Source organism: Micromonospora aurantiaca ATCC 27029, from assembly GCF_000145235.1.
Taxonomy (GTDB): Bacteria; Actinomycetota; Actinomycetes; order Mycobacteriales; family Micromonosporaceae; genus Micromonospora; species Micromonospora aurantiaca.
Map to the genome: position 1 here is coordinate 3295248 of NC_014391.1, position 226381 is coordinate 3521628.

Annotated in this window: 218 protein-coding genes and 4 pseudogenes (2 of these 222 only partly in view); 113 read left to right on the plus strand and 109 right to left on the minus strand. The window is 73.1% G+C overall.

Going from position 1 to position 226381, the window contains the following annotated elements:
• From MICAU_RS14385 to MICAU_RS14400, 4 genes are all read left to right on the plus strand, one after another.
• Positions 1-349, plus strand: partial view of a TraR/DksA family transcriptional regulator gene (locus MICAU_RS14385; RefSeq protein WP_013286049.1) — the 3' portion only. It extends 50 nt beyond the left edge of the window; the window shows 349 of its 399 coding nt (coding positions 51-399); its start codon lies beyond the left edge, outside the window; it ends in the stop codon at positions 347-349.
• A gap of 48 nt (positions 350-397) precedes the next feature.
• Complete coding sequence (locus MICAU_RS14390; protein WP_013286050.1) at positions 398-1267, plus strand: DUF72 domain-containing protein; 870 nt, start codon at positions 398-400, stop codon at positions 1265-1267.
• 95 nt (positions 1268-1362) lie between these two features.
• Complete coding sequence (locus tag MICAU_RS14395; protein WP_013286051.1) at positions 1363-1545, plus strand: hypothetical protein; 183 nt, start codon at positions 1363-1365, stop codon at positions 1543-1545.
• Between the two features lie 5 nt (positions 1546-1550).
• A complete protein-coding gene (locus MICAU_RS14400; protein ID WP_013286052.1) occupies positions 1551-1979 on the plus strand; it encodes a DUF2267 domain-containing protein in 429 nt (142 codons plus the stop codon).
• Here MICAU_RS14400 and MICAU_RS33145 read toward each other — a convergent pair.
• Positions 1964-2128 (minus strand): hypothetical protein, encoded by a 165-nt coding sequence (locus MICAU_RS33145; protein WP_013286053.1) that lies wholly within the window; start codon positions 2126-2128, stop codon positions 1964-1966. The two genes, MICAU_RS14400 and MICAU_RS33145, sit on opposite strands and share 16 nt — an antisense overlap.
• A 90-nt stretch (positions 2129-2218) precedes the next feature.
• Entirely contained in the window at positions 2219-2962 is a 744-nt protein-coding gene (locus tag MICAU_RS14405) for a PIG-L deacetylase family protein (RefSeq protein WP_013286054.1), read from the minus strand.
• A 185-nt stretch (positions 2963-3147) separates the two neighbouring features.
• On the opposite strand from MICAU_RS14405, the gene MICAU_RS14410 reads away from it, so the two are divergent.
• Entirely contained in the window at positions 3148-3450 is a 303-nt protein-coding gene (locus tag MICAU_RS14410; protein ID WP_013286055.1) for a hypothetical protein, read from the plus strand.
• A gap of 3 nt (positions 3451-3453) precedes the next feature.
• Positions 3454-4731, plus strand: a complete 1278-nt coding sequence (locus MICAU_RS14415) for a cupin domain-containing protein (protein WP_013286056.1) — start codon at positions 3454-3456, stop codon at positions 4729-4731.
• 70 nt (positions 4732-4801) lie between these two features.
• Here the strand turns inward: MICAU_RS14415 and MICAU_RS14420 are convergent, their stop codons facing one another.
• The 5 genes from MICAU_RS14420 to MICAU_RS14440 form a co-directional block, all read right to left on the minus strand.
• Entirely contained in the window at positions 4802-5473 is a 672-nt protein-coding gene (locus tag MICAU_RS14420; protein WP_013286057.1) for a hypothetical protein, read from the minus strand.
• The gene (locus MICAU_RS14425) at positions 5470-8142 is read right to left on the minus strand and encodes an FtsK/SpoIIIE domain-containing protein (RefSeq protein WP_013286058.1); all 2673 of its coding nucleotides are present in this window, start codon (positions 8140-8142) and stop codon (positions 5470-5472) included. Before MICAU_RS14425 ends, MICAU_RS14420 begins: the two co-directional genes overlap by 4 nt.
• A complete protein-coding gene (locus MICAU_RS14430; RefSeq protein WP_013286059.1) occupies positions 8135-9013 on the minus strand; it encodes a hypothetical protein in 879 nt (292 codons plus the stop codon). Before MICAU_RS14430 ends, MICAU_RS14425 begins: the two co-directional genes overlap by 8 nt.
• A gap of 8 nt (positions 9014-9021) precedes the next feature.
• Positions 9022-9282, minus strand: a complete 261-nt coding sequence (locus MICAU_RS14435) for a hypothetical protein (RefSeq protein WP_013286060.1) — start codon at positions 9280-9282, stop codon at positions 9022-9024.
• Positions 9283-9458: 176 nt separating this feature from the next.
• Positions 9459-9836, minus strand: a complete 378-nt coding sequence (locus MICAU_RS14440) for a hypothetical protein (RefSeq protein WP_013286061.1) — start codon at positions 9834-9836, stop codon at positions 9459-9461.
• A 112-nt stretch (positions 9837-9948) separates the two neighbouring features.
• Here MICAU_RS14440 and MICAU_RS14445 point away from each other — a divergent pair, with 112 nt between their 5' ends.
• The 3 genes from MICAU_RS14445 (at position 9949) to MICAU_RS14450 (ending at position 13081) form a co-directional block, all read left to right on the plus strand.
• Positions 9949-12498, plus strand: a complete 2550-nt coding sequence (locus MICAU_RS14445; RefSeq protein WP_013286062.1) for an ATP-dependent Clp protease ATP-binding subunit — start codon at positions 9949-9951, stop codon at positions 12496-12498.
• 62 nt (positions 12499-12560) lie between these two features.
• Positions 12561-12731 carry a hypothetical protein gene (locus MICAU_RS32715; protein ID WP_013286063.1) on the plus strand — a complete coding sequence of 57 codons (171 nt, stop codon included), beginning with the start codon at positions 12561-12563 and terminating at the stop codon, positions 12729-12731.
• Complete coding sequence (locus tag MICAU_RS14450) at positions 12731-13081, plus strand: DUF3140 domain-containing protein (protein WP_013286064.1); 351 nt, start codon at positions 12731-12733, stop codon at positions 13079-13081. Before MICAU_RS32715 ends, MICAU_RS14450 begins: the two co-directional genes overlap by 1 nt.
• A gap of 47 nt (positions 13082-13128) precedes the next feature.
• Here the strand turns inward: MICAU_RS14450 and MICAU_RS14455 are convergent, their stop codons facing one another.
• The 3 genes from MICAU_RS14455 to MICAU_RS14465 are packed head-to-tail and all read right to left on the minus strand — an operon-like array spanning position 13129 to position 15037.
• Positions 13129-13365: a hypothetical protein gene (locus tag MICAU_RS14455; protein ID WP_013286065.1), complete on the minus strand. Its 237-nt coding sequence runs from the start codon at positions 13363-13365 to the stop codon at positions 13129-13131.
• 20 nt (positions 13366-13385) lie between these two features.
• Positions 13386-14372: a LysR family transcriptional regulator gene (locus MICAU_RS14460; RefSeq protein WP_013286066.1), complete on the minus strand. Its 987-nt coding sequence runs from the start codon at positions 14370-14372 to the stop codon at positions 13386-13388.
• Between the two features lie 47 nt (positions 14373-14419).
• The gene (locus tag MICAU_RS14465; RefSeq protein WP_013286067.1) at positions 14420-15037 is read right to left on the minus strand and encodes a hemerythrin domain-containing protein; all 618 of its coding nucleotides are present in this window, start codon (positions 15035-15037) and stop codon (positions 14420-14422) included.
• Between the two features lie 127 nt (positions 15038-15164).
• Here MICAU_RS14465 and MICAU_RS14470 point away from each other — a divergent pair, with 127 nt between their 5' ends.
• Together MICAU_RS14470 and MICAU_RS14475 are read left to right on the plus strand one after the other, a co-directional pair.
• On the plus strand, positions 15165-16493 hold the full coding sequence (locus MICAU_RS14470; RefSeq protein ID WP_013286068.1) for a M20/M25/M40 family metallo-hydrolase: 1329 nt from the start codon (positions 15165-15167) through the stop codon (positions 16491-16493).
• A 61-nt stretch (positions 16494-16554) separates the two neighbouring features.
• Complete coding sequence (locus tag MICAU_RS14475) at positions 16555-17208, plus strand: hypothetical protein (protein WP_013286069.1); 654 nt, start codon at positions 16555-16557, stop codon at positions 17206-17208.
• A 57-nt stretch (positions 17209-17265) separates the two neighbouring features.
• On the opposite strand, the gene MICAU_RS14480 is transcribed toward MICAU_RS14475, so the two are convergent.
• Both MICAU_RS14480 and MICAU_RS14485 read right to left on the minus strand, forming a co-directional pair.
• Complete coding sequence (locus MICAU_RS14480) at positions 17266-17457, minus strand: DUF5703 family protein (protein ID WP_030274256.1); 192 nt, start codon at positions 17455-17457, stop codon at positions 17266-17268.
• Between the two features lie 70 nt (positions 17458-17527).
• Positions 17528-18496: an aldo/keto reductase gene (locus tag MICAU_RS14485; protein ID WP_013286071.1), complete on the minus strand. Its 969-nt coding sequence runs from the start codon at positions 18494-18496 to the stop codon at positions 17528-17530.
• A gap of 164 nt (positions 18497-18660) precedes the next feature.
• Between MICAU_RS14485 and MICAU_RS14490 the strand changes: the two genes are divergently transcribed.
• The gene (locus MICAU_RS14490) at positions 18661-19713 is read left to right on the plus strand and encodes an LLM class F420-dependent oxidoreductase (protein WP_013286072.1); all 1053 of its coding nucleotides are present in this window, start codon (positions 18661-18663) and stop codon (positions 19711-19713) included.
• Entirely contained in the window at positions 19710-20546 is an 837-nt protein-coding gene (locus MICAU_RS14495) for an undecaprenyl-diphosphate phosphatase (RefSeq protein ID WP_013286073.1), read from the plus strand. The genes MICAU_RS14490 and MICAU_RS14495 overlap by 4 nt, the downstream gene beginning before the upstream one ends.
• 77 nt (positions 20547-20623) lie before the next feature.
• On the opposite strand, the gene MICAU_RS14500 is transcribed toward MICAU_RS14495, so the two are convergent.
• On the minus strand, positions 20624-21211 hold the full coding sequence (locus MICAU_RS14500; protein ID WP_013286074.1) for a hypothetical protein: 588 nt from the start codon (positions 21209-21211) through the stop codon (positions 20624-20626).
• Between the two features lie 888 nt (positions 21212-22099).
• On the opposite strand from MICAU_RS14500, the gene MICAU_RS14505 reads away from it, so the two are divergent.
• From MICAU_RS14505 to mshC, 4 genes are all read left to right on the plus strand, one after another.
• On the plus strand, positions 22100-22813 hold the full coding sequence (locus MICAU_RS14505) for a histidine phosphatase family protein (RefSeq protein WP_041799019.1): 714 nt from the start codon (positions 22100-22102) through the stop codon (positions 22811-22813).
• 87 nt (positions 22814-22900) lie between these two features.
• Positions 22901-23482: a DUF3090 domain-containing protein gene (locus tag MICAU_RS14510; RefSeq protein WP_013286077.1), complete on the plus strand. Its 582-nt coding sequence runs from the start codon at positions 22901-22903 to the stop codon at positions 23480-23482.
• Entirely contained in the window at positions 23479-24297 is an 819-nt protein-coding gene (locus MICAU_RS14515; RefSeq protein ID WP_013286078.1) for an SCO1664 family protein, read from the plus strand. Before MICAU_RS14510 ends, MICAU_RS14515 begins: the two co-directional genes overlap by 4 nt.
• 67 nt (positions 24298-24364) lie before the next feature.
• Positions 24365-25603: a cysteine--1-D-myo-inosityl 2-amino-2-deoxy-alpha-D-glucopyranoside ligase gene (mshC, locus tag MICAU_RS14520; protein WP_013286079.1), complete on the plus strand. Its 1239-nt coding sequence runs from the start codon at positions 24365-24367 to the stop codon at positions 25601-25603.
• A 371-nt stretch (positions 25604-25974) separates the two neighbouring features.
• On the opposite strand, the gene MICAU_RS14525 is transcribed toward mshC, so the two are convergent.
• Both MICAU_RS14525 and MICAU_RS14530 read right to left on the minus strand, forming a co-directional pair.
• Positions 25975-26766, minus strand: coding sequence for a GntR family transcriptional regulator (locus tag MICAU_RS14525; protein WP_013286080.1), 792 nt, complete (start codon positions 26764-26766; stop codon positions 25975-25977).
• A 115-nt stretch (positions 26767-26881) separates the two neighbouring features.
• Complete coding sequence (locus MICAU_RS14530) at positions 26882-27751, minus strand: PAC2 family protein (protein WP_013286081.1); 870 nt, start codon at positions 27749-27751, stop codon at positions 26882-26884.
• 241 nt (positions 27752-27992) lie between these two features.
• On the opposite strand from MICAU_RS14530, the gene metH reads away from it, so the two are divergent.
• On the plus strand, positions 27993-31508 hold the full coding sequence (gene metH, locus MICAU_RS14535; RefSeq protein WP_013286082.1) for a methionine synthase: 3516 nt from the start codon (positions 27993-27995) through the stop codon (positions 31506-31508).
• Positions 31509-31808: 300 nt separating this feature from the next.
• On the opposite strand, the gene MICAU_RS14540 is transcribed toward metH, so the two are convergent.
• Complete coding sequence (locus MICAU_RS14540) at positions 31809-32210, minus strand: hypothetical protein (protein ID WP_013286084.1); 402 nt, start codon at positions 32208-32210, stop codon at positions 31809-31811.
• Between the two features lie 216 nt (positions 32211-32426).
• Here MICAU_RS14540 and MICAU_RS14545 point away from each other — a divergent pair, with 216 nt between their 5' ends.
• Positions 32427-32831: a hypothetical protein gene (locus MICAU_RS14545; protein WP_013286085.1), complete on the plus strand. Its 405-nt coding sequence runs from the start codon at positions 32427-32429 to the stop codon at positions 32829-32831.
• Between the two features lie 3 nt (positions 32832-32834).
• Here the strand turns inward: MICAU_RS14545 and MICAU_RS14550 are convergent, their stop codons facing one another.
• From MICAU_RS14550 to MICAU_RS14570, 5 genes are all read right to left on the minus strand, one after another.
• Positions 32835-33533, minus strand: coding sequence for a DUF6069 family protein (locus MICAU_RS14550; RefSeq protein WP_013286086.1), 699 nt, complete (start codon positions 33531-33533; stop codon positions 32835-32837).
• A complete protein-coding gene (locus MICAU_RS14555; RefSeq protein ID WP_013286087.1) occupies positions 33533-34531 on the minus strand; it encodes an RNA polymerase subunit sigma-70 in 999 nt (332 codons plus the stop codon). The genes MICAU_RS14550 and MICAU_RS14555 overlap by 1 nt, the downstream gene beginning before the upstream one ends.
• Before the next feature lie 72 nt (positions 34532-34603).
• The gene (locus MICAU_RS14560) at positions 34604-34939 is read right to left on the minus strand and encodes a YnfA family protein (protein WP_013286088.1); all 336 of its coding nucleotides are present in this window, start codon (positions 34937-34939) and stop codon (positions 34604-34606) included.
• A 3-nt stretch (positions 34940-34942) separates the two neighbouring features.
• The gene (locus MICAU_RS14565; RefSeq protein ID WP_013286089.1) at positions 34943-35365 is read right to left on the minus strand and encodes a MerR family transcriptional regulator; all 423 of its coding nucleotides are present in this window, start codon (positions 35363-35365) and stop codon (positions 34943-34945) included.
• On the minus strand, positions 35365-35694 hold the full coding sequence (locus MICAU_RS14570) for a hypothetical protein (RefSeq protein ID WP_013286090.1): 330 nt from the start codon (positions 35692-35694) through the stop codon (positions 35365-35367). The genes MICAU_RS14565 and MICAU_RS14570 overlap by 1 nt, the downstream gene beginning before the upstream one ends.
• An 87-nt stretch (positions 35695-35781) precedes the next feature.
• Here MICAU_RS14570 and MICAU_RS14575 point away from each other — a divergent pair, with 87 nt between their 5' ends.
• From MICAU_RS14575 to MICAU_RS14585, 3 genes and pseudogenes are all read left to right on the plus strand, one after another.
• Complete coding sequence (locus MICAU_RS14575) at positions 35782-36108, plus strand: ArsR/SmtB family transcription factor (protein ID WP_013286091.1); 327 nt, start codon at positions 35782-35784, stop codon at positions 36106-36108.
• Positions 36108-36783: pseudogene (locus MICAU_RS14580) on the plus strand (cation efflux transmembrane domain-containing protein). The gene MICAU_RS14575 and the pseudogene MICAU_RS14580 overlap by 1 nt, the downstream one beginning before the upstream one ends.
• Before the next feature lie 179 nt (positions 36784-36962).
• Positions 36963-37145, plus strand: coding sequence for a hypothetical protein (locus MICAU_RS14585; protein ID WP_013286093.1), 183 nt, complete (start codon positions 36963-36965; stop codon positions 37143-37145).
• A gap of 9 nt (positions 37146-37154) precedes the next feature.
• On the opposite strand, the gene MICAU_RS14590 is transcribed toward MICAU_RS14585, so the two are convergent.
• A complete protein-coding gene (locus MICAU_RS14590; protein ID WP_013286094.1) occupies positions 37155-37514 on the minus strand; it encodes a hypothetical protein in 360 nt (119 codons plus the stop codon).
• Between the two features lie 130 nt (positions 37515-37644).
• Between MICAU_RS14590 and MICAU_RS14595 the strand changes: the two genes are divergently transcribed.
• On the plus strand, positions 37645-38385 hold the full coding sequence (locus MICAU_RS14595) for a neutral zinc metallopeptidase (RefSeq protein ID WP_013286095.1): 741 nt from the start codon (positions 37645-37647) through the stop codon (positions 38383-38385).
• Between the two features lie 115 nt (positions 38386-38500).
• Entirely contained in the window at positions 38501-39139 is a 639-nt protein-coding gene (locus MICAU_RS14600) for an HAD family hydrolase (protein WP_013286096.1), read from the plus strand.
• Positions 39140-39191: 52 nt separating this feature from the next.
• Here the strand turns inward: MICAU_RS14600 and MICAU_RS14605 are convergent, their stop codons facing one another.
• The 5 genes and pseudogenes from MICAU_RS14605 to MICAU_RS14625 form a co-directional block, all read right to left on the minus strand.
• A complete protein-coding gene (locus MICAU_RS14605; protein WP_013286097.1) occupies positions 39192-41741 on the minus strand; it encodes an ABC transporter permease in 2550 nt (849 codons plus the stop codon).
• Positions 41741-42504: pseudogene (locus tag MICAU_RS14610) on the minus strand (ABC transporter ATP-binding protein). The gene MICAU_RS14605 and the pseudogene MICAU_RS14610 overlap by 1 nt, the downstream one beginning before the upstream one ends.
• Before the next feature lie 260 nt (positions 42505-42764).
• Positions 42765-43448, minus strand: coding sequence for a response regulator (locus MICAU_RS14615; RefSeq protein ID WP_013286098.1), 684 nt, complete (start codon positions 43446-43448; stop codon positions 42765-42767).
• A gap of 1110 nt (positions 43449-44558) precedes the next feature.
• Positions 44559-44769, minus strand: a pseudogene (locus MICAU_RS33755) (ADP-ribosylglycohydrolase family protein); the annotation flags it as partial.
• Between the two features lie 273 nt (positions 44770-45042).
• Complete coding sequence (locus MICAU_RS14625; protein ID WP_041799026.1) at positions 45043-45960, minus strand: RecB family exonuclease; 918 nt, start codon at positions 45958-45960, stop codon at positions 45043-45045.
• 214 nt (positions 45961-46174) lie between these two features.
• Between MICAU_RS14625 and MICAU_RS14630 the strand changes: the two genes are divergently transcribed.
• From MICAU_RS14630 to MICAU_RS14640, 3 genes are all read left to right on the plus strand, one after another.
• A complete protein-coding gene (locus tag MICAU_RS14630; protein WP_151014987.1) occupies positions 46175-47233 on the plus strand; it encodes a M50 family metallopeptidase in 1059 nt (352 codons plus the stop codon).
• Positions 47230-48174 (plus strand): tRNA (adenine-N1)-methyltransferase, encoded by a 945-nt coding sequence (locus MICAU_RS14635; protein ID WP_013286101.1) that lies wholly within the window; start codon positions 47230-47232, stop codon positions 48172-48174. The genes MICAU_RS14630 and MICAU_RS14635 overlap by 4 nt, the downstream gene beginning before the upstream one ends.
• Before the next feature lie 175 nt (positions 48175-48349).
• On the plus strand, positions 48350-48922 hold the full coding sequence (locus tag MICAU_RS14640) for a hypothetical protein (protein WP_013286102.1): 573 nt from the start codon (positions 48350-48352) through the stop codon (positions 48920-48922).
• Positions 48923-48981: 59 nt separating this feature from the next.
• Here MICAU_RS14640 and MICAU_RS14645 read toward each other — a convergent pair whose 3' ends face one another.
• Complete coding sequence (locus MICAU_RS14645; RefSeq protein ID WP_013286103.1) at positions 48982-49275, minus strand: ferredoxin; 294 nt, start codon at positions 49273-49275, stop codon at positions 48982-48984.
• A 177-nt stretch (positions 49276-49452) separates the two neighbouring features.
• On the opposite strand from MICAU_RS14645, the gene arc reads away from it, so the two are divergent.
• The 8 genes from arc (at position 49453) to MICAU_RS14685 (ending at position 56921) form a co-directional block, all read left to right on the plus strand.
• Positions 49453-51234: a proteasome ATPase gene (gene arc / locus MICAU_RS14650; protein ID WP_013286104.1), complete on the plus strand. Its 1782-nt coding sequence runs from the start codon at positions 49453-49455 to the stop codon at positions 51232-51234.
• Between the two features lie 167 nt (positions 51235-51401).
• Entirely contained in the window at positions 51402-52919 is a 1518-nt protein-coding gene (dop, locus tag MICAU_RS14655) for a depupylase/deamidase Dop (RefSeq protein WP_013286105.1), read from the plus strand.
• A 107-nt stretch (positions 52920-53026) separates the two neighbouring features.
• A complete protein-coding gene (locus MICAU_RS14660; RefSeq protein WP_013286106.1) occupies positions 53027-53233 on the plus strand; it encodes a ubiquitin-like protein Pup in 207 nt (68 codons plus the stop codon).
• Positions 53211-53492: an endonuclease domain-containing protein gene (locus tag MICAU_RS31980; protein WP_083791332.1), complete on the plus strand. Its 282-nt coding sequence runs from the start codon at positions 53211-53213 to the stop codon at positions 53490-53492. Before MICAU_RS14660 ends, MICAU_RS31980 begins: the two co-directional genes overlap by 23 nt.
• Complete coding sequence (prcB, locus tag MICAU_RS14670; protein WP_013476948.1) at positions 53411-54250, plus strand: proteasome subunit beta; 840 nt, start codon at positions 53411-53413, stop codon at positions 54248-54250. Before MICAU_RS31980 ends, prcB begins: the two co-directional genes overlap by 82 nt.
• A gap of 54 nt (positions 54251-54304) precedes the next feature.
• A complete protein-coding gene (gene prcA / locus MICAU_RS14675; protein WP_013286108.1) occupies positions 54305-55138 on the plus strand; it encodes a proteasome subunit alpha in 834 nt (277 codons plus the stop codon).
• A gap of 146 nt (positions 55139-55284) precedes the next feature.
• On the plus strand, positions 55285-56643 hold the full coding sequence (gene pafA, locus MICAU_RS14680; RefSeq protein WP_013286109.1) for a Pup--protein ligase: 1359 nt from the start codon (positions 55285-55287) through the stop codon (positions 56641-56643).
• Positions 56644-56702: 59 nt separating this feature from the next.
• Positions 56703-56921 carry a hypothetical protein gene (locus MICAU_RS14685; RefSeq protein ID WP_013286110.1) on the plus strand — a complete coding sequence of 73 codons (219 nt, stop codon included), beginning with the start codon at positions 56703-56705 and terminating at the stop codon, positions 56919-56921.
• A gap of 12 nt (positions 56922-56933) precedes the next feature.
• On the opposite strand, the gene MICAU_RS14690 is transcribed toward MICAU_RS14685, so the two are convergent.
• Positions 56934-57878 (minus strand): hypothetical protein, encoded by a 945-nt coding sequence (locus MICAU_RS14690; protein WP_013286111.1) that lies wholly within the window; start codon positions 57876-57878, stop codon positions 56934-56936.
• Between the two features lie 235 nt (positions 57879-58113).
• On the opposite strand from MICAU_RS14690, the gene MICAU_RS14695 reads away from it, so the two are divergent.
• Complete coding sequence (locus MICAU_RS14695; protein ID WP_013286112.1) at positions 58114-58662, plus strand: carboxymuconolactone decarboxylase family protein; 549 nt, start codon at positions 58114-58116, stop codon at positions 58660-58662.
• A 12-nt stretch (positions 58663-58674) separates the two neighbouring features.
• Here the strand turns inward: MICAU_RS14695 and MICAU_RS14700 are convergent, their stop codons facing one another.
• Together MICAU_RS14700 and MICAU_RS14705 are read right to left on the minus strand one after the other, a co-directional pair.
• The gene (locus tag MICAU_RS14700) at positions 58675-59760 is read right to left on the minus strand and encodes a DUF3866 family protein (protein ID WP_013286113.1); all 1086 of its coding nucleotides are present in this window, start codon (positions 59758-59760) and stop codon (positions 58675-58677) included.
• A 44-nt stretch (positions 59761-59804) separates the two neighbouring features.
• Entirely contained in the window at positions 59805-60797 is a 993-nt protein-coding gene (locus MICAU_RS14705; protein ID WP_013286114.1) for a cation diffusion facilitator family transporter, read from the minus strand.
• A 104-nt stretch (positions 60798-60901) separates the two neighbouring features.
• Between MICAU_RS14705 and MICAU_RS14710 the strand changes: the two genes are divergently transcribed.
• The 5 genes from MICAU_RS14710 to tatC all read left to right on the plus strand — a co-directional run bounded on the left by MICAU_RS14710 (position 60902) and on the right by tatC (position 64693).
• Positions 60902-61900 (plus strand): helix-turn-helix transcriptional regulator, encoded by a 999-nt coding sequence (locus tag MICAU_RS14710; RefSeq protein ID WP_013286115.1) that lies wholly within the window; start codon positions 60902-60904, stop codon positions 61898-61900.
• Entirely contained in the window at positions 61897-62904 is a 1008-nt protein-coding gene (locus MICAU_RS14715) for a helix-turn-helix transcriptional regulator (protein WP_013286116.1), read from the plus strand. Before MICAU_RS14710 ends, MICAU_RS14715 begins: the two co-directional genes overlap by 4 nt.
• A gap of 10 nt (positions 62905-62914) precedes the next feature.
• Entirely contained in the window at positions 62915-63163 is a 249-nt protein-coding gene (locus MICAU_RS14720; RefSeq protein ID WP_013286117.1) for a hypothetical protein, read from the plus strand.
• 216 nt (positions 63164-63379) lie between these two features.
• Positions 63380-63718 (plus strand): Sec-independent protein translocase subunit TatA, encoded by a 339-nt coding sequence (gene tatA / locus MICAU_RS14725; RefSeq protein ID WP_013286118.1) that lies wholly within the window; start codon positions 63380-63382, stop codon positions 63716-63718.
• A 21-nt stretch (positions 63719-63739) separates the two neighbouring features.
• Complete coding sequence (gene tatC, locus MICAU_RS14730) at positions 63740-64693, plus strand: twin-arginine translocase subunit TatC (RefSeq protein ID WP_013286119.1); 954 nt, start codon at positions 63740-63742, stop codon at positions 64691-64693.
• Positions 64694-64906: 213 nt separating this feature from the next.
• Here tatC and MICAU_RS14735 read toward each other — a convergent pair whose 3' ends face one another.
• Positions 64907-65851, minus strand: coding sequence for an ABC transporter substrate-binding protein (locus MICAU_RS14735; protein ID WP_013286120.1), 945 nt, complete (start codon positions 65849-65851; stop codon positions 64907-64909).
• A gap of 138 nt (positions 65852-65989) precedes the next feature.
• On the opposite strand from MICAU_RS14735, the gene MICAU_RS14740 reads away from it, so the two are divergent.
• The 3 genes from MICAU_RS14740 (at position 65990) to MICAU_RS14750 (ending at position 68492) form a co-directional block, all read left to right on the plus strand.
• Positions 65990-66688 (plus strand): hypothetical protein, encoded by a 699-nt coding sequence (locus MICAU_RS14740; RefSeq protein ID WP_013286121.1) that lies wholly within the window; start codon positions 65990-65992, stop codon positions 66686-66688.
• A gap of 119 nt (positions 66689-66807) precedes the next feature.
• Positions 66808-67458 (plus strand): fasciclin domain-containing protein, encoded by a 651-nt coding sequence (locus MICAU_RS14745; protein ID WP_240322358.1) that lies wholly within the window; start codon positions 66808-66810, stop codon positions 67456-67458.
• Positions 67459-67574: 116 nt separating this feature from the next.
• Complete coding sequence (locus MICAU_RS14750) at positions 67575-68492, plus strand: diacylglycerol kinase family protein (RefSeq protein ID WP_369751993.1); 918 nt, start codon at positions 67575-67577, stop codon at positions 68490-68492.
• On the opposite strand, the gene MICAU_RS14755 is transcribed toward MICAU_RS14750, so the two are convergent.
• Complete coding sequence (locus MICAU_RS14755; protein WP_013286124.1) at positions 68455-69417, minus strand: EamA family transporter; 963 nt, start codon at positions 69415-69417, stop codon at positions 68455-68457. The genes MICAU_RS14750 and MICAU_RS14755 overlap by 38 nt on opposite strands.
• Positions 69418-69474: 57 nt before the next feature.
• Positions 69475-70239, minus strand: a complete 765-nt coding sequence (locus MICAU_RS14760) for an HAD family hydrolase (protein WP_013286125.1) — start codon at positions 70237-70239, stop codon at positions 69475-69477.
• Positions 70240-70324: 85 nt separating this feature from the next.
• On the opposite strand from MICAU_RS14760, the gene MICAU_RS14765 reads away from it, so the two are divergent.
• Both MICAU_RS14765 and MICAU_RS14770 read left to right on the plus strand, forming a co-directional pair.
• On the plus strand, positions 70325-73105 hold the full coding sequence (locus MICAU_RS14765; protein WP_013286126.1) for a DEAD/DEAH box helicase: 2781 nt from the start codon (positions 70325-70327) through the stop codon (positions 73103-73105).
• A 165-nt stretch (positions 73106-73270) separates the two neighbouring features.
• Positions 73271-74158 carry an MHYT domain-containing protein gene (locus tag MICAU_RS14770; RefSeq protein ID WP_013286127.1) on the plus strand — a complete coding sequence of 296 codons (888 nt, stop codon included), beginning with the start codon at positions 73271-73273 and terminating at the stop codon, positions 74156-74158.
• An 8-nt stretch (positions 74159-74166) separates the two neighbouring features.
• Here the strand turns inward: MICAU_RS14770 and MICAU_RS14775 are convergent, their stop codons facing one another.
• The gene (locus tag MICAU_RS14775; RefSeq protein ID WP_013286128.1) at positions 74167-75090 is read right to left on the minus strand and encodes a 5'-3' exonuclease; all 924 of its coding nucleotides are present in this window, start codon (positions 75088-75090) and stop codon (positions 74167-74169) included.
• Positions 75091-75189: 99 nt separating this feature from the next.
• Between MICAU_RS14775 and MICAU_RS14780 the strand changes: the two genes are divergently transcribed.
• The 3 genes from MICAU_RS14780 (at position 75190) to MICAU_RS14790 (ending at position 78007) form a co-directional block, all read left to right on the plus strand.
• A complete protein-coding gene (locus tag MICAU_RS14780) occupies positions 75190-76275 on the plus strand; it encodes a DUF4037 domain-containing protein (RefSeq protein ID WP_013286129.1) in 1086 nt (361 codons plus the stop codon).
• Positions 76276-76403: 128 nt separating this feature from the next.
• Entirely contained in the window at positions 76404-77756 is a 1353-nt protein-coding gene (locus MICAU_RS14785) for an extracellular catalytic domain type 1 short-chain-length polyhydroxyalkanoate depolymerase (RefSeq protein WP_013286130.1), read from the plus strand.
• A 128-nt stretch (positions 77757-77884) separates the two neighbouring features.
• A complete protein-coding gene (locus MICAU_RS14790; protein ID WP_013286131.1) occupies positions 77885-78007 on the plus strand; it encodes a 50S ribosomal protein L36 in 123 nt (40 codons plus the stop codon).
• A 24-nt stretch (positions 78008-78031) separates the two neighbouring features.
• On the opposite strand, the gene MICAU_RS14795 is transcribed toward MICAU_RS14790, so the two are convergent.
• From MICAU_RS14795 to MICAU_RS14810, 4 genes are all read right to left on the minus strand, one after another.
• A complete protein-coding gene (locus MICAU_RS14795; protein WP_013286132.1) occupies positions 78032-78793 on the minus strand; it encodes a glycosyltransferase family 2 protein in 762 nt (253 codons plus the stop codon).
• 83 nt (positions 78794-78876) lie between these two features.
• Complete coding sequence (locus MICAU_RS14800) at positions 78877-79515, minus strand: YdcF family protein (protein WP_013286133.1); 639 nt, start codon at positions 79513-79515, stop codon at positions 78877-78879.
• A gap of 21 nt (positions 79516-79536) precedes the next feature.
• Positions 79537-79806, minus strand: a complete 270-nt coding sequence (locus MICAU_RS14805) for a DUF4873 domain-containing protein (protein ID WP_013286134.1) — start codon at positions 79804-79806, stop codon at positions 79537-79539.
• Positions 79803-80519 (minus strand): TetR family transcriptional regulator, encoded by a 717-nt coding sequence (locus tag MICAU_RS14810; protein WP_013286135.1) that lies wholly within the window; start codon positions 80517-80519, stop codon positions 79803-79805. Before MICAU_RS14810 ends, MICAU_RS14805 begins: the two co-directional genes overlap by 4 nt.
• A gap of 48 nt (positions 80520-80567) precedes the next feature.
• Between MICAU_RS14810 and MICAU_RS14815 the strand changes: the two genes are divergently transcribed.
• Entirely contained in the window at positions 80568-81458 is an 891-nt protein-coding gene (locus tag MICAU_RS14815; RefSeq protein WP_013286136.1) for an AurF N-oxygenase family protein, read from the plus strand.
• Between the two features lie 44 nt (positions 81459-81502).
• Here MICAU_RS14815 and MICAU_RS14820 read toward each other — a convergent pair whose 3' ends face one another.
• The 5 genes from MICAU_RS14820 to MICAU_RS14840 form a co-directional block, all read right to left on the minus strand.
• Positions 81503-82969 (minus strand): cellulase family glycosylhydrolase, encoded by a 1467-nt coding sequence (locus MICAU_RS14820; RefSeq protein ID WP_013286137.1) that lies wholly within the window; start codon positions 82967-82969, stop codon positions 81503-81505.
• A gap of 139 nt (positions 82970-83108) precedes the next feature.
• Positions 83109-83399 (minus strand): BON domain-containing protein, encoded by a 291-nt coding sequence (locus tag MICAU_RS14825; RefSeq protein ID WP_013286138.1) that lies wholly within the window; start codon positions 83397-83399, stop codon positions 83109-83111.
• Positions 83393-83959 (minus strand): STAS domain-containing protein, encoded by a 567-nt coding sequence (locus tag MICAU_RS14830; protein ID WP_013286139.1) that lies wholly within the window; start codon positions 83957-83959, stop codon positions 83393-83395. The genes MICAU_RS14825 and MICAU_RS14830 overlap by 7 nt, the downstream gene beginning before the upstream one ends.
• Positions 83956-84270, minus strand: a complete 315-nt coding sequence (locus tag MICAU_RS14835) for a GlsB/YeaQ/YmgE family stress response membrane protein (RefSeq protein WP_013286140.1) — start codon at positions 84268-84270, stop codon at positions 83956-83958. Before MICAU_RS14835 ends, MICAU_RS14830 begins: the two co-directional genes overlap by 4 nt.
• Positions 84271-84279: 9 nt before the next feature.
• Positions 84280-84645, minus strand: coding sequence for an STAS domain-containing protein (locus MICAU_RS14840; protein ID WP_013286141.1), 366 nt, complete (start codon positions 84643-84645; stop codon positions 84280-84282).
• Between the two features lie 149 nt (positions 84646-84794).
• Here MICAU_RS14840 and MICAU_RS14845 point away from each other — a divergent pair, with 149 nt between their 5' ends.
• From MICAU_RS14845 to MICAU_RS14860, 4 genes are all read left to right on the plus strand, one after another.
• Positions 84795-85469, plus strand: a complete 675-nt coding sequence (locus tag MICAU_RS14845) for a response regulator transcription factor (RefSeq protein ID WP_013286142.1) — start codon at positions 84795-84797, stop codon at positions 85467-85469.
• Positions 85466-86815, plus strand: a complete 1350-nt coding sequence (locus MICAU_RS14850; RefSeq protein ID WP_013286143.1) for a sensor histidine kinase — start codon at positions 85466-85468, stop codon at positions 86813-86815. Before MICAU_RS14845 ends, MICAU_RS14850 begins: the two co-directional genes overlap by 4 nt.
• A complete protein-coding gene (locus MICAU_RS14855) occupies positions 86812-87375 on the plus strand; it encodes a GerMN domain-containing protein (protein ID WP_013286144.1) in 564 nt (187 codons plus the stop codon). The genes MICAU_RS14850 and MICAU_RS14855 overlap by 4 nt, the downstream gene beginning before the upstream one ends.
• A gap of 141 nt (positions 87376-87516) precedes the next feature.
• Positions 87517-88326, plus strand: coding sequence for a SigB/SigF/SigG family RNA polymerase sigma factor (locus MICAU_RS14860; protein WP_013286145.1), 810 nt, complete (start codon positions 87517-87519; stop codon positions 88324-88326).
• 51 nt (positions 88327-88377) lie between these two features.
• Here the strand turns inward: MICAU_RS14860 and MICAU_RS14865 are convergent, their stop codons facing one another.
• On the minus strand, positions 88378-90378 hold the full coding sequence (locus tag MICAU_RS14865) for a glycosyl hydrolase family 28-related protein (protein ID WP_013286146.1): 2001 nt from the start codon (positions 90376-90378) through the stop codon (positions 88378-88380).
• A gap of 201 nt (positions 90379-90579) precedes the next feature.
• Between MICAU_RS14865 and MICAU_RS14870 the strand changes: the two genes are divergently transcribed.
• The 7 genes from MICAU_RS14870 to MICAU_RS14900 all read left to right on the plus strand — a co-directional run bounded on the left by MICAU_RS14870 (position 90580) and on the right by MICAU_RS14900 (position 104347).
• A complete protein-coding gene (locus tag MICAU_RS14870) occupies positions 90580-91581 on the plus strand; it encodes a LacI family DNA-binding transcriptional regulator (protein ID WP_013286147.1) in 1002 nt (333 codons plus the stop codon).
• Positions 91582-91940: 359 nt separating this feature from the next.
• The gene (locus MICAU_RS14875; RefSeq protein ID WP_013286148.1) at positions 91941-93317 is read left to right on the plus strand and encodes an ABC transporter substrate-binding protein; all 1377 of its coding nucleotides are present in this window, start codon (positions 91941-91943) and stop codon (positions 93315-93317) included.
• Between the two features lie 60 nt (positions 93318-93377).
• Positions 93378-94337, plus strand: coding sequence for a carbohydrate ABC transporter permease (locus MICAU_RS14880; protein WP_013286149.1), 960 nt, complete (start codon positions 93378-93380; stop codon positions 94335-94337).
• Between the two features lie 3 nt (positions 94338-94340).
• Complete coding sequence (locus tag MICAU_RS14885) at positions 94341-95228, plus strand: carbohydrate ABC transporter permease (RefSeq protein WP_013286150.1); 888 nt, start codon at positions 94341-94343, stop codon at positions 95226-95228.
• Between the two features lie 77 nt (positions 95229-95305).
• Positions 95306-96931, plus strand: coding sequence for a glycoside hydrolase family 13 protein (locus MICAU_RS14890; RefSeq protein WP_013286151.1), 1626 nt, complete (start codon positions 95306-95308; stop codon positions 96929-96931).
• A gap of 148 nt (positions 96932-97079) precedes the next feature.
• Entirely contained in the window at positions 97080-99962 is a 2883-nt protein-coding gene (locus MICAU_RS14895) for a discoidin domain-containing protein (protein WP_013286152.1), read from the plus strand.
• Positions 99963-100060: 98 nt separating this feature from the next.
• Complete coding sequence (locus MICAU_RS14900) at positions 100061-104347, plus strand: discoidin domain-containing protein (protein WP_013286153.1); 4287 nt, start codon at positions 100061-100063, stop codon at positions 104345-104347.
• A 171-nt stretch (positions 104348-104518) separates the two neighbouring features.
• Here the strand turns inward: MICAU_RS14900 and MICAU_RS14905 are convergent, their stop codons facing one another.
• Positions 104519-105910 (minus strand): aminotransferase-like domain-containing protein, encoded by a 1392-nt coding sequence (locus MICAU_RS14905; protein ID WP_013286154.1) that lies wholly within the window; start codon positions 105908-105910, stop codon positions 104519-104521.
• Positions 105911-105950: 40 nt separating this feature from the next.
• Here MICAU_RS14905 and MICAU_RS14910 point away from each other — a divergent pair, with 40 nt between their 5' ends.
• Positions 105951-106946, plus strand: a complete 996-nt coding sequence (locus tag MICAU_RS14910) for a DMT family transporter (protein ID WP_013286155.1) — start codon at positions 105951-105953, stop codon at positions 106944-106946.
• Here MICAU_RS14910 and MICAU_RS14915 read toward each other — a convergent pair.
• Positions 106884-108095 carry a DUF8814 domain-containing protein gene (locus MICAU_RS14915; protein WP_013286156.1) on the minus strand — a complete coding sequence of 404 codons (1212 nt, stop codon included), beginning with the start codon at positions 108093-108095 and terminating at the stop codon, positions 106884-106886. The genes MICAU_RS14910 and MICAU_RS14915 overlap by 63 nt on opposite strands.
• Before the next feature lie 333 nt (positions 108096-108428).
• Here MICAU_RS14915 and MICAU_RS14920 point away from each other — a divergent pair, with 333 nt between their 5' ends.
• Positions 108429-109994, plus strand: a complete 1566-nt coding sequence (locus MICAU_RS14920; protein WP_013286157.1) for a pectate lyase family protein — start codon at positions 108429-108431, stop codon at positions 109992-109994.
• Positions 109995-110053: 59 nt separating this feature from the next.
• Here MICAU_RS14920 and MICAU_RS14925 read toward each other — a convergent pair whose 3' ends face one another.
• The 5 genes from MICAU_RS14925 to MICAU_RS14945 form a co-directional block, all read right to left on the minus strand.
• Positions 110054-111778, minus strand: coding sequence for a cellulose binding domain-containing protein (locus MICAU_RS14925; RefSeq protein WP_013286158.1), 1725 nt, complete (start codon positions 111776-111778; stop codon positions 110054-110056).
• 28 nt (positions 111779-111806) lie between these two features.
• Positions 111807-113234 carry a non-reducing end alpha-L-arabinofuranosidase family hydrolase gene (locus MICAU_RS14930; RefSeq protein ID WP_013286159.1) on the minus strand — a complete coding sequence of 476 codons (1428 nt, stop codon included), beginning with the start codon at positions 113232-113234 and terminating at the stop codon, positions 111807-111809.
• Between the two features lie 289 nt (positions 113235-113523).
• On the minus strand, positions 113524-114588 hold the full coding sequence (locus MICAU_RS14935) for an SRPBCC domain-containing protein (RefSeq protein WP_013286160.1): 1065 nt from the start codon (positions 114586-114588) through the stop codon (positions 113524-113526).
• Positions 114589-114609: 21 nt separating this feature from the next.
• The gene (locus MICAU_RS14940; protein WP_013286161.1) at positions 114610-115941 is read right to left on the minus strand and encodes a low temperature requirement protein A; all 1332 of its coding nucleotides are present in this window, start codon (positions 115939-115941) and stop codon (positions 114610-114612) included.
• Between the two features lie 80 nt (positions 115942-116021).
• On the minus strand, positions 116022-116612 hold the full coding sequence (locus tag MICAU_RS14945; protein ID WP_013286162.1) for a TetR/AcrR family transcriptional regulator: 591 nt from the start codon (positions 116610-116612) through the stop codon (positions 116022-116024).
• A gap of 121 nt (positions 116613-116733) precedes the next feature.
• Between MICAU_RS14945 and MICAU_RS14950 the strand changes: the two genes are divergently transcribed.
• Both MICAU_RS14950 and MICAU_RS14955 read left to right on the plus strand, forming a co-directional pair.
• Complete coding sequence (locus tag MICAU_RS14950) at positions 116734-118374, plus strand: MDR family MFS transporter (protein ID WP_013286163.1); 1641 nt, start codon at positions 116734-116736, stop codon at positions 118372-118374.
• A 74-nt stretch (positions 118375-118448) separates the two neighbouring features.
• Positions 118449-119291 carry a phosphatase PAP2 family protein gene (locus tag MICAU_RS14955; RefSeq protein WP_013286164.1) on the plus strand — a complete coding sequence of 281 codons (843 nt, stop codon included), beginning with the start codon at positions 118449-118451 and terminating at the stop codon, positions 119289-119291.
• A gap of 7 nt (positions 119292-119298) precedes the next feature.
• On the opposite strand, the gene MICAU_RS14960 is transcribed toward MICAU_RS14955, so the two are convergent.
• Positions 119299-121356: a cellulose binding domain-containing protein gene (locus MICAU_RS14960; RefSeq protein ID WP_013286165.1), complete on the minus strand. Its 2058-nt coding sequence runs from the start codon at positions 121354-121356 to the stop codon at positions 119299-119301.
• Positions 121357-121597: 241 nt separating this feature from the next.
• Between MICAU_RS14960 and MICAU_RS14965 the strand changes: the two genes are divergently transcribed.
• The 5 genes from MICAU_RS14965 to MICAU_RS14985 all read left to right on the plus strand — a co-directional run bounded on the left by MICAU_RS14965 (position 121598) and on the right by MICAU_RS14985 (position 126340).
• Positions 121598-122347: a lytic polysaccharide monooxygenase gene (locus tag MICAU_RS14965; RefSeq protein WP_013286166.1), complete on the plus strand. Its 750-nt coding sequence runs from the start codon at positions 121598-121600 to the stop codon at positions 122345-122347.
• A complete protein-coding gene (locus MICAU_RS14970) occupies positions 122332-122964 on the plus strand; it encodes a DUF305 domain-containing protein (RefSeq protein WP_030272465.1) in 633 nt (210 codons plus the stop codon). The genes MICAU_RS14965 and MICAU_RS14970 overlap by 16 nt, the downstream gene beginning before the upstream one ends.
• Before the next feature lie 327 nt (positions 122965-123291).
• Entirely contained in the window at positions 123292-124881 is a 1590-nt protein-coding gene (locus MICAU_RS14975) for a DHA2 family efflux MFS transporter permease subunit (RefSeq protein WP_013286168.1), read from the plus strand.
• 128 nt (positions 124882-125009) lie between these two features.
• Positions 125010-125234 carry a hypothetical protein gene (locus MICAU_RS14980; protein WP_013286169.1) on the plus strand — a complete coding sequence of 75 codons (225 nt, stop codon included), beginning with the start codon at positions 125010-125012 and terminating at the stop codon, positions 125232-125234.
• A gap of 35 nt (positions 125235-125269) precedes the next feature.
• Positions 125270-126340 carry a PIN domain-containing protein gene (locus MICAU_RS14985; RefSeq protein ID WP_013286170.1) on the plus strand — a complete coding sequence of 357 codons (1071 nt, stop codon included), beginning with the start codon at positions 125270-125272 and terminating at the stop codon, positions 126338-126340.
• Between the two features lie 563 nt (positions 126341-126903).
• On the opposite strand, the gene MICAU_RS31525 is transcribed toward MICAU_RS14985, so the two are convergent.
• Positions 126904-128160: a hypothetical protein gene (locus tag MICAU_RS31525; protein ID WP_244879763.1), complete on the minus strand. Its 1257-nt coding sequence runs from the start codon at positions 128158-128160 to the stop codon at positions 126904-126906.
• A 90-nt stretch (positions 128161-128250) separates the two neighbouring features.
• Here MICAU_RS31525 and MICAU_RS14995 point away from each other — a divergent pair, with 90 nt between their 5' ends.
• Together MICAU_RS14995 and MICAU_RS15000 are read left to right on the plus strand one after the other, a co-directional pair.
• Entirely contained in the window at positions 128251-128724 is a 474-nt protein-coding gene (locus MICAU_RS14995) for a molybdenum cofactor biosysynthesis protein (RefSeq protein ID WP_013286172.1), read from the plus strand.
• Positions 128725-128872: 148 nt separating this feature from the next.
• Complete coding sequence (locus tag MICAU_RS15000) at positions 128873-129436, plus strand: sigma-70 family RNA polymerase sigma factor (RefSeq protein WP_013286173.1); 564 nt, start codon at positions 128873-128875, stop codon at positions 129434-129436.
• A gap of 125 nt (positions 129437-129561) precedes the next feature.
• Here the strand turns inward: MICAU_RS15000 and MICAU_RS15005 are convergent, their stop codons facing one another.
• Entirely contained in the window at positions 129562-130296 is a 735-nt protein-coding gene (locus MICAU_RS15005; RefSeq protein WP_013286174.1) for a zf-HC2 domain-containing protein, read from the minus strand.
• A gap of 137 nt (positions 130297-130433) precedes the next feature.
• Between MICAU_RS15005 and MICAU_RS15010 the strand changes: the two genes are divergently transcribed.
• Genes MICAU_RS15010 through MICAU_RS15020 form a run of 3 tightly spaced genes read left to right on the plus strand, consistent with a single transcriptional unit; the run spans position 130434 to position 133144 of the window.
• Positions 130434-131636 carry a D-arabinono-1,4-lactone oxidase gene (locus MICAU_RS15010; protein ID WP_013286175.1) on the plus strand — a complete coding sequence of 401 codons (1203 nt, stop codon included), beginning with the start codon at positions 130434-130436 and terminating at the stop codon, positions 131634-131636.
• Positions 131633-132010, plus strand: a complete 378-nt coding sequence (locus MICAU_RS15015; protein WP_013286176.1) for a sensory rhodopsin transducer — start codon at positions 131633-131635, stop codon at positions 132008-132010. Before MICAU_RS15010 ends, MICAU_RS15015 begins: the two co-directional genes overlap by 4 nt.
• Positions 132011-132064: 54 nt before the next feature.
• Positions 132065-133144: an FUSC family protein gene (locus MICAU_RS15020; protein WP_240322360.1), complete on the plus strand. Its 1080-nt coding sequence runs from the start codon at positions 132065-132067 to the stop codon at positions 133142-133144.
• 9 nt (positions 133145-133153) lie between these two features.
• Here the strand turns inward: MICAU_RS15020 and MICAU_RS32475 are convergent.
• A pseudogene (locus MICAU_RS32475) lies at positions 133154-133407 on the minus strand (AMP-binding enzyme); the annotation flags it as partial.
• Between the two features lie 52 nt (positions 133408-133459).
• Between MICAU_RS32475 and MICAU_RS15030 the strand changes: the two are divergent.
• Positions 133460-134587, plus strand: a complete 1128-nt coding sequence (locus MICAU_RS15030; RefSeq protein WP_013286178.1) for a CaiB/BaiF CoA transferase family protein — start codon at positions 133460-133462, stop codon at positions 134585-134587.
• Positions 134588-134602: 15 nt separating this feature from the next.
• Here MICAU_RS15030 and MICAU_RS15035 read toward each other — a convergent pair whose 3' ends face one another.
• Positions 134603-135019 (minus strand): ASCH domain-containing protein, encoded by a 417-nt coding sequence (locus tag MICAU_RS15035; protein ID WP_013286179.1) that lies wholly within the window; start codon positions 135017-135019, stop codon positions 134603-134605.
• A gap of 17 nt (positions 135020-135036) precedes the next feature.
• Positions 135037-136056 carry an aldo/keto reductase gene (locus tag MICAU_RS15040; RefSeq protein ID WP_013286180.1) on the minus strand — a complete coding sequence of 340 codons (1020 nt, stop codon included), beginning with the start codon at positions 136054-136056 and terminating at the stop codon, positions 135037-135039.
• Positions 136057-136205: 149 nt separating this feature from the next.
• Here MICAU_RS15040 and MICAU_RS15045 point away from each other — a divergent pair, with 149 nt between their 5' ends.
• Complete coding sequence (locus MICAU_RS15045; protein ID WP_013286181.1) at positions 136206-136781, plus strand: TetR/AcrR family transcriptional regulator; 576 nt, start codon at positions 136206-136208, stop codon at positions 136779-136781.
• Between the two features lie 8 nt (positions 136782-136789).
• On the opposite strand, the gene MICAU_RS15050 is transcribed toward MICAU_RS15045, so the two are convergent.
• Positions 136790-137668 carry an alpha/beta hydrolase family protein gene (locus MICAU_RS15050; RefSeq protein WP_013286182.1) on the minus strand — a complete coding sequence of 293 codons (879 nt, stop codon included), beginning with the start codon at positions 137666-137668 and terminating at the stop codon, positions 136790-136792.
• Between the two features lie 108 nt (positions 137669-137776).
• Here MICAU_RS15050 and MICAU_RS15055 point away from each other — a divergent pair, with 108 nt between their 5' ends.
• Positions 137777-138313 (plus strand): GNAT family N-acetyltransferase, encoded by a 537-nt coding sequence (locus MICAU_RS15055; protein WP_013286183.1) that lies wholly within the window; start codon positions 137777-137779, stop codon positions 138311-138313.
• Position 138314: 1 nt separating this feature from the next.
• Here the strand turns inward: MICAU_RS15055 and MICAU_RS15060 are convergent, their stop codons facing one another.
• Positions 138315-138725 (minus strand): MmcQ/YjbR family DNA-binding protein, encoded by a 411-nt coding sequence (locus MICAU_RS15060; protein WP_013286184.1) that lies wholly within the window; start codon positions 138723-138725, stop codon positions 138315-138317.
• 166 nt (positions 138726-138891) lie between these two features.
• On the opposite strand from MICAU_RS15060, the gene MICAU_RS15065 reads away from it, so the two are divergent.
• The 4 genes from MICAU_RS15065 to MICAU_RS15080 all read left to right on the plus strand — a co-directional run bounded on the left by MICAU_RS15065 (position 138892) and on the right by MICAU_RS15080 (position 142848).
• Positions 138892-140007: a WD40/YVTN/BNR-like repeat-containing protein gene (locus tag MICAU_RS15065; protein WP_013286185.1), complete on the plus strand. Its 1116-nt coding sequence runs from the start codon at positions 138892-138894 to the stop codon at positions 140005-140007.
• Positions 140004-140300: a MoaD/ThiS family protein gene (locus MICAU_RS15070; protein ID WP_013286186.1), complete on the plus strand. Its 297-nt coding sequence runs from the start codon at positions 140004-140006 to the stop codon at positions 140298-140300. Before MICAU_RS15065 ends, MICAU_RS15070 begins: the two co-directional genes overlap by 4 nt.
• Positions 140301-140402: 102 nt before the next feature.
• The gene (locus MICAU_RS15075; protein WP_013286187.1) at positions 140403-142316 is read left to right on the plus strand and encodes a beta-propeller domain-containing protein; all 1914 of its coding nucleotides are present in this window, start codon (positions 140403-140405) and stop codon (positions 142314-142316) included.
• Between the two features lie 106 nt (positions 142317-142422).
• Positions 142423-142848: a hypothetical protein gene (locus MICAU_RS15080; protein ID WP_013286188.1), complete on the plus strand. Its 426-nt coding sequence runs from the start codon at positions 142423-142425 to the stop codon at positions 142846-142848.
• Positions 142849-142893: 45 nt separating this feature from the next.
• On the opposite strand, the gene MICAU_RS15085 is transcribed toward MICAU_RS15080, so the two are convergent.
• From MICAU_RS15085 to MICAU_RS15125, 9 genes are all read right to left on the minus strand, one after another.
• Positions 142894-143508, minus strand: coding sequence for a hypothetical protein (locus MICAU_RS15085; RefSeq protein WP_013286189.1), 615 nt, complete (start codon positions 143506-143508; stop codon positions 142894-142896).
• A complete protein-coding gene (locus tag MICAU_RS15090; RefSeq protein ID WP_013286190.1) occupies positions 143505-144854 on the minus strand; it encodes a hypothetical protein in 1350 nt (449 codons plus the stop codon). Before MICAU_RS15090 ends, MICAU_RS15085 begins: the two co-directional genes overlap by 4 nt.
• Complete coding sequence (locus tag MICAU_RS15095; RefSeq protein WP_013286191.1) at positions 144854-145648, minus strand: ATP-binding cassette domain-containing protein; 795 nt, start codon at positions 145646-145648, stop codon at positions 144854-144856. The genes MICAU_RS15090 and MICAU_RS15095 overlap by 1 nt, the downstream gene beginning before the upstream one ends.
• Positions 145649-145723: 75 nt before the next feature.
• Positions 145724-146542, minus strand: a complete 819-nt coding sequence (locus MICAU_RS15100; protein WP_013286192.1) for a hypothetical protein — start codon at positions 146540-146542, stop codon at positions 145724-145726.
• Positions 146539-147123 (minus strand): RNA polymerase sigma factor, encoded by a 585-nt coding sequence (locus MICAU_RS15105; RefSeq protein ID WP_013286193.1) that lies wholly within the window; start codon positions 147121-147123, stop codon positions 146539-146541. The genes MICAU_RS15100 and MICAU_RS15105 overlap by 4 nt, the downstream gene beginning before the upstream one ends.
• 64 nt (positions 147124-147187) lie before the next feature.
• On the minus strand, positions 147188-148354 hold the full coding sequence (locus MICAU_RS15110) for an SGNH/GDSL hydrolase family protein (protein WP_013286194.1): 1167 nt from the start codon (positions 148352-148354) through the stop codon (positions 147188-147190).
• A gap of 74 nt (positions 148355-148428) precedes the next feature.
• Complete coding sequence (locus MICAU_RS15115; protein ID WP_013286195.1) at positions 148429-149268, minus strand: sugar phosphate isomerase/epimerase family protein; 840 nt, start codon at positions 149266-149268, stop codon at positions 148429-148431.
• Complete coding sequence (locus MICAU_RS15120) at positions 149265-150428, minus strand: dihydrodipicolinate synthase family protein (protein WP_013286196.1); 1164 nt, start codon at positions 150426-150428, stop codon at positions 149265-149267. Before MICAU_RS15120 ends, MICAU_RS15115 begins: the two co-directional genes overlap by 4 nt.
• The gene (locus tag MICAU_RS15125; RefSeq protein WP_013286197.1) at positions 150425-151576 is read right to left on the minus strand and encodes a Gfo/Idh/MocA family protein; all 1152 of its coding nucleotides are present in this window, start codon (positions 151574-151576) and stop codon (positions 150425-150427) included. The genes MICAU_RS15120 and MICAU_RS15125 overlap by 4 nt, the downstream gene beginning before the upstream one ends.
• A 102-nt stretch (positions 151577-151678) precedes the next feature.
• Here MICAU_RS15125 and MICAU_RS15130 point away from each other — a divergent pair, with 102 nt between their 5' ends.
• Positions 151679-152698 (plus strand): LacI family DNA-binding transcriptional regulator, encoded by a 1020-nt coding sequence (locus MICAU_RS15130; RefSeq protein WP_013286198.1) that lies wholly within the window; start codon positions 151679-151681, stop codon positions 152696-152698.
• Positions 152699-152737: 39 nt separating this feature from the next.
• Entirely contained in the window at positions 152738-153247 is a 510-nt protein-coding gene (locus tag MICAU_RS15135; RefSeq protein ID WP_013286199.1) for a pyridoxamine 5'-phosphate oxidase family protein, read from the plus strand.
• A 20-nt stretch (positions 153248-153267) separates the two neighbouring features.
• Here the strand turns inward: MICAU_RS15135 and MICAU_RS15140 are convergent, their stop codons facing one another.
• The gene (locus MICAU_RS15140; RefSeq protein ID WP_013286200.1) at positions 153268-153888 is read right to left on the minus strand and encodes a class I SAM-dependent methyltransferase; all 621 of its coding nucleotides are present in this window, start codon (positions 153886-153888) and stop codon (positions 153268-153270) included.
• A gap of 73 nt (positions 153889-153961) precedes the next feature.
• Positions 153962-154903, minus strand: a complete 942-nt coding sequence (locus MICAU_RS15145; protein ID WP_013286201.1) for a sugar phosphate isomerase/epimerase family protein — start codon at positions 154901-154903, stop codon at positions 153962-153964.
• A gap of 147 nt (positions 154904-155050) precedes the next feature.
• On the opposite strand from MICAU_RS15145, the gene MICAU_RS15150 reads away from it, so the two are divergent.
• On the plus strand, positions 155051-155464 hold the full coding sequence (locus MICAU_RS15150; RefSeq protein ID WP_013286202.1) for an NUDIX hydrolase: 414 nt from the start codon (positions 155051-155053) through the stop codon (positions 155462-155464).
• Here the strand turns inward: MICAU_RS15150 and MICAU_RS15155 are convergent.
• Positions 155461-156351, minus strand: coding sequence for an arginase family protein (locus MICAU_RS15155; protein WP_013286203.1), 891 nt, complete (start codon positions 156349-156351; stop codon positions 155461-155463). The two genes, MICAU_RS15150 and MICAU_RS15155, sit on opposite strands and share 4 nt — an antisense overlap.
• Before the next feature lie 37 nt (positions 156352-156388).
• Positions 156389-157120 carry a class I SAM-dependent methyltransferase gene (locus tag MICAU_RS15160; protein ID WP_013286204.1) on the minus strand — a complete coding sequence of 244 codons (732 nt, stop codon included), beginning with the start codon at positions 157118-157120 and terminating at the stop codon, positions 156389-156391.
• Positions 157121-157320: 200 nt separating this feature from the next.
• Here MICAU_RS15160 and MICAU_RS15165 point away from each other — a divergent pair, with 200 nt between their 5' ends.
• Positions 157321-157668 carry a hypothetical protein gene (locus tag MICAU_RS15165; RefSeq protein ID WP_157547412.1) on the plus strand — a complete coding sequence of 116 codons (348 nt, stop codon included), beginning with the start codon at positions 157321-157323 and terminating at the stop codon, positions 157666-157668.
• Between the two features lie 35 nt (positions 157669-157703).
• Here MICAU_RS15165 and MICAU_RS15170 read toward each other — a convergent pair whose 3' ends face one another.
• Together MICAU_RS15170 and MICAU_RS15175 are read right to left on the minus strand one after the other, a co-directional pair.
• Entirely contained in the window at positions 157704-159602 is a 1899-nt protein-coding gene (locus tag MICAU_RS15170) for a DUF2075 domain-containing protein (protein ID WP_013286206.1), read from the minus strand.
• Between the two features lie 128 nt (positions 159603-159730).
• Positions 159731-160066 carry a nucleotide pyrophosphohydrolase gene (locus MICAU_RS15175; protein WP_013286207.1) on the minus strand — a complete coding sequence of 112 codons (336 nt, stop codon included), beginning with the start codon at positions 160064-160066 and terminating at the stop codon, positions 159731-159733.
• A gap of 518 nt (positions 160067-160584) precedes the next feature.
• Here MICAU_RS15175 and MICAU_RS15180 point away from each other — a divergent pair.
• From MICAU_RS15180 to MICAU_RS15195, 4 genes are all read left to right on the plus strand, one after another.
• A complete protein-coding gene (locus tag MICAU_RS15180; RefSeq protein WP_013286208.1) occupies positions 160585-163122 on the plus strand; it encodes a GmrSD restriction endonuclease domain-containing protein in 2538 nt (845 codons plus the stop codon).
• 29 nt (positions 163123-163151) lie between these two features.
• Complete coding sequence (locus MICAU_RS15185; RefSeq protein ID WP_174361712.1) at positions 163152-163841, plus strand: DUF6308 family protein; 690 nt, start codon at positions 163152-163154, stop codon at positions 163839-163841.
• 1 nt (position 163842) lies between these two features.
• Complete coding sequence (locus MICAU_RS15190; RefSeq protein ID WP_013286210.1) at positions 163843-164109, plus strand: hypothetical protein; 267 nt, start codon at positions 163843-163845, stop codon at positions 164107-164109.
• Between the two features lie 638 nt (positions 164110-164747).
• Positions 164748-165107 carry a hypothetical protein gene (locus MICAU_RS15195; protein ID WP_167545741.1) on the plus strand — a complete coding sequence of 120 codons (360 nt, stop codon included), beginning with the start codon at positions 164748-164750 and terminating at the stop codon, positions 165105-165107.
• Between the two features lie 69 nt (positions 165108-165176).
• Here the strand turns inward: MICAU_RS15195 and MICAU_RS15200 are convergent, their stop codons facing one another.
• From MICAU_RS15200 to MICAU_RS15210, 3 genes are read right to left on the minus strand one after another with little or no spacing between them, the layout of a single operon-like run.
• On the minus strand, positions 165177-165836 hold the full coding sequence (locus MICAU_RS15200; RefSeq protein ID WP_013286212.1) for a response regulator: 660 nt from the start codon (positions 165834-165836) through the stop codon (positions 165177-165179).
• Complete coding sequence (locus MICAU_RS15205; RefSeq protein WP_013286213.1) at positions 165833-166987, minus strand: sensor histidine kinase; 1155 nt, start codon at positions 166985-166987, stop codon at positions 165833-165835. The genes MICAU_RS15200 and MICAU_RS15205 overlap by 4 nt, the downstream gene beginning before the upstream one ends.
• The gene (locus tag MICAU_RS15210) at positions 166987-167823 is read right to left on the minus strand and encodes a CPBP family intramembrane glutamic endopeptidase (RefSeq protein WP_013286214.1); all 837 of its coding nucleotides are present in this window, start codon (positions 167821-167823) and stop codon (positions 166987-166989) included. Before MICAU_RS15210 ends, MICAU_RS15205 begins: the two co-directional genes overlap by 1 nt.
• A 189-nt stretch (positions 167824-168012) precedes the next feature.
• On the opposite strand from MICAU_RS15210, the gene MICAU_RS15215 reads away from it, so the two are divergent.
• Positions 168013-168801, plus strand: a complete 789-nt coding sequence (locus tag MICAU_RS15215; protein WP_013286215.1) for a class I SAM-dependent methyltransferase — start codon at positions 168013-168015, stop codon at positions 168799-168801.
• A gap of 6 nt (positions 168802-168807) precedes the next feature.
• Here the strand turns inward: MICAU_RS15215 and MICAU_RS15220 are convergent, their stop codons facing one another.
• From MICAU_RS15220 to MICAU_RS15255, 8 genes are all read right to left on the minus strand, one after another.
• A complete protein-coding gene (locus MICAU_RS15220) occupies positions 168808-169038 on the minus strand; it encodes a hypothetical protein (RefSeq protein WP_013286216.1) in 231 nt (76 codons plus the stop codon).
• Between the two features lie 285 nt (positions 169039-169323).
• A complete protein-coding gene (locus MICAU_RS15225; RefSeq protein WP_013286217.1) occupies positions 169324-169644 on the minus strand; it encodes a hypothetical protein in 321 nt (106 codons plus the stop codon).
• Complete coding sequence (locus MICAU_RS15230) at positions 169644-170840, minus strand: WXG100-like domain-containing protein (protein WP_013286218.1); 1197 nt, start codon at positions 170838-170840, stop codon at positions 169644-169646. The genes MICAU_RS15225 and MICAU_RS15230 overlap by 1 nt, the downstream gene beginning before the upstream one ends.
• Positions 170837-171157 carry a type VII secretion target gene (locus MICAU_RS15235; RefSeq protein WP_013286219.1) on the minus strand — a complete coding sequence of 107 codons (321 nt, stop codon included), beginning with the start codon at positions 171155-171157 and terminating at the stop codon, positions 170837-170839. The genes MICAU_RS15230 and MICAU_RS15235 overlap by 4 nt, the downstream gene beginning before the upstream one ends.
• The gene (locus tag MICAU_RS15240; RefSeq protein WP_013286220.1) at positions 171144-171545 is read right to left on the minus strand and encodes a YbaB/EbfC family nucleoid-associated protein; all 402 of its coding nucleotides are present in this window, start codon (positions 171543-171545) and stop codon (positions 171144-171146) included. The genes MICAU_RS15235 and MICAU_RS15240 overlap by 14 nt, the downstream gene beginning before the upstream one ends.
• Before the next feature lie 69 nt (positions 171546-171614).
• Complete coding sequence (locus MICAU_RS15245) at positions 171615-172250, minus strand: hypothetical protein (RefSeq protein WP_244879764.1); 636 nt, start codon at positions 172248-172250, stop codon at positions 171615-171617.
• Positions 172251-172255: 5 nt separating this feature from the next.
• Positions 172256-173647: a pyridoxal phosphate-dependent decarboxylase family protein gene (locus MICAU_RS15250; RefSeq protein WP_013286222.1), complete on the minus strand. Its 1392-nt coding sequence runs from the start codon at positions 173645-173647 to the stop codon at positions 172256-172258.
• 39 nt (positions 173648-173686) lie between these two features.
• Positions 173687-175654, minus strand: coding sequence for an AfsR/SARP family transcriptional regulator (locus MICAU_RS15255; RefSeq protein ID WP_013286223.1), 1968 nt, complete (start codon positions 175652-175654; stop codon positions 173687-173689).
• A 98-nt stretch (positions 175655-175752) separates the two neighbouring features.
• Here MICAU_RS15255 and MICAU_RS15260 point away from each other — a divergent pair, with 98 nt between their 5' ends.
• Positions 175753-176631 (plus strand): alpha/beta fold hydrolase, encoded by an 879-nt coding sequence (locus MICAU_RS15260; RefSeq protein ID WP_013286224.1) that lies wholly within the window; start codon positions 175753-175755, stop codon positions 176629-176631.
• 50 nt (positions 176632-176681) lie between these two features.
• Here MICAU_RS15260 and MICAU_RS15265 read toward each other — a convergent pair whose 3' ends face one another.
• Both MICAU_RS15265 and MICAU_RS15270 read right to left on the minus strand, forming a co-directional pair.
• Positions 176682-177653: an ABC-2 membrane transporter-related protein gene (locus MICAU_RS15265; RefSeq protein ID WP_013286225.1), complete on the minus strand. Its 972-nt coding sequence runs from the start codon at positions 177651-177653 to the stop codon at positions 176682-176684.
• Positions 177650-178483, minus strand: coding sequence for an ABC transporter ATP-binding protein (locus MICAU_RS15270; protein WP_013286226.1), 834 nt, complete (start codon positions 178481-178483; stop codon positions 177650-177652). The genes MICAU_RS15265 and MICAU_RS15270 overlap by 4 nt, the downstream gene beginning before the upstream one ends.
• A 118-nt stretch (positions 178484-178601) precedes the next feature.
• On the opposite strand from MICAU_RS15270, the gene MICAU_RS15275 reads away from it, so the two are divergent.
• From MICAU_RS15275 to MICAU_RS15290, 4 genes are all read left to right on the plus strand, one after another.
• Positions 178602-179729, plus strand: a complete 1128-nt coding sequence (locus MICAU_RS15275; protein WP_013286227.1) for a sensor histidine kinase — start codon at positions 178602-178604, stop codon at positions 179727-179729.
• Complete coding sequence (locus MICAU_RS15280) at positions 179729-180376, plus strand: response regulator (RefSeq protein ID WP_013286228.1); 648 nt, start codon at positions 179729-179731, stop codon at positions 180374-180376. Before MICAU_RS15275 ends, MICAU_RS15280 begins: the two co-directional genes overlap by 1 nt.
• A 66-nt stretch (positions 180377-180442) precedes the next feature.
• Positions 180443-181411 (plus strand): daunorubicin resistance protein DrrA family ABC transporter ATP-binding protein, encoded by a 969-nt coding sequence (locus MICAU_RS15285; protein ID WP_013286229.1) that lies wholly within the window; start codon positions 180443-180445, stop codon positions 181409-181411.
• The gene (locus MICAU_RS15290; protein WP_013286230.1) at positions 181408-182217 is read left to right on the plus strand and encodes an ABC transporter permease; all 810 of its coding nucleotides are present in this window, start codon (positions 181408-181410) and stop codon (positions 182215-182217) included. Before MICAU_RS15285 ends, MICAU_RS15290 begins: the two co-directional genes overlap by 4 nt.
• A gap of 41 nt (positions 182218-182258) precedes the next feature.
• Here the strand turns inward: MICAU_RS15290 and helR are convergent, their stop codons facing one another.
• Complete coding sequence (gene helR, locus MICAU_RS15295) at positions 182259-184430, minus strand: RNA polymerase recycling motor ATPase HelR (protein ID WP_013286231.1); 2172 nt, start codon at positions 184428-184430, stop codon at positions 182259-182261.
• A 224-nt stretch (positions 184431-184654) separates the two neighbouring features.
• Here helR and MICAU_RS15300 point away from each other — a divergent pair, with 224 nt between their 5' ends.
• The 3 genes from MICAU_RS15300 to MICAU_RS15310 all read left to right on the plus strand — a co-directional run bounded on the left by MICAU_RS15300 (position 184655) and on the right by MICAU_RS15310 (position 186245).
• Positions 184655-185446, plus strand: coding sequence for a TetR/AcrR family transcriptional regulator (locus MICAU_RS15300; RefSeq protein WP_013286232.1), 792 nt, complete (start codon positions 184655-184657; stop codon positions 185444-185446).
• A gap of 68 nt (positions 185447-185514) precedes the next feature.
• Positions 185515-186048, plus strand: a complete 534-nt coding sequence (locus MICAU_RS15305) for a flavin reductase family protein (protein ID WP_013286233.1) — start codon at positions 185515-185517, stop codon at positions 186046-186048.
• A gap of 23 nt (positions 186049-186071) precedes the next feature.
• Positions 186072-186245, plus strand: a complete 174-nt coding sequence (locus MICAU_RS15310) for an NIPSNAP family protein (protein ID WP_218917884.1) — start codon at positions 186072-186074, stop codon at positions 186243-186245.
• 17 nt (positions 186246-186262) lie between these two features.
• Here MICAU_RS15310 and MICAU_RS15315 read toward each other — a convergent pair whose 3' ends face one another.
• Complete coding sequence (locus MICAU_RS15315; protein WP_013286234.1) at positions 186263-187267, minus strand: helix-turn-helix transcriptional regulator; 1005 nt, start codon at positions 187265-187267, stop codon at positions 186263-186265.
• Positions 187268-187352: 85 nt separating this feature from the next.
• Here MICAU_RS15315 and MICAU_RS15320 point away from each other — a divergent pair, with 85 nt between their 5' ends.
• Together MICAU_RS15320 and MICAU_RS15325 are read left to right on the plus strand one after the other, a co-directional pair.
• Entirely contained in the window at positions 187353-187931 is a 579-nt protein-coding gene (locus MICAU_RS15320) for a DinB family protein (RefSeq protein ID WP_013286235.1), read from the plus strand.
• 20 nt (positions 187932-187951) lie between these two features.
• Positions 187952-189043, plus strand: coding sequence for a winged helix DNA-binding domain-containing protein (locus MICAU_RS15325; protein ID WP_013286236.1), 1092 nt, complete (start codon positions 187952-187954; stop codon positions 189041-189043).
• A 36-nt stretch (positions 189044-189079) separates the two neighbouring features.
• Here the strand turns inward: MICAU_RS15325 and MICAU_RS15330 are convergent, their stop codons facing one another.
• Positions 189080-190288, minus strand: coding sequence for a MalY/PatB family protein (locus tag MICAU_RS15330; protein ID WP_041799255.1), 1209 nt, complete (start codon positions 190286-190288; stop codon positions 189080-189082).
• A gap of 34 nt (positions 190289-190322) precedes the next feature.
• Here MICAU_RS15330 and MICAU_RS15335 point away from each other — a divergent pair, with 34 nt between their 5' ends.
• On the plus strand, positions 190323-190892 hold the full coding sequence (locus MICAU_RS15335; protein ID WP_013286238.1) for a GNAT family N-acetyltransferase: 570 nt from the start codon (positions 190323-190325) through the stop codon (positions 190890-190892).
• 53 nt (positions 190893-190945) lie between these two features.
• Here the strand turns inward: MICAU_RS15335 and MICAU_RS15340 are convergent, their stop codons facing one another.
• Both MICAU_RS15340 and MICAU_RS15345 read right to left on the minus strand, forming a co-directional pair.
• Positions 190946-191767, minus strand: coding sequence for an MOSC domain-containing protein (locus MICAU_RS15340; protein ID WP_013286239.1), 822 nt, complete (start codon positions 191765-191767; stop codon positions 190946-190948).
• 11 nt (positions 191768-191778) lie between these two features.
• Positions 191779-193407, minus strand: a complete 1629-nt coding sequence (locus MICAU_RS15345; RefSeq protein WP_013286240.1) for an acyl-CoA dehydrogenase family protein — start codon at positions 193405-193407, stop codon at positions 191779-191781.
• Positions 193408-193585: 178 nt separating this feature from the next.
• Here MICAU_RS15345 and MICAU_RS15350 point away from each other — a divergent pair, with 178 nt between their 5' ends.
• From MICAU_RS15350 to MICAU_RS15380, 7 genes are read left to right on the plus strand one after another with little or no spacing between them, the layout of a single operon-like run.
• Positions 193586-195124, plus strand: a complete 1539-nt coding sequence (locus MICAU_RS15350; protein ID WP_013286241.1) for an ABC transporter substrate-binding protein — start codon at positions 193586-193588, stop codon at positions 195122-195124.
• Positions 195124-196068, plus strand: a complete 945-nt coding sequence (locus MICAU_RS15355) for an ABC transporter permease (protein WP_013286242.1) — start codon at positions 195124-195126, stop codon at positions 196066-196068. Before MICAU_RS15350 ends, MICAU_RS15355 begins: the two co-directional genes overlap by 1 nt.
• Positions 196065-196946: an ABC transporter permease gene (locus MICAU_RS15360; RefSeq protein WP_013286243.1), complete on the plus strand. Its 882-nt coding sequence runs from the start codon at positions 196065-196067 to the stop codon at positions 196944-196946. Before MICAU_RS15355 ends, MICAU_RS15360 begins: the two co-directional genes overlap by 4 nt.
• Before the next feature lie 41 nt (positions 196947-196987).
• Entirely contained in the window at positions 196988-197965 is a 978-nt protein-coding gene (locus tag MICAU_RS15365) for an ABC transporter ATP-binding protein (RefSeq protein WP_041784646.1), read from the plus strand.
• Complete coding sequence (locus MICAU_RS15370) at positions 197962-198996, plus strand: ABC transporter ATP-binding protein (protein ID WP_013286245.1); 1035 nt, start codon at positions 197962-197964, stop codon at positions 198994-198996. Before MICAU_RS15365 ends, MICAU_RS15370 begins: the two co-directional genes overlap by 4 nt.
• A 10-nt stretch (positions 198997-199006) precedes the next feature.
• The gene (locus MICAU_RS15375; RefSeq protein WP_013286246.1) at positions 199007-200794 is read left to right on the plus strand and encodes a gamma-glutamyltransferase family protein; all 1788 of its coding nucleotides are present in this window, start codon (positions 199007-199009) and stop codon (positions 200792-200794) included.
• Positions 200795-200842: 48 nt separating this feature from the next.
• Entirely contained in the window at positions 200843-201439 is a 597-nt protein-coding gene (locus tag MICAU_RS15380; protein WP_013286247.1) for a DUF6368 family protein, read from the plus strand.
• 46 nt (positions 201440-201485) lie between these two features.
• Here MICAU_RS15380 and sthA read toward each other — a convergent pair whose 3' ends face one another.
• A complete protein-coding gene (gene sthA, locus MICAU_RS15385; RefSeq protein ID WP_013286248.1) occupies positions 201486-202889 on the minus strand; it encodes a Si-specific NAD(P)(+) transhydrogenase in 1404 nt (467 codons plus the stop codon).
• Positions 202890-202971: 82 nt separating this feature from the next.
• On the opposite strand from sthA, the gene MICAU_RS15390 reads away from it, so the two are divergent.
• Positions 202972-204450, plus strand: coding sequence for a M1 family metallopeptidase (locus tag MICAU_RS15390; RefSeq protein ID WP_013286249.1), 1479 nt, complete (start codon positions 202972-202974; stop codon positions 204448-204450).
• A 45-nt stretch (positions 204451-204495) separates the two neighbouring features.
• Here the strand turns inward: MICAU_RS15390 and MICAU_RS15395 are convergent, their stop codons facing one another.
• A complete protein-coding gene (locus tag MICAU_RS15395; protein ID WP_013286250.1) occupies positions 204496-205875 on the minus strand; it encodes a carbohydrate-binding protein in 1380 nt (459 codons plus the stop codon).
• A gap of 141 nt (positions 205876-206016) precedes the next feature.
• Here MICAU_RS15395 and MICAU_RS15400 point away from each other — a divergent pair, with 141 nt between their 5' ends.
• Positions 206017-207261 carry an ROK family transcriptional regulator gene (locus tag MICAU_RS15400; RefSeq protein ID WP_013286251.1) on the plus strand — a complete coding sequence of 415 codons (1245 nt, stop codon included), beginning with the start codon at positions 206017-206019 and terminating at the stop codon, positions 207259-207261.
• A gap of 24 nt (positions 207262-207285) precedes the next feature.
• Here MICAU_RS15400 and MICAU_RS15405 read toward each other — a convergent pair whose 3' ends face one another.
• From MICAU_RS15405 to MICAU_RS15470, 14 genes are all read right to left on the minus strand, one after another.
• Entirely contained in the window at positions 207286-208698 is a 1413-nt protein-coding gene (locus MICAU_RS15405) for a GH1 family beta-glucosidase (RefSeq protein WP_013286252.1), read from the minus strand.
• A 36-nt stretch (positions 208699-208734) separates the two neighbouring features.
• Positions 208735-209742 (minus strand): ABC transporter ATP-binding protein, encoded by a 1008-nt coding sequence (locus tag MICAU_RS15410; protein ID WP_013286253.1) that lies wholly within the window; start codon positions 209740-209742, stop codon positions 208735-208737.
• Positions 209739-210821 (minus strand): ABC transporter permease, encoded by a 1083-nt coding sequence (locus MICAU_RS15415; protein ID WP_013286254.1) that lies wholly within the window; start codon positions 210819-210821, stop codon positions 209739-209741. Before MICAU_RS15415 ends, MICAU_RS15410 begins: the two co-directional genes overlap by 4 nt.
• Before the next feature lie 3 nt (positions 210822-210824).
• Positions 210825-211802 carry an ABC transporter permease gene (locus tag MICAU_RS15420; RefSeq protein WP_013286255.1) on the minus strand — a complete coding sequence of 326 codons (978 nt, stop codon included), beginning with the start codon at positions 211800-211802 and terminating at the stop codon, positions 210825-210827.
• Entirely contained in the window at positions 211799-212932 is a 1134-nt protein-coding gene (locus MICAU_RS15425; protein ID WP_013286256.1) for an ABC transporter ATP-binding protein, read from the minus strand. Before MICAU_RS15425 ends, MICAU_RS15420 begins: the two co-directional genes overlap by 4 nt.
• 89 nt (positions 212933-213021) lie before the next feature.
• Positions 213022-214698: an ABC transporter substrate-binding protein gene (locus tag MICAU_RS15430; protein ID WP_013286257.1), complete on the minus strand. Its 1677-nt coding sequence runs from the start codon at positions 214696-214698 to the stop codon at positions 213022-213024.
• 115 nt (positions 214699-214813) lie between these two features.
• Positions 214814-215872 carry a LacI family DNA-binding transcriptional regulator gene (locus tag MICAU_RS15435; protein WP_013286258.1) on the minus strand — a complete coding sequence of 353 codons (1059 nt, stop codon included), beginning with the start codon at positions 215870-215872 and terminating at the stop codon, positions 214814-214816.
• A gap of 228 nt (positions 215873-216100) precedes the next feature.
• Positions 216101-216823 (minus strand): FkbM family methyltransferase, encoded by a 723-nt coding sequence (locus tag MICAU_RS15440; RefSeq protein ID WP_049794880.1) that lies wholly within the window; start codon positions 216821-216823, stop codon positions 216101-216103.
• Positions 216824-217279: 456 nt separating this feature from the next.
• A complete protein-coding gene (locus tag MICAU_RS15445) occupies positions 217280-217660 on the minus strand; it encodes a YccF domain-containing protein (RefSeq protein WP_030272340.1) in 381 nt (126 codons plus the stop codon).
• 41 nt (positions 217661-217701) lie between these two features.
• A complete protein-coding gene (locus MICAU_RS15450; protein ID WP_013286261.1) occupies positions 217702-220512 on the minus strand; it encodes a DUF5682 family protein in 2811 nt (936 codons plus the stop codon).
• The gene (locus MICAU_RS15455) at positions 220509-221621 is read right to left on the minus strand and encodes an ATP-binding protein (RefSeq protein WP_013286262.1); all 1113 of its coding nucleotides are present in this window, start codon (positions 221619-221621) and stop codon (positions 220509-220511) included. Before MICAU_RS15455 ends, MICAU_RS15450 begins: the two co-directional genes overlap by 4 nt.
• Positions 221622-221635: 14 nt before the next feature.
• Positions 221636-222961, minus strand: coding sequence for a vWA domain-containing protein (locus MICAU_RS15460; RefSeq protein ID WP_013286263.1), 1326 nt, complete (start codon positions 222959-222961; stop codon positions 221636-221638).
• Positions 222958-224355: a hypothetical protein gene (locus MICAU_RS15465; protein ID WP_013286264.1), complete on the minus strand. Its 1398-nt coding sequence runs from the start codon at positions 224353-224355 to the stop codon at positions 222958-222960. Before MICAU_RS15465 ends, MICAU_RS15460 begins: the two co-directional genes overlap by 4 nt.
• Positions 224355-224825: a hypothetical protein gene (locus MICAU_RS15470; RefSeq protein WP_201766754.1), complete on the minus strand. Its 471-nt coding sequence runs from the start codon at positions 224823-224825 to the stop codon at positions 224355-224357. The genes MICAU_RS15465 and MICAU_RS15470 overlap by 1 nt, the downstream gene beginning before the upstream one ends.
• Before the next feature lie 267 nt (positions 224826-225092).
• Here MICAU_RS15470 and MICAU_RS15475 point away from each other — a divergent pair, with 267 nt between their 5' ends.
• Complete coding sequence (locus MICAU_RS15475) at positions 225093-226211, plus strand: FUSC family protein (RefSeq protein ID WP_236619295.1); 1119 nt, start codon at positions 225093-225095, stop codon at positions 226209-226211.
• A 9-nt stretch (positions 226212-226220) separates the two neighbouring features.
• Positions 226221-226381, plus strand: the beginning of a protein-coding gene (locus MICAU_RS15480; RefSeq protein ID WP_013286267.1) for a M24 family metallopeptidase. The gene runs 949 nt beyond the window's last position; the window shows 161 of its 1110 coding nt (coding positions 1-161); its start codon is at positions 226221-226223; the stop codon falls past the right edge of the window.

The window sequence follows — 226381 nt, forward strand, 5'->3', positions numbered from 1 at the left end:
CCAGATCCGGCAGTCCCTGCGGTCGCGGTACGACGAGCTGACCGCCGAGTACGAGCAGACCGTGGCGCAGAGCCAGGTGCTCCGGCTGGTGGAGGTCGGCGACACCGCCGGCGACGACCAGGCCGACAGCGGCACCAAGACCGCCGAGCGGGACACCGCGCAGTCGCTGCTGCGCACCATCCTGGACCGGCGGGCCCAGTTCGAGCACGCGCTGACCCGCCTGGACGAGGGCACCTACGGCTTCTGCGAGGGCTGCACCGCGCCCATCCCGGTGGAGCGGCTGGAGATCTTCCCGTCCGCCACCTCCTGCGTGGCCTGCAAGCAGACCCGGGAGCGGCGGGCGGCCTGAACGCCGTTCCGGTTGCCGGTCGGTCCTCCGACGCGGTGGACTGTCCCCATGGGTGAGATCAAGGTGGGCACCGCCTCGTGGACCGACCGGACCCTGCTCGACTCCGGCTGGTACCCGGCGAGCGCCGACACACCGGAGAAGCGGCTGTCCTACTACGCCCGGCAGTTCCCGCTGGTCGAGGTGGACGCCACCTACTACTCCCCACCGGCCGAGCGCACCGCCCGGCTGTGGGCCGAACGCACCCCGGCCGGGTTCACGTTCAACGTCAAGGCGTTCAGCCTGCTGACCGGCCACCCCACCCGCGTCTCCGCGCTCTACAAGGACCTGCGCCCGGAGACGGACAAGCGCAACGTCTACCCGGACGACCTGCCCGCGCAGGCGTACGAGGAGGTCTGGACCCGGTTCCTGTCCGCCCTCGACCCGCTCGTCGAGGCCGGCAAGCTGGGCGCGCTGCTGTTCCAGTTCCCGCCCTGGTTCACCATCAAGCGGGCCAACAAGGAATACCTGCTGGAGGTGGAGCGGCGGTGCGCGCCACTGCGCCCGGTCTTCGAGTTCCGGCACGCCTCCTGGTTCGACGGCGACAACGCCGAGGAGACGCTCGGCTTCCTGCGCGAGCACGAGCTGCCGTTCGTCTGCGTGGACATGCCGCAGGGACACAAGTCGTCCATCCCCCCGGTGCTGGCGGCCACCGCGGACCTCGCTGTGGTCCGGTTCCACGGGCACAGCGACAAGTGGACGAGCAAGGACATCCACGAGAAGTTCGGCTACGACTACTCCAAGCGGGAACTGCGCGACTGGGCGCCGAAGCTGCGCGAGCTGGCCGGCCAGGCCGAGCAGACGCACGTGCTGATGAACAACTGCTACCAGGACTACGCGCAGCGCAACGCCACCACGCTCGCCGGCCTCCTGGACGCCTGAGCGTCTCACCCGGTACGGGTGAGGCCGGCTCACCCGCCCCCGCCGCAGCATGGACCGTGGGCGCCGGCTCGGGCGCCGCGACGAGGAGGTGGGTCATGACGGTACGGGTGGTGGCGGACCGACGCCGCGGTGGCGTACTGCACGTGGTCGGCAGCTCCGAGGCGCCACGGCGGGGCGAACGGCCCGGCCGGTTCAGCCCGACCCGGCTGTGGCGGGGCCCCAGCGGCCCGCCGCGCCGCGCCGACGACCGACGCTGGGAGACCGAAGCACGGGGGTGAGCCCGATGGCCGAACAGCTGTTGTCCGCGTTCGAGTCCTCGCTGGACAAGACGAACGTGATCCTCAAGGAGATCGAGTCCGCGTACGGCTGGCCGAAGGAACAGCGCAACCAGTCCTATGCCGCGCTGCGTACCGTCCTGCACCTGCTGCGGGACCGGCTGCCGGTGCAGGAGAGCACCGAGTTCGCCCAGCAGCTGCCGGTGCTGGTGCGCGGGATCTACTTCGACGGCTGGCAGCCGGAGAACGTGCCGATCAAGCTGAACCGCGACGACTTCCTGTACGAGGTGCGCCAGGGCTTCCCGTACGACGCCGAGGGCGGCGCGCAGCGGGTGGTGCAGGTCGTGCTGGACACGCTGCGGCGGCACGTCACCCAGGGCGAGTGGGAGGACGTGAAGGCCACCATGCCGGGTGACCTGCGTCAGATGATTCCCTGATCCGGCACCGGACCGGCCCGTCCCGCCCCCTCGGCGGGGCGGGCCGCCGGCGTCCGGGACACCGGCAGCCCGGCCCGCCGGGCCAGGAAGCGGGCCACCGGCTCGGCCGGGTCGCGCAGCCGCTCGACGTGGGTGAGGTAGCGGCTCATCTTCACCGCCACGCAGAAGTCGCCGGGCGTACGCTCCCGCCAGTCCCGGTACTGCCAGCCCGACGTGCCGACCAGGAACGTCGCCGCGCCCTAGTGAAGGTTGATCTGGAAGACCTCGAACGTGGCGCCGAACCGCGTGCCGAGCCGGCTGCCGGCTGGCCGGGCCATGCCCTCCAGGAACTCCTCGGCGTCGAAGCCGCCGTCGCCGAGCCCGCTCAGGTACGCCCCGTGCGCCCGCAGCGACGCCACGCCCCGGTCGAACGTCCCGGTCACGTCCACCCCGTGCCGTGCCGCCGGCGATCCGGCCGCCCACACCTCACGCACCCGCGACCACGGCTGCGTGCCGTCGGTGAGCTGCTCCGGGAAGATCCACCGGTTGCCGGCGTCGCGGACCGCGTCCAGCGTGGCCCGGCCGCAGGCGATGTGGTCGGCCTGGTTCAGCGCGTACGCCCCGTCCCACGTCTCCCGGAAGTTGTTGGTCAGCACCACGTCCGGCCGGTGCCGGCGCACCACGGCGGCGATGGCCCGGCGCAGCGGCACGCCGTACTCCAGCAGCCCGTCGGGTAGGCCGAGGAACTCGACCTCCGACACCCCGACCACGGCGGCGGAGGCCCGCTGCTCCTCCTCGCGCACCACCCGGGCGCGTTCCGGCGTCATCCCGTCGATGCCCGCCTCGCCGCTGGTGAGCAGGCAGTACACGACCTCCTTGCCCTGCCCGGTCCAGCGCGCCACCGCGGCGGCGGCGCCGAACTCCAGGTCGTCGGGGTGGGCCACCACTGCGAGCGCCCGCTGCCAGTCCTCGGTCAGCGGGGTGAGCGGCTCCGGCTGCGTCACGTGCGTCTCCTCGCGTCGTCCTCCCGCCATCCTGGCATCCACCCGTCCCGGCCGCTTGCCCCGCGAACCGTCCGTACGGCGGCGTAAGGGCGTCTACGGTGTGGTTAGAGAAGATCGGGCGTGGGGTACCACCCGCTGCACACGGACCCCGGCACCACGCGGGGCGGCACACCGAGGGAGCACCCATGGCATTGAACGACGACGACATCCAGAGCAGCGGCGGCAGCGGCCTGGAGGGCCCGGCCGACGGCGGTGCCACCCCGGGTCAGCACGACGGTGGCGCGGACGGCGGCGCGGAGGGTCCGGCTGACGGCGGCGCGACTCCGGGTCAGCACGACGGTGGCGCGGACGGCGGCGCGGAGGGTCCGGCTGACGGCGGCGCGACTCCGGGTCAGCACGACGGTGGCGCGGACGGCGGCGCGGAGGGTCCGGCCGACGGCGGCGCGACCCCCGGCCAGCGCGACGGCGGCGCCGACGGCAGCGCCTGACACATGAGCACCACGCACGTCGACCCGCCGGGTGGCCACGGCCGCCCGGCGGTTCCGTTCTCCGCGACCGAGGCGCTGGCCCGGTGCGTGGCGGTGGAGCCGGCCAAGTTCGCCGCCGACCACTGGGGGCGCAGCCCGCTGCTGTCCCGCGCCGCCGAACTGCCCAACCCCGACGGCTTCACCGACCTGTTCAGCCCCGCCGACGCCGACGAGCTGCTCAGCCGCCGCGGTCTGCGTACCCCGTTCCTGCGGGTGGCCAAGGACGGCCAGCTCGTGCCGGCGGCGCGGTTCACCGGGGGCGGTGGCGCGGGCGCCGAGATCGGCGACCAGGTCCTCGACGAGAAGGTGCTGGCGCTGTACGCCGACGGCGCGACGCTGGTGTTGCAGGGCCTGCACCGCACCTGGCCGGCGATCGTCGACTTCGCCCGCGACCTGGGCACCGCGCTGGCCCAGCCGTTGCAGGTGAACGCCTACCTGACGCCGGCCGGCAGCCAGGGCTTCGCCACCCACTACGACACGCACGACGTGTTCGTGCTCCAGGTGGACGGGCGCAAGCACTGGCGGATCCACCCGCCGGTGCTGGCCGACCCGCTGGAGCGCCAGCCCTGGGGCGGCCGGGCCGACGAGGTGTCCGCGACCGCCGAGGGCCGCCCCGAACTGGACGTGGTGCTCGAACCGGGCGACGCGCTCTACCTGCCGCGCGGCTGGCTGCACAGCGCCCAGGCGCAGGAGTCCAGCTCGTTGCACCTGACAGTGGGCATCCGGGCGCTGACCCGGTACGCGGTGGTCGAGGAGCTGCTCGCCCTCGCCGCCGAGGACGCGCGGCTGCGCGCGAGCCTGCCGTTCGGTCTCGACCTGGCCGACCCGGACGCGATCGAGCCGGAGCTGACCGAGACCGTCGAGGCGCTGCGCGACTGGCTGCTGCGGGCCGACCCGGCGGCGGTGGCCGGCCGGTTGCGTGCCCGGGTCTGGCCGGCCGCCCGCCCGGCGCCGATCCGGCCGCTGGCCCAGGCGCAGGCACTGGCCCGGCTGACAGCGGACAGCGAGGTCGCGGTGCGTGGGGGGCTGCGCTGGCAGCTCACCCCGGCCGCCGACGGACGGGTCACGCTGCGCGTGCCGGACCGGACGCTCACGCTCCCCGGCACCTGCGAGGCGGCGCTGCGCGCGCTGCTCACCGGCGAGGTCACAAGGGTCGGCGACCTCCCCGGCCTCGACGACGACGCCGACCGCCTGACACTGACCCGCCGCCTGCTCAAGGAGGCCGTCCTGACCCCCGCCTGACGGGCGCGATCATGAGGTCGACCGGCGGCGCGACGGCGTGTCGCGCCGCCGACTCCATGATCGCCGGCGGTCAGCGGGTGTATGTCGCAGTGAGCAGGAGCAGCGTCGTCACCAGGCCGGATACGGCCACCACGATCATCGGGCGCGGGGTCAGCACCGCGTGGCGGCGGTCGGCCAGCAGCCGGGCGGGCGCCAGCCCGATCACCGGGCCGAGCAGCGTCACCACCAGCGCCAGCACCGGCAGGCCCACCGCCAGGTCGCCGCTGGCACCGGCGGCCAGCGCGCGCGCAGCCACCCCCAGGGCGTACGCCACCAGCGCCCCGCCGATCCCGCACGCGACCAGCAGCGGGTTCACCGAGCCGGGCAGCTCGCCCGGCGCCCCGGTGCGGTCCAGCAGCTCCCGGACCGCCCGCAGCAGCGGCACCGGGTCACCGGCGGCGCCGCGTACCGGGCCGGGCGGGTCACCGAGCCGCCGGGCGCCCACACCGAGCCGGGCCCGCAACTGCGTCCACAGGTGAGTGACCTCGCCGTCGACGCGCTCCACCATCCGGGACGCCTCGGCCACCTCCGCCTCGGCCTGCCGCACCTGCTCGGCGGCCTCGGCGACCGCCCGGTCCGCGGCGGCCACCTGCTGGGCGTACCAGGTGTGCGCCTCGGCCCGCTGGGCGGACACCCGGGAGGTCAGCTCGGCGAGCCGGCGGATCTGCGCGTTGTACGTCTCACTGGCAACCGGTTCGTTCATCGGGACGGACCATAAGGGATGATCACCTGTCCGGTGCGGTGCACCGCGCGGTCGAAGTAGAGACCGCGCCACGGCCGGGGATACCAGTCCGGCCCGCCGCTGCCCGGGTAGAGCGAGGAGCCCAGCTCACCGCCCTGCACGTCCAGCGCCACCCAGGCGCCGATCTGGTCGGTGCGCGCGCCCGCGCCGCCCAGGTCGACGCGCATCCGGGCCACGCCGCGCCACCACGCCAGCACGTGCGTACGCCGCTCCGGCCCGTCGTGCAGGATCCGGCGCAACTGCTCCAGCCCGGTGCGCGTCCCGGCCTTGCCGGCGAGCGCCGCGGCGGCCGCGTCCACCGCGTACAGCAGCAGGAAGTGCGGGGTACGCGCCGCACCCGGCGCGCCGAGTCCGTCGCCCACCTCGGCCATCAGCTCCGGCACCGTCTCCTCGTCGTACCAGGAAGCGTCGCCTTCCAGGTCCTCGTACAGGGCGCGGGCGGCCGGGTCGGCGTCCGGGTCCAGGCAGGCGATGGAGAACCGGGCGGTGCCGGGCCGGTACTGCGGGGCCAGCGACCGGGCGGCGGCGTCGAGCACCGCGCACGCCTCGTCCACCCGGGTGCCGAGCACCGCCAGGTTGCGGCCGGGAGCGCGGGGCAGCCGCAGCGCCGCCGAGCGGGACTGCACGTCGATGATCTCGCCGAGCAGCGCCACCGGGCTGCGGGGCACGCCCTGCTCCGGCGCGGTCAGCGCGCGGAAGTCCGGCGCGTCGGCCAGCTTCGGGATCGCGTCGCCGTCGAACAGCCGGGCCGGCGCGGCGTCCTGCGGGCGCATCCGCCACAGCCGGTGCTGAAGCTCGCTCCACGTCTCCCAGTCGCTCGCCGACGGGATCCGGGCCACCTCGTTCCCCTCGGCCAGGCCCGACTCGGCGTTGATCACCGCGTGGTGGCGGGGCAGCGACTGCGCCGCGTCGTTGCGCTCGGCCAGGATGCGCAGCGCCTTCGGCAGCGCGATCCGCAGCGTGAACTGGGCGACCAGCGCGGGCCGCCCCCACAGCGCCTCGATGCCGCGCACGTCCTGCGAGGCCAGCACCAGGTGGATGCCCTGCGACCGGCCCCGCCGGGCCAGGTCCTCCAGCAGGTCGGCGGCCTCCCGGGCGACCACGTCCCGGCCGGCGAGCAGCGCCTGGAACTCGTCGACCACCGCGACGATGCGCGGCCAGTGCCCGTCCGGGTCCACCGCGCGCAGCTCGGCCAGCTTGGTGACCTCGTGCTTCTTCGCGGCGTCGGCGCGCCGGCGCAGCTCCTCGGCGAGGAAGCGCAGCAGCGCCAGGCCGAACTCCCGGTCGGTGTTGACGTTGATGCCGACCAGCCGCATGTGCGGCAGCCAGCTCGGGTCGCGGCGGCCCTGCGCGAACCGGGCGAAGGACACGCCCTCCTTGAAGTCGAGCAGATAGAACTCCAGCTCGGCGGGGGAGTAGCGGGCGGCGAGCGCGCCGATCCAGGCGAAGATCAGGTTCGTCTTGCCGGTGCCCGACGGGCCGCCGATCAACGCGTGCGGCGGGTAGTCGCCGAGCGTGAGCAGCACCTGCCGCCCGTGCGGGCCCTCGCCGATCGGGGCGCTGAGCCCGTGCGCCGAGTCCTCCCGCCAGTACTCGTCCGGCGGCGGGAGCAGGTCGGTGAACGGCGTCGGCGGCGGGCCGGCGGCCACCCGGGAGGCGACGGTGCGGCAGGTCTCGGTGACCAGGGCGGGCGGCGGCGGCGCGTCGAGCACCACCGGCAGCCCGGCCACCCGGGCGTCGTCCGGCTCCACCGTGATCCGGGTGACGGTCGGGTCGTCGGGCAGCTCGATGCCGCGGACCACCAGGTGCACGCCGCAGGCCGCACCGGTACGCACCACCCGGTCGAGCTGGCCGCGCTCGTGCCGGGACAGCTCGTCGCCGCCGAGCAGCACCGCCACCCGCCACGGCTCCGGCCGGCGTCCGGTGGCGGCGGCCAGCTCGCGCAGCGAGCCGTACTCACCGGCGAGCACCGTGGCGTTGATCCGGCGGATCTGCTCCACCAGGTCGTCCAGCAGGCGGCCCAGCCCGCCCGGCCCGACGAACGTGAGCAGCCCGGCCGTACCCAGCGGCGCGAATCCGGCCAGACCGCCGCCCAGGTGCTCCGGGTCGTACCCGTACAGCCGCACCGCGCCCGGGTCGGCCCGCCCGACCGAGCGCAGCAGCAGCGCGGGGACCACGGCGGCGAGCCCGTCCCGGTCGCCGCCGGCCAGGTGCGCGTGCCCGGCGTCCAGGAGCGGGACCAGCGCCGGCACCGGTTCGGCGCCGTCGAGGCGTACCGTGCCGACCCGCAACGCGCCGGGCGGCTCGGACCGGCCGGCGGGGGTGGCCTGCCAGCGGTCCCAGGGCGCGGACGCCGCGCCCGGCGCCTCCCGCTGTGCCGCGGCGGCGGCCCGCCGGGCCAACTCGGCGAGGCGGGCCGTGTGCCGGGCGTCGATCTCGGCCAGGCGCCGGTCGCGGGCGGCGCCCACCCGGGCGGGCACGGCCGCGGCGGCCCGGCGGGTACGCGCCAGCCGCTCCCGGCTCGCGGTCAGCTCGGCCTCGGCGGCGGTGAGCCGGGTACGGGTGGCGCCCAGGGCCTCGGAGAGCATCCCCCGGACCCGCGTCACCAGTTGAGCGCGGACGTCAGCCACGGGACGGCTCCCGATCGTCGTTGTCCTTGGGCAGGTCCCGGCCGAGCCGGTCGAGCAGCACCCCGGTGAGCACACCCGCGGTGACCGCCGGGTCGGCCGCGTGCGGCTGCTCCGCGTCGTCGTCGCGGCGCGGTGGGGGCATCCGGCACACCCGGGTCAGCAGCGTGTCCAGCACCGGCCGCGGCAGCCCGGGCAGCAGGTCGCGGACCCGGGAGTCCAGCGCGCCGCGCAGCCGGGGCAGGTCGTCCGCACGGGGCGGATGGCCGAGCAGCTCACCGGCCAGCTCGCGCAGCAGCGGCGGGGTGATCGCGGCCAGCCCCAGCCCCACGTCGGCGTGCGCCCGGCGCAGCTCGCGGTGCAGCCGGTCCCGGTCACCGGAGCGGATCCCGGCGACCACCCGGCGCAGCAGCTCGTGGGAGTCCTCGACGCGTTCGTCCGGCTCGTCCGGCGCGCCCTCCCGGCCGCCGGTCAGCTCCGCCACCCGCACCGCCCACCAGCGCCGTACCGCCGGCTGCTCACCCGGCTCGGCGGCCGGGCCGGCCGCGGGCGGCTCCTCGCCGCGCGGCGTGTCGTGCTTCGGCGGCCGCTCGCCCGGCGGCGCCGGCCGCGCCCCGTCCGGCGCCAGCCCGATCGCGGCCAGGTACGCGGTGAGCTGCTCCTGCGCCACGCGCAGCGCGTAGCCGGCGGTCTCGGCGTGCTCGGTGGCCGAGGACAGCTCCGGTACCCCCATCGGGTCGGACGACTCCTGGCGCACCCAGCGCAGCCGCTCCTGCGCCTGACCGAGCTTCTCCAGCGCGGCGGCGAGCTGCGCCAGCGGCAGTTCCTCGGCGGCGGCGCGCACCTGCGCGCCGATGTCCTCGACTATGGACACGGCCGGCCTCAGAGCGTCGCGACGTAGAGCTGTGCCTGTTCCACCGCGACCAGTGTCGCGGCCAGACACTCCTCCAGTTCCTGGCCCGCCTGTGTCAGCGAGGCCTGGGCCGCCTCGACCGTCTCGTGACCGCTGCCCTCCAGCGCGCCGGCCAGCGTCTGCTGCGCCTCGGCCAGCTTCTCGCCGGCTGCCTGCACCGCTGTCTGGCCGTCACCGATCTGCTGGAGAGCGACATCGATGGCGGCCTTCAGCTCGGCGACGCTCGCCACGGGGACCTCCTGGGGGCGGAAGAGATCTCCATTACAACCCATCGGAACGGGTGGACGAACATCCACCCTCGCGTGGTTGCGGCCCTCGTGTCCGGTTCCCGCGTTGACGTGCGCGAAGACCCCGGCCGGCGGTCCCGCCGGCGGACGCCGTGGTCCCGCTCGCGGGACCGGCCGGGCTAAGGGCGCAGCCAGCGCGGGCCGCGTACCTCCGCGCCCAGCGCGGTCACCCGCTCGCGCAGCTCCCGGTCGGCGGTGACCACCACCCGCCGCCGATCCGGTGCCGCGGCGACCAGCTCGACCATCGTGTCGTCGCCGGAGCCGGGCGCGGAGACCACCTCCACGCCGGGCGCGGGTGCCACGTGCCGGGCCGCGCCCTCCACCACCAGCACCACCTGCACCGGTGGCGGCAGCTCCGGCGGCACGCCCGCCTCGCCGACGGGCGCCAGCGCGTCGCGCAGCCGGACCGCCGCGCCGGCCCGGTCGCGCCACCAGCCGTCCGGGCGCGAGCCCACCACGTTCGCGCCGTCCACGATCAGCAGCGGTCTGCTCTCCATGCTCCCCAGCCTGCCATCCGGTCGCGTTTGTCGCGCCGACCGCCGGGTAGCCACCGCCGACCGTGCCGCGCGTGCCGGGTGCCGGTCGTGCCGACTGACTGCGGAGGACGAGATGATGGGACCGGGTGACTTCGGCAACGACCCCTGGGACGAGTTCCTGGCCCGATACTTCGGCCGGGGCGAGGGGGGACGCCGGCCGGCGCACCGGGTCGACATCACGCGCCTGATGACCGCCGACGCCCGGGAGATGCTCGCCGACGCGGCCCGCCGCGCCGCCCAGAAGCACAGCAACGACCTGGACACCGACCACCTGCTCTGGGCGGCGTTGCAGCGCGAGCCGTTGCGTGACCTGGTCCGCCGGGCCGGCGCCGACCCGGACGCGCTGCTGGGCGCGCTGGGCGGGCGCGGTGAGGGCGCACCGCGCGGCGAGGTGCCGCCGAACCTGTCGCTGACCCCGGCCGCGAAGCGGGCGCTGCTGGACGCGCACCAGCTGTCCCGCGCCATGGGCGCCAACTACATCGGTCCCGAGCACATCCTGATGGCGTTGCCGCTGAACCCCGAGTCGCCGGCCGGCCGGATGCTCGCCGCCGGCCGGATCCAGCCCGAATCGTTGCAGGCGGCCAGCGCCGAGCGCGGCGCGGCGAACGCCCCGCGCCCGGACCGGGGCACCCCGACGCTCGACCAGTACGGCCAGGACCTCACCGAGCTGGCCCGGATGGACCAGATCGACCCGGTGATCGGCCGGGCCGACGAGATCGAGCAGGCGGTGGAGATCCTGTCCCGGCGGACCAAGAACAACCCGGTGCTGATCGGTGAGGCCGGTGTCGGCAAGACCGCGATCGTGGAGGGCCTGGCCGAGCGGATCTGTGACGGCGATGTGCCGCAGACGCTGATCGGCAAGCGGGTGATCCAGCTCGATCTGTCCGGCCTGGTCGCCGGCACCCGCTACCGGGGTGACTTCGAGGAGCGCCTGAAGAAGGTGATCGACGAGATCCGCGCCCACCGCGAGGAGCTGATCATCTTCCTGGACGAGATCCACACGCTGGTCGGCGCGGGCGGCGCCGGCAGCGAGGGCGGAATGGACGCGTCGAACATGCTCAAGCCCGCCCTGGCGCGCGGCGAGCTGCGGGTGATCGGCGCGACCACGCTCGACGAGTACCGGCGCAGCATCGAGAAGGACGCCGCACTGGCCCGCCGGTTCCAGCCGGTGCTGGTGCCCGAGCCGACGGTCGACGACACCATCGCGATCCTGCGCGGCCTGCGCGACCGGTACGAGGCGCACCACCAGGTCCGGTTCACCGACGAGGCGCTGATCGCCGCCGGTGAGCTGTCCGACCGGTACGTCACCGACCGGTTCCTGCCGGACAAGGCGATCGACCTGATCGACCAGGCCGGCGCGCGGGTGCGGCTGCGCACCCGTACCCCCGCCGAGGACGTGCGCGAGCTGGAGCAGCAGCTCGACGAGACGCGCCGGGACAAGGAGCAGGCGGTCTCCGACGAGCAGTACGAGCGGGCCTCCGCGCTGCGCGACCGGCTCGCCGAACTGGAGGACCAGGTCCGCCGCGCCCGCGGCGACGAGGGCCCCAGCCACGTGCCCGAGGTGGGGCCGACGGAGATCGCCGAGGTGGTCTCCCGGGCCACCGGCATCCCGGTCACCCAGCTCACCGAGGAGGAACGCGACCGGCTGCTGCGCCTGGAGGGGCACCTGCACGAGAAGATCATCGGCCAGGACGACGCGGTCAGCGCCGTCGCCGAGGCGGTACGCCGCTCCCGCACCGGGCTGGCCGACCCGGACCGGCCGATGGGCAGCTTCCTGTTCCTCGGCCCGACCGGCGTCGGCAAGACCGAGCTGGCCCGCGCGCTCGCCGAGGCGCTGTTCGGCGAGGCGGACCGGATGGTCCGGGTGGACATGAGCGAGTTCCAGGAACGGCACACGGTCAGCCGGCTGGTCGGCGCCCCGCCCGGGTACGTCGGCTACGAGGAGGCCGGTCAGCTCACCGAGGCGGTCCGCCGCCGCCCGTACGCGGTGGTGCTGCTCGACGAGATCGAGAAGGCGCACCCGGACGTGTTCAACATCCTGCTCCAGGTGCTCGACGACGGCCGGCTCACCGACAGCCAGGGCCGCACCGTGAACTTCAAGAACACCGTCCTGATCATGACCAGCAACCTCGGCTCGGAGCTGATCACCGGCACCCAGCGCACCGTCGGCTTCGCCACCGGCGGGCCCGGCGAGCAGGAGAGCGACGAACTGCGGGAGCGGCTGATGCGCCGGCTCCAGGAGAACTTCCGCCCGGAGTTCCTCAACCGCATCGACGAGGTGATCATTTTTCAGCGGCTGGAGGCCGAGCAGCTCCGCCAGATCACCGGGCTGCTGCTGGAGGAGACCCGCCGCCGCATGCACGCCCAGGACATCCAGGTCGACTTCAGTACGGCGGGCGTCGACTGGCTCGCCGAGCACGGCTACCAGCCGGAGTTCGGCGCCCGGCCGCTGCGCCGGGTGATCCAGCGCGAGGTCGACAACCGGCTGTCCCGGATGCTGCTGGAGAACGAGGTCTCACCGGGGCAGAAGGTCACCGTCGACACCCGTGACGACCAGCTCGTCTTCGACGTCGCCGCCGGTGAGCGGGGCTACACGCCGGCCACCACGTCCCATCCCCGATGACCGGCCGGGGCCCGTCCCGGCCGGGCCGGGACGGGCCGTCACCGAAGGACCGGAGGGCGGACATGACCGAACCCGAGGAAGTCCCCGACGACGACACCGGGGCCGGTGAACCGATCGAGGCGGCCCCGACGGCGAACCCGTCCCGGGTCCGGGTGCCGCCGGAGGGTCTGAAGCAGCACACACCGAACGAGGGCGAGCCGGCACCCGGGCCGCCGCCGGGAGAGGAGGCGTGATGGTACGCGAGGCGCGACTCGACCCCGAGGTCGAGGTGATCTGGGACGACTTCCACGCCGAGGTGAACGTGTCCTCCGAGACGCTGCGGCAGTGGCTGCTGACCCGCGGCTCGGGAGAGGAGGCGTTCGGTCCGGGCCCGGACCTGGACCTGCCCGAGCCGGGCCGACAGATCCTCGCCGTGCTGCGCAAGCGCAAGGTGGACCTCACGCCGGAGGACATCGAGGTGATGCGGGAGGCGATCAGCCGGATCCGGGAGCTGACCGCGCAGCGGCCACGCCGGGGCAACGCCGACGACGAGTGGCGCCACGCCCTGCTCGACCTCGGTCACGACGTACTCGTCGAACGCTGAGCCGGTGCGGCGGCGCCCGGGCGGACCACCCGCCCGGGCGCCGCCCGCTACTCCGACTCCAGGCTGGGCAGCCGCAGCCCGGCCGCGTCCGCCGCGGCCTGCCGGTCGGCCCGGGCGCGTTCCTCGCGGCTGAGCAGGTTGGCGTACTCGGTCACGTCGGCCGGCCCCGGCACCTCCGGCAACCGGCGCAGGAACGCCTCCACCTCGGCGGCGGCGGTGGTGTGCGCGGTGGCCGCCTGGCGCAGCAGCTCCCGCTGGTCGGCGGCCGGATACAGATCAGTCATGTCGCCGGTGATACCCGGGTTCAGGCGATTCGCACCCCGCCCGAGCCGTTGGGCTGCACGCCGAACTCCGGGTGCGCCAGCAGCCAGCCCAGGTATTCCGGATGGTTCGCCAGCGCGTCCGTGTACGCGGCGACGGCCGCCGCCAGCACCGGCTCGGCCACCGCCGCGGCCGGCACGTCCGGATGCCAGCCCAGCAGCAGCCGCCAGCGCAGCGGCGTGCCGGCGAGCCTGCGGGTGACCAGCCCGGCCACCGGACGGAACGTGGCCTGGCACAACGCCACCGCCTCGCCCGCGTCCACCAGGTCCAGCGCGGCCCGCACGTCCGCCTCGTACACCTTCTTCGGGGTGAAGCCGGAGCGGGCGCAGGCGGCGGCGAAGCAGTCGCCGAAGCAGCCGTCGCCCGGCGCGGCCACCCACCGCTCGCGCCGCAGGTCGACCAGGTCGACGTCGGCGCGGCCGGCCAGCGGGTGGGTCTGCGGCAGCAGCACGCAGATCGGCTCGACCGCCACCTCCCGCCAGCTCAGCCCGAACCCGGCCGACGGCGTCGAGTCGCCGCACACCCCGGTCAGCGCGAAGTCGAGCCGGCCACCGGCCACCATCTGCGCGAGTTCGTCCACCGACCACGAGCCGTACGTGGTGATCTGCGCGTCCGGACGCTCGGCGGCGAGCCGGTGCACCAGCCGGCCCAGGATCGGGCTGTTCACGCCGCCGAAGCGGTACCGGCGCAGCGGATCGCCCGCACCGGCCATCCGGGCCGCCTCGTCCCGCAGGCCCTTCATCGCCGGCAGCAGCACCCGCGCCCGGTCCAGCACCAGCTCACCCAGCGCGGTCGGGCGGGCGCCGCGGCGGTCCCGTTCGAACAACGGCCCGCCCAGCGCCCGTTCGATCCGCTGAAGCTGGGCGGTCAGCGCCGGCTGGGCCAGGCCGAGCGCCGAAGCGGCCTTGGTGACGCTCCCCGTCTCCGCGATCGCGCAGACCACACGCAGGTGTCGCAGCTCCAGATCCATACCGTGACGGTAGGACCACGAACCGATACACGGAAGGGGCGATCGGCTCACCCCTCGCGGCGATGTTCCAGGTCGCTCAGCCGGGTACGCCGTCCGGTGACCGCGTCGCGCACCTTGTCCAGCACCCCGACCGCCGGTTCGACGATCTTGTTCCAGGGCGGCGTGGCGGGCGTGCCGGGGTGCGGACGGGTCGGCGCCGCCTCCTCCGCGATCTCCCACCGGTTGCCCAGCCGGATCAGCTCGGCGTCGCTGGCCACCTCCCGCAGCGGCGTGACCAGCGCCGCGACGCGGCTGACGTGCCGGCGTACCCGCTCGGCCACGTCGGCGACCGCCGGGTCGTCCGCGCCGGACAGCTCCTTGAGCGCGGTCAGCAGCCCGGCATCCGCCTCGATCTCCCGCTCGACCAGCTCCGCGGCGTCCGGCACGGCGGCGCGGGCCGCCGGGAACAGGTACTGCTCCTCGGCGGACAGGTGCCGGGACACCGCAGCGGTCAGGACGTCGAGCACCTCGCGCCGGCCGGCGGCGTCCAGCGCCGGGTCGGTGACCCGGTCGGCCAGCCCCAGCAGCACCCGGTGCTCGGTGTCCACGAGTTCGGCGACGCTGCGCCCACCCGGCCGGTACGCGTCGTCGGCGGCGGGCGGCAGCGGCGGCAGGGGGACGGTCATGGTGCCCTCCTCGTGACGGCCGGAGTCGATGTCCGGGCGGTCCGGCGGTACCCGGCCGGACGATCCGCGAAACCGCCGCCCGACACCGGCGGCCCGCGACCACCTCACCTGCTGGTATAAGGAAGCGATGACGAGCGACGCCGCCCCCGCCCGACCCGACGCCACCGACGAGGTCGTGGACCTCTGCCGCGACCTGCTGCGCATCGACACCACCAACACCGGCGACAACGACACCAGCGCGGGGGAGCGGCGCGCCGCCGAGTACGTGGCGGAGAAACTCGCCGAGGTCGGCGTCGACGCCGAGATCCACGAATCCGCGCCCGGCCGGGCCAACCTGGTCGCCCGGATCCCCGGCACCGAGCCCGGCCGCGACGCGTTGCTGGTGCACGGCCACCTCGACGTGGTGCCCGCCGACCCGGACGAGTGGTCGGTGCACCCCTTCTCCGGCGAGATCCGCGACGGCTACCTGTGGGGCCGCGGCGCGATCGACATGAAGGACTTCGACGCGATGGTGCTCGCCGTGGTCCGCGACTGGCAGCGCACCGGCGTCCGCCCCCGGCGCGACGTCGTGCTCGCGTTCACCGCCGACGAGGAAGCCGGCAGCGACTACGGCGCGCACTTCCTCACCCGGCGCCACCGGGACCTGTTCGACGGCTGCACCGAGGCGATCGGCGAGGTCGGCGGCTTCTCCTACTCCGTCGACGAGCAGCGCCGCCTCTACCTGATCGAGACCGCCGAGAAGGGCATCGACTGGCTGCGCCTGCACGCCAAGGGCCGGCCCGGCCACGGCTCGATGGTGCACGACGACAACGCCGTCACCGCGCTCGCCGAGGCGGTCGCCCGGATCGGCCGGCACCGCTTCCCGGTCGTGATGACCGACACCGTACGAGCGTTCCTCGCCGAGGTCTCCGACGTGCTCGGCATCGAGATCGACCCGGACGACCCGGAGACCGCGATCGCCAAGCTCGGCCCGATCGCCAACATCATCGGCGCGACCGTCCGCAACACCGCCAACCCGACCCGCCTGGCCGCCGGCTACAAGGACAACGTCATCCCCGGCCGGGCCACCGCCACCATCGACTGCCGCAGCCTGCCCGGCCAGAGCGAGGAACTGGAGCGGCAGCTGCGCGAGCTGGTCGGGCCGGACATCGCCATCGAGTACGTCCAGCGCCAGCCGGCCCTGGAGACCACGTTCGACGGTGACCTGGTGGCGCACATGTCGGAGGCGCTGCGCGCCGAGGACCCGGGCGCGCACCCCGTGCCGTACATGCTCTCCGGCGGCACCGACGCCAAGGCGTTCTCCCAGCTCGGCATCCGCTGCTTCGGGTTCGCGCCGCTGCGGCTGCCCGCCGACCTCAATTTCTCCGGGCTGTTCCACGGCATCGACGAGCGGGTTCCGCTGGACGGACTACAGTTCGGCGTGCGGGTTCTGGACCGCTTCCTCCGTACCTGCTGACCGCGCCCGCCGCGGCGCCGCCGGCGCGGAACCTCCCCCCATCGCGAAGGGACTGCCACACATGACCGACCAGCACGGTGAGCTGGACGCCGCCCTCGAGCGGGTGATCGACGCGGCCCGCGCCCACCTGGCCGCCGTCCGGGCCGCCCAGGGCCGGATCGACGACGACGCCGTCTGGCAGGCGTACGTCGCGTTGAACAACGCCTCGTTCGCCTACGACGAGCAGCTGCTCGACGCGTTCGGCGAGGTGACGCCCTGGGACGTGGAGTCGATCGACCCGGACGAGGCCGACGAGCGCTTCGGCGCCGTCGAGGGCGGCGAGCCCACCGACCCGCACCCGCGGGTCATCTCGGTGCGGCAGCGGCGCGACTACCGGGTGCCCAGCGTCGCCGCGCTGCTGCGCGCGGCCGAGGCGGCCCGCCGGGAGGGCACCCCGGAGGAGGACGAGCCGGCGCCGGTGGAGGGCGTCGGCGAGGCGGTGCTGGAGCTGCTGCAGAGCGGCGACGGTTCGCTGTCCGCGCTCGACGTGCCGGAGCTGGAGCCGCTGGACGGTGTGGTGATGGTCAGCGAGGTCGGCACCCCCGTCGACCTGGAGTCGTTCGACGACGACGACCCGGTCGGCCCGTTCCAGCCGGCCGCCGACGACCGGCTGGTCGGCCGGCTCGACGAGCACCCGTTCATGGAACTCGACGAGGAGCACGACCACGCGCACTAGGCCGTGCGCGTCCCCGGGGCGGCGCCGCGTCGCGCGGCCCCGGGGACGGGCCCCTCGTCAGTACGACAGACCCGGCTGCGACTGGTTGACCAGGCGGCGCCGCAGCACCACCTGCCGCGTGCCGTCCCGGTAGAGCCGCACCCGGGCCAGCTCCCAGCCGGAGAACTCGGCCTGGATCGCCAGCTGCGCCGCGGCGGTCAGCCGATCGACGTTCGAGGGCAACCGCAGCGGCGCGTATTCGTAGTCCATGCCCCTATGCTGCCCAGGTCGCGGGCCCTCCGCCACCCCCTGCGGGTGACCCGGATCGCCCTCGTACGGCTCACCCGTCGCGCTCCGGATAGCCCACCGGCACCGCCGACACGTCGTCCAGCGCCGTGACGATCTCCTCCGGCAGCGTCATCCGCTCCACCTGCAACGCGCCGAGCAGCTGCCCGACGGTGCGGGCGCCCAGGATCGGCGCGGTCACGCCCGGCCGGTCCCGCACCCAGGCCAGCGCCACCTCCAGCGGCGACACGCCGAGCCCGCCGGCCGCGATCGCCACCGCCTCCACGATGCTGGAGCAGCGCGGCTCCAGGTACGTCGCGACGAACCGCTCGAAGTGCGGCGACACCGCCCGCGAGTCGGCCGGGCGGCCGTTGCGGTACTTGCCGGTCAGCACGCCCCGGCCCAGCGGCGACCAGGGCAGCACGCCCAGCCCCATCCCGGCGCAGGCGGGCAGCACCTCCCGCTCCACGCCGCGCTCCAGCAGCGAGTACTCCACCTGCGCGGCGACCACCGGGGCGCGCCCCGGCCAGGCGGCCTGCCAGGCGGCGGCCCGGGCGGTCTGCCAGCCGGAGAAGTTCGACACACCCACGTAGCGGGCCTTCCCGCTGGACACCGCGTGGTCCAGCGCCGAGAGCGTCTCCTCCAGCGGGGTGTCCGGGTCGTACCCGTGCACCTGCCACAGGTCGACGTGATCGGTGCCCAGCCGGCGCAGCGAGGCGTCCAGCGTACGCAGCAGGTGACCGCGCGATCCGTCCCGGCGGCGGCTGCCCGGCCGCAGGCCCGCCTTGGTGGCGATCAGCAGCTCGTCGCGGTCCACCAGGCTGCCCAGCAGCGAGCCGATCACCGACTCGGCGTCGCCGTCGGCGTACACGTCGGCGGTGTCGACGAGGTTGCCGCCCGCGTCGAGGTAGCTCTTCAGCTGGGCGGCCGCGTCGTCGGCGTCGGTGTCCCGTCCCCAGGTCATGGTGCCGAGCGCGAGCCGCGATACCGCCAGCCCGCTTCGGCCGAGCGGTCGCTGTTGCATGCGTGAACCTTATTTCGAACCCGGCGTCACGGATATCCTCGCCGCAGTCAACTTCCCGCGCGAGCTCCACCCGGTGTGACATGTTCGGGGCGAGCCGGACGTCGAGGGTGCCACGCTCATTGCGTAACCTGATGCGACCTGTGGTGCGGACGGTGGGAGGATCAGTGCGACTCGGGCTCAACCTCGGATACCAGACGGCGTGGAGCACGCCCTTCGACCACCTGGCGCTGGCCCAGGAGGCGGACCGGCTCGGCTACTCGGTGGTCTGGGCCGCGGAGGCGTACGGCTCGGACTCGCCGAGCATGCTGGCCTGGATCGCCGGTCAGACGGAGCGCATCGACGTGGGCTCCGCGGTCATGCAGATCCCGGCCCGTACCCCCGCCATGACCGCGATGACCGCCGCGACCATCGACACGCTCTCCGGCGGCCGGTTCCGGCTCGGCCTGGGCGTGTCCGGCCCGCAGGTCTCCGAGGGCTGGCACGGCGTGCGGTTCGCCAAGCCGCTGGCCCGCACCCGGGAGTACGTCGACATCGTCAAGCTGGCGGTGGCCCGCAAGGAGGTCGCGTACGACGGCGAGCACTACACGCTGCCGCTGCCCGACGGCCCCGGCAAGGCGCTGCGGCTGGGCTTCCACCCGCCGCGCGACCACATCCCGATCTACCTGGCCGCAGTCGGCCCGAAGAACCTGGAACTGGCCGGCGAGATCGCCGACGGCTGGCTGGCCGTCTTCTACTCACCGGAGTTCGCCGAGGAGCACCTCGCCTCGGTACGCGCCGGGCGCGCGGCGGCGGGCAAGGAACTGGCCGGCTTCGACGTGGTGCCGTCCGTGCCGGTCGTGGTCGGCGACGACATCGCCACCTGCGCCGAGCTGGTGCGCTGGTACGCCGCGCTGTACGTGGGCGGCATGGGCAGCCGCAAGCAGAACTTCTACAACCAGCTCGCCACCCGGATGGGCTACGGCGACGCCGCCCGCGAGGTCCAGGACCTCTACCTGGCCAAGCGGCAGCGCGACGCGGCCGCCGCCGTACCGATGGAGTTCATCGACCGCACCTCGCTGCTCGGCCCGAAGGAGCGCATCGCCGAGCGGATGCGGGAGTACGCCGCCGCCGGCGTGACCACGCTGTCGGTGTCGCTGTTCGTGGCCGACCGGGACAGCGGGGTGCAGACCCTGCGTACCGTCGCCGAGGCGCTGGAGCTGTCCGGAGTCGGCGAGTGACCTGGATCGAGGCCATCGTCCTGGGCCTGGTCCAGGGACTGACCGAGTTCCTTCCGGTGTCCTCGTCCGGGCACCTGCGGATCACCTCGGCCCTGTTCTTCGGCCGGGACGCGGGCGCGTCGTTCACCGCGGTGACCCAGCTCGGCACCGAGGCCGCCGTCCTGATCTACTTCGCCAAGGACATCTGGCGGATCGTCCGGACCTGGTTCGTCGGCCTGGTCGACCGTTCGGTGCGGTCGAGCCTCGACTACCGGATGGGCTGGTACGTCATCGTCGGCACCATCCCGATCGGCATCTTCGGGCTGATCTTCAAGGACCAGATCCGCACCGCCGGCCGGAACCTCTGGCTGATCTCCTGCACGCTGATCATCGGCGCGATGCTGCTGGCCTTCGCCGAGTACTGGGGCCGGCAGACCCGCACGCTGGAGAACTTCCGGATGCGCGACGGCGTCATCATGGGCTTCGCCCAGGCCGCGGCGCTGGTCCCCGGCGTCTCCCGCTCGGGCGGCACCCTGACCGCGGGCCTGCTGCTCAACCTCACCCGGGAGACCGCGGCCCGCTACTCGTTCCTGCTGGCGATCCCGGCCGTGGTGATCTCCGGAGTGTTCAGCCTCCCCGACGTCTTCGAGCCGTCCGCGCCGGGCACCGCCGCGCCGAGCGTGGCGCAGATGGTGATCGCGACGCTCATCGCGTTCGCCGTCGGCTACGCGGCCATCGCGTGGCTGCTGCGCTACGTCGCCCACCACACGCTGTACGTCTTCGTGCTGTACCGGGTGGCGCTGGGCAGCCTGGTGATCTGCCTGCTGGCGACCGGCACGATCAGCGCGACCTGACGCTGTCTCCTGGCACGCGAAAAGGCCGGCACCCCGTTGGTTCGGAGTGCCGGCCTTTCGCTGTTCTTACTTGGTTCTTAGCTGTTCCAGTGCTGGGCGACGAGGTCGGCGGCCTGCTGCTCCCACTGGGCGTAGTGGTCCGGGTAGGCCGACACCTGGACGGTCTGGGCGGCCTTGGTCAGCGGCATGTCCTGCCAGCCGTCGACCTGCTTGAGGCCCTTGAGGAAGGCGGTGGTGGAGTATTCGGGGTCGGTGATCTGCTCCACGGTGCCCCAGCCGGAGGAGGGGCGCTGCTGGAACAGGCCCTGCGAGTCGTGGTCGTTACGGTCACCGAGGTGGCCGAGGTTCTCCAGCTTCGACTCCTGCAGCGCCGTGGCGATGGAGACGACGGCGGCACGCTCGTCCATGCCGGCCTTCTTGGTGGCGGCGATGATGGCCTTGACGTTGGCGGTCTGCTCGTCGTTGAGGTCGATGTGGGACTGGGTGCCCTGCACGCCGTGCGGGATGAGTGTGGCGGTGTCGAGCTTCGCGGCGGCCTGAGTGGTGGTGACGGCCGCGTCCCGCGTGGGGGTGGTGGTGTCGTGGTTGAGGGGGCCGGCGGCGAGGCCACCGGCGACGGTCAGACCGGCGATACCGAGGATGCTCTTACGCAGGATCGTGTTCATGAGGGGGCTCCATTCGGGGGTCGACGCACACCCGGGGGTGGGGTGCGTGGGCACCGTCAGGCGCTCAAGAAAGGTTCTCGGGGGGATCCGGCGTCCTGCACACGCTGCCCGCGGCACGCCCGGGGGTGGCGTGCGGGGTTCGGCTGGGTGGCGCCGGAGACATCCACAACGACCGCCGGCCCAGGATGCATTCCCGGCCCCTACCACCCGCGCTCGCGTGCTACCGGGGGTGCTGCTGCGGCCGTTCACCAGGTATAACGCCCCGGCCCCGCCCACGATTCCGCCAGCCGGGTGTCCCCCACCACCCCGAAACCCGACACCCGACGCAGCCCGGACACCGCCCCCATCCACCCGAGCCCGCCATGTCCCCCGCCACCGACGTCGCGCCCGCCCGCGTCCCGCCCGCCCATGTCGCCCGCCCGCCCATGTCGCCCGCCCCGCGTCGCGCCCGCCCGCGTCCCGCCGCGTCGATCATGAACTTAGCGGCATCGTCTGTCCGGTTTGTCTCCGCCAACCTCATGATCGGCCGAGTGGGTGGGTCCGCGAGGGTGGAGCTGGTGGCGCGAGCCCGGCCGGAGCGGGGCACCCGGCATCCGCCCACGCTCGACGGGAGATCTTGGTACGAGAAGGCCCCCAGAGGGGCGCAAACCTTCCAAGTTCTCCGCCGCCACGCACCTGATCCCGGCGAGGCCCGGGCGTCGCCCACGGGACGCCTTCCGTCGGTCGATCATGAAGTTGGCCGGGATTGCCGTCCGATTTGTCCAGGCCAACCTCATGATCGACGCGCCGAAGGGGGGGCGGAGGGGGCGGAGGCGGGCCGGGAGCCGGGAGCGGCCGGGGAACGAGCTGTCGTGGCGGGACGATCATCGGGGGGACGTACCGCCTAGGGTGGTCAGCGTGGCGACCCTTCTGCTTCTGCGACACGGCCGGACCACCGCGAACGCCGACGGCGGCCTGGCCGGGCGGCAACCGGTCGAGCTGGACGACACCGGCCGGGCGCAGGCCACGGCGGTCGGCGGGCGCCTCGCCGGGCTGCCGCTGGCGGCGGTGGTGACCAGCCCGCTCATCCGCTGCCGGCAGACCCTCGACCTGGCGCTTCCCGGCGCCGAGCCGGTCGTCGACGAAGGGCTGATCGAGTGCGGGTACGGCGACTGGGAGGGGCAGTCGCTGAAGAAGCTGGCGAAGGAGCCGCTCTGGCCGGTGGTCCAGCAGCACCCGAGCGCCGCCGCGTTCCCGCAGGGCGAGTCGATGGCGGCCATGTCGGCGCGCGCGGTCGCCGCGGTACGGGCGTGGGACGCCCGGGTCACCGCCGAGCACGGGCCGGAGGCCATCTGGCTGGCGTGCAGCCACGGCGACGTGATCAAGGCGATCGTGGCGGACGCGCTCGGCGTACACCTTGATCTTTTTCAGCGGATCGTGGCCGACCCGGCGTCGGTGACGGCGATCCGCTACACCCCGTTGCGACCGTTCCTGGTCCGGCTCAACGACACCGGCGGTGACCTGTCGGCGCTGGTCCCGCCGCCGCGCAAGCGGCGCCGGCGACCGGCGCGGGCGGCCGAGTCCGACGCGGCGGTCGGCGGAGGCGCGGGCGCGGCCGGGTGAAGCGGGTGTACGCGGCGCGTTCGCTCTGGGCGGATTCGGCGTCGGTGGGCTGCGCGGTGCTTCCACACGCCGGATAGGGTCGTGGGTATGACGCACCAGGTGCACGCCTTCGAGCCGCCGGAGCGGTTCGTCGCCGGTACGGTCGGCCCGCCGGGGGAGCGCACGTTCTTCCTCCAGGCGCGCGGCGGCGGCCGGCTGGTCAGCGTGTCGCTGGAGAAGGTCCAGGTGTCGTTGCTCGCCGAAAAGCTGGAGGAGCTGCTCGCCGAGGCGCAGCGCCGCTTCGGCGTGAAGCTCCCGGAGCCGGTCACCACCGTGACCGGCGACAACGAGCCGCTCGACACGCCTGTGGACGAGGAGTTCCGGGTCGGCACGCTGGGCCTGGCCTTCGACGTGGACACCGCCACCGTGGTGATCGAGGCGATCGCCGTCGGTGAGGCCGAGGTCGAGGTCGAGCTGGGCGACGCGGACGACGACGCCGACGAGGACCCGGACGAGCCGGACGACGACCTCGACCGCCTGCGGGTGCGGCTGACCCCGGAGGCGACCCGCGAGTTCATCGAACGGGCCAAGCGCGTCGTGAACGCCGGCCGGCCCCCCTGCCCGCTGTGCGGCCAGCCGCTCGACCCGGCCGGTCACCTCTGCCCCCGGCACAACGGCTATCACCGGTGACCTCGTCGGAACTGCAGCCCCGACAGGACGGCGCCGAGGCGCTGCGGCTGCTCGCCGACGGTGAGCTGACCCTGGAGGGGCGGCTCGTCGACGCCTCCAACGCGACGCTGCGCGGCGTCATCGCCCTCGGCGACGTGACAGCGCACTGCGTCTACAAGCCGGTACGCGGCGAGCGCCCGCTCTGGGACTTCCCGGACGGCACGCTCGCCGGCCGGGAGGTGTCCGCCTACCTGGTGTCCCGGGCCACCGGCTGGGACCTGGTTCCGCCCACAGTGCTGCGCGACGGCCCGTTCGGCCCCGGCTCGTGCCAGCTCTGGATCGACGAGCCGGACGACGCCGAGCCGCTCGTCGGATTCGTGCCGGCGCGGGAGATCCCACCGCGCTGGTTCCCGGTCGCCGCAGCGCGCGACGACGACGGGGCGGCGTACGCGCTGGCGCACGCCGACGACCCCCGCCTGGCCCGGCTCGTCGTGCTCGACGCGATCATCAACAACGCCGACCGCAAGGGCGGGCACGTGCTCGTCGGCCCGGACGACCGGATCTACGGCGTCGACCACGGCGTGAGCTTCCACGTCGAGGAGAAGCTGCGGACGGTCCTGTGGGGCTGGGCCGGCCGCGAACTGCCGCCGGACGCGGTGGAGATGCTCGACGGCCTGGCCGGGCAGCTCCGCGGGCCGCTCGGTGAGGAACTGGCCGAGCACCTGACCATCGGTGAGCTGGCCGCGCTGGCGGAACGGGTCGAGCGGCTGCGCGAGAGCGGCCGGTTCCCCCTGCCGCCGCAGGAGTGGCCGGCGATGCCCTGGCCACCCATGTGAGCTGCTGTCGCGTTGATCACCCGTAGGGCGGCACCCGAGCGTCTGACGGATCGTTAGGCTGGCGGTCATGGAGTCTTGGGCGGGACATGACGTGCCACGGCTGCCCGGCGAGGGCGTGTCGCTGAGGTTGTACGACTCGGCGCGGCAGGGCGCCCATCCCAGCCGGCCCGAGGGCGCGGCCTCGATGTACGTCTGCGGCATCACCCCGTACGACGCGACGCACCTCGGGCACGCCGCCACCATGATCACGTTCGACCTGGTGCAGCGGATGTGGCGCGACGCCGGCCTCGACGTGCGGTACGTGCAGAACGTCACCGACATCGACGACCCGCTGCTGGAGCGCGCCGAGCGCGACGGCGAGGACTGGAAGGTCCTGGCCATGCGGGAGACCGCGCTGTTCCGCGAGGACATGGAGGCGCTGCGGATGATCCCGCCGGCGCACTACGTCGGCGCGGTCGAGTCGATCCCGGACATCGCCGAGAAGGTGCTGATGCTGCTCAAGGACGGCGCGGCGTACCGGCTCGACGACGGCACCGGCGACGTCTACTTCGACATCTCCGCCGCACCCCGGTTCGGCTACGAGTCCAACCTGACCCGCGAGCAGATGATCGAGCTGTTCGCCGAGCGCGGCGGCGACCCGGAACGCGCCGGCAAGCGCGACCCGCTCGACCCGCTGCTGTGGCGCGGCGCCCGCGAGGGCGAGCCGTCCTGGCCCGGCGGCGACCTGGGCCCGGGCCGTCCCGGCTGGCACATCGAGTGCACAGTCATCGCGTTGAACCTGCTCGGCGACCGGATCGACGTGCAGGGCGGCGGCAACGACCTGATCTTCCCGCACCACGAGTGCTCCGCCGCGCACGCCGAGCGGCTGACCGGCGAGGCACCGTTCGCCGACCACTACGTGCACGCCGGCATGATCGGCCTGGACGGCGAGAAGATGTCGAAGTCCCAGGGCAACCTGGTCTTCGTATCCCGGCTGCGGGCCGACAAGGTCGACCCGATGGCGGTCCGGCTGGCGCTGATGAGCGGGCACTACCGCAGCGACCGCTCCTGGACCGACGACCTGCTCACCGAGGCGCAGGAGCGGCTGGGCCGCTGGCGGCGGGCCGCCGCCGCGCCGGCCGGGCCGTCGGGGGCGGCGTTGCTGGCCGCGGTACGCGAGCGCCTGGCCGACGACCTGGACACGCCGGGTGCGTTGGCGGCGGCCGACCGCTGGGCCGAAGGAACCCTGAACGGCGTCACGGACGACGAGACCGCTCCGGCCCTCTTCCGAGACACGGTGGACGCCCTCCTAGGCATCGCCCTCTAGCCCCGCCCCGTCCTTCCACCGCGCCTCATCGCCCTCGCGCCGCGCCTTCTCGCCTGCTCGCGCGTCGATCTTGCACTTGCGGCCCACGTTCCGGCGCTTTTGCCCGGTTCGCGGGGGCCGCAACCGCAAGATCGCGCCGTCCGGCGGCGGGTGTGGCGTGGGTGGAACGTGGTGGGTGCGTCGAGGACGGTTTGACACACGTGATGTTCCACTCGGGCGTGGCCGGCCCCGGCTGCTCCGTGCGCTGGCGACCCGACCGCTGACTCGGCGATCTTGCAGTTGTGGCCCCGTGGGTGTCGTGAATGTCCCGTTCGCCGGGGCGGAAAGTGCAAGATCGCCGGGGTGCCGGGGTGCCGGGCGACGAGGGCGGGTCAGCCCAGGACCAGGCCGGGGTCGGGGTCCTGGTCGGGAGCGGGGGCGGGGATCTTGTACTCCTCGGTCAGCGTGGTCATCGGGCCGGGCCACGTGGCCTGGGCGACCTCGATCGGCTTGTGCCGCTCGTCGTAGGCGACGTGCAGCAGGTGCAGCACCGGCGTGTCCGGGCGGATCTGGAGGATCTCCGCCTCCTCCCGGCTGGGCTGGCGGGCGCTGATCGTGTCGGTGGCGGTGACGTACCGCCGGCCGGTGACCTCCTCCGCCTCCTGGTACAGCGGCCGGCCGAATGCCTCGGCCCGCTCCAGTGACGTGCCGGCGGTGTCGGCGGGCAGGAACCAGGACGCGCCGACCTCCACGGGGGAGTCGTCGGTGCGTACCAGGTGCCGCCGGCAGAGCAGCTCGGTGCCGTCGGCGACGCCGAACGCGTCGGCCACCTCGGACGGGGCGGGGGAGCGGCCGACGGAGACGAGCTGCTGGCGGTACCGGGCGGCCAGGTCGGTGTGGTAGCCGCGAAAGCCGCCGTACCGGCCCCGGGACAGGCGGTTGAGGCGGCGCCGGGTGCCCCGGACGTACGTACCGGAGCCGGGTTTGGTGATCAGGATGCCCTCGACCCGCAGCTGGTCGACGGCGCGCTGCACGGTCTGCTTCGCGACGCCGAACATCTCGGCGATGGCCGGGATGGACGGCAACCGCTCGCCCGGACCCCAGTCGCCGCGGCGCACCTGGGCCTTGAGCTGCGCGGCGATCTGCCGGTGCGGGAACTCGGCCGCGCCGGGGTTGATCTGCATGCCCGCCTCCTCACAACAGCTAGGTTCCTAGGATGCCCTAGAGGGTGTGACGGCGCCACCCCGGACACGAAGAAGCCGGGCCCCGGCGGGGGAGCCCGGCTTCGACGGAAGGGTGCTACCAGGAACCCGCTGTCGGCCCGGCGGAACCGCCGCGGCGGCGCAGGTACTTCTCGAACTCCTGGGCGATCTCGTCCCCGGTCAACGGGGTGATGCCGGCGTCGCCGACCCGTTCCTCCAGCTCACGGACGTACTCGCCGAGTTCGGCGTCCTGCTCGGCGGCGCTGCGCACCCGCTGCTCCCACTCGGCTGCCTCCTCGGCCAGGTCGGCCATCGGCACCGGCAGGTCGAGCACCTCCTCGACCCGGTGCAGCAGGGCGAGGGTGGCCTTCGGGCAGGGCGGGTTGTTGGCGTAGTGCGGCACGTGCACCCAGAACGACACCGCGTCGACCTCGGCCCGGGTGCAGGCGTCGTGCAGCACGCCGACGATGCCCGTCGGCCCGTCGTACCGGGTGGGGGTGAGCTGGTAGCGCTTGGCCGCGTCGGCGTCCGACGCGCTGCCGCTGATCGGCAGCGGCCGGGTGTACGGCACGTCGGCCAGCAACGCGCCGAGCAGCACCACCCGCTCGACCTCCAGGCTGTGGCAGATCTCCAGCACCTGCTCGCAGAACGTACGCCAGCGCATGCTCGGCTCGATCCCGCGGATCAGCACCACGTCGCGCTCGGTGCCCTCCGGGCTGGCCACCATGAAGCGCGTGGTGGGCCACTCGACGCGCCGGGTCTCCCCGTCGGCCATGGTGATCGTCGGGCGGCTCACCTGGAAGTCGTAGAAGTCCTCCGGGTCCAGCTCGGTCACCTCCCGGGCCTGCCAGACCTGTTCCAGGTGTTCCACGGCGGCGGTGGAGGCGTCGGCGGCGTCGTTCCAGCCCTCGAAGGCCGCGATGGCGACCGGCGAGCGCAGTACCGGCAGCCCGTCGAACTCGGTCACGCCGTCACCTCACCCTGCTCGTCGGGCGCGGCGCCGCCCCGTCGCACGGTCGCACCCCAGTTGTCCTTCACGTCCGTCAGCCTACGTGCCGCCGCCGGGCCCGGCCCGTCGGCCGCGCCGGTCGCCGGGCCGGACCACTCGGGCGAACCGGCGGAAAGGTGTACGCCGGCCCGGTGGGCAGAATGTGGGAAGGCCCGGTTCGGGTGACTCTGCCGCACTCGGGCGCACTAACCTGGGGCATGTGCCTATTTCGTTGCGTGACCTGCTGGCCGATCGGATCCTGATCGCGGACGGCGCGATGGGGACGATGCTCCAGGCCGCCGACCTCACCCTCGACGACTTCGACGGCCTGGAAGGCTGCAACGAGATCCTCAACGTGACCCGCCCGGACGTGGTCCGCGGCGTGCACGACGCCTACCTGGCCGCGGGCGCCGACTGCGTGGAGACCAACACGTTCGGCGCGAACCTGCCCAACCTCGCCGAGTACGGCATCCCCGGCCGCATCCGGGAGCTGTCCGAGGCGGGCGCGCGGATCGCGCGGGAGGCCGCCGACGCGTACGCGACGGAGGAGCATCCCCGGTTCGTGCTCGGCTCGATGGGTCCGGGCACCAAGCTGCCCACCCTCGGGCACGCGAGCTACGCCTCGCTGCGCGACGCGTACCAGGAGAACGCCGCCGGCCTGATCGCCGGCGGGGCGGACGCGCTGATCATCGAGACCTGCCAGGACCTGCTCCAGGTCAAGGCGGCGGTGGTCGGGTCGAAGCGGGCGCGCGCCGAGGCCGGCCGGGACGTCCCGATCATCTGCCAGGTCGCGGTGGAGACGACAGGCACCATGCTGCTCGGCAGCGAGATCGGCGCCGCGCTGACAGCGATCGAGCCGCTGGGCGTCGACCTGATCGGGCTGAACTGCTCCACCGGCCCGGCCGAGATGGGCGAGCACCTGCGCTACCTGGCGCAGCACTCGCGTATCCCGATCTCGGTGATGCCGAACGCGGGCCTGCCGGTGCTGACCGCCGACGGGGCGTACTTCCCGCTCAGCCCGGACGAGCTGGCCGACGCGCTGGAGCAGTTCGTCACCGACTACGGCGTTGCCCTGATCGGCGGCTGCTGCGGCACCACCCCGGAGCACATCCGGGTGCTGGTGGAGCGACTCGGCGGGCGGGCGCCGGTGGCGCGAGAGCCGAAGCCGGAGGCCGGGGTCTCCTCGATCTACCACCACGTGCCGTTCGTCCAGGACGCCAGCATCCTGATGGTGGGGGAGCGGACCAACGCCAACGGCTCGAAGGCGTTCCGCGAGTCCATGCTCGCCGGGGACTGGCAGGCCTGCGTGGAGGTCGCGCGCAGCCAGGCCCGGGACGGCTCGCACCTGCTGGACCTCTGCGTCGACTACGTGGGCCGTGACGGCACGCAGGACATGCGGGAGCTGGCCGGCCGGTTCGCCACCGCCTCGACGCTGCCGATCGTGCTGGACTCCACCGAACCGGCGGTGATCGAGGCCGGGCTGGAGATGCTCGGCGGCCGGTGCGTGGTCAACTCGGTCAACTTCGAGGACGGCGACGGTCCCGACTCCCGCTACGCGCGGATCATGCCGGTGGTGAGGGAGCACGGCGCCGCCGTCGTGGCGCTGCTCATCGACGAGGAGGGCCAGGCCCGCACCCGCGAGTGGAAGGTACGGGTGGCCTGCCGGCTGATCGACGACCTGACCGGCCGGTGGGGGATGCGCCGGGAGGACATCCTCATCGACGCGCTGACGTTCCCGATCGCCACCGGGCAGGAGGAGACCCGCCGCGACGGCATCGAGACGATCGAGGCGATCCGGGAGATCGCCGCGCGTTACCCGGGCGTCAACTTCACCGCCGGGATCTCGAACGTCTCGTTCGGCCTCAATCCGGCGGCCCGGCAGGTGCTCAACTCGGTCTTCCTGCACGAGTGCGCCCAGGCCGGGCTGACCTCGGCGATCGTGCACGCCAGCAAGATCCTGCCGATGGCACGGATCCCGGACGAGCAGCGTGAGGTGGCGCTCGACCTGGTGTACGACCGCCGCCGCGAGGGTTACGACCCGGTGCAGCGGTTCATCGAGGCGTTCGAGGGCGTGGACGCGGCGTCGGCGCGCGCCACCCGGGCCGAGGAACTGGCCGCGCTGCCGCTGGACGAGCGGCTCAAGCGGCGGATCATCGACGGCGAGCGCAACGGCCTGGAGGCCGACCTGGACACCGCGATGGCGCAGGGGCGTACGCCGCTGTCCATCATCAACGACCTGCTGCTGGACGGCATGAAGGTGGTCGGCGAGCTGTTCGGCTCCGGCCAGATGCAGTTGCCGTTCGTGCTCCAGTCCGCCGAGGTGATGAAGACCGCGGTGGCCTATCTGGAGCCGCACATGGAGAAGACCGACGACGACGGCAAGGGCCGGATCGTGCTCGCCACGGTGAAGGGCGATGTGCACGACATCGGCAAGAACCTGGTCGACATCATCCTGTCCAACAACGGCTACGACGTGGTGAACATCGGCATCAAGCAGCCGATCAACGCGATCCTCGACGCCGCGGAGGAACACCGGGCCGACGCGATCGGCATGTCCGGCCTGCTGGTCAAGAGCACAGTCATCATGAAGGAGAACCTGGCCGAGATGGCCTCCCGCGGCGTGGCCGAGCGCTGGCCGGTGCTGCTCGGCGGCGCGGCGCTGACCCGCGCGTACGTGGAGGACGACCTGCGGTCGATCTACCCGGGCCAGGTCCACTACGCCCGCGACGCGTTCGAAGGGCTGTCCCTGATGGACCGCGTGATGGCGGCCAAGCGCGGCGGCGCGCCGATGGTCGACCCGGAGCGCGAGGCGGCACTGGCGGCCCGCCGGGAGCGCCGCGAGCGGCAGCGGGCGCAGGTGCGCGAGGCGCTGCCCGAACTGGACGACGCGTCGGTCCGCTCCGACGTGGCGGTGGACGTGACGGTGCCGAAGCCGCCGTTCTTCGGCACCCGTGTCGTCAAGGGTGTGCCGCTGGCCGACTACGCGGCACTGCTCGACGAGCGGGCCACGTTCCTGGGCCAGTGGGGCCTGCGCGGCGCCCGTGGCGGCAAGGGGCCGTCGTACGAGGAACTGGTCGAGACCGAGGGCCGGCCCCGGCTGCGGTACTGGCTGGACCGCCTGATCTCCGACCAGGTGCTGGAGGCGGCCGTCGTGTACGGCTACTTCCCCGCGTACTCCGAAGGCAACGACCTGGTGGTGCTGGACGAGAACGGGCACAGCGAGCGGGCCCGGTTCTCCTTCCCCCGGCAGCGGCAGGAGCGGCGGCTGTGCCTGGCCGACTTCTTCCGGCCCAAGGGCGACCAGCTCGACGTGGTGGCGTTGCAGCTGGTCACCGTGGGGCAGCCGATCAGCGAGTACACGGCGAAGATGTTCGCCGGCAACGAGTACCGCGACTACCTGGAGGTGCACGGCCTGTCCGTGCAGCTCACCGAGGCCCTGGCGGAGTACTGGCACCGGCGGATCCGGGCCGAGCTGGTGCTGCCCGGCGGCGGCACTGTGGCCGACGAGGACCCGGCCGATCTGGCCGGCCTGCTGCGCACCGACTACCGGGGCTGCCGGTACGCGTTCGGCTACCCGGCCTGCCCGGACCTGGAGGACCGGGCGAAGATCGTGGAGTTGCTGGGCGCCGAGCGGATCGGGGTGCAGTTGTCGGAGGAGTTCCAGTTGGTGCCGGAGCAGGCCACCGACGCGATCGTGGTGCACCACCCGGAGGCGAACTACTTCAACGCCAAGTAGCCAGGGTGAGCGCGCTTACTGTCCTGCCCTGCGGTCTTATTGATCAGGGCGGGCGAGTGAAGACTGCTCGATGACCTGAGTCATGCGTGCCGACGGCGCGTACCTGGAAACGGTCCTCACCGGTGCGGACACGGCCGACCTCGAACGGGCCTTCGACGCCTTGGCGTTCGGTGACTCGATCGGTTGACGCGTGAGCGGACGACCTGCCTACCGGCGGCCCTCGCCGGTTACCCGTCTTGGCGCGGACGAGCGCGGGGCGCCCGCCGGGATGGCGGACGCCCCGAAGCGTCGACGCGTCGGTCAGCCGATCAGCGTGACCGAGTAGTCGTACGTCGTCCCGGTCACCGAGTACGTCGCGGTCTGCCCGTTCTCGCAGTACGACACGAAGCTGCTCGGGGTCCGTTGCGCTCCGGCCACCGCGTCCACCACCGGCCGCACATCGGACCCGACCGGCAGCGCGGTGGTAGTGAGATCGATCGTCCGCGACTGGTTGATCGGGTAGGTGTCGGTGTTCGCCGTCTCCAGGCCGTTGCTCGCCGCGACACTGAAGGACATCACGAAGGCGGCGTTGTTCACCACGGCGATGCGCTGAACGCAGGGTTCGGCCTGCGCGCTGGCCGTGGAGGCCGTTGCCAGTGCCGATGCACCGGCGGCGAGCGTCCCGGCGAGTGCGGCTCCGACGAGCCTGGCGCGGAAGGTCATGGTGTCACCTCTCGGTCGTACGTGGCGCCGGGCGCCGACTGGCGGCGCCCGGCGTATGGTCCGTATCGAAGTGCCCGAGTGATCTCGATCGAATCCTGTGGATCGCATCATTCTGTGTCGGGCCTACGGCTCCCGGTCGATCTGGCGGCTCGACCGGTGCCAGACTGAGGGATCGATTTCGATGGCGTGCGAGCGTCCCGGTGCGAGGAGTCCGAAGTGGTGAACTCCGCCCTCTCCGCTGTCGTCCACGCGGTCGGAGCCGGCCCGCCACCGCTGGCGGACCCGGCTCTCGACCCCGGTGCGACGTACTACACCTTCGTCGTCCTGTCCGGTATGTACCTCGCCCCCCTTGTCATGTCCGGGCTCGGGTTCCTCTGCGCCGCGGGCATCGGGCTCAGCCGCCGGATCGGTACGGCTGCCGCGATCGTGATCGTCCTGTTCTACGCGTTGTCGCTGCTCGGCAGCGCCTTCACCTGGCCCGGCCTGGAACACCAGGGAAAACCGACTGAGACGCTGTGGCTGATCGTCATCGGTTGCGGCGGCTTCCTGGTGTTGCCCTGGCTCGTCGCGTTCGGCGGCACCAAGGTGGCCCTCCGACGTCGCGGAGCCACGACCCGGTAGCCGTCAGGCACCTCGCGAAGGGTCTGCGCGCAGGCTCCGCGCCATGGCGGGGATCATCACCGCCGCCGCGACCAGGTGCAGCCCGGCCAGCGTGACAGTGGTGGCGGCGTCGCCACCGGCGATAAATGGCGGCACCATCGACAGCGCGGTCAGCGACACCGCCGTCCACACGAACCGCCGCGCGGGGTAGGCGCTGAACCGCAACAGGACGGCGGCGATGACGACGCCCACGAGCGAGAAGAACCCGGTCACCACGGCGAACCCGCCCAACGGGATCGTCTCGCCGCCGTCAGGGATCTCGAAGTCCACACCGGCGGCCCGGGCGAGCGCCGCCGCGAGCGTGGTGACCGCCATCGCGGCGATCGTGGCGACCAGGCCGGTGACGGCGAGCCGCCGGAAGCCGTGCGGACGGCCCGAGACGGTGCCGGTGTCGGTGCTGCTGATCATGTCGTTCCTCCGAGCTTCGAGGTGAGGGGTGAGGATCCGCACGGTCGCGGTGCGACGGCCGGGGTTGCGCAACGCGCGTACGCCGGTGCCGCGCAGCCAGAAGCCGGCGTCACGGCCGAGGACCGGCCCGGGGGTGCCGTCGCGCAGCTCCAGCTGCACCCGGCCGCGCGTGACCACGCCGTACGCGTGACGCCACTGGGCCGCGACCACCGGAACTCGCGCGCCGCCGGGCAGCGCGAGCGTCCGCGCGGGCACTACGGCGTACGGTCGGCCGGCAGGCGCTCCGGCAGCCCGAGCCGCGGGAACTGGTCGGCGTGGAACGTGACGATCTCGGTGATGGCCCCGCCGGTGATGCGCAAGGCGTCGACTGTGAGCGGCAGGTACGCGCCGTCGCTGTCCTGCCAGAGGTAGAACGCGACGGCGGGCTGCCGGTTCACGGCGGTGGGCACTGCTCGCAGGCTGCCCAGGCTCTCGAAACCGTCTGCGATCCAGTCGTTCACCACCGCGTCGCGGCCGATCTGGAGGCCCGGGGTGGGCGGCATCGAGCAGCGCACGTCGTCGCGCAGCATGGCGGCGAGACCGTCGACGTCCTTGGCGATGCTGGCGTCGGTGAAGCGGCGTACCAGCTCGCGCGTCCGGGTGTCCGTCTCGTCGCCGGTCCAGTCCTGCCGTTGCGCGGGCAGGTGTTCCCGCATGCCCGCGCGGGCGCGCTGCAAGGCGCTGTTCACCGAGTTGACCGAGTCCCCGAGGAGTTCCGCGACGTCCTTCGCGGGCCAGCCGAGCACGTCCCGCAGGATCAGCACTGCGCGTGGGCGCGGCGCCAGGTGCTGCACCGCGACCAGGTACGCCAGCTCGATCGTCTCCCGCGCCACCGCTACGGTTTCCGGCTCGTCCGCGTCGGCGGCGGGCAGCTCGTCGAGCAGCCGGTCCGGGTACGGCTGGAGCCACCGCACCTCGCCGCCGGTCGCGGGCTCGGGCCGGCACTTGGCGAGCCGGTCCAGGCAGGCGTTGGTGGCGATCCGGTACAGCCAGGCCCGGAACGTCGACCGTCCCGCGAACGTGTCCCGCCGCCGCCACGCCCGCAGGAACGTCTCCTGGACGGTGTCCTCGGCGTCCTCGAACGACCCGAGCATCCGGTAGCAGTGCACGTGCAGCTCCCGCCGGTGCCGCTGCGCCAGCCCGGTGAACGCCGGTTCGTCGACCTCAGCCAGACCGCTCACGCCCAGCTCCTGCAGCTGCGTGTCCCTACCCATGACGTCATCCCTCCGCGTCGTGTCCCTTCGCAGGTGTGACGGGCACGGGCGCGGAAACTCATCACCGCGACGTCAGCTCGCGCGCGGGGCGTACATGATGACGGCGACGCCGACCAGGCAGATGGCCGCGCCGACGAGGTCGTAGCGGTCGGGCCGGAACTTGTCGACCACCATGCCCCAGGCGAGCGACCCGGCGACGAAGACGCCGCCGTAGGCGGCGAGGATGCGGCCGAAGTTCGCGTCCGGCTGGAACGTGGCCACGAACCCGTAGGCGCCGAGCGCGATCACCCCGGCGGCGATCCAGAGCAGCCCGCGGTTCTCCCGCCAGCCCTGCCACACCAGCCAGGCGCCGCCGATCTCGGCGAGGGCGGCGAGCAGGAACAGCAGGATGGAACGCACGACCGTCATGCGTCAGACCGTAGCCGGGCCTCGGTCCGGACCGGTGAAGGGCAGGGGACAGTGCGGGCTTTCGGCGCAGGTGACCAGGTCGTCGCAGCCGGCCGAGACGGCGGCCCGGAGCGTGTCGCGGACGGCGGTGAGGTCCGCGAGCCGTCGCTCCACCTCGGCGAGCTTGTCGCGGGCCCGGGTCCGCAGGCCGGCGTCGTGCCGTCCGGCCGCCAGCAGGTCGGCGACCTCGGCGAGCGTGAAGCCGAGACGTTGCGCGGCCTTCACCACCCGCAGCAGGGTGACCGTCTCGGCCGGGTAGAGGCGATGCCCGCCCGGCGACCGCCGGGGCGCGGGCAGCAGCCCGCGCCGTTCGTAGTAGCGCAGCGTCTGCACGTTGACCCCGGCCGCGTCGGCGAGCCGGCCGCTGCGCAGCTCCGGCTCGCCCATCACCGGCCCCGCGCGGCCGTGGCCCGCAGGGCCAGGGCATCGAGTACGGCGACACGGGCCGCCGGAACGCGGATGTCGAGCGTCAGCGTGTCGCCGTCCGGGCTGGCGAGATCGAAGGTGAAGAAGGAGCAGCAGGCGGACTCGCGGGCGATCAGGTCCCGGGCGAGCGCTTCGGCGCGGCCGTCGAGGTGCAGCCGCAGATGCCCGGCGGCCGGCCGGTCGGCGCCGCGCAGCGCGTCGTGGAACAGCCCGTCGAACTCGGCCAGCCGCAGCGGCCGTTCGGTGGTCGGCAGCGTGCAGGTGTCGGGCACCCAGGATTCGTCGGTCACCTCTCGACGGTAAGCCCGTACCGGGGTACCGGATGCAACCGCCGGTTCATCCTTTCCTGAATACAGCAGACGCTGTACAGTCACGGCATGTGGACGCTGCACCACTCCCAGGCGCTGTCCCGTTTCGGTCACGCGCTGTCCGACCCACTGCGCGCCCGGCTGCTGCTGGCCCTGCGCGAGGGGCCCGGCTACCCGGCCGAGCTGGCCGAGGCGCTCGGCACCAGCCGGCAGAACCTGTCCAACCACCTGGCCTGCCTGCGCGGCTGCGGCCTGGTCGTGGCCGTGCCGGAGGGTCGCCGCACCCGGTACGAGCTGGCCGAAGCCCGCCTCGCCCACGCGCTCGGCGACCTGGTCGGCGTCGTGCTCGCGGTCGACCCGGCCGCCTGCCCGGACGCCGCGGACGGATGCTGCTGATGAGCCTGCCGCTGATCCCCGTCACGCCCGGCTGGCCCGGCGCCGGACCGCCGCGCGCTGCTCACCCGCCGGGTACGCCTGCTGGTCTCCGCGACGATCACCTACAACGTGATCGAGGCGGTGGTGGCGATCGGTGCCGGTACCGTCGCGTCCTCGACCGCCCTGATCGGTTTCGGTCTGGATTCGGTCATCGAGGTGGCCTCCGCGGCGGCGGTGGCGTGGCAGTTCGCCGGTCCGGATCCGCAGGCCCGGGAGCGGGTCACGCTGCGCGTCATCGCGGTGTCGTTCTTCGCGCTCGCCGCGTACGTCTCAGTCGAGGCGGTACGGGCGCTACTCGGCGGCGCCGAGGCCGCGCACTCACCGGTCGGGCTGGTGCTCGCCGGGCTCTCGGTGATCGTGATGCCGGTGCTGTCGGCAGCGCAGCGGCGCGCCGGGCGTGAACTGGGCTCCCGGTCGGCGGTGGCCGACTCGAAGCAGACGTTGCTGTGCACGTACCTCTCGGTGGTCCTGCTCGTCGGGCTTGCCCTCAACGGCCTGTTCGGATGGTCCTGGGCCGACCCGGTCGCCGCCCTGGTGATCGCCGTGGTCGCGGTCCGCGAGGGCCGCGACGCCTGGCGCGGCGACACCTGCTGCGCCACCTGCGGCTCGGGCGGCGGGCGCGACGCGCGGGCCTGATCACCGGCCGCGACCTGCGGCGACGTCGGGAATACGGCTGTGCTCGACGGCCCGGCGGGCTACCGTCACCGGAGTACGGGCCGGCGTGGGTCAGGCGCGCCGCGTCCACGCCCGCGCCGTCGGAGTTGACGTGGCGGAAACGCCCGCAGACGAGCATGGGTACGACGAAAGGGGCGGACATGACCGACGAGGTGACGTCGCAGGTCCCGCCGGAACCGGCTCCCGTGCTGACCACCACGCCCGCCGGAACCGGGCCGGTCGGACCGCCGAGCAGCCTGGACCTGTGGGCGCGCGCCCAGGTGCTGCACCGCTGCTTCGGCGACGACGACGGCGAGCCGCACATCATGCGCGGCCTGGACTGACCGCGCCGGTCAGCGCACCGTCACGCCGGCCCCCGCCAGCACCTCCCACCACGACGCGAGGTCGGGAACAGGCTCGGCGCGGGCCGTGTACTCCGCCAACCGCCGCCGCTGCTCCGCGCTCGGCGCCGGTGAGACGGTGGCGCCCACGCCGACCAGGGCGTACCGGTGGCCGCCGACGGTGAGCAGCATCGTGCCGACGATCGTCCCCCGGGCCTCGACCTGCCCGGCGGGCGCGGCGAACACCTCCGCGCCGCGCCGGTCGCGGGCGCGCAGCCGGCCCTCGTCGAGCGTCAGCAGCACCGGTACGCACCGCATGCCGTTCCAGAGGCTGCGTCGCCAGTAGACGATTCCCGCGTACGACCGGTCCACGCGCCGACCGTACCGTTCCCGCGCACCGGTGAACGATTCCCGGCGGCGGTGCGTGAGAGCCGGTGAGCATCACCGGCGGCCGCCGGGGGTACTGCTGCGGGACACGGGAACGAACAGCCGGGAGGTCACGGTGGGGGACAGGGCGGGACGTCAGGGGCGCGGGCCGATCGCCGGACTGGTGGTGGCCGCGCTGGTGGCGGCCGGCTGCATGGCCGGTGGCTACGACCAGGGCGAGCCGCAGCAGCCCGCACCCCCGCGCAGCGCGCAGCCCGAGTCGCAGACCACCCGCGCGGACGGCACGACGAGCGTGGCCGAGTTCAAGCAGGACATCCAGGACGCGGTACGGCTGGCCGAACGCTACTGGGCGGAGCAGTTCCGCGCCTCCGGTGAGCGGTTCACCCCGATCCGGCGGGTGGTGGCCTACAGCCGCGAGGGCGAGGTGGCCTGCGCCGGGCAAGGGCTGCCGCGCAACAACGCGGTCTACTGCTCGGCCGGCGACTTCATCGCCTACGACGTGAACTGGTCGGTGGCGGCGTTCCGGCAGATCGGCGACGCGTTCCTGTTCTACCTGCTCGGCCACGAGTACGCCCACGGCATGCAGGTGCGGCTGGGCATCCGCTACAACTTCACCATCCAGCAGGAGTTGCAGGCCGACTGCATGGCCGGGGCGTACCTCGGTGACAGCGTGCGGTCCGGGGCGCTGGAACTGGAGGACGGCGACCTGGAGGAGTTCCGGGAAGGGCTGCTGGCGGTCGGCGACGATCCGGACCAGCCGTGGTTCGCCGAGGGCTCGCACGGCACCGCCGAGCAGCGCAGCGAGTCGTTCTTCCGGGGGTACGAGAAGTCGCTCGGCGCCTGCGGCCTCGGCTGATGCCGCGGGTCACCCCGATCGGGGACGGTGACGGGCGCACCGGACGCGGCTGGCAGGATCGGCGGGGTACGCGTATCGAAGGAGGCCCCCGCTGAGCAGCAAGCACCCCGCCGCCGTGCTCTTCGACATGGACGGCACCCTGGTCGACAGCGAGAAACTGTGGGACGTCGCGTTGCAGGAACTGGCCGCCGTGTACGGCGGTGTCCTGTCCGAGGACGCCCGCCGCGCGATCGTCGGCACCGGGATGGCCGACGCGATGCGGATCGTGCACGACGACCTGGGCCAGCCGGAGCGGGACGTGCAGGAAAGCGCCGACTGGATCAGCGCCCGGATCCTGGACCTGTTCCGCACCGGGCTGCGGTGGCGTCCGGGCGCGCTGGCGCTGCTGCGGGCGGTACGCGACGCCGGCATCCCCACCGCGCTGGTCACCTCCAGCGGCCGGTCCCTGGTCGAGGTGGCCCTGGACACGCTGGGCCGGGACAGCTTCGACGCGGTGGTCTGCGGCGACGAGGTGGACGCGGCGAAGCCGCACCCGGAGCCGTACCTGACCGCCGCGCGTCTGCTGGGCGTGCCGATCGGGCGGTGCGTGGCGATCGAGGACTCACCGACCGGGGTGGCGAGCGCGCTCGCCGCGGGTGCGGCGGTGCTGGCGGTGCCGGCCGAGGTGCCGCTGGCGCCCACCGACGGCGTACACCAGCTGGAGAGCCTGCTCGGGGCGGACCTGGAGCTGCTCGCGGCCCTGCTCAACTGTTAGGAAGGGCCCCTTCTTATGCACGAGGCGTTAAGAAGGGGCCCTTCCTTTCACGTCAGTCGTGGGCGATGGCGCCCAGGACGTTGATCCGCGCGGCGCGGATCGCCGGCAGGACCGCCGCGACCACGCCGATGATCGCGGCCAGGATCAGGAACGTCACCATCTGACCCCACGGCAGGACCAGGTCGGTGATGCCCTCGTCCTTGAGCGCCTCGACCACCGCCGCGCCGAGACCGGTGCCGACCACCACGCCCAGCAGCGCGCCGAAGATGGAGATCACCACCGCCTCGACCGTGATCATGCGCATGGTCTGGGCGCGGCGCAGGCCGATGGCTCGCAACAGGCCCAGCTCCCGGGTCCGTTCCAGCACCGACAACGCGAGCGTGTTGATGATGCCCAGTACCGCGATCACGATGGCCAGCGCCAGCAGGATCTGGATCATCTGGAGCAGGGAGTCCAGCTGCCCGGTCTGCTGCTCGATGAACGCGGCCCGGTCCGCCACCGACACCTCGGGGCTGTCCGCCAGCAGCCGCTCGACCTGCGGCTGCACCGCGTCCACCGACGTGCCGGGGGCGAGCTGCAGGAAACCCTGGATCGGCTGCGGGATGGCGAAGTCCGCGGCGGCCTGCGGCGGCAGCGTCACCGGGTTGGTCAGCTGCGAGCTCTCGTAGATGCCGCTGACCGTGTAGGTGCGGGCCTCGCCGCGGGACAGCTGCACCGGCACCGTCGAACCGACGCTGAGGTTGCGTGCCTTCGCGGTGTCGGAGCTGACCAGCATCTGGTCCGGTGCCAGCTTGCCGATGTCACCGGCGGTGGCCTTCGCCCCGAAGATCTGCTGGAGCGCGGCCACGTTGCTCGACACGGCCACCCAGGTCCGCTCGCCGCCGACCACTGCCATGTCGCCGTACTCGCCGTCGACCATCTGGACGCCCGGGATCGCGGCGGCCTTCTCCAGCACCGCCGGGTCGAAGCTCGCCGGGCGCGGCCCGGACGACGCCCCGGAGATCACCAGTTCCGCCTTGATGGTGTCCTCGGCCAGCGCGCCGATGCTGCCCTTTGCCGAGTCCAGGATCACCGTCACGCCGGTGACCAGGGCGATGCCCACCATCAGCGCGGCGGCGGTGATCGCGGTGCGGCGCGGGTTGCGGCCCGAGTTGAGCCGGCCCAGCTTGCCCGGCACCGACCAGGAGAAGATCGCGCCGAGCAGCGAGACCACCGGCCGGCTGATGATCGGCGTCAGCAGCGCCACGCCGATGAACGCGAACAGCACGCCGCCGAGGATGGTCGCCAGGGTGCTGTCGCCGGCGTGCCCGCCGAGACCGAGGAACAGCAGTACCGCGCCGATGCCGGTCACCACCGCGCCACCGATGGTGACCTTGGTGAGCGGCCGGTCCGGCGTGGCGACGTCCTGCATCGCGGCGATCGGCGGGATGCGCGAGGCGCGCACCGCCGGCAGCAGCGCGGCGATCACCGTGATCAGCATGCCGACCGCGAACGCGCCGATCACCGCCGAGGCCGGCACACCCAGCCCGGCCAGGGTGAGACCCCCGGCGAGCTGACCGAACAGGTACGCGAGCAGCGCGCCCACGCCGATACCGGCGGCGAGCCCCAGCACCGAGGCGATCAGGCCGACCGCGAGCGCCTCCAGCACCACCGAGCCGATGACCTGCTTGCCGCTGGCCCCGATCGCGCGCATCAGGGCCAGCTCACGGGTGCGCTGGGCCACGATGATCGAGAACGTGTTGAGGATCAGGAACGTGCCGACCAGCAGCGCCACCGCGGCGAACCCGAGGAGGATCTTGTTGAAGAACGACAGCCCCTCCTTGAGGCCGGCCGAGGCGTCGGCGGCGAGCTGCTCGCCGGTCTTGACCTGGTAGTCGGCGCCCAGCGTGCGGGCCAGCTCGTCGCGCAGCGCGGCCGGCGTGGTGCCGTCGGCGGCCTGGACGCTGACGTTGCTGAACACGTCCGGCTTGCCCAGCATCAGCTGCTGCGCCACCGGGGTGGTGAAGTAGACCTCGTTGGCGCCACCGATCGAGTCCCGGCCGCCGCTGTAGCCGAACACGCCGACGAGCGTGAACTCCTTCTTCGGGGCGAGCGTCAGCACGCCGACCCGGTCGCCGACCTTGACCTTGCCCGCCTCGGCCAGCGCGGTGTTGATCACGATCTCGTCGTCGGCCTGCGGCGCGCGGCCCTCGCGGATCTCCACCAGGTCGCTCTCACCGAGCCAGTTCTGGCCCAGCTGCGGCGGACCGAACGAGGTGACCACCTTGCCGTTGCTGCCGATCATGCGGGCGCCGTCGGCGGCGACCACGCCCTCGGCGTCGGCGACGCCGGGCACCGCCTTGATCCGGTCGAGCACCGACGCCGGCATCGGGGTGCTCAGCGGCATGCCCTCCGTAGTGGAGACGTCGATCTTCGGCTTCGCCTCGACGCTGACGTCGACCTCGGCGTACGCGTCGGCGAAGACCGCGTCGAAGGACCGCCCGAGCGTGTCGGTGAGCACGAACGCGCCGGAGACGAACATGACGCCGAGCACCACCGCCAGGCCGGACAGCAGCAGGCGCAGCTTGCGCGCCAGCAGGCTCTTGAGCGTTGCCCGCAGCATCAGTTGCCCACCTCGACCGGGGCGTCCAGCTTCTTCATCGTGTCCAGCACCGTCTCGGCGGTCGGCTCGATCAGCTCCGAGACGATCTGCCCGTCGGCGAGGAAGACCACCCGGTCGGCGTAAGCGGCGGCGGTCGGGTCGTGCGTGACCATCACGATGGTCTGGCCGTGCTCGCGCACCGAGTTGCGCAGGAACTTGAGCACCTCGGCGCCGGAGCGGGAGTCCAGGTTGCCGGTCGGCTCGTCCGCGAAGATCACCTCGGGGCGGGCGACGAGCGCCCGGGCGCACGCCACGCGCTGCTGCTGGCCGCCGGAGAGCTGAGCCGGGCGGTGCCCGAGCCGCTCCCGCAGGCCGACCGTGTCGATCACCGTGTCGTACCAGGCCGGGTCGGGCTTGCGCCCGGCGATCGACAGCGGCAGCAGGATGTTCTCCTGCGCGGTGAGCGTGGGCAGCAGGTTGAACTGCTGGAAGATGAAGCCCACCTTGTCCCGGCGCAGCTTCGTCAGACCCGCGTCGTTGAGACCGGTCACCGTCGTGTCGCCGATCATCACGGTGCCCTTGGTCACCGTGTCCAGACCGGCGAGGCAGTGCATGAGTGTGGACTTGCCGGAGCCGGACGGCCCCATGATCGCGGTGAACCGGCCGCGTTCGAACTCGGCGGTCACCCCCGCAGCGCGACGACCTGCGCCTCACCGCTGCCGTACACCTTCCACACGTCGTTCGCCCGGGCCGCGGCCTGCTCTCGGCCTACCGTCGCGGTCACGTCATCTACCTCTTCCGTATGTCGTTCTCATGCCGCACCGCCCCCGCTGGCCGGTGCGGCGGAATCCATCCTCGGGGTCGCGAGCCCGAAAGCCCTCCGACCTGGGGTGGAATCCGCGCCGATCTTCCGGTGAGGGTCGACCCCCATCCGGGCTCAGGGTGACCCCTGACCGGCAGGCGACGCCGACGTCAGGGCCTGACCCCGCGTGATGGTCAACACATCAGCCCCGCCGCTGGTCACGGTAGGCGACCCGCGCCACCTCAGCCGCCGGGACGGACCAGGCCCGTCTCGTACGCGAGCACGACCGCCTGGACCCGGTCGCGCAACCGTAGCTTCGTCAGCACATGACCGACATGGGTTTTCACAGTGGTCTCGCTGACCGACAGCAACCGGGCGATCTCCGCGTTGGACAGTCCACGCGCCATGTGGGTGAGCACCTCGCGCTCCCGGTCGGTCAGCGGCTCCAGCGCCCGCGCCGGCGCGGCGGCCGGGTCCGGCAGCACCTGGGCGAAGCGGTCGAGCAGCCGGCGCAGGATGCGTGGGGACATCACCGCGCCCCCGGCGGCCACAGTGCGGATCGCGGCGACGAGGTCCTCGGCCGGCACGTCCTTGGTGAGGAAGCCGCCCGCCCCGGCCCGCAGCGACCCGACGACGTGTTCGTCCTGCTCGAACGTGGTGAGCACGAGCACGCGGACCGGCAGCCGGGCCGACACGATCGCCCGGGTGGCGGCCACTCCGTCCAGGCGCGGCATCCGGATGTCCATCAGCACCACATCGGGCAGCAGCCGCCGGGACAGCTCCACCGCCTCCACGCCGTCGCCGGCCTCACCCACCACGTCGAGGTCGTCCTCCGCGCCGAGCACCATCCGGAATCCGGTACGCAGCAGCGGCTGGTCGTCGGCGAGCAGAATCCGCACCGGCCGGGAGACGGCGCCCTCGGTCATGCATCCCCCTCGTCGTCCGGTCGGCGGTCCGGCCGGAGCCCGCCGGCACGCGCCCGCGATCCATCCAGCGCGAACCGGGCCGCGGTAACCACCGTAGAGGGCGCCGGCCGCCCGGTCGCCGATCAGGCCGCTCCGATCCCGCGGGTTGGCCGGGCTCCGCGCGCCCGGCCCGCGCGGGATCGCGGGGCGCCCTGCGCGCACGGCCCTCACGGGATCCCGGGGGGCTCTGTGCGCACGGCCCGCGCGGGATCGCGGGGCAGTCTGCGCGCACGGCCCGCGCGGGATCGCGCACGGCCCTCACGGGATCGCGGGCGGTCTGCGCGCACGGCCCGCGCGGGATCGCGGGGCCCACGGTGACCCGGCGCCGCATTCGTCCCAGAGTGACCCGGCACCCGATTCCGCCCCGCGGTGACCTGACACCGGACTCGCCCAGCTCGGGGAGCGCCGCGCGCCGGCTCGGCGAGCCCGTCCCGGCCGGTGGTGCACGCCCCGCACGCATGATCGACCCCACTTCGCCGAGGTGGCTGCATCCCACCCCTATCGACCCCGCCACCTCCCCGAGGTGGCGTCCCGCCCTCGTCGACCCCGCCACCTCGGCGAGGTGCTGCGTGCCCGGTCACCACCGGTCGTGATCCACACCTGCTCGGGGAGGTTGCGGCATCATGCACCCGTTGACCCCGCCACCTCCCCGATGTGGCTGCGTCCCATCCCCGTTGACCCCGCCACCTCCCCGATGTGGCTGCGTCCCATCCCCGTTGACCCCGCCACCTCCCCGATGTGGCTGTGCCCCACCCCGTCGACCCGCCACCTTCCTGACCTGGGTGCATCCCGCCCGTCAACCTCGCCATTTCGGTGAAGTGGTCCGGGTGCCCGGTCGCCACCGGTGGTGATCCACACCTGGTCGGGGAGGTTGCGGCATCACGCACCGCTCGATCGCGCCACCTCCCCGAGGTGGCGCGCACGCCTTCAGGCGGCGGGAAGTGGGCGGTCGCGCCCGCTCAAACCGGTGTACGCGGCAACGGTCCTGCCCGCGATGGCGGCTGTGGTGTCCACGTGGCCGCCCGCCTCCACGCAGACACGGATCGCGGCCGGACAGTCGTGCGGCAGCGTGGCGGCGACCCAGCCGCAGGAGCCCTGCCCGTCGAAGGCGGACGCGGCAGCCACCGGCCACGGCGTGCCGGTACGGATCAGCCGCAGCACCGTCACCGCGCCCGGCCCGTACCCCCGGGTGTGGGCCGCAGCGCTGCGCGAACGCCAACGCCAGCCGGTCCCGGTCGATCCGTCCCCCGCCGGCCAGTCCGGCCACCACCGAACAGGCCATCTCGGTGTCGTCGGTCCACTCCCACGGCGCTCTGCGCGCCGGGTCCGCATCGGGCTCGGACGCGCTCCCCGCGCCCGAGCCGCGCGCGGGATCGCGGGCGCTCCGCGCGCCGGTCCGCACGGGATCGCGGGCGCTCTTGTGTGCGGTTACGGTCCGAACGGGTGGATTGACGGCGGGTACGACTGGGCATCGCCGGCGTGCGCGGGATCGCCCGTCGATCCGGGGACCCTGCGGCCAGGCGTCAACCCGGGCACCCTCCGGCGGGAGCGGAGGTCACTCGTCGGCGCCGGGCGCCACCGGGCGGGAGCGGGCGTCCACGAGCGGGTCGGGCGCGGCGGCGGCCACCGGGAACGGCGGCGGCGTCCCGCCGTAGCTCGGGCACAGCGCCTGGTGGTTGCACCAGTCGCACAGGCGGCTCGGCCGGGGACGGAAGTCCTGCCGGGCGGTGGCCTGCTCGATCGCCCGCCACAGCGCCACCACGGTGCGCTCGAAACGCACCAGCTCGTCGGCGTCCGGCGCGTAGTCGCAGACCTCGGCGTCCTTGAGGTAGAGCAGGCGCAGCACGCGCGGCACCACGCCCCGGGTGCGCCACAGCACCAGGGCGTAGAACTTGAGCTGGAACAGCGCGCGCGCCTCGAACGCCTCGCGCGGCGCCCCGCCGGTCTTGTAGTCGACCACCCGTAGCGCGCCGTCCGGCGCGACGTCGAGCCGGTCGAGGTAACCGCGGATGAGCAGCTCGTCGTCCACCACCGCGGAGATCAGCGCCTCGCGCTCGGCCGGCTCCAGCCGGCGCGGGTCCTCCACCGCGAAGTAGCCGTCCAGCAGCGCCGTCGCCGACCGGAGGAACTCCTGCGGCCCGACGGCGTCGCCGTCGGCGAACAGCGTCGCCAGCTCCGGCTCCTCGGTGACCAGACGGTCCCACTGCGGGACGACCAGGTCACCCGCCGACTCCGGGGTGCGCGCCGCGGCCGGCAGGTCGAACAGCCGCTCCAGCACGGCGTGCACGAGCGTGCCCCGGGCCTGCTCGACGGTCGGCCGCTCGGGCAGCCGGTCGATACTGCGGAACCGGTAGAGCAACGGGCAGGTCTTGAAATCTGCCGCCCGCGACGGCGACAACGAGGCCCGCACGGTGACCGGCGCCGGTGCCGCCGTCTGGTCGCCGTGACTGTCGATCATCGGTTCCGCCGTCATGACCGGAAGGTTAGGGCACGCGTGTGACAGGGCCGGCGTCGCCGCACCGAAGCATGATCGGGATCGCGGCACCCTGGGTCGTCCCCGGCTGCGGGGCTCGCCGAAGCTCAGCTCACGTAGCATCGGGCCGGTGCAGCAGCGGAGCCGAGGACCCCGCCGGCCGGGGCTCAGCCTCGGCCGGGTCCTCGGGGTGCCGCTGCGCGTCGACGCCTCGATGCTGCTGCTCACCGTCGTGGTCACGGTGCTGTACGCGGCGCTGGCCCGCCGTCAGCTCGACCTCGGCCCGCTCGGCGGCTACCTGGTCGGCCTCGGCTTCGTGATCTCCCTGCTCGGCTCCGTGCTGCTGCACGAGCTGGGCCACGCGCTGACCGCCCGCCGGTACGGCATCGGTGTGCGGGGGATCACGCTGGAACTGCTCGGCGGCTACACCGAGATGGACCGCGACGCCCCCAGCCCTCGGGTCGAGCTGCTGATCTCCCTGGCCGGTCCGGCCGTCTCCGCAGTGCTCGGCGCCGGCGCGGTCGCCGCCACCCTCGCCCTGCCCGCCGGCACGCTCGGCCACCAGCTCGCCTTCCAGCTCGCGGTCAGCAACGTGGTGGTGGCGATCTTCAACAGCCTGCCCGGCCTGCCGCTGGACGGCGGCCGGGCGCTGCGCGCCGCCGTGTGGGCGCTCACCCGCGACCGGCACCGCGGCACCGAGGTGGCCGGCTGGGTGGGCCGGGCCGTCGCGCTGGGCACGCTGGCGCTGGTCGTGGTGCTCACCATGCGCCGGGCGCTGGCCCCGCTGGCCCTGCCGCTGCTGCTGCTCGTCGCGCTGACGCTGTGGCGCGGCGCCGGCCAGTCGATCCGGATGGCGCGCATCGGCCGCCGGCTGCACCTGGTCGACCTGGCCCGGCTGGCCCGCGCGGTGCTGCCGGTGCCCGCCGGCACGCCGCTGGCCGAGGCCCAGCGCCGCCGCGACGAGGCGGGCACCCCCGAGGCGGCGCTCGGCGTGGTCGACTCGGCCGGCCGTACGGTCGCCCTGGTCGACCCGGCCCGCGTCGCCGCCGTACCCCCGGAACGGAGGCCGTGGGTCGCGGTGGACGAGGTGGCCCGCGACCTGTCCGCCGTGCCGGCCCTGCCGCTCGGGGCGGACGGCGAGCGGGTGCTGGAGACCGTGCGCACCCACCCGGGCGCGCAGTACGTCGTGACGGCAGGCGAAGATGTGGTCGGCGTGCTGCACATCGCGGATCTCGCCCAGCTCCTGGAACCCGAACGGAAGACGAACACGTGACCGCAGAGATCCCCACCGTCCCGGCGTTGCCCCCGGTCCACCGCGGGCCGTTCCGGCCGGGCGACCGGGTCCAGCTGACCGACCCGAAGGGCCGGATGCACACCGTGACGCTGGAGCCGGGCAAGGAGTTCCACACCCATCGCGGGATCCTCAAGCACGACACCCTGATCGGCCTGCCCGACGGCAGCGTGGTCACCACCGCCGGCGGCGGCACCGCGTTCCTGGCGCTGCGGCCGCTGCTGTCGGACTACGTGCTGTCCATGCCGCGAGGCGCCCAGGTGATCTACCCGAAGGACTCGGCGCAGATCGTCGCCATGGGCGACGTCTTCCCCGGCGCCAAGGTGCTGGAGGCCGGCGCCGGATCCGGCGCGCTGTCCTGCTCGCTGCTGCGGGCCGTCGGCACCGAGGGTGAGCTGCACTCGTTCGAGCTGCGCGACGACTTCGCCCAGATCGCCCGCCGCAACGTCGAGGCGTTCTTCAACGGCCCGCACCCGGCCTGGAACCTGCACGTCGGCGACGTCGCCGACTGCGCCGAGACCGGATTCGACCGGATCATCCTCGACATGCTCACCCCGTGGGAGATGCTCGACATGGTCGAGCGGGCACTTGTGCCCGGCGGCGTGCTGATCGGCTATGTGGCCACCACCCCGCAGCTGTCCGAGCTGGTCGAGGCGCTGCGCGAGCGCGGCGGCTGGACCGAGCCGCGCGCCTGGGAGTCGCTCGTGCGCGACTGGCACGCCGAGGGGCTCGCCGTCCGACCGGACCACCGGATGATCGCCCACACCGCGTTCCTGGTCTCCGCGCGCAAGCTCGCCCCCGGGGTCACCGCGCCGCCGCGGCGGCGCAAGCCCAGCAAGGGCGCCGAGGCGTACGCGCAGCGCCGCGACGCCCTGCGCGCCGCCGCCGCGGCCCGCGCGGCGGAGGAGCCGGAGCAGTCCTGACCCCCGCCGCGCGCCCGCGCGCGCACGGGCGGATCATGTGTGCCGGTGGGGACGACACCTGAGCGGGTGGAGACGGTGGCATGAGCGAGCGGATCGGGGCGCGCGTCGGGCGGCGCGCCCGTGCCGGTGACCGGAACCGACGGCGGCGCCGCGGCGCGGGTCGGCGGGAGGCGGCGTGAGCAACCCCGGCTACGGCAACGGCGATCTGCCCGCCGTCTTCCCGGACTGGTCGCCCTACACCGATCTGGAGTCGGCCGCCCGGGCGTACCTGCGCGACCCGGACATCGCGCTGGAGGCGCTCGACGGCGTGCTGCGCGGCGCCTCAGTGCTCGGTTTCACGCTGGAGCGCTTCGTCAACGAGGTGAACGGCGTGTGGCAGGAGGTCGTCGTCTGCGACGGCAGCCGGCTGGTGCTCTGGCACGGTGAGGACGTGCCGCCGGGGGAGGGGCCGCCCGGCGCGATGACCTCGTCGCTGCGGGTGGTGCCGCTGTCCACCGTCACCGAGGTCGGCTGCCGGCGGCGGCTCATGCGCGCCGACAACGGCACCGTACGGGTCGACAGCATCGACGTGTACCTGCTGCTCAGCTCACTGGACGAGGCGCCGCCCAGCGACGAAACGATCGGCGCGCCCCGGCACGACGCGCTGCGATTCGGCAAGACCCTCGACGACGGCGGGGCCGGGCAGATCGCCCGGCTGGAGGAGTTCGCCCGGCTGGTCGCCTCGGTCGTCGGCCGGCCCCTGCTCTGAGGCGGACGCACGACGGGCCGGGGACCACACGTCCCTGGCCCGTCGTGTCCGTCTCTGCCTCAGTCCTCGGCCTCCGGGCCGGCCACCTCGACGCCGTCGCTGCCGCGCACCACGTGGATGCACTCGCCCGGGCACTCCTTCGCGGAGTCGATCACCTCGAGGCGCAGGTGCTCCGGCACGTCCACCCGGGCGCCGGGGGCCTGCCGCAGCTCGCCGTCGGGGCCCTTGACGTACGCCAGGCCGTCGACGTCGAACTCGAAGACCTCCGGCGCGTACTGCACGCAGAGCCCGTCACCGGTGCAGAGATCCTGATCCACCCAGACCTGCAACTGGTCGGTCGCGACGTCGGTCACGAAGCACCCCCCATGTTCTCCCGTCCCACGCTCCGACGGTACCCGAACGCCCGTACCCGCCCCGCGACCAGCCCTTCGCGATCAAGCTTCGGTGACGAGCGCGTTGCTGTGGACCGAATCGGGCTCATAGCGGCTAGTGTTAGGTCAGAACGTTCAAGCCCCCCGGGGAGGTGGGACGTGGCACGCAGCGACGACGCGGACTCGCGCGCCGCACGGTGGGAAAAGGAAGCCCACGATCTCTCCACGCAGGTCGCGTTCCTGCAAGAGGAACTCGCTCTGGTGCGGCGCAAGTTGACCGAAAGCCCTCGACACGTCCGGCAGCTCGAAGAGCGGCTGGCGGCCACCCAGGCACAGTTGGCGCGGCTGACCGAGAACAACGAGCGGCTCGTGAGCACCCTCAAGGAGGCTCGCGCGCAGATCGTGACGCTCAAGGAGGAGATCGACCGGCTCGCCCAGCCGCCGAGTGGCTACGGCGTCTTCCTGGCCAAGCACGACGACGGCACGGTGGACGTGTTCACCGGCGGGCGCAAGCTCCGGGTGGCCGTCTCGCCCTCGCTGGAGGTCGACGAGCTGCGCCGGGGCCAGGAGGTCCTGCTCAACGACGCGCTCAACATCGTCGACGCGTTCGGCTACGAGCGGGTCGGCGAGGTGGTGATGCTCAAGGAGATCCTGGCAGGCCCCGAGGGCGCTCCGGGTGACCGGGCACTCGTGGTCTCGCACTCCGACGAGGAGCGCATCGTGCACCTCGCCGAGACCCTGATCGGCAGCGCGATCCGGGCCGGCGACTCGCTCATGATCGAGCCCCGCTCGGCGTACGCGTACGAGCGGATCCCGAAGAGCGAGGTCGAGGAGCTGGTCCTGGAGGAGGTGCCCGACGTCGACTACGAGGACATCGGTGGCCTCCAGGCGCAGATCGAGCAGATCCGCGACGCGGTGGAACTGCCCTTCCTGCACTCCGACCTGTTCCGCGAGCATCAGCTCCGGCCGCCGAAGGGCATCCTGCTCTACGGCCCGCCCGGCTGCGGCAAGACGCTCATCGCCAAGGCGGTGGCGAACTCGCTGGCCAAGAAGATCGCCGAGCGGGAGGGCAAGGATCGGCACACCAGCTTCTTCCTCAACATCAAAGGCCCTGAGCTGCTCAACAAGTACGTCGGCGAGACCGAGCGGCACATCCGGCTGATCTTCCAGCGGGCACGGGAGAAGGCCGGTGAGGGCACTCCGGTGATCGTGTTCTTCGACGAGATGGACTCGGTGTTCCGCACCCGCGGCTCCGGCGTCTCCTCCGACGTGGAGAACACCATCGTCCCGCAGCTGCTCAGCGAGATCGACGGCGTCGAGGGCCTGGAGAACGTCATCGTCATCGGCGCCTCCAACCGGGAAGACATGATCGACCCGGCGATCCTGCGCCCCGGCCGGCTCGACGTGAAGATCAAGATCGAGCGGCCGGACGCCGAGGCGGCGAAGGACATCTTCTCCAAGTACATCCTCGCCGGCCTGCCGCTGCACGCCGACGACCTGGCCGAACACGGCGGCGACGCCCAGGCCACGGTCGCGGCGATGATCGACGCGGTGGTCCTGCGGATGTACTCCGAGACCGAGGAGAACCGGTTCCTCGAGGTCACCTACGCCAACGGTGACAAGGAAGTCCTCTACTTCAAGGACTTCAACTCCGGCGCGATGATCCAGAACATCGTCGACCGGGGCAAGAAGATGGCCATCAAGGAGTTCCTCACCTCCGGCCGCAAGGGTCTGCGCCTGCAGCACCTGCTCGACGCCTGCGTCGACGAGTTCCGCGAGAACGAGGACCTGCCCAACACCACCAACCCCGACGACTGGGCCCGCATCTCCGGTAAGAAGGGCGAGCGGATCGTCTACATCCGCACGCTCGTCTCCGGCGGCAAGGGCGCCGAGGCCGGACGGTCCATCGAGACCGCCAGCAACACCGGCCAGTACCTGTAGTCCGACCCCCTCGACGAAGGCCCGTGGCGTACGCGCCACGGGCCTTCGCGCGTACCCGGGGAAGCCGCCACACCGGACCCGGCGCTGCCGCCACGCCCCCTCGGCGCGTCACGCCGACTACGCTCGACGTGACGGGGACCGGGACGGCGAGCGGAGCGGGCAGGTCGATGAGCGTTAGACGGATCATGGGCACCGAGGTCGAGTACGGCATCTCCGTGCCCGGTCAGGCCGGAGCCAACCCGATGGTCACCTCCTCCCAGGTGGTCAACGCCTACGGGGCGCGGCCGGAACTCAACCGGGGCGGCCGGGCCCGCTGGGACTACGAGGAGGAGTCGCCACTGCGCGACGCCCGGGGGTTCACCTACTCCGGCGCCGCGTACGACCCGGCCGAGGCGCTCGCCGACGAGGATCTCGGGCTCGCCAACGTCATACTCACCAACGGCGCCCGCCTCTACGTCGACCACGCGCACCCGGAGTACTCCACACCCGAGGTCACAAACCCCCTCGACGTGGTGCGGTGGGACAAGGCGGGGGAGCGGGTGATGGCCGAGGCGTCCCGCCGCGCCGCGACCATCCCGGGCACCCACCCGATCCACCTGTACAAGAACAACACCGACAACAAGGGCGCGAGCTACGGAGCGCACGAGAACTACCTGATGCGCCGGCAGACGCCGTTCGCCGACATCGTGGCGTACCTGACGCCGTTCTTCGTCACCCGGCAGATCGTCTGCGGCGCCGGGCGGGTCGGCATCGGCCAGGACGGCGGCCAGAGCGGTTTCCAGATCTCCCAGCGGGCCGACTTCTTCGAGGTCGAGGTGGGACTGGAGACGACGCTCAAGCGGCCCATCATCAACACCCGCGACGAGCCGCACGCCGACGCCGACAAGTACCGCCGGCTGCACGTCATCATCGGCGACGCCAACCTCTCCGAGATCTCCACGTTCCTCAAGGTCGGCACCACCTCGCTGATCCTCGCCATGATCGAGGAGAAGGCGCTCGGCGCGGACCTGGGCATCGCCGACCCGGTGGCCGAGCTGCGCGCGGTCAGCCACGATCCGTCGCTCAAGCACCTGATGCGGATGCGCGACGGCCGCAGGCTCACCGCGCTGGACGTGCAGTGGGCGTACCTGGAGCGGGTGAGCTCCTTCGTGGACGACCGCCAGGGCAAGGACGTGGACGCGCAGACGGCCGACGTGCTGCGCCGCTGGGAGAGCGTGCTGGACCGGCTGGGCCGGGACGCGTTCGAGTGCGCCGACGAGCTGGACTGGGTGGCCAAGCTGCGGCTGCTGGAGGGCTACCGGGAGCGGGAGAAGCTCGCCTGGGGCTCGCACAAGCTGCAACTGGTCGACCTCCAGTACTCCGACGTGCGGCCGGAGAAGGGCCTCTATCACCGGCTGGTGCAGCGCGGCTCGATGAAGACGCTGCTCACCGACGAGCAGACGCGCACCGCGATGACCGAGCCGCCGGAGGACACGCGGGCCTACTTCCGGGGCCGCTGCCTGGACCGGTACGCCTCCGAGGTAGTCGCCGCGAGCTGGGACTCGGTCATCTTCGACGTGGGCCGGGAGTCGCTGGTCCGGGTGCCGATGATGGAGCCCGAGCGGGGCACCCGCGCGCACGTCGGCGAGCTGTTCGACCGGTGCGAGAGCGCGAAGGATCTGCTGGAGACGCTCACCGGCGGGTGACCCCGATGCCGGAAGGCCCGCCGGGTGCCGGAAACGGGCACGCGACGGGCCTTTCGTCGCTCCCGCGAGGTAAGTTGATCGCAGGCGATCGTGGAGGAGGCACCACCATGGCGACGCAAGAGGGTGGGCAGACCCAGTCCGGCAAGTCCCGCGAGGAGGTCGAGGAGGTCACCGCGGAGGCCAACCCCGAGGTGGCCGAGCGGCACGCCGAGATCACCGAGGACGTGGACGACCTGCTCGACGAGATCGACTCCGTCCTGGAGGAGAACGCCGAGGAGTTCGTCCGAGGATATGTACAAAAGGGCGGCCAGTGAGGCATATGTCTGTTTCGCCCGTCAGGGCGAAGGGCAGGCCGTCGACCGCCGGCACCACGATGATCGCACCGGACGGGTGCGCGGGATAATCTGCTTCAACTGCAACGGTGGTCTTGGCCGGTCCCGGGACGCTCCCGTGGGGCCGGCCGGGGCGATCACGTACCTGAGAGGAACCACGTGGCAGCGGGTTTTGATCCATCCGGGCGTCTTCCAGATGTGTTCACCAACGCGGGGACGTCCTCCTTCACAGCGTTCCTGAGCAAGGTGGCCCCCGAGATGCTGCCCGGCCGTCGGCCGCTGCCGCCCGGCATGGCCGCCGACATGGCGCCGCACGCGACCACCATCGTGGCCATCTCGGCCGCCGGTGGTGTGGTCATGGCCGGCGACCGGCGCGCCACGATGGGCAACCTGATCGCCCAGCGCGACATCGAGAAGGTGCACCCGGCCGACGCGTACTCGCTCGTCGGCATCGCGGGCACCGCCGGCATCGGCATCGAGCTGATGCGACTGTTCCAGGTGGAGCTGGAGCACTACGAGAAGATCGAGGGCGCGATGCTCTCGCTCGACGGCAAGGCCAACCGCCTGGCGTCGATGATCCGCGGCAACCTGGGCGCGGCCATGCAGGGCCTCGCCGTGATCCCGCTGTTCGCCGGCTTCGACCTGGCCGCGAGCGACCCGCAGCGGGCCGGGCGGATCTTCAGCTTCGACGTGACCGGCGGCCCGTACGAGGAGACCGGTTACGACGCCATCGGCTCCGGTTCGCTGTTCGCCAAGTCCGCCCTGAAGAAGCGGTTCCGGGCCGGCCTGTCGGTCCAGGACGCGACGCGGCTGGCGGTCGAGGCGCTCTACGACGCGGCGGACGACGACACCGCCACCGGCGGCCCCGACCTGACCCGGCGGATCTACCCGGTCGTGATGACCGCGACCGCCGAGGGCACCCACCGGCTCACCGACGCCGAGACGGCGGCGATCGCGGAGAGCGTGGTGTCCGGCCGGATGGAGAACCCCGGCGGCTGAGGCCCCTCCCACCGTCCACCGAGTCAGCAGTCCCGCAGAAGGAGAACCGCCGCCGTGGCCATGCAGTTCTACGCCTCGCCCGAGCAGATCATGCGCGACCGCTCCGAGCTGGCCCGCAAGGGCATCGCCCGGGGCCGCAGCGCGGTGGTCCTGAGCTACGAGGGCGGGGTGCTCTTCGTCGCCGAGAACCTGTCCAGCACGCTGCACAAGGTCAGCGAGATCTACGACCGGATCGGCTTCGCCGCTGTCGGCCGGTACAACGAGTTCGAGAACCTGCGCCGCGCGGGCGTGCGGATGGCCGACCTCAACGGGCTCAGCTACGACCGCCGGGACGTGACCGGCCTGGCGCTCGCCAACGCGTACGCGCAGACGCTGGGCGCGATCTTCACCGAGCAGTCGAAGCCGTTCGAGGTGGAGATCTGTGTGGCCGAGGTGGGCGCCACCGCCGAGGACGACTCCCTCTACCGGGTGACCTACGACGGCTCGGTGAACGACGAGCCGGGCCGGATGGCGATGGGCGGACAGGCCGAGGCGATCAGCGGGGTGCTGAAGAACGAGCACCGGCCGGAGATGTCGCTGTCGGAGGCGGTCCGCGCCGCCATGAAGGCGCTGAGCAGCGTCGGCGGCGAGGGCGGGGCGTCCCGCACGATCGCCGCGAACCAGCTGGAGGTGGCGGTCCTGGACCGGCGCCGGGTGGGGCGTACGTTCCGGCGGGTGACCGGCGCGGCGCTCACCGCGCTGCTGGAGGGCGACGCCGAGGCCGACACCGCGCCCGCGCCGGGCCGGGCGAAGACGCCGACCGTGCCGACGGAGGAGGCGAAGAAGCCGACCACGTCGGCGGGTTCGGCCGATCTGGAGGGCAACGCGGAGGACAAGCCCGCCGAGTGACGACCGTCGCGGACCCCGCCACCTCGCCGAGGTGGCGGGGTTTTTCGCGTACGGATGCCGCCACCTCGCCGATCTGCGCGGGGGAGATCGCAAGCGGCGAGCGTCGGCGCTGCCCATCGGAGGCTCCGGGCGGCTAATGTCTCATCATGGAGCGGCGAATCTTCGGCCTCGAAACCGAGTACGGCGTCACCTGCACCTATCGCGGGCAACGCCGACTGTCCCCCGACGAGGTCGCGCGGTACCTGTTCCGGCGGGTGGTGTCGTGGGGCCGGTCGAGCAACGTGTTCCTGCGCAACGGCGCCCGCCTCTATCTCGACGTCGGTTCGCACCCGGAGTACGCGACTCCGGAGTGCGACTCGGTGACCGACCTGGTGGCACACGACCGGGCCGGTGAGCGGATCCTGGAGGGCCTGCTCGTCGACGCGGAGAAGCGGCTGCACGACGAGGGCATCGCGGGCGAGATCTACCTGTTCAAGAACAACACCGACTCGGCCGGCAACTCGTACGGCTGCCACGAGAACTATCTGGTGTCCCGGCACGGCGAGTTCGGCCGGCTCGCCGACGTGCTCATCCCGTTCCTGGTCACCCGGCAGTTGATCTGCGGCGCGGGCAAGGTGCTGCAGACGCCGCGCGGCGCTGTCTACTGCCTGTCCCAGCGGGCCGAGCACATCTGGGAGGGTGTCTCGTCGGCGACCACCCGCAGCCGGCCGATCATCAACACCCGCGACGAGCCGCACGCGGACGCCGAGCGCTACCGCCGGCTGCACGTGATCGTCGGTGACTCGAACATGAACGAGGTCACCACGCTGCTGAAGGTCGGCACCGCCGACATCGTGCTGCGGATGATCGAGGCCGGCGTGGTGATGCGGGACCTGACGCTGGAGAACCCGATCCGGGCCATCCGCGAGGTGTCGCACGACATCACCGGCCGGCGCAAGGTGCGGCTGGCCTCCGGCAAGGAGGTCTCGGCGCTGGAGATCCAGCAGGAATACCTGGCCAAGGCGACGGAGTTCGTGGAGCGCCGGGGCGGCGACCAGACCGCGAAGCGGGTGGTCGACCTGTGGGGCCGGGTGCTGCGCGCGGTCGAGACCGGCGACCTGGACCCGGTGGCCCGCGAGATCGACTGGGTCACCAAGCTGAAGCTGATCGAGCGTTACCAGCGCAAGCACGACCTGCCGCTGTCGCACCCGCGGGTGGCGCAGATGGACCTGGCCTACCACGACCTGCGGCGCGGGCGCGGCCTGTACGGGCTGCTGGAGCGCCGTCGTGAGGTGGACCGGGTGGCCACCGACCCGGAGATCTTCGAGGCGAAGGAGACGCCGCCGCAGACGACCCGGGCGCGGCTGCGCGGCGAGTTCATCCGCCACGCCCAGGAGAAGCGGCGCGACTTCACCGTGGACTGGGTGCACCTGAAGCTGAACGACCAGGCGCAGCGCACGGTGCTGTGCAAGGACCCGTTCCGGGCCTACGACGAGCGGGTGGAGCGGCTGATCGCCAGCATGTGATCGTGCGGGCGGCCGGTGCCCGGCACCGGCCGCCCGTCCACAGGTACGCTGGCGTCGCGATGAACACTTCCGAATCCGCCGGTGGGTCCGGCCGCGAGACGTCCTCGGACCGTGACGGCACCGAGAAGCTCAACTGGATCGACCGTCGGCGGGAGAAGATCCGCGCCGAGATCGAGCGCAACAGGCGCGGCGACTACACGGTGCCGACCTGGGTGCTGGCGGCGGCGCTGGTGCTGATCGTGGGCGCCTGGCTCGGGCTGATCCTGTTCCTCGGCTGAGTTCCGGGCCGGTCAGTTGTACGGCATCCGGGGGAACCAGCCGAAGCCGAACAGCGCAGGCACCCGCACGTCCCAGTAGACGACTGTGAAGACGCCGAGCGCGACGAGCAGCGCTCCGGTGACCACGGCGGCGCGGCGGGGGTCGGCCCCCCATGCGAGGAAGCGTCCCCGGCTGATCGCCACGGCGACCGCGAAGACGACTGTGACGAGCACGATGTTGCCCAGCGACTGGAGCGTGAACGCCAGCGCTCCGTAGAGCGGGTTGCCGGTGTCGACGGCCCAGTGGAACAGCTTGTTGAACATCGGGTAGGGCCGGCCGACGAGGAAACCGCCGACAAGCGCGCCGATCGTCACCACCCGGGCGACGGGCCGGTGCGCGAAGACGTCCGGCACCAGCTTGAGCGCGGCGAGTCCGAGGTAGGTCAGGGCGAGTCCGATGACGCCGAAGACGACCGACGACTGGATGAGGCGTACCGGGACGCCGCCGACCACGTCGGTGGACAGCTGGGGCAGCCGGTCGCCGGCCAGCACGCCGACGACGCCGTAGCTCGCCGAGACGGCGACCATGCCGAGGGTCAGCCAGCCGACCGGGCGCAGCAGGGCACGCAGCGCCGGCCGGGTGCCACCGGCCGGGTCGGCGCCGGAGACCTGGCTCATCGGCCCGACCGAGGCCGCGACGGCGATGTTGCAGGCGGTGAAGGTCCCGGCGAAGCCGGAGACGAAGGCGAAGAGCAATCCGGCGACGGTGCCGGTGATGGCGGTCTCCTTGGCGTCGTGGCCCAGCACGGTGTTCGCGACGTTGTCGCCGATGACCTTGTCGACCAGCTCGAACGACCACAGGACGGCCAGCAGCACGCCGGCTGCCGCGCTGACCAGGGCGAGTCGCAGCCGGTGCCGGGGGCGATGGGGGGAGATCCCGGCGTCGGGGGTCGCGTCCGGGAACTGTCGCAGTGCCATGAGGGGCCTCCTAAACGGCGGCCGCACGCGTTCCCCGGGCAGCCGGGAACGACGCCTGTCAGTGGGGAGTGGTGGGGCCGGAGTCGGGTACCCGGCAAGTATGGGGAGGCCGGGCAGGGCCCTGGTTCTTCCATCATGCTGACCTGTCTCCGGCGTCTTCTCCGGCGCCGGCGGTGACGGCACTCTGGACGGCGAGGCCGCCGGCACCGCCGGCACGGACAGGGAGCGTGACGTCATCGCACACATCGATCTCGGGCTGGACGAGAAGGCACATCCGGGTATCCGAGGGCCGCTGCGGTTCCGGCCGGAGACGGCGAAGCCGCTGGGCGAGCTGGCGGAGGTGCTGCTGCGCGCGCCGCATCCCACGCTGACGCCGGGCGAGCGGGAGCTGATCGCGGCGTACGTCTCCGGCCTCAACGACTGCGACTTCTGCTGCTCGTCGCACGCGGCGTTCGCGGCCGCGCAGCTGCCCGCCGGGATGCCGTTGGTCGACCAGGTGCGCGCGGACGTCGGCACGGCCCCGGTCGACGCCAGGCTGCGGGCACTGCTGCACATCGCCGCCGCGGTGCGCCGCAGCGGCCGGGAGGTCACCACCGAACTGGTCGAGGCGGCCCGCGCGGAGGGCGCCACCGACCTGGAGATCCACGACACGGTGCTGATCGCCGCCGCGTTCTGCATGTTCAACCGCTACGTCGACGGTCTGGGCACCTGGACGCCGCGGGATCCCGAGGCGTACGCGCGAGCCGCCGACCACCTCGTCGCGAACGGTTACCTGGCGATCTGACGGCGGCGCGGCTCAGCCGAGCAGGCGGGCCGCGTACCGGCCGGCGGCGGCGGCGGCCAGGAAGTAGGCGTGGTCGGCGTCCAGGCCCCGGCCCATCGTGGACAGGCCGACCGGGGTGGCCCGCAGCGCCGCGTCGAGGCCGTCGGCAGGCACCGTGACGATGCGGTGCCGGTCGGCCAGCGGCGTCAGCGCCGCGGCGACCTCCGCGGCCAGGCCGGGGGCGAGGCCGTCCGGCACGACCAGCTCCGCGGGGGCCAGCGCGACCCGGCCGTACGCGGTCAGGCTGTGGTGGGAGACGCCACGGTGCCGGGGGCGGGCGTCGGCGTCGGAGATGCGCAGCGAGCCGACCGGGCGCCCGCCCAGCGTGGCGACCGCGTTCACGGCTTCGCCGACCGCGACGCCGGAGAAGCCCCAGCGGGTGCCGGTGCCGAGGTTGCCCGGCCCCTGGGCGACGATCGTCAGGTCGGCGTCGAGCACGTGCCGGGCGGCGAGCAGGCCGCTGTGCAGTGTGCTCGCCTCCAGGTCACCGCCGAACGCCTGGCCCACGCTGACCGTGCCGGCGAGGTGCCCGGACAGCCCGGCCAGGGTGCGGGAGAACCAGGCCGGCAGCGCGCCACCGTCGGTCAGCACGTACGCGACCCGGGCGTCAGGCGCGTCGGCGCGTACACCGGCCAGGATCGCCGGCAGCGCGGAGTGCAGATCGGCGGTGACCACCGGCATGCCGTCGACCGAGTCCGCGGCGGCCAGCCGGTCGTGGTGCGGCGACGCCTCCTCGTCCACGCCGAGCAGGATCGGTTGCAGCGGCGTGTAGCGGGCCTTGACCAGGTGCCCGGCGTCGCGGCTGTCACCGGCCTGCGGCGGGTCCGGCGGCAGCCGGTCGGGCAGCGCCACGACCAGCGCGTAGCCGCCGGTGCCGAGGCCCATCAGCAGCGCGCCGGCGTTGAGCAGCACCCGGTCGCCGGGTTCGGGCTCGCCGACCAGGGCCGGGTAGGCCAGGGCGCGCATCCGGGCGCCGTCGGGCAGGTCGACGTCGAGTTCGACAGCGCCGGCCCACCGTCGCCGTACCGCCGTGACCGTGCCGGACCGCCATCGCACCATGCGGTGCACCGTATCGGCCGCCGCCGGGACGGCTCCCGGGCGGGTCAGGGGTTCCGGTCGTCGACCGGGCGGCCCGCCTCGTCCTGGGTGGTGCGGGCGGTCCGGCCGGCCGAACCGGACCGGGTGGGGTCGAGGAAGACGTACGCGATCTCCGGGAAGTGCCCGGTGAGCCGGCGTTCGGCCTCGTCGGCGGCGGCCTCGATGTCGGCGCCGGTGGCGTCGTCACGGAAGTCGACCTTGGCGGCGACGAGGATGTCGTCGGGACCGAGGAACATGGTCATCAGGGTGTCGACGTGGTCCACCGTCGGCACGTCCGTCAGCTCCCGCTCGATGCGCCGGTGCAGCCGGTCGGAGACGGAGCGGCCGACCAGCAGCGAGATGTTGCTGCGGGCCAGCACGACGGCGACCACCAGCAGCAGTACGCCGATGAGGATCGAGGCGACGCCGTCGTACAGTTCGTCGCCGGTCAGGTGCGACAGGGTGAGCCCGCCGGCGGCGATCAGCAGGCCGATCAGCGCGGCGCTGTCCTCCAGGAAGACGGCCTTGACGGTGGTGTCGGCGGTCAGGCGCAGATAGCGGCGCGGGGTGGTGCCCCAGCGGCGTGACTCGCCGCGCACCTGCCGGACCGCCCGGGCCAGCGACACCGACTCGATCGCGAAGGAGACCGCCAGCACCACGTACGCGACGAGGTATTCGCCGCTGTGCTCGTGCACCAGGATGGTGGTGACGCCGTGCGTGACGGCGAAGCCCGCACCGGCCACGAAGGTGAACAGCGCGGCGAGGAACGCCCAGACGTAGCTCTCCTTGCCGTACCCGAAGGGGTGCCGGGTGTCGGCGGGCCGCGCGCCGCGGCGCAGCGCCAGGTAGAGCAGCACCTCGGTGGTGGTGTCGGCGAGCGAGTGGGCGGCCTCGGAGAGCATCGCCGCGGAGCCCGAGATCAGGCCCGCGACCAGCTTGGCGACCGCGATGGCGAGGTTCGCCGCGCCGGCCACCACGACAGTGCCGACGCTCTCGGTCTTGACCTCCGGTTCCGCCATGCGATCACCCTATGACCGGTCGATGCCCGCCGCCGGGTGGGAAGACCCCCGCGCCGCGCCGCGCGGGTGCCCGCGCCCGACGCGCGGGCTGCTAGCGTTTGGGCGTGTCCCGGACCCGTACCGAACGCCTGGTCAACCTGGTGATCTGCCTGCTGTCGACGCGACGCTTCCTGACCGCCGCGCAGATCGCCGCGACCGTGCCCGGCTACGAGCACGACCCGGACGACGCCAAGGACCACGAGGCGTTCCAGCGCAAGTTCGAGCGCGACAAGGCCGAGCTGCGTGAGCTGGGCGTGCCGCTGGAGACGGGCACGGCGAGCGTCTTCGACGCCGAGCCGGGCTACCGGATCGCGCCGCGCGCGTACGCGCTGCCCGACATCCCGCTCGAACCGGACGAGGCCGCGGCCGTGGGCATCGCCGCCCGGCTGTGGCAGCACGCCGGGCTGGCCGCCGCCGCGTCGTCGGGGCTGGCGAAGCTGCGCGCCGCCGGCATCGACGTCGACCCGCAGGCGACGCTGGGCCTGGAGCCGATGGTCACCGTCGACCCGGCGTTCGCGCCGCTCACCGCCGCCGCGCGGGACCGGCGCGAGGTCAGCTTCGACTACCGCGTGCCGGACCGGGACGCGCCCACCCGCCGCCGGGTGCAACCGTGGGGCGTGGTCTGCTGGCGCGGCCGGTGGTATGTCGTCGGCCACGACCTGGACCGGGCGGCGACCCGCTGTTTCCGGCTGTCGCGGGTGGTCGGCACGGTCCGGGCGACCGGCGAGCCGGGCGCCTACGAGCCGCCCGCCGGGGTCGACCTGATCAGCCATGTGGCCCGCTGGTCCGGGCCGGTGGAACGCACCGGCCGGGCCACGGTGCTGGCCACGCCGGGCCGCGCCGCCGGGCTGCGCCGCTGGGCCGTCGAGTGCCAGGCCGGCCCCGACGGCGACCGGCTGGTGCTGCCGTACGCCGACGCCGACTACCTGGCCGGCCAGATCGTCGGGTACGGCCCGGACGTCCGGGTCCTGGAGCCACCGGAGGTGCGGGAGGCGGTCATCCAGCGGCTCAAGGAGGTCGCCGCCCGGCACGACGAGCTGGCAGTGACCGGAGGTGCCCGGTGACCCGCCCGGCGTCCCGCGCGGGCCGTGCCTCCGCCGACCGGCTGGCCCGGCTGCTCAACCTGGTGCCCTACCTGCTGGCCCGCCCCGGCATCGAGATCGCCGAGGCGGCGCACGACCTCGGAGTGACCGAGAAGCAGCTCCGGGAGGACCTGGAACTGCTCTGGGTGTGCGGGCTGCCCGGCTACGGCCCCGGCGACCTGATCGACATGGCGTTCGACGGCGACCGGGTCACCATCACCTACGACGCCGGGATCGACCGCCCGCTGCGGCTGACCCCGGACGAGGCCCTGGCCCTGGTGGTGGCGCTGCGGATGATCGCCGAGACGCCCGGCGTGGCCAACCGGGAGGCGGTCGAACGGGCGCTCGCCAAGATCGAGAATGCCGCCGGTGACCTGGCCGGCGCGCCGGTCGAGGTCCGCCTGCCCGGCGACAGCGCCCGGGTACGCGAGCTGCGCGCCGCCGTCGAGCGCGGCCGGGCGCTGCGGATCACCTACTACACCCCGGCGCGGGACGAGACCACCGAACGCACCATCGACCCGCTGCGGATGCTGATGGTCGGCGGCCGGGCGTACGTGGAGGCGTGGTGCCGCCGCGCCGAGGGGGTACGCCTGTTCCGGGCCGACCGGATCGACGCGGTGACCGAGCTGCCGGAGCAGGCGGTGGTGCCGCCGCAGGCCCGCCCGCACGATCTCAGCGACGGCGTGTTCCGCCCGTCGGCGGACCTGCCGCTGATCACGCTGCGGATCGGCCGGGGCGAGCGGTGGATCACCGAATATTATCCGTGCGAGCGGGTCGAGGCCGACGGCGAGCAGTGGCTGGTGTCGCTGCGCGTCACCGACCTCGGGTGGGCCCGGCGGTTCGTGCTCGGGCTCGGCCCGGAGGTCACAGTCGTGGCCCCGGCCGAGCTGGCCGAGCAGGTACGCGCCCAGGCCGTGGCCGCGCTCGACGCGTACGCCACCCCGGCCGGCAGCGCCGACCCGGCAGCCGTCGGCGGCACCCGATAGGCTGACCGCCGTGGTGACGTGGATCGTGCTCGGGGTCGTGGTGTTCGCGCTGGTCGTACTGGCCCTGGCGATCCGTCCGGTGGTGAGCCGCCTGCCGGGGCTGCGCCGTTCCGCGCTGGCGTTGCAGCGCCGGGCGGTCGAGGCCGAGTCGCTGCGGTCGGCCGCCGAGCAGTTGCAGGCGCGGGCCGAGTCGCTCCAGGAGCGGGCGGCGGTCGCGCAGGAGCGGATCATGTTGATCAAGGCCAAGCGCGGCGACTGATCGACGCCGATCGGCCCGGTGAGCGTCGGCTGCGCGTTCCCGGGCGGTTGCGCGCAGAAATGCGCGGACCTGGACGGTTGACGGGACACTTCGGGTTGGTCGAAACTTCACCGATCGGGCCCGCACGAGCAGGCCCGCGGGGGTGGCAAGCCGCTGCGACACACGTACGATGGGCGACGACCCACCCTCACCGACACAGAGCGACTGGAGCTTCCCATGGGTGCCCTCAAGCCGTGGCACATCGCCGTACTCGTGGTCGTGCTGATCCTGCTGTTCGGCGCGAAGCGGCTCCCCGACGCGGCCCGCTCGCTGGGCCGCTCGCTGCGGATCATCAAGGCCGAGACCAAGAGCCTGCACGACGACGACCGCGATCTCGCCGAGAAGGCCGACGCGCAGTCCGGCTACCAGCCGCTCCCGCCGCAGCAGGGGCACGTGCAGCAGCAGCCGTACGCCCAGGGCCAGCAGCAGTACGCCCAGCAGCAGCCGTACGCGCCGCAGCCGCAGCAGCCCGTGGCCCCGCCGGCCGACCCGGTGCAGCGCGTCCGCGAGAACTGATCCGAGAGGGCCTCAACCACCGTGGCCTTCGGGTTGAAGAAGCGCGGCCCGAGCAGCTTCGCGCGCGCGGCCGACGGCTCGATGACGCTCATCGAGCACATCCGTGAGCTGCGCAACCGGCTGTTCCGGGCGTCGCTGGCGATCCTGGTCGGCTTCGGCTTCGGCATCTGGCTGGCCGAGCCGGTCCGGGTGCTGCTGTCCAAGCCCTACTGCGACCTGCCGCAGTCGTTCGACGCGGCGACGGGCAAGTGCAAGTTCGTGCAGCTCGGCGTCGCCGACGTCTTCCTGCTGAACCTCAAGATCGGCCTCTGGGTGGGCCTGATCATCGCCGCGCCGATCTGGCTCTACCAGCTCTGGGCGTTCATCGCGCCCGGCCTGCACCGCCACGAGCGGCGGTACGCGTACGTCTTCACCGCCCTGGCGGCCCCGCTGTTCGCGGCCGGCGCGGTGCTGGCGTTCTTCGTCACCACCAAGGGGCTCGAGTTCCTGCTCGACATCTCCGGCGACGACATCGCGACCAACCTCGAGGTGACCCGCTACATATCGTTCGTCACGAACCTGATCCTGCTGTTCGGTGTGGCGTTCGAGTTCCCGCTGATCGTGCTGATGCTCAACTTCGTCGGCCTGGCCAGCGCCAAGCGGCTGCTGAGCTGGTGGCGGGTGGCGGTGTTCGTGTTCTTCGCGTTCTCCGCCGTGGTCACGCCGACACCCGACCCGTTCGGCATGACCGCGCTGGCGATCTGCCTCTGCGCGCTCTACTTCGCGGCGGTGGGGGTGGCGTTCATCAACGACAAGCGGCGCGGTCGCGGGCGTGAGGTCTACGCCGGCATCGCCGACGACGAGGTGTCACCGCTTGACCTGTCGGACGAGCCGGTGCCCGCCGGCGGCCGGATCGAGGCGTCCGAGCCGATCGGCGCACCCGAGCCGATCGTCGCCCCGAAGCCGATCGAGCGCCGCTACGACGACATGACCTGACCGACCCCGCTCACCGACGGACGCCGTCCCCGCCTCACGGGGACGGCGTCCGCGTCTTCCCAGCCGCCCACCGCCGCCCGCCGAGGACGCTGACGCCCTGTCCCGCGCCGATCATGGACTTGGCGCCCCTCGAACGCCCGATATGAGCGGCTTGACCGGGCCGCAACTGCAAGATCAACGAGGCTGGGGCGACGGGGCTGGGGCGGTGGGTGGTCAGGGGATGTGGCGGGCTGCTTCGGGGTGGGGTGGGGGGACCGCGTCGGGGTGCAGGATCGCGGCTATAGTCTCGGCGCCGTCGACCAGGCGCGGGCCGGCGCGCACGATCAGCCCGTCCGCGTCCAGCGCCCACACCTGCGCGTCCGGGAAATGCCCGGCCACCGCGGCGGCCTGCTCGGCCGCGCCGTCGAGACGGAACCCGCACGGCGCCACCAGCACCACCTCGGGGCGGGCGGCCCGCAGGGCCTCCCAGGTGGTAGGCGTGGACCGGGCGCCGCGATGGGTGGCCACCGGTTCGCCACCCGCGACGTCGACGAGGTCCGGGATCCAGTGCCCGGCGCCGAACGGCGGGTCCACCCATTCGACAACCGCGACCCGTGGCCGGGGCCGGCCCGCCACCGCCGCGCCGACCGCCGCGAGCCGGGCGCGCAGGCCGTCGACCAGCGCCTCCGCGCGGTCCGGCACCCGGGCCGCCGCGCCCACCGCGCGGATCGACTCCAGCACGTCGTCCAGGGTGTACGGATCGAGCGACAGCACGTCGGCCCGGCATCCCAGGTGCTCCACGGCGTCGGCGACCCGGCCCGAGGGCAGCGCGCAGACGCGGCACAGGTCCTGGGTGAGGATCAGGTCCGGGTCCAGCCCGGCCAGCGCGCCGGCGTGCAGCGTGTAGAGGTCTGCACCGGCCGCGACCTGCGCCCGGACGTACGCGTCGATGTCGCCGGGACTCATACCCCGGGTGTCCCGGCCGCCGACGACCACTGTGGTGCCCGACCGGTGGCGGGCGGGCACCTCGCACTCGAAGGTGACGCCGACCAGGTCGTCGCCGAGGCCGAGCGCGTACGCGATCTCGGTGGCGGAGGGAAGCAGGGAGACCAGCCGCATGCCCGCCATCATGCCGGTCGCGCGGACCGCCGCGCCCCGGGGCCGGTCCGGTGCGGACATCGGGTCGCCCTCGGGCCTTGCCGGGACGCCGTACCCGCTTAGACTCTGCTGACTCCGCCGAGCCCCCCGGGCGGTGTGCCGGGGTGCGTCGGCGCCCCGTTCCGGTCAGCCCGTCTGACCTGCGCTCCGGAGAGCCCGATGAAGAGCCGTACCGCCGCCGTCCTGACCGTCCTCTGCGCGGCCACCGCGCTCACCGCCTGCGGTGACGACGAGCCCGCGCCGAAAGGCCAGCAGGTGCCGGTGACAGCCACCGACACCAGCTGCGAGGTCACCACCACGCTGTTCACCCCGGGCACCGTCACCTTCACCGTTACCAACCGGGGCCGGCAGGCCACCGGGGTCTACGTCTACGGCCGGGAGGGCGACGCCTTCACCAAGGTGATCGCCGAGGTCGCGGACGTGCCGGCGGGCCGTACCGGTGACCTGCGCGCCTCGCTGCAGACCGGCACGTACGAGGTGGCCTGCAAGCCGGGCCGGCAGGGCGACGGCGTCCGGACCAAGATCACCGTCTCCGACGACGGCAACCTCGCCAGCGCCGCCGCCGAGGTGGCCTACGACCGCTCGGTGACGATCGAGCTGACCGACGACGCGATGACCGGCGTGGACGCCCTGATCGCCGAGCCCGGCGAGAAGATCGCGTTCAAGGTGACGAACAAGACCGCCGGGGCCCGGACGCTGTACGTGCTCAACCCCGAGGGCAAGCGGGTCGCCGAGATGAAGGCCGGGGCCAACGGCACCGCCGAGACGGTGGTGACGCTGGGCGCGGCGGGGGACTGGTCGCTGAAGGTCAAGGGCGACGGCGTGCCGTCGGTGAGCAAGCCGCTGGTGGTCCGCTGAGGCACAGGGACGTCGATCCGAAGTCGGTCGATCCGGGTGCATCCACCGGGGACGGTCCGGGCGAAGCAATGGTCGTGACGACAGTCACGGACCTGGTCGCTTCGACGAAAGGCTCCCCGATGAACATCGCTCGTCTCGCCGCCCGGCTGGCCGTGGGCGCCACCGCGGCGGCGGTGGCCACCACCGCCGTCGCCGTGCCCGCCCAGGCCGGTGCCAAGCAGCCGGGTACGCGGTCGCTGGCCGCCGTGCTCACCGCCGACAAGAGCGGCTTCGACCGCAACTCGCGGGACTTCGACGTCCTCACGAAGGCGGTCCTGACGGTGCTGCAGGCCAAGCCGGACTCGCCGGTGAAGGTGCTCACCGACGGCACCGTCGCGCTGACCGCGTTCGTGCCGAACGACTACGCGTTCCGCGAGCTGGTGCGGGACATCACCGCCGCGAAGAAGCTGCCCGGTGAGAAGGCCGCGTTCGAGGCGGTCGCCGGCCTGGGCGTGGACACCGTGGAGGACGTCCTGCTCTACCACGTCGTGCCCGGCGCGACGATCGACCGGAAGGCGGCGCTGAAGGCCGACGGCGCGGACCTGACCACCGCGCTCGGCGCCACCGTCGAGGTGGACGTGAAGCGCTGCTGGTACGGCCGTGAGGTGCGCCTGGTCGACGCCGACACCAGCGACCGCAACGCGAAGGTGGTGCGGTACGACATCAACAAGGGCAACAAGCAGATCGCGCACGCGGTGGACCGGGTGCTGCGCCCGATCGACCTCCCCTGAACCACCCCCGCCACGGCGCCCGGCACCCCCTGCCGGGCGCCGTCGGCGTGTGCCGCCCGCCCGCGGCGTGACCTGGCTCTGGTGGGCGGCGCGAGGCGTGCCGTACGGTGCTCGCCGTGACCGCGCACGATCATGTCCCGTCCGGCCCCGTCGCCGTGCTCGCCAACCCGACCGCGGGCCGGGGGCGGCACCGCGGTCTGCTGCCCGGGATCCTGGAGCGCCTCGCCGGAGCCGGCCGCCCGGTCGAGCTGCTGCGCGCGCGTACCCCCGAGGAGGCGGAGGCGGCGTGCCACGCCGCGGTCGCCGGCGGCGCCGGGGCGCTCGTCGCGGTGGGCGGCGACGGCACTGTGCACCGGGCGATGCAGGCGGTCGCCGGCACGGCCGTGGCGTTCGGGCCGGTCCCGGCGGGCACCGGCAACGACTTCGCGATGGAGACCGGCTTCCCGGCCGACCCGACGGCCGCCGTCGAGGTGATCACCGCGGCGCTCGCCGCCGGCCACACCCGCCCGGTCGACCTGGCGCGGCTGTCCCGGCCCGGCGAGGCGGACCGCTGGTTCGGCGCGGTGCTCGCGGCCGGCTTCGACGCGATCGTCAACGAACGCGCCAACCGGATGCGCTGGCCGCGCGGCCCGCGCCGGTACGACCTGGCGATCGTGGTGGAGCTGGCCCGGCTGCGGCCGCGTCGCTACCGGCTGGTCCTCGACGGGGTGGCACAGGAGGTCGACGCGGTGCTCGTCGCGGTGGGGAACACGGCCAGCTACGGCGGTGGCATGCGGATCTGCCCGGACGCCGACCCGCACGACGGCCTGCTGGACGTGGTGGTGGGCGGCCGGTTCGACAGGCGCACGCTGATGCGGGTCAAGCCGCAGATCTACCAGGGCACCCACGTCACGCACCCGCTGGCGCGCGTCTACCGGGCGCGGACGGTGGAGCTGTCCGCCGACGGCATCACCACGTACGCCGACGGGGAACGCTCCTTCGACCTGCCGGTGACCGTCACCGCGGTGCCGGCGGCGCTGCGGCTGCTGCGCTGACCCCCGCCGGGTCCGCCTCGGACGGCGGGCCGGGAACGGCCGGCGGCGCGGGAGAAGGCGGCGGCGCGGCGGCGCGGACCGCGCCGGCGCTCGCGGCGACCACGAGCGCGATGGCGAGCACCTCGACCGGGCGCAGCGCCTGGCCGAGGACCAGCCAGCCGGCCACGGCGGCGATCGCCGGACCGAGACTCATCATCACCGCGAACGTCGCTGTCGGCAGCCGCCGCAGCGCGGCCAGCTCCAGGCTGTACGGCAGCACCGAGGCGAGCAGCGCCAGCCCGGTACCGAGTCCCAGCACCACCGGGTCGGCGAGGCGACCGCCGCCGTCGGCCAGCCCGAACGGCAGCGTGAGCAGCGCCGCGACGGTCAGAGCGAGGGCCAGCCCGTCCGCGCCGGGGAACCGCGCGCCGATCCGCGCCGAGCAGACGATGTACGCGGCCCACATGGCGCCCGCCGTCAGCGCCAGCGCGGCGCCGGCCGGGTCGAGCCGGTCGAACCCGCCCTGCCCGAGCAGGACCACCCCGGCCAGCGCCAGCGCGGCCCAGCACCAGGCGGCCATCCGGCGCGCGGCGATCACGGACAGCGCCAGCGGGCCGAGCACCTCAAGCGTGACGGCCGGACCGAGCGGGATCCGCTCGATCGCCTGGTAGAAGATCGAGTTCATGCCGGCCAGGGCCAGCCCGAACGCCAGCACCGCCGCCCAGTCGCGTCGCCCGTACCCGCGTACCCGGGGGCGGCAGACCACGAGCATCAGCAGCGCGCCGATGGTCAGCCGCAACGTCACCGCCCCGGCCACCCCGGTACGCGGGAACAGCAGCGCGGCGAGCGCGGAGCCGAACTGCACCGACAGCGCCCCGCCGAGTACCAGCGCGACCCCGCCGAGCCGTCCCGGCGCACGCGGCGGCAAGGGGTGGGCACCGGTCATGCCCCTGACGGTATCCGGTGCGCCGCGGCGGGTTCGCGCCGCTGGGCAGGTGAACGCTCAGCCGGCCCCGGCCAGGTCCAGCACCGCGCCGAGTCCGTTCGGGCGGCCCGCGTCGGCGCAGGGCAGCACCAGCACCCCGCACCCGGCCGCCACCGCGCCCGCGTCGGCCGGCGTGTCGCCGACCATGAGCGTGCGCTCCGGGTCCACGCCGAGCATCCCGCAGGCCCGCAGGAAGATGCCCGGGTCCGGCTTGCAGCGCCCCACCTCGTACGACAGCGCGTACGCGTCGACGAGCGCGTCGAGGTCCCAGGCGGCGAACAGCGGCCGCAGGTCGAAACCGATGTTGCTGACCACCGCCACCTTCACCCCGGCGGACCGCAGGGCACCCAGCACCGGAGCGGTGTCCGGGTACGGCACCCAGCCCTCGGGCACCAGCACCCGCTCGTAGAGCGCGTCGGCGAACCCGTCGATGCCGGTGTCCACGGTCTCGGCCAGCCCGGTGTACGCGCCCCGGTGCGCGTGCGGGTAGAGATCCCGGTCGGCCCACAGCTCGGCCAGCCGGGGCGGCACCCGTGCCGGCAGCGGGCCACCGGCACGCCCGGCGGTGAGCAGCCGGTCGGCCAGAGACGTGGCCCGGATGCGGTCCAGCTCGACGCCGCAGGCGGCCGCGGCGGCGAGCACCCAGGCCAGCGGCTCCTCCACCTGGGCGAGGGTGCCGTGGAAGTCGAAGAGCACCGCCTCCACGGGCCGGCGGGACGGGCCCGGGCGGACGGCGTCGTCGGCGCCGCTCGAGGCGTGGGGCAGTTCGGTACGGTCCGGCACGTCGTGCACCCTACCGACCGCTCCGACCGTCCTGCCGGATGGCCTTGACCGGTGCTCCTCGGCGGCACCGATTAATCTTGGATCCATGTCGAGCCCCGCCGAGCGGTACGCCGCGGCGCGCCGCCGGGCCGCGCAGGCCTCCGCCTTCCCGGCCCTGGACGAATTCTCCCTGGATCTCGGGTTCGATCTCGACGACTTCCAGCGCGAGGCGTGCGAGGCCCTGGAGCGGGGCAGCGGCGTGCTCGTCTGCGCGCCCACCGGCGCCGGCAAGACCGTGGTGGGTGAGTTCGCGGTGCACCTGGCGCTGCGGGGCCGGCCCGGCGGCGACGCCCCCGCGACCCGGCGCAAGTGCTTCTACACCACGCCGATCAAGGCGCTGTCCAACCAGAAGTACCACGACCTGGTGGACCGCTACGGCGCCGAGCAGGTCGGCCTGCTCACCGGCGACAACGCGATCAACGGCGACGCGCCGGTGGTGGTGATGACCACCGAGGTGCTGCGCAACATGCTCTACGCCGGCTCGGCCACCCTCGAAGGCCTGGCGTACGTGGTGATGGACGAGGTCCACTACCTGGCCGACCGGTTCCGCGGCGGGGTCTGGGAAGAGGTGATCATCCACCTGCCCGAGTCGGTCACGCTCGTGTCGCTGTCGGCCACCGTCTCCAACGCCGAGGAGTTCGCCGACTGGCTGGTCACCGTACGCGGAGAGACCGCCGTGGTGGTCTCCGAGCACCGGCCGGTGCCGCTGTGGCAGCACATGCTCGTCGGCAAGCGGATGTTCGACCTGTTCCACGACGCCGACGCGGCCCGCAAGCACGACGTGCACCCCGAGCTGCTGCGCTACACCCGCGACACGATGCGCCGCCTGGAACTGGGCGAGGGCCGCAGCGCCGGCCCCGGGGGCGGGCGGCGCGGCCCTCGCTGGCGGGGCCCGATGCGCCCGGACATCGTCGACCGGCTCGACCGGGAGGGGCTGCTCCCGGCCATCCTGTTCATCTTCAGCCGGGCCGGCTGCGACGCCGCCGTGCAGCAGTGCCTCGCCGCCGGGCTGCGCCTGACCTCCCCGGACGAACGCGCCGAGATCCGCCGGGTGGTCGAGTCGCGGGTCACCGCCATCCCCGGCGAGGACCTGTCGGTGCTCGGCTACTGGGAGTGGCTCGACGGCCTGGAGCGCGGCCTGGCCGCGCACCACGCCGGCATGCTCCCGGCGTTCAAGGAGGTCGTCGAGGAGCTGTTCGTCCGCGGGCTGGTCAAGGCCGTCTTCGCCACCGAGACGCTCGCGCTGGGCATCAACATGCCGGCCCGCTGCGTGGTGCTGGAGCGTCTGGTGAAGTTCAACGGAGAGGCCCACGTCGACCTCACCCCCGGCGAGTACACCCAGCTCACCGGCCGGGCCGGCCGCCGGGGCATCGACGTGGAGGGCCACGCGGTGGTCGTCTGGTCGCCGGAGACCGACCCCCGGCACGTCGCCGGGCTCGCCTCCACCCGCACCTACCCGCTGCGTTCCAGCTTCCGGCCGTCGTACAACATGGCCGTCAACCTGGTCGGCAGCGTCGGCGCGGCGCCGGCCCGGGAGCTCCTGGAGTCCTCGTTCGCGCAGTTCCAGGCCGACCGGTCGGTTGTCGGCCTGGCCCGGCAGGTGCAGCGCAACACCGAGACCATCGACGCGTACGGCGTGGAGGCGGCCTGCCACCACGGCGACTTCGACGAGTACTTCGCGCTGCGGGTGGCGATCGCCGACCGGGAACGGGCCATCGCCCGGCAGGGGCAGACCCAGCGCAAGGCGGCGGCCGTCGCCTCGCTGGAGCGGCTGCGGGTCGGTGACGTGATCCGGGTGCCGTCCGGGCGGCGGGCCGGCCTGGCGGTGGTGCTGGACCCGGCCACCGGCGGGTTCGGCGAGCCCCGGCCGCTGGTGCTCACCCAGGACCGCTGGGCCGGGCGGGTCACCCCCGGTGACTTCACCACCCCGGCCGAGGTGCTCACCCGCATCCGGGTGCCGAAGCACTTCAACCACCGCTCGCCCGCGGCCCGGCGGGATCTGGCCGCCGCGGTCAGCGGCACCGGCCTGGACCGGCACGGCGGCCGCCGGGGCGGCCGGTCCCGTCAGGCGGTGGGCGAGGACCACCGGCTCAGCCAGCTCCGCGTGGAGCTGCGCGCGCACCCGTGTCACGCCTGCCCGGACCGGGAGGAGCACGCCCGCTGGGCGGAGCGGCGGCGCCGGCTGGAACGCGACACCGAGGAGCTGCGTCAGCGGGTGTCCGGGCGGACCGGCTCGCTGGCCCGTACCTTCGACCGGATCGTCGCGTTGCTGACGGCGCGCGGCTACCTGGCCGCCGACGGCGAGGTCACCGACGCCGGGCGGATGCTGGCCCGGATCTGGACCGAGGCGGACCTGCTGGTGGCCGAGTGCCTGCGCCGCCGGGTGTGGGACGGCCTGTCCCCGGCCGAGCTGGCCGCCGCCGTGTCGGTGGTGGTCTTCGAGGCCCGGCGGGACGTCGACGAGCGGGCGTCGCTGCCGCGCGGCGCGGTGGCCGACGCGGTCGACGAGACGCTCAAGCTGTGGGGCGACATCGAGGCGGACGAGGCGGCGCGCGGCCTGGCCGTGACCCGGGAGCCGGATCTCGGCTTCGCCTGGCCGATCTACCGGTGGGCGCGCGGCGAGGCGCTGGCGAAGGTGCTGGCCAGCGGCCACCAGATCGACGGGGAGATGCCGGCGGGCGACTTCGTCCGCTGGGCGCGCCAGGTGGTCGACCTGCTCGGGCAGGTCGCCGACTCGGGTGGCGCCTCGGCCGAGCTGCGCGGCACCGCCCGGCAGGCCATCGCGGCGGTCAACCGGGGCGTGCTGGCCTACCACGCCTCCGCCTAACGGTCACTTTCGGTCATCGGTTTCCGGAAACCGACGCACCGCTGCGTCACGGCGCTGCCACCCCACGAATTGTCGGGGGGCCGATGTGCGCCCTGGTCAGGGCCTATCCCATCATTGCCCGGGGCGCCGTGGGTCGCGCTCGGCCGATGGTGAGGGAAGGGCGTCGTGGGCGAGATCAATCACTTTGAGTACGGGTGGATCACACCCGCGCTCAGCTACGCGTTGTCCGTGCTCGGCTCGGCGCTCGGGCTGGTCTGCGCCGGGCGGATCCGGACCGCCACCAGTGCCGGCCAGCGCGCCTGGTGGGGCCTGCTCGCCGCGTGGGCGCTGGGCGGCACGGCCATCTGGGCCATGCACTTCATGGCGATGCTCGGCTTCGCCGTCGGCGGCACCCGGATCCGCTACGACGTGCCGCTGACGGCCGCCAGCACGGCGATCGCGGTGGCGTCGGTCGGCATCGGCCTGGCGATCGTGGGCACCGGCCGGCTCGCCGCGCCCCGGCTGCTCGCCGGCGGGTTCTTCACCGGCGCCGGGGTGGCCGCCATGCACTACACCGGCATGGCCGCCATGCGCCTGGACGGCTCACTCGGCTACGACCCGCTGCGGGTGACGCTGTCGGTGGTCATCGCGATCGTGGCCGCCACCGTGGCGCTCTGGCTGGCGATGACCGTCCGGCGCGCGCTCGCCATCGCCGCCTCGGCGCTGGTCATGGGCATCGCGGTCAGCGGAATGCACTTCACCGGCATGAGCGCGCTGTCGGTGCACCTGCACGAGAGCCGCGGCCCGGCATCCGGCACCGAGGTGAGCGGTCTGCTGGTGCCGATCGTGCTGGCAGTGGTCTTCGGCGTGGTCGGGCTCGTCTACGCGCTGCTCGCCGCGCCGTCGGACGACGACCGGGCCGGGGCCGCGTACGTCAGCTCGCGGCTCGACGAGGCGCCGTACGCGGCCGCCGCCGAGCCCGCGCCGGACCCGGTCGGCCTGCGCGCCCGCTCGACGCTGGCGCAGCCCGGCGCCCAGTTCCCGACCCGCCGGAGCACCGACCGCCCCTCGTGATCAACTGATCACGATCGGTCGCCCGCCAGCGCGTCGACCAGGCGGCGGCACGAGCCGGCCAGGTTCCAGCGCTGCGCCAGCTCCAGCAGCCGGTCCGGGTCGGCGGGAGACGTCGGCAGTGCCGGGTCCAGCTCGGGCAGCGGCACGTCGGTGGCGACCCGGACCACCTTCGGCGCCACGGCCAGGTAGTCGCGGGCGGCGTCGAGCTTGGCCCGCAGCCCCGGCGCGAAACCGGAACGGGGGTCGTCCAGCGCGGCCAGGATGCCGTCCAGCCCGCCGTAGCGGTCGATCAGCCGGGCGGCCGTCTTCTCGCCGACGCCGGCGACGCCGGGCAGCCCGTCGCTGGGGTCGCCGCGCAGCGCCGCGAAGTCGGCGTACCGGTCGGCCGGCACGCCGTAGCGGGTGCGGACCGCCGCGTCGTCGCAGTCGTCCAGCTTGGCCACGCCCCGGCCGACGTAGAGCAGGCGCACCGGGTGCGCGTCGTCGACGAGCTGGAACAGATCGCGGTCGCCGGAGACCACCTCCACCGGGCCCGGCTGGGTCACCGCGAGCGTGCCGAGCACGTCGTCGGCCTCGTAGCCGGTGGCCCCCACGGCCGGGATGCCGAGCGCGTCCAGCACCTCCAGGATCATCGGCACCTGCGGGGACAGCGTGTCCGGCACGACCTCGCCGCCCTCGGGCGCGACCCGGTGCGCCTTGTACGACGGCAGCAGCTCCACCCGCCACGCCGGCCGCCAGTCGTGGTCGAACGCGCAGATCATCCGGTCGGGCCGGCGGGTGCGCACGAGCTGGGCGAGCATGTCGAGGAAGCCGCGCACGGCGTTCACCGGCTGGCCGTCGCCGGTCTTCGCGGCGGACTCGGGGATGCCGAAGTAGGCGCGGAAGTAGAGGCTGGGGGAGTCGATCAGGAGGATCGGCTGTCGGTGTGCCACGGAGACAAGCCTTCCACAGCCCTGTGACGGGATGGGGGAGGCGACCGCCGGACCGGAAACCGGGGCGCGCGACGGGCGTCCGATGCGCAGACTGGCGGGGTGAGCTTCGTACCCGGCCTGATCCTGGCCCGCCGGTTCCACGACGAGGTGGTGGGTCCGCTGCTGGCGCGGCGGCTGCCCGGCCTGCCGTACTCCGCCGGGCTGCTCGACGGCGGCTCCGAGCTGCTCGGCCTCGACACGCCCCGTTCCACCGACCACGACTGGGGTCCGCGTACCCAGGTCTTCGTGGGGAACGCGCACGACGTCGCGCCGGTACGGGCGGTGCTGGACGCGGAGTTGCCGGCGCGGTTCCTCGGCTGGCCGACCCGGTACGCGGGCGGGCCGGAGGCGCGCCTCGGCACGGTCCGCGCCGACGGCGACCGGCACGGGGTGACGGTGGACGAACTCGGCGGATGGCTGCGGGAGCGGCTCGGCGCCGACCCGCGCGCCGGACTGGCGGCGGCGGACTGGCTGGCGACGCCGACGCAGCGGCTGGCCGAGCTGACCGGGGGAGCGGTGTTCCACGACGGGCTCGACGGCGCGCTCACCGGCGTCCGGGCCCGGCTCGCCTGGTATCCGGACGACGTGTGGCGGTACGTGCTCGCCTCCGGGTGGCAGCGGGTCGCGCAGGCCGAGCACCTGGCCGGCCGGTGCGCCGAGGTCGGCGACGACCTGGGCAGCCGGGTCGTGGTCGCCGGTCTGGCCCGGGATCTGATGCGCCTCGGCCTGCTGCTGCACCGCCGCTGGCCCCCGTACGCGAAATGGCTCGGCACGGTCTTCGCGACGCTGCCGGACGCGGCGCCGGTGGTGGACGGGCTCGCCGCCGCGCTCGGCCCGGGTGACTGGGCGGCCCGCGAGCCCGGCCTGGTCCGGGCGCTGGAGACGGTGGCCGGCTGGACCAACGACGCCGCGCCGGCGCCGCCGGTGGACCCGGCCGCCCGGCCGTTCCACGATCGGCCGTTCCTGGTGCTGCACGCCTGCCGGTTCGTCGAGACGCTGCGTGCCGCCATCACCGACCCGGAGCTGCGCGACCGCCCGCCGGTGGGCGCTGTGGACCAGTACGTGGACAGCGTGGACGTGCTCACCCACGCCGACCGCGCCCGCCGGGTGGCCGCCGCGGTTGTCGGCCCGCCGGTGGGGGCCTAGACTCCGATTCGAGTCGCATCGATCCGCGACTGTCTATCTCGTCTCCGAGGGTCCGGGCCGCCCGTCGCAGGCGCCTCGCCGGCGAGAACGCCGCGACACGCGGCGTTCCCACCACCGAGGAGAACAGCATGCTGTCCAAAAGGAGCGGACTCCGGCTGCTCGGCGCGGCGCTGGCCGCCGCCGGGCTCGCCGTCGGGGCGGCGCTCGCCGTCCCGGGGCCGGCCTCGGCCGCCGCGCTGACCGAGGTGACGAACTTCGGCGCCAACCCGAGCAACCTGCGCATGTACCTGTACGTCCCGGACACCGTCGCGGCCCGTCCCGGGCTGCTCGTGGTGAACCACTACTGCACCGGCAGCGGCCCGGCCATGTACTCCGGCACCCAGTTCGCGTCGCTCGCCGACCGGTACGGCTACATCGTGGTCTACCCGTCGGTGACCCGCAGCAGCAAGTGCTTCGACGTCTCCTCGCCGCAGGCGCTGCGCCGCGACGGCGGCAGCGACCCGGTGGGCATCAAGTCGATGGTGGACCACGTGCGGCAGCGCTACCCGGTCGACTCGCAGCGGATCTTCACCACCGGCACCTCGTCCGGCGCGATGATGACGAACGTGCTGCTCGGCGACTACCCGGACGTGTTCCGGGCCGGCGCCGCGTTCGCCGGTGTGCCGTTCGGCTGCTTCGCCACCACCAACGGCTCGGAGTGGAACAGCGAGTGCGCCAACGGCCAGGTGCTGAAGACCCCGCAGCAGTGGGGTGACCTGGTGCGCAACGCGTACCCGGGTTACACCGGCCCGCGTCCGCGGATGCAGATCTGGCACGGCACCAACGACGAGACGCTGCGCTACCCGAACTTCGGCGAGCAGATCGACCAGTGGACGAACGTGAACGGGCTGGGCCAGACGCCCGCGTACACGGACAGTCCGCAGGCCGGCTACACGCGTACCCGCTACGGCGGCACCGGCGGCACCGCGACCGTCGAGGCGATCAGCATGCAGGGCGTCTCGCACAACCTGCCGGTGGACGCGGCGCAGGCGATCCGTTTCTTCGGCCTGGACTCCACCACGCCGCCGCCTACCACCGCGCCGCCGACCACGCCCCCGCCGACGACGCCTCCGCCCACCACGCCCCCGCCCACCACGGCGCCGCCGACCACGCCGCCGCCGTCGGGGGCCTGCCGGGTCGGGTACCTGGTGAACGCCTGGAACAACGGCCTGACCGCCGCGGTGACCATCACCAACACGTCCACCACGGCGATCAACGGCTGGAACCTCGCGTTCACGCTGCCGGGCGGTCAGACGATCACCGGAGGCTGGAACGCCACGTACAGCCCGTCCAGCGGAGCGGTGACGGCCCGCAACGTGTCCTACAACGCGTCGATCCCACCGGGCGGTTCGGTGGACATCGGCTTCCAGGCCACCCACACCGGCAACACCGGTAGGCCCGCCTCGTTCGCGCTCAACGGGAGCACCTGCACGACCGCCTGATCCGTCCCCGCTCGCACGGCGGGTGGCGGCGTCCCGGACACGGTGACGCCGCCACCCCGCCGGGCATGGGCTCCGCCCCGGCGGGTACCCGTGCCGGACGGACACCGGCGGGAACCGAAGGAGCGGATATGAAGGTCCGAAGCTCCCTGCGCGGGCTCAAGCGCAAGGCCGACTCGATAGTGGTCCGGCGCCGGGGCAGGCTGTTCGTCCTCAACAAGGCCGACCGGCGGCAGAAGGCCCGGCAGGGCTGAGCCCGTCGTCGCCGCGCGACCCGCTCAGGGAGTCCGAGACGCAGGTGTGGGACGCGACGTCGTGACGGCGGCGGCCGGCACGTCGTCCACCTCGGCGCGCCCGGTCAGGCGGGCGAGCGCGGAGGCGGCCAGCGGCCGGTAGATCCGTACCGAGTCGGCGAGCGCGGAGAAGTGCGAGCCCGAGTTGTCGCCGTGGTAGCGGGTGGCGATCTCCACCTGCTCGACCGGCAGCCCGGCGCGGACCAGCCGCAGCAGCACCGTCATCTCGTACTCGAAGCGGTCACCGGGGATCGTGGTGAGCCAGCCGAGCAGCGCGGCCGGGTAGGCGCGCAGCCCGGTCTGGGTGTCGCGCACGTCCCGGCCGGTCGCCAGGCGGAACGCCACCCGGGTCGCCGCGTTGCCGAACCGGCTGCGCGCCGGGACCTCGCCGTCGAACCCGCGTACGCCGAGCGTCGGCGCTCCGGTGGCGCGCATCCGGTCCGTCACGGCGCACACGTCGGGCACACAGTGCTGGCCGTCGGCGTCCACACAGATCACGTCGCGTCCCGGGTGGTGCGTCGAGGCGTACCGGAAGCCGGTGCGCAGCACCACGCCCTTGCCCCGGTTGACCCGGCGGCGCAGCACGGTCGCGCCCCGGGCGCGGGCCGCGTCCAGCACCCCGGCGGCGGCCGGGCCGCTGCCGTCGTCGACGACGAGCACGTCCGCCCCGGGCAGGGCGTCCCGCAGGTCGCCGACCAGCGGCGGCAGACGGTCACCCGGTCGGTACACCGGCACGAGCACGATCACGGAACCTCCCGGGTGGACTCGCCCGCCGGCACGGCCCGCCGGGTCGATCGAGGACGCTCGTACCCCGGGCCCGCCCCGGTGAATCACCGCCGGGGCGTGAGGCGTCCGATCCGGTCGGCGGCGCGGGCCAGCGCGCGCTCGCGGCGCAGCGACGCCTCCGGGGTACGCACACCGAGGAAGCCGATCCGGCTGAACGCCCGGGCGGCCCGCTCCCGCCGGACGGGCACCGGGTCGGGCGCGGTCACCGGCACGTCGGCCAGCGCCGGGCCGGACAGGCCGAGCACGCGCGCGGCGAGCAGCCGGACGCGGGGCAGGTGCCACGGGTGGGAGACCAGCCCGAGCGGGCGCTGCGCGGTGAACTCCGCCGCGTCGAGCAGCCCGTCCTGGACGGTGTGCGCCAGGTTCTGCACCGTGGTGCGGGAGCGGGTCTCGGCCGCCGACGAGGCGTACGCGTCGAGTCCCGCCTCGCGCGCCAGCGCCCGCATCAGCTCCGCCTCCCGGTATCCGGCGGGCGGGCCGGGCGCGCCGGCCGGGCCGTGCGGCCAGCCGCCGGTGAACACCACCCGGGCGTCCGGCGCGCGGCGGAACGCCTCGGCGTGCGCGCGGACGTAGGCCACCGCGGCCTCGGTGCGCGCCACGCTCTCCGCGGTGAGCCGGTAGCCGTCGTCCCCGGCCACCACCCCACGGCCGAAGACCAGCAGCACGGTGGCGGGAGACGTCATCCCTTCACGGTACGGCGCGGATCATTCGTCGTCCGGCGGCCAGGGTGGCGTGCCGACACCGGTGATGCGGACGCCGCCCCACGGGTCCACCTCGGCCAGCCGGGCCCGGGCGACCCGTTCGCCGATCCGGACCTCCACGTCGCGGCGGCCGGAGCGCAGCAGCCGGACCAGGCGCGGTTCCGGCTCGACCCGTCCGGCCCAGTGGTAGCGGCCGTCGACCGGCTCGAACCGCCCGCCGCCGTGCAACCGGACCGTGGTGCCGGCGATCTGGGCCGTGCCCTCCCAGGTCACCTGTCGATCCGTTCGTGCGCGCGGGTCAGCTCCGGTGGCAGGTCCGCGCCCCGGCGGACCCCCTCGATGCCGCTCCACAGCAGCGTGGTCAGGTATTCGGTGAGCGCGGCCCGGTGGATCGGCTGCCCGTGCGTGGTCCACCAGTCGCCGACCGCCTGCACGAACCCGACCAGCCCGTACGCCCACGGCTCGGCCGGGCCGGCGTCGAGGCCGAGCGCGCGCAGCCGGTCGCCGATGACCCGGGCCAGCCCGGTCGCGACCTGGCGGCTGGTGCCTGTCACCACCTGCTGGATGCCGGGATGCCCGGACTCGTGCACGAGGAACCGGTACAGCGACGGCTCGTACTCCACCACGCTCAGGTACGCGTCGATGGTCGCCTCGACCAGCGCGCGTTCCTCGCGTACCTGCTCCACGGCTGGGGCGATCGCGGCGACCACGCGCTCCGCGACCACCTCGCTGACCGCCAGCCAGAGTTGCGCCTTGTCGGCGAAGTAGCGGTAGAGCACCGGCTTGCTGACCCCGGCGGTGGCGGCGACCTGGTCCATGTCGACGCTCGGGCCGTGCTGCAGCAGTGCCTGCACGGCGGCGGCGATCAGTTCCTGCCGCCGCTGTTCGCGGTGGTCGGCCCAGCGGTCGCGCCGCCCGCCGGAACGGGGTGCGGCCGGCTCCGGAGGAGCGTCGGGGCCATTGACATCGGTGGTGGTCCGTCGCATGCTACCACTCGTAACAGTTACTCGAAGTTACGTCAATATGGAGGGGTCATGGCCGGGTTCCCGCGCGAGGCGGTCGCCGACCGCCTGCTCTCCGCCTCGGTACGCACCAGCTACGACCCGGTGGTCGACATCGACTGGTCGGCGCCACCGGTGCCCGGCGCGTACTGGCTGCCGCCCACGCGCAGCAGCCTCTACGGCACTCCACTGTGGGACGCCATGACCGAGGACCAGCGGGTCGAGCTGACCAAGCACGAGGTCGCCAGCGCGGCCAGCGCCGGGATCTGGTTCGAGACGATCCTCATGCAGATGCTGATCCGGCACTACTACGACGCCGACCCGACCAGCCGGCACGCCCAGTACGCGCTCACCGAGGTCGCCGACGAGTGCCGGCACTCCATCATGTTCGGCCGGCTCATCGAGGCCGCCGGCGCGCCGGTCTACCGGGCCGAGCCGTTCGACCACCTGCTCGGGCGCTGGCTCAAGTCCACGGCGACCGGCCCGCAGATGTACGCGGCCATCCTGATCGCCGAGGAGATCCTCGACTCGTTCCAGCGCGAGATCATGGCCGACGAGTCGTTGCAGCCGCTGATCCGGATGGTGTCGCGCATCCACGTGGTGGAGGAGGCCCGGCACGTGCGCTTCGCCCGCGACGAGCTGACCCGGCAGGTCGAGGCCGCCGGGCCGGTCGCGCTCGCGTACGCGCGGCTGGTGATCGGCCGGGCCGCGTACTCGATCACGCGGCGCCTGGTGCACCCGCGGGCGTACGCGGCGGTCGGGATCGACCCGGCGGCCGGCCGGGCCGCGGCGCGGGCCAACCCGCACTGGCGGGCCACGCTGCGCTGGTCCGCGCAGCGGATCGCCGACCACCTGACCGAACTGGGCCTGGTCGCCGGGCCGGGCCTGGTGCTGTGGCGCCGGGCCGGGCTGGTGGAGGGCTGACCGGCGGCGACCCGAAGGGGAAAGGATCGCCGCCGGCCGCCCGGTCACAAGGTGGGGAAGTTGTCGGCGGTACGGATGCGCTCGCGCATGAACGCGCCGGACTCGGTGAGCACCGACGTCCCGCCGAACGAGCCGGACGCGCAGGTGCCCGGCCGGAGCGCCGCCGAGCCCTCGGGCGCGTCGGAGAGCGTCCAGTTCGCGTAGCTGATCTTCAACCGGTCGAGCAGGTCGAGCCAGGCGTTGCTGCTGGCGGTGTCGACAGCGCCGTCACCGGTGTAGGTGACAGTGCCGAACTCGGTGACGAACAGCGGGAGCCGGCTCGCCGCCCGCTGCACCTCGTTGCGGTAGTTGTCCTTGTGCGACGCGGCGTAGAAGTGGAACGTGTACATGATGTTCTGCGCCCGCACCGGGTTGTTCACGATCTCGTCGGAGTTGCCGCCCTCGGAGACACCCAGCGAGGACCAGCCCCGGGTGCCGACGATGACCACCGCGTCCGGGTCGTTGGCCCGGATCACCGGGATGACCTGCTCGGCGTAGTTGCGGATGGTCGACCAGCTCACCCCGTTGGGCTCGTTGGTGATCTCGTAGATCACGTTCTTCTTGGCGGCGTTGCGCGCGGACACGTTGGCGAAGAACGTCTTTGCCCGGTCCAGGTTGTACATCGGGTCGCCGGGCGTCAGCGTGTGGAAGTCGATGAGCGCGTACATGCCCCGGGCCTCGGCCTTGTCCACGAGCGTGTTCACCTGGTTGGTGAAGCCGGCCGGGTTGGTCTCGTAGCCCTGCTCCTGCACGTACATGGAGATGCGCAGCAGGTCGGACCGCCACTCGTTCGCGAGCACGTCGAGCGAGGCGTCGGTGTAGCAGTTGGCGAACCACTGCAACCCGTGCGTGCTCATGCCGCGCAGCTGGATCGGCCGCCCGTACTGGTTGCAGAGGTTGACGCCGCACACCTGGAGCTGGCCGTTGATCGCCACCGGCGTGGTGCCGGTCGGCGGCGGGGTGGTGGGTGGCGGGGTGGTGGGCGGGGGAGTGGTCGGCGGCGGCGGGGTGCTCGGCGGGGGCGTGCTGGGCGGCGGGGTGCTCGTGCCGCCGGTGCAGACCGTGCCGTTGAGCGTGAACGACGTGGGGCTCGGGTTCGACCCGGTCCACGAGCCGTTGAAGCCGATCGTGGTGCTCGCGCCGGTGCCGAGCGCGCCGTTGTAGTCCAGGCTGCGCGCGGTGACCGCCGAGCCGCTCTGCTGCCAGGTGGCCGACCAGCCCTGGACCACGCGCTGGCCGCCGTCGGGGAAGGTGAAGCCCAGCGTCCAGTTGCTCACCGGGTCGCCGAGGTTGCGCACCGCCACTGTCGCGGTGAAGCCGCCTTGCCAGGAGTTGGTGGTGTAGGTGACGGCACAGCCGGTCGCCGCCATCGCGTCCGGCGAGGGCAGGACGGCCGTCGCCGCCAGGGCGAGCGCGCCGACCGCGCCGCCGACGAGCAGGTGCCGCCGGGACGGGCGGGGAATCGAGAACATGCGGGAAGGTCCCATCGTCTGGATGGTGAACGGACGGTGCCCGTCGTGAACCTGCCCGGAAAGCCCGACGCGGCGGCCTGGGGGAGCGCTCCCACGGCCGAGCGTAGAGGTGGATGCCGATGCGTGCAACAGTCGCCGCTCAGCGGCCGCCGCGCCGCCCGCCGTAGAGCCGCAGCGCGTTGCAGACGTCGAACACACCCGGCACGTCCCAGGCCAGCTCGGCGGCGACCAGGCGCGTCTCCGGGTCGGCCACCAGGCCGGCGAGGATGACCACGCGGTTCTGCACGGTCACTGTGATCTGCTGCCGGCGGGTGGTCCAGTCGGCGCTGAGTCGCTGCGCGACGAGCGACGCGAGCCGGGCGTCCGCGTCGTCGGGCTCCGGTCCGCCGCCGGTGTACGGGAACTCGGGGTACGGCCAGGGCATCACCACGGGGAGGGCTCCTTCTGTTCGGTCAGGACCGGTTGCCGGGTTGCGGGGCCCGGCGCCGGGACGCGGCCGTCGACGACTGTGAAGACGCCGTCGAGCCGCATGGTGTGCAGCACGGTGAGCACGAACCGCGACGGGGACAGCAGGCACAGCCGGCGGCCGTCGCGCCGGGCGTCCTGGTGCGCGCGCACCAGCAGACTGAGCCCGGCGGAGTCGATCACCTCCAGCCCGGACAGGTCGACCAGCTCCATGTCGTCGCGGAGGGAACGCTCGTCGAGAGCGCGGCGGACCGCCGTGGCCGGGTCGAGGTCGTGGGCGGCCGGGGTGCCGGCGACCTGTTCCAGCTCGTCCAGGCCCAGACCGTCGTCGGCGATGGCCGCCCGGGCGCTGCACCGGGGGCAGTGATGCGGTCCGGACGCGAACGGCGAGCCGACCCAGTCGTGCTCGAACACGAGCGTCCACACCACCTCGGCGTCGGGCAGCGTGGCTCCGGTGCCGGTGACGCTGTCGCCGCAGGCGTCGCAGATGAGCATCATGAGGTGGTCCGCGGGAACGACGGTCACACCTCCTCCTTCCGCCGGCCGCCCGTACCGGGCGGCGTCTGCCCCTCCGCCTCCGGCCGGCCCGCGGCGACCACCGCCAGCACGACCGCCACGGCGGCGAAGCCGGTCTGCACCATCAGCGGCAGCACGGGCGATCCGTCGGTGCGGTGGTCCACCAGCCCGACCACGATCGCGCCGAGCAGCGCGGACGCCACGCCGAGCGCGAGTGTCAGCCACACCGGGACGGCCTTGCGCCCCGGCAGGACGAGGCGTCCCAGCCCGCCGACGGCCAGACCCACCACGAGCGCTCCGACGAGCGTGCTGCCGGTCACCACTCCTCCTCAGCGTGATGCGGACGCGACCCGGGCCCGGCCGCGCGCGACCGGACGGGGCGTGTCGACGACGGGTACGGCGCCGAGCCCGGAGTTCTCCAGGATGCGCCGGATCCGCGGATGTGGATTGCTCAGCGTGAGCAGGCCGCCCTGCCGCGCCAGCCGGCGGTGCACGTCCAGCAGCAGCGCGACGGCGGCGGCGTCCACATGCCGGCACCCGGCGAGGTCGATCGTCAGCTCGCGGGGCCGTAGCGCGAGGATGCGGTCCAGCACGTGGGCGACCTCGGGCAGCCCGGCGAGGTCCAGCTCGTCGGTGATGTCCACGCGCACGTGCGGCACGGCGGACTCCGGCGGGGACGGCAGGCTGGCAGGCATCTGGTCGCTTCCGTGGTGGGATCGGGTCAGACCCCACTCTGCGCAGGGATCTTGGAGGTCACCGGACGGTTGTATGACGGTTCGATGACAAAAACCACGAACGGCCCACGCGATTGGGCGACCCGTGCCGGGCCGGTCATGATGCCCATATGACGGCCGTACTGGTGATCGAGGACGACGACCGCATCCGGCTCGCGCTGCAGCTCGCCCTGGAGGAGGAGGGCTACGAGGCGTACGGCGCGCCGACCGCCGAGGACGGCCTGCGCCGGCAGCGGGAGAAGCCGGCGGACTACGTGCTCGTCGACCTGATGCTGCCCGGCATGAACGGGTTCGACTGCATCCGTCAGCTGCGCCGCGACGACGACGTGCCGGTCGTGGTGATCAGCGCCCGCGACGACACCCACGACATCGTCGCCGCGCTGGAGGCGGGCGCCGACGACTACGTGGTGAAGCCGGTCGCGATCAAGGAGCTGTCCGCCCGGCTGCGGGCGCTGCGCCGGCGCGTACGCACGGTGGCCGGGCCGGTGCCCGCCCAGTTCTTCGGCGACCTGGAGATCAGCGCGGAGGCCGGCGAGGTGCGGCGCTCGGGACAGCCGGTGCCTGTCACCCGCACCGAGTTCCGGCTGCTCTGCGAGCTGGCCGAGCACGCCGGGCGGGTGCTGTCGCGCCAGCAGCTGCTCAGCCGGGTCTGGGGCTACGAGACCGGCGACGAGCGGCTCGTCGACGTGCACGTGGGCCGGCTGCGGCAGAAGATCGAATCCGACCCGGCCAACCCGCGCCACCTGGTCACGCTGCGCGGCCTCGGCTACAAGCTCCAGCGATGACCCGGCCCGGCCTGCGCGCCCGGGTCACCGCGGCGTTCGCCGTCGGGGCGTTGCTGCTGTCCGCGCTGATGGCCCTCTTCTCGTACGACCTGACCCGGCGCTCGCTGCTCGACGAGCGGGAGCGCACCGCGGTACGGGCCGCCTACTACGACGCCGCCGTGGTCCGCTCCGGCCTGGACACCGGCACCCCGGACGTGGTGGCCGTGCTGCGCTCGCTCGACACCGGCAGCGCGCGCCGCCCGCTGCTGCACCTGCCCGACGGCTGGTACGCCCGTACCGCGGACGTGGGCGCCAGCTCGGTGCCGGTGGAGTTGCAGCGCGTGGTGGCCGACGGCAAGCCCGCCGTGCAGCGGATCCGGCTCGACGGGCAGCCCGTGCTGCTTGTCGGCGTGCCGCTGCCCGGCGCGCTCGGCTACTACGAGCTGACCTCGCTGCGGGAGGTCGAGGAGACGTTCCAGGTGGTGGGCCTGGCACTGATCGCCGTGGCGATCATGGTCGCCGGGGCGGGCGCGGCGCTCGGCTGGTACGCCACCCGGCACAGCCTGCGGCCGCTCACCGCGGTCGCCGACGCGGCGGAACGGATCGCGGCCGGCGACTTCGCCACCCGGCTCGACCCGACCACCGATCCCGACCTCACCCGCCTGTCCAGCTCGTTCAACGAGATGGTCGACAAGCTGGTGCACCGCATCGAGCGGGACCGGCGCTTCGCCGCCGACGTGAGCCACGAGCTGCGCTCGCCGTTGCAGACCCTGGCCGCCGCCGCGAGCGTGCTCCACCGCCGCCGGGAGCACCAGGACGAACGCACCGCGACCGCGGCGGGCCTGGTCGCCGACGAGGTGACCCGGTTCCAGCGCCTGGTCGACGATCTCATCCAGCTTGCCCGCACCGAGCAGCCGGCGCACCGCGAGACGGTCGACGTGCTGGAGCTGGCCCGGACCGTCTGCCGGGAGCGGTCGCTGCCGGAGAGCCTGGTGACGGTCGAGGGCGATGCCCCGCGCCTGTGGTGGGTCGACCGGCGCCGGTTCGCCCAGACGCTGCTGAACCTGGTGGAGAACGCCGAGCGGTACGGCGGCGGGCCGGTCGCCGTACGCCTCGGCGGGCGCGACGGCGTGGGCGTGCTGGAGGTCGACGACGACGGTCCGGGCGTACCGCCCGGTGACCGCGAGATCATCTTCGACCGGTTCGTGCGGGGGCGGGCGGCGCACGACCGGGCCGGCACCGACGGCACCGGTCTCGGGCTCGCGCTTGTGGCGCAGCACGCCGCCGCGCACGGCGGTACGGCCGCGGTGCTGGACCGCGAGCCCGGCGCCCGGTTCCGGGTCGAGCTGCCCGGAGCGCTGCGATGAGCCGCCGGCGGCTCCTGCCCGCCCTGCTCGCGGCCGTGCTGCTGGCCGGCTGCGGGGTGCCGGTGGACGACGAGCCCCGCCTGGTGCAGACGCCACCGGGCGCGTTCCCGACCCCCACGGTGTCCTCGACCGCCGACGGCGACGGGCGGGTGGACGAGCCGTTCTGCTTCGTCCGGGACGACGGGCTGGTCGTGGTCAAGCGCCGGGTGGACGGGCTGCCGGAGGTGGATGCGCACCTCCAGCACCTGCTGGCCGGTCCGGACGGCGGCGAGCGCCGTCAGGGGCTGGCCACGGCGCTGCCCGGCACGGTCGCGGTGGCCGGGGCGACGCTGGCCGGCACGCTCGCCACGGTCGACGTACGCCAGGCCGGGGAGGAGACCGGCCGCAACGACGAGGTGCTGGCCTTCGGGCAGATCGTGTGCAGCCTCACTCAGCGGCCCGACGTGTTCAGCGTGGCGTTCCGCCGGGACGGCCAGCCGCTGGAGGTGCCACGCGCGGACGGGAGCCTCTCCGCGCTGCCGCTCACCGCCGCCGACTACCGGCCGCTGTTACCTCGCTGACACCCTTCATCGCCGCTGTGTCCGTATATGAACCGAAATCTCCATCGTCCGTTCGGTTGATTTGGTGGTGACCTTTGGTCTAGTGTGGCTGGCACGACCGGTGTGGGAGGCCACCCGTTCTCCGAGGACAGGAAGGGCAGCATGACCACGATGACCATGGGATCGACCGCCACCGAGGTGCACCGCGCGCCGCAGACGGGCGAGGAGACCCGCGCCAGCGAGCTGATCGCGGCGCTCGCCGCACTGCCGGCCGACCACCCGCAGCGGGCCGCCCTGCGCAACCAGGTCATCGAGGCGTGGCTGCCGCTGGCGAACCACCTGGCCGCCCGCTACAGCGGTCGCGGCGAGCCGGCCGGTGACCTGGCCCAGACCGCGGCGCTCGGCCTGATCAAGGCAGTCGACCGGTTCGACGCCTCGCGCGGTGTCGACTTCGCCGGCTTCGCCATCCCGACCATCCTCGGCGAGATCAAGCGGCACTTCCGCGACCGCACCTGGAACATCCGGGTTCCCCGGCGCCTCCAGGAGCTGCGGCTGCGCATCTCCGAGGCCAACAGCACGCTGACCCAGACGCTCAACCGGGCCCCGACCGTCGCCGACATCGCCGCCCACCTCGACGTCACCGAGGAAGAGGTGCTGGAGGGCCTGGAGGGCGCCCGCGCGTACAACGCGGTCTCGCTGTCCACCCCGATCGGCGACGGCGACAGCGCCACCGAGCTGGGCGACACGCTCGGCACCGAGGACAACGAGTACGAGCTGGCCGACCTGCGCGCCTCGCTCGGCCCGGCGCTCGCCACGCTCGACGAGCGGGAGCAGAAGATCCTCACGCTGCGCTTCTACGGCAACCTGACCCAGAGCGAGATCGCCGCCCGGGTCGGTGTCTCCCAGATGCACGTGTCCCGGCTGCTCGCCCGCGCCCTGACCAAGCTGCGCGGCCAGCTCACCGAGGCCTGATCGACCCTTGACGCGACCCCCGCCGGCCCGTCCGGCGGGGGTCGCGTCGTGTCACCAGCGCGAGGGCGGGGGCGGCGGCACCACCGGCGGCCGGTCGTCGCAGGTGATGGTGTTCGGCAGCAGCCACGGGGCCAGCCACCCGCCGTCGTTGCCACCCAGATCGGTCAGGGCGAACTCCGACCCGGCGGGTGTGAAGTGGAACGACCCGCAGTTGTTGACGCCGACCGCGCCCACGTTGCGGGCGTCGACGTTCGCGAAGCTCGCCCCGCCCGCCGTACGCGCGCTGACCACCGACGTGCCGGTGCCGTCGACCCGGATGTCGCGGAAGCGGACGTTGTCGATGCGGACGCTGTCCTTCACCGGCCAGTCGCTGACCAGCATGATCGCGTTGTAGGTGCTGTCCAGGTACGCGTCGCCGGTCACCTGGATGTCCGCGGCGTCGATGCTGCGGTCCAGCGCGTAGAACCAGATCGCGCCGAGGCCGATGTTCCAGTTCAGGTCGTACGTGCCGGCCCGCACAGTGGTGTTGCCGGTGATCCGCAGCCGGCCGGTGAACGGCTCGGCCCCGAACCGGGAGCCCACCTGGATCGCGCTGCCCTCGCGTACCGGGTCGGCGATCAGGTTGTGCGCGACGGTCAGGTCGGCGCCGCCGTACAGCGCGATGCCGTTGGCGAGCACCGGCGACTGCACCGTGTTGTAGGCGAACGTGTTCGACGCGTTCGCCGTACCCTCCGACCACATCGCCAGCGCGTCGTCGCCGCTGTTGCGGACCACCGAGTTCGTCACCGACGAGTGCGTGACGCCGGTGTGGAAGTTCAGCCCGTCGGCGATCTGGTCGGCGATCACCGTGTTCGTGACCCGCAGGCCGGTCATCGGCCCGTCGAACCACATGCCGACCTTCGTGTGGTGCAGGTAGAGGCCGTCGATGGTGCTGTGGTTCAGCGCCCCGCCGACGGCGTTCACCTGGTCGGTGTCGATTCGCTCCCGCACGTCGCCCTCGATCGCGAAACCGGACAGGTGCACGTCCCTGCTGCCGCCGTCGGCGGCGTCGCGGCCGTAGAAGCCGACGCCCGTGTGGCGGGAGCCGTCGGGCGCCGGGGTGTCCAGGGCGACCTCGCGCCCACGCACGATCGTGTACCAGCTCCCGGCTCCGGCGATCGTCACGTCGTCGACGATTATGTGCCGGTTGACCTGGTAGGTGCCCGGCGGCAGGTAGAGCGGGCGGTCCACCCGGCGGGCGTACGCGATCGCGCGGTCGAACGCGTCGGCGGACTCCCGGCGGCCGGTCGGGTCGGCGCCGAAGGACAGCGCGTTCACCGCGCGGGGGACCACGCGGGGCGGGGCGACCAGATGCGCGTCCACCAGGTCGATCACCGTCCACGCGGCGGCCGTGCCGCGCGGCGCGGTCAGCCGGACCACCTCGCCGGCCCGATGGGTACGGCCGAGCAGCAGGCGCTGCTCGTCGTAGAAGTGGTGCGGCCGGAACGGCTTGCTGATCACCGGCGCGGGCGTGGTGGCGGCCGGGACGCAGGAGCACTCGGTGATCCACCAGTCCGGGTGCAGCAGGTCGGCGCCGGGATCGTTTGTGAACGGGTACTGGTTGTAGAGCCAGGCGTACTGCGAGGTCAACGTCATGGTGCGGGCGGGCGCGTGCCCGACTGACACCCGCAGCGGCGCGGTGATCCCGCCGCCGCCCGGCGCGTCCGGGATGCTGTAGCGCACGGTCAGCGCGTTCGTGGCCCGGGGGAGCGTGAGTTCGACGTACTGGCCGGGCAGCAGGCGTACGGCCCGGCGGCCGGACGCCTCACCGGCGAGTGTGTACGCCGACCGGTCCGGCCCGATCACGGCGCCGGTGGTCCGGCCGTGTTCCGCCTCCTGTTCGACGTAGTCCACAGTCGCACCGCGACCGGCCACGAGCGCGGGGTCCAGCCCGGCGCGGGTCACCACGGGAGCCGGTCCGCGCGGCGGGCCCGCAGTGGCGGCACCGGGCGGTACGAGCAGGGCGGCGGCGACGAGCGCCGCCGCGAGGATCCTCGGCACGCTCCGCGACATCGGAGCACCCACTTTCTCGGGGGGGACGGGTGGCCTCGGCGGCGCAGGCCATCGACAAGGTTCCTCATGTTATTCCGGTGCTCTGTTGCCTTTCAAGCATCAATCTGCTCGCATCTTTCGGACCGCCTGCCTCCGCACGCGGCAAGAACCGACCACTTCAGCTGTTCATTTCTTGCAAGAATCCGACGTACGATTGCCGCCGTGACGAAGCGCCTGACCGAGGTGGCCCGCAAGGCGGGCGTCAGCGAGGCGACCGTGAGCCGGGTGCTCAACGGCCGCGGCGGCGTGTCCGAGGCGACCCGGACCGCCGTGCTGACCGCCCTCGACGTGCTCGGATACGAGCGCCCGACGAAACTGCGCGGCGAGCGTGCCCGCCTGGTCGGCCTGGTCCTGCCGGAGTTGCAGAACCCGATCTTCCCGGCCCTGGCCGAGGTGGTCACCGGCTCCCTCGCCCAGCGCGGCTTCACCCCGGCGCTCTGCGCCCGCACCATCGGCGGCGTGCCGGAGTCCGGATACGTGGAGATGCTGCTCGACCACCAGGTCAGCGGCGTCATCTTCGCCGGTGGCTCGTACGCCCTCGCCGACGCCTCGCACGAGCACTACCGGCGCCTGACCGACCGCGGCCTGCCCGTGGTGCTCGTCAACGCCGGCGTCGAGGAGCTGGGCTTCCCACGGGTGTCCACGGACGACGCGGTCGCCGTCGAGCAGGCGTACGGGCACCTGCGCTCCCTCGGCCACGAGCGGATCGGCATGGTGCTCGGCCCGGCCGACCACGTGCCCTCGCGCCGCAAGCTCGACGCCATGGTCCGGGCCGCCGGCTGGGGCGAGGACCGGTCCCTGGTGGAGCGGTCCAGCTTCTCCATGGAGGGGGCGCGGGTCGCGGCCACGAAGCTGATCGAGCGCGGTGCGACAGGGATCGTCTGCGCCAGCGACGTGCTGGCGCTGGGCACCATCCGGGCCGCCCGCCGCCTGGGCTGCGCGGTACCGGCCGACGTCTCGGTGGTCGGCTTCGACGACTCGGCGTTCATGACCTGCACCGATCCGCCGCTGACCACTGTGCGGCAGCCGATCGAGACGATGGGCCAGGCCGCTGTGGACCTGCTCGTGACCCAGATCGAGGGCGCCGGCGTGCTGCACGACGAGCTGCTGTTCGAGCCCGAGCTGGTGGTACGCGGCTCCACCGCCCCCGCCCCTCGCCGCTGACCCCCGGCGGCTTCCGCCGCCTCGCCCTGCCCCGCCTCGCCCTGCCCCGCCGCGCCTCGCCACGTCCGTCGATCTTGGAGTAATGGCGCCCGGAATGCGGCCTACTTCCGTTATCTGAAGTGCCACAACTCCAAGATCGACGGACGACTGACGCCGCAGTCGAGTTCTTGCATTCTTGCGTCCGCATCTTGCTGGGTTCGGTTCGCGTCGCTACAGTGACTCCACTCACACCTGACCCGGGGCGCGGTTTCCGGAGGCAGGGCGCGCGCCGGTTGCCGTTCCACCACCTGAGGGCAGCCGCGCGGTCACCGCACATCAGTGAAGGCCATGGATACACCCGTTCCCGAAGGGATGGACAGATGTCCGTACCGCAGTATCGGAAGGTCGCGGCCGTGGCGCTCGCGGCCGGCCTCGGGCTCAGCCTTGCGGCGTGCTCCACCAAGAGCGACGACAGCAGCGACGCCGGCGGCAAGGTCACCATCACCGTCGACTGCCAGCCGGTCGGCGCGCAGAAGGAACTGCTGAAGAACTGGAACGACGACGTCGCCGAGTTCCAGCGGCAGAACCCGGACATCGTCGTCAAGAGCGTCAGCGTCGGCGAGCAGTGCAACAACCCGCCGGACTTCACCGCCCGCCTCGCCGGCGGCACCGTCACCGACGTGTTCTACGGCTACATGACCGACCTCCAGCAGGTGCTGGACTCCGGTCAGGCGATGGACATCGGCCAGTACGCCACCAAGGACACCATCCCCACCTGGGACAGCGTCGACCCGGCGCTGAAGGAGGTCTTCACCGACGGCGGCAAGCTCTACGCCGTACCGGTGAAGAACTACTCGATGGGCCTGATCTACAACAAGGCGCTGTTCCAGCGGGCCGGGCTCGACGTGAACAACCCGCCGAAGACCTGGCCCGAGGTGCGGGCCGCGGCCAAGAAGATCTCCGCGCTCGGCGACGGCATCGCCGGGTACGCCGAGTACAGCGCCGGCAACACCGGCGGCTGGCACTTCACCTCGCTGCTCTACTCCCAGGGCGGCCAGGTGCTCAGCGCCGACGGCAAGAAGGCCGACTTCAACAACGCGATGGGCAAGCAGGTCCTGCAGAACCTCAAGGACATGCGGTACGGCGACAACAGCATGGGCAGCAGGCAGCTGCTCCAGTGGGGTGACCTGCTCACCAACGCCGGCGCCGGCAAGGTCGGCATGTTCATCGGCGCGCCGGACGCGACCCAGGCGATCGTCAGCCAGTTCCAGGGCAAGTACCAGGACTGGGCGATGGGTCCGCTGCCCGGCCAGGACGGGCCGGCCAAGGCCACGCTCGGCGGCGGCGAGGGTTACTTCTTCAAGAAGGGCCTGAGCCCGGAGCAGGTCAAGGCCGGTCTGAAGTGGCTCGCCTACCAGAAGCTGACCCCTGGCAAGGGCCAGTTCGACTACGTGCGCGCCAAGCCGCAGAACTACCCGGTCGGCCTGCCCCAGCCGCTGCTGTTCACGAACGGCAGCGACGCGCAGAAGCAGGAACTGGAGCTGCGCAAGGCCAACGCGAACGTGGACACCACCAACTTCGCGGTCTTCGAGGCCAACCCGGTGCCGATCAAGGGGGAGCCGCGCAACGCCCAGGCCGTCTACGCGGTGCTCGACGCCGCGATGTCCGGGGTGCTGACCAACCCGAACGCGAACATCGACGCGCTGCTCAAGACCGCCGAGGACAAGGTCAACCAGCTTCTGGCCGCGCAGAGCTGACCCGACCGGAGGTGGGGCCGGCGCACCGGCCCCACCTCCCCGAGCACCGCAGGAGTCGCCTTGGCGCTCACCACCGCCCCCGGTGCCACCCGCCGTCCCGGCCCCGCCGCGCCGACGCCGTCGCGTACCGCCGGACGCCGCGCCGGACTCGGCCGCAAGGTCCGGGACAACCTCACCGGGCACGCGTTCCTCATCGGCGCTGTCGTCTGCTTCGCCGTCTTCTCCTGGTACCCGATGGTCCGCGGCGTCGTGATGAGCTTCCAGCGCACCCGCCGGGGCGAGACCACCTGGGTGGGCTGGGACAACTACAGCCGGATCATCGCCGATCCGAGCTTCTGGACCGCCTGGAAGAACACGTTCGTCTTCACCGGCCTGGCGCTCGTCCTCGGCTACCTGGTGCCGTTCTTCGTGGCGATCCTGCTCAACGAGCTGCGCCACGCCAAGGGCTACCTGCGGGTGCTGGTCTACCTGCCGGTGATGCTGCCGCCGGCGTCCGCGCTGTTCCTGTTCAAGTTCTACGCGTACGACCCGAGCGAGGCGGGGCTGTTCAACGCGATCCTCACCGCGCTGGGACTGCCCACGTCGGAGTGGATGCAGTCGCCCACGATGACGATGCCGGCCATGGTGATCGCGTCGACCTGGATGAACATGGGCGGCGCCGTGCTGATCTACCTGGCCGCGCTGCAGAACATCCCCGGCGAGCTGTACGAGGCCGCCGAGATCGACGGCGCCGGGGTGTGGCGGCGCATCCTGCACGTGACGGTCCCGCAGACCCGGCTGATCCTCGCGCTGCTGGCGATGCTCCAGATCGTCGCCACCATGCAGCTGTTCATCGAGCCGCTGATCCTCGCCAACGGCGCCGGTACGCAGGACTCGGCGACCTCCGTGGCGTACCTGATCTACCAGCACGGGTTCTTCCAGAACGACCTCAACGGCGCCGCCGCGCTCGGCGTGATCATGCTGGTGGTGCTGGCCGGGTTCTCCGCCGTCTACCTGCGACTGACCGCGAGACAGGACTAGGACATGGCCGCCGACCCCACCACCCGTACCCTCGTCTCCCACGCCCAGCTGCGGCGCGGTCGCGGCCGCGTCCTCTACTGGCTCGTGCTCTCCGTGGTCGTGGCCGGGTTCACGCTGGTGTTCCTCGGCCCGCTGTACTGGATGGTCACCGGCGCGCTGAAGTCCGGCCAGGAGATCGCCCAGACGCCGCCGTCGCTGTTCCCGCGCGACCCGCAGCCGGGCAACTACGTCGACGCCTGGAACAACCTGGATCTCGCGAAGCTGCTGTTCAACACGTTCTACTACGCCACCGGCGCGGTGGTGTTCCAGCTCGTCCTCGACACCGCGGCGGCGTACGCGTTGTCGAAGCTGCGCCCGGTGCTGGGCAAGCTGATCCTCGGCATGATGCTGGCGACGCTGATGATCCCGGCGATGGTGCTGATCGTCCCGCAGTACGTCACGGTGATCGACCTGCCGATCGTGCACGTCAACCTGCTCGACTCGCCGTTCGCGATCTGGCTGCCGCTGGTGGCGAACGCGTTCAACATCTTCCTGCTGAAACGGTTCTTCGACTCGATCCCGGAGGACCTGATGGCAGCCGCCGTGATGGACGGCGCCACCCCGCTGCGCACGCTCTGGTCGATCGTCCTGCCGATGTCCCGCCCGATCCTCGGCGTCGTGGCGATCTTCGCGGTGACGGCGGTCTGGAAGGACTTCCTCTGGCCGAAGCTGGTCATGCCGTCGCCGGAGACGCGGACCGTCAGCGTCGGCATCTACGCCTTCGCCGGCGGCACCCCGATGAACGTGGTCATCGCCGCGTCGGTGATCGCCGCGATCCCCACAGTCGTGCTGTTCCTGATCTTCCAGCGCAACATCATGTCCGGCCTGACCACAGGCGGCCTCAAGGGCTGACCCCGCGCCACCGCCCGCACCCGGGCCGCGAGCCCGCCGCAGCAGAACCGACCCGCAGAAAGCAGGTGCCCGTGTCCATGGCCGACAACAGCCCGTGGTGGCGCTCCGCGGTGATCTACCAGGTCTATCCGCGCAGCTTCGCCGACGGCGACGGCGACGGGATCGGCGACGTCGCCGGCATCCGGTCCCGCCTGGATCACCTCGCCGCGCTCGGCGTCGACGCCATCTGGTTCAGCCCCTGGTACCCGTCGCCGATGGCCGACGCCGGCTACGACGTGTCCGACTACCGCGACATCGACCCGGTCTTCGGCACCCTCGCCGAGGTGGAGGCGCTGATCGCGGAGGCGCACGCGCTCGGCATCCGCAGCATCGTCGACGTGGTGCCCAACCACTGCTCCGACGCGCACCCCTGGTTCCGGGCCGCGCTCGCCGGCGGGCCGGGCGCGCCCGAGCGGGACCTGTTCTGGTTCCGCGCCGGCCGGGGACCGGGTGGCGACCTGCCGCCCACCGACTGGACCGGCGAGTTCGGCGGCCCCACCTGGACCCGCACCACCGACCCGGACGGCACCCCCGGCGACTGGTACCTGCACCTGTTCGCCCCGCAGCAACCCGACCTCAACTGGGACCACCCCCGGGTCCGCGCCGAGTTCGAGGACATCCTGCGCTTCTGGTTCGACAGGGGCGTGGACGGCATCCGCATCGACTCGGCCGGGCTGCTGGTCAAGGACGGCACGCTGCCCGAGGTGCACCCGGACCGGCCGCACCCGTTCCGCGACCAGGACGGCGTGCACGACGTGTACCGCGCCTGGCGGCGCATCGCCGACTCGTACCCGGGCGGGCGGGCCCTGGTCGGCGAGGTGTGGCTGCCCGACCGGCAGCGGTTCGCGAACTACCTGCGCCCGGACGAGCTGCACACTGCGTTCAACTTCGACTTCCTCGGCTGCGCCTGGGACGCCACGGCGCTGCGGGAGAGCATCGACGGCACGCTCGCCGCGCACGCCCCGGTCGGCGCGCCGGCCACCTGGGTGCTGTCCAACCACGACGTCACCCGTCACGTCACCCGGTACGGCCGCGCCGACACCCGGTTCAGCTTCGCCGCCAAGCGCGAGGGCATCCCCACCGACCTGGAACTGGGCACCCGCCGGGCCCGTGCCGCCGCGCTGCTGTCCCTCGCACTACCTGGCGCCGCCTACGTCTACCAGGGCGAGGAGCTGGGGCTCTGGGAGGTCGAGGACATCCCGTACGAGTTGCGGCAGGACCCGATGTGGGAGCGGTCCCGGCGGGTCGACCCCGGCCGCGACGGCTGCCGGGTGCCGCTGCCCTGGCAGGGCGACACCCCGCCGTTCGGGTTCAGCCCTGACGGCGCCGCAGCCGCGCCGTGGCTGCCGCAACCGGCGGACTGGAAGGACCGCACGGTCCGCGCCCAGACCGGTGACCCGCACTCGATGCTGGAGCTGTACCGGGCCGCGCTGGCGCTGCGCCGCGCCGAACCCGCGCTCGGCGACGGCACGCTCACCTGGCTGCCCGCACCGGACGGCGTGCTCGCGTTCGTCCGCGAACCCGGCTTCACCTGCCTGGTCAACCTCGGCGACGCAGTGGTGCCGCTGCCCGCGCACGACCGGCTGCTGCTGGCCAGCGGCCCACTCGACGACGACCGGCTGCCACCGGACACCGCGGTCTGGCTGCGTACCCGATCGGCCTGACCGCGGCGCCGGCGGTCCCGTCCCGCCGCCGGCGCCGCGACACCGGCGGCCCGTCCCGGCCGCCACCACGCGACACACCTGGGGAGGAGGAAGGAGAGGCAACGCCGAACGGGGGATCTGGCCACCGACGAAAGGGAGCACACCCCGCATGGCCGAGCACCGCACCGCGCACCGCACCGCGCACCGCCACCGCAGCACCGGCGTGGCCGCCCTCGCCGCCGCCGCGCTCGCCGCCTCGACACTCGTCGTCGTGGCGCTCACCACGACCGCCACCCCGGCGCGTGCCGCCGGACTGTCCCCGTTCGACATCACCGGACGCGGCGCCACGGTGCCGTTCCGGGAGCAGGAGGCCGAGCAGGCCGCCCACACCGGCACGAAGATCGGCCCCGACCGGCGCTACGGCACGCTGCCGTCCGAGGCGTCCGGCCGGGAGGCGGTCACGCTCGACGCCGTCGGCGAGTACGTCGAGTTCACGCTCACCGCCCCGGCCAACGCGGTCACGTTCCGGTACAGCCTGCCGGACAACGCCGCCGGCACCGGCCGCGACGCCACCATCGACCTGCGCGCCAACGGCACGCTGGTCAAGTCGGTGCCGGTCACCTCCCGGTACGGCTGGTACTACGGCGGCTACCCGTTCAACAACAACCCGGGCGACACCAACCCGCACCACTTCTACGACGAGACCCGGACCATGTTCGGCACCACGTACCCGGCCGGCACGAAGATCCGCCTCCAGGTCTCCTCGACCGCCCAGTCACCCACGTTCACCATCGACCTGGCCGACTTCGAGCTGGTCGGCGCGCAGATCACCAAGCCGTCCGGCGTGCTGGACGTGGTGACCGACTTCGGCGCCGACCCCACCGGCGCCACCGACTCGACGGCGAAGTTCCAGGCCGCGGTGGACGCCGGCAAGGCACAGGGCCGGGCGGTGTGGATCCCGGCCGGCACGTTCACGCTCTGGGACCACGTGGTGGTCGACGGCGTGACGCTGCGTGGTGCCGGCCCCTGGTACTCGGTGCTCGGCGGCCGGCACCCCACCGACCGCAAACGCGCCGCCGGCATCTACGGCAAGTACGTGCCGGGCGGCGGCTACTCCGGCGAGATCCGGCCGCACGAGGCCGGTGGGCCCAGCCGCAACGTCACGCTGCGGGACTTCGCCGTCATCGGCGACATCCGGGAACGCGTCGACGAGGACCAGGTCAACGCCATCGGCGGCGCGATGACGAACTCGGTGGTGGACAACCTGTGGTTGCAGCACACGAAGGTCGGCGCCTGGATGGACGGGCCGATGGACAACTTCACCATCCGCAACAGCCGGATCCTCGACCAGACCGCCGACGGGGTGAACTTCCACTGGGGCGTCACCAACTCCACAGTCACGAACACGTTCGTCCGCAACACCGGTGACGACGCGCTGGCCATGTGGGCGCAGAGCGTGCCGAACGTCGGCAACTCCTTCACCCGCAACACCATCGGCGTGACGATCCTGGCCAACCATCTGGTCACGTACGGCGGGCGGGACATCACCATCGCCGACAACGTCACAGCCGACTCGGTCACCAACGGCGGCGGCATCCACGTGGCGAACCGCTATCCGGGCGTCACCGGGCCGACCGCCGTGTCCGGCACCATCACGGTGGCCCGCAACACTCTGATCCGCAACGGCAACTCCGACTACAACTGGCAGTTCGGTGTGGGCGCGATCTGGTTCTCGGCGCTCAACGAGCCGATCCAGGGCGCCACGATCAACGTCACCGACACCGACATCCTGGACAGCTCGTACGCGGCGCTGCACTGGATCGAGGGGCAGACCAGCGGCATCTCGTTCGACAACGTGCGCATCGACGGCGCGGGCACGTACGCGCTCCAGGTGCAGGCGCCCAGCCAGGTCCGGTTCACCAACGTCCGCGCCACCGGCATCGCCCAGTCCAACCCGATCCACAACTGCGTCGGCAGCGGCTTCCAGATCACCCAGGGCACCGGCAACTCCGGCTGGTACACGCCCACCCCGTACTGCGGGCCGTGGCCGCAGCCGCAGTGGGGCAACGGCCCGTCCAGCCCGCCGCCCACCAGCCCGGCGCCGACCACGGCAGCGCCGACGACAGCAGCGCCGACCACCGCGCCGCCGACCACGCCGCCGCCGGCCGGCGGGAACCTGGCGCTGGGCCGGCCGGCGACCGCCACCAGCACCACCCAGACGTACGCCGCCGGCAACGCCGTCGACGGCAACCCGGCCAGCTACTGGGAGAGCGCCAACAACGCGTTCCCGCAGTCGCTCACCGTCGACCTCGGCGCGTCCCGCACCGTCGACCGGGTCGTGCTGAAGCTCCCGCCCGGCTGGGAACGGCGTACCCAGACGCTGTCCGTACTCGGCTCCACCGACGGCTCCTCGTACACCACCCTCGCCGCGTCGGCGGGCCGCGTGTTCGACCCGGCCGCGGGTAACACCGTGTCGATCGCGCTGCCGTCCGGCGACCGCCGGTTCGTCCGGGTCACCGTCACCGGCAACACCGGCTGGCCGGCGGGTCAGCTCGCCGAACTGGAGGTGTACGGCGGCGGCACCACCACACCGCCGCCTGCCACGACGCCGCCGCCCACCACCGCGCCGCCGGCCGGGAACCTGGCGGCGGGCCGGCCGGTCGCGGAGACCAGCCACGCCGACGTGTACGGCGCCGCCAACACCGTCGACGGCAACGCGAACACCTACTGGGAGAGCGCCGGCAACGCGTTCCCCCAGTCGGTGACAGTCGACCTGGGCAGCGCCCGGCCGGTGGCCCGGGTGGTGCTGAAGCTGCCCCCGTCGTCGGCCTGGCAGACCCGTACCCAGACCGTCACCGTGCTCGGCTCCACCGACGGCTCGTCGTTCTCGACCCTCAAGGCGGCGGCCGGCTACACGTTCAACCCGGCGGGCGGCAACAGCGTGTCGATCGCGCTGCCCGCCGGTGACCGCCGCTTCGTGCGGCTGACCTTCACCGGCAACACCGGCTGGCCGGCCGGCCAGCTGTCCGAGTTCGAGGTGTACGCCTCCTGACCCGGCGCGGCGGGGACCGGCCCGGTCCCCGCCGCGCCACCGCACCCCCACCCCCGAACGCCTCTCCACCTCCCCCGGGAAGAAGGTGTCCGTCCACCATGTCCAGACTCCGTACCGGAATCGTCGCGGTGCTCGCCGCGGTCGGCCTGGTCGTCACCGCGGCCCCCGCCCCACCGGCACTCGCCGCCGGCGGCCCGAACCTCGCCGCCGGGCGCACCGCCACCGCCAGCAGCGTCAACGGCCCCTACGTCGCGGCCAACCTGACCGACGGCAACCAGGGCAGCTACTGGGAGAGCAGCGGCGCGCTGCCCCAGTGGGCGCAGGTCGACCTGGGAACCAGCCGCGCCGTCGACCAGGTCGTGCTGAAGCTCCCGGCCGCCTGGGAGGCGCGCACCCAGACACTGTCCGTGCAGGCAAGCGCCGACGGCAGCGGCTTCACCACTGTCGTCGCGTCCGCCGCCCGCACGTTCAGCCCGGCCGCCGGCAACACCGTGACGCTCGGCTTCACCGCCACCGACGCCCGCTACCTGCGGGTGGTGATCACCGCGAACACCGGCTGGGCCGCGGCGCAGCTCGCCGAGCTGGAGGTGTACGGCGCGGCCACCTCCTCGACCAACCTGGCGCTCGGCCGGACCATGACCGAGAGCGGCCACGCCGACGTGTACGGCGCGGGCAACGCCAACGACGGCAACGCGGCCACCTACTGGGAGAGCCCGAACAACGCGTTCCCGCAGTGGATCCAGGCCGACCTGGGCGCCGCCACCGGCGTCAACCGGCTGGTGCTGCGGCTGCCGTCCGGCTGGGGCGCGCGCACCCAGACGATCACCGTGCAGGGCAGCACGAACGGCTCCACGTTCGGCGCGCTCGTCGGGTCCGCCTCGTACGCGTTCGACCCGGGCGGCGGCAACACCGTGACTGTCACAGTGCCCACCGCGTCCACCCGGTACGTGCGGCTGCTGTTCACCGCGAACAGCGCCTGGCCCGCCGGGCAGCTCGCCGAGCTGGAGATCTACGGCCCGGCCAGCGGCGACACCCAGGCGCCGAGCGCGCCGGGCAACCTCGCGTTCACCGAGCCCGCCACCGACCAGGTGCGGCTGACCTGGACCGCGTCCACCGACAACGTCGGCGTCACCGGCTACGACGTGTACGCCAACGGTGTGCTGCGCACGAGCGTCGGCGGGTCGACGCTGACGTACACCGACACGCAGCCGGCCGGGACCACCATCTCCTACTACGTGCGGGCGCGGGACGCAGCAGGGAACGTGTCGGCGAACAGCACCACGGTGACCCGGACCGGCAACACCGGGGACACGGTCGCGCCCACAGCGCCCGGCAGCCTCGCCTACACCCAGCCGGCGAGCGGGCAGATCCGGTTGACCTGGACCGCGTCCACGGACAACGTGGGCGTCACCGGCTACGAGGTGTACGCCAACGGCACGCTGCGCACCACGGTGAGCGGCTCCACGCTCACGTACACCGACAGCCAGCCGGACAGCGCCACCGTCTCGTACCACGTGCGGGCCCGCGACGCCGCCGGGAACGTGTCGGCGAACAGCAACACCGTCACCCGCACCGGCAGCGGCACCGGCGGCACCAACCTGGCGGTCGGCAAGCCCGCCACCGCGTCGTCGATGGTGCACGTGTTCGCCGCCGCGAACGCCGTCGACAACGACGTCTCCACGTACTGGGAGGGCGCGCCCGGCGCGTACCCGAGCACGCTCACCGTCGCGCTCGGTGCCAACGCGAGCATCAGCGCGGTCGTCGTGAAGCTGAACCCGGACCCGGCGTGGGGCGCGCGCACCCAGACGTTCCAGGTGCTCGGCCGGGAACAGTCCGCGTCCGGGTTCACCAGCCTGGCCGGCTCCGCGACGTACTCCTTCAACCCGAACAGCGCCAACACGGTGACCGTCCCGGTCTCCGCGACCGCCGCCGACGTCCGGCTCCAGTTCACCGCGAACTCCGGCTCCTCCAACGGGCAGGTCGCCGAACTCCAGGTCATCGGCGTTCCGGCGCCCAACCCGGACCTCACCGTCACGGCCGTCACCGCGTCGCCGTCCGCGCCGGTGGAGACCGACACGATCACGCTGTCCGCCACCGTGCGCAACGCCGGCACCGCGGCCTCCGCCGCCACCACCGTCACCCTCTACCTGGGTACGACGAAGGTCGGCACCGCCGCCGTCGGCGCGCTCGCCGCGGGCGCGTCGAGCACCGTCTCGGCGGCCATCGGCGTACGCGACGCCGGCAGCTACCCGCTCACCGCGAATGTCGACGAGTCGAACGCGGTGATCGAGCAGAACGAGGCGAACAACTCCTACACCAGCCCGACCCCGCTGACGGTGAGCCCGGTCGCCAGCTCCGACCTGGTCGCCTCCGCCGTCACCTGGTCACCCGGTACGCCGAGCGCCGGCGCGAGCGTCTCCTTCGCGGTGACGCTGCGCAACCAGGGCACGATCGCGTCGGCAAGCGGTGCGCACGGCATCACGCTGACGGTGCGCGACCAGTCCGGCGCCGTGGTCCGTACGCTCACCGGCTCGTACAGCGGCACGATCGCCGCCGGTGCCACCGCCGGACCGGTGTCGCTCGGCACCTGGACCGCCGCCAACGGCCGGTACACGGTGCGGGTGGTGCTCGCCGACGACGCCAACGAGCTGCCTGTCAAGCGGCAGAACAACACGAGCGACCGGTCGCTGTTCGTCGGCCGCGGGGCCAACCTGCCGTACGACGCGTACGAGGCCGAGGACGGCGCGACCGGCGGCGGCGCGCAGGTGATCGGGCCGAACCGCACCATCGGCGACCTCGCCGGGGAGGCGTCCGGCCGCCGCGCGGTCACACTGAACACCACCGGCGCGTACGTCGAGTGGACCACCCGCTCGGCGGCGAACGCCCTGGTCGCCCGCTTCTCCATCCCGGACGCGCCGGGCGGCGGCGGGATCGACTCGACCATCAACATCTACGTCAACGGCGTGCTGCACAAGCCGATGAGCCTCACCTCCAAGCACATCTGGCTCTACGGTGCCGAGGCCGGGCCGAGCGACTCGCCGAGCGCCGGCGCGCCCCGGCACCTGTACGACGAGGCGAACGTGCTGCTCGACACCACGGTCCCGGCCGGCAGCCGGATCCGGCTCCAGAAGGACCCGGCGAACACCACCACGTACGCGATCGACTTCGTCGACACCGAACTGGTGTCGCCGCGCGCCAACCCCGACCCGGCCCGCTACAAGGTGCCGACCGGGTTCAGCCACGCCGATGTGCAGAACGCGCTCGACGCGGTACGGATGGACACCACCGGCACCCTGGTCGGCGTCTACCTGCCCGCCGGCACGTACGAGACGGCGCAGAAGTTCCAGGTGTACGGCAAGGCGGTCAAGGTCGTCGGCGCCGGCATGTGGTACACCCGGTTCCAGACGCCGCGCAACCAGCAGAACACCGACGCCGGTTTCCGGGTCGAGTCCTCGGCGAGCGGGTCGACCTTCGCCCACCTGGCGTTCTTCGGCAACTACACCAACCGGATCGACGGTCCCGGCAAGGTGTGGGGCGAACTGAAGGATGTGGACGACCTGACGCTCGACAGCGTCTGGGTCGAGCACACGGTCTGCGCGTACTGGGGGGTGAGCGTGGACGGGCTGACCATCAGGGACAGCCGGTTCCGCAACACCTTTGCCGACGCGGTGAACATGACGAACGGCAGCACCAACAACCTGGTCACCAACTCGGAGGGCCGCTCCAACGGCGACGACGCGTTCGCGCTGTTCTCCGCCACCGACCAGGGCGCGTCAGGCGGCAACCACGGCAACGTGTTCGAGAACCTGACCGCCACGCTCACCTGGCGGGCGGCGGGGCTGGCCGTGTACGGCGGCTACGACAACGTGTTCCGCAACCTGTACATCGCCGACCAGCTCACGTACTCGGGCATCACGATCAGCTCGCTGGACTTCGGCTATCCGTTCGTCGGGTTCGGCGCCAGCCCGCCCACCCGGTTCGAGAACATCTCGCTGATCCGGTCCGGCGGGCACTTCTGGGGCGCGCAGACGTTCCCGGCGATGTGGTTGTTCTCCGCGTCGAAGGAGTTCCGCGGCATCCGGGTGAGCGACGTGGACATCGTCGATCCGACGTACTCGGGGATCATGTTCCAGACCAAGTACAACGGCAGTCAGCCGGAGAACCCGATCACCGACACGGTGCTGACGAACGTGTCGATCTCGGGGGCGCGGCGCAGCGGTGACGCGTTCGACGCGAAGTCCGGCTTCGGCATCTGGGTCAACGAGATGCCCGAGGCGGGTCAGGGCCCCGCGGTCGGCGCGGCGACGTTCACCAACCTCCGCCTGACCGACAACGCCCAGGACATCAAGAACACCACAACAACCTTCACCATCACCCGCAACTGACCCCCGCCCCCGCCCCTCGCCCCCGCCCCTTCCGCCCCGCGATCTTGCACTTTCGGCCCCCGTGATGCCGGATTACTCCTGCTATGAGGGGCACCAAATTGCAAGATCGCGGGCGTGGGGCGGGGCGGGGCGCGCGGGGGCGGGGTCGAGCGGCGGCGTCAGCTGCCGCGGTCAGTGGGGGAGGGCTGTGGAGAGGCGGCGGATGGCCTCGTCCATCTGCTCGGGTGGGGCGGCGGCGTACGTCAGGCGCAGGTGCGGGGCGGGGGGTTCTGCCGCGTACCAGGGGCGGCCGGGGAAGACGGTCACCCCCGCTGCCGCGGCCGCAGTGGTCACCGCTACGTCGTCGGTGTTGTCGGGCAGCCGTACCCAGAGGTGCAGGCCACCGCGCGGGACGTCGCGCGGTGTCAGCGACGGCAGGTGCCGGTCCAGCGCGGCGAGCAGAGCCTCCCGGCGGGCCCGCAGCTGGACGCGCAGGCTGCGGCGGTGCCGGTCCCAGGCCGGCGCGGCGAGGAACTCCAGCGCGGCCTGTTGCAGCGGCCCGGCCACGAAGAGGTCGTCGAGCAGGCGGGCGGCGCGCAGCCGTGCCCCGGCCGGCCCGCGCGCGCCGATCGCGGCGATCCGCAGGCCGGGCGCTGTGGACTTGGTCAGCGAGCGCAGGTAGACGACGTGCCCGTCCGGGTCGTCCGCGGCCAGCGGAGGCGGGGCGTCGCCGTCGACGGTGAGGTCGCGGGCGTAGTCGTCCTCGACCAGGAACGCCCCGGCCTCGCGCACCGCCTCGGCCACCTCGCCGCGCCTGGCGGCGGCCAGTGTCGCGCCGTGCGGGTTGGCGTACAAGGGCTGGCAGTAGAACACGCGGGCGCCGGTACGGGCGAACGCGGCGGCGAGCTGGTCCGGGCGTACCCCGTCGGCGTCGGCGGGCACGGGCACCACCCGCAGCCCGGCGGCGCGCGCGGCGGCGAGCGCGCCCAGGTAGGTGGGGGACTCGACCAGGATCGTGTCGCCGGGGATGGCGAGCGCCCGCAGCGTGGAGGAGAGCGCTGCCTGCCCGCCCGGGCAGATCACCATGTCCTCGGCGCGCAGGCCGCCACCCGCCTCGCGGGCGAACCAGGCGCGCAGGTCGGCGCGTCCCTCGACCGGACCACGCTGCCACGCGGCCGGCTGCCGGGCCGCGCGGGCGAGCGCCGCACCGAGCGCGGCGGCCGGCTGGAGATCAGGGTCCAGATAGCCGCCGGTCAGCGGGATCGCGCCCGAGGGCGGTAACGCCAGCAGCGCCTGCATCTCCTCCTCGCCGCCCCGCCGTGAGCCGAGCGCGACTGTCTGCCACGACAGGTCCGCCCGCGGCGGGCCGGCGCGCCGGGTCGCCACGTACGCGCCACGGCCCGGCCGGGTCTCCACCAGCCCGTCCGCGACGAGCCGCCGGGTCGCCTCGGCGACCGTCACGGGGGAGACGTGATGGTGCGCGGTCAGCTCCCGCACCGACGGCAGCCGCGTGCCGGGCGCGGCGTCCGCCGCCAGCGCACCCAGATGCCGGACCACACGGTCGATAGCGCTACCATCGTTCATGACGGCACAGAGTAGCGCTACTGCTCCGGCGACGGTAACGGTGAGACCGGGCTCCGGGATCGCCCTCGGCGCGCTGGGCGTACTGGCCTTCAGCATGTCGCTGCCGGCCACCCGCGTCGCGGTGCACACACTGGACCCCTGGTTCGTCGCGTTCGGACGGGCCGTGGGCGCGGCGCTGCTCGCGTGGGCCTACCTGCGGCTGACCGGCGCGCCGCGCCCCACCCGGGACCAGTGGCGACGGCTGTCGATCGTCGCGCTCGGCGTCGTGGTCGGCTTCCCGCTGTTCACCTCGCTGGCGCTCACCACGCAGACGTCAGCGCACGGTGCCGTGGTCGTCACGGTGCTGCCCGCCATGACCGCGGTGTTCGCGGTGCTGCGCGCCGGTGAACGGCCGCCGCCGCTGTTCTGGATCGCCGGTGCCGCGGGCCTGGCGCTGGTGCTCGCCTTCCTGGCCGCGAGCGGCTCGATGCGGGGGACGCTGTCGCTCGCCGACCTGTTCCTGCTCGCCGCCGTGGTGCTCTGCGGACTCGGGTACGCCGAGGGCGGCCGGCTGGCCCGCGACCTCGGCGGCGCCCGGACGATCTGCTGGGCGTTGCTGCTGTCGCTCCCGGTCACGGTGCCGGTCACGGTGGTGGCCGCGCTTCTCCATCGCCCGCAGGGCGGCGTCGCCGCCTGGACCGGGTTCGGCTATCTCACGGCGGTGTCGATGTTCCTCGGCTTCTTCGCCTGGTACGCCGGGCTGGCCCGGGGCGGCATCGCCAAGGTGGGCCAGATCCAGCTCGTCCAGCCGGTGCTCACGCTGATCTGGTCCGCGGTGCTGCTCGGTGAGGCGGTCACGCCCGGCGCGCTGGTGGTGGCGGGCGCGGTGCTCGCCTGCGTCGTGCTCATCCAGCGCACCCGGGGCGGCGCGACACCGGCGCCCACCCCGGGCGAGCCGGCCTCAGCGGGACGGCCCACCCCGGGCGAGCCGGCCTCAGCAGGCCGCGATCGTGCCGGTCACGCCGGAGACGTACGCGTGGCTGACGAAGTGTCCTGACGCGAGGCGGTTCCACTGGCTGGTGGTCCGGTACGGGCCGCTCACCGACTGGCCGGTGACCGAGCACTCGATCGGCACGTTGGCGTAGGTGGCGGCCAGGCCGACGACGGGATTGCTCGTGCCGGGGCCGGACCGGATGTTGAGCGGGCCGCTGCCGATCCGGCCCCGGGTACCGGTGCCGGTCCAGAGGTAGGCGACGTCGACCCAGGCGTTGTCGGTGAGCAGCAGACCGTCCCAGAACGTGCCGTCGGCGAGGTCGATGCCGGCCGGGCTGCCCACCACGCGCCCGAACTGGTCCCGGCCGCCGTTGTAGCCGCTCTGGTACGCGGCCTGCGCCTCGGGCCGGCCCTGCGGCAGGTCCTTCCACATCTCCCGGACACCGCCCGGGTTCCAGTAGTCGTCCTTGGTGTTCCACGGTCCGATGTCCCAGACCGGCGCGTACTCGCAGCGGCTGCGGGTGGTGGTGCAGACCCGCACGGTGTAGTCGCCGGTGTTCTTCGGCGCGAGGCCGCGGGCCGACGGCAGCGCGACGAAGTGGTCCCGCGAGACGATCACGTGCCCGTTGGCGGTGGTGCCGCCGACCAGTCCCTCCCGCGTGGCGTACACCCGGTAGGTGAGGCCCGGGGTCGCGGCCGTGACGGCGACGACCGAGTCGGCGACGAGCCGGACCGCGCGCACTGTGGGCGCGGCGGACGGCCGCCCGGCGGTGAGGGCCACCCGGATCTGCACCCGCGTGACCGGCTGGTCGAAGACGGCCTCGCCGGAGACGGACCGCCACTCGGTCCACGCGCCCGATCGCCAGCCGCGGGCCGCCACCTCGACGGCGCCGCCGGTGCCGGGGGTCGCGTCGATGTCGGCCCGGACCCGGTTGGCCGGCGCGGCGAGCGGGTGGGGCGCGGTGACGAGCATGCCCCCGGCCGTCTGCCGGCGCTGGGCGGCCGGGCGGCCCGCCGTGTCGGCGAGGCGCAGTCCGGCGCCGGTCCAGCGGACGCCGACGTCGTCGGCGTCGACGACTGTGATGTCGGCGCTCCACGTGTTGCCAGTGGCCGTCGGTTCAGCCGGGGGTGCGGCGGGCGCCGGGGAGACGGCCAGGACGGCGGCGAGCGCGCCGGCGACAGCGGCCGGCGAGGTCCTGCGGGGATGGGGCATGGCGCTCCTCGTGGGGGCGGGAAGTAGACGAGCGTCGATCTCCAGGGTGAGGTGCAGGCAACCATCGATCGCGCGTCCCGTCAAGAAGGCGTCCGCGGCCTCCGGCCGCCCGGAGTAGTGCAAAAAACCTGCAAACGCCAGGCCTTGCCTTCCTGGAAAGCGCTTTCATACGATTGCGTTGCATCGATGTTTCATTTGCGGGCCGGGCATCGCAGATGAACGACATTCGCTGGCGGCGCGCCTGATCGCGTCGCGGCTCCTCATTATTCCCATTCGGTGACTGCCGTTCGCTCGGCGGCAATTCCCGCATGCTCGAAAAAGGAATGAGGCGACATGAGAAGACCAGTCGCGCTGCGACTCCACGCGGCACTGGCCACGGCGGTCGTGGGTATCGCCGTCGCCGTGGTGCTGCCGTCCCCGCAGGCGTCGGCGGCGGCCGGCAGCGCCACCGGCTACGCCACCCAGAACGGCGGCACCACCGGCGGCGCGGGCGGGCAGACCGTACGCGCCACCACCGGCACCGCCATCCACGCCGCGCTCTGCGGCCGGGCCAGCAGCAGCACCCCGATCATCATCGAGGTGACCGGGACCATCAACCACGGCAACACCAGCAAGGTCTCCGGATCGAGCTGCAACACCGCCGACGGCGTGATCGAGCTGAAGCAGATCAGCAACGTCACCATCATCGGCGTGGGCAGCGGCGCCGTCTTCGACCAGCTCGGCATCCACATCCGTGACTCCCGCAACATCATCATCCGGAACGTCACGGTGCGAAACGTCAAGAAGTCGGGCTCGCCCACCTCCAACGGCGGCGACGCGATCGGCATGGAGAGCAGCGTCCGCAACGTGTGGGTCGACCACGTGACGCTGGAGGCGTCCGGCGGGGAGTCGGAGGGCTACGACGGCCTGTTCGACATGAAGGACGACACCCAGTACGTGACGCTGTCGTACAGCATCCTGCGCAACTCCGGCCGCGGCGGCCTCATCGGCTCCAGCGAGAGCGACCGCGGCAACGGCTACATCACGTTCGAGCACAACCTGTACGAGAACATCGACTCCCGTACGCCGCTGCTGCGCGGCGGCATCGCCCACATGTTCAACAACCACTACACCGGGCTGCACGAGTCGGGCATCAACTCCCGGGCCGGGGCGCGGGCCAAGGTGGACAACAACTACTTCCGCAACTCCAAGGACGTGCTCGGCACGTTCTACACCAGCGAGCGCGGCACCTGGCAGGTCAGCGGCAACATCTTCGACAACGTGACCTGGTCCTCGCCCGGGAGCGACAACTACCCGGCGGGTCCGAACGTGACGTCCACGACCACAGTGAGCGTCCCGTACTCGTACCGGCTCGACGCGGCGAGCTGCGTGCCGGACATCGTGCGGCAGACGGCGGGCGCGAACACCGGCCTGCGCGTGTCCGACGGCAACTGCACGCCGCAGTCCCCGCCCCCCACCACGCCGGGGCCGACCACGCCCGCCCCCACCACGCCGCCGCCCGGGACGACCACCCCGCCGCCGTCCGGCGGGACCAACCTGAGCCTGGTCTCCGGCGCCGGCGCGGACGGGTCCAGCAAGGCCGGCGGCACCAGCTACGGCAACGTGCGCGACGGCAACCTGAGCACGTACTGGTCGCCGTCCGGGTCGACCGGCACCGTCTCGATCAAGTGGGGCTCGGCCACCACTGTGTCCCGCGTGGTCATCCGCGAGCCGTCCGGCACCTCGGGTTCGATCGGGTCGTGGCAGCTCGTCAACAACGACACCGGCGCGGTGCTCGCCTCCGGCAGCGGGACCGGCCAGATCACCTTCGGCGCGACCTCGCTGAAGAAGATCAACTTCAAGATCAACAGCTCCGGCGGTACGCCGAGAGTCGGCGAGTTCGAGACGTACGCCAGTTAGCAGGCGCGACGAGTGGGGGCGGCCGATCCGGCCGCCCCCGCCCTTGTTCGTGTCGCCGGTCAGAGGGTGAGCACGACGGTGGAGATGCTCCGCGCGCCGACGTTCACCGTCACCTGGTTGCCGTTCACGCCCACCGGCTGGCTCGCCGCGCTGGCGTTCTGCGACGTGGCCACGTACTCCGCCCGGCTCACGTTCTGCGGCGCCTGGATGATCGCGTTGTTCACCGCGCTCGTGGACCGGTTGAGGATGACCAGCGTGACCTTCCCGTCGCCGGAGTAGGCGGTCACCTCCAGCGGCGACGCCTTGGAGCTCTTGGTCAGGGCGACCCGCTGGTAGCCGGGCCGCACGTACTTCGCGTACTGCGAGAACGCGTACCCGCGCTTGAGCGGCGCGCCCGCCACGGTGCCGTACGCGGACTCGCCGTCACCGATGAACGAGTAGTAGCGCTTGCCGTACCACCAGACGTACGCGCTCCAGTTCGACTCCATCGACTTGTGCACGGTGCGCATGATGTCGTCGAGCGTCTCGTTCCAGGCCGCGGCGTTGGCCGGGTTGCCCCAGATGTTGGAGCCGCCGCCGTCGGCCTCGTGCAGGTTCCACTCGGTCATCCACACCGGCTTGTTGTACTGCTGCGCCAGCGTGTACGGCTTCAGCCGGCCGGACGCCTCGGTGCCGTACAGGTGCCCGCCGATGTAGCCGATGTTGTTGCGGGCCGCCGCGTCGTTGAGCGTCGGGTCGGTGTACCCGTAGTTCAGGTTCACCGCCTCGGCGACCATCAGCTTGGTGTTCTGCACCTTGGCGCCCTGCTCCCGCACGAAGGTCTGCAGCTCGGTGCCGCTCCAGTCCATCGAGTCGTAGTCCGGGTGCCAGTCCGGCTCGTTCTGCACGGACGTGACGTCGATCGTCACGCCCTGGTTGCGCATGTACTGGACGTAGCTGTTGAGGTGGTTGGCGTAGTCGTCGTAGTAGTCGGTGCGCAGCTTGCCGCCGTTGATCCGGCTGTTGTTCGTCTTCCAGGCCGCCGGGGCGGTCCACGGCGACGCCATGATCTTCACGTTCGACCCGTACGACTTCGCCGTCCGCAGCGCGCTGACCTGGGTTCCCCACTCGCCGGACACCGGCGAGACGCCGGTACGCACGATGGACAGGCCGAGCTGGTTGGGGCCGAGCCCGACGAGTGTCTGCGTCTCGGTCGTCGACCAGGCGCCGCCCCAGATCGACACCGCGGCACCGAACCCGTCGATGGTCTGGTAGCGGCTGGCGGTGTTGACGGTGATGTCCGCCGCCCCGGTGGGCGGCGGGCTGCTGGGCGAGGTGGTCGGCGAACTCGTCGGGGAGGTGGACGGCGACGTGGTCGGCGTCGTCGTGCCACCGGTGCAGGTCACCCCGTTGAGCGCGAAGCTGGTCGGAGCGGGGTTGCTGCTGGTCCAGGCCCCGTTGAAGCCGAACGACGTGTTGCCGTTGGTGGGGATGGAGCCGTTGTAGCCGACGTTGCGGGCGCTGACCGCCGCTCCGCTCTGGGTCACTGTGGCGTTCCACGCCTGGGTGACTGTCTGGCCGGCGGCGTAGGACCAGGTGAGCGTCCAGCCGCTGACCGGGTCACCGAGGTTGGTGACCGTGACGTTCGCGCCGAAGCCGCCCTGCCACTGCGACGACACGGCGTAGGTGACCGCGCAGCCGGCGGCTGCCGCCCCGGCCGGCAGCGCCGCGGCCACCGCTGTCGACGCCAGCAGGACGGCCCCGGCCGAGAACACCGCGGTACGGGTCGTCTTGTGCCTTCTCATCGGACCTCTCTCTTCTCGATCGGCCGGCTCAGCGCTGGAGGGTGAGTAGTCCGGGTCGGTAGGGCAGGAGGCCGTAGTCGCCGCCGGAGTTGGGGGAGCGGCCTTGGTAGAGCAGTTGGAGGTTGCAGGGGTCGACGGTGAAGGTCTGGTCGGCGGTGGTGCGGATGAGTTCGCCGTGGCTGATGTCGTTGGTCCAGGTGGCGCCGCTGTTGGCCTTGCCGGCGAACGGGTTGGACTCGGTGGCGGCCTGCGGGGTCCAGGATCCGTTGAGGCTGGTGGCGGTGAAGGAGCGGAAGTAGCGGCCCTGGGAGCCGATCGCCTCGACGATCATCAGGTAGCGGGTCTGGCCCTGGAGTTTGTAGACCTGTACGGCTTCGAACAGGTTGTTCGTCGAGTCCGACATGATGGTGGTGTAGGTGGAGCCGAAGCTGCCGGGGAAGTTGCCCAGGGGCATGCTGGAGCGGTAGATCTTGCCGTTGTCACCGGCGAAGAACAGGTACATGTTCTGGTCGTCGGCGATCAGGGTCTGGTCGATCGGGCCGGTGCCGGAACCGGAGATGCTGCCGGTGAACAGCGGCTGCGCCGACGACCACCCGTTCGGGTTGGTCGGGTTGGTCGAGGTGCGGTAGGAGAACGCGGTCGGTCCCCACTGGTAGGCCAGCACCCAGATGTTGCGCGGCGCGAAGTAGAACAACGTCGGCGCCACAGTGCCCGACGACATCGCGTTCTGGCTGGCCGAGGCCATCTCGGACCAGTTGGTGAACAGGCCGAAGTTCATCGACCCCCACCGCGTTCCGGTGTCATGGGTGGTGGCGTAGACCAGGTGCTGCCCGTTGTACGGCACCACAGTGAAGTCCTTCAACGACACCCAGCCCGAGCGCGGCTGCGCCAGAGCACCGGTCGAGGACCACCGGTACGACGACGGCAGGTTGCACGTCCCGCCCGGCGGTGGGGTCGTGGGCGGTGCAGTGGTCGGCGGCGCCGTGGTCGGTGGGGCCGTGGTGGGCGAGCCGGTCGGGCCGCTCGTCGGCGTGGTGGTGCCGCCGGTGCAGGTCACCCCGTTGAGCGCGAAGCTGGTCGGCACCGGGTTGCTGCTGCCCCAGGAGCCGTTGAAGCCGAACGACGTGTTGCCGTTGGTCGGGATCGACCCGTTGTAGCTGACGTTGCGGGCGGTCACAGCGGCTCCGCTCTGGGTCAGCTCGGTGTTCCACGACTGGGTCACCGTCTGCCCGGCGCCGAACGACCACGTCAGCGTCCAGCTCGACACCGGGTCGCCCAGGTTCGTGATGGTGACGTTGGCGCCGAACCCGCCCTGCCACTGCGACGAGATCGCGTAGTTGACCGAGCAGCCCGCGGCGGCGGCTCCGGCGGGCAGCGCTACGGCGACCGACGCCGACGCCAGCAGCGCGGCGCCGGCCGATGCCCATATGGCATTGACTGACCTGGATCTGGACATGAATTGACCTCCTGCGGGGGCAGCGGCTCTGGCATTGGCGGTGGCGATTGTGTTGTGAGCGTTAACAGCCGCGTCAGGGATGTTACGGGAGCGCTCCCACGCACTCAATAACCCATTTCCGCACCCACCGGATCAGCCCGCGCGCCCCTCCACCCCACGCCTGCGCACTGTCCGTCCGGGTCGGCCTGAGTCGATCATGAAGTTGACCGCCCTCAATGCGGACAAATCCGCGGTCTAACCTCATGATCGACGCGCTTCAAGGGTGGGGGGGAGGGGGAGAGGGAGGGGGTCAGGCGAGGGTGCAGGGGGTGTTGTCGGCGGTGCACGCCGCGGGGGAGTCGTGCTGGGGGTCCGGGTCGCGGACGTCGAACCGGATGGTGGCTGACTCGCCGCCCGGCAACGCCCCACCGGTGAACGTGACCACGGTGCCGTCCTGGGTGGCCTCGGCCCCGCTCACGCTGCCCACAGTGGCGCCGTCGTGCAACGTCACGGTGACCGTCCAGCCCGGACGCGGTGAGGGGCCGGGATTGCGCAGCACCACCTCGCCCCGGTAGCCGAAGACCCGGTCGGTGACCGTCTCGTAGGTGGCGGTCAGCGGTGCCGCCGCCACCGTCGAGGGCGTCGCGCTCGGCGTACGGCTGGGGGTGGGTGACGGCGTCGGCGAGGGCGACGCGCTGCGGCGGCTTGCGCTGGGCGTGGGCCGCGCGGTCGTGGGCCGGGCCGACGGCGTGGCGCTGGACGGCATCACCAGCGAGGTCGTGGGCGTCGGCGCGGCCGGCGCGGGCGGCTCGTCGGCGGTGGCCCACACCGTGGCCCCGGCCGCGGCGGCGATCAGCGTCACCGTGCCGGCTGCCAGCAGCACCCGGCGCCGCCCGGGGCGGCGCTTGTCGTCGCCGAGCAGCCGGACCACAGGCAGTTCGGCGGTCAGGCCGCCCTCGGCGCGACGTAGGTCGACGTTCTGGAACGCCAGCCAGTCGAGGATCGCGGGCAGCCGTCCGGTGACTGCCTGCTCGTGCTGCTCGGCGCGGGCGTCGGCGTCCCAGTCGCCCTCTTCGAGCACCTCCCGCACGGACAGCCGGGTGCCGTGCGCGGTGGGGGTCAGGTCGCAGGCGAGCCGGGTGGCCCGGCCGGTCTCCCGGCAGCGGACCACCAGCCGGTCCGGCGCGCGCAGCTCGACGGTCTCCACCTCGGTGTCGCCGTCGTAGCCGGGCAGCGCGGCGGTGGCGAGGATCCACCTGTCGGACCCGGGCGCGCTGTCGGCGAACCACTTGGCCAGCAGCGCGCGTTCCGTTAGCGCCCGCCAGGTCCGGGCGGGCGGGTGGAACAGGTCGACCTCGGTGACGATCTCGATCACGCGGAGACTCTAGGGCCTGTGTCAAGGTCGGTGCGGGGCACTGTCGCCGTCGTCGCGCCAGCGAGCCCGCCAGGCGGCCTCGCTCTCCTCGGCGCTGGCCTTCTCCTCGTGTATCAGCCGGCGCAACGCGACCCGGGAATCGGCGAAGATCACCAGCTCGACCGCCACCAGTGCCACGCAGATGGCGGTGAGCAGACCCAGCGCCCCGAGCGCCGGCAGGTGCCGGCCGACCGGTAGCGCCACGGCGAGCAGCACCACGGTGCCGACCCGGGACCAGGACAGCGTCCGCAGCGCGCGCCACTGGAACGCCATGTTGGCGGCGAGGTAGAGGAGCACGCCACCGAAGAGCAGCGGCACGGCCGGCCCGTGGCCGCGCTCCATCGGGCCGCCCGCCGGGTCGGTGACGATGCGGACCAGTTCCTCGGCGCCGATCGCGAACAGGATCACCCCGGCGATCATGGGCAGGTAGAGATAGGCGTACGCGTCGCGGGCCAGCGCCACCCGCGCGGGGCCGTGGGCGGCGTGCAGCGCGATCCGGGCGGCCGGGCCGATCATGTCGAAGTGCGCCCACCAGAGCGCCGCGGTGAACAGGATGCCGAAGATCGCCGCCGGGATCGCCGGCCAGGTCACGGGCTGGCCGAGCAGGTTGCCGCCGACGCCGACCGAGATGACCGACTCGCCGAGCGCGATGATCAGGATGAGGTCGTACCGCTCGGTCCAGTGCTCGGCCGAGGTGATCTTCCAGCCGTCGGTGCCGGCCAGCAGGCCACTGCTGTACTGGATGGCCACCACCGCGATCCACAGCCCGTCGCGCAGCCACGGGCCGACCTCCGGGGACACACGCGGCGGCAGCAGCGCCGCCACCAGCAGCAGGCCGGCCGAGATCACCGCCTCCGGCAGGAACAGCCGCAGCTTGCGCCGGGCCGGCGGGTCGTCGCGCGTGGCGTACCAGTACAGGGCGGTGTGCACGAACCGGATCACCACGTAGCTGATCGTGACCAGGATCGGGCCGGCGCTGCCCTTGTCCAGGTCGCCGAAGGTCTGCGGCAGCGCGAGCGCGAACGTGAACAGCGCGATCATGCCGACCACCATGAGGATCGGCACGAAGCCCTCGCCGAGGCGCAGCCGGGCGGCGACCGCGCTGTGCACCACCCAGCACCACCAGAGCACGGCGAGCACCAGCAGCGCGTGCAGCAGTTGCCGCGGGGTCACGTTCGCGGCGGTGGCGCGCGTGATGATGAAGAAGGACACCACGAAGACGAGGTCGAAGAAGATCTCGAACCGGTCGACCCGGGTGGCGGGGGCGACGCCGGTCGCGGGCCCGAGCCCTTTGCGCCACCGGTCGCCACCCACCGGGCGAGTGTGTCAGCCCAGGTCAGGCCGGGTGCCGCTTTCGCCGGCCATTCCACCGGTCCGACGGGGAAGCCGCGCGCTCAGCCCGCCGCCGGGGCGGCCAGGGCGAGCACGTCGCGCAGCACGTCGCGCAACGACCGCCCCGGGTGCTCCAGCCACTCGTGGGCGGCGATCCGCAGGGACGCGAGGAATGTCGCGGCGACGATCCGGGCCCGCAGCGCCGCGTCCGGTCCGGTCAGCCGGCGGGCCAGCTCCGCGGCCATCTCCCGCTCCAGGGCCGCGTACGCGCCGACCTGGTGGGCGGCCAGGCTCGGGTGGCCGTGCAGCCGGCGGCGCCGGTTGAGCCAGGGCTCGGCCGGGTCGTCGTAGCCGTCCTCGGCCTGGACCAGGGCGGCCCGGGTCAGCGCGGCCCACGGCGACAGCTCCGCCGGTTGGTCCGCGACGAGCCTGAGGAGCCGTCGCAACCGCAGCGTGTCGCCGTGGAAGAGGGCCTCCTCCTTGCCGCCGAAGTAGTTGGAGAACGTCCGCCGGGAGACGTTCGCGGCGTCGGCGATCGCCTCGACGGTGATCCGGTCGGGGCCGTGCTCGACGGCGAGGGACAGCGCCGCCTCGTGCAGCGCCAGGCGGGTGGCCGCCTTCTTCCGCTCCCGCAGCCCGGTGCACTCCTCCATGGGCCAAGCGTAGGTGACCCATTTCTCAATGGGCAAACTTGCCTGCCGGGCAAGGTTTAGTGTTGATTGCTTGAGGCAACGAAGCGGCCACCCGAAATCGACACATCTGGAGGACGCGCGCATGAGCGCACCCACCACGACGGCTGCGGCCGCCCCCATGAGCAAGCGGAAGACGCTGGAGGCGCTCAGCGGTCTGCTGCTGGTGCTCTTCGTGGCCATGCTGAGCAGCACCGTGGTCTCGACCGCCCTGCCGAAGATCATCGGCGCGCTCAACGGCTCGCAGACGCAGTACACCTGGGTGGTCACCGCCACCCTGCTCACCGCCACCGCGACCACCCCGATCTGGGGCAAGCTGGCCGACCTGTTCAACAAGAAGCTGCTGATCCAGATCGCCATCGTGGTCTTCCTGGTCGGGTCGGTCGCGGCCGGCTTCGCGCAGAGCGCCGGGCAGCTCATCGCCGCCCGCGCGTTCCAGGGCATCGGCGTCGGCGGCCTCCAGGCGCTCGTGCAGGTCGCCATCGCGGCCATGATCCCGCCGCGTGAGCGGGGCCGCTACAACGGCTACCTGGGCGGCGTCATGGCGCTGGCCACGGTCGGCGGCCCGCTGCTGGGCGGCCTGATCGTGGACACCTCCTGGCTCGGCTGGCGCTGGTGCTTCTTCGTCGGCGTACCGGTCGCGGCCGCCGCGCTGTTCCTGCTGCAGATCACCCTGAACCTGCCCACCGTGCGCCGGGACAACGTCAAGATCGACTACCTGGGCGCGACGCTCATCGCCGCCGGCGTCAGCGTGCTGCTGATCTGGATCTCGTTCGTCGACGACTCCTTCGCCTGGGTCTCCTGGCAGACCGGGGCCATGGTCGGCGGCTCGGTGCTGCTGCTCGCGCTCGCCGTCTGGGTGGAGGCGCGGGCTGCCGAGCCGGTGGTGCCGCTGCACATCGTCCGCGAGCGCACCACGGCCCTGGCGATCCTCGGCAGCCTCGCGGTCGGCATGGCCATGTTCGGCGGCGCGGTCTTCCTCGGCCAGTACTTCCAGATCGGCCGCGGCTACAGCCCGACCGAGGCCGGCCTGCTCACCATCCCGATGATGGCCGGTGTGCTGATCTCCTCGATCGTGGCCGGCCGGATGATCACCGCGACCGGGAAGATCAAGCCGTACATCGTGTTCGGGGCGGTCGTGCTGGTCATCGGGTTCGCCATGCTCGGCACCATCGACCACGAGACCTCGCTGGTCTTCGTCGGCCTCGCGATGTTCATCGTCGGCGTCGGCGTCGGCATGACCATGCAGAACCTGGTGCTCGCCGTGCAGAACACCGTCGCGCTCAAGGACATCGGCGCGGCCAGCGCCAGCGTCGCGTTCTTCCGCTCGCTCGGCGGCACCATCGGCGTGTCCGTGCTCGGCGCGGTGCTCGCCCGCCGGGTCAGCGACCGGATCACACACGACCTCGCCGCGGCCGGCATCCCCACCTCCGGCGGGGGCGGTGGCAGCACGCTCAACCTCGACGCGCTGCCCGAGCCGGTCCGGCAGATCGTGCGGGCCGCGTACGGGGACGCAACGGGGCACATCTTCCTGATCTCGGCCGCCATCGCGGTGGTGGGTATCGTTGCGGCGCTGCTGCTGCGCCCGGTCACCCTGCGTTCCAGCCTCGACCTGCCGGACACCGGCCGTTCGGTGGCGGTGGGAGCGGACGCCGTCGACGGCGCGCCCGCCTTCGACGAGGTGAGCGTGGACTCGGCCGGCCGGGAGGAACGCGCCCGCCGCTGAGCCCGTACCCCCAGGGCCGTCGCCGACCCCGGCGGCGGCCCTGGTCCATGCGGGGACGAACCGAAGGAGGAGCCGTGGACGTCACGCGGACCGCGCCCGCCCGCCTCGCCGCATGGCAGCGGGCCGCGCGCGAGCTGGCGCTCGTCGCTGTGCTCTTCCTGGCCTACAAGGCGGGCCGGCAGGTGGTGGCCGGGCACGCCGAGGTGGCCCTGGCCAACGGCGAGTGGGTATGGCGGCTGGAGCGGCTGCTGCGCCTGCCCGACGAGACGCTCGTGCAGGGACCGCTGCTGGCGCACGATCTGCTGGTGCGGGTGGCGAACTCCTACTACGCCTACGTGCACTTCCCGGCCACAGTGCTCTGCCTCGTCTGGCTCTGGCTGCGCCGCCCGGCCCACTACGTGCGGCTGCGGCGGGCCCTGGCAGCGCTCACCGCGGTCGCGCTGGTGCTGCACGTCTGCGTCCCGCTCGCGCCGCCACGGCTGACCGCGCTCACCGGGCTGGTCGACACCGGCACCCGGTTCGGGCCGAGCGTCTACGGACCTCCCGACACCGACCAGCTGAGCAACCAGTACGCGGCCATGCCGTCGCTGCACGTGGGCTGGGCGCTGGCGATCGCGGTGGCGCTGATGGCGGTCACCACCGGACGCCGCCGCCGGCTCTGGCTGCTTCATCCGCTGGTGACCGCGCTCGTGGTGGTGGCCACCGGCAACCACTACTGGCTCGACGGCGTCGTCGCGGTGGTGCTTCTCGTGGTGATCCTGGCCGTGCTGCCGACACCCGCACCGGACCTGCCCACGCTCCCGCCCGGACCGCTGCGCCCGCACGTGGTGCCGGCGCCGCGCCGGGCCGGCCGCCGCCGGAACCCGAAGGTCCCGGCGGCGGCCGACGTGCGGCTGCGGCCACCCGGCCGGGGCTGACCGCCGCTCAGCGCAGCGTGCAGACCGTGCCGTTGAGGCGGAACGCACCCACCGGCACGTTCGGTCCGCTGTACGCGCCGACGAAGCCCACAGTCGTGCTCCCGCCGTCGGCGGCGAGCCGCCGGTTGTCGGCGGTGGGCGTCACCCGGACGTCGCGGCCCTGCTGGTCCCAGGTGGCGCTCCACCCGCTGCTCACCTGCTGCCAGGCGGTCGGCCAGGTCCAGGTGAGCGTCCAGCCGTCGACGGCCTTCGCACCCGTGTTGATGACCTCGACGTTCGCCACGTACCCGTTGCCCCAGTCGTTGTCGTCGTCGAACCGCACCGCGCAGGAGCTCTCGGCGGGGCTGCCGGTGGCGAACGTCAGCGGCGGCGACGACCACGAGACCCGCCCGGCGGTGTCCCGGGCCAGCACGTTGACCGTGTAGCGGGGTCCCGGTTCGAGGTTGCCCACTGTGAGCGAGGTGCCGGCGGTCTCGCCGAGCTGCTCGCTCACCGCGCCGTACTGGCGGTGCACCTCGTACTTGGCGATCGGGGATCCTCCGGGCGTGGCCGCCGGCCAGGAGATGGTCGCCGCGCGGTCGGTCACCGTGCTCGCCGTCGGCCGGCCCGGGGCGCCGGGCCGCCCGGCCGAGCTGCCGGCCGGTCGCAGCACGAGCGTGGTCAGCGAGTACGGCGGCAGCGTCCGCGCGGCCGCGCTGCCGGAGCGGCCGGTGCTGATCCCGGTCGCGCCGTTGGTGAACGTGTGCACGGTCGGTGCCTCGTCGGCCGGGGTGAACCCGGCGTAGTCGAGCGCCACCGGGTACGCGTTGTCCGGGTCCTTGTTGAGCAGCAGGACCGCGACGCTGCCGTCCGGCCGGCGGACCGCGTGCGCGGCGACCAGCGGCTGGTCGGTCCCGGCGCGGACGAGCTGGTCACCGGGCCGGACGAACAGGTTCATCATGGACAACGCGTGGTACGGCGCGAACGGGGTGTTGAACGCCGGCTGGCACACCTCGCCGTCGCTGGTGCAGTTGCCGCTGGAGAGCAGCCCGAAGTCGCCGTAGTCGGTCTGCCCGGCCACCTCGGAGACGGTGCCGATGCCGTTGTGCACGTTCCACCACTGCACCGTGAACACGCCCTGCTCCAGCAGGCCGCTGTAGGCGTCGGCCAGGAACAGCGCGCCCGGCGCGGTGGTGCGGCCGGCGTCCACGTTCAGCTCGGTGAAGCTGATCCCGATCCGGTCCGCGCCGGGGCCGGCGTACCGGGCGATCTGCTGGCGCAGCAGCCAGGCCGCGTCGGGCAGGTGGTTGGTGCGGGCCAGTGAGTCGGCGGCGCTGCCGCCCGGGTACCAGTGCACGTCCACGAAGTCGATCTTCGGGCCGGCGATGGACAGCACGGTCTGGTTCCACGGCCCCGGATCCGATCCGGCGGTGATGCCGTCCGGCCAGTTGCCGGGCATGGTGAGCACCGCGCCGACCTTGATGCTCGGGTCGACCGCCTTCATCGCGTCGGCGTACTCGACCACCAGCCGCGCGTACTGGGAGGCGCTCTTGTCCGGGTGGTCGTCGGCCTCCCAGGCCGAGCCGTAGTGGCCGTTGCCGTAGTTCTCGTTGCCGACGGTCCACCACTTGGCGCCGTAGCCCTTGGTGACGTTGGCGTAGCGGACCCACGCCGCCGCCTCGGCGGGCGTGCCGGTGCCGTAGTTCGCGATGATCATCGGCTCGGCGCCGACGCGGCGGGCGCCGGCCATGAACGTGTCGAAGTCGGTGTTCGGTGCGACGTAGCCGCCGGGCGCGGTGTGCGTCTCCCAGTGGTAGATGTCGGCGTACGAGCCGCCGGGGTAGCGCAGCATCTTCACGCCCGCGGCCTTGAGCAGGTCGGACGTCTCGGCGCTGCCGAGCTGCGAGTCCCAGATGGCGTGGTTGACGCCGAGCGCGGTGGCCGGGACGGTGGCCAGCCCGGCGCGGGTGTTGACGGTGACGGTGACCGGGTCGGTGGGGTCGGCGGCGGCGACCGGCCCGCCGACGGTGCTGAGCGCGGTGGCGAGCAGCAGCAGGCTGGCCGCGAACGCGGTGGTTCTCCTCATGCGGGGGTGTCCTTCGGAGTGGGACGACGAGGCGATGCCCGGTCTGCGTCGTCCTCCCGGAGCCGTGACGGCGACGGGTGCCCACGAACGACGATCGGCTCCGCGCGGCGAGCCATCGATGAGGATCATACGCCCGGCGCGGGGGAGTGCAGGGCTTAATTTATAGACAGGAGTCTTTACTGTTAACAATGTTTAATTTATGTTCGGGGCACCTTCCGTTCCCCCCGAAGGAGTTGCCACCATGCGCCGAAGAATCACCCTCCCGCTGCTCACCGCCGGTGCCGTCACCGGGACGCTGGCGCTCGCCGCGCCCGCGCAGGCCCACGGCTACGTCTCCTCGCCGCCCAGCCGGCAGGCGCTCTGCGCGCAGAACCGGGTGCCCGACTGCGGTCAGATCAAGTACGAGCCGCAGAGCGTCGAGGGCCCCAAGGGCCTGCGCAGCTGCCACGCCGGCATCGCCCAGTTCGCGGTGCTCAACGACGACAGCCGCAACTGGCCGGCCACCTCGGTCGGCAGCACCGTCACGTTCACCTGGGTCAACACCGCCCGGCACGCCACCGCCAACTGGGAGTACTGGATTGGCGGCACCCGGGTCGCCGTGGTCGACGGCGGTGGCCGCCAGCCCGGCGCGACCGTGTCGCACACCGTCAACCTCGGCGGCTTCTCCGGCCGGCAGAAGCTGCTCGCCATCTGGAACATCTCCGACACCGCCAACGCGTTCTACTCCTGCGTCGACCTCCAGATCGGCGGCGGAGGCGGCAACCCGACCCCGCCGCCCACCCCGACCGCGGCGCCCACCACGCCCGCGCCCTCGCCCACGCCCACCCGGACCAGCACCCCGGCACCGGGCGGCACGTGGACCGCCGGGCGGGCGTACCAGGTCGGTGACACGGTCACCTACGACGGCCGTAGCTACCGCTGCCGCCAGGCGCACACCGCCATCGCCGGCTGGGAACCGCCGAACGTACCGGCGCTGTGGCAGCAGATCTGAGCCCGCGTACCCGCGCGGTGGAGCCGGCCGGTCCCCGGCTCCGCCGCGCGTCCGCCGCGGCCCTGCTCGGCGTGGCGCTGGCCCTGCCCGGGTGCGGCGGCCCACCGGCCGCCGATCCGTCCCCGCCGGTCCCGTCCGCCACGACCTCGGTCCCGGCCGGCGCGGACGCCACTGTCAGCGGGATCGACGCGCTGTTCCTGGCCATGATGGTGGCGCACACCGAGCAGACGCTGGAGATCGTCCGGCTCGGCCTCGACCGGGCCACCGACCCGCGGATCCGCACGCTGATCGCCGCCGTCCGGGCCACCGAGACCGACGAACTGGCCACCATGCGCGGCTGGCTGCGCGAGGCCGGCCCGTCGGCCGCCGCCGCGGCCGCCCGGCACGACCACTCCGGGCACAGCGAGGCCGCCGCCGGACTGGCCCGGCTGCGCGCCGCCGCGCCCGCCGACGCCGACCGGGTGCTGCTCGACGTGCTCAGCCGGCACCAGCGCACCGCGGCCGACCTGGCCCGTGCCCAGGTCGCCGCCGGGACCAGCGAGCGGGTACGCGACCTCGCCCGCCGCATCGACCGTTCGCGTACGGCCGAGGTCGACCTGATGGCCGGCCTGGGCTGATCGGCGGCGTGCCGAAGCGCCGGAGCTGCCCGGACGGGGCATGACCTTCGTCACGGTCGTCGCCGCCGGTGACCGGCTCGACAAGAGCGGCGAATCGGCGCGCACCAGCCCTTTCCGCGAGCCGGCGGAGCAGATCGGCGCCGGCGGCGCGGCCGGTTCGCGTGCCGCCGCGGTTCTCCCGTCGGCAAAACCGGCCGCGCCTCGTCCCAGGTCATGGCTACGCTGTCGCCCGGACGCCGCCCCGCCGCGCGTTCCGCCCGCGCTCCGCAGACGGCGCGCGGCGCCGCCGCCGACACCCAGTGCCGGACCGGATCCAGGAGACCGTCAGTGACCCAGCAACCCGTCGCGACGTCGACGAAGCTCGACGCCGCCGTACTCAAGGTGGCCGGCGTCGTCGTGCTCGGTGCGATCATGTCGATCCTCGACGTGACAGTCGTCAGCGTGGCGCTGCCGACGTTCCAGAGCGAGTTCGACGCCACGTACGCCCGCGTCGCGTGGACCATGACCGGCTACACGCTCGCGCTCGCCACGGTGATCCCGCTCAGCGGCTGGGCCGCCGACCGGTTCGGCACGAAACGCCTCTACATGGTGGCGCTGGCGTTGTTCACCATCGGCTCGGGGCTGTGCGCCACGGCCGACTCGATCGGCGAGCTGATCGCCTGGCGGGTGATCCAGGGCCTCGGCGGCGGCATGCTTATGCCGCTCGGCATGACGATCATGACCCGGGCCGCCGGCCCGCACCGCATCGGCCGCCTGATGGCGGTGCTCGGCATCCCGATGCTGCTCGGCCCGATCACCGGCCCGATCCTCGGCGGCTGGCTGATCGACGTCGCGAGCTGGCACTGGATCTTCCTGATCAACCTGCCGATCGGCGTGGTCGCCCTGGTCTACGCCCAGCTCGCCCTGCCCAAGGACAACGCCGAGCCGTCCGAGTCGTTCGACTTCCTCGGCATGCTCATGCTCTCGCCGGGTCTCGCGCTGTTCCTCTACGGCATCTCCACGCTGCCCGAGACCGGCACCGTCGCCGACACGAAGGTCTGGCTGCCGATGCTCGCCGGCGGCGCGCTCGTGGTCGCCTTCGTGCTCTACTCGTTCCGGCCCCGGCACCCGCTGCTCGACCTGCGGCTGTTCCGCAACCGCAACCTGACCATCGCCACCGTCACCATGTTCGTGTTCATCATCGCGTTCATGGGCGCGGGCCTGCTGTTCCCCAGCTACTTCCTCCAGGTGCGCGGCGAGACGACGCTGACCGCGGGCCTGCTGATCGCGCCGCAGGGCATCGGCGCGATGCTGACCATGCCGATCGCCGGCATGCTCGCCGACCGCGTGCCGGTCGGCCGGACGGTGCCGTTCGCGCTCGTGCTCATCGCCGCCGGGTTCTTCACCTTCACCCAGCTCGGCACCGACACGTCGTACTGGCTGCTCTGCGGCTCGCTGTTCGTGATGGGCCTCGGCATGGGCGGCACGATGATGCCGATCATGACCTCGGCGCTGAAGACGCTCAGCGCGGCGGAGGTGGCGCGCGGCTCCACGCTCGTCAACATCCTCCAGCAGATCGGCGGCTCGGTCGGCGCCGCGGTCATGTCGGTCATCCTCACCAGCGAGCTGAACGGCTCCCGGCCGATCCCCGGCGTCACCGACCCGGCCACCGGCGCCCCGCTGACCGAGGCCCAGCTCGCCATCGCCTCCCAGCAGCAGCCCGAGCTGACCCAGCAGTTCCCGGTGCCGCCGTCGCTGATCGAGCGCGGGCTCGACTACGCGGCGAACTCCTTCTCCACCACGTTCTGGGTCGCCTTCGGTCTGGTGCTGCTGACCTTCATTCCGGCCGCGTTCCTGCCCCGCCGCCGCGAGCCCTCGCACCTGCTCGACGGCGACCCGGGCGAGGACAAGCGTCCGGTGCCGGTCCCGATCCACTGACCGCCGCCGTGACCCGGGGCCGGACGCGTCTGCGTCCGGCCCCGGGCCGTTTCCGGCGCCGCGATCCGCCACCCCGGCGACGACCGGCGCCTAGGATCGGAGACGGAACCGAAGGAGGGCGGGTCAGCGTGAGCGCAGACGACGCGCAGCGGTCGGCGCGACGGCGTAACCGGCTGCTGCTCGCGGGCCTGCTCGCCGTCGTCGGGCTGATCCTGCTGCTGCTCGGCCTCACCGTCGCCACCGGCACGGTCGCGGGCGTCGAGGTGGTACTCGCGCTGTTGCTGCTGGTGACCAGCTACGCGATCCAGCGGGTGGCCCGCCGCGAGACCGTCTACCGCGACGAGCGGCGCTGACCGGTCCGGCGTTCCGGCCGGGCTAGGCTGCCACCGTGGATCACGAAGATCGCATCGCGCTGTTCCTCGACTACGAGAACCTCGCCCTGGGCGTACGGGACCATCACGGCGGCCGCCCGTTCGACTTCCGGCCGATCGCCGACGCGCTCGCCGAGCGGGGACGCGTGGTGGTACGCCGGGCGTACGCGGACTGGTCGTACTTCGACGAGGACCGGCGCATGCTCACCCGCTCACACGTCGAGCTGATCGAGATCCCGCAGCGGATGGGCGCCTCGCGCAAGAACGCCGCCGACATCAAGATGGCGGTGGACGCGGTCGAGCTGGCGTTCGAGCGCGGCTACATCTCCACGTTCGTGATCTGCACCGGGGACAGCGACTTCACCCCGCTCGTGCACAAGCTGCGCGAACTCAACAAGCGGGTGATCGGCGTCGGGGTGGAGAAGTCCACCTCCGCGCTGCTGCCGCCGGCCTGCGACGAGTTCCTCTACTACGACCGCCTCGAAGGCGTGGACGTACCGCCACCGGCCGCCCGCCGCTCGCGCCCGGCCCGGCCCTCACCGGCTGAGCCGGCGCCCGAGCCCGTGGTGGTGACCGCGGCCGAGGAGGAGTCGGCGCGGGACGTCGACACGCTCGCCGTGCAGCTCGTGCAGACAGTGGCCGGCATGCAGGGCAGCTCCAGCGGCGACGTGACCGCCTCCGCGCTCAAGCGCGCCCTGCTCCGCAAGGATCCCACGTTCAGCGAGTCCGACTACGGCTTCCGGACCTTCGGGGAACTGCTGCGCCACCTCGCGGCGCACAACGTGGTGGAGCTGGCCGCCGGGCCCGCCAAGGGCGACCCGGAGGTGTCACTTCCCGAGCAGGGCGACCGGGAGGTCGCGTTCGGGCTGCTCCGCTCCGTGGTGGTGGACCTCGCCGCGGACGGCGGAGCGGTGGCGCTGTCCGGGCTGAAGGACCAGCTCCGGCGCGCCCGGCCCGACTTCAGCGAGAAGAAGCTGGGCTACCGCAGCTTCCTCCAGTTCTGCAAGGCCGCCGCGACGGGCGGGGCGGTGGAGTTGCGCTGGAGCCCGGACGACGGCGACTACCTCCTCACTCCCCAGACCCCCTGACCCACTCCGCCCCGCCCCGCCCCTCGCCCCCGCCTTCGCCTCCGCGATCTTGCACTTACCGACCTCCAAAAGCGGGATGAATCGCCTATCCCGAGGGCAGCAAGTGCAAGATCGCGGGGGCTCGGGGCTCGGGGACTCAAGGGCACGGTGGCTCAAGGGCTCGGGTATCCCGAGGGGATGGGATCGGGCGGCGAGGGGATGCGGCGGTGGGACGTGGCTGCGGGAAGGGCTGCGCCGGTGGGCCACGGCGCTGGCCGATCTTCCCCGCCTGGGACACCCAGCTTGATCCACGCCAGCTCGCCGAGGTGGCGGGGTCCGAGCCGGCCGGATGCCGCCACCTCGGCGTAATGGTGTCGATCAAGCGGCCACCACGGGTGTCGATCAAGCGGCCACCACGGGTGTCGATCAAGCGGCCGCCACGGGTGCGATCAAGCAGTCGCCGCGGCAACCGCCCGGGCACAGCCGACCAGCAGCCTGGGCGCGGCCACCTCGTTCGCCGTCCTCGACCGGTACGCCGAGGACGGCGGCACCTTCATCCCCGGCTGGCACTCGACTCCGCGGGGTCAGGAGAGGGCCGCGTCCACCTGGGCTGTCGCGCCGAGCCTTACCGCCAGGCCGAGCCGTCGGCCCACCTGGCCCACCAGGTCCAGCAGGGCCGCCTCGGATGAGGCGGTCGGGCTCGGGTCGCCGGTGGGACCGGGCTCTCCGGTCGGATCCGGGTCGCTCGTCGGGCTCGCGGTCGGCGCCGGAGTCACCTGGTCGGCGGGAGGGCTGGGCGGCTCGACGGGCGTCGACGGGCGGTCGCCGACCCGTGCCGGCGGCGACCCGGCGACGGGCGGTGCGGTGGTGAGGACCCGCGCCCCGGACGCTGCGGTCGCGTTCGGGAGGCGCTTCGGTGGCGGCGCGGGCCGGGTCGGCCGGACCACCGGCGACGACGGGTCGACCGGAGTCGCCACGGGCGGCACCCCGGGCGCGGGCGGTGCGGCCGTGGTGGCGGGCGCGGTCGCCTGTCCGTGCGCCGGATCGGTCTGCCCGGCTGTCGCCGTCCAGGTGCCGGCGGAGGTGACGCCCAGCAGCACGGCCGCCGCCGCGACGCCCGCCGCAGCCAGCCGCTGGGGGAGTGCCCGGTCGGCCGGGGCGTCCCACGGGCCGAGCGGCCGGGGAGGCCGGGGCCGGGCAGCCCGGTGGGCGGACCGCAGCGCCTCGACGTCCTCGACGACCGCCTGCCGTGTGCCGGTGGCACCGGCGTGGGCGAGGGTGAGGTAGAACCTGGTGTTCGCCGCGCCCGGGGCCGGTACGCGCAGGCCCGCCGGGGCGCCGCCGTCGGCGTCGTGCAGCAGGGTGACCGGACGGTCCGGGTGGTGCCCGAGGCCGCGCACGTCCCGCAGCGGCCAGTCCCGCCGGGCGTTCTGCCCGGCGAAGGCCACCCGCCGGTCGGTCACCACGGCGGTGCCGCTGTCCACCACGCGCAGTCCCGTCGGCAGCGGGCCGTGGGACGGGTCGAGACAACCGGCGAGCGTGCGGCCCGGCACCGGCAGCCCGGGCAGGTGCCGGGCCGTCGCCTCGACCAGGTCGACTGTGGGCAGGATGCGGTAGACGACCTCGCCGTCGTCCAGCGGCACCGGCAGCGCGGTGCCGGGCAGTGTGCAGCCGTGGAAGCCCGCCGCTTCCATCGACAGCCGGTCGAGGTGGTCGGCGCGGCGGCGCCAGGTCCGGGCCGCCGTCTCGTACGCCTGGCGCCCGCGCTCGTTCTCGCGCCGTGCCCAGGCCAGTCGCCGCTGCGGATGAGCCCCGATCGCGTCGGGTCGCCTCGCCGTCACACCTGGTACAACGCCCTGCGGAGGGCGCGGATACGTGAGCGCGGCTATCGTCCGTTTTGGCGGTGGTATGCCCCCGATTAGACTTCGCGCATGCCGCGGATCGTCCAGTTGCTGGCCTCACCCGTGCACCGGTACGTGGGCCGCCCGGCGGACGGACCCGCCCCCGCGCCACCGGGCGAGCTGGTGGACCGGGTGGAGCTACACGCCGGGCTCGGCATCGTCGGTGACCGCTACTTCGGCCGTCCCGCGCACCGTCAGGCGAGCGTCACGCTGATCGCGCGGGAGTCGCTGCCGCCCGGCGCGGACCTCACCCAGCTGCGGCGCAACGTGCTCACCGAGGGCATCCCGGTGGACGATCTGGTCGGGCGCGTGCTCACGCTCGACTCCGGCGACGGCCCGGTCCGGCTGCGGGTGCACCGGGCCGCCCCGCCCTGCGCCTGGCTCGACGTGGTGGTCGCCCCCGGCACGTGGAAGGCGATGCGCCGCCGCGGCGGCGTCCGGTGCTCGCCGCTCACCGACGGCGTCCTGCGGGTCGGGCCGGTCACCGTCTCCGTTGACGACTGACAGCGAGGGAACTTTCCTGACCCGCCGGCCGACCAACCGGGGGTGACCGGACTCCGGCGCCGGCAGGAGGGACGCCACTGATGAACCGAGCGGGGCGCGCATCCGTACCGTCCGGCATGAGCATGCCGGACCGGCGGGCCGGCCGCGGATGAGCCCGGACGACGACGAGCAGGTGACCGGGTGGGCACGACGCGCCGCCCGGGGTGACCAGCTGGCCGCTGCCGCGTTCGTCAGGGCCCTCCAGGCGCCGGTGTGGCGTTTCCTCGCCCACCTGGCCGGGCCCGCCGAGGCCGACGACCTGGCCCAGGAGACCTTCCTGCGCGCGCTGCGCAGCCTGCCCGGCTTCGCGGGCCGGTCGTCGGCGCGTACCTGGATATTCACGATCGCCCGCCGGGTCGCGGTGGACCACGTGCGGGCGGCGACCGCCCGGCCCCGGGTCGCGGCGCTGCCGGACTGGCAGGCCGCCGCGGAGGCGGCCGGCGCGGTGACCGGCGGCGGGGAGGACGGGGTGGTGCTGCGCGGTCTCATCGCCACGCTGGCGCCGGACCGGCGGGAGGCGTTCGTGGCCACCCAGGTGCTCGGCCTGTCCTACGCCGAGGCGGCCGAGGTGTGCGGATGCCCGGTGGGCACCATCCGCTCCCGCGTGGCCCGCGCCCGGGAGGACCTGGTCGCCGCCTGGTCCGGCGACGCCCGCGACCGCCGGGCGCGCTGACACCACGACCGCCGAGAGCGCTGAGACACCACCGCCGAGGCCTGCGGGGACCGCGGCCGGCCGGGGCCCGACCGCGGCCGAGGGCCGCAGGGACGCCGCGAGCCGGAGATTCGCGCCGCGGGCCGTCAGGCGGCGCGCCGGTCGCGGGCCTGTGCGGGGTACGGGCCGGGCGGCACCAGCCGCAGCGCCGGCGCGGCCGGTTCCTCGGTCGGCAGCGCCCACCGGGATCCGTCCGGCCGGCGCTGACCGGGCGGGGTGTCGCCGGGGCGCCGGCCGAGGCGGGACAGCACCAGCATCACGGCCCAGCCGACCAGCAGGAAACCGTGGCTGACCAGCCGGGTCATCGCCACCTGCCCGGTGATCAGGTCGTTCACCGACAGCAGCACGAGCGTGGCGACGAACGCGCTGAGCATCGGCAGCAGGCCGGACGGGGCGGACCGGCGCGCGGCCACGTAGAGGAACCCGGCGCCGACTGCGACGTTCCACGCCGCTGACTCGTGCCACAGGTGCTGGCCGGAGGTGTGTGCGTGGGTGACGACCGCCTCCCGGCCGATCTGGGCCAGGCCGAGTACGAGCTGCACCGCGCCGAGCAGCCCGAGCGCCCCGCGCAGCCCGAGCGTGATCCGGTGGCGGCGACTGGGCCGGGGCGGGGGAGCGGCGGCCAGGACCGCGTCGACCAGGTCGGGCACCCGCGGGGCGAGCTGCGTACGGGCCCGCCGGGTCACCGACGCGGCCGAGTCGAACCAGCCGCGGCAGCCGGCGCAGCCGGTCAGGTGCGCCTCGGCCGCCTCGATCTCCGACTCGGACGCCTCACCGTCCAGCTGTGCCGACAGGATCTCCCGCCACTGCTCACACACCATGTAGGGATAGTCGTCGGGAGCGCCGCGCTGGTTCCCGGCGGGGTGCGGGTCACGCCGGGCCGCCCGGCGGCGGCGGTCACGGCGCGGCGGCGACTACCCCGGGCGGGCACGGGTAAGCCGACCGGGGAGGGGCCGCTGTGACACGCGAATTCGTGAACTGGTCCGGCAGTCTCCGCTTCACGCCGGCGGACCGGGCCGAGCCGGCCGACGAGGCCGAGGTGTGCGACCTGGTGCGCCGTGCCCGGGCCACCGGCGCCACCATCCGTCCGGTCGGTTCGGGGCACTCGTCCAGCCCGCTGGTGCGTACCGACGGGATCCTGCTCGGCCTGGACCGGCTGTCCGGCGTGATCTCCGACGACGGGCGGCTCGCGACCGCGTGGGCCGGCACCAAGCTCCGGGCGCTCGGTGAGGGGCTCTACGACGCCGGGCTGGCCATGGACAACCTGGGTGACGTCGACTACCAGTCGATCGCCGGGGCGACCGCCACCGGCACCCACGGCACCGGCATCGGCTTCGGGAACCTGAGCACCCAGGTCACCGGCGTACGCCTGGTCACCGGCACCGGCGACGTGCTGGACGTGGACGCGCGCCGCAACCCGGACCTGCTGCCCGCCGTCCGTCTCTCCCTCGGCGCGCTGGGCGTGATCACCCGGATCACGCTCGACGTGCAGCCGACCTATCAGCTGCACCGCCGTTCCTGGTGCACGCACCTCGACTGGACCCTGGACCACCTCGCCGAGCTCCAGCACACCAACCGCAACATGGACTTCTACTGGTACCCGCGCAGCGACCGGACGCAGATCCGGGTGATCAACCGCATCGACACGGACGCCGCGCCGGACCGGGCGGACGTCCGGTTGCCGGACGGCGAGCCCCGGCAGAGCCAGGTCGGGCCGACCCACCGCACCATTCCCCGGGACCGGGAGCTGCGCTTCGAGGAGATCGAGTACATGCTGCCGTCGGAGGCGTTCCCGGCGTGCTTCGCCGAGGTACGCCGCCGGGTGCGCGACCGGCACCGCCGGGTGGCCGCCTGGCGGGTGCTGGTGCGCACCATCGCCGCGGACGACATCTGGCTCAGCAACGCCTACGGCCGGCCCACCACCACGATCGCCTGCCTGCAGAACACCTCACTGCCGTACGAGGAGTACTTCCGGGACGTGGAGGCGGTGTTCCGGCACTACGGCGGGCGCCCGCACTGGGGCAAGAAGCACTGGCTCGGCGCGGGGGAACTGCGTCCCCTCTTTCCCCGCTGGGACGACTTCCAGGCGGTGCGCCGCCGGCTCGACCCGGACGGGGTGTTCCTCACGCCGGACCTGGCCCGGCTGCTGGAGGAGCAGTGAGCGCGCCCGTCGGCGCCCGGGTCTGGGTGGTGCCCGGCGGGCACGTGCCGTTCCCCGCGCACGGCCCGGAACCGGCGTTCACCGCCTTCGACCAGCTCTGCGTGCTCAACGCAGGTGACCGGGACGCCGCTGTGGAACTGGACTTCTACTACCAGGACACCGAGCCGGTGGGGCCGTACCGGCTGCTGGTCGGCGCCCGCCGCATCCGGCACGTCCGGGTCAACGACCTGATCGATCCGGAGGCCGTGCGGCTGGACCGGCCGTACGGCTGCGTGCTGCGCTCCCCGGTGCCGGTGGTGGTGCAGTTCCTGCGCCAGGACACCCGGCTGCCCGGTGTGGTGGCGCTGACCGGCACGATGGCGTACCCCGGATGAGATTCGAGCGGTCGGCCGCGGGTACCCCGGTATATGCGGGCTGCCGTCGACCGGGTGCGTGATGTGGGTCTGACCGGTCACCGGAGGCTGCGGACGTACTTCCTCGTGGCGGTCCAGGCCGGCCTGGCCGCCGCGCTGGCCTGGACGGTCGCCCGGGAGGTGCTCGGCAACCCGGACCCGACGTTCGCGCCGGCCGCGGCGGTGAGCGTCATCGCCGCCTCGCTCGGCAACCGCACCCGGCGGACCGTGGAGCTGGTGGCCGGTGTCGTGCTCGGCATCGTCGTCGGTGACCTGCTGGTGAGTCTCCTGGGCACCGGGCCGTGGCAGACCGGCGTGATCGTGTTCCTGGCGGTCACCGCGGCGGTGCTCGTCCGCGGCACCGGCGCGCTCGTCACCCAGGCCGGCGGTACGGCGGTCCTGGTCGCCACGCTGACCCCGGTGTCGCCCGACCTGGAGCTGCCCCGGACCGTCAACGCGCTCGTCGGCGGTGTGGTCGGCCTGCTCGTGGTGCTGGTGATCGCGCCGTTGAACCCGCTGCGCGCGGTCCGCCGCGTCGCCGACCCGGCGCTCGACAGGTTCGCGTGCCAGATGACCGCGTCGGCGGAGGCGCTGGCGCGGGCCGACGTGCGCGCGGCCGACGAGGTGCTGGCCCGGATGCGCGCCGCCGAGGCGGAGCTGGACCAGATCGACGAGATGGTCACCGCCGCCGACGAGGTGGTGCGGTTCTCCCCGGTGCGCTGGCGGCGACGGCGGGCCCTGGCCGCGTACCGGCACGGCGCCGAGCACCTGGACCGGGCGTTCCGCAACAGCCGCGGCATGGTCCGCCGGATCGGCACCACGTTGCGGGACCGGGAGCCGGTGCCGCCGCAGCTACCAGCCGCGCTCGAGCACTTCAGCGAGGCGATCCGGCTGCTGCACCGGGAGTTCCTGGCCGCCGAGGAGCCGGTCGCCGCCCGGGAGCGGGTGCTGCGCGCGGTGCGCGACGCGGGCGAGGCGTGCCGGCAGGACATCGGCTTCTCCGGCACCATCGTGGTCTCGCAGTTGCGGACCGTCGCCAACGACCTGCTGCGCGCCACGGGCGTGCCGCCGGACGAGGCCCGCCGGCTCGTCCGCCGGGCGGCCGCGGCCCGCTGAGGCGGCCGGTCACGCCTCGGTCAGGCGGGACTTCTGCACCTTGCCCATCGCGTTGCGGGCAGCGCGCCGACCAGCCGTACCTGCCGGGGGCGTTTGTGCGCGGACAGGTGCCGCGCCACGAAGTCGATCAGCTCCGTCTCGGCCACTCCGTCGCCCACCACGTACGCGGTCACCTGCTGGCCCAGGTCGGGGTGGGGCGTGCCGACCACCGCGGCCTCCCGGACACCCGGGTGGGCCAGGAGGGCGTCCTCGGCCACCCCTGCCGGGCGTGCCGTCGGGTATGTGTCATCGTGGTCGGCGGCGAGGGAGGGTGGCATGTCGGGTCCGTTGCGCGGGGTGCTGGTCGCCGACTTCTCCCGGATCCTCGCCGGGCCGTACGCGACCATGCTCCTGGCCGACCTCGGCGCCGACGTGGTCAAGGTGGAGGCGCCCGGCGGGGACGACACCCGCGGCTGGCTGCCCCCGGTGCGCGACGACGTGGCCACCTACTACCTGGCGGTCAACCGCAACAAGCGATCGCTGGTGCTCGACCTGACCGATCCCGGCGACCTGACGCTGGCCCACCGGTTGGCCGACCGGGCCGACGTGCTGATCCAGAACTTCCGCCCGGGCGCGCTGCGCCGCTTCGGCCTCGACCACGGCACGGTCACCGCCCGCAACGCCCGCCTGGTGTACGCCTCGATCAGCGGCTTCGGCGACGCCGGGGGCGCCGACCTGCCGGGGTACGACCTCATGGTGCAGGCCGCCGCCGGGCTGATGAGCCTCACCGGGGACGCGGACGGCCCGCCCTACAAGGCCGGGGTGGCGGTGTTCGACGTGATCGCCGGGCTGCACGCGGCGGTCGGGATCCTGGCCGCGCTGCGGCACCGGGAGGAGACCGGTCGCGGGCAGCACGTCACCGTGGACCTGCTCTCCTCGGCGTTGTCCGGGCTGGTCAACCACGCCAGCGCGTACGTCGCGGGTGCGGCGGCGCCGCACCGGATGGGCAACGCGCACCCGAGCATCGTGCCGTACGAGCCGCTGCCCACCGCCGACGGCGAGCTGGTGGTGATCGCCGGGAACGACGGCCAGTTCCGTACCCTCTGCGGGGTGCTCGGCGTGCCGGAGCTGGCCGGCGACGCGCGGTTCCGCGGCAACGCCGACCGGGTCGCGCACCGCGACGAGCTGCGGCCGCTGCTGGTGGCGGCGCTGTCCCGGCGCGGCAGCGCGGACTGGTTCGCCGAGCTGCGTGCCGCGGGCGTGCCGTGCAGCCCGATCAACTCGGTGGCCGAGGGGGTGGCGCTGGCTCAAGGGCTCGGCCTGGAGCCGGTGGTGACGACCGGCGGGGTACCGGGGATCCGGAATCCGATCGGCCTGTCTGGGGCGCCACCTCGCTACGACCTGCCGCCGCCGGAGCTGGACGAGCACGGCGCCGAACTGCGCGCCTGGCTCGCCGCGGAGTGACCAGCCCGGCCGCCGTCAGAGCGTCTCGACCAGCCGGAAGCGTTCCAGCACGGCCGGGGTGTCGTCGTCCACTGTGAACCCGGGGTCGCCGAGCCAGCCGCGGTAGTCGTCGCCGTGCCAGAACCGTTCGTGGCCGGCGCGCCAGGCGGCGACCGTCTCGAACCCCTCGCCCTCGTCCCGGGCGTGGTCGAGGTCGACGTCGCCGAGGCGGGCGACGCGGACCTCGACCAGCTCGATCACCGCCACCGGCCGGCCGTCGGAGTCGATCACCGCCGAGCGGGTGCCGACGGCCGGTAGCGGCTCACCGTCGATCTCGTAGTCCTGGAGCAGGCCGGTGGTGGTGGTCTTGCTCCCGTCGAGCACCGCGGCGACGAGCTGGTCGCGCAGCGGGCCGGGGAAGGCGAACTCGAAGGTGGGCAGCTCGGCGTCCATGCGCGGCAGCGTAGCGGTCAGCGGCGGCGCAGCGCCGGGTCGAGCAGGGCGGGCGGGGTGTCGTACTTCTCCTCCGGGGCCAGGTCGACGCCGGGGGCGACGATCGCGTCGATCGCGTCCAGGACGTCGGCGTCCAGGACGGTGCCCGCGGCGGCGAGCTGGCTGTGCAGGTGTTCCGGCGTGCGCGGACCGATGATCGCGCTGGTCACGGCGGGGTGCGCGGTGACGAAGCCGAGTGCGAGCTGGATCAGCGTGAGTCCTGCTTCGTCGGCGACACCGGCCAGCCGTTCCACCGCGTCGAGCCGGGCCTGGTTGGCCGGGACCGTGGGGTCGAAGCGCTGCGGCATGAACGTGGACCGGTGGGTGGTGATCTCGCGGCCGGCCCGGATCGCCCCGGAGAGCCAGCCCGAGGCGAGCGGGCTCCAGACCAGGACGCCGAGCCCGTAGTGCTGTGTGACCGGCAGGACGTGTGCCTCGATGCCGCGTTGCAGGATCGAGTAGCTGGGCTGCTCGGTGACGTACCGGCCGAGGTGGTGCTCGCGGGCCGCCCACTGCGCCTCGACCAGGCGGTGGGCCGGGTAGGTGGAGGTGCCGAAGTACCGGATCTTGCCGGCCTGCCGCAGGTCGGTCAGCGCCGACAGCGTCTCCTCGTCGCTGGTGGCCGGATCCCAGCGGTGGATCTGGTAGAGGTCCACGTGGTCGACGCCGAGCCGGCGCAGGCTGTCCTCCAGTGCGGTGACCAGCCAGCGCCGGGAGCCGCCCCGGCGGTTGCGCTCCTCGCCCATGGGCAGGGCGGCCTTCGTCGCCAGCACCACGTCGTCGCGGCGGCCGGCGATCGCTCGGCCGACCATCTCCTCGGAGATCCCGTTGCCGTAGGCGTCGGCGGTGTCGATCAGGTTGATCCCGGCGTCGAGTGCGGCCCCGACGAGCGCGGTGGCCTCGTCCTGGGTGGTGCGCCCGATCGGGCCGAGGTTCATGGCGCCCAGCGCGAGCGTGCTGACCTGTACGCCGGTGCGGCCCAGGGTGCGGTACTGCATGGGGTGTCCCTCCGGTGGCCGCGACGGGCGCGGCCTGACTCGGTGATCTCTCGTCCCGCCTGGCATGATGGCCATGCGGAACATTGCTCCGGTAACGATACGGAACGCTGTTCCGTTTGACAACCGCAGTCCAGGAGAGGACGCCGAACGTGACCGACACCACCGGGCCGGGCCGACGCCGGGCCGACGCGCGGCGCAACCAGCGCTCGCTGCTCGACGCCGCCGCCGCGGTGTTCGTCGCCTCCGGCGTCGAGGCCCCGGTACGCGACATCGCCGCCGCCGCAGGCGTCGGCGTGGGTACGGTCTACCGGCACTTCCCGACCCGCGCCGACCTCGTGGTCGCGGTGTACCGGCACCAGGTCGAGGCGTGCGCCGAAGCCGGCCCGGTCTGCCTGGCGCAGGCACCCACCCCGTACGCCGCGCTGACCCGGTGGATCGACCAGTTCGTCGACCTGCTGGTCACCAAGCACGGGCTCGCCGCGGCGCTGCGCGCGGACAGCGGGCAGTTCGACGCGCTGCACGGCTACTTCGTCGACCGGCTGGTGCCGGTCTGCGCCGCTCTGCTGGACGCCGCGGCCGAGGCCGGCGAGATCCGCCGGGACGTCGACGCGTACCAACTGCTGCGCGGCGTCGGGAACCTCTGCATCGGCGCGGACAGCGATCCCCGCTACGACGCGCGCCGGCTGGTCGGCCTGCTGCTCGCCGGGCTGCGGTACCGGGACTGACCGCCTGCTCAGCCGGCGGGCGGCAGCCGCCGGTCGAGCCAGTCCAGCAGGACCCGTTCGTACTGCGGGCTGACGCTGTCCAGATCCTCGCCCTCGCCGAGCGTGGGGGCATGGTCGCAGCCGGCCAGCCGGGCCACCGTCAGCTCGGCGTCGCGCGCCGCCCGCCGCCACACCGCGAGGCTGTCCTCGATCGGGATCCACGCGTCGGTCTCGCCGTAGCAGAGCAGCACGGGGCACGTCAGCCGCGCCAGCACCGGCGCCGGGTCGTAGTCCATGTCGGTCCAGGTGCCGGGCGTCGCGGGCAGTTCGTTCGGCAGGAACGCCAGCGGGAACCACCGGCGGCGGGCCGCCGCGTCGATCGCCGCCTGTGCCTCCGCGCGCGGCACGTCGCCGCGCTGGAATCCCTCGGCGACGCGGCGCAGCTCGGCCAGCTCGGCGAGGTCGGCCGGGCCGTAGCCGTTGCGGCGGAGCTGCTCGGCGGTGCCGTGGCGCATCTGGACCGCGGGGCTCACCGCGCTGCACCCCACCAGCACCAGGAAGTCGACCGGGTGCCGGACGGCGGTCAGGGCCGCCGCCCACGCGCCCTGGCTGAAACCCCACAGCCCGACCGGCGGCGACCCGACGTGCCGGCGCAGCTCCGCCACGGCCGCCGACGCGTCCTCGGCCTGGTCGGCCAGCGGCACGTCGTGTCCGTCGATCCGAGGGCGGCGGTCGTAGCGCAGCACCGCGATCCCGGCCGGAGGCAGCAGCCGGGCCAGATGGGCGTAGAGGAAGTAGGAGTGCTGCTCGGCGTGCGAGCCGTGCAGCACCACCAGGCCGCCGCGTACCGGCCCGGCCGGCAGGTCGAGGACCGCCGGCAGGCCCGCCGTGCCGACTGTCGTCTCCATGCCGGGCAGTGAACCACGAACCGTCCCGCCCGGTGGTCCCGGCCGCCGTCCGGGACACCCGCGTGCGTACGCTGACCAGGTACGCCGCCGCGACCGTGGAGAACCGCCATGACCAGCCCCGCACCCCGTACCGTCCGGGTCGCCCGTCCCGAAGACGTGGCAGCCCTCGTCGACCTGATCGAGTCGGCGTACCGGGGTGAGCGCAGCCGGCAGGGCTGGACCCACGAGGCGGACCTGCTGGCCGGGCAGCGCACCGACCCGGCGATGGTGACCGCCGCGGTCACCGGCCCGGACGGCGTGGTGCTGGTCGCCGAGCAGGACGGCGACCTGGTGGCCTGCTGCCAGCTGGAGCGCCGCGACGACCACGTCTACTTCGGGATGTTCGCTGTCGCGCCCGGCCGGCAGGGCGGCGGCGTGGGCCGGGATCTGCTGGCCGAGGCCGAGCGCTACGCGGCCGAGCAGTGGCACGCCGGTGAGATGCGGATGACCGTGATCGTCCAGCGCGACGACCTGATCGGCTGGTACGAGCGGCGCGGTTACGTCCGCACCGGCGAGCTGAGCCCGTTCCCGTACGGCGACGAGCGGTTCGGCGTGCCGCTGCGGGCGGACCTGGCGTTCGAGACGCTGCGCAAGAAGCTCGGCTGACTCAGCCCGGCCGGTCGACGAGCGCGACCAGTTTCTTCGGGGCCAGCACGCAGTAGCTCTCGGTGAGCAGTTCGGCGACCTCGGTCCCGTCCGTGTCCGCGTCCAGCCGCAGGCCGACCACGTCGGCGGCCCAGTCCGGCTTGAAGAAGTGCGGCCCGGCCGCGAGCAGCCCGGCGATCTCGTCGCCGGGGGAGCGGAACGTCATCACGCAGACCGGCTCGTCGGTCGCCGCGGCCCGTGCGTACGCCGCCTGGTGGCCCGGGTCGACGGTGAGCACGTGGGCGAACGTGCGGCCGCGGACGCGCCACCGGACGCCCACCCAGGCCGCCTCCTCGTAGGTCTCCGGCAGGCCGAGGCAGACCGGCCGCAGGCGGTCGAGGTGCTCGGGCGGGACGTCTCCGGGGCCGGTCATGCGCGCAGGCTAGCCGCACCCCCCGACATTCCGGCCGCACCGGCGTGGCGGCGCCGCCGCCGCCCGTCCGACCGGGAAATGTCGTAGCCGGGGAGTACGACAGCGATGAGTTTCGGTGAGCCGCACGGTCATTGCGGGGAGAACCCCTCGGACGAGAGGACGAGACATGAGCGGCGTACGAGTACTGGTCGGAACGCGCAAGGGCGCGTTCATCCTGACCTCGGACGGCAAGCGCGACGACTGGACCGTCGACGGGCCGCACTTCGGCGGCTGGGAGATCTACCACCTGACAGGTTCGCCTGTCGAACCGGACCGGCTGTACGCGTCCCAGTCCGGCGGCTGGTTCGGGCAGCTGATCCAGCGCTCGGACGACGGCGGCCGGACCTGGACGACGGTCGGCAACGACTTCGCCTACAGCGGCGAGGTGGGGCAGCACCTCTGGTACGACGGCACTCCGCGGCCGTGGGAGTTCAAGCGGATCTGGCACCTGGAGCCCTCCCGCCACGACCCCGACACCGTGTACGCGGGCGGCGAGGACGCCGCCCTCTACCTGTCCACCGACGGCGGCCAGAAGTGGTCCGAGCTGACCGCCCTGCGACAGCACCCGACCGGCCCGTCCTGGCAGCCCGGCGCGGGCGGGATGTGCCTGCACACGATCCTGCTCGACCCGGCCGACCGGGACCGGATCTACGTCGCGATCTCGGCGGCGGGCGCGTTCCGCAGCGACGACGCCGGCGCGAGCTGGCTGCCGATCAACAAGGGGTTGCGCTCGGGCGAGATCCCGGACACCGACTCCGAGGTGGGGCACTGCGTGCACCGGCTCGCCCAGCATCCGTCCCGGCCGGACACGCTGTTCATGCAGAAGCACTGGGACGTCATGCGCACCGACGACGCCGGCGCGAACTGGCGGGAGGTCAGCGGCGACCTGCCGACGGACTTCGGCTTCCCGATCGCGGTGCACGCGCACGAGCCGGAGACGGTCTACGTGGTGCCGATCACCAGCGACTCGCTGCACTACCCGCCGGAGGGCAAACTGCGCGTCTACCGCAGCCGTACCGGCGGTGAGCACTGGGAACCGCTGACCGAAGGGCTGCCGCAGTCGCACTGCTACGTCAACGTGCTGCGCGACGCGATGGCCGTCGACACGCTCGACCCGTGCGGCGTCTACTTCGGCACCACGGGCGGTCAGGTCTACCACTCGGCCGACGGCGGCGACACGTGGGCGCCGATCGTGCGGGACCTGCCGGGCGTGCTCTCGGTCGAGGTCCAGGTGCTGCCGTGATCCGGGTGGTGCTGCCGGCGCACCTGAAGAACCTGGCGCACGTCACCGGCGAGGTCCGCGTCGAGGTGGCCGGGCCGCCCACCCAGCGGGAGGTGCTCGACGCGCTGGAGACCGCGTACCCGATGCTGCTCGGCACGATCCGCGACCGGCACAGCGGGAAGCGCCGGCCGTTCGTCCGCTTCTACGCCTGCGAGCTGGACCTCTCCAATGAGTCCCCGGACGACCCGTTGCCGGAGGAGGTGGTCGCCGGCAAGGAGCCGTTCATCGTGCTCGGCGCGATGGCGGGCGGTTGAGCGGCACGGCCGGTGGTCGAACGGCACGGCCGGGAACCGTGCTCGTCACCGCCACGTCTGACCGGCATGACCCGTCACGGATCCCGGACGTTTGGATGGACGATGGCCGCCGCGCTGGCTCTCGCCGGCTGCACCGCGTCACCGCCGGCCGCCGACCCGCCGCCCACCGGGCGGGTCGTACCGGCCGGCGGGCTGCGGCTGGTGGCTTTCGACGGCTGCGACGAGGCGCTGCGGCAGCTCCGCACGGCCGCGAAGGCGGCGGTCGGCCCGTGGGGTTTCGGCCCGGACGTACGCATGCAGTTCAGCGCGGAACGGGCGGCGGTCGGCGGCGCCGCCAAGGACGCGGCGTCGGCGTCCACGCCCGACTTCTCCGGCACCAACGTGCACGAGGCCGGCGTGGACGAACCGGACCTGGTCAAGACCGACGGGCGGCGGATCGTCACGGTCAGCCGGGGCGTGCTGTCGGTGGTCGATCCGGCGAGCCGCCGCGTGACCGGCCGGCTGGCGCTCGACCGCGATGCCGAGCGGTTCTCCGGCGACGAGGGGAGCCTGCTGCTGCACGGTGACCGGGCGCTCGTGCTGCTGCACGCCGGACGGACCGTCAAGGGCCCCGTACCGGACGGGCAGACGCGCCCGGGCGCGACCCCGCAGGCCCGGCTCGTCCTGGTGGACCTCGCCGGACCGCCCCGGGTGGTGGGGGAGTACCGGATGGACGGTCTCCTGGTCGACGCCCGGCAGTCCGGCGGGACCGCCCGTGTGGTGATCCGGTCCGCGCCCCGGCTCGACTTCCCGTACCCGTCCGGTCGCCGGACCGACGCCCAGCGGATCGCCGCCAACCGGGCGGTCATCGACAAGGCCACGCTCGACGACTGGCTGCCCCGCTACGAGATCCGCGACAGCGTCCGGACCGTCGGCACGGGGCGGGTCGGCTGCGACCGGGTCAACCGTCCGGCCGGATTCTCCGGCGCGTCGATGGTGACGGTGCTCAGCTTCGACCTGGGCGCGGCTGCGCTCGGTGCCGGTGACCCGGTCACCGTGGTCGCCGACGGCGACACCGTCTACAGCAACGGCGCACGCCTCTACGTCGCCAACGACCACCGCTGGCGGATGTGGCGGGGCGGACCGTCCGGGGCACGTGACACCAGCACCGAGATCTACCAGTTCGACACCGCGGCGGGCACACCACGCTTCGTCGCCGCCGGGTCCGTGCCCGGCTGGCTGATCAACCAGTACGCGCTGTCCGAGTGGGACGGTCACCTCCGGGTGGCGACCACGACGGGTGACACCTGGGGGCGCGGCACGTCCTCGCAGTCCGGCGTCTACGTGCTGCGCGCCGACGGTGCCACGCTGAAGCGGGTCGGCGCGGTGACCGGCCTGGGCAAGGGCGAGCGGATCTTCGCGGTGCGGTTCGTCGGCGGCACCGGGTACGTGGTCACGTTCCGGCAGACCGACCCGCTGTACGGCGTGGACCTGCGCGATCCGGCCGCGCCCCGGGTCACCGGCGAGTTGAAGATCAACGGGTACTCGGCGTACCTGCACCCGGCCGGCGACGGCCGCCTGATCGGGGTCGGGCAGGACGCGACGGACCGGGGACGGGTGACGGGCACCCAGGTGTCGCTGTTCGACGTGGCCGACCCGGCCCGTCCGGCGCGCATCGCCCAGCACCACGTCCCGGGCGGCTGGTCCGAGGCGGAGCACGACCCGCACGCGTTCCTGTACTGGGAGCCCGAGCGCCTGGTGGTGCTCCCGGTGCGGCAGCCGGGCGTGGTCACCGACCGCGCCGACGGCACCAGGCGCCCGCCGTCCGGCGGTGTGCTGGCGCTGCGCATCGGCGACAAGGGCTTCACAGCGGCCGGTGCCGTCGACCACCCGGGCGTCCTGGCCGACGGCGGCGAGTGGGCGCCGATCCGCCGCTCGCTGATGATCGACGGTGTGCTCTGGACGGTCTCCGACGCCGGTCTCAAGGCGACCGCCCTGTCCGGCATGACCACCCTGGGCTGGGTGCCGCTGACCTGACAACGACGGAGGAGGAAACCCGCCGCCGACGGACGGAACCGCCGGCCTGACGTCGACCCGGGGAAAACCCGTCGCGACGGCGGGCGCCGTCCCGGATGATCGGGCCGTGCGCATCCGGCTGCGGCGACTGTGGATCGACGGGCGCGCCTTCACCTGGCGGGCGGAGATCCGCGAGGTACGGGGCGACACGGACTGCCACCGCTGCATCCGGCTCCGGATCTGGGGCGGCGGGAAGACGGGCCAGGCGCTCCAGGCAGATCTGCTGTCGACCACCTGGGGGACGCGCTGGTCGCCCTGTGCCGTCGACGACGCCTACCCGACCTCGGCCGACGTACGCGCCGTCATCGAGTACGCCCTGCGGCACGGATGGCAGCCCGATCGGCGCGGCGGCACGTACCGGCTCGCCGAGCGGGAGCACGCGGCCCGGTTCCGGTTGCCCGGATTCCTGCTCACCGACCGGCTGCGTGGACCGGAGGGCGGTGACCCGACGCGGCGCGTCGTGTCGGCGTGGGCCGCCGCGGACAGCGACTGACCGGACCTCGCCGCGCGCTGTGGGCGCGCGACGAGGTCCGGCACGTCACTGTTCCAGCGCCGCCTCGGCGGCCGCGACCTGCGGTCCCACCCGCAGCGCGTACGCGACGACGCCGCCGAGGAGGAACGTCGTGGCGGTGACCGCGGCGATCCGGTTGCCCGGCTCCTGCGCCATCCACAGCGCGACCTGCCGCCACTCCGGTCCGCCCGGTGCGGCCAGGAAAGCCCCCAGCGCGGCCCAGGCGGTCGGCACCTGCCAGGCGGCCCGCGCGCCGGCGAGCGCGGCCCCGAGTCCGACCAGCCCGGTCAGCCCGGCCGTGTTGCGGGCCAGCACGGACAGTGGCCCGAAGTCGGCGCCGAGCATGCGGGCGGCGGCCAGCAGCCCGACCACCGCCGCGCCGTACGCGAGCAGGTGCCCGGCCCGGCGCGGCGCCCAGGACCACGCGGCGGTCCGCTCCAGCGCCGGGTCGGTGCCGGCGAGCGTCGGCCCGAGCGGTGCCACCGCCATCGCGGTGGTGAGCACGGCGAGGCCGGCGGGCACCTCGGGACGGTCGGTGAAAGCGGACCAGGCGGCGGTCATCACCGCGACGGCGACTGCCGATCCGGCCAGGGCGGCGGGTAGCCGGCGGGACCGCACGTACAGCGGCAGCCAGCGGGTCACGGCGCGGCCCGGCCGGTGAGCGCCGGCATCAGGTCCGGCTCGCACCGCGCGGCCGCGTCCCGCAGCGCGGTGACCCGCCGCAACTGCTCCGGCTCGGGCAGCGCGCGCAGTTGCCGCACCCCGGCCCGGATCTCCTCCTGCTGCTCGTCGGCGTACCGGTATCCGGTCCAGGAGTCCCACAGCCGCACGGTGTCGGTGTCCAGCAGCCAGGCCGCGACGATCGCCGGGGCGATGTCGTCGCCGCTGCGCCCGCAACCGGACCACCGGGTGCCGCCGCCCATGGCGATGCGCTCGGCCACGTCCGCGGCCCGGCCGGTGTCCGGATCGACCTCCAGGTGGAACTGCACGGTGCCGGGTGTGGGCTTGGGCCGGTGCCACTGCTCGCTGTCGTTGCTGCCGATGGTGTCCAGCCGCAGTTCCACCGCGCGGGTCGGCGCGTTCGGCAGCTTCGCCAGCGCGTGCAGCCCTCGGCGGGCCTCGGTGGTGACCTCGGGCAGCAGGTGCGCGTTGACGGCGGTGACGCACACCTGCGGCGTGCCGTCGGCGCAGACGTAGCGGCGCGCTTCCGCATCGAGCTGCCAGATGCCGGCGGGGCCCGGTACGCCGATCAGCAGGAGAACCGCCACACCACCGGCGAGGCTCGCCGCCGCGCCGGCCCTGGTCAGCCAGGATTTGCCTGCCGCCAGCAGCAGGCCGGCCAGGACCAGCCCGGCGCCCAGCACGAGGCGGCTCAGCAGCAGCCGGTCGGACAGCGTCTCCCACGGGGTGTCCGGCGGCCAGGAGATCATGAGGGACGCGTTCGTCAGCCGGCTGCCCGTACCGCCGAGCATGGCCGTGCCCTCCTGTGCGACCAGACCGGCGGCGGCCAGCAGCGGCGGCAGCAGCGGTGAGGACCACAGCCGGCCGACCGCCACGCCGACCCAGGCCGCGCCCACCAGCACCAGCACGTCGATCAGGGGCCCGGCGAGTCCGCGTACGCCGAGGTGGGCGCCGCCGGAGGCGACCACCGCCGCGCTGGCGGCGAGCACGAGCAGGTGCGCGGCCGCGACGGCGACGCCGAGCGCTGCCATCGCTGGTAGCGCGCGCTGCCAGCGGGGCCGGCCGGTGCTGTTCATCAGTTCCTCGGCGCGGGTACGCCGGTCCCGGCGGCCCAGCACCGCGCCACCGGCGAGCGCGAGCGGCATCAGGAAGAACACGTCGGAGGCGTGCACGTAGCCCAGCCGCAGCCACTGTCCCTGCCAGAAGCTGTACATGCTGGCGGTGCCGAGGGCGCCGACGGCCAGCAGCAGCACCGCCACGGCCGGCGCGTTGGAGCGGCGCAGTTCGATGCGTACCTGTCTGATCATCAGGCGCTCCGGTGCTGCTTGAGGAGGTGCGAGTAGCCGCGCTCGGCGGCGCTGTCGCCGACGCCGCCGGTCTCGCCGTGGCGGATCAGGTCGGCGGGCAGGCCCTGGAACACGCGGGTGCCGTGGTCCATCAGGATGACGTCGGAGCAGGCCGCCACCACGTCCTCCACCAGGTGGGTGGAGACCAGCACGCAGGCGTCCGCGCCGAGTTCCCGGATCAGCTCACGGAACTCGACCCGCTGTTCCGGGTCCAGGCCGACTGTCGGTTCGTCGAGCAGCAGCAGGTCCGGTTCGTTCACGATCGCCTGGGCGATGCCGGCCCGGCGCAGCATGCCGCCGGACAGCGACTTGAGCTTGGCGTCGGCCCGGTCGGTGAGGCGTACCCGGTCGATGGCCTGCTGGGCCGCGCCCGGCACCGCCGACGCGGGCATCTCCCGCAGCCAGGCCACGTACTCGACGTACTCCCGGACGGTGAACCGGGGGTAGTAGCCGAACTGCTGCGGCAGGTAGCCGAGCCGGCGGCGCACCGGCCGCAGCTCACGGGACGCGGTGGCGTCCGCGCCGAGCAGCCGCAGCACGCCGTCGTGCGGCTTGACCACTGTGGCGAGCGCACGCATCAGGGTGCTCTTGCCGGCGCCGTTCGGGCCGAGCAGCCCGTGCACGCCGGCACCGAGCGTCAGGCCCAGGTTGTCGACTGCGAGGTGCCGCCCGGCCTTCACCGACAGTCCCACCGCCTCGATCCGCCAGGCGTGCCGGGTCGGCGCCACCTCGTCGGCGCTCACTGCGCGTACCAATGTCGTCTCCTTCTTCGGGCAGGGTCGGTCGCGGCACCGGACGGGCGCCGTGTCGTGGTGGTGCGGTTTTCGGGGTCAGCGCCAGGCGGCGGGCCGCCGCAGGTGTTCGGCGCGCAGCGTGGTCAGGAGGGTGAGCACGGCGGCGGCCGCCGCCCAGGCGGGCATGGTGGCGGGCCGGAGCAGGGCCTCGGTCGCGGCGGCGGCGCGGGCCGCGTCGGCGTCGCCGGTGAACGACACGGCCGCGACCACGGTGAGCCAGCCACCGCCGAGGACGGCGGCGGCCAGCGGCACGCCGACGCGGCTGCCGAGCAGCAGCGTCGCGGCGGTGAACGTCAGGCAGGGCAGCAGCCACAGCGCGGGGTTGCGGCCGACCGCCAGCCCGGCCACCGCGAGCACCGGCGCGACCAGGAGCAGAACCGCGAGGGTACGGCGAAGCAGCAGTTCCAGCCCGGCGCGGGCGGTGCCGGCGATCACCTCCCAGTTCGGGTTGGCGCGGCGGGACCAGGCCACCGCGAGCCCTGCGAGCGGTGCCACAGGTGCCAGCAGCAGCACCGCCGAGGGCTGCTCCGGGTAGTTGCGGTCCAGCAGCACCGCGGCGAGGATCGCCGTGCACGTCATGGCCGCCCACGCCAGCAGCGACCAGTCGGTCCAGCGCAGCCACCACTGTCGCAGCGGGCGCCGGCGCACCGGTCGTGGCCCGGTGCGGGCCTGTTCCAGGATCGCCTCCCGGGCGTCGCCGAGCAGGGCGCGCAGTGGCGGGGCGGCCAGCTCGCCGAGCCGGTCGCGGCACTCGGCGCAACCCTCCAGGTGCACCTCGATCGTCCAGGTGGCGGCGTCGTCGGGGCTGCCCGCCGCGTACGCGGCCAGTGCCGGCGGGGGAACGTGAGCGGTCATGCCAGTGCCTCCCGTAGGGCGTTGCGGGCACGCCGCGCCCGGCTCTTCACGGTGCCCTCGGGCACCCCCAGCAGGACGGAGGTCTCCCGGACGGTCAGCCCGTCCAGGACCATGGCGGCGAGCACCGCCCGCAGCTCCGGTGCGAGGGCGTCCAGCGCGGCGCCCACCTCCGAGCCGAACGACCCGGCGAGCGCCTCGTCCTCGGCGGCCGGCGCGCTGCGGACCGGAAGCACGTCGGTCGGCACCTCCTGCACCCGGGCGCGGCGGCGCAGCGCGTCGACCAGGCGCCGGGCCGCGATCGTCCAGATCCATCCGGCGGCCGAGCCACCCGGCGCGTCCGCGCCGCCGGAGGGCCGGATCCCGCTGAACGAGCCGGCGGCCCGCCACACAGTCAGGTACGTGTCCTGGAGGACCTCGGCGACGATGCCGTCGTCCGCGCACCGCCGCCGCAGCCGGATCGCGAGCCACGGCGACGTACGCCGGTACAGCTCGTCGAACGCGTCCAGGTCGGCGCGCGCGACCCGCCGCAGCAGCCGCTCCTCGTCCTGTCGACTTCCTCCCACGCTCAGTTGGTCGTTCACGGCAACTCCGACGGATCACGGCGCGGCGTGACCTGGGTCACACCGCGCCGTGAGGGGCCGTCAGTCATTCCGCTGCGGCGAACGGTCCCTTCGGGCCGAACGCCAGCGCGGCGAACCGCTCGCCGATGCGGCGGTCGGCGGCCGGGTCGGGGTGCAGCTCGTCGGGCAGCGGCAGGGCGGCGTAGTCGGCCTCGCCGTACAGCTCCAACCCGTCGAGGTAGTGCAGGTTCGGGTCGGCGCCGGACCGGGACGCCACGATCCGGGCCAGCTCGGCGCGGATGACGCGCAGCGTGAGCCGGCCGGTGGCCACCTCGGCCGGGTCGCCGGTGGCCCGGAACCGGACCTTCCCGTCGACGAACTCGACCGCGCCCGGGCCGGGCGTGTCCTCCTGGATCGGGCACAGGACCGACGACACGACCAGCAGCGGCGTGTGCGGATGTCCCTCCCGGATCGTGTCCAGGAAGCCGTGCACGGCGGGGCCGAACGCGCGCAGCCGCATCAGGTCGCTGTTCACCACGTTGATGCCGATCTTGACGCTGATCACGTCGGCCGGGGTGTCGCGCATCGCGCGGGCGGTGAACGGGTCGAGCAGCGCGCTGCCGCTGAACCCCAGGTTGACCAGCTCCACGCCGGCGAGCGTGGCGGCCACGGCCGGCCAGGTGCCGGTGGGGCTCTCCGCGTCCGAGCCGTGGCTGATCGAGCTGCCGTGGTGCAGCCACACCCGGCGGCCACCCGTGTCGGCCGGCTCGACCGGCGCGTCCGTGCGCAGCGCCACCAGCTCGGTGATCTCCCGGTGCGGCAGCCAGATCACCACCTCCTTGTCGGCGGCGGGCAGGTCGGTGAAGCGCACCGTGCCGACCGGACCCGGCTCGACGCCGGACGTGCCGGCGGCCAGGTCGATGGTGAGCACCTTGCCGCCGTCGGCGGTGGCCTGACCGGCGAGACGGCCGTCGACGACCAGGTCGTAGCGGCCGTCTGGACGCGGGCCGGTGCCCCGGTAGACCATCCTCGTGGGCAGCACGTCCAGCTCCACGACTGTGGCGCGGGTACGGAACACCAGCCGTACGCCCGACGGCATCGCTTCGGCCATCGTCAGCTGCGGGTCGGTGTTCTGTGCCCGGGCCCACGCGGGCAGCCGGTGCGGCAGCACCCCGTCCGCTGTCTGTTCCAGGTCGAGCGCGCCGCGCAGCAGGTCGGTGGTGATCGGGGTGGTGATGTGCGGGGATGGCATGATCCCGATCCTGCCCCCGGATCCCGGGGGGTGGCCACCTGATTAGTCCGACAGACCGGACTCGTCACGCTGGGTCAGTCGGTGAGCACCCGCTCCACGTAGCGGGCGATCATGGTGGCGAGGACCCGGTCCGGGTCGGTGGCCCACACCTCGGCGTTGAAGATCTCCACCTCGACGTCACCGGTGTACCCGGCGGCCTCCACCGCGTGGCGCAGCGGCGGGAAGTCGATGTGCCCGTCGCCCATCATGCCGCGGCCCAGCAGCACGTCGGCCGGCAGCGGGGTGAGGAAGTCGCAGACCTGGAAGCTCGCGATCCGTGCCCCGGCGCGGGCGATCTGCCGCCACACGTCCGGATCCCACCAGACGTGGAACGTGTCCACCACGACGCCGACCTGCTCGGCCGGGAACGCCTCGGCCAGGTCGAGCGCCTGCCCGAGCGTGGACAGCACCGCCCGGTCGGCGCAGTACATCGGGTGCAGTGGCTCCAGCGCGAGGCGTACCCCCCGCTCGCGGGCGTACGGCGCAAGCTCGGCCAGCGCGTCGGCGACCCGCTGCCGGGCACCCGCCAGGTCGCGGGAGCCGGGTGGCAGGCCGCCGACGACCAGCACCAGGCAGGCGGCGTCCAGCGCGGCGGCCTCGTCGATCGCGCGCCGGTTGTCGGCGAGCGCCTCGACCCGGCCGGCGTCGTCGGCGGCGGTGAGGAACCCGCCCCGGCACAGCGACGACACCCGGAGCCCGGCATTCGCGACGAGCCGCGCGGCGGCCGGTACGCCGATCTCGGCCACCGGCTCGCGCCACAGCCCGATCGCCGGGATGCCGGCGCGTACGCAGCCGTCGACCGCCTCGGCCACCGACCAGCGCTGCGTGGTGCGCTGGTTGAGCGACAGCCGCGCCAGCCGGGCATCGGCGGTCATCCGGGCACGCCCGCGACGTCCAGGTACGCGCGCATCCGCCGCGCCGCCAGGTCCGGGTCGCGCAGCAGCCCGGCGGCGTCGGCCAGCCGGAACGCCTCGACCAGGTGCGGGACGCCGCGCCCGCCGTGCAGGCCGCCGACCATGGTGAAGCCCGGTTGCCGTCCGTTCAGCCAGGACAGGAACGCGATGCCCGTCTTGTAGTACGGCGTGGGCGGGGCGAACAGGTGCCGGGACAGCGGCACCGTCGGGTCGAGAATCGCCCGGAACCCGGCCGGATCGTCCGCGTCGAGCCGTCCCAGCGCGGCCGACGCGGCCGGGGCGATGGCCGCGAACGCTCCGAGCAGCGCGTGGCTGAACCGCTTACCGTCGCCCTCGATCAGCTCCGGGTAGTGGTAGTCGTCGCCGGTGTAGACCTTCACCGCGGGCGGTAGCAGCTCCCGCAGCCGTACCTCCCGGCCGGCGTCCAGCAGCGACACCTTCACCCCGTCGACCAGGTCGGCGTGGGCGTGCACCAGCGCGGCGAACGTGGCGGTGGCCTCGTCCAGGTCGGTCGAGCCCCAGTAGCCGGACAGTGCCGGGTCGAACATGTCGCCGAGCCAGTGCAGCACCACCGGCGTGCCGGCCTCCCGCAGCACCCGTTCGTAGACGCGCAGGTAGTCCTCCGGGCCGGTGGCGAGCGCGGCGAGGTGCCGGCTGGCCATCAGCACCGGCGTGGCGCCGTACTCCTGGACGACGGCGACCTGCTCGGCGTACGCGGCGACGACCTCGTCGAGCGTGCCGGGCACGCCGATGAGCTGGTCGGTGCCCGCCCCGGCGACGATCCGCCCGCCGCACGCGGCGGCCTCGGCGGCGCTGCGCCGGATCAACTCGCGGGTGGCCGCCCAGTCCAGCCCCATCCCGCGCTGCGCGGTGTCCATCGCCTCGGCCACCCCGAGGCCCCACGACCACAGGTCACGCCGCACCGCGAGCGTCGCGTCCCAGTCCAGCCCCGCCGGGCGGCCGGGGGAGTTGTCGGCGTACGGGTCGGCGACGACGTGCGCGGCCGCGTACGCGATCCGGGTTGCCGGTGGCCCGGACGGCCGTCGCCACGCGGGGGGTTCCCGCAACGTCAGCCGCTCGGTGCCGCCGCCCGGTGCGGGAAGCGTGATGTGCGTGCTCACCGGGGGATCTCCTCGATCGTCACCCGCCGCCCCTCGCGGGCCGAGCGCAGCCCGGCCTCGGCCAGTTGCACGCCCCGGGCGCCGGCGAGGAAGTCCCACGGGAACGGCTCGTCGTCGACGACGTGGCGCAGGAAGGCCTCCCACTGCACCTTGAACGCGTTGTCGTGCTCGCCGTTGTCCGGCACTGTCTGCCACTGCGCGCGGAACGCCTCGGTGACCGGCAGGTCGGGGTTCCATACCGGCATCGGGGTGGCGCCCCGGTGCTGGATACGGCAGTCGCGCAGCCCGGCCACGGCGCTGCCGTGCGTGCCGTCGACCTGGAACTCGACCAGTTCGTCCCGGTGTACGCGGACCGCCCAGGAGGAGTTGACCTGCGCGACGATGCCGCCGGCCAGCTCGAAGATCCCGTACGCGGCGTCGTCGGCGGTGGCCCGGTAGCGGGTGCCGGTCTCGTCGACGCGCTCGGGGATGTGCGTGGCGGTGACAGCGGTGACGGCGGTGACCGGGGCGATGATCTGCTCCAGCACGTAGTGCCAGTGCGGGAACATGTCCAGCGTGATGCCGCCGCCGTCCTCGGCGCGGTAGTTCCAGCTCGGGCGCTGCGCGGCCTGCCAGTCGCCCTCGAAGACCCAGTAGCCGAACTCGCCGCGCACGGACAGGATCCGGCCGAAGAAGCCGCCGTCCACGAGTCGCTTGAGTTTGCGCAGGCCGGGCAGGAACAGCTTGTCCTGCACGACGCCGTTGCGGACGCCCTTGGCGGCGGCGAGCCGGGCCAGCTCCAGCGAGGCGAGGAACCCCTCGGCGAGCGGCTTCTCGGTGTAGACGTGCTTGCCGGCCTCGATCGCCGCCCGGATCGCCTTCTCCCGCTGGGTGGTCACCTGCGCGTCGAAGTAGATCTGGTGGGCGTCGTCGGCGAGGGCCGCGTCCAGGTCGGTCGTGTACGCCGACAGCCCGTGCCGCCCGGCGATCTCGGCGAGCCGGTTCTCGTCGCGGCCCACGAGTGTCAGCTCGGGCCAGATCCGGCTGCCGTCGCGGGCCGGTACGCCGCCCTGTTCGCGGATGGCGAGCAGGGACCGGACGAGGTGCTGCCGGTAGCCCATCCGGCCGGTGACGCCGTTGAGGATGATGCCGACGGACGTGCGTTCCACTGTGCCTCCCGGCGGTGAATGCGCTTTCAGTAAGCGCTTTCAGGGTGCTACCGTAGCCACGCCGGAACACCGGGTCAAGACGTTCCGCAGGGAGACGCATCGATGTCGCACGTGACGCTGGAAGACGTGGCCAGGGCGGCCGACGTCTCACTGGCAACCGCCTCCCGGGCCCTCAACGGCAGGCGCGTCACCCCGCACCTGCACGACCGCGTCCTGGCCGCCGCCGCACGGCTCGCGTACACCCCGAACGCCCACGCCCGCGCGCTCGCCGGCGCGTCCCGGCGCAGCGTCGGCGTGGTCTGCCACGACGTCACCGACCCCTACTTCGCCGCCGTCGCCGGCGGCGTCATGCGCGTCGCCGCCGACAACGACCTGCTGGTCATGCTGGCCAGCACGTTCCGCGACCCGGAACGGGAGATCGCGTACGTGTCGATGCTGCGCGCCGAACGCGCCCCGGCGATCCTGCTCATCGGCTCCGGCTTCGAGGACCCCCGCTGGGAGCGGGCCATGGCCGCCGAGCTGGCGCCCTACCTCGACGGCGGCGGCCGGGTCGCGGTGGTCAGCCGGCACCGCACCCTGAAGGTCGACAGTGTCCTGCCGGAGAACCGGGCCGGCGCCGCCGAGCTCGCCCGCGCGCTGCTCGGCCTGGGGCACCGCCGCTTCGCGGTGCTCTCCGGCCCGCCCGAGCTGACCACAGTCGCCGACCGGCTCGGCGGGTTCCGCGACGAGCTGGCCGCCGCCGGTGTCACGCTCGACCCGGGCGCGGTGGCCGAGGCGGCGTTCACCCGCGACGGCGGCTACCGGGCGATGACCGAGCTGCTCGACCGCGGGCTCGACGCCACCTGCGTCTTCGCGTGCACCGACGTGATGGCCGTCGGCGCGTACGCGGCGTTGCGCGACCGCGGGCTGTCGGTGCCCGGCGACGTCTCGGTCGCCGGTTTCGACGACATCCCTGTCGTGCGTGACCTCACCCCGCCGCTGACCACAGTGGCGCTGCCGCTGCACCGGCTCGGCGAGGAGGCGATGAAGCTGGCCCTGACCGAGAACGCCGGTCGCCGCCGCCGGATCGTGCGCCTGCCCGGCGAGGTCGTGATGCGGGCCAGCACGGCGCCGGTCGCCTGATCCCGGCCGGTAGGGTGCCGTCATGATCGAGGACGCACCGTGCCGCTGACGAACCCCTGGCTGACCGGTCCGACGCCGACGAGGAAGCTGGACCGGGACCGCCTGGAGGAGCGCATCCTCAACCTGCTGTCGTCGCAGAACATGTGCGTGCTCGCCACGGCGGGGCCGGACGGGCCGCTTGCTACGCCGGTGCGCTACTACCCGCTCGACTTCACGCTGATGTTCACCGCCGCGCCACGCTCGCCGAAGATGCGCAACATCGCCGCCGACCCGCGGGTGTCGGTCGGCGTCTTCGCGCCGCTGGTCGGGCTGGCCAGCAGCCGTGGCGCGCAGGTGTTCGGCACCGCCCGGGTGCTCGGCCCCGACCACCCCGACCGGGCCCGCCACTGGGCCGCGTTCCGCTGGGAGAACGAGCACGCCGAGCGGGGCCGGTCGCTGTCCGAGCCGCCCGAGGACCCGCTCGTGGTGATCGAGGCCGACCGGATCGTCTACACCGAACACTGGCTGCGCCGCGAGGGCTACGCCCCACGCCAGCAGTGGCGTCGCTGACGGCGTTCCACCCAGGCGCGCTACGGGCCGGCGGGGGAGCGGGTGGCGTGCAGCAGGTTGCCAGCCAGGCGCAGGTCCGCGCCGCCGACCCTCGCGAGCACGTCGATCCGCTCGGCCGTCACCTGCGTCCAGAGCGGGTCGGGGAAGGCCGCGCGCAGCGTGTCCGCGTCCAGGCCCCAGCCCTCGCCCGCCTCCGGCGACACCGCCAGGACGAACACCGCACCACCGGGCGCGGTCAGGCGCGGCAGCAGCGCCAGGTAGTCGCGTACGGCGGCGCCCCGCCGGTCCAGCGAGTGCAGCAGGCCGGAGTCGAACACCGAGTCGTACGGCACCGGCGGCACCGGGATCGCCGTCGCGTCGCACACCTCGAAGCGCACCGGCAGGCCCGCCGCGGCGGCCTTGGCCCGGGCCTGGTCGATCGCCACCGGTGAGATGTCGACGCCTGTCACGTCGTGGCCGCGGCGGGCCAGCGCGAGCGCCAGCTCACCGGTGCCGCAGCCGACGTCGAGCACGCGCGGGCCGCGTACCCCGGTGTCGAGGACCGCGGCGAGCGCCGGCTGCGGGCCGCCGATCTCCCAGGGCGGGCGCTCGGCGTCGCGATAGAGGCGGTCGTAGTGGACGTCGTCCGGCTCGTCGGTCATCGCGTACCCCCTCGGTCGGCGCGGCCACCCCCGAGCGTGTCACGTCCGGCGGCGATCAGTGCCCCGTCGCGGGTCAGAACCGCAGGCGGCGCAGGTAGCGGTAGCCGACGGCAGCGGTCTGCTGCGGCGTCACGTCGGGGGTGTCGTTCTCCACGATGTACTCCATCACCTGGTGCCCCCGGAAGATCCGCGCGAAGTCGATCATTCCGGTGCCGAGGTCGGCCATGTCGCCGGTGGCCGGGTCGCGGTCCTTGACGTGGTACTGCAACACCCGCTGCGGCGCCGAGCGGATCACGTCGAGCGTGAAGCCCTCCGGGTCGTCGACGCCCTCGCCGGAGTTGATGCCGCCGGTGACCGCCCAGTAGATGTCGATCTCCAGGTGCACCAGGCGCGGGTCGAGTTCCTCGGTCAGCACGTCCCACGGCCGCCTGCCGTTGCCGAAGTCGATGGTGAACTCGTGCGCGTGGTTGTGGTAGCCGTACCGCAGGCCCGCCTTGCGCGCGGCGGCGGCCTCGACGTTCATCTGCTCCGCCCAGCGCTTCCAGTCGTCCTCGCGGTCGGAGTTCAGGTACGGCACCACCATGAACCGCTGGCCCAGCGTCCGGGCGTTCGCAATCTTCTGTTCCAGCGCGGCGGCGTCGGCGGCGATGCCGTCGTGGCTGGAGCTGGCCTTGATGCCGATGCCGTCCAGGAAGCGGCGCAGCTCCCGGGCGGTACGGCCGAAGTAGCCGAGCGCCAGCTCGACCCGCGGGTAGCCGATGCGGGCCAGGTGCGCCAGCGTCGCGTCGTAGCCGGGCGAGCCGTTGAGCGCGTCGCGGACCGTCCAGAGCTGGAGGCTGATCAGTTCCTTCGGCACCGGGCGCCGGCCGTGATGGTGCCCGCCGGCCTGGGCCGCGGTCGCGCCGAGCCCGGTGGCGAGCCCGATCCCGGCGAGCGCCGCCAGGGAGCCGCGCAGCAGGTCGCGCCGGTCCAGCGACTGCCGTAGCGCCGTCTGTCCGTCGAATCCGTAGCACATGGTCGTACTCCTTATCGCCTGTGCGCCGACGCTACAAAAGCCATGTCGATATGTCTATGGCTTTCGGTGCTTCGAGTCTGACTTTCGATCGGTGTGGCGGAAAGTCGGGGACTGTGCGTCGCCGGTGCCGCGTGGCAGGCTCGGGGCGTGGCCGCATACGACGTCGCTCTCGTCCTGCTCGTCGACCCGACCGGCGCCATCCTCATGCAGCACCGCGACGGCAACGCGCCGGTGTCTCCGTACCAGTGGAGCCTGCCCGGCGGCAGCATCGAGCCCGGCGAGACACCGGAGCAGGCCGCTCGGCGCGAGCTACGCGAGGAGACCGGGCTGACCGCCGGTGAGCTGCACCTGCTGTGGAGCGGCCCCCGCCCGCACGAGGACGGCTTTCCGCACACCGTCACCGTCTACGTCTTCCGCGGCGCCACCGACGCCCGGCAGGAGGACGTGGTGCTCGGCGAGGGACAGGCGATGGTCTTCGTGCCCCGCGACGAGGTGCTCGACCGCGACCTGGCGGTGAGCGCCGCGAAGGTACTGCCGCTGCACCTCGCGGAGACCGCCTAGCGCCCGGTCAGCGTCCCGGCCAGCACCCCGGCGAACCGGGGGAGCAGCTCGTCGTCGGGCAGATGATCCGGGTTGATCTCGGTGACCGACAACCCGGCGAACCGCGGGCTCGCCACCAGCTCCGCCAGCGTCGCCGCCGCCTCGCCGAGGCTGAGCCCGAACGGCTCCGGCACGTCCGCCAGCGGCGCGTCCACGAAACTCAGCACGTCCACGTCGAAGTGCACCACGAACCGTTCGGCCGCACCCTCGGCCACCGACCGGGCCCGGCGCGCCGCCGCCCGAGCGTCGGCATGCACCTCGTCGGCCGGCACGTACGCAAGCCCCAGCTCGGCCACCAGCTCGCGTTCGTGGTCACCGCGGGGCAGCGAGTCCCCGTACACCACCACCCGCTCCGGCGGCAGCAGCGGCACCTCCGGCCCGACGCCCGCCACCTCGGGCAGCGTTCCCGGCAGGCCGAGCATGTGCGCCAGCCCCATCGCGTCCAGGTTGCCGTTGGCGCGGGTCTCCGGCGTGTAGAGATCCGGCCCGCCGTCCACGTACACCAGCGCGGGCGACAGCCCGGCCCGCGCGCAACCCGCGACCAGGCCGACGGTCACCGTGCAGTCGCCGCCGAGCACCAGCGGCGCACGGCCCCGGCCCAGCGCCGCCGCGACCCGGTCGGCCACCGCCGAGGCGACGGCGGCCACCGCGCCCGCGTTCTGACCCCTGGGGTACGCCGGATCCGGCCGCCACCGGAAGCCCGGCACGTCACCGGCGTCCTCCACGTCGGCGCCCAGCTGGTCGAGCAGACCCGCGGCGCGCAGGGCGGCGGGTGCACGCTCGATACCCGGGGTGTGGGCGCCTGCGCTCGACGGCGCTCCGACGACCATCCACTGACGAGGGTCCATCGCCCCACCCTAACCTTGCTTGGGCCTGACGCCGGGATCAGCGCAGCACGAGCAGGTCCAGCGTGTCGACGACCGGACCGGCTTGGGTCCTTGCTGCTTCACGCAACCGCTGGACGCCCGCGGCGTACTCCGCGTCGGTGATGAGCTGAAGCGGCGTGTGCGCCTCCCGGCGCAGGCCGGCCGCCGCCTCCCGCAGCGACGGCGCGGTGACCTGCGGAACCTGCTCGACCGCCGCGGTGGCGAAACCGGCGGCGGCGAAGGCGGCCCCGACGTCGGCGATGCCCGGATACGTGTCCAGCACGCGGATCGCCTCGGGGAAGTAGCCGAACAGCGTGATCGCGCCGTGTCGTCCGGCGAACGCGGACCGGATCAGCACCGGGGCGCCCGGCCGCAGTACCCGGCGCAGCTCGCGCGCCGCCGCGGCCAGGTCGGGCACGTGGTGGATGACTGTGGACAGCCACGCGGCGTCGACGCTCCCGTCGGCGAGCGGGATGTGCGCGGCGTCGCCCCCGACCAGCGGCGCGAACGCGCAGCGGGCGCGCATCGCCGCCGACGGTTCGACGGCGACCACCTCGACGCCGGGGAACCAGCCGGTGAACGCCCGTGCCCAGCTGCCGGTCCCGGCGCCCAGGTCGAGCAGTCGCATCCCCGGGCGCGGTACGAGGTGCCGGGCGACGGCGGCACGCCAGGCCGTGAGACCGTCGTCGGTGAGGTGCCGGGTCGCGGCGAACGCCTCGGCGTCCGCGTCGTGGTACGCGATGCGGGCCATACCCGACAGCCAACTCCCCGGCGGGCCGCCAGGGCAAGCATTGTGACGCGTTACCTGTGAACCTTGGAGAGGGGCGGCGGGTGCGGTATCGGATCCACTTCGACGCCGAGCTGCCGGCGGACGCCCTTCGCCTGTTCCTGCTGACGGAGTAAGGCATCGCGCCGGAGAGCGTGTACGTCGGGCGGATCGAGGACCGGGCCGTGGACGATCCGCGCCCGGTGGCGATGCTCACCCCGCCCGACGGGGACGAGGGATTCGGCTGGATCCTCACCGGCGACACCGAACTGGCCGCCGCCACCGGCCACGGCGAGCGCGATCTCGCGGTCACCCTCGCCCGCGCGTTCGGCGTACGGGCGCTCGTCGACGACGGCAGCGTCCACCCCGACCGGTGGGTGCTGGTCAGCGCCGACGGCAGCAGCGGCCGGGTGCTGACCGACCCCGACGCCGCCGCCGACGGGGACCTGCGGATCGTGCACGCACTGGAACCGATCAGTGGGGAGCCGCAGCTCGCCGTCGTACCGCCGCCGGACTGGGCCCGCGACTGCTGACCCGGCCGTGCCCCGAACCGGCAATTCCTTGGGAACTATGAACCACCGCTCGGCTCGTAGATCGTCTCGAGACCACGTTCCACGCGGATCAGCGAGTTGAGCCATGCCCGGGTCTCGGCGTCCGTCGAGTACAGGATCGTGCCGCGCATGCCTCGCGTCATCAGCACCTTGTAGGTGTTACGGATCAGGCGGTCGGCCTCCGCGTCACTGAGCGACTTGCGGCTGCGGAATGCGGGGTCCTTCGACTCCGCCCGCTGGGTCACCAGCCGGCCGTCGCGGGCGACCAGGTCGGGTCCGAGGATGACACCGGACCACTCGTACTCGAAGCCCTGTGCGGTGTAAACGCAACCGACCTGGCCGAATCCGTGCGGATCGGTGGCCCAGAACGCGCTGCCCGGCGCGTCGCCGACGCTGCGGTCGCTCTTCACGTTCCAGGGACGCGCCCAACCACCGATCCGTACGTCGGCGACCAGGGACTCGTCCGGCAGCGGGTCGCTCCACGGCCAGCAGTACCCGGCCGACATCCGCGCCGTCTCCCCGGCCGCCTGCTTCGCGGCCAGGAACGCCTCCATCTCCTCCGGCGAACTCGCCAGCCGCAGGTCGAAGCGTCCGTCTCCGGCCCACACCGACGGCTTGCCGCCGTCGAGGCCGAGCAGGTCGACGACCCACTCCTCGTACGCCTCACTGCCGCCGCACCGGAACTGGTCGTGCAGCGACACGACCTCGACATCCAGATTGAGCTGTTTCGCGTACGTGGAGATGACCTCGACGTTCCCCAACTCGCCCGGCTTGACCACCTGGTGCTCGTCGAGCAGGAAGACCGGTACCCGGGCCGCGGCGAGGAGCTCGTCGATCTGCGGCCGGGCACGGTCCCGCTTCGCCTTCGGCGTGAACCGGTTGACCGAGGTCTCCCTGATCCGGTGCGCCTCGTCGCAGATCAGCACGTCGAGCCCGTTCCGCTCGGCGGTCATGAAGCTGTTGAAGTAACCGAACAGGTTCTTCAACCGGGTGGAGCCCTTGCCCGCGTAACGCCGCAGCGTCTGGGTGAACGATCGCGAACCCGTGGCGTGCATGACCGAGCGCTGCTGCCGGGCCAGTTCACCGAGCACCGAGAGTGCGATGACGCTCTTGCCGCTGCCCGGCCCGCCGGCCACCACCACTACCGACTTGCGGTCGGCGCTGCGCGCACGCTCCACGGCGTGCAACACCAGCTCGTACGCCAGGCGCTGCTCGTCGAGCAGGGTGAAGTGGGACCGGTCCTTCAGCTCGGCGGCGGCGTAGGACAGCAGGTGCTTGCTGGGGCGTACCGAACTGGTGAGGAAGCGGTCCGCGGCGGCTGCGCCGGAGCCGGGGGCCAGGTGGTTTCGCAGGTAGTCGAGGAACCGGCCGCGGCGCTGCTTGGTGAAGATCCGGCTCTGCTCCGTCGCCCGCCGGGCGAAGAGGTCGTCGACGTCGCGGTCGACGGCGTTGTGCAGGTAGGCGGCCCCGACGATCGGGTTGCGCGAATGGGCGAGCACCCCGAGGAAGTCCGCGAGGTATTCGCAGTAGTCCTCGACCTGCACGCCCGGATGCAGCCGAGGGGTGGCGGCGTGCTCGACCAGGACCAGGCTCTCTGATCCCTCGTACGACTCGACCCGGGACCACTGCTTCAACTCCACGACGACGTAGGAGTCCTCGGCCGTCTTCGGATGTGTTCCGGCGAGGACGACGTCGATCCGCTTGCTGGTGAGCGGGAGTTGGTACTCCACCAGCATCTCGACCTGCCCGAGACCCGCGTCGGCGAGATCCTGGGCGAGCACCGGCAGGCTCCGCTCCCAGGACCGCCGTTCGGAGGCGCTCACGTTGTGCCCGATGTGCTCCGCGATCCGGTCGGCGAGGGCGCCACCTGCCGCGTAGCGCAGCAGTCCGTCGGCGGAGGTGCGAAATGCTGACACGACTTGCCCCCGGGCAGCACGAAATGATCGTGCGCATGGGGGGCGTGTCCGGCGACGACCGGAAGCCCGTCGTTACGCGCTTGTACCGGGTGGACTGTAGCGGAGAGATCATTCTCCGGCACGCCCCGCTATCGCTTGGCCGCAGAACCTCTGACTTCTCCAGCCGGATAGCGGACGGACACCTCGGCCAACTTGGCGACTGCGGCCTCCGTCAGGTCGATGCCGAGGACGTCCGCCAGTCTCGTCAGGTAGATCATGACGTCGCCGATTTCCGCCCGCACACGTGCGCCCGCCTCGGGATCCGACATCACCGCACCGGCCTGCTCCGGGGTCAGCCACTGGAACTCGGCGACCAGTTCTCCGACCTCGCCGGCGAGTGCCATGGCGAGGTTCTTCGGCGTGTGGAACTGCTGCCAGTCACGTTCCTCCGCGAACGCCCGTACGTGGGCCGTCAATTCGTCCATACCCGCAGTCTGACACCGCGAGCAGGCGCGACACGTGAGTCCTGACTGGCCGGCATCGGGGATGTTCTCTCATCACGAGAGGAGCCGGGGGTGGAGGGTGTGCGGTGTCAGATCCACCTTGAGGGCGAGCTGCCGGCGGATGAATCTGTCGCTGTCGAATGGGCCGTCGCGGTCCGGCTGTGTCGAATACCTGCAGCGGCTCAAGCGGTGGCCGGGTCAGGCGTTCCAGGGTCGCTGGGGGCCGGCCAGGCGGAGTGCCTTGCCGGCGACATGCGGACTGGCGGTTGGCGTCAGTCCACATGTCCATATGGAGCCGCTGACCGTTGGGTCGTCCCGGCTGTACGGGGGAGGAGGCCCTGCACGTCCGCCATTGATGTTCCGTCAATTCGCTCGTGTCGCAAGAACGACAGACCTTTGTGAATGAGTTCTGTCGAATCGCGCCTATCGTGGGCTGCTCCGCGTAGGGGACGGTTCGTCCTGCTACCGCGAGACTTCCCGACGAGGCAAGGAGTCAGTGCATGGTCGCGGCACACGAGACGACACTGCGGGAGCTACTGGAGGGCGCGAAGCAGTATCGAGTACCGCTCTACCAGCGGACGTACTCGTGGTCTGAGTCTCAGCTCGGGAGGCTGTGGGAGGACATCATCAAACTGGCCGAAGATCGTGCCGAAAGCCCGAGTCTGACGCACTTCATCGGCTCGCTCGTGCTCGCTCCCAGCCCTACGCATGGGCCCTCGGTCTCCGAGTTCCTGGTGGTCGACGGTCAGCAGCGGCTGACCACCCTCTCGATCCTTCTCTGCGCTATCCGCGACCATCGGGCCGCTCACGAGGATCCCGACCATCGAAACCGGATCGACCCGGAATACCTGATCAACAAGTACAAGCCGGCGCATCGGATGAAACTCGTTCCCACCCAGGCCGATCGCGCCGCGTACGAGGCTTGCTTGGAAGCAACACCGCAGGCTGGTGGAAGTGACCGGGTGGGTGCTGCGTACCGGTTCTTCGCGGCGCAACTGGTCGCCGTGGACGACCCGGAAGACCCGCTGGACATCGAGCGCATCGAGGACGCTGTCATCTCGGGGATGGCGTTGGTCTCGGTCGTGGCCCAGGCCGGCGACAACGTCTATCGAATCTTCGAGTCGCTGAACAACACCGGCCTGAAGCTCACCCAGGCCGATCTACTCCGCAACTACCTGTTCATGCGGCTGCCGACACGGGGCGAAGCGGTTTATGACTCGTTGTGGTTCCCTTTACAGAAGCAGCTGAACTCCGGCGAGCTGGAGCAGTTGTTCTGGCTCGACCTGGTGCACCAAAACCCCGAGGTGAAGCAGACCGACACCTACGTAGGTCAGCAGGGCCGGCTCAACAGACTCCACACCGAGGTCGAGATCGAGGCCGAGGTACGTCGATTCTGCCGTCTCGGCGCCCTCCTGCGGATCATCCTGCATCCCGAGGAGGAAGGCGACCCGGAGGTACGACGGCGTCTGGCTCGGCTCAACGCGTGGGACACGACGACTGTCTTGCCGTTGCTGCTGCATCTGTTGGATCGCCGTAAGGAGGGAACGGCAACCTCCGGCCAGATCGCCTCCGCGATGTTGTATGTGGAGAGCTACTTCGTGCGGCGCCTCCTGATCGGCCGCGCTACCGCGAGCATCAACCGGGTCCTGCTACGCATCGTCACCGACATGCGAAAGGACCTACCGGTCGACGAGGCAGTGCGGGCATACCTGTCGGTTGGCCGGAAGTACTACGCCACCGATAGCCACCTGCGGGAGTCGGTGCGCTCGGTCCCGTTCTACCTGAACGGACGCGCGACGCAGCGCAAGCTGGTGCTTCAGTGGCTGGAGGAGTCATTCGGCAGCAAGGAGCCGGTGGCCCCGACGTCACTCACCATCGAGCATGTCATGCCGCAGAGCCCGACTGCGGAGTGGCGGCAGATGCTGGGCGAGGACCTGCAGGGCGAGGAGAGCTTCGCCGAGGTGCATGACGCTCTGGTACACACATTGGGCAACCTCACCCTGACCGGCTACAACGCGGAGCTGAGCAACAGTTCCTTTCTCGTCAAGCGCGCACAGCTCGGCAAGAGCGGGATTGCGCTGAACCGGGAGATCGCCGAGAAGAAGCGCTGGGGGCGGCCCGAGATCCACGCTCGCGCGGATGCGCTCGCGGAGCGCATCATCGCCACCTGGCCCGGCCCCACAGAGGAAGCGGGTAACAAGTCCGAGGTGCCTTGGGACGTCATGAACGCCGCGCTCGCCGCGTTGCCTGCCGGCTCCTGGACCTCGTACGGAGATCTCGCCGCGCTGATCGGCAGCCACCCCGTCTCGGTCGGTGCCCGGCTAGCGAACCATCCCGCGCCTCACGCGCACCGTGTGCTCCAGGCCGAGGGAGTGGTGGCACCGAACTTCCGCTGGCTCGACCCGTCCCGCACTGATGATCCACACGACTTACTCCGTGACGAGGGTGTCGAGTTCGACAAGTACGGTCGGGCCAGTCAGGCCCAACGCATAGGTGTGCTGGAACTGGCCCAGCTCGCCGGCATGCCGCAACAGGACGGGTCGGATCAACTCCTTCGGCCACGATCCCGCCACAATAGCTCCCTGGACGATCGCTTCCTTGAGCAGTTGCGCGACTTGCAGGACACACACGTCGCGCTTGGCACGGTCGCGGTGCTGGAAGCCTGGGCCGGCATGGGCGGCACCCTCCTCTACGGATCTGGAGGTGAGACGTCGTGCTTTCTCATGGCACGCGGTAAGGACCATCAGCTCGGCAACATCTGGCCTGCGACGATCTATCCGAGCGGGAAGTTCGAGATCGTGTTCCAACATCTCAGCACAAGGATCCCGTTCGATGACATCACGCTGCGTGAGCAGTTTCGCCAGCGCTTGAACGAACTGGCCGGCGTGAAGATCGCGGTCGCCAAGCTCGCACTGCGTCCCGGCTTTCCCCTCGACGTCCTGGCTGACGTGAAGACTCGGGAGGCGTTGATCGGGCACCTCCGTTGGTTTTACGACCAGGCCATCACCAACGAAGAGGCCGGGGTATCCCGGCATTGATGGCTAGGAATTCCATCGGGAAGGAAGGCATGCGCCAACCCCTCACCCTCGCGGAGATTCTGGCCGTGCTGGATGCACCCGAGTCGGTCACGGACCTCCGCCGCTACTTCCACGGGAGTGGAGATGCCGCGTTCACCGGAGGGCAATTCGACGCGCTGGGTGGCGGCGGATCTCGTCCCGAGGTAGCGCATACCATCACCGCCGAGGACATCATCGCGGTCGAGCTGCTCAGTGTGACCATCGGCCCATGGCAGCGGCTGGACCTCCTTCAGGGCCAACTTGGTCATGACGTGTCGGCGGCGTTGGCCAGCATCCCGGTCCGCGTCGAGTTGGGCGAGGACGCCGCGCTTGAGCACATCGTCGGCGGCGGTTCCGCAGATGCCGCATGGCGCCTGCTACGTGCTGCGACCGGCATCGAGAGGGTCATCGCGGGTAAGCTGCTCGCCCGGAAACGTCCGAGGCTCGTTCCGGTCTACGACCGCGTCGTCTCCTGCGCCTACCGTACCCGCAGCGGATTCTGGAGATGGCTGCATTGCAAGCTACGCGAAGATAGCGGGATATTGATGCAGCGGCTCGACGTATTGCACAAGGAAGCCGGGCTGCCCCCCTCGGTCAGCCGACTTCGGGTGCTTGATGTCGTGTTCTGGATGGGGCACCGCAACGACCACCTTCCCAATGGCTGTCTCGGCCTCACCGTGCCGAACTCGGGGGCCCGATAAGATGCGTAAGGTCACGGTTCACATTGACTGTGACAACGATGAGCGGTACGCGGACATCGCCAATGCCATCTGGGCCCAGATGAACGCCACCGGCTACAACTTCAGTATTTTGCTCGACTCCACGGCTGACGCTGCTGCAGTCGACAGGCGGTGGGACGAATACAGCGAAGTGTCCTGGGCGGCTGGCGGTCGGCGTGGCACCCCGCAGGCGGTCGCCGTCCAAGCGGCTCGCAACGTCGGCCGCCGCTCTGCCGGGACGAAAAAGTGACGGATCGCAAACCCAAGACCCGCCTGCCCGCCATCGTAGTCTGCGTCAACTGCGGCGACGAAGTCCACGGTCGGGCGGGCTCACGCGGGCGCGGCCCAGACATCGCGTGGTATGCCCACTGTGGACGATGTGCTGCCTTGGTGATAGAGCGGACAGAGCGCCTCCATCTACTGCCGGAGCGCACCGGGGTGGACCTCTACCGCTGCCGAAACTGTGGCTCTCACCGGATCGGTCGCACCAGTTGGCGCACCCGGTGCCATATCTGTCTGGACGAGCGGTCGGCAGGCCACGCTCTCGCGTCCGGTGAGCGCCTATTGGCCCGCCCCCTACACGAGCCCGACCTCGCGGATCAGGTTCGTCGATTTGCCGGTCTCACGTCCATGGACGTCATTCCCGCGTGCGCCGCCGCCGAGTTCCAAGCCGCGTTCGCTCTTGGCATGGAGCTTGACCGGTATCGCCGTGATGGCTGGAGCGACGTCACGGGAGACGTGCACGGATTGCCGTGGTGCGGCGGACGGACTGGTCCCTGGTCCCATGGCACCTGGGGCGTTCACGACCGATGTGGATCCTGGCAGCGGCTCCGTGACCGGTCCTGTCCGCGGTGTCCCGCAGAACCTGGCGACCGCTCGTTCGCCGCCTTGCAGGACAGCACATACCTGCTTTACCTGGTCCGGCATCGAGGCTTGCTGAAGTTCGGGGTCGGCGGCGTGCGCCGGGTACGGCAGCATCTCTCGGCAGGTGCGGAACTGATGGAGGTCATTGAGGGGCGGCACGCCGACGTCATCGCCGCCGAGGCGACTCTCAAGCGGCAGAAGAAGGAAGCAGCAGTGCCCCTGCGAAAGTGGCGGACCTGGCGGATGCCGGCGTCGTTCGGCCGAGGAACCGAGGTGGTACGGGCCGACGTTGAGATCAAATTGGCCGACGTGATGACCAACGGCCGTGACGTCACCGTCCGCTTCGCCACCCGAGAGCGGCGGGCTGACGCCGAGTCCGGGTGATCGGGCTGTCCTCCGAGAGTGGGAACCTGCTTCGGAACGCTGATCCGCGTCGAGTCCTCACGCCCCCGGTCAGGTCACCAGGCCGGTGCGGTACGCGTACACCACCGCCTGCACCCGGTCCCGCAGGTCCAGCTTCGTCAGGATCCGCGACACGTACGTCTTCACCGTCTCCTGACTGATCACCAACCTTGCCGCGATCTCGCTGTTCGCCAGCCCGTCGGCGATCAGCCGCAGCACCTCCAGCTCCCGCGGCGTCAACCCCACGTCCGCCGGCGTGCCCTCGGCGGGACGGATGCGCGCCGCGTACCGGCCGACGAGCTGCCGCGTCACCTCCGGCGCCAGCAGCGCGGCGCCGGAGGCGACGGTGCGGATGCCGTGCAGCAGCTGCGCCGGTGGGGCGTCCTTGAGCAGGAACCCGCTCGCGCCGGCGCGCAGCGCCTCGTAGACGTACTCGTCGAGGTTGAACGTCGTCACCACCAGCACCTTGACCGGGTGGGCGACGCCCGCGCCAGCCAGCAGGCGGGTCGCCTCGATGCCGTCGAGCACCGGCATGCGTACGTCCATCACCACCACGTCGGGCCGCAGGCGGCCGGCGAGGTCGACAGCGGCGCGGCCGTCGCCGCACTCACCCACCGCGGCCATGTCCGGCTGCGCGTCGATGATGGTGGTGAATCCGGTACGGATCAGCGCCTGGTCGTCGCAGACCAGCACCCGGATCGGCGCGGTCACGGGGCGCTCCCGGTGGGGATGCGTGCGCGGACCACGAAGCCGCCGCCCGCCCGGCGTCCCGCGTCGAATTCGCCGCCGAGCAGCGTGACGCGCTCGCGCAGCCCGGCGAGGCCGCGTCCGCTTCCGCCCGGACCCGCGGCGCGCGTGCCGGGGCCCTCCGTGCTGATCTCCACAGTGATCTCCCTGTCGCCATGGTGTACGTGCACAGTGGTGGGGCGGCCGTGTGCGTGTTTGAGGGCGTTCGTCAGCGCCTCCTGGACCACCCGGTACGCGGCCACCTCCGCGCCGCCGGTCACCTCCGCCGGGCTGCCCTCCTGCGTGAACTCCACCGGCTGCCCGGCCTGCCGGGTCTGCTCCACCAGGGCCTGCAGTTCGCCGGCCGAGGGTGTACGCGGCTCCGTACCGTGGTCGGGGTTGAGCACGTCGAGCAGCACCCGCAGGTCGCCGATGGCGCGGCGGCCGGTGTCGGTGATGGCGGTCAGTGTGGTTTCGAGCCGGTCGGGCGCGGCGGTCAGGTAGCGGGCCGCCTCGGCCTGCACCACCATCGCCGTCACGTGGTGGGTCACCACGTCGTGCAGCTCACCGGCGATGCGCGAGCGTTCGGCGGCGCGGGCGGTCTCGGCGACGTGCCGGCGACGTTCGGCCTCGGCGAGGCGGTTCTGCCGCAGCCACGACCCGGTGCCCCAGGCGAGCGCCAGCAGCAGGTAGAACGTGGTGAAGCCGACCACACCCTCGGCCGACCCCTGCCGGTCGAGGGCGACTGCGAGCCCGACGTACGCGAGGGAGCCCACGAGCACAGTCGTACGGCGGCCTCGGTCCAGGTGGGCGCCAGCGCTCAGCAGTGCGATGGCGAGCGCGGTGCCCGCGAAGGTGTGGTAGGCGCGTACCTGGTCGAGCGCGAAGCCGAGCGACACCAGGGCGAGGGACAGCGCCGGACGGCTGCGGCGCAGCGCCAGCGGAAGGCACTCCAGGGCGATCACCACGACTGTGAGCGCGTCGAACGGCCGGGCGGGCAGATCGCCGAGCTGCGTACCGATGCCGCGCAGCGGTGGGGTCACTGATGCGAGCGCGATCACCAGCGCGAGCGGGAGATCCCGGACCGTGACGGGCCAGCGCCGCCACGAGTCCGGGAGCATCCGTCGGGTGATCATCAGGAGACCGTAACGCTCTCCGCTGGGGCCTCGGCCGCGCGGCGGCGCCGCGTCACGATGTGGCCGCGGCGGTGGGCCAGCCAGAGGAAGACCACTGTCAGCACCGCCCCGGCCGCCACCGTGTAGAGGCTGCCCTCCGGCCCGAAGTCTCCGCCGCTGAGCAGCGTCGAACCCGACGTGCCGGCGTCCAGCAGCCCCGCCGACTCGCCGTTGCCGGAGACGACGACGCTGAAGACGCCGCCGGCGGCGAAGTTCCAGCCGAAGTGCAGGCCGATCGGCACCCACAGGTTGCGGGTCGCGGCGTAGCAGGCCGCCAGCATGAACCCGGCCTCGATCGCGATGGCTGTCGCGCCCCACAGGCTGGCGTCCGGGTTCAGCAGGTGCATCAGGCCGAACAGTACGCCGGTCAGCAGCAACGAGAGCCACGTACCGAGCCGCTCCTCGACCAGGCGGAACAGCAGGCCGCGGAACATCAGCTCCTCGGTCACCGCCGCGGCGGCCATGAACCCGAAGATGCCCACCGCGCCGGACACCGAGCCGAGACCGTGCACGTGGTAACCGCCCATGAGGGCGATGTTGACGATGACCGCCGCGAACATGGCGAACCCGATCAGCACCCCGCGGTTGAGCCTTGCGGCCGCGCCGTCCCGGGCCAGCTCGGTGACCTCGCGGCGTTCGGTGCGGCGCACCACCCACCCGTACACCATGATCGCGGCCGCGGCGGTCGCGACGCCGAGGATCAGGCTGAGCCAGGCGTTGTCCTGTGCTGCGACGACCGCCCGGCTGCCGACGAGACTGACCGCGACGACGGCCAGGAGCTGCTTCACCACGCGCATGACGATTCCTTCGAGAGGTCCGCGGCCGGAGCGCCGCGGTTCACCTGGAACGCTATGGATTCGCAGGCCGGGAATCGTCACCGTGCGGTGGACATTTGCGGGTAGCTCGCACGGGGGACAAGCGCTTCGGGGGCCTGCCCTCAGCAGAAATGCTGGCTCGGAGACGACTGGGGCGGGCAGGCTGCCGGCATGGCGACGGGCTTCGGCGGTGAGGTGGCGACCTACTATGCGCAGCATCGGCGCGGCTATCCGCCCGAGGTGCTCGACGCCCTGGCGGCAGCCTTCCAGCTCGGTGCCGACGACACGTTGGTGGACCTCGGTTGCGGCACCGGTCAGTTGAGCATTCCGCTCGCCGACCGGGTGGGCGCGGTCATCGGCATGGATCCCGAGCCGGACATGCTGGCGATCGCCCGGCGAACCGCACTGGACCGGGGGACCGCAAACGCCACGTGGATGCTCGGCGGTGACGGCGACGTGCCCGCGTTGTCCCGGTTGCTCGGCGGGCGGACGGTCGGTGCGCTGACCGTCGCCGTCGCCATTCACTTCATGGACCGCGACGCCCTGTTCACGGCGGCCCGGCCGTTGTTGCGCCCCGGCGGTGGCATCGCCGTCGTCACCAACGGCGAACCGCTGTGGATGCAGGACACCGAATGGTCGGCCGCACTGCGCGGCTGCCTGGAACGGATGCTCGGCCACCCGGTGACCGGACGATGCCAGACCGACGAGGCCGGGCGTCGGCGCAACCGGGAGGCGCTCGTGGGTGCCGGTTACCGGTACGAGGAGACGTCGGTGCGGTACGACGCGCCGCTCACTGTCGACGACATGGTGGGCGGCGTCTTCTCCGCCATGTCGGCCGAACGGTTGCCGTCCTCGCGGCAGCGGGCGACGTTCGCCGCCGACGTGCGCGACGCCCTCGGCGGGAGGACCGAGGTGATCGAGAACGTGCGGGTCTGGATGCAGTGCGGCGTGCTCGACTAGGGCTCGCTAACTCGCGAAGAGCATCCGTTGCGGAAAGTCGCCCCGGTCGCGCCAGGCGTTGACGATCTTCGCGGTGATCGCGCTCGCGGCGGCGTTGAAGTCGCCGTCCTCAACTCGCGCCTGCAAGGTCTGCGGATCGATGACGAGAATCCGGTCGAACCTGTCCTCGAACCCGAACTCGTAACGCACCTCGTCCGCCGGGGCCTCGATCCGGCGGGCCGCCACCATCATGCCCATGTCGCTCTATCCGAACCTCACGCAACTCGTAGTCGCAACCGTTCTTGAGGTCGAGGGCGCGCAGCGTCCGTCGTCGCCCCTTTTGCCCGATCCGGCGGGCAAAGGGCGACCTCGAGGGCTGAGTCCTCCGGTCATATCAGAGAGTCCGACTTCGGCGGCGCCGATCCGCTCGACCTCGTCCGGCGTGAAGGCCGCGCGACTGAGGGATTCGCCGTCCTGATTGGTGACCTTCACCTCGTAGGCGAGTTCGGGCCGGTGGTACACGTGCACGACGGCCAACCGTCCTTACTCCACCGGCAGCCTGTAGGTAGCGGCGACGAGTTCTCGAAGATGTGCCACCACGTCGGGCTTCTGGTTCGTCTCCGGCAGGTGCTCTTCGCCCGCCGCCACCAGGCCAGTGCGCCAGTGGGCGACGACCTCGCGCTGGGCCTCCGGCGACAGGTCCTGCAGCCAGAATGAGCCGAGGTTGTTCTCGATGATCTCCTGCAGATGCTCAGCGGCACGTCTGTCCGACAGCCGGGACACCAGGAACTCCAGTGTCCAGTCGAACAGGCCCCCGGTCGCTGTCCAGTCGATCCCGGGCCGGAGGACGATGAGGCCGGCCATTACTTCCCCACGATGAAGATACGCGGGCCGAACCCGCGATCGGCTATGAACTGCTCGACCATTGCTGTCTGCTGTGCCGAGAACCTGGAGACGTCGACCGGAACGAGATCGGCCTTCTCCAGGTGCCTTTCGATCTGGTACTGAAGTTGTGGCCACTGCCGGTCGAAATACTGGCCGGGGAAGTTGCCCACCGCATCATAGGTGCGTCCCGCCTCGTCCACCCAGTCCGCCGAGGAGTCCGACGGCGCCCGTCTAAGCCGCACTCCGAGGTGCTCTTCGACCCGGACCGCCGTCTCGGCCTCGGCCGGCCGAAATCTCCCGGTCGCAGGATCCATGCCCAGATCGCGAATCCGCTGCGCCTCGTCTACTTTCGAGGGCCGGGAAAGGTCCGCGTCTCCGCCGGGCTTCGACGGGCCGGCCGTCGGCTCCGGTGAACGGTGGGTCAGTCGGCTCAGCGCCTCCCTGAGCTTGCCGATCAGCTCACCCAGCCGGCGCATCTCCGGCATCAGCCGCCGCAGACTCGCCAGCAACCCCCGCAGCAACCGCCCGATCCGCGCCGCCCACGACGCCACGGTCGTCGTCACCTGCTCGACCACCAGCGGCGTCGCCAGCCCTGCCGTGGCGACCAGTTCGGCCGCGTACACGATCAGCCGGGACACGCAGGCGGCGATGGCGTCGCGGACCAGCAGCCGCACGGCCGCGACCAGGCCGGCGGCACCCTCGGTGATCGCTGCCATCACCTCGGCGCCCTGCGCCAGCCCGGTGACGGCCTGCTGCTGCTCGGCTGCCCAGCGGCGGTAGCCGGTGGCGGCGGCGCCGGTCCAGCCGGTGACCTCGGTGCGTACGGCGTGGGCCAGCTCGGCGGCGTCGTCGCGCAGCGACGCGGCGACGTTGCGCCAGGTCTGCGCGTGCGCGGTGATCTCGGCGGGGTCGCCGGCGAGCCAGTCGAGGGCCTCGCTGAGCGGCTTGACGTGCTCGATGAGCCAGGCGATGCCGTACTGGAGGAGGATCCCGGCGGGGTCGGACACGAGGGCGAGCGCGTCGAGGCCGGCGCTGACGACGCCGAGGCTGCTGTCGATCCAGCTGCCGGTACGGACGCCCTGGGCGATGAGTTCGATGTCCTCGCAGATCCACACGCCGGCCCAGGGACTCGGTCCGGAGTCCGCCGCGGCGGCGACCAGCGGGTTCGTGGTCACCGCCGCTGCCGTACCCGGTCGAGCAGGTCGGCGGCGTGCGTGTCGGAGGCGCGGTAGCGCTCGGCACTGACGCGCACCTTCTCGGCGGTGTCACGGACGGAGGTGGCGGCGGTGCCGATGCCGTCGGTGAGCGTCCGTTGGAGGTCGTCGAGCAGGACCGGCATGATCGCGCAGAGCTGCCCGTACGCGTCGGCGCTCAGCCGGACGTGCTGGCCGGCCTGCCGGGCGGTGTCGATTCCGTCGGCGCAGCGGACGAGGTGGGCGGCGTGCGCGGTCAGGTCGTCCGGGTCGACCTGGAGACCGTCACCGGGCGGCATCCGGCGTGCCCGGGTCGGGGGCGAGCCGCCGCTGGTGGGACTCGATAATCGCCCGCGCGGCCGGGTCCTCCGCGCCGAGTGTCTCGGTGGTGGCCTCGGTGAGCCGTCGCAGCAGGTCGGCGCGGGCGTCCCCTGTGACGGCGAGAATCTGCCGGGCGGTGTGTGCGGCGGAGTGCTGCCGGACGCGCTCGTCGAGTCGCAGGCCGGTGAGCAGCCCGGACGCGTCGACGGTGACCTCGACCAGCCCGTCGGCGCTGCGGGCTGTGCCGGTCAGCGCCTGTGTGCGGGCGGACAGGTCGCGGGCCCGCGCCGCACGGCCGGCCAACGACGACTCCCACTCGTCGAGCCGTCGTGCCGCCGCGTCCAGCGCGGCCTCGTCCGCCCACATAGCGACCCTCCCCAGGGGACAGTGGTGAGCGTCACGCTACCAACCGATCGCGCTGCGTGTATGCCCGGTTCAGCCCTGCAACCGCTGCGCCCAGTACACCTGCCCGTCCGGTCCCATGTAGACGAGCGCCAGCAGCAGGTCCGGCAACGTCACGGGCGCGGTGGCGATCGGGTGTACCCGCTCGTGTCTCTCCAGGTGGGGAAACCGGACGACGAACGTCAGGGGTGAGGCGGCGGCGTCGACGATCCCCAGGCGGCTGCCGACGCTGAGCCACTCGTGCTCGCTGACCCGGATGTCGCCCGCGCCGCGCAACCACGGGTAGCGGTCGGGGATCCTGTTCTCCACACCGGCGCTGCCCATGCCGACGCTCTCCTGCGGCGCGGCCACCGCGAACACCGACGGCTTGAGATCCGTGCGCTTGTCGATGAGGAACAGCGCGAAGTACCCGCCCTCAAGCGGTGCCGGCGGCTTCTGCCACGACACGCGGCCCAGCACCAGCTGGTCACCGTCGGACGTCACCGGCGCCTGGTACGCCGGCCCGAGAGCGGCCTGCGCCTCCTCGTAGCCGACGAACTCCAGGGACGAGCGGAGGTGCAGCGCTTCCGGCCCGTACGGCGGGTGCTGGTGCCACCAACGCCACCCGCCGACGGCCACCACGGCCAGGACCAGCACCGCCACCATCGAAGCCGCCCGCCGCCACGTCACGGTGCTCAGTGAACCAGCTCGCCGCCGATCCCGTGAGCCAGCCGGGCGATCGCCGCCACCGACCGGTCGACGTCCGCCTCCGTGGTGGTCGCGTTCGACACCGAGATCCGCATCAGCCGGCGTCCCCGCCACGTCGTCCCGCCTGCCCAGCACGTCCCGTCGGTCTGCACCGCGGCCACCACCCGGTCGGTGCGCGCGTCGTCGCCGAACCCGACCAGCACCTGGTTGAGCACCACGTCGTTCACCACCTCGAACCCGGCCGTGCTCAGGCCGTCGGCGAACCGCCGGGCCAGCGCACAACACCGCTCCACCAGCGCGGCGACGCCGTCGCGGCCCAGCTCCCGCAGGCCCGCCCAGACCGCGAACCCACGGGCGCGGCGCGAGGACTCCGCGGTCAGGTCCGCGCCCGCGGGCGCACCGCCGGAACCCACGAGGTACGCGGCCGCGTACGACATGGCCGCCGCGTGCACGTCGGGCCGGGCGCAGAACGCGAACGCCGTGTCGTACGGCAGGTTCAGCCACTTGTGGCCGTCGCAGGCCCACGAGTCGGCCGTCTCCAGCCCGTCCACCAGGTGCCGGGTGGCCGGACTGGCGGCCGCCCACAGCCCGAACGCGCCGTCCACGTGCGCCCACCCGCCGTGCCGGTGGACGAGGTCGCAGGCGCGGCGCAGGTCGTCGCACGCACCGGTGTTCACGTTGCCCGCCTGCAGGCAGACGATCGTCGGTCCGGGACCGGCGTCGCGTAGCGCCGCCGCCAGCGCGTCCGGGTCGATCGCGCCCTGCGGGCCGGTCGGCACCGGGCGCAGCGCGTCGGTGCCGAGGCCGAGCAGGCGCAGCGACCGGTCGATGGTGGCGTGCCGTTCGGCGCCGGCGAACACGCGGACCGCGGGCGCGCCGGTCAGGCCGCGCCGTTCCACGTCCCAGCCGGCGTCGGCGAGCACCTGGTGGCGGGCGGCGGCGAGCCCTGCGGTGTTGGCGGCCTGGCCGCCGGTGACGAAACCGGCCGACGCGGTCGCCGGTATGCCGAGCAGCTCCTTGAGCCAGGTCCCGGCGGCCGTCTCGGCGGCCACCGCGGCGGGGGAGGTGACCGCGTTGAACGCGATCTGGTCCCACCCGGCGGCCAGCATGTCCGCGGCGGTCGCGGCCGGGGAGGCGCCGCCGACGACGAAGCCGAAGTAGCGCGGCCCGGCGGTGGCCACGAGTCCCGGTTCGGCGGCGGCCACCAGCTCCGCGAGGACCCGCTCGGGCGGCGTGGGCGCGTCCGGCAGCGGGCCGGCGAACGCCTCGTTCAGCACGGCCTGGTCCACGGGTACGCCGACCGGCCGGTCCGGCAGCGACAGCCGGTAGTCGGCCGCGTGGTCGGCGGCGCGCCGGAACAGGTGCCTCAGCTCGTCCATCGCCGCACCCTAGCCGAGCGCGTTCCATCCGAGCCGCCGTCATGAACGGTCCTGACCGCCGGTCATCCCGAGTGCGGCGTCGAGCCGGTCCAGGTGCACGGCGACCGGCCCGACGGTGAGCAGGCCACTACCCGCCCCGGCCAGTTCGTCCACGGCCGGGGCGAGCGCGGACCGTGCCCGGAGCATCGCGTCCCGGTCGCCCAGCGCTACGGCGGCCCGCGCGGTCAGGCACCACAGCGCCTCCATGAGCAGGTCACGCGGTGGCGCCGGGGTGCGCCGCAATGCCTTGGCGGCCTCCTCGCGCCGGCCGTCGGCGAGCAGGAGCAGCGGGCGGGCCCAGGGCGCGTACGGGCCCCAGTCCGTGTCCGCCGGGAAGACGGCCGGCAGGTCGTGCCACACCCGCAGGCAGAGCAGCGCCAGCGGCGCCAGCCCGCGTTCCACGCCGGGCATGCCGCAGCCGGCCAGTCCGGTCGCCCACGACCGGTACGCCGCCTCCGCGTCCGGGTACGCGGCTCCGGTGGCGGCGGTCCGCATGGCCCGGTAGCCGCCGGTGAACACGCCGACGAGCGGACTCTCGTGCCGGGCGGCGAGCCGGTCCGCCGCCTCGGCGTGCGCGTCGGCGGTGGTGAAGTCGGCGAGCGCGCTCCGCGCCTGCACCCGGATCAGATGTCCGAGGATCTCCACTGTCGCCAGGCCGTGCCGCGCCGCGAGCGCGACCAGTTCGGTGCCGATCCCGTCCCGCTCGGCGGCCAGCCCCGCGCGGTGGAACGTCTGCATGTACACGCCGTTGAGGGCCTGGGCCAGCAGCGCCGGGTCGGCCACCCGCCGGGCGATCGCCTCCGCCTCCCGCGCGGCCTCGGCGGGGCGCGGCGACGCCGTACCGCGGGACTCGATGGCGACGGTGGCCAGCAGCCGGGCGCGGGTCGCCTCCGGCGCGTCCGGGCCCAGCCCGGCGAGGGCCCGCTCCGCCGCCGCGACGACCCGGGCCGCCTGCGCCGGGTCGTCCGAGCGGGTCCAGATCGCGGGTACGTCGTACCCGCCGATGACCCGCGCGGTGAACTCCGGGTCGCCCAGCTGCTCGGCCGCGGTGATGGCCGCCTCGCGCTGGTCCCGGGCGGCCTCCAGTCCGCCCGGCCCGGTCACCGCGAGGCTGCGCAGCAGCCCGACAGTGGACTCCAGCCGGGCCCGCGCGCCGGGCACCACACTGCGCTCGTACGCCGCCGCGGTCTCCGCCCAGACCCGCGCCGGGCCGGTCGGTTCGGGTTCGGCCTGGCGCAGCAGGTCGGTCTCCAGCCGCCGCAGCCGCGGTCCGGGGTCGAGTCCGAGCTGGTCGCGCAGCAGTTCCCGGGCGCGGCGCAGCACGGCGAGCGCGTCGGCCTGCCGCCCGGCCCGGTAGAGCGCCGACGCCAGCAGCGCCCACCCGTCCTCCCGCCACGGGTACGCGGCGACGTGGGCGTCGAGATCGGGTACGGCGTCGGCGGCCCGGTCCAGCGCCAGCAGCGCCTCGGCCCGCCGCTCGACGGCTGTCAGCCGGATCTGGTCCAGCCGGGACCGCTCGGCGTGCGCCCACGGCTGGTCGAAGTCGGCGTACGCGGGTCCGCGCCACCAGCCCAGCGCCTCGTCGAGCCGGTCCAGCGCGGCCCGGGGCAGCGCGTCGGCCGCTGCGGTGACCGTGTCCTCGAACCGCCAGGCGTCGACGGTGTCCGGGTCGGCGCGCAGCGCGTACCCCGGTCCGTCGGTGACCAGCAGCCGGGCCGGCTCGCGTGGCGGACGGTGCGGTTCCAGGCGGCGGCGCAGCGCCGCGACGAACGTGCGGACCGCGCCCACCCCGCCGGGCGGCGGGTCGTCCCACAGGTCGTCGACGATCTGCCCGACCGGCACGGTCCGGCCCCGGGCGGCGACCAGCCGCGCCAGCACGGCCCGGTGCCGGGGCCCCTTCAGGTCGACCGGCGCACCCGCGTCGTCCCAGGCCGTGACCGGACCCAGCACACCGAAACCGACAGGCACCGACCCCTCCTCGACCCGGGTCACCGTATCGCGCTCATCGGTTGCTCATCCGGCGCCGCCACGCTGGACCGGTACGACGAGACGAAAGAGGGATCGAGATGAGCACCACCATCGCGGGATTCGACTACCAGCGCGTTCCGGTCGCCGGGGACGTGGCGCTGAACGTGGCGGTGGGTGGCTCCGGCAGCCCGGTCGTGCTGCTGCACGGCTTCCCGCAGACGCACCTGATGTGGCGGCACGTCGCCGCCGACCTCGCAGCCGAGCACACGGTGATCTGCCCGGACCTGCGCGGCTACGGCGCCAGCGACAAGCCGGCCGCCGCCACCGAGGACACGTACGCCAAGCGGACCATGGCCGCCGACGTGGTGGCGCTGGCCCGCGCGCTCGGACACGAGCGGTTCGCGCTCGCCGGGCACGACCGGGGCGCCCTGGTGGCGGTCCGGGCCGGCCTGGACCACCCGGACGCGGTCACCCACCTGGCGTCGCTTGATGTGCTGCCCACCCTCGACATGTGGGACGTGCTGCACGGCGCCTCCGCCTCGGTGGCGTTCCACCTCTACCTGATGGCCCAGCCGCCCGGCCTGCCCGAGACGATGATCGCGGCGAGCGCCGACGCGTTCTTCGGGCACTTCCTGGACGCCTGGGCCGGTGACCCGGCGGCCATGCCGGCGGAGGTGCGCGCCGAGTACCTGCGTGCCTCCCGGGAGGCGGTCGACTCGATCGTCGCCGACTACCGGGCGTCGGCCGGGATCGACGTGGCGCACGACCGGGCGGACCGGGACGCCGGGCGGCAGCTGACCATGCCGGTCACCGTCATCCAGCAGGACTGGGGCGCCGCGCTGGGCTACGACGCGGCGGCGGTGTGGCGGGCCTGGGCACCGGACCTGGAGCACCGCACCACCACGGCCGGGCACTTCATGGCCGAGGAGGCACCCGGCGAGATCGCCGGGGCGCTGCGCGCGCTGCTCAAGCGGTAGGTACGGCGGTCCGGGCGCGCGCGGCGCCCGGACCGTCCGCCCCCGTCCGCTCAGCCGGCCCGTCTCCGGACGTGCCACAGGCCGAGCGCCGCCAGCAGACCGGCCGCGCCGAGGTGGAGCGCCAGCTCGATCCACTGGAACGCCCAGAACCGGCGGTTCGGCTGGTAGGCCAGGTCCACGTGCAGGTCGAGCGCGCCGAGACAGACCGCCGTGTCGCCGAACGTGCCGGTGGCGCCGGTACGCGGCGGATCGCGGAAACAGGTGCCGAACGCCTCGTCGGAGAGCTGACGCCCGTCGGCGGTCCGCAGCGGGCTGATGTCGGTGACCCAGGCGCCCGGCACGTCCAGCCCGCCGACCACAGGGGAGCCGGTGATGCTGCCCAGGTTGCGGGCCCGGTTGACGGTGTCGGCGGTCATCGGCACGGTGATGCGCTCCGGCGGCAGGTAGTGCGGGCGCAGCAGGTTCGGCACCGCGAGCTGCACCACGACCACGGCCAGGAACACCACTGCCATCGCCGGCAGGGTGCGGCGCAGCAGCAGCCCGGCGACCACGCCGAGGACGAGGCCGAACACCGCGTACCCGACCGGTGCGACGCCGCGCGCGCCGAACAGCACGGTGCTGAACCGGTCGCCGGCGACCCGGTCGACGGGCGAGGCCGCCCAGGTCAGCAGCGCACCGAGCACACCGGCGACGAGCGCGGCGGCGGCCGAGAGCACGGCGAGCTTGACCGCCAGCCAGCGGCGGCGGGGCACGCTCTGGTTCCACACCAGCCGGTGCGTGCCCTGCTCCAGTTCCCGGGCGACGAGCGGCGCGCCCCAGAAGGCCCCGATCAGCGCGGGCACCAGCGCGAAGCCGCCGGCGAGGAACAGCATCGTCTGCGCGTACCGGTCGGGCAGCCGGGCCGGATCCGGTACGGCGCGGATGTCCGCGCCGAGGCGCAGCAGGTAGGCGCCGGCCAGCACCAGCAGGGCGGCGCCGACGAGCGCCGGGAGGCGGAACTGCCGCACCGTCATCCGGATCATCGGGTCACCGCCGGGCGAGTGGCGGCCCGGGACAGGTACGCCAGGACCAGTTCCTCCAGAGTGACCGGCGCGCCGTCGCGTACCGCCGGGCCCCGGACCACGACGCGGCCGGGCTCGGCCCAGACCACCTCGGCCCCGGCGGGCGCCGCGGCTGTCCGGTGGTGCGTGGCGAGCAGGTCCGGGACCGGACCGGCCACCTGCACCCGGGCGGCGCAGAGCACGACCAGGTGGTCGCAGACCTGCGCCACATCGCCGAGCAGGTGTGAGGAGAGCACCGCGCCCGCGCCGAGTTCCCGCACGAAACCGGCCAGCCCGTGCATGAACTCGCGGCGCGCAAGCGGGTCCAGCGCGGCGGCCGGCTCGTCGAGGATCAGCAGCTCGGGGCGTTTCGCGGCGGCCAGCGCGAGGGCCAGTTGCGCGCGCTGGCCGCCGGAGAGCCGGCCCGCCTTCTGCGCCGGGTCCAGGCCGACCTCGTCGACGCGCCGCCGGGCCAGCGTCGAGTCCCAGGACGGGTTCAGCCATGCGCCCATCCGCAGGTGCTCGGCGACGGTGAGGGAGGCGTAGACCGGCGTGTCCTGGGCGACGAAACCGACCCGGGCCAGGTGCGCGGCGTCGGCGGCCGGTGGCGAGCCGAGCACCGTCAACGTGCCCGAGGTCGGCGCGATCAGCCCGCAGGCCAGTTGCAGCAGCGTGGACTTTCCGGCGCCGTTGGGGCCGACCAGGCCGACCACGTGCCCGCGCGGAACGCTCAGGTCGCAGTCGGCAAGCGCGGTCCGGCGGCCGTACCGTTTGGTCAGCCGCTCGGCGTGCAGGGCGAGTGGTGGATGCATGCGGCTCATCCTGGGCATGTCCGGACCGGCGGGCATCGGTCCGGAGCAGGGTCCGGCGCGCGGCGGACCCTACTTTCGGCCGGTTCGGCCCGGCCCGCGATCTCCTAGCGTGCTGGGCATGGCTACCGAACGGCTCACCCGGGTTGCGGCGACGGCGGGGCTCGCCGTGGTGCTGCTCGCCGCGATCGGCGTCCAGGCGGTGGCGGTCGCCGCGAGCTGGGGTCTGCGGTACTGGCTCCCCGGCGGCGCGGCCGCCGTCGTGGTCGGCGTGCTGGCTCTGGTACGCCATCGGCAGCGCGTCGTCACGGCCACTGCCGGACTCGCCGTCGCCGGGTCGACAGTCGCCGCGGCCCGGCTGTTCGACCTGCCCACCGAGCCGGGGCCGGCGCTGGCGCTGGCGTCGGCCGTCCTGGTCGGATCGGCGGTGCGCGCGCTGCCGCCGCTGCCCGCCGGCCTGATCGCCGCAGGTGGTCTCGTGGTGGCGGCCGGGGCGTGGGCGGCGGCCCGGCCGGGGGCGGGCGGGTCCGGGGTGGTGTCGCTCAACGGGCTGTGCTGGCTCGGCGGGGTCGTCGCGGGGCTCACGCTGCGGCTGCTCGACGAGCGGGCCCGGGCCGCGGCCGAGCGGGTACGCCGCGACGAGCGGCTGGAGCTGGCCCGGGAGCTGCACGACGTGGTGGCGCACCACGTCACCGGCATGGTGGTGCAGGCGCAGGCCGCCCACCTGGTCGGGCGGCGGGATCCGGCGCGCGCCACGGAGTCGCTGGCCGGCATCGAGGCGGCCGGCGGCGAGGCGCTGCGGGCCATGCGCCGCCTGGTCGGGGTGCTGCGCGACACCGCCGACGCGCCGCCGGCCTCGGCCGGTACCGAGCAGATCGAGGAACTGGTCGAGCGGTTCCGCCGGCAGGGCCCGCCGGTGCGGCTGCGGCTGCCGGGGGAGACGGCCTGGCCGCCGGAGGTCACCAGCACCGTGCACCGGATCGTCCGGGAGGCGCTGACGAACGTGGCCCGCCACGCCCCGCACGCCGGCCAGGTCACCGTGGACGTGTCGCAGGAGCCGGACGCGGTGGTGGTCGAGGTGACCGACGACGCGTCCGGCGTTTCCGCCGTTTCCGCCGAGCAGCGGGGCGGATACGGCCTGATCGGCCTGCGCGAGCGGGTCGAGGCCCTCGGCGGCACGCTGCGCGCCGGTCCCCGCCCCGGCGCCGGGTGGTCGGTGCGGGCGGTAGTGCCGCACGGGAGGGCGTGATGACGATCCGGGTGCTGCTCGCCGACGACCAGGCGATGGTCCGCGGCGGGCTGCGGCTGATCCTGGAGGACCAGCCCGACATCACAGTGGTCGCCGAGGCGGCCGACGGCGTCGACGCGGTGGCCCAGGCCCGCCGGCTGCGCCCGGACGTCTGCCTGGTGGACATCCGGATGCCGCGGCTCGACGGGCTCCAGGTGACGCGGGCGCTCGCCGGGCCCGAGGTGGCCGACCCGCTGCGGGTCGTCGTGGTCACCACGTTCGACCTGGACGAGTACGTCTACGGCGCGCTGCGCGGGGGAGCGGCCGGGTTCCTGCTCAAGGACGCCGGACCGGCGCTGCTGGTGGAGGCGGTCCGGGCGGCGTACCAGGGTGACGCGCTCGTGTCCCCGTCGGTGACGGTCCGGCTGCTGCGGCACCTGACCCCGCCCGCGCCGCCCCGCGACGAGCGCCGTCCGGCGCTGTCCGAGCGGGAGATCGAGGTGGTACGGGAGATCGCCCGGGGCCGGACGAACCTGGAGATCGGCGCGGAGCTGTTCATCTCGCTGAGCACCGTGAAGAGCCACGTGTCGGCGGTGCAGACGAAGCTCGGCCTGCGGAACCGTACCGAGATCGCGGTCTGGGCCTGGGAGCACCGCGTGGTCGACTGAAACGTTGGCGGACGCGCTACCGTACGTTGTACGTTAGCGGCCGTCGTCAACGGAGGGGGCACAGTCGTGGAACACGCGATCCTGGCGGAGGGCCTGCGCAAGCGATACGGGGACACCGTCGCGCTCGACGGATTCGACCTGCGGGTGCGACCGGGCACCGTGTGCGGGCTGCTCGGCCCGAACGGGGCGGGCAAGACCACAGCCGTCCGCATCCTGGCCACGCTGCTGCGCTTCGACGCCGGGCGGGCCGAGGTCGCCGGCTTCGACGTGGCGGGACAGGCCGACCGGGTGCGCCACCGCATCGGTCTGGTCGGGCAGCACCCCGCTGTGGACGAGGCACTGAGCGGGCGGGAGAACCTGGTGATCTTCGGCCGCCTGTTCCACCTGGACCGGGCCGGGGCGAGGCGGCGCGCCACCGAACTGCTCGACCGGTTCGGGCTCGCCGACGCCGGCGGGCGGCCGGTACGCACGTACTCCGGTGGCATGCGCCGCCGCCTCGACCTGGCCGCCGGGATGATCCTCGCGCCGTCGGTGCTGTTCCTCGACGAGCCGACCACGGCGCTGGACCCGCGCGGGCGCAACGAGGTGTGGGAGGCGGTACGCGACCTGGTACGCGGCGGCACCACGGTGCTGCTGACCACGCAGTACCTGGACGAGGCCGACCAGCTCGCCGACCGCGTCTGCGTGCTCGACGCCGGCCGGGTGATCGCCGAGGGCACACCTGACGCGCTCAAGTCCCGGCTCGGCGGCGACCGGATCGAACTGGTCGTCCGCGACGCCGCCGACCTGGCCACAGCCGCCGGGCGGTTGCGCGCCGTCGCCCTTGCCGAACCGGCAGCCGATCCGGACCGCCGGGCGGTCAGCGCCCAGGTCGGCGACCGGGCCGGCGCGCTGACCGAGGTGCTGCGCGCGCTGGACGCCGACGGCGTGGACGTGGCCGACGTGGCGTTGCGGCGGCCCACACTGGACGAGGTGTTCCTCCAGCTCACCGGCGTGCCGTCCGCCGCTCGGACCGGTGTGGAGGTGACCGGGTGACCGCGACCGTGACCCCGGCCCGGCGCGCGTCGCTGGCCGGTGACGGCCTGACGCTGACCGGGCGTGCGCTGGCGCACTGGCGGCGCGAGCCCGGCCCGCTGGTCGGCTCGCTGGGCTTCGACATCCTGATGGTGCTGATGTTCGCGTACCTGTTCGGCGGCGCGCTCCAGGTGCCCGGCGGCGGCAGCTACCGCGAGTTCCTGATGCCCGGCATGTTCGCCATGACGATGGTCTTCGGCATCAGCATGACCACCATGGCGGTCTCGGCGGACCTGGAGCGCGGCGTCACCGACCGGCTGCGGTCCATGCCGGTGTCCCGGCTGGCCCCGCTGCTCGGCCGCGCCGTGGCCGACCTGATGTTCGCGGTGGTGACGCTCGCCGTCATGCTGCTCGTCGGCCTGGCCGTCGGGTGGCGGGCGAGCGGCGACCTCGGTGACACGCTCGCCGCGTTCGGGCTGATCCTGCTGCTGCGGTTCGCGCTGGTCTGGGTGGGCGTCTTCCTCGGCCTGACCGTGAAGGGGCAGAGTGCGGTCACGGCCGTGCAGACGCTGGAGTTCCCGCTGGGCTTCCTGTCCAGCGCGTTCGTGGCGCCGTCCACGATGCCCGCGTGGCTGGGCGCGGTCGCCGAGTGGAACCCGCTGTCCGCGACCGTCGGGGCCACCCGGGAGCTGTTCGGCAACCCCGGGTGGGGCGGCGACTCGTGGGTGGCAGCGCACCACCCGCTGCTGGCGGTGCTCTGGCCGCTGGCGCTGGTCGCGGTGTTCCTGCCGCTGTCGCTGCGCCGCTACCGGGCGCTGAGCCGCTGAACCGGACCCGGGGGCGGCCGTGCACCGCCCCCGGGACGCGGTCACGGCCCGGTGAGGACGACCAGCTCGCCGGTCGCCCGGGTCATCGCGACGTACCGGTCCACCGCGCCGGAGATCCCGTCGCCGAACGACTCCGGGTCGACCAGCACCACCAGGTCGAACTCCAGTCCCTTCGCCAGCTCCGGGGTCAGCGACCGGACCCGCTCCGAGGCCGGGAACGCCGGATCGCCGATGACGCACGCGACGCCCTCGGGATGGTCGGCGAGCCAGCCGTCCACCACCGCGCCCAGCTCCGCGCGGGCGCCGTGACGCACCGGGGCGCCGTCGCGGATGGACGTTGGCACGTTGGCGTCGGGCAGCACGGTCCGGATCACCGGTTCGGCCGCCGCCATCACCTGCGCCGGAGTGCGGTAGTTGACGGTGAGCGTGGCCACCTCGACCCGGTCGAAGCCGGCCCGCGTCAGCCGCTGCGGCCACGACTCGGTGAACCCGTGCCGCGCCTGCGCCCGGTCACCGACCACTGTGAAGCTGCGCGACGGGCAGCGCGCCAGCAGCATCTGCCACTGCGCGTCGGTCAGCTCCTGCGCCTCGTCCACCACGACGTGCGCGAACGGCCCGGCCAGCAGGTCCGGATCGGCCACGCTCAGCGCGCTGGAATCGACCAGGCTGGGTCGCATGTCCTCGCCGTACAGCATGGTCATCAGACCCTCGCCGTCGTCGTAGGCGTGCGACGCGATCAGCGCGTCGACCACCGTGTCCATCTCGGCGCGCTGCGCGGCCAGCACCGCCTCGTCGCGGCGCCGCCGCAGCGACGCCTCCGGGTCGCCGACGCGGCGCCGGGCCGCGTCCAGCCACGGCAGGTCGGCGACAGTCCAGGCCCGGGGGTCGGGCCGCCGCAGCGTACGGATCTCCTCGACGCTCAGCCAGGGCGCGCACCGGCGCAGGTAGGCCGGCACCGACCACAGGTCGGCCACCACGTCGAGCGGGTCCAGCAGCGGCCACGCCCGGCCGAACGCGGTGACCAGCTCCCGGTCGCGCGCCAGCGCCCGGCGCACCGCCTCCTCCGGCTCGTCGCCGCGGTACTTCTCCACCAGGATCGTGAGCAGTTCCTCCCACACGTCGTCGCGGGCCTCGTTGTGCGGGACGCCCGGTCCGGCCGCCTCGAACGCCGTCGTCCAGTCGTCGGCGGTCAGCCGCAGCTCGCCGTCCCCGACGCCGACTGTCATCCCGGTCGCGGGCGGCTCCTCGTAGAACCGGACCGCGGCGTCGACCGCCCGCACCGGGTCCGCGGACGCCTTCAGCCGGGCCACCTCCGGGTCGGTCTCCGCCGCCGCCGCTGCGCCCTCGGGCACCAGGTCGGCGAGCGTGCAGATCTGCACGTCCTCCTCACCCAGGCTGGGCAGCACGTCCGACACGTAGTTCAGGTACGGCTGGTGCGGCCCCACCACCAGCACCCCGCCCCGGCGCTCGCCCAGCCGCGGGTCGGCGTGCAGCAGGTACGCGGTCCGGTGCAGCGCCACCACCGTCTTGCCGGTGCCGGGGCCGCCGTCGACCACCAGCGCGCCCCGCGACCCGGCCCGGATGATCGCGTCCTGGTCGGCCTGGATGGTGCCGAGCACGTCGCGCATCCGCGCCGACCGGGTCGCGCCCAGGCTGGCGATGAACGCCGACTGGTCGTCGAGCGCGGCGTGCCCCGCCAGGCCCTCGGCGGTGAACACCTCGTCCCAGTAGTCGGTGATCCGCCCTCGGCTCCACCGGTACCGGCGGCGGCTGACCAGGCCCATCGGGTCGGCGTGGGTGGCGCCGAAGAACGGCTCGGCGGCGGGGGAGCGCCAGTCCAGCAGCAGTCGGCCGCCCACGCCGTCGGTCAGGCCGAGCCGGCCCACGTACACCGGTTCGCCGCCGTCCGCGCCGACCATCCGGCCCAGGCACAGGTCCAGGCCGTAACGGCGCAGCGTACGCAGGCGCGCGCTCAGCCGCCGGACCTCCTGGTCCCGGTCGACCGCCTGCCGGCCCCGGCCGCCCGCGGTCCGGCGCGTCGCGTCGAGCCGGTCGGTCAACTCGGCGATCGAACGGTGCAGGCTGTCCGCGATGGCGGCGAAGTGCCGCTCGTCGGCGGCGATCAGGTCCGGGCCGACCTTCGCCGACAGACGCTCGGGAAGATCGAAAACGCTCGTGGCAGGCAGATTCAACTCGTCTCCGATCACGGGCACGGCCGAGCCTCCGCTCTTCGCGGCTTTTCGAATGCCTCGGCAATGGGTTACGGCCGGCAATTGTGCGCCCTCACCCCGGTCTTGCGGCAAGACCGGGGGTGCGCTATATGTTGGTAGTGGCGGGGGAACCCGCCATTCTTTTTGCGCGAACAATTCTCGGGCTCCCCTTTTCCGGCGTCCCGCCGACCGCCGGTGACCGGCGTGGCCGGTAGGATGACGGCACCATGTCGAAGGAGCGCCGGCGCAAGGCCGATCCCGCCCGCAGCCTGGCCCTTCTCTGGCGCACCCAGGAGCCGGCCAGCCGCGGCGCCGGTCCCGCCCTGAGCGTCGACCGGATCGTGCGCACCGCGATCGAGATCGCCGACGCCGACGGCATCGACGCACTCACCATGCGCCGGGTCAGCGAGGCGCTCGGCGTGGGCACCATGTCCGTCTACACGTACGTGCCGGGTAAGGCGGAACTGCTCGACGTCATGGTGGACGCCGTCCTCGGTGACCTGCCGCGCCCGTCCGACGTGCCGGGTGGCTGGCGGGGGCGGCTGGAACGCGTCGCGCGGGACAACCTCGCCCTCTACCGGGCCCACCCGTGGCTGCTGCGCGCCGAGACCACCCGGCCGGTGCTCGGCCCGAACGTGCTCGCCAAGTACGACTACGAACTGCACGCCGTCGCGGACATCGGGCTGGACGACGTGGAGATGGACGCGGTGCTCACGCTCGTGCTGGGGCACGCCAAGAATGCGGCCCGGGTCGCGCTGGACGTGGCTGAGCTGGAACGTGAGACTGGGATGACCGACGACCAGTGGTGGCAGACGCACGGGCCCTGGCTGGAGAAGTTCATGACCGCCGGCAGTTTCCCGCTCGCCGCACGGGTCGGCACCGCGGCCGGCATGGCGCACGGCGCGGCGTACGGGCCGGACCACGCCTTCGAGTTCGGTCTTCAGCGTGTGCTCGACGGCATCTCGGTGGTGGTGGCCGACCGTGCCGCTGGTGGGCCGGAGCCCGGGAAGACCTTGTAATCCTACTGGATGGGTAGGAAACTCTCCCTGGGGTCGACGATCCCCGTCGTACACCTTGGAGGAACACCGTGACCGAGCCTGCCGACACCCCGGTCGACGCCGACGCCGACGCGCTGCGGACGCTGCTGCGGCACCAGGCCAGCACCGTCACAGTGGTCACCGCCGCCGGTCCGCCCGCGGCCGGGTTCACCGCCACCTCGTTCACCGCGGTGTCGCTGCGGCCGCCGATCGTCTCGTTCTGCCTGGACCGGGGCTCGTCGAGCTGGCCGGTGGTGTCCCGGGCCCGGCACGTCGGCGTGCACCTGCTCGGGCACGGCCAGCACGAGATGGCCCGGACGTTCGCCACCAGCGGGATCGACCGGTTCGCCGAGCCGACCCGCTGGCGGCCCGGCCCGGAAGGGGTGCCGGTCCTCGACGACACGCTGGCCTGGCTGCTCTGCCGGGTGGTGGACCGGGTTGTCGTCGGGGACCACGCCGTCGTGCTGGCCGAACCGGAGCTGCTGCGGCACGCCGACGTCGGCTCGCCGTTGCTCTACCACAGGGGGCGGTACGCCGGCCTGGCCGACACGACCGACCCCGGTGGCCGCCGCTCCGCCGCCTGACCGGCCGCCGCTATCGTGGCCGCGTGATCACCTGCGTCGTGCACTACACGATCGACAGCCTGGCGGCGTACGAGCAGTACCGGGCCCGGTTCGGTGTGGACCCCGAGTTCGTCGCCGCCGACCGGATCCGCGAGGAGTCGGGCTGCGTCCTGCGGTACGAGCGCACGTTCATGCGCCCGCTCCTGCCCACCGACTGACGCCCCGGCCGGCCCGGCTACCGAGGCGGGCGCGGGCCCTCTGCCGCTGCGGCGTAGCGGCGGGCCAGACGGGCGAACGCCTCGCGCAGCTCCGGCGGCCCGACCACCTCGATGTCGGCGTCGTAGCGGCCGAGCACGGCGGCCAGCCCGGGCCACGACCAGGCGCCCAGCACCAGCCGGCAACGGTCCGGGCCCAGCGCCTCGACGATCCCGTCGCGGGTCCACCCGGACACCACGCGGGCGGGCAGGTCGAGGATCACCTCGCCCCGGCAGGGCCAGTCACCCGGCCCGGTGGCGCCCTTGAACCGGCCGGCGACGTACGCGGCCACGTCCCCGCCGGGCAGCTCGCGGGGCGTGAACCGGGGGCCGGTGGGCGTACGCGGGCTGATCCGGTCGACCCGGAACGTGCGCCAGTCGTCGCGGTCGAGATCCCAGGCGACGAGGTACCAGCGCCCACCCCAGGTGACCAGGTGATGCGGCTGCACCCGGCGCGGCGGCCGGCCCGCGACCGGCGGCGTCGTGGACACCGACTCGTAGTCGAAGCGCAGTTCCTCGCGGGCGTGCACGGCGGCGCTCAACGTCATCAGCAGCGCCGGTTCCACCCGGTGCCGGGAGGGCGTATCGGCGCGTTGCACGTCGACGACCCGCAGCGCGTCCACCCGGTGCCGCAGCCGCGCCGGCATCACCTGCCGCACAGTGGTCAGCGCCCGCGCCGCCGCCTCCTCGATGCCGGTCACGCCGCCGGCGGCGGTCTGCAACGCCACTGTGAGCGCGACCGCCTGCTCGTCGTCGAAGAGCAGCGGCGGGAGCGCCGAGCCGGCGCCCAGCCGGTAGCCGCCGTCCGGCCCCTTGGCGCTCTCGATCGGATAGCCCAGCTCGCGCAGCCGGTCGACGTCGCGACGCACGGTTCGCGGGCTGACCCGCAGCCGTTCGGCGAGCAGCGACCCGGGCCAGTCGCGTCGCGCCTGCAACAGGGACAGCAGGGAGAGCAGTCGGGCGGAAGTCTTCGGCACGCCACGCATTCTGCCGCGAGAAGAGGACACTTCCTGACCGCTATGCCTGCGAGGGTGGACCCGTACCCGATCAGGACCGGAAGGAACGATGACGATGACCGGCACCACCACGACCCCCACCACCCTCGACGCCGAGCGGACCGACCTGCTGGCCGAGCTCGCCGAGGCCCGGAACATGCTGATCAACACGGTGCGCGGCCTCACCGACGAGCAGGCCGCGCAGAAGCCGACTGTCAGCGCGCTCTGCCTGGGCGGCCTGATCAAGCACGTCGCGTCCACCGAGGAGGCGTGGCTGCGGTTCGTGGTCGAGGGCCCTTCGGCGATGTCCTTCGCCATGCCCGAGGGCGTCACCTGGGAGGACTTCATGTCCGGGCAGGCCCGCGAGCTGCCGCAGTGGGCGATCGAGCGGGGACAGGACTTCCAGATGCTGCCCGAGGACACGCTGCCGGCCATCCTGGACCGGTACGCCCGCATCGCCGCCCGTACCGAGGAGATCGTGGCCGACGTCGAGGACCTGTCGGCGACCTGGCCGGTGCCGGACGCGCCGTGGAACGAGCCCGGTTCGGTCCGCAGCATCCGGCGGGTGCTGATCCACGTCATCGCCGAGACCACCCAGCACGCCGGGCACGCCGACATCCTGCGCGAGAGCATCGACGGGCAGACCACCACCTGAGCGGGCCGGAGACCGCAGCGATGACAGTGCTCGACCAGCTGATGCTCAACCGGGCCACGCTCGCCCGGCAACTGCTGCTGGAGCGCGCCGACCTGCCGGTGGCGGACGCCGTGACGCACCTGTGCGGGTTGCAGGCCCAGGAGCCGCAGGAGCCGTACGTCGGGCTCTGGTCGCGGCTGCGGGCCTTCGACCCGGCGGTCCTGTCGGACCTGCTGGTGCGCCGCCGCCTGGTGCGTACCCACCTCATGCGCCGCACCGTGCACCTGCTCGCCGCGGACGACGTGCTGGCCTGGCGGTCCCGGCACGACGCGATGCTGCGGCAACGGGTGCTGGGCGTCTACCGCGGCGAGTTCGACGGGGTCGACCTCGACGAACTCGCCGCGGCGGCCCGGAAGGTCCTCGCCGACGGCGAGCCGCGCACCACCGCCGAGATCGTGGGGGCGCTAGCCGCGCGCTGGCCGGAGACCGACCGGCGGGCGCTCGGCGAGATCGTGCTCGCGCTGGTGCCGGCCGTGCAGGCCCCGCCGCGCGGACTGTGGCGGGCCACCGCCGGCGTCCGTACCGTCGCTCTGGCCCGGTGGCTGGGCCGCGACGCCGACCCGCCCGGCCCGGACGGCGACGACCCGGCCGGGCGGGCGCTGGTGCGGCGCTACCTGGCCGCGTTCGGTCCGGCCGCGTCGGCGGACCTGCGCGCCTGGTGCGGCCTCGCCGGGCTGCCCGCGGCGGTGGCGGCGGTCCGCGACGAGCTGGTGGCCTTCCGGGACGCGCGCGGCCGCACGCTGCTGGACCTGCCCGGCGCGCCCCGGCCCGACCCGGACACCCCCGCGCCGGTACGGTTCCTGCCCGCCTTCGACAACGCTGTGCTCGGCTACCACGACCGCACCCGGATCATCGACGACGCCCACCGCAACCTCTCCGTCGCGGGTGCCCGGTTCGTGCTCGTCGACGGCCGGGTCGCCGCCACCTGGACGGTCGACGCGGGCGTCGTGGTGGTCACGCCGCTGCGCGCGTTCACCCGCGCCGAGCGCACGGCCGTCACCGCCGAGGGCGGCACCGTGGCGTCGTTCCTGTCCGAGGGCGACAACCAGGGGGTACGCGTCGTCGCCCGTTGAGCCGCCGGTAAGGTGCGCGAGCGCGCTGGCCGCCGGTCAGGCGACCACCGCGCGGCCCATCCGGATGACCGCCTCGGTGAGCATGGCGGGGGAGGTGGCGAAGTTGAGCCGCACGAACCCGGCGCCACCGGAGCCGAAGACGTGCCCGGAGCTGAGCGCCACCCGGGCCCGGTCGAGGAACATCCGCGCCGGACCGGCCAGGTCGCTCGCCACGCCCGGTCCGTCGCCCGCCTCGGTGGGTACGCCGAGGCGCCGGCAGTCCAGCCAGGCCAGGTACGTGCCCTCCGGCGGCCGCGACGACACGGTCGGAAGGTGCTCGGCCAGCAGTGATCCGAGCAGCGCCCGGTTCGCGTCGAGGCCGTCGAGCAGCCGGTCCAGCCACGGCCCGCCGGCGCGGAACGCGGCGGTGTGCGCGAGCACCCCGAGGTGACTGGGACCGTGGCTGACCTCCTCCGGCATCCGCGCCAGGTCGTCCGCCGCGTCCGGCCCGGCGACCGCCAGCGCCGCCTTGAGCCCGGCCAGGTTCCACGCCTTCGACGCCGACACCAGCGCGAACGCGTTCTCCGCGCCCGGCACCGTCAGGTACGGCGTGAACCGCGCGCCGGGCAGCGCCAACGGCGCGTGGATCTCGTCGGCCACCACCCGTACGCCGTGCCGGGCGGCCAGCTCGGCGACGGTGGCCAGCTCGTCCGGCCGGTGCACCACACCCGTAGGGTTGTGCGGGTTGCAGAGCAGGAACGCCGGCCGCTCGCCGATCGCGCGGGCCCGGCGGAACGCCTCCTCCAGCGCGGCCGGGTCGAGCCGCAGGTCCGCGCCGAGCGGCGCCTCGAGGACCTGCCGGCCGGCGTTGGTGACGAACGCGTAGAACGGCGGGTAGACCGGGGGAGTGACCACCACCGCGTCGCCCGGGCCGGTGACCAGGCGCAGTACCTCGACCGTGCCCATCATCACGTCCGGCACCAGTGTGGTCCGGCCGACCGGGAAGTCGGCCCAGCCCCACCGCTGCGCGGCGAACCCGCCGACCGCCTCGGCGTACCCGGTGCCGAACGCGTAGCCGGTGTCGCCCAGCTCGACCGCCCGGCGCAGCGCCTCGGCCACCGGCGGCGCGAGCGGCACGTCCTGCTCGGCCACCCACAGCGGCAGCACGTCCGGCGGGTACAGCCGCCACTTCACGCTGGTGCGCTGCCGGAGCTGGTCGAGCGTGAGCTGGGTGAGCGGATTGCCCTCGTCGGCGGAAACGACCATGCGGCCCACACTAGGTACCTCCTACCATCGCCCGATGACCCACCCGGCGTACCCGCTGCGCACGCCCCGGCTGCTGCTGCGCCCGGTCACGCTCGGCGACCTCGACGACGTGCACGCCTGGCAGCGCCGCCCGGACGTGGTCCGCTGGATGGCCGGCGCCGCGCCGCGTACCCGGGCGGAGTCCCTGTCGTCGGTGACCGCGATGGCCGGCGAGGACGCGCTGCGCGCGGAGGGCGACTGCCTGACGCTCGCCGTGGTGCGCGACGCGCGGGTGATCGGCGCGGTCGAGCTGGTGTGGCGCAGTGCGGCGGACCGCACCGCCGAGCTGGGGTACGTGTTCCACCCCGGCCACGGCGGCCGGGGGCTGGCCACGGAGGCGGCCGGGGCGCTGCTGGACTGGGGTTTCGGCGGGTTCGGTCTGCACCGGGTGGTGGCCCGCTGCCACGCGGACAACGAGCCGTCGGCCCGCCTGATGGCCCGGCTCGGCATGCGGCGGGAGGCGCGGCACGTGCGCAGCTACCGGTTCCGGGACGGCTGGGCCGACCAGCTCGTCTACGCGATCCTGGCGGACGAGTGGCGGTCCCGGCCGGTCAGGCCGGGCTGACCGCGCTCAGCCCACCCGCCCCGGCGAGCAGCACGGTGTCGAACGGCGGGCGGTCATGTCGCCTCGCATTCGTCGCCGGCCCGGATCTCGCCGGTGGTCAGCGGGACCAGGCGGATGCCGAACCACGTCTTGCCGTCGTAGCGCCGGTGCCGGGCCAGCGTGCGGATCGGCTCCTTCCCGGTCGCGAGCGTCTCCGGGTCGATGAGCGTCACCGAGCAGCGGTCGCAGCGTTCGGACACCCGGAAGTCGACGGCGCCGATGCGTACCCGGCTCCAGCCGTCCTCGGCGAACGGTTCGAACGGCCCGTCCAGCACCACAGTCGGGCGGAACCGGGCCATCGCCGGCGGCTCCGGCGCGGGCTCGCCGCGTTCCAGCGCGCCCTCGACGATCCAGTCCCGCAGCCGCCGCAGCGACGGCGCCGTGGCGACCAGCAGCGGCCCGGCGTCGGACAGGTTCAGCGGATCGCCGGGCCCACCGCCGTGCTCGGCCGACATCGGCCGGCGTCGCGGATCGTCCAGCCAGGCCAGCCGTACGGGCCGGCCCAGCCGCGCGGAGAGCCAGTCGTGGGCCTCGTCGGCGGCGAGCCGGACCGTGTCCAGCCGGGATACGTCCGTGACGACCGGCGGCCCGTCCACCGGCTCGGCGACCGTCAGCGACGACCCGTCGCGGGCGGTGAGCGTGATCGACCCGGAGCCGGGCGCGGCGGTCAGGCCGAGCAGTGCCGGCAGGGCGGTCGAGCCCAGTTTGCGGCCGTCCGGGCGCAGCACCAGCCAGCGGCGGTCGTGACGCAACCCCCACGGCTGGACATCGGCCCGGTCGACGTCGACGCCGCCGAGGGACTTGACCGGATACAGGTGTACCGAGGCGAGTCGCATCACCACACCCCTCAGCCGATCTTGGGAGTGGCGCGGTCGATGATCGCGGCGAGGTCCAGTCCGCCCGGCAGCGTCCCGTACGCCTGCCCGTGGTCGCCGTCGAGCCGGGACGCGCAGAACGCGTCAGCGACCGCCGGGTGGCCGTGGCGCACCAGCAGCGAGCCCTGGAGCACCAGCGCCAGCCGCTCGACCACCCGCCGGGCGCGCAGCTCAAGGTCGGTGTGGTCGGCCAGTTCGTCGCGCACCCGGCGCACCGCGGCGTCCAGCCGGACGTCCGCGCCGGCCGCGGCGGCCACCTCCGCCTCGTACGCGGCGAGCACCTGCGGTTCCCGGGTGAGCGCGCGCAGCACGTCGAGCGCGGCGACGTTGCCGGAGCCCTCCCAGATCGAGTTCAGCGGCGACTCGCGGAACAGCCGCGGCATGCCGGACTCCTCCACGTAGCCGTTGCCGCCCAGGCACTCCAGCGCCTCGGCGGCGTGCCCCGGCCAGCGCTTGCACACCCAGTACTTGCCGACGGCGAGGGCGAGGCGCTTGAACGCCGTCTCGCCGTCGTCGCCGCGCGCGGACCGGTCGGTCGCGCCGGCCAGCCGGACCATCAGGACGGTGGCCGCCTCGGACTCCACCGCCAGGTCGGCCAGCACGTTGCGCATCAGCGGCTGGTCGGCCAGGTAGTCGCCGAACGCCCGCCGGTGGGTGGCGTGGTGCACGGCTGTGGTCACGCCGTGGCGCATCCCGGCCGCCGCGCCGATCACGCAGTCGAGCCGGGTCAGGTTGACCATGTCGATGATGGTGCGCACGCCCCGGCCCTCGTCGCCGACGCGCCACGCCACCGCGTGCTCGTACTCGACCTCGGCGGAGGCGTTGGAGCGGTTGCCGAGCTTGTCCTTGAGCCGCATCAGCCGCATCGGGTTGCGGGTGCCGTCGGGCAGCACCCGGGGGACCAGGAAGCAGGTGAGGCCGCCGGGCGCCTGGGCGAGGGTGAGGAACAGGTCGCACATGGGCGCCGAGGTGAACCACTTGTGCCCGACGAGCCGGTAGCTGCCGTCCGGCTCGGGCCGGGCCGTGGTGGTGTTGGCGCGGACGTCCGAGCCGCCCTGCTTCTCGGTCATCGACATGCCGGCGAGTAGGCCGCGCTTGGTCTGCGGCGGGCGCAGCCCGAAGTCGTACTCGCGGGTGGTGAGCAGCGGCTCGTACCGGGCGGCCAGGTCCGGGCTGTGCCGCAGCGCGGGCACCGCCGCGTAGGTCATCGAGATCGGGCAGCCGTGCCCGGCGTCGGGCCGCCACAGGTAGAAGCCGGCCGCGCGGGCCACGTGCGCGCCCGGCCGGTCGTCGGCCCACGGCGCGGCGTGCAGGCCGTGACCGACGGCGGTACGCATCAGCTCGTGCCAGGACGGGTGGAACTCCACCTCGTCGATGCGGTTGCCGTACCGGTCGTGGGTGCGCAGCACCGGCGGGTGCTCGTTGGCGAGCCGACCGTGCTCGGCTGCCTCCTCGCCACCGGCGAGCCGGCCCAGCTCGTGCAGCCCGGGCAGCGCCCAGCCGGCGCCCTCGCGGGCCACACCGTCGCGCAGCGCCGGGTCGTCGGCGGTGTCGTGGCCGACCATCGGCGGGACCTGGTTGACGACCTCGTGTGTGGTCACGGCGGCAACTCCCAGCGCTGGTGGCGGATCGGGTCGGGGCCCGGATTGAACCACCGTTCACTCCGCACCGGCAAGCGGCGGCCGACCAGTCACTTTGGCGGTATTCGTTGACATCATCCCGCTCGGGGAGAAGACTCGCCGAAACTTTCTTTTGTCCGGGAAGTGGCTAGGGGGGCCTGTGTCCAGGAAAAAGCTCGGTGTGCTCGGTGCCGCACTCACACTGACCGTCGCCGTCCTGTCCGGATGCACCGGCGGCGAGGCGGTCGACGTCGGCGGCGGGGGGAACGCCGGCGGCGCAGGTGGTGTCCTCAACGCCGCGATCGGCGGCGAGCCGGACCAGCTCGACCCGCACAAGACCTCGGCGTACTACAGCTTCCAGGTGCTGGAGAACGTCTACGACACGCTCGTCGAGCCGGACGCCGACCTGAAGATGGTGCCGTCGCTGGCGACGAAGTGGACCACCAGCGACGACCAGCTCACCTGGACGTTCACGCTGCGCGAGGGCGTCACGTTCTCCGACGGGTCGCCGCTGACCTCCGAGGACGTCGTCTACTCGTACGAGCGGATCATCAAGGAGAAGCTGAACAACGCGTACAAGTTCGCCACCGTCAAGTCGGTCACCGGGCCCGACCCGGCCACAGTGGTGGTGACGCTCAGCGCGCCCACGCCGAACCTGCTCGCCAACCTGGGCGGCTTCAAGGGCGTGGCGATCGTGGAGAAGTCCAACGTCGAGTCCGGCGCGGTGAAGACCGCGCCAGTCGGCAGCGGCCCGTTCAAGGTGGCCGGCTACACCTCCGGCGACAGCGTCAAGCTGGTCCGCAACGACTCGTACTGGGGCGATAAGCCGAAGCTGGACGGCGTCACGTTCACCTTCGTCAAGGACCCGACGGTGGCGCTGCAGAACCTGCGCAGCGGCCAGGTCCAGTGGACCGACAACCTGCCGCCCCAGCAGGTGAAGTCGTTGCAGGACGGCGACGACCCGGTGGTGAAGTCGGCGGCCTCCACCGACTACTGGTACGTGGCGCTCAACGAGGCCCGCAAGCCGTTCGACAACCCCGAGGTGCGGCGCGCCATCGGCTACGCGCTGGACCGCGAGGCGATCACCAAGGCGGCCAAGTTCGGCCTGGCCACCGTCAACCAGACCGCCATCCCGAAGGCCAGCGCGTTCTACTACGACTACGCGCCCTACAGCCACGACCCGGGCAAGGCGAAGCAGATGCTCGGCCAGGCCGGCGTGAGCAACCTGACCATGGACCTGATGGTCACCAGCGAGTACCCGGAGACGGTCACCGCCGCGCAGGTCATCGCCGCGCAGCTCAAGGACGTCGGCATCACCGTCAAGATCCGTACGCTGGACTTCGCCCAGTGGCTCGACGAGCAGGCCAAGGGCAACTTCGACGGGTTCATGCTGGGCTGGCTCGGCAACATCGACCCGGACGAGTTCTACTACGCCCAGCACCACAGCGGCGGCACGTTCAACTTCCACAAGTACAAGAACCCGGCGGTCGACAAGCTGCTCGACGACGCCCGTACCCAGACCGACCAGGGCGCCCGCAAGCAGGCGTACGAGCAGGCGGCGAAGCAGATCGTCGACGACGCCAGCTACCTCTACCTCTACAACCCGGACGTGGTGCAGGGCTGGTCGAAGAAGGTCTCCGGCTACGACGTGCGCACCGACCGGGCGATCCGGTTCCGGTCGGTCGCCCTGGCGAAGTGATGGCCCGCTTCGTCCTGCGGCGGGTACTCCAGTCGGCGGTCGTCCTGCTCGGCGTGACGCTCGTGGTGTTCCTGCTGCTGCAACTGGTGCCGGGCGACCCGGTCCGGGTGGCGCTCGGCACCCGGTTCGACCCGCAGACGTACGAGGCGCTGCGCGAACGCGCCGGCCTCGACCAGCCGCTACCGGTGCAGTACGCCAGCTACCTGGGGCACGCGCTCACCGGCGACCTGGGGGTCAGCTTCCGCACCGGCCAGCCGGTGAGCCAGATCGTGCTGGAACGGCTGCCCGCCACGCTGTCGCTCGCCGTCACCGCCGTGGTGTTCGCGCTGCTCGTCGCGTTCCCGCTGGGCATCGTCGCGGCGGTACGCAGCGGCTCCGCCGTCGACCACGCCGCCCGCGTGTTCAGCCAGTTCGGCGTCTCCGTGCCGGACTTCTGGATGGGCATCATGGGCATCCTGCTGTTCGCCGGGGTGCTCGGCTGGCTGCCCCCGTCCGGTTACGTGGCGCTGACCGACGACCCCGGCAGGTGGGCCACCCACGTGGCGCTGCCGGCGGTGACCGTCGGCCTGGTCACCGCGTCGATCCTGACCCGGTTCATCCGCTCCTCCGTGCTGGAGGTGCTCTCCGCCGACTACGTGCGGACCGCCGAGGCGAAAGGGCTGCGCAACCGGGTGGTGATCGTGCGGCACGTGCTGCGCAACGCGCTCATCCCGGTGGTCACTGTGGTCGCGGTGCAGCTCGCCAGCCTGCTCGGCGGCGTCATCGTGATCGAGGTGCTGTTCGCCTGGCCCGGCATCGGCCGGCTCACCTTCGACGCCGTGCAGGCCCGTGACTATCCCGTCCTGCAGGGCGCGGTGCTGCTGGTGGCAGCCCTGTTCCTGCTGGTCAACCTGCTGGTGGACATCCTCTACGCCCGCCTCGACCCGAGGATCACGGTCAAGTGAGCACCACGACCGAGAGCACCGGACGCCGCGTCCTCGACGCGCTGCGCCGCGACCCGCTCGCCGTCGGCGGCACGATCGTGCTCGTACTGCTGGTGGTGGTCGGTGTGGCCGGGCCGTGGCTGGCCCCGGCCGGCGTCAACGACGTCGACGTGGACCAGATGCTGCGCCCACCCAGCGGCGCGCATCCGTTCGGCACCGACGAGCTGGGCCGCGACGTGCTCAGCCGGGTGCTCGTCGCGGCCCGCGTGTCACTGCAGGTCGGCGCGGTCAGCGTCGGCATCGCGCTGGTCGCCGGCGTGACGCTCGGACTGTTCGCCGGCTACTACCGGGGCTGGCTGGACAGCGTGCTCATGCGCTGCATGGACGTGCTGTTCGCGTTCCCGGTGCTGCTGCTGGCGGTCGCCATCGTGGCGGTGCTCGGCCCCGGCCTGCTCACCGCCATGGTCGCCATCGGCGTGGTCTACACGCCCATCTTCGCCCGGATCACCCGCGCCGGCGTCCTGTCCGTACGCGAGCAGGTGTTCGTCCGGGCCGCCGTCTCCATCGGCGCGTCCGACCTGCGCATCATGCGCCGGCACGTGCTGCCGAACATCGCCGCGCCGCTGATCGTGCAGACGTCGCTGTCGCTGGCGTTCGCGATCCTCTCCGAGGCCGCGCTGTCCTTCCTCGGCCTCGGCATCCAGCCGCCCGCGCCGGCCTGGGGCCGGATGCTGTTCGACGGGCGCGGCTTCGTCACCGACGCGTGGTGGCTGGGCGTGTTCCCGGGCGCGGCGATCTTCCTCACCGTACTGGCGTTCAACCTGGTCGGCGACGCGCTGCGCGACGTGCTCGACCCGCGCCAGCTCACTCTGGGCGAGGCCCGCAGGAGCACCCCATGAGCGAGCGCACCGAGCCCATGCCGAGCCAGCGCCGGCACCCCATGACCGACTCGACGGTGCTGTCAGTGGACGACCTCACCGTCACCGTCGGCACCCGCCGCGGCCCGGTCCGTGCCGTCGCCGGGGTGTCCTGGCAGGTGCGGCAGGGGGAGACGTTCGCGCTGGTCGGCGAGTCCGGCAGCGGCAAGAGCATGACCCTGCTCGCCGCCACCGGCCTCGCCCCGCGCGCCGCCACAGTCACCGGCCGGGTCCGGCTGCTCGACACGGAGCTGACCGCGCTGCCCGACGACCGCCGCCGCAAGGTACGCGGCCGGCACGTCGGGTTCGTCTTCCAGGACCCGATGACCTCGCTCAACCCGGTGCTGCCGGTGGGCCGGCAGGTCACCGAGGCGGCCGAGGAGCACCTGGGGCTGACCCGCCGCGCCGCCCGCGACCGGGCGGTGGAGCTGCTGGAACTGGTGGGCATCCCGTCGGCCGCGCGGCGCGTCGACGCGTACCCGCACCAGTTCTCCGGCGGCATGCGCCAGCGCGTCGCCATCGCCATGGCGCTCGCCTGCGAGCCGGACCTGCTGATCGCCGACGAGCCGACCACCGCGCTCGACGTCACCACGCAGGCGCAGATCATCGAACTGGTCGCCGACCTCCAGGCACGGCTGGGCACCGCCGTCGTCTGGGTCACCCACGACCTGGGCGTGGTGGCAGGCATCGCGGACACCGTGGCGGTCATGTACGGCGGGCGGATCGTCGAGCAGGGCCCCGTCGACGCGGTGTTCGACACGCCCACCCATCCGTACACCCGGGCGCTGCTGGCGGCCCGGCCGGACCCGTCACGCCGCGGCGAGGACCTGGTCGCCATCCCCGGTTCGCCGCCGAGTCCGCTGGACCTGCCGCCCGGCTGCGCGTTCTGGCCGCGCTGCCCGGTACGCGCCGATCCCCGCTGCGAGCACGAGCTGCCCCCGCTGACGCCGGTCGGCGACGGGCACACGGTCCGCACCTTCTACCGTGGAGAGGCCGGATGAGCGCCGACACCCCGGACGTGGTCGCCGAGCTGGACGACCTGAAGGTGCACTTCCCGACCCCGGCCGGAACCGTCCGCGCCGTGGACGGCGTCAGCCTCGCCGTACGCCGGGGCGAGACGCTCGGGCTGGTCGGCGAGTCGGGCAGCGGCAAGTCCACGGCCGGCCTGGCGCTGCTGCGGCTGGTCGACCCGACCGCCGGACGGGTCCGGGTGGCCGGCGCGGACGTGACCCGCTGGTCGCGCCGCCGCCTGCGCGCGACGCGCCGCCACGTCGCGATGGTCTTCCAGGATCCGCAGGCGTCGCTCGATCCACGCCGGACGGTCGGCGACAGCATCGCCGAGCCGCTGATCGTGCACCGGCTCGCCACGTCCGCCGCCGCCCGGCGGGACCGGGTCGCGGAGCTGCTGGACCTGGTCGGTCTGCGCGCCGACACCGCCGGCCGGTATCCGCACGAGCTGTCCGGCGGCCAGCGCCAGCGCGTCGGCGTGGCCCGGGCGCTGGCCGGCGAGCCGGACCTGATCGTCCTGGACGAGCCGATCGCCTCGCTGGACCTGAGCGTGCAGGCGCAGATCATGAACCTGCTCCGGCACCTGCAACGCGACCTGGGGCTGACCTACCTGTTCATCGCGCACGACCTGGCCGCCGTCGAGCACATGAGCGACCGGATCGCGGTGATGTACCTGGGCCGCATCGTCGAGACCGGCCCACCCGAGCGGATCTACCGGCACCCGGCGCACCCCTACACGGCGGCTTTGCTGTCGGCGGTGCCGGTGGCCGACCCCCGCGTGGAGCGGGAGCGCCGCCGGATCGTGCTGACCGGCGACATCCCGAGCCCGGTGGACCCGCCGAGCGGTTGCCGCTTCCGTACCCGATGCCCCCAGGCCCGCCCCGCGTGCGCCGAGACCGATCCGGCGCTCGCCGAGGTCGGCACGGGCCACCACGCGGCGTGCCTGTTCCCGCTCGACGGCGACCGGGACGGCGGCGTGGGGGAGGCCGCGACGACGCACGCCGACGCCGCCGGCACGCCGTAGGCTCGCGCCCATGGCGTTCACCACCCGGCCGACGTTGCGCGGCACGTTCGGCATGGTCTCCTCCACGCACTGGCTGGCCAGCCAGTCCGCGATGGGCGTGCTGGAACGCGGCGGCAACGCCTTCGACGCCGCGGTGGCCGCCGGGTTCGTGCTGCACGTCGTGGAGCCGCACCTCAACGGGCCGGCCGGCGAGGTGCCCGCGGTCCTCGCCACCGCGACCGACCCCACCCCGCGGGTGCTGTGCGGTCAGGGCCCGGCCCCTGCGGCCGCGACGGTCGCCCACTTCCGGTCGCTCGGCCTGGACCTCGTGCCGGGCGCCGGTCCGCTCGCCGCCGTCGTGCCGGGCGCTGTCGACGCCTGGCTGTTGCTGCTGCGCGACCACGGCACCCGAACGCTCGCCGAGGTGCTGGAACCGGCGATCGGCTACGCCGCCGCAGGCCATCCGCTGGTCGGCCCGGCCGGGCAGACCGTCGCGCGGGTCCGTTCGCTGTTCACCGACCACTGGCCGACCTCCGCGCGCCTCTGGCTCCGCGACGGCCGCCCGCCCGCGCCGGGGGAGATGGTCACCAACCCGGCGTACGCGGACACGCTGCGCCGCCTCGTCGACGCGGGACGGGCCGCTGGTGCGGACCGGGAGGCGCAGATCGAGGCGGCCCGGCTCGCCTGGCGGGAGGGTTTCGTCGCCGAGGCGATCGACGCGTTCAGCCGGCTGCCGTTCCGCGACTCCAGCGGGCGTGCGCACGCCGGGCTGGTCACCGGCGACGACCTGGCCGGATGGTCGGCCACCTGGGAGGAACCGGTCACGCTGGACTGGCACGGGCACACGATCGCCAAGACCGGCTTCTGGGGCCAGGGCCCGGTGCTGCTCCAGACGCTCTCCATTCTGGACGCGCTCGACGACCCGCGTGTCCACGACCCGTCGAGCCTGGAGGGCATCCACGCGCAGGCCGAGGCGCTGAAGCTCGCGTTCGCCGACCGGGAGGCGTGGTACGGCGACACCGACGTGCCGGGCTCCGCGCTGCTGTCGGCCGGCTACGCCCGTGCGCGGGCCGCGTTGGTCGGCGACCGTGCCGACACGACGCTGCGCCCCGGAAGCCCGGCGGGCGAGCCGCCCCGGCTCCCGTCCCACCTGCACACCGACGTGGGTCGCGGGGCCGTCCCGCAGGATCCGAGCACCGGCGAACCCACGGTACGGGCGGACGGCGTGACCCGCGGCGACACCTGCCACGTCGACGTGGTGGACCGGTGGGGCAACATCGTCTCTGCCACGCCCAGCGGTGGCTGGCTGCAGAGTTCACCTGTCATCCCGGAGCTGGGCTTCCCGCTCGGCAGCCGGTTGCAGATGTGCTGGCTGGAGGAGGGGCTCGCCTCCACGCTGCGGCCGGGGCGGCGTCCGCGTACCACGCTCAGCCCGACGCTCGTGCTCCGCGACGGCGAGCCGGTGATGGCCTGCGGGACGCCCGGCGGCGACCAGCAGGACCAGTGGCAGTTGCTGTTCCTGCTGCGGCACCTGGCCGGCGGGCAGGAGTTGCAGGAGGCGATCGACGCGCCGACGTGGCACACGACGAGCTTCCCCGCGTCGTTCTATCCACGCGAGGTCGAGCCGGGCGTGTTGGTGCTGGAGGACCGGATCGACGGCGACGTGCTGGCGGGCCTGCGCGCAAGGGGCCACACCGTCCGCTTGTCCGACCCGTGGAGCCTGGGCCGCATGTGCGCGGTGGCACGCGACCCACGCACCGGTGTCCTCTCCGCCGCGGCGAACCCCCGAGGCGCCCAGGGCTACGCCACAGGCCGCTGACCCACCCTCCCCTGAGCGCGGCCGTGGGCGTACGGGCATGATGGGGCCGTGGCCGGGCCCTGTGTCGCAGTCCTGCTGCCCGATCCGTGGACCGCTTCGCATGTCGAACTGTTCCGGGTCTGGCTGGCGGAGGCGCTCACCAACCAGACCGGCGACTGGTGGCTGCTCCGAGAGCCGTCCCGCTTGGGCTGGCAGGCTGAGTCACCGGTTACCGGGCCGATGCTGGTCGAGCCGGATGACTGGGACGTGGAGGATCCGGACGAGGCAACATTTCTGGCGCGCGCCGCCGGGTTCCGGCCCGCGACAGAGGTCGTTCTGGCCTCGGCGACGAACGGCGTGGACGACCACCGGTTCCTGGCGCATCTCGCGGTAGCGATAGCGCACCGGTACGGCGGCCTGATCGATCTCACCGGTCCACTACCGGTCCCACCTCCGGCGAGAGTCCGCGTCCTCGATGCCGTCGAGGCCGGTACCGGGATCGAGGAGTGGTGGGCCGGATCCCGGGAGACCCTCAGGATGCTCGGCGGGGCATGGCACGAGATCCCCTACGTGGCCGCCGGTGGCACCCGGCACATCTACCACGTCGTCGAGCCCGATCTCCTGACAGTTTGGTTGACGCATCCACAATTTCGCATGGTGAAGTAGCGCGACGAGTCTGGCGACGTCGAGCCGGCCCAGGGAGAGGGCAGGGTCAGGTGTCGATCCGGGTGATGTTGCGGATCTTGTTGGCGGCGTCGAGGGCGGCCACCTTGTACGCCTCCGCCAGCGTCGGGTAGTTGAAGACGGCGTCCAGCAGGTAGTCGACGGTGCCGCCGCAACCCATCACGGCCTGCCCGATGTGGACGATCTCGGTGGCGCCCGTGCCGAACACGTGCACCCCGAGCAGCCGCCCGTCCTCGGGTGAGACCAGCAGTTTCAGCATGCCGTACGAGTCGCCGACGATCTGCCCCCGGGCCAGCTCCCGGTAGCGGGCGATGCCCACCTCGAACGGGACGGACGCATCCGTCAGCTCCTCCTCGGTCTTCCCGACGAAGCTGATCTCCGGAATGGTGTAGATGCCGATCGGTTGCAGGTCCGACATGCCGCGCGCCGGTTCGCCGCAGGCGTGCTGGGCGGCCAGCCGGCCCTGTTCCATCGAGGTGGACGCCAGCGCGGGGAAGCCGATCACGTCGCCGACGGCGTAGATGTTCTCGACGGTGGTGCGGTAGTCGGCGTCGACGGTGATCCGGCCCCGGTGGTCGGCGGTGAGCCCGGCCGCCTCCAGCGCGAGGTCGTCGGTCTGCCCCTGCCGCCCGGCCGAGTACATCACCGTGTCGGCGGCGATCTTCTTGCCGCTGCGCAGGACGCAGAGCGCAGCGCTGCGGTGCTTCTCCACGGCGGCCACCTCCTCGCCGAAGCGGAAGGTCACCGACAGGTCCCGCAGGTGGTACTTCAGGGATTCGACGATCTCCTCGTCGCAGAAGTCGAGCATCCGCGGGCGGCGCTCGACCACTGTCACCTTGGTGCCGAGCGCGGCGAACAGGGACGCGTACTCCATGCCGATCACCCCGGCGCCGACGACGACCATGCTGCGCGGTACGGCCTGGAGGTTGATGACGCCGTCGGAGTCGACGATCGTCCGGTCGTCGAAGTCGACGCTGTCCGGGCGGGCCGGGCGGGTGCCGGCGGCGATGACCGCCTTGTCGAAGCTGACCCGGGTCTCCCGGCCGGAGCCGGCGTCGACCCAGACGGAGTGGGCGTCGGCGAACCGGCCGGTGCCGGTGATCAGCGAGACCTTGTTGCGGGCCAGCTGGTTGCGGATGACGTCGGTCTGCCGGGTGATCACGTGCTGGGTGCGGGCGGCCAGGTCCGCGACGGTGATGTCCTCCTTGACCCGGTAGCTGCTGCCGTAGAGGTCGCGCTGACTCAGCCCGGTCAGGTAGAGGACCGCCTCGCGCAGCGTCTTGGACGGCACGGTGCCGGTGTTGATGCACACTCCGCCGAGCATGTCGCGGCGGTCCACGATCGCGACGCGGCGGCCCAGCTTCGCCGCGGCGATCGCCGCCTTCTGTCCACTCGGTCCGGAGCCCAGCACCAGCAGGTCGTAGTCATACACGAGCGCCAGCCTCGCAGGGTCTCGCAACCCGCGCCAGCCGAGACGCCCCCACGAAGATCGATCACTGCCGTAGGGTGCGCTGATGCGCCGCCCCGTAACCCTGATCATGCTCCTCGTACCGTTGCTCGTCGCCGGGTGCACCACCGCTCCCGCCACCCCGGCCGCGACCCCCTCCGCCTCCACTTCGCCGAGCCCGACCGCGCCCGCCGTCGACTACGCCGCCTGGCAGGCGGGGCGGTCGACGCCGGTGGCCGACCCGGTCTATCCGGCCCGGGGCACCGACGCGCTGGACGTCCTGCACTACGACCTCGCGCTGGAGTGGGCGCCGTCGACCACCACCCTCACCGGCACCGCCACGCTGCGGATCCGGCCGGTGAAGGACGCGCCGAGCCTGGTTCTCGACTTCATGCCCTACCAGCTCGACAGCGTCACGCTGGACGGCGCTACGGTTCCCGGCGCGGTGGCGAAGGAGAAGCTGACCGTGTCCGCCCCGGTGGTGGCGGACGAGCCGGTGACCCTGGTGGTCACCTACCACGGCCGGCCGAAGACGACCCCGATGCCGTCGCACCGCAAGGACACCGAGGCCCTGGGTCTCACCGTCACCAAGGAGGGCGGCCTCTGGACCATGCAGGAGCCGTTCGGGGCGTTCACCTGGTACCCGGCGAACGACCAGCCGTCGGACGAGGCCCTCTACGACATCCGGGTGACAGTGCCGGCCGGCTGGTCCGCGATCGCCGGCGGCACGCCCGCCGGCCAGTCCGGCACCACGTTCAGCTACCGGAGCACCGACCCGGTCGCGACCTACCTGACCACGCTCGCGGTGGGGAAGTACCAGAAGCTGACCGCGGCGGGGCCGCGCGGCGTGCCGCTGACCTACTGGTACCGCAAGGGCGCGGACGACAAGCTGCTGCCGTACCTGAAGAAGTCCCCGCAGTACCTGGCCTGGCTGGAGAAGAAGTTCGGTCCGTACCCGTTCCCCTCCGGCGGCGTCGTGGTGGTGGACTCGGCGTCGGGCATGGAGACCCAGCAGATGATCACGATGGGCCGGAAGATCGAGAACACCACGGCCCGCCGGGACCGCTGGGGCAGCGACCTGCTGCACGAGTACGCCCACCAGTGGTTCGGCAACTCGGTCACGCCCACCACCTGGACGGACCTGTGGCTGAACGAGGGCTGGGCGAAGTACATCCAGGACCTGTACACCAAGGAGACGCTGAAGCTCAGCGAGGCCAGCCTGGACCGGTACCTGCGCGAGGGTGACGCCGTGCTGCGCAAGAAGCTGGGTCCGCCCGGCCGGCCCGACCCGAAGCGGTTCGCCGAGGGGAACGTCTACCTGTGCCCGGCGGCGATGCTGCGCGAGATCCACCGGACGGTCGGCGACGCGGCGTTCTTCGCGCTGGCCCGCGCCTGGGTCCAGGAGCAGCGCAACACGCCGCAGGACCGGGCCTCGTTCATCGCCTTCGTCAACAAGCAGACGGGCCGCGACTTCACCGCGCTGATCAACGCCTGGCTGGACTCCCCGACCACGCCGAAGAAGATCACCCCGAAGAAGATCGGCTGACCCGGCGCAGGGCCCCGCCCGTCCGGCGGGGCCCCGCGTCGTGTCTCAGCGGCCCTGGAGCGAGCGGACGTTGTCGGCGAACGTCCAGCCCTTCGAGCCGTCCCAGTTGACCGACCAGGTCATCAGGCCCTTGAGCCGGCCCTGGTAGGTGTTCCACGCCTGGGCCACCAGCGCCGGGCTCATGTAGCCGCCGCCGGCGCCGACCTGCGCGGGCAGCCCGGGGACCTGCCGGTCGAGCGGTACGCGGATGGTGGTGCCCTGCACGACCAGGCCGGCGTCGAGGCAGTTGGTCTGCGCGACGAAACCGGCCACGGTGCCGGCCGGGTACGAGTCACCGGCGCAGCCGTACATCGAGCCGTTGTAGTACTGCATGTTCAGCCACCACAGCCGCCCGTTGTCGGCGTACTTCTTGACGATCGGCAGGTACGCGCCCCAGATCGAGCCGTAGGTGACGCTGCCTCCGGTGACGTACGCGGTCTCCGGCGCCATGGTGAGCCCGAAGCCGGCCGGCATCTGGGCCAGCACCCCGTCGATGATCCGGATCAGGTTGGCCTGCGAGGGGGAGAGCTGGTTGATGTTCCCGCTGCCGGTCAGGCCGGTCTCGATGTCGATGTCGATGCCGTCGAAGTTGTGCCGCTTGAGGATCGGCACGACGGTGGCGACGAACCGGTCGGCGACCGCGCTGGAGCTGAGGTCGATCCCGGCGGTGGCGCCGCCGATGGACAGCAGCACTGTGAGCCCGGCGGCTTTGGCCTGGCACACCTGCGCCGGGGTGGGCACCTTGACGCCGGCGTCCATGCCGTCCTCCCAGAGCACGGTGCCGTCGGCGCGGATGACCGGGAACGCGGCGGTCACCACGTTGTAGCCGTGCCCGGTGATCCGGGAGTCGGTGATCGGGATCCAGCCGAGGCCGGGGTGTACGCCGTTCGCGGCGCCGTCCCAGTTCTCCCAGTAGCCCTGAAGCACCTTGCCGGACGGCCGGGACCGCAGCGCGCAGGTGTCTCCGCCCGGCGTGGTCGGGCTGGACGACACAGTGGGCGTGGGCGTCGGCGTCCGCGTGGGGGAAGCGGTCGGGGAAGGGGAGGCGGTGGGGGAGGGCGACGGCGGCCGGGTGGTGGGGCTCGGCGACGGCGTGCCGCCGGTGCAGGTGCCGAGGTCGGTCCAGAGCGCCGGTACGGCGGCCGGGTTCCAGCCCGCGCCGGCGGGCGGGGTGTGCGTGACGAGCGCCTGGTAGAGCCGGCCGTTATAGGTCACCCGGCTGCCGGCGGTCCAGGTGACGCCCTCGGCCCAGCCCGGCGCGTCACAGGCGACGAGCGCGCCGACGGCGCGGGCCGGTGTGGCGGCGGTGGCGGGCAGGGCGGCAGCGGTGGCGGCGAGCAGCGCGACGCCACCGAGCAGAGCGGTCATCCCACGTCCGAGTCGCATGACATACCTCCTCATCGATGCGCCGGAGGTTATCAGTTAACTTTGTTAAGTGTAAATGCGGCGTACCCTGTCACCACCCCGTTCAGGGTGTGAAGCAGGAACGAAAGCCGCCCGCGGGCGGCCGGGAAGGACGGCGGCGACGTGGACGCCAGACGCACCACGGTGCGTGACATGCGCCGGGCCAACAGGTCGGTCCTGCTGACCCGGATCTGGCTGGACGGTCCGCTCAGCCGGCACGAGCTGGGCCAGTCCACGGCGCTCAGCCTGGCAAGCGTCAGCAACCTGGTCGGCGAGATGATCAACGAGGGCCTGGTCGAGGAGGCCGGCTCGGTCGAGTCCGACGGCGGCCGTCCCCGCGTGCTGCTGCGCGTCGCGCCCGGCTACGGCTACCTGGTCGGCGCCGACGTCGGCGAGACCCGGGTCCAGGTGGAGTTGTTCGACCTGAGCATGACCGCGCTGGCGAAGGCGGAGTACCCGATCGCCGCGGCCGACCCAGACCCCGCGCAGGTCGCCGCGCACCTGCGGCACGGCCTCGCCGCTGTCACCGAGCAGGCGGGCGTCGACCCGGCCGCGGTCCTCGGCTTCGGCGTCGCCGTCGCCGGCACCGTCGAGCGCACCGCCGACGCCGTGGTGCACGCCCAGACGCTCGGCTGGGACGGCGTGCCGCTCGGCGCGATGCTGCGCGCCGGCACCGACGTACCGGTGCACGTGGACAACGGCGCGAAGACGCTCGGCCAGGCCGAGATGTGGTTCGGCGCCGGCCGCGGCGTCCGGCACGCGGTGGTCGCCCTGGTCGGCTCCGGCGTCGGTGCGAGCGTGGTCGCCGACGGCGTCGGCTACCGCGGCGCGCACAGCAGCGCCGGGGAGTGGGGCCACACCACAATCGTGTACGGGGGCCGCCGCTGCCGCTGCGGCAACCTCGGCTGCCTGGAGGCGTACGTCGGGGCGGAGGCGGTGCTGGACCGGTTCCGCCAGGCCAACCGGGGACGCCCGGCACCCGGTGCGGACGAGGAGACCGCCTTCGGTGAGCTGCTGCGCTCCACCGGCAGCACCGCCGCGAAGGTGATCGACGAGACGGTCGGCTACCTGGGCGCCGGGGTGGCGAACCTGGTGAACCTGTTCAACCCGGAGCGGGTGGTGCTCGGCGGCTGGGCCGGGCTGGCCCTGGGCGAACGGCACCTGCCCGCGATCCGCGAGGCCACCGCGCGGCACGCGCTGCGGCAGCCGTACGCGCAGACCTCGATCGAGCTGTGCCGGCTCGGACCGGACGCGGTCGCGATGGGCGCGGCCACCCTGCCGATGACCCGGCTGCTGCGCGACGGCGGCGTGGCCCGCGACCCGGCCGCCCGCCCGGTTCCGGCGTGGGGGCAAGGCCGGCGTCACTGACCGGCCCGGCCCCACGCCGCGGCGTCAGCGCTGCCCGCGGACCCGCCGCACGGTGTCCCGGTACCACAGCGCGCTGCGCTTGGGGGTGCGGCGCTGCGTGTCGTAGTCGACCCGGACGATGCCGAACCGCTTGTCGTAGCCGTACGCCCACTCGAAGTTGTCCAGCAGCGACCAGGCGAAGTAGCCGCGCACGTCGGCGCCGGCCGTCCGCGCCCGGGCCACCGCCCGCAGGTGCTCGGTGAGGTAGCCGACCCGGTCGTCGTCGGCGACGAACCCGTCGGCGTCCGGCGTGTCGTCGAACGCGGCGCCGTTCTCGGTGATCACCATGGGCGTGCCCGGGTAGTCGCGGTGCAGGCGCACCAGCAGGTCGGTGAAGGACTCCGGCACGATCTCCCAGTCCATCGCGGTACGCGGCAGGTCGCGGCGGACCACCCGGCGTACCGGCTTGCCGTCGTCGTCGCGGTCCCGGCCCTGCTCGTCCACGCCGGAGTGCAGCTGCCCGAAGTAGTAGTTGACCCCGAGCACGTCGATCGGGGTGGCGATGACGTCCAGGTCGCCGTCCTCGACGGGGATACGTACCCCCTCGGCGGCCAGGTCCGCGATCACGTCCTGCGGGTACGCCCCGCGCAGCACCGGGTCGAGGTAGAGCCGGTTGGCCAGCCCGTCGGCGGCCCGCGCGGCGTCCCGGTCCGCCGCGCTGTCGGTGGCCGGGTCGGCGGTGGACAGGTTCAGCGTCAGGCCCAGCTCGATCGGGGAGCGGGCCGCCTCGCGCAGCCGCCGCGTCGCCAGCCCGTGCCCGAGCAGCAGGTGGTGGGCCGCGGCGATGCCGTCGCCCAGGTTCCGCCGGCCCGGGGCGTGGTCGCCGTAGGCGTACCCGAGCATCGCCGAGCACCACGGCTCGTTGAGCGTGGTCCAGGTGCGGACCCGGTCGCCGAGCGCGGCGAACACCAGCTCCGCGTAGTCGGCGAACCGGTACGCGGTGTCCCGGTTCGGCCAGCCGCCCGCGTCCTCCAGCTCCTGCGGCAGGTCCCAGTGGTACAGCGTCACCCACGGCTCGACGCCCCGGCCGAGCAGCTCGTCCACCAGCCGGTCGTAGAAGGCCAGCCCGGCCACGTTCGCCGGACCGCGCCCGCCCGGCTGCACCCGGGGCCAGGCCACCGAGAACCGGTACGTGTCCAGTCCCAGGTCGGCGATGAGCGCGACGTCCTGCGGCATCCGGTGGTAGTGGTCGCACGCCACGTCGCCGTTGTCGCCGTTCGCCACAGCGCCCGGCACCCGGCAGAACGTGTCCCAGATGGACGGGGTGCGGCCGTCGGAGGCCACCGCGCCCTCGATCTGGTACGACGACGTCGCCACCCCCCACCGGAAGGTCGGCGGCAGCGTGTCGATCGGGTCCGCGTCGGCGACTGACGACGGGCGGGTGAGGTCGGTGTCCATGGTTCTCCTCGCGGGTAGCGGGTGGTGTCGGGCGGGTCAGCGGGACAGGGGCGCGACGGCCGGGTGCAGCCGGCACGCGACGGCCCGCGCCGGGTCGTCGACGCGCGGGGCGCCGAGCACCGGCACCTGCTGGTCGCACCCGTCGAACGCCTTCGGGCAGCGGGGATGGAACGCGCAGCCGGAGGGCATGGCGCGCAGGTCCGGCGGAGAGCCGGGGATGCCGGTCAGCTCGCGGCGCGGCCCGTGCAGCGCCGGGAACGAGTGCAGCAACCCCTCGGTGTACGGGTGCAGCGGTTCCCGGTACAGCCGGGTGGCGGGCGCCTCCTCGACGATCCGGCCGCCGTACATGATCGCGATCCGGTCGGAGAACTCGACCAGCAGCGACAGGTCGTGGGTGATGAACAGCACCGCGAAGCCGAGGCGTTCGCGCAGCTCGGCGAGCTGGCCGAGGATCTGCCGCTGCATCACCACGTCCAGCGCGGTGGTCGGCTCGTCCATGATGACCACCTGCGGTTCCAGCGCCAGCGCCATCGCGATCATGACCCGTTGCCGCATGCCGCCGGAGAGCTGGTGCGGGTAGCTGTCCAGCCGGTCGGCGGAGATGCCGACCAGGCGCAGCAGCTCCTTGGCCCGGGCCGACCGGCTCGCCGACGTGCTCCTGCGCTCGTGTGCCCGGATCACGTCGAGCAGCTGCGTGGAGACCTTGTGCACCGGGTTGAGCGAGTTCATCGCGCCCTGGAACACGATCGACGTCTCCGCCCAGCGGAACTCGCGCAGCTTCGCCGGGCTGAGCGTGAGCACGTCGACCGGCGGGCCGTCGCCCGGGTGGTAGATGACCTGGCCGCCGCTGACCACGCCGGGCGGGGGCAGCAGCCGGGTCAGCCCGTACGCGAGCGTGGACTTGCCGCTGCCGCTCTCCCCGGCCAGGCCGAGCACCTCGCCGCGGTGCAGCGTCAGGTCGACGTCGCGGACCGCGCGGACCGCCTCCGCGCCGACGCCGTAGTCGACGCACAGCCCGCGGATCTCCAGCACCTGGTCGCTCATGCGCGCTTCCCTCTCTCGTCGGCGGGCGGCCTGACGGCGTCGGCGGGCGGCCGGCCGTCGGCGTCGCGCGGCTGCATCGGCACCGACGCGGTGACCGGCGCGAGCACCGGGGTGAACCCGACGCGCATCGCGACGACGCGACCGTCGGCGGTACGGATCCGGGTCCTGCCGCCGGTGCGCAGCCGCGGGCTCACGAACTCGTCGATGCCGAAGTTGATCAGCGCCAGCGCGGTGCCGAGCAGCGCGATGGCCAGCCCGGCCGGGACGAACCACCACCAGGCGCCCTGCGCCAGGGCCTGCTGTCCCTGCGCCCAGAACAGGATCGTGCCCCAGTTCCACGACGTCATCGACGAGATGCCGATGAACGCCAGGGTGATCTCCGACATCACCGCGAAGATGACGGTGCCGACGAAGCCGGAGGCGATGATCGCGGTCAGGTTCGGCAGGATCTCGAAGCCGATGATCCGCCAGGTCCGCTCGCCGGTGGCGCGGGCGGCCTCGACGTAGTCGCGGCGGCGCAACGACAGCGTCTGCGCGCGCAGCACCCGGGCGCCCCACGCCCACGAGGTGAGGCCGATGATGAGCGCCACGAGCATGTCGCCGGCCTGGTCGACCAGGGACGTGACGATGATGATCAGCGGCAGCGCCGGGATCACCAGGAACACGTTCGACACCGCCGACAGGCCCTCGTCGGCTGCGCCGCCCAGATAGCCGGAGGTCACGCCGATGAGGATGGACAGGATCGTGGCGAGCACGCCGGCGATCAGGCCCACCACCATGACGCTGCGCGCGCCGACCAGGATCTGGCTGAAGATGTCCTGCCCGAGGTGGGTGGTGCCGAACCAGTGCCGGGCCGAGGGCGCCTGGAGCACGTCGGCGCTGCGCGCGTCCGGGTCGTACGGCGCGATCCACGGCCCGATCACCGCCAGGAGCACGTACACCCCGAGGACTGCCAGGCCGGTCGCGGCCTTGGCGTTGGCGACGAAGCGGAACCGGCGGCGGCGTGCCCGGGCCGACGGCTGCGCCATCGCCCCCTGGCCGGGGATGACCTGCTCGATGCTGGACGGGGAGAGTGTCATCGCTCAGCTCTTTCGGGTCCGCGGGTCGAGGAGCAGGTACGCCACGTCGGCGAGCAGGTTCGCCACCAGCACCGAGATCGTGATGATCAGGAAGATGCCCTGCATCAGCGGATAGTCCTTCGCGCCGACGGCCTGGAAGAGCTGGAACCCCAGACCCGGGTACGAGAAGACGATCTCCACGAGCAGCGTGCCGCCGACGATGAAGCCGAGCGACAACGCGAACCCGGACACGTTCGGCAGCAGCGCGTTGCGGGCGGCGTAGCTGAGCGCCACCCGGCGCTCGGACAGCCCTTTGGCGTGCGCCACGGTGATGTAGTCCTCGCTGGCGACAGTCACCATCATGTTGCGCATGCTGAGGATCCAGCCGCTCATCGACGACACCAGGATGGTCGCCGCGGGCAGGATGCTGTGCTGGATCGCGCTCGGCACGAAGTACGCGTCGAACGCCGGCACCAGGCCCGGCTCGTAGCCGCCGGAGGAGGGGAAGAAGCTGCCCGGCCCGGCGAACAGCGCGATCGCGACCAGACCCAGCCAGAAGTACGGGATCGAGGACAGGAACGTGGTGGCCGGCAGCAGCCCGTCGATCCACGAGCCGCGCCGCCAGCCGGCGCCGACGCCGAGCGCGGTGCCGAGCAGGAAGCTGACGATCGTGGTGACGCCGACCAGGCCGACGGTCCACGGCAGGCTGTCGCCGATCACCTGCGACACCGGGGCGGGGAAGAACGTGAACGACAGCCCCAGGTCGCCGTGCAGGAGCTGCCCCCAGTAGGCGACGTACTGCTCCCACAGCGAGCGGTCGGAGTCCAGCCCGAACAGCACCCGCAGCGACGCGATCGCGTCGGCGCTGATCCGGCCCTGGTTGCGGGAGATCAGCGACTGTACGGGGTCGCCGGGCACCATCCGCGGGATGAAGAAGTTGAGCGTGATCGCCGCCCAGGCGGTGAACAGGTAGAAGGCCACCCGTTGCAGCAGGAATCTCACCGGGCCGCCTCCGTTCCGGCCTGCTCAGCGTGCTCCGTGTTCGCCGGCTTCTCTGCTTTCGCCGGCTTCTCCGTGGCGACGGTGTCCGCGTCGTACAGCCAGCACGCCGCCCAGTGGCCCGGCGCGTCGTCGACCGGGATCGGCGGCGGCAGGTCGGTGGCGCAGCGCGGCATGGCCGCCGGGCAGCGCGGGTGGAACCGGCATCCGGCCGGCGGGCGGATCAGGCTGGGCGGCTCGCCGTGGCCCCGCTCGCCCGCCGCTGCGCCGTCGCCGCCCGCGCCGGTGATCCGCTCCGGGTCCGGCGCCGATTCGATGAGCAACCGGGTGTACGGGTGGGCCGGGCGCTGGGTGACCGTCTCGCTGTCACCGCCCTCGACCATCCGCCCGGCGTACATGACGATCGTCTCGTCGGCGAAGTAGCGGGCCGAGGCGATGTCGTGGGTGATGTAGAGGATCGCCAGGTCGAGCCGGTCCTTGAGGTCCTGGAGCAGGTTGAGCACGCCGAGGCGGATCGACACGTCGAGCATGGACACCGGCTCGTCGGCGAGCAGCACCTCGGGGTCGGCGCCGAGCGCCCGCGCGATCGCGACGCGCTGGCGCTGCCCGCCGGACAGCTCGTGCGGGAACGCGTCGAGGTAGCGCTCCGGCGGGGTGAGCGCGACCCGGGTCAGCAGGCCGGCGAGCGCCTTCTCCAGCCCGTCCGGTCCGGTCCCGGCGTTGCCGTGGATGCGCAGCGACCGGGTCAGGTGGTAGCGGACCGTGTGCACGGGGTTCAGCGAGGCGAACGGGTCCTGGAGGATCAGCTGCACCCGGCGCACGTACGCCCGGATCCGGCGCCCGCCGCGTACCCGGGTCGAGCGGCCGTGCAGCCGGATGTCGCCGGCGGTACGCGGGTAGAGCTGGGCCAGCAGCCGGGCGACTGTGGACTTGCCGGAGCCGGACTCGCCGACGAGTGCCGTCACCCGGCCACGGCGCAGCGCGATCGATACGTCGTCGACGGCGTGCACCACCGCCGGGGTGCGGGAGAGGAGGTCACGCAGCCGCCGGCGGACGGGGAAGTGCTTGGTCAGGCCGACGGCCTCCAGCACCACCTCGTCGGCCGGCGCCGGTGCGCTCTCGGTCAACGTCATGCCGCATTCCTGTCTCAGGGTTGCCGAAGAGAGGGGCGGGCGCCGCCGGCCCGGCCGGGCGATCATGGCCGGGCCGGGCCGGCGCCGGGTCAGCCGGCGACCGGCTTGAGGTGCAGCACCACGTCCACCGCGTTGGGCTGGGTGGGCTGGAGCGCGCCGTACGGGTTCGAGTCGTCCGGCCAGCCGGTCCAGTTCTTCGTGCTGTACGCGCCGCCGATGTTGTCCGCGCCGACCGGGATCATCGGCATCTGCTCGACGAAGATCTTCTGCAGGGTGGCCATCGCCGTGGTGCGGGTGGCGTCGTCGGTGGCGTTGGCGTACGACACCAGCGCGTCGGTGGCCTCCTTGCTCTGGAACCGGCCGAAGTTGCCCGCCGGGGAGGCGGTGCCGATCGGCTTGAGCACGCGGCCGTCCATGATGGTCCGGTAGATGTCGTACGGCGTGGCGCCGGACTCGGTCCACCGGAACGTGGCCTCGAAGTTGCCCTGCTCGACGTTGCGGAACCAGGCGTCCTGGTTGGCCTTGTCGATGGTGGCCGCGATGCCGATCTTCGCCAGGTTGCCCTTCACGATCTCCAGGCTGGTCTGGTAGTCGGACCAGCCGGCCGGGTCGGTGAGCCGGATCGTGACCGGCTTGCCGCTCTTGTCCTTGAGCGTGGTGCCGTCGAGCTTGTAGCCCGCGCCGGCGAGCAGCGCCTTGGCGCCCTCGACGTCGACCTTGTGCTCCTGGCCCTTGTACTCGGGCGCGATGAACGAGTCACCGGCCGGGCTGGGCAGGCCGGTCACGCTCTTGACCTCCGGGTGGAAGTAGCCGGCCTCGGCGGTGGTGAAGATGTCCGCCCGGTCGATCACCATGTTCATCGCCTTGCGCAGCGTCGGGTCGTCGAACGGCTTCTTCGTGGTGTTCACGTAGAGGCCGTGGATGCCCAGCACCGGCGGCGCCCACATCTTGTGGTTCTTCTGGTCCTTCGCCACGAACACGGTCTGGTAGTTCGGGATGAAGACGAAGCTCCACTCCGACTCGCCGTTCGCCAGCGCGGTGGTCTGCGCGCTGTTGTCCGTGTAGGACGTGTATCGCAGCTCCTTGACCTTCGGCGGGTCCTGCCAGTAGCCGCTGTCGCGCATGGAGAGCGTCGTGGTCGCCGGGGTGAACGACTTCAGCGTGTACGGGCCGCTGCCGACCGGCTGCTTCACCGGGTCGGTGGCCGGGTCGGCGATCTTCTCCCACAGGTGCTTTGGCACGATCGGCACCCGCCACAGCACCTTCTGCTGGTTGACGAACTGCGGGCTGGCCATCGAGATGGTGACCTCGTTGCCGCTGGCCACGGCGTCCGTGTACGGCACGCCCTGGTCGTTGAGGGCCGGGAACTTCTTCACCAGGTTGTAGGTGAACGCGACGTCCTCGGCGGTGACCTTCTGCCCGTCGGACCAGGTGGCGTTCTCCCGGATGGTCACCTTGACCGTCTTGTAGTCCGACGACCACTCGGCCTTGGTGGCGAGCCACGGCTTGAACGGCTCGGCCGGCTTGACCGGGTTCCACATCATCAGCGGCTCGTAGATCTGCCACCGGTAGCCGAGCGACGCGGCGGCCGAGGTGGTGAGGAACGGGTTGTTGTTCTCCGCCTGCGGGCCGTTGGGCATGCCGACGTTCAACACGGTCGCGGCCTGGCCGCTCTTCTTGTTCGCGTTCGGGCTGTCGCCGCAGGCGGCGGCGCCGGTGACCATCGCGCCGGCCAGCGCGAGGGCGAGGAGTTGCCGTCTTCTCATGGAGGTCTCCCTCGGTGGTCCCGCAGTCCTCGGGCGGGATGTGGTGGATGGAGGTGTGCGGTGGTGCCACCGGCGGGCGGGCCCGCCGGCGTGGTCGCCGGTACGGCGGGGTGGGTCAGGTGACGCGGGCACCCGCCGGCTCCCGCGCGCCTGTCGAGTCCGGTGCGGTCGGGTCGCTCGTGGTCGTCGAGTCGCGGGCGGTGAAGCCGGTCGGGATGACGGTCGGGGTGTCCGGCAGCGGGGTGCCGGCGAGGTGGCCGATGAGCAGGCGGGCCGCCGCCGTACCCATCTCCCGCAGGGGCTGGCGCACCGAGCTCAGCGGCGGGTGGGTGTGCCCGGCCAGCGGGAGGTCGTCGAAGCCGACCACCGCCACGTCCTGCGGGACGTGCCGCCCGGCGTCGCGCAGCGCCTGCAACGCCCCGGCGGCCGACAGGTCGTTGTGGGCGAAGACGGCGTCGAACGGTACGCCGTCGGCGAGTAGCCGCCGTACCGCCGCGCGCCCGCACTCGAAGGTGAAGTCGCCCTCCACCACCCGGTCCGGCTCGATCGGTACGCCCGCGTCGGCGTAGGCGCCGGCGAACCCGGCGAGCCGTTCCCGGGTGCAGCCGAACCGGCGCAGGCCGGTGACGACGAGCGGCCGCCGCCGGCCGAGCGCCAGCAGGTGCGTGGCGGCGGCCCGCGCGCCTTCCTCGTTCGTGGTCCGCACCGACGGGAAGCCGGGCTGGTGGCCCCGGTCGTCGATGAGGATGACCGGCAGGCCGCGCCGGTGCAGCTCGGTGATGTAGTCGAGCGTCCCCTCCGGTTCGACCACGAGCAGGCCGTCGAACGACTTGGCCGAGACCTGGGAGGCGAACCGGCGCATCGACTCGTCGCCGTGGGTGCAGGTGAACAGCAGCATGCCGTAGCCGGCGGCCTCGACCACGTCGGCCGCGCCCTGGAGCACCTCGCCCATCCAGGGCCAGGTCAGCGCCGGGACCAGCATCCCGACCACCCGGGTACGCCCCCGGGCGAGGCCGACCGCGCGGGCGCTCGGCACGTACCCGAGGTCGCTGATCACGGCACGGACCCGGTCGGCGGTACGGACGTGCACCTCGCCCTTGCCGTTGAGCACCCGGGAGACCGTCGTCTTGCTCACCCCGGCGCGGGTGGCGACGTCGGCGATGGTGATCGGCACGTGACGCTCCCGGGTCGCAGGGATGAGCGGGGTGTTTCGGAACCGGTTGCGGAAGCGGTTCCGTGGCAGTCAACCCAAGTGGCGCGGGTCACGTCAATCACAGACGGATAACGATGCACTGCTAAGTTCGAGGCTTGAAAAAAGTGCCCGGGCTGCGGCTCCGCCGATCACGGCGATGAGCAGGGTCGATGCCTCGTTCCTTCGTGCAGGGCGGTCCGAAGTGGACGCTCAGGGGCGGGCGTACACGTCGCCGGAGTTGGCCTCGTCCGGCAGCGTGCGCAGGTACGCGGCCACCTCGGCGGCCTGACGCCAGCCGGGCAGCGCGAACTCCATCTCGTCACCGATCGCCACAGTGAACCGGGTGAAACCGAGCGCGGCGAGCCGGTCCAGGCAGCGCGCCGCCGCCACCCGGGCGATGGTGGTGAACTCGAACGACAGCGCGGGGACCGGCCGGCTCAGCCCGGCCAGCACGGCGTCCTCGAAGCCCTCCACGTCGATCTTCACGAACGCCGGTACGCCGTGCGCGGCCACGAGCGCGTCCAGCGTGGTGCCCGGCACCTCGATCTGGGCGTCCCAGATCTCGCCCGTCCAGCCGGGCGCGCCGTCGGCGGCGCGGACGAACCCGGGGGAGGCGGTGGAGACGGTCGGGTTGGCCGAGTTCACGTGCAGTCGCACCGGCCCGGCTGTACGCCCGCACGCCGCCTCCACCACCGTCACGCCGTCGTCGTCCGTGTACATCTCGCGCAGCACCCGGGCGCACAGCGGCTGCGGCTCGACCGCCACCACGCGCGCACCGAGACGGCGGAAGCTGCCGAGCCGGTCGCCCACGTGCGCGCCGACGTCGAAGACCAGGTCACCGGCGCGGACCAGCGGGGCGTAGAACGCGTCGAGGGCGGCGTCGCGTGCCGGGTCGCCGTGGTAGAAGTCCAGCGACCGGCGCAGACCGGACATCGCCGGGTCCGCCTTGAGCGTCTCGATCACCCCGTCCCGCACCCTCCCGACGCTAGCCACCCGGGCGCACCCGCGAGCCCCATTCGCGTCCCTTGAGCAATCACCCCATCCTCCTAGGACGCCGTAGAGATGGTGCGCTGCCCGCGCCCGCTCCGCATCTCCCCGCGAGCAGTCAACGACGACCAGCAGATCTTGGTACGAAACGGCCCCCATCAGGGCAGTTTCGTACCAAGATCGCCCGCAACCCCGCCGGAACTCGGATCCGCTCATCAGGAGTCGCACTCGTTGCCCGAGGAGTGCTAACCACGGGTGGAACGTCATGGGTGTCTCCGCCCTCGTTTGACACCCATGACGTTCCACCCGCTCGCGGGGCGCAGCGGACGCCAGGGAAGGGGCTGGGCACGGCGAGGGCCCGGCCCCGGCCCCGGCGGCGCGGGCGCCGGGGCCGGCATGTGGTTACGGGTTGTCGACGACCTCCTGGCCGAGCGGCCACAGCGCCGCCGGGACCAGCTTGAAGTTCGCCACCCCGAACGGGATGCCGATGATCGTCACGCAGAGCGCGATGCCGGCGAGGATGTGCGACAGCGCCAGCCACCAGCCGGCCAGCACCACCCAGAGCACGTTCGCCAGGCCGGAGGGCAGACCGGCGCCCGGCTTGCGCACGATAGTGCGGCCGAACGGCCACAGCGAGTACGACGCCAGCCGCAGCGAGGCGACACCGAACGGGATGGTGACGACGAGGACGAAGCAGATCAGGGCGGCCACGCCGTAGCCCAGGGCCAGGACGAAGCCGCCGCCGAAGACGAGCCACAGCAGGTTCAGCAGAAAGCGGATCACCACTCCATGGTCGCCTGCCCTCGCAAACCCGCCGACGTCGATCAGTCCGCCAGCAGCGTCGCCACCGCATGAGCCGTCGCCGGGTGTGCGGCGAGCAGCACCGACGCCCCGTCACCCGGCGGCGTGCCGCCCTCGGCGAGCGGCTGCCAGCCGCCGGAGCAGCCGAGCAGCGCCGCCACCGCGTCGACCGCCTCCGGATGGGCTACCAGCAGACCGTGCACCGGACCGGTTCCCGGGGACGGCGCGAGTGGGGTGGACGGGGTGGGCGTGGCCGCCCACGGCGGTGTCCAGGCGTCCAGCGCGGGCAGCGTGGCGGGGAACGTGCGTTCCGCCTCGCGGACCAGCAGCGGCACCAGCTCCGGGCCGTGCTCGCGCAGTGTGGTGATCAGCGTCGGCAGCCAGGGCAGCAGCACCGGGTCGGGCAGCCCGGCGAAGGCGGACGACATGGTCTCCACCACGAACGGCGCGAGCCCCGGCACCGGTTCGAGCGCGTGCACGAAGCCGGACAGGTACTGCGGGAACGCGGGCACCACGAGCGGATTGGCGAGCAGCTCGGCGCACTGTTCGCGCAGTCGCGCCAGCGGCAGCAGGCCGAGCTGGTGGCGGGCGGCCCAGAGCAGCGCGAGCTTGGCCGGCGCCTCCGGGTGGGCCTGCGCGACGGCCAGTTCGAGCTGGGAGCGGTCGCACCCGAGCGACAACGCGAGGCTCTCCATGCTGAACAGGAAGCCGAGCATCGCGCCGACCTGCCGTACGCCGGTGGACTCGTCCACGAACGCGGTGGGCAGCAGCGTGCAGTAGTGGGCGTACCCGGTGGTGACGAACGTCCGGCACCACGCGGGCAGCGCCGGTGTGGTGGTGCGGTGGTGGGCGAGCAGCCGCCGGATGCGGCGCAGCACCTCCGGCGCGTCGTCCACCGTGCGTTCGGCGGCGAGCAGCTCCACCGCCCGCGCGCCGAGTTCGTCGACCAGGCGAGGGCTGTCCAGCAGCCGGATGGCGTCCTCGACGGCGGCGAGCGCGCGGGCGGCTGTCGCGTCGGGGCCGCGTACCGCCCGGCGCAGCCGCTGCTCCAGCACCTGTTCGACGGTGACGCCCTCGTAGCCCAGCTCGATCAGGGCGCGCTGGTTGCGGCCGAGCGCGAGGTCCCAGCTCTCCTGTTCGGAGCGGTGGCCGAGGCGGCGCTCACCCATGATCGGGCGGACCGCGTCGGCGGGCAGCAGATGCCGCAGCATCCACAGCAGGTCGGAGCAGGGTGCCAGCGCCGGGTCGGCGCGCAGGTCGAGCAGCGCCCGCTGCACGGTGCGCCGTTCCAGGTCGAGGCCGAGGGGGCGCAGCCGGTCCAGGACGTCGCGGGCCAGCGGCGGCAGGGAGTCGTACCCGACCTGGCCGACGCGGTCGCCGCCGAGGAGGATCTCGCAGAGCCGGCGGACGTCGCGGCGGCTGGGCACCACGTCCTTCTCGATGCAGGTCACGGCGGCGTCGGCGAAGTCGTACGGCGTGGGCCGCGCGCGGTTGCGCATGGTGGCGAGCAGGATCGACGTCTCGAACACGGCGATCGCGTCGGCGGTGCTGGCGAGGTAGCCGTTGCGACGGGCGAGCCGGACGATGTCGACGCACCAGCCGCGCAGTTCGGCCTCGTCCAGCTCGTCGAGGACGGGCGGGGCGGCGAGGAATCCGCTGAGCCGGTCCGTGGCCGGGCCGGTCGTGGCCGGCGCGGCGGCGCGGGCCCGGCGGCCCTTCTTCCCGGTACGCTGCCCGGCCAGCCGGTACGGCGTGAGCCGGGTGCGGGCGACAGCGGCCGTCCAGTTCGCGGCGGCGATGGACACGGTGCCCGGGGCCAGCCCGAACTGCGCCTCGATGGCCGAGTGGCTGGACGGGATGAGGCCGTAACGCCAGCGGGTGCCGGTGCGCGGGCTGATCGGGAAGTCCGGTGCGGTCGAGTCGAGGCCGAACTGTTCGACCCGGCTGGCGGCGTGGAAGGCGCCGCAGACGTAGAGGCAGTCGGCCGGGTCGGCGCCGCTTTCGGCGAGGTGCTGTCGCATCCGGGTCCACATGTGGCGTTCGCGGTCCTCGTCGCGTTCGTCGCGGGCGGACCGGGACGGGCGCAGCCGCCGGAACAGGCTGCCGATCAGCACCATGACCTGGCGGTACGTGTCGTGGTCGGCGTCGGCGAGCGGCCGTTCGACGTACTGGTCCCACCATTCCGACCAGTGCCGCACCTTGCCGTGGTGCAGCAGGTGGGCCTCCAGTTCGGCGAACCGGGGGCGCAGGTCGCCGATCTCCACGCCGACCGCGTCGCCGTGCAGTGCCGTGTCGTCGTCGGCGGACGCGGGGGCGGAGTCCGGCCCCGGTGCGGGCCCGGTGTCGTCGCGGGGGGTCCACTGGAAGACGTGGTCGGTGGAGCGGTCCACGAGCACCAGCTCCACGCCGGGGGTGTCCAGCGCGTACGCGACGGCCTGGTATTCGGCGGACGCCTCGGTGATCGGGGCGACCACGCTCAGCGGGCTCCACTCGGCGGGGAAGCCGTCGAGTTCGGTGGCGAACGCCTGCACCGCCACCGGCAGCCGGCAGTTGCGCAGCTCGTCGAGCAGGGGGCGCAGGTCCTCGCAGAGCTCCAGGTAGATCACCTTGGGCGGGCGGGCACGCAGGCGGCGTGCCATGGCCAGCGCCGAGGCGGGGGAGTGGTGACAGACCGGGAAGATCTCCAGCCGTTCGCGCAGCGCCCTGTCGACGTCGTCGACCATGCCGGTGAGGATGCCGGCGAGCGCGTCCGGGGAGCCGGCGAACGCGGCGGCGGCGTCGGTGAGCTGGTCGCGCAGCGGACCGAACAGGCCGGTCGGTGCGGGCGCGGTCATGACAGCGACGCGATCGCCTGGCGGCCGCCGTCGAGGAAGCCCTCCCAGTCGCCGCCGTCGGCCTTGGCGCGGGGCTCGACCACGCCGTGCAGGTACTTGTTGAGGATGGCCAGGTCCTCCGGGGCGCGGCGGGCCAGCGAGCCCATCAGTGAGCCGGCGAGCGTCTGCGCGCGCAGGGTGCGGTCGCCGAAGAACTGGCTGTGCAGGATCGCGTCCTCCAGCACGCCGATCTGCTCGGCGGTGGACAGCGCCGACTCCAGCTTCTCGTCGTCGCTGGTGGCGGCGGACGCGGCGGCGCGCAGGTCGGCGAAGCTCTGCAGCAGGATGTCGAGCAGGGTGGGCGGGACGTCCAGTTCGATGCGGTGCCGGCGCAGTAGCTCCTCGGTCCGGAAGCGGACGATCTCGGCCTCGCTGCGCTTGTTGGTGACCACCGGGATGCGGATGAAGTTGAACCGCCGCTTGAGTGCGGAGGACAGGTCGTTGACGCCCCGGTCGCGGCTGTTGGCGGTGGCGATGACGGAGAAGCCGGGCTTGGCGAAGACGATGTTGTCGTGGTCCAGTTCCGGGATCGAGACGTACTTCTCGGACAGGATCGAGATCAGCGCGTCCTGGACGTCGCTGGTGGAGCGGGTCAGCTCCTCGAACCGGCCGATCACGCCCTGCTCCATGGCGGTCATGATCGGCGAGGGGATCATCGACTCGCGCGACTGGCCCCGGGCGATGACCATGGAGACGTTCCACGAGTACTTGATGTGGTCCTCGGTGGTGCCGGCGGTGCCCTGCACGACGAGCGTGGAGTTGCGGCAGACAGCGGCGGCGAGCAGCTCGGCGAGCCAGCTCTTGCCGGTGCCCGGGTCGCCGATGAGCAGCAGGCCGCGGTCGGAGGCGAGCGTGACGATGCTGCGTTCGACGAAGCTGCGGTCGCCGAACCACTTCTGCGGGATCGCCCGGTCGAGGCCGTCGGCGCGTTCGGAGCCGAGCACGAACAGCCGGACCATGCGAGGGCTCAGCCGCCAGGAGAACGGCTTCGGTCCGGTGTCGACGGATTCGAGGTAGGCCAGCTCGTCGGCGTACTTGACCTCGGCGGGGGCGCGGAGCATGTCGGACATCAGGGGATGCTCTCCTAGGTGAGGAAGTTCTTCAGCTCGGCGACGAGCTTGCGGATGTGGCCGGAGATGACGGGGGTGCCGAGGTCCTTGAGGCGCTGCCGGAACCAGGGGTTGACGCTCTGGTTGCCGGAGCTGTTGACCGAGCCGACCGGGATGAACTTCACGCCGGAGCGGTGCACGGCCTCGATGCCGTCGAACAGCGGCTGGGACCTGTCGAACTCGTAGAAGTCGGAGATCCAGACCATGACCGTGTTCCGCGGCTCGACGATCTTGGGGCGGGCCAGGGCCATGGCGACCGGGCCGTCGTTGCCGCCGCCGAGCTTGGTGCGCAGCAGCACCTCGAACGGGTCGTGCACCCACGGGGTGAGGTCCAGCGCCCGGGTGTCGTACGCGATCAGGTGCACGTCGACCTTGGGCAGGCCGGCGAAGATCGAGGCGAGGATGGTGCAGTTGACCATCGAGTCGACCATCGAGCCGGACTGGTCGACCACCACGATCAGCCGCGACGGGGTGGTCCGCCGGGCGGTCTGCCGGTAGTAGAGCCGGTCGACGTAGAGGCGCTCGTCGTCCGGGCTCCAGTTGGTCAGGTTCTGCCAGATGGTGCGGTCCAGGTCGAGGTTGCGGAAGACCCGCTTGGGCGGCACGGACCGGTCGACGGCCCCGACGGTGGCCTGCGCGACCTGGGTACGCAGCACCTCGGCGACCTGGTCGACGTAGCGGCGGATCAGTGACTTGGCGTTCGCGAGCGCCACCCCGGACAGGTTGGACTTGTCCCGCAGGAGCTGCTCGATCAGGGACATGCTCGGGGTCAGCCGGGCGGCGAGCGCCGGGTCGGCGAGCACTTCGCGCAGCCGCATCCGGGCCACCAGGTCACCCTCCAGCCCGGCGAGCGTGGCACCCAGGCCGGTGCCCTCGCGGCGCAGCTCACCGGGCTGCGCGCCGCACGCCTGCTCGAACCAGCCGGCGTCGGCCTGCCAGCGGGCGAGCTGCCCGGCGCTGACCTCGCCGCCGCCGGTGGCGAACACGTTGAGCAGCAGCTTGGACGCCAGCGCGGCGCGGCGTACCTCGGTCTCGGCCGGCTGGAACGGCCCGGCGGCGGCTGTGGTGTCGTCGCCGGGGGTGAGCAGGCCGCGCAGCTCGCCGGCGAGGGCGGGGAAGCGCTGCACGACGGTGTCGACGGAGACGGCCGGGTCCAGCAGGGCGGCCGGCAGGCCGAGGTCGTCGACGACGGTGACGCTCGCCGACTCCAGGCCGGGCTGCTCGTCGGGGTGGAACAGGCGGGCGAGCAGCCGCCAGTAGAGCACCTGGCGGCGGTTGGCGTGGGTGCGGTCCTCGGTCATCGGCGCAGCAACCGTCCCGCGCGTTCGCGCAGCACCGCCACGGCGTCGCCCGCCTTGGCCTCGGCCTTGGCCGTCTTCGGGTCGGTGACGCCGCAGGCCCAGTCGCCGTTGTGCGCCTCGACCGTCTGCCGCTTGACGGTGGCCCGGACGGCGAGGGGTTGCAGCAGCCAGCGGTCGTCGTCCCAGCGGAGCAGGCCGAGGCAGGCGGTGGAGGCGGCGACGAGCGCGGGGGCGAGCGGACCGGCGGCGGGCAGCCGGTCGGTGGCCAGGTGCAGGGACCGGCCGTCGAGGTCGAGCGCCGGGACGCCGTCGTCGTCGCGGACGGTGTAGCCCTCGACCAGTACCGGTTCGGCGATCGCGGCGGGGTGGCGCAGCAGCGGTGGGGTCGCCGCCGCCGTGGCGCCGGCCAGCAGCACCCGGGCCGTGGCGAACGGGTCGGCCGGCTCGCCGAGGGCGGCCCGCTCCTCGGCCCAGCGCAGGTCCGCGCCGTGGGCGGTCAGATCGGTGACGGTGATCGCCCGCCGCTGGGCCAGGGCGTTGAGCAGGACCGGGTACGCCTCCAGCAGCCGCCAGCCGGCCGGGCCGACGATGGTGGCGACCTTCGCCGCGACCACTGTGACCCGGACGAGCCGGGGCGCGCCGCCCCCGGCCGGTTCGAGCAGTGCGTGCACCTGCGCCTGGAACGCGGTGTCGTGCTCGTGCAGGTCGACGCCGAGGGGCAGCAGCCGGCCGGACACCGGCTCGCCGGGCGCGGTCTCGCCGTGCGCGCCGAGGGTGAGCAGGACGGCGCGGGTCCACAGGTCGGCCCACCGGCGGGCGGGCACCTGTGGCAGCGACGCCACCGGCAGGGCGGCGCGCAGTTCGGCGGCGAGGCCGTCGAGGAGCACCGCGACGCGGCGTGACGCCGGGTCGGCGAGTGCGGCCTCGACCGGCGCGGCGGCGGCGGAGAGCAGTTCGTGGTCGGTGCCGCGCCAGCCGGCGAGCGCCAGTTCGTGCAGCCAGGCCCGCGCGCCGGCCAGGGCGGGCGGGGAGACGGCGGTGTCGTCCGGTGCGGCGGTCCACGCCGCGCGGGGCCGGCCGAGCGCGGTGTCGAGGCGGTCGAGCAGGGCGTCGTGTGCCGCGCCGAGCAGCGCGGCACGGGCCCCGGCGAGGGCGGCCAGGTGGTCCTCGGCGAGCGCGCCGGTGCGCACCGCGCCGGCCGCCGCGCCCGCCCGTTCGGCCAGCGGCGTGCCGCCGACCGCGGCGGCCAGCGCGGCCCAGGCGGCGGCGCCGGGCTCGTCGGCGCGGGCCAGCCCGGCGGTGAGCGTGTCGTCGGCGCGGTCGACGACGGCGAGCGTCTCGGCCAGCCCGGGGATCGTCCCGTCGTGGAGCCGGGTCAGGTGCGCGGCGAGCATCAGCGCACCCCCGCCGTGGCCGGGAACCAGTGCAGCTCCGGCACCGCCGTGGTGGCGGCCGGGACCTCGAGGTAGGCCAGGTGGCGCAGGAAGCGGCTGAACACCACGGCGGCCGGGCCCGGCTCGTGCCGCGCGTCGGTGCGGGCCAGCAGGGCGGTGCCGTTGTCGACGCCGTCGCCCACGTCCACCCGCAGGTAGCGGGCGACCTGTGTGACGCCGTACTGCAGCACCGCCTCGTCGGCCAGCGCGTGCAGGTGCTTGCAGAGCATGGTGCCGCGCAGCCCGCCGCAGGGCCGGTTGTTGTTGGTGCTGCAGTTGACCGCGTGCGTGCCGGCGGTCACCGAGGAGACGTAGACGCGTTCCACGTCGGAGCCGCTGGACACCACCCCCTGCAACCGCCCGTCGGCCAGTTCCACGAAGGGCACCTTGGCGAGCTTGCGGGCCCGCGCGGGCGGCGCCACCCGCAGCACGCTGCGCCGTCGCCACGAGGCGTCGTTCGCCTCCGTCATCTTCCCGACCTCCCCGCCGGCCGGCCGCCGCCGGGCACGCCGGGACGCCGTCGCCGGCCGTGATCCGTGCCGCTGTGACGACAAGGATCATGGACCACGGGTACGACAGGAGCGCCGTCGCGGGCGGCGCCGGGAATACCGTGCGGCCCGGCGGGTAGAGGAGGGCGTGATCGAGCCCGAGCCGTCGTGCCCGCGATGCCCGGGCGGGCGGCCGGTGCCGTGACCCCCGTGGCTCCGGCGGCGCGCCGGGAGGTCCGGGAGGCGTACGAGCGGCTGCGCCGGTACTTCATCGTGGCCCTCCAGGCCGGTCTGGCCGCCGGTCTGGCCTGGTACGTGGCCAGCACGCTGCTCAAGAATCCGCAGCCGCTGTTCGCGCCGGCGGCGGCGGTGGGCACCATCGCCGCGGCGATCGGCAACCGGATCCGGCGGACGGCCGAACTGCTGGGTGGCGTGATCCTCGGAGTGCTGGTCGGCGACCTGCTCATCAAGCTGATCGGGGCCGGTCCGGTGCAGACCGGCCTGGTGGTCGCGCTCGCCATCTCGCTGGCGGTGGTGATCCGGGGCAGCGGCGCCGTGATGGTGCAGGCCGGCAGCACCGCGGTCCTGCTGGGCACCGTGGAGCCCAACGCGCCCGACCTGGCGGTGCCGCGTACGGCGAACGCGCTGGTGGGCGGCGGGGTGGCGGTGGTGGTGGCGCTGCTGTTGTTGCCGCTGAATCCGGTCCGGGTGGTGCACCGCGCCGCCGGGCCCACGCTGGACCTGTTCGCCAACGAGCTGACGGCGGCGGCGAAGGCGCTCGCCGCCCGGGACGCCGGGGCGGCGGAGGCGTCGCTGGGCCGGCTGGAGGCGGCCGAGGTCGAGCGGAAGCAGACCACCGAGATCGTCGCGGCGGCCCGGGAGGTGACGTCGCTGTCGCCGTGGCGGTGGCGGCGCCGGGCCCAGTTGCGCCGCTACGAGAACGCCGCCGTCCACCTGGAGCTGGCGTACACGAACAGCCGCAACATGGTCCGCCGGGTGGTCGCGTTGCTGGAGGCCCGGGAGCCGGTTCCCCCGGCCCTGCCGGCCGGGGTCGAGGCGTTCGGGCAGTCGCTGCGGCTGCTGCACCGTGACTTCCTGGCCGGGCGGCCGCCGGACATCGCCCGGGCGCGGGCACGGGAGGCCGCGCAGGATGCCGGCCGGGCGCGGGCGGCGGGGCTGGGCTTCTCCGGCACGATCGTGGCCTCGCAGCTGCTCATCGTGGTCGGCGAGTTGCTCCAGGCGTCCGGCATGACCAAGATCGAGGCGGACCGGACGGCCGGTGTCTGCGAGCATCGCCCGGACTCCCGCCCGGACCCAAACGACCGTTAAGCTTCGGGGGTGGGAATCGAGGAACTGTACCCCGCCGGGCGTCTCGTCGCGGCCCAGCGCGCCGCCGCCGCTGCGGGCCTGGACGCGCTGCTGCTCACCCCGGGTTCCGACCTGCGCTACCTGACCGGCTACGACGCCCGGGAGGGGGAGCGGCTGACCTGCCTGGTGCT

What these genes read in the sequence shown, in the direction of transcription:
- MICAU_RS14615 (WP_013286098.1), bottom strand. Translation starts at nt 43,448, where the DNA reads ATGACCGAGGGCGCCGTCTCCCGGCCGGTGCGGATTCTGCTCGCCGAC.
- MICAU_RS15460 (WP_013286263.1), bottom strand. Translation starts at nt 222,961, where the DNA reads ATGACCGAGGACCGCACCCACGCCAACCGCCGCCAGGTGCTCTACTGG.
- MICAU_RS14965 (WP_013286166.1), top strand. Translation starts at nt 121,598, where the DNA reads ATGCGCCGAAGAATCACCCTCCCGCTGCTCACCGCCGGTGCCGTCACC.
- MICAU_RS15395 (WP_013286250.1), bottom strand. Translation starts at nt 205,875, where the DNA reads ATGCGACTCGGACGTGGGATGACCGCTCTGCTCGGTGGCGTCGCGCTG.
- MICAU_RS14450 (WP_013286064.1), top strand. Translation starts at nt 12,731, where the DNA reads ATGGTACGCGAGGCGCGACTCGACCCCGAGGTCGAGGTGATCTGGGAC.
- MICAU_RS14810 (WP_013286135.1), bottom strand. Translation starts at nt 80,519, where the DNA reads ATGCGACGGACCACCACCGATGTCAATGGCCCCGACGCTCCTCCGGAG.
- MICAU_RS14895 (WP_013286152.1), top strand. Translation starts at nt 97,080, where the DNA reads ATGGCCGAGCACCGCACCGCGCACCGCACCGCGCACCGCCACCGCAGC.
- MICAU_RS14585 (WP_013286093.1), top strand. Translation starts at nt 36,963, where the DNA reads ATGACCGACGAGGTGACGTCGCAGGTCCCGCCGGAACCGGCTCCCGTG.
- MICAU_RS14455 (WP_013286065.1), bottom strand. Translation starts at nt 13,365, where the DNA reads ATGACTGATCTGTATCCGGCCGCCGACCAGCGGGAGCTGCTGCGCCAG.
- MICAU_RS15415 (WP_013286254.1), bottom strand. Translation starts at nt 210,821, where the DNA reads ATGACACTCTCCCCGTCCAGCATCGAGCAGGTCATCCCCGGCCAGGGG.
- MICAU_RS15220 (WP_013286216.1), bottom strand. Translation starts at nt 169,038, where the DNA reads ATGGGCATGATGGTGGCGGCCCGCCGGATCGAGGCCCCGGCGGACGAG.
- MICAU_RS14875 (WP_013286148.1), top strand. Translation starts at nt 91,941, where the DNA reads ATGTCCGTACCGCAGTATCGGAAGGTCGCGGCCGTGGCGCTCGCGGCC.
- MICAU_RS15035 (WP_013286179.1), bottom strand. Translation starts at nt 135,019, where the DNA reads ATGGACGCCGAGCTGCCCACCTTCGAGTTCGCCTTCCCCGGCCCGCTG.
- MICAU_RS14790 (WP_013286131.1), top strand. Translation starts at nt 77,885, where the DNA reads ATGAAGGTCCGAAGCTCCCTGCGCGGGCTCAAGCGCAAGGCCGACTCG.
- pafA (WP_013286109.1), top strand. Translation starts at nt 55,285, where the DNA reads ATGGAGCGGCGAATCTTCGGCCTCGAAACCGAGTACGGCGTCACCTGC.
- MICAU_RS15030 (WP_013286178.1), top strand. Translation starts at nt 133,460, where the DNA reads ATGTCGGGTCCGTTGCGCGGGGTGCTGGTCGCCGACTTCTCCCGGATC.
- MICAU_RS15375 (WP_013286246.1), top strand. Translation starts at nt 199,007, where the DNA reads ATGGCGTTCACCACCCGGCCGACGTTGCGCGGCACGTTCGGCATGGTC.
- MICAU_RS15315 (WP_013286234.1), bottom strand. Translation starts at nt 187,267, where the DNA reads ATGCGTGGCGTGCCGAAGACTTCCGCCCGACTGCTCTCCCTGCTGTCC.
- MICAU_RS14390 (WP_013286050.1), top strand. Translation starts at nt 398, where the DNA reads ATGGGTGAGATCAAGGTGGGCACCGCCTCGTGGACCGACCGGACCCTG.
- MICAU_RS14885 (WP_013286150.1), top strand. Translation starts at nt 94,341, where the DNA reads ATGGCCGCCGACCCCACCACCCGTACCCTCGTCTCCCACGCCCAGCTG.
- MICAU_RS14845 (WP_013286142.1), top strand. Translation starts at nt 84,795, where the DNA reads ATGACGGCCGTACTGGTGATCGAGGACGACGACCGCATCCGGCTCGCG.
- MICAU_RS14740 (WP_013286121.1), top strand. Translation starts at nt 65,990, where the DNA reads ATGAAGAGCCGTACCGCCGCCGTCCTGACCGTCCTCTGCGCGGCCACC.
- MICAU_RS15250 (WP_013286222.1), bottom strand. Translation starts at nt 173,647, where the DNA reads ATGGACGAGCTGAGGCACCTGTTCCGGCGCGCCGCCGACCACGCGGCC.
- MICAU_RS14995 (WP_013286172.1), top strand. Translation starts at nt 128,251, where the DNA reads ATGCCGCGGATCGTCCAGTTGCTGGCCTCACCCGTGCACCGGTACGTG.
- MICAU_RS14630 (WP_151014987.1), top strand. Translation starts at nt 46,175, where the DNA reads ATGCTGCTGCTCACCGTCGTGGTCACGGTGCTGTACGCGGCGCTGGCC.
- MICAU_RS15155 (WP_013286203.1), bottom strand. Translation starts at nt 156,351, where the DNA reads ATGGACCCTCGTCAGTGGATGGTCGTCGGAGCGCCGTCGAGCGCAGGC.
- MICAU_RS15440 (WP_049794880.1), bottom strand. Translation starts at nt 216,823, where the DNA reads ATGTCCGGTCTGCGCCGGTCGCTGGACTTCTACCACGGCGACCCGGCA.
- MICAU_RS14485 (WP_013286071.1), bottom strand. Translation starts at nt 18,496, where the DNA reads ATGCAACAGCGACCGCTCGGCCGAAGCGGGCTGGCGGTATCGCGGCTC.
- MICAU_RS15225 (WP_013286217.1), bottom strand. Translation starts at nt 169,644, where the DNA reads ATGGCCGGCCTCATCGTCCTCCGGCCCGGGATCGACTGGACAGCGACC.
- MICAU_RS15055 (WP_013286183.1), top strand. Translation starts at nt 137,777, where the DNA reads ATGACCAGCCCCGCACCCCGTACCGTCCGGGTCGCCCGTCCCGAAGAC.
- MICAU_RS15240 (WP_013286220.1), bottom strand. Translation starts at nt 171,545, where the DNA reads ATGTGGGCGGACGAGGCCGCGCTGGACGCGGCGGCACGACGGCTCGAC.
- MICAU_RS15335 (WP_013286238.1), top strand. Translation starts at nt 190,323, where the DNA reads ATGACCCACCCGGCGTACCCGCTGCGCACGCCCCGGCTGCTGCTGCGC.
- MICAU_RS14690 (WP_013286111.1), bottom strand. Translation starts at nt 57,878, where the DNA reads ATGGCACTGCGACAGTTCCCGGACGCGACCCCCGACGCCGGGATCTCC.
- MICAU_RS14525 (WP_013286080.1), bottom strand. Translation starts at nt 26,766, where the DNA reads ATGCAGATCAACCCCGGCGCGGCCGAGTTCCCGCACCGGCAGATCGCC.
- MICAU_RS15405 (WP_013286252.1), bottom strand. Translation starts at nt 208,698, where the DNA reads ATGGACACCGACCTCACCCGCCCGTCGTCAGTCGCCGACGCGGACCCG.
- MICAU_RS14415 (WP_013286056.1), top strand. Translation starts at nt 3,454, where the DNA reads ATGAGCACCACGCACGTCGACCCGCCGGGTGGCCACGGCCGCCCGGCG.
- MICAU_RS14815 (WP_013286136.1), top strand. Translation starts at nt 80,568, where the DNA reads ATGGCCGGGTTCCCGCGCGAGGCGGTCGCCGACCGCCTGCTCTCCGCC.
- MICAU_RS14660 (WP_013286106.1), top strand. Translation starts at nt 53,027, where the DNA reads ATGGCGACGCAAGAGGGTGGGCAGACCCAGTCCGGCAAGTCCCGCGAG.
- MICAU_RS14440 (WP_013286061.1), bottom strand. Translation starts at nt 9,836, where the DNA reads ATGGAGAGCAGACCGCTGCTGATCGTGGACGGCGCGAACGTGGTGGGC.
- MICAU_RS14920 (WP_013286157.1), top strand. Translation starts at nt 108,429, where the DNA reads ATGAGAAGACCAGTCGCGCTGCGACTCCACGCGGCACTGGCCACGGCG.
- MICAU_RS14480 (WP_030274256.1), bottom strand. Translation starts at nt 17,457, where the DNA reads ATGGACTACGAATACGCGCCGCTGCGGTTGCCCTCGAACGTCGATCGG.
- MICAU_RS14565 (WP_013286089.1), bottom strand. Translation starts at nt 35,365, where the DNA reads ATGGGCGAGCCGGAGCTGCGCAGCGGCCGGCTCGCCGACGCGGCCGGG.
- MICAU_RS14850 (WP_013286143.1), top strand. Translation starts at nt 85,466, where the DNA reads ATGACCCGGCCCGGCCTGCGCGCCCGGGTCACCGCGGCGTTCGCCGTC.
- MICAU_RS15425 (WP_013286256.1), bottom strand. Translation starts at nt 212,932, where the DNA reads ATGACGTTGACCGAGAGCGCACCGGCGCCGGCCGACGAGGTGGTGCTG.
- MICAU_RS15270 (WP_013286226.1), bottom strand. Translation starts at nt 178,483, where the DNA reads ATGCATCCACCACTCGCCCTGCACGCCGAGCGGCTGACCAAACGGTAC.
- MICAU_RS14700 (WP_013286113.1), bottom strand. Translation starts at nt 59,760, where the DNA reads ATGGTGCGATGGCGGTCCGGCACGGTCACGGCGGTACGGCGACGGTGG.
- MICAU_RS15365 (WP_041784646.1), top strand. Translation starts at nt 196,988, where the DNA reads ATGACCGACTCGACGGTGCTGTCAGTGGACGACCTCACCGTCACCGTC.
- MICAU_RS14860 (WP_013286145.1), top strand. Translation starts at nt 87,517, where the DNA reads ATGACCACGATGACCATGGGATCGACCGCCACCGAGGTGCACCGCGCG.
- MICAU_RS14890 (WP_013286151.1), top strand. Translation starts at nt 95,306, where the DNA reads ATGGCCGACAACAGCCCGTGGTGGCGCTCCGCGGTGATCTACCAGGTC.
- MICAU_RS15040 (WP_013286180.1), bottom strand. Translation starts at nt 136,056, where the DNA reads ATGCAGTACCGCACCCTGGGCCGCACCGGCGTACAGGTCAGCACGCTC.
- MICAU_RS15430 (WP_013286257.1), bottom strand. Translation starts at nt 214,698, where the DNA reads ATGAGAAGACGGCAACTCCTCGCCCTCGCGCTGGCCGGCGCGATGGTC.
- MICAU_RS14755 (WP_013286124.1), bottom strand. Translation starts at nt 69,417, where the DNA reads ATGACCGGTGCCCACCCCTTGCCGCCGCGTGCGCCGGGACGGCTCGGC.
- MICAU_RS15390 (WP_013286249.1), top strand. Translation starts at nt 202,972, where the DNA reads ATGCGCCGCCCCGTAACCCTGATCATGCTCCTCGTACCGTTGCTCGTC.
- MICAU_RS15455 (WP_013286262.1), bottom strand. Translation starts at nt 221,621, where the DNA reads ATGTCCGACATGCTCCGCGCCCCCGCCGAGGTCAAGTACGCCGACGAG.
- MICAU_RS14555 (WP_013286087.1), bottom strand. Translation starts at nt 34,531, where the DNA reads ATGGGTAGGGACACGCAGCTGCAGGAGCTGGGCGTGAGCGGTCTGGCT.
- MICAU_RS14840 (WP_013286141.1), bottom strand. Translation starts at nt 84,645, where the DNA reads ATGCCTGCCAGCCTGCCGTCCCCGCCGGAGTCCGCCGTGCCGCACGTG.
- MICAU_RS15370 (WP_013286245.1), top strand. Translation starts at nt 197,962, where the DNA reads ATGAGCGCCGACACCCCGGACGTGGTCGCCGAGCTGGACGACCTGAAG.
- MICAU_RS14465 (WP_013286067.1), bottom strand. Translation starts at nt 15,037, where the DNA reads ATGACCGTCCCCCTGCCGCCGCTGCCGCCCGCCGCCGACGACGCGTAC.
- MICAU_RS14865 (WP_013286146.1), bottom strand. Translation starts at nt 90,378, where the DNA reads ATGTCGCGGAGCGTGCCGAGGATCCTCGCGGCGGCGCTCGTCGCCGCC.
- MICAU_RS14510 (WP_013286077.1), top strand. Translation starts at nt 22,901, where the DNA reads ATGACGCACCAGGTGCACGCCTTCGAGCCGCCGGAGCGGTTCGTCGCC.
- MICAU_RS31980 (WP_083791332.1), top strand. Translation starts at nt 53,211, where the DNA reads ATGTACAAAAGGGCGGCCAGTGAGGCATATGTCTGTTTCGCCCGTCAG.
- MICAU_RS15180 (WP_013286208.1), top strand. Translation starts at nt 160,585, where the DNA reads ATGGTCGCGGCACACGAGACGACACTGCGGGAGCTACTGGAGGGCGCG.
- MICAU_RS14745 (WP_240322358.1), top strand. Translation starts at nt 66,808, where the DNA reads ATGAACATCGCTCGTCTCGCCGCCCGGCTGGCCGTGGGCGCCACCGCG.
- MICAU_RS14575 (WP_013286091.1), top strand. Translation starts at nt 35,782, where the DNA reads ATGTGGACGCTGCACCACTCCCAGGCGCTGTCCCGTTTCGGTCACGCG.
- MICAU_RS15410 (WP_013286253.1), bottom strand. Translation starts at nt 209,742, where the DNA reads ATGAGCGACCAGGTGCTGGAGATCCGCGGGCTGTGCGTCGACTACGGC.
- MICAU_RS15325 (WP_013286236.1), top strand. Translation starts at nt 187,952, where the DNA reads ATGACAGTGCTCGACCAGCTGATGCTCAACCGGGCCACGCTCGCCCGG.
- MICAU_RS14705 (WP_013286114.1), bottom strand. Translation starts at nt 60,797, where the DNA reads ATGGCGGAACCGGAGGTCAAGACCGAGAGCGTCGGCACTGTCGTGGTG.
- MICAU_RS14905 (WP_013286154.1), bottom strand. Translation starts at nt 105,910, where the DNA reads ATGAACGATGGTAGCGCTATCGACCGTGTGGTCCGGCATCTGGGTGCG.
- MICAU_RS14560 (WP_013286088.1), bottom strand. Translation starts at nt 34,939, where the DNA reads ATGACGGTCGTGCGTTCCATCCTGCTGTTCCTGCTCGCCGCCCTCGCC.
- MICAU_RS15000 (WP_013286173.1), top strand. Translation starts at nt 128,873, where the DNA reads ATGAGCCCGGACGACGACGAGCAGGTGACCGGGTGGGCACGACGCGCC.
- MICAU_RS15265 (WP_013286225.1), bottom strand. Translation starts at nt 177,653, where the DNA reads ATGATCCGGATGACGGTGCGGCAGTTCCGCCTCCCGGCGCTCGTCGGC.
- MICAU_RS14950 (WP_013286163.1), top strand. Translation starts at nt 116,734, where the DNA reads ATGAGCGCACCCACCACGACGGCTGCGGCCGCCCCCATGAGCAAGCGG.
- MICAU_RS14800 (WP_013286133.1), bottom strand. Translation starts at nt 79,515, where the DNA reads ATGACGTCTCCCGCCACCGTGCTGCTGGTCTTCGGCCGTGGGGTGGTG.
- MICAU_RS15075 (WP_013286187.1), top strand. Translation starts at nt 140,403, where the DNA reads ATGGCCGCCGCGCTGGCTCTCGCCGGCTGCACCGCGTCACCGCCGGCC.
- MICAU_RS15300 (WP_013286232.1), top strand. Translation starts at nt 184,655, where the DNA reads ATGTCGAAGGAGCGCCGGCGCAAGGCCGATCCCGCCCGCAGCCTGGCC.
- MICAU_RS15340 (WP_013286239.1), bottom strand. Translation starts at nt 191,767, where the DNA reads ATGCGACTCGCCTCGGTACACCTGTATCCGGTCAAGTCCCTCGGCGGC.
- MICAU_RS14400 (WP_013286052.1), top strand. Translation starts at nt 1,551, where the DNA reads ATGGCCGAACAGCTGTTGTCCGCGTTCGAGTCCTCGCTGGACAAGACG.
- MICAU_RS15320 (WP_013286235.1), top strand. Translation starts at nt 187,353, where the DNA reads ATGACCGGCACCACCACGACCCCCACCACCCTCGACGCCGAGCGGACC.
- MICAU_RS15175 (WP_013286207.1), bottom strand. Translation starts at nt 160,066, where the DNA reads ATGGACGAATTGACGGCCCACGTACGGGCGTTCGCGGAGGAACGTGAC.
- MICAU_RS14945 (WP_013286162.1), bottom strand. Translation starts at nt 116,612, where the DNA reads ATGGAGGAGTGCACCGGGCTGCGGGAGCGGAAGAAGGCGGCCACCCGC.
- MICAU_RS15100 (WP_013286192.1), bottom strand. Translation starts at nt 146,542, where the DNA reads ATGACCGCTCACGTTCCCCCGCCGGCACTGGCCGCGTACGCGGCGGGC.
- MICAU_RS14445 (WP_013286062.1), top strand. Translation starts at nt 9,949, where the DNA reads ATGATGGGACCGGGTGACTTCGGCAACGACCCCTGGGACGAGTTCCTG.
- MICAU_RS14685 (WP_013286110.1), top strand. Translation starts at nt 56,703, where the DNA reads ATGAACACTTCCGAATCCGCCGGTGGGTCCGGCCGCGAGACGTCCTCG.
- MICAU_RS15140 (WP_013286200.1), bottom strand. Translation starts at nt 153,888, where the DNA reads ATGACCGACGAGCCGGACGACGTCCACTACGACCGCCTCTATCGCGAC.
- mshC (WP_013286079.1), top strand. Translation starts at nt 24,365, where the DNA reads ATGGAGTCTTGGGCGGGACATGACGTGCCACGGCTGCCCGGCGAGGGC.
- MICAU_RS14900 (WP_013286153.1), top strand. Translation starts at nt 100,061, where the DNA reads ATGTCCAGACTCCGTACCGGAATCGTCGCGGTGCTCGCCGCGGTCGGC.
- MICAU_RS15190 (WP_013286210.1), top strand. Translation starts at nt 163,843, where the DNA reads ATGCGTAAGGTCACGGTTCACATTGACTGTGACAACGATGAGCGGTAC.
- dop (WP_013286105.1), top strand. Translation starts at nt 51,402, where the DNA reads ATGAGCGTTAGACGGATCATGGGCACCGAGGTCGAGTACGGCATCTCC.
- MICAU_RS14540 (WP_013286084.1), bottom strand. Translation starts at nt 32,210, where the DNA reads ATGACCTTCCGCGCCAGGCTCGTCGGAGCCGCACTCGCCGGGACGCTC.
- MICAU_RS14930 (WP_013286159.1), bottom strand. Translation starts at nt 113,234, where the DNA reads ATGTCCAGATCCAGGTCAGTCAATGCCATATGGGCATCGGCCGGCGCC.
- MICAU_RS15065 (WP_013286185.1), top strand. Translation starts at nt 138,892, where the DNA reads ATGAGCGGCGTACGAGTACTGGTCGGAACGCGCAAGGGCGCGTTCATC.
- MICAU_RS14395 (WP_013286051.1), top strand. Translation starts at nt 1,363, where the DNA reads ATGACGGTACGGGTGGTGGCGGACCGACGCCGCGGTGGCGTACTGCAC.
- MICAU_RS15110 (WP_013286194.1), bottom strand. Translation starts at nt 148,354, where the DNA reads ATGCCATCCCCGCACATCACCACCCCGATCACCACCGACCTGCTGCGC.
- MICAU_RS14785 (WP_013286130.1), top strand. Translation starts at nt 76,404, where the DNA reads ATGCTGTCCAAAAGGAGCGGACTCCGGCTGCTCGGCGCGGCGCTGGCC.
- MICAU_RS15185 (WP_174361712.1), top strand. Translation starts at nt 163,152, where the DNA reads ATGCGCCAACCCCTCACCCTCGCGGAGATTCTGGCCGTGCTGGATGCA.
- MICAU_RS15330 (WP_041799255.1), bottom strand. Translation starts at nt 190,288, where the DNA reads ATGGTCGTTTCCGCCGACGAGGGCAATCCGCTCACCCAGCTCACGCTC.
- MICAU_RS15005 (WP_013286174.1), bottom strand. Translation starts at nt 130,296, where the DNA reads ATGGTGTGTGAGCAGTGGCGGGAGATCCTGTCGGCACAGCTGGACGGT.
- MICAU_RS15205 (WP_013286213.1), bottom strand. Translation starts at nt 166,987, where the DNA reads ATGATCACCCGACGGATGCTCCCGGACTCGTGGCGGCGCTGGCCCGTC.
- MICAU_RS14855 (WP_013286144.1), top strand. Translation starts at nt 86,812, where the DNA reads ATGAGCCGCCGGCGGCTCCTGCCCGCCCTGCTCGCGGCCGTGCTGCTG.
- MICAU_RS15060 (WP_013286184.1), bottom strand. Translation starts at nt 138,725, where the DNA reads ATGACCGGCCCCGGAGACGTCCCGCCCGAGCACCTCGACCGCCTGCGG.
- MICAU_RS15215 (WP_013286215.1), top strand. Translation starts at nt 168,013, where the DNA reads ATGGCGACGGGCTTCGGCGGTGAGGTGGCGACCTACTATGCGCAGCAT.
- MICAU_RS33145 (WP_013286053.1), bottom strand. Translation starts at nt 2,128, where the DNA reads ATGAGCCGCTACCTCACCCACGTCGAGCGGCTGCGCGACCCGGCCGAG.
- MICAU_RS15210 (WP_013286214.1), bottom strand. Translation starts at nt 167,823, where the DNA reads ATGCGCGTGGTGAAGCAGCTCCTGGCCGTCGTCGCGGTCAGTCTCGTC.
- MICAU_RS15465 (WP_013286264.1), bottom strand. Translation starts at nt 224,355, where the DNA reads ATGCTCGCCGCGCACCTGACCCGGCTCCACGACGGGACGATCCCCGGG.
- tatA (WP_013286118.1), top strand. Translation starts at nt 63,380, where the DNA reads ATGGGTGCCCTCAAGCCGTGGCACATCGCCGTACTCGTGGTCGTGCTG.
- MICAU_RS15260 (WP_013286224.1), top strand. Translation starts at nt 175,753, where the DNA reads ATGAGCACCACCATCGCGGGATTCGACTACCAGCGCGTTCCGGTCGCC.
- MICAU_RS15280 (WP_013286228.1), top strand. Translation starts at nt 179,729, where the DNA reads ATGACGATCCGGGTGCTGCTCGCCGACGACCAGGCGATGGTCCGCGGC.
- MICAU_RS14820 (WP_013286137.1), bottom strand. Translation starts at nt 82,969, where the DNA reads ATGTTCTCGATTCCCCGCCCGTCCCGGCGGCACCTGCTCGTCGGCGGC.
- MICAU_RS14460 (WP_013286066.1), bottom strand. Translation starts at nt 14,372, where the DNA reads ATGGATCTGGAGCTGCGACACCTGCGTGTGGTCTGCGCGATCGCGGAG.
- MICAU_RS15090 (WP_013286190.1), bottom strand. Translation starts at nt 144,854, where the DNA reads ATGATCAGACAGGTACGCATCGAACTGCGCCGCTCCAACGCGCCGGCC.
- MICAU_RS15355 (WP_013286242.1), top strand. Translation starts at nt 195,124, where the DNA reads ATGGCCCGCTTCGTCCTGCGGCGGGTACTCCAGTCGGCGGTCGTCCTG.
- MICAU_RS15145 (WP_013286201.1), bottom strand. Translation starts at nt 154,903, where the DNA reads ATGTGCTACGGATTCGACGGACAGACGGCGCTACGGCAGTCGCTGGAC.
- MICAU_RS15050 (WP_013286182.1), bottom strand. Translation starts at nt 137,668, where the DNA reads ATGGAGACGACAGTCGGCACGGCGGGCCTGCCGGCGGTCCTCGACCTG.
- MICAU_RS15450 (WP_013286261.1), bottom strand. Translation starts at nt 220,512, where the DNA reads ATGACCGCGCCCGCACCGACCGGCCTGTTCGGTCCGCTGCGCGACCAG.
- MICAU_RS14915 (WP_013286156.1), bottom strand. Translation starts at nt 108,095, where the DNA reads ATGCCCCATCCCCGCAGGACCTCGCCGGCCGCTGTCGCCGGCGCGCTC.
- MICAU_RS14470 (WP_013286068.1), top strand. Translation starts at nt 15,165, where the DNA reads ATGACGAGCGACGCCGCCCCCGCCCGACCCGACGCCACCGACGAGGTC.
- MICAU_RS14500 (WP_013286074.1), bottom strand. Translation starts at nt 21,211, where the DNA reads ATGAACACGATCCTGCGTAAGAGCATCCTCGGTATCGCCGGTCTGACC.
- MICAU_RS14475 (WP_013286069.1), top strand. Translation starts at nt 16,555, where the DNA reads ATGACCGACCAGCACGGTGAGCTGGACGCCGCCCTCGAGCGGGTGATC.
- MICAU_RS14765 (WP_013286126.1), top strand. Translation starts at nt 70,325, where the DNA reads ATGTCGAGCCCCGCCGAGCGGTACGCCGCGGCGCGCCGCCGGGCCGCG.
- MICAU_RS15160 (WP_013286204.1), bottom strand. Translation starts at nt 157,120, where the DNA reads ATGGCCCGCATCGCGTACCACGACGCGGACGCCGAGGCGTTCGCCGCG.
- MICAU_RS14925 (WP_013286158.1), bottom strand. Translation starts at nt 111,778, where the DNA reads ATGAGAAGGCACAAGACGACCCGTACCGCGGTGTTCTCGGCCGGGGCC.
- MICAU_RS15235 (WP_013286219.1), bottom strand. Translation starts at nt 171,157, where the DNA reads ATGCCGCCCGGTGACGGTCTCCAGGTCGACCCGGACGACCTGACCGCG.
- MICAU_RS15130 (WP_013286198.1), top strand. Translation starts at nt 151,679, where the DNA reads ATGTCGCACGTGACGCTGGAAGACGTGGCCAGGGCGGCCGACGTCTCA.
- MICAU_RS14410 (WP_013286055.1), top strand. Translation starts at nt 3,148, where the DNA reads ATGGCATTGAACGACGACGACATCCAGAGCAGCGGCGGCAGCGGCCTG.
- MICAU_RS15275 (WP_013286227.1), top strand. Translation starts at nt 178,602, where the DNA reads ATGGCTACCGAACGGCTCACCCGGGTTGCGGCGACGGCGGGGCTCGCC.
- MICAU_RS14735 (WP_013286120.1), bottom strand. Translation starts at nt 65,851, where the DNA reads ATGTCCGCACCGGACCGGCCCCGGGGCGCGGCGGTCCGCGCGACCGGC.
- MICAU_RS15115 (WP_013286195.1), bottom strand. Translation starts at nt 149,268, where the DNA reads ATGACCGCCGATGCCCGGCTGGCGCGGCTGTCGCTCAACCAGCGCACC.
- MICAU_RS14605 (WP_013286097.1), bottom strand. Translation starts at nt 41,741, where the DNA reads ATGCTGCGGGCAACGCTCAAGAGCCTGCTGGCGCGCAAGCTGCGCCTG.
- MICAU_RS14420 (WP_013286057.1), bottom strand. Translation starts at nt 5,473, where the DNA reads ATGAACGAACCGGTTGCCAGTGAGACGTACAACGCGCAGATCCGCCGG.
- MICAU_RS14625 (WP_041799026.1), bottom strand. Translation starts at nt 45,960, where the DNA reads ATGACGGCGGAACCGATGATCGACAGTCACGGCGACCAGACGGCGGCA.
- MICAU_RS14960 (WP_013286165.1), bottom strand. Translation starts at nt 121,356, where the DNA reads ATGAGGAGAACCACCGCGTTCGCGGCCAGCCTGCTGCTGCTCGCCACC.
- MICAU_RS32715 (WP_013286063.1), top strand. Translation starts at nt 12,561, where the DNA reads ATGACCGAACCCGAGGAAGTCCCCGACGACGACACCGGGGCCGGTGAA.